Here is a 222,894-nt window from a genome sequence, read left to right on the forward strand (position 1 = left end):
GGTTCATCACGCGCGGGGTGAGGACGTACGCCTCGACCTGCATGTACACCAGGTAGATCGCCGCGAAGATGAGGGCCGCGATCGGGTCTGTGAACAGCGCGAGCCCGGTGCCGATGATCCAGAACAGCACGGAGCCGACGAGGGGGATCAAGGTCACGCAGAACGCGATGGTCGCCATGAGGGGAGGGAACGGCAGCCGGAGGACCGTGTACAGGATGAGCGCGAGGGTCGCATTGCAGAACGCCAGGATCACCATCCCCATCACGTAGCCGCCCACCGAGTCGGTGATCTGCTCGGAGATGTCGGCGGCGCGAGCCCGGTCGCGCGCAGGAGCCAGGCGGAGCAGGCCCTGCTTCATGGCGGGGAGGGTCGCCAGGAAGTACAGGGTGAGCACGAGGACGACGATCGCGCCGGAGATGCCGGTGGCGATCGAGGCGCCGACGGCGAGGGCGCCGCCGCCGATCGTGGCGAGGTTGCCGAAGTCCGAGAGGAACTTCTGCACCTCGCCGACGAGGTCCTGGAACTGGTCGCCGAACTGATCGTCCAGAGCCGCGTAGAGGTCGGTTCGCGTGAAGTCCTGGATCATGCCGGGAACCGACTTCACGAAGCTGGTGATCTGGTCGATGACGATGGGGATGACCATCCACAGCACGAGCGCGAACACCACGATCAGAGCGAGGATCGTGATGACGACGGCGATCGCGCGGGAGAGGCCGCGGCGCTCCAGAAACCGCACGGCGGGGTCGAGCCCCAGCGCACCGAACAGGGCGAGGGCGATGTAGATCAGGACCGTCGACAGGCTCGAGATCGCGAGGCCGATGACGATGGCAGCGAGACCTCCGAGCGTCAGGAGGAAGCCGACCACGAAGGGACGGTCGATGCGGGTCCAGAAGGAGCGGCTCGGTGTCGCGGGCTCGGTCTCGACCTGGTGCGTGGCGGCGGCGGCCACGGTCGAGGGAGTGGACGACGTCGTCCCGGTCGTCTCCGTGGTGCCTGACTCCGCAGCGTCGTCGTCGAGGGGCGCGGGGGCCGACGTCTCTTCGTTGCTCATGTGCTCACGATAGCGGTGCACCGGGTCTGATTCCGGGCGTTCTGCGGCTCTAGAGTAGGGGCATGACCGCCGCCGAGGACCCGAAGGCCGAACTGCTCCGACTTCGCGCCACCATCGACAACATCGACGCCGCACTGATCTTCATGCTGGCGGAGCGCTTCCGCGCGACTCAACAGGTCGGGCATCTGAAGGCGGAGCACGAGATGCCGGCGTCCGACCCGAACCGCGAGGAGCAGCAGGTGGCTCGGCTGAGGGCGCTCGCTGAGGAGGCGCATCTGGACCCCGAGTTCGCGGAGAAGTGGTTCAACTTCGTGGTGGCTGAGGTCATCCGCCACCACACCGAAGCGGCCGAGAGCCGTTGAGAGGTGCCGGACGGGCGACGGTGTGTGCAGCACTCGCCCGTCCGGAGCTGGAGCTTCATCGAACAACTAAGTTCAATGAATAAACTTAGGGAGAGACTACGGATCGCGCCGCGATCTGTCAACAGCTCGCGATCGGCGAGCCTCGGAACGGGAACGCATGCTTAACACGGATGACGGCCTCGATACGCAGGCGTCGGTTCGGCGTGCGAACCTGCGTCGGGCGTTGCAGCTCGTGTTCCGGAACCCGGGGACGCAGACGCGCGCCGGCATCGCGCGCGCCACAGGTCTGACCGCCGCCACCGCGTCGTCACTCGTGGCCGAGCTCATCGAGAACCGTCTGGTCGTCGAGGGGGAGCAGGCGGCGAGCACGGGGGCAAACGCGCCACCACCCTGAGCGTCGACGCGAGTCACCACCTGATCCTGGTGCTCGTGATCCAGCCCCTGCACGCGCAGATCGCCCTCGTGGCGCTCGACGGGACGGAGGTCGACGCGCGACGACTGAGCTACACCGCCGAGACCCGCGACCACATGCTCGACGAAGCGGTGTCCGCCGTGGCCTCGGAGTTCGGCACGCGGCTGCTCGCCGCAGGCATCCAGCTTCCCGGCACGACGGATGGCCGGTCCGTGCTGGAGAGCGTGCAGCTCAAGTGGGAAGGCGTGCCGCTCGCGGACCGCTTCGAGAGGATGCTCGACGCCCCGGTGCTGCTCGTCAACGACGTCGACGCCGAGGCCATCGCCGAAGCGGGCATGGAGGAGTCCCCGTCCGGATACCGGCTCTTCATCCATCTCGGCGGAGGGGTGGGTGCCGCTGTCACGCTCGACGGCGAGCTCGCCCCGGGACCCCGTGACCGCGCGGGGGAGATCGGGCACGTGCAGGTCGTCTTCGGCGAGCAGGCGCGTGCCTGCCGGTGCGGTCGGCGCGGATGCCTGGAGTCGGCAGCGGCGCTGGGCGCGATGCTCGGCGACGAGTTCTCCGACGCCATGGACGCCCCCGAGATCCGGGCGCTCGCTGCCACCGCCGATGAGGAGCACCTCGATGAGGGCGCCCGCGCCCTCGCCAGAGCCGTCAAGCTCATCAGTGCTCTCCTCGACCCCACCGAGGTCGTGATCGGCGGTCCGGCCACCGAGCTCGGGCCGCGCTTCCTCGACCGGGTCCGCCGCGAGACCGAGTATCCGTCTCGGGGCACGGTGCAGGTCCCCCGTGCGATACGCCGACCCGCGGGTGTCGCTCGCCGCCGGTGCCGCGCAGGCCGCCCTCACCTCGGCGCTCGGCGTGCGGTGGAACCCGGAACAGCTCCGCGCAGCATCCCGCTAGACCGCGGCCGCATCGCAGTTCGCAGGGGATCCGCGCTTCGGAGGGCCGGATCCCCGAACCCGTCCTCCGAAACGCGGATCTCCTCCCGAGCGCGCGGAGGTTACTTCACGCTGCCCGCAGTCAGACCTCCGACGAGCCGCTTCTCGATGAGCATGAACAGGATGACCACCGGGAGGATCGCCACGATTGAGACGCCGAACACGTACTGCCAGCTGGTCTCGTACTGCCCGACGAACTTGGTCAGCGCGACCGACAGCGGCTGATTCTTGTCGGTCGACAGGATCACGAGCGAGGCCGCGAACTCGTTCCAGCAGGCCACGAACGTGAACACGATCGCCGTGACGATGCCGGGCCACACGAGCGGCAGGTTGATCTTGAATAGGACCGTGAAGCGTCCTGCCCCGTCGATCTGCGCGGCCTCGTCGACCTCTTTCGGGATGCCGGCGAAGAAGGAGTGCATGATCCACACCGCGAACGACAGGTTGAAGGCGGCGTTGATGAAGATCATCGCGATCCAGGTGTCGCCGAGCCCGAGCACCGTGAACTGCCGGAACAGGCCCGAGGTCAGCACGGCGGGCTGCAGCATCTGGGTGATGATCACGAGGAACAGGAACACCATGCGCCCGGGGAACTTGAACCTGGCCGTGTAATACGCGGCAGGCAGGGACACCAGCAGCACGAGCAGCGTCGCGAACACCGCGATCACGATGGTCGAGATCAGGTTGTACGGCAGCGGCGTCTCGGGAGTCGACCACATCGTGATGTAGTTCTCCCAGTGCCACTCCGTCGGCAGGTACGTCGGGTCGACAGAGCGGATCTGCGGCTTCGTCTTCACGGAGCCGAAGAACATGATCAGGTACGGGAGGACGAAGATCGCCAGCACCAGGAAACCGGCGACGGTGCGCAGGATCACGCGGGGCAGCGTCACCTGGTCTTCGGTGTACCGTCGCTTGCGGCCGGGGATCGGCGGGGTACGGCGTCCACCGCGACCGGCCGTGGTCACGAGGGCGGTCTCGGTCACGGTCATGATCAGACCTCCTTCATGGGCTTGACGATCTTCACGTAGGCCGCGACGATCACGATGACGATGAGGAACGCGACGACCGAGAGGGCGCTCGCGACATCCACCTTCTTCTGCAGCTCGATGTACTTGAAGATCAGGGTCATGATCGTGTCGGCGCCGTAACCGGGGATCGATCCGGTCATCACCTTGAGGATCGGCAGCGAGTTGAACACGTTGATGATGTTGATCAGGACGGCGACGGCCAGGGCGCTGCGCAGCTGCGGCAGGATGATCGACCAGTACGTGCGGGTGGGACCGGCACCGTCCATCTTCGCGGCCTCGATCGCATCGGCCGGCACCGACTGGAGTCCGGCCAGGATCGTGTAGGTCGTGAACGGGAGCGACACGAAGATCGCGATGACGATCGACCAGATGAACGCGGTCGTGGGGTTCTTGGTCCAGCCGTAGCCGACCGCATCGTCGGAGAGACCGATGTCGTAGAGGAACTTGTTGAAGACCCCGAAGTACGGCTCGAGGCTGTAGTAGAACACCATCGTGGTCATCACGACCGAGGCTGCCCACGGCACGATGACGGCCATGCGCACGAGTTGGCGTCCGGGGAAGGCCTTGTTGAGGATCTGCGCGAGCCCGAGCGAGATGACGACCGTGAAGAGCACGACCGAAACGACCCAGACGATCGTGCGGAAGAAGATCGGCCAGAACTCGCTGAACGTGAAGACGGTGGCGAAGTTGTCGAAGCCGACCGACCCCTTGTCGAGGCCCGACAGCGAGATGTCACGCGTCGAGTTGAAGAACATCACCCCGGCGGGGAAGAAGACCACCCCGATGATGAGCAGCACGGCCGGCGCGATCCAGGGCAGCGCCTGGAGGAGGTCCTTTCCGCCCGGCCTGCCGCGATGGGCATCCGGGGTCTTCCGGGTGCGGGGGCGGCTCTTCGCCGCCCCCGCGAGGTTCGAGGACTCTGTCTTCTGGCTCATTCGGGTACCCGAACCTCTCCGATCAGCGGGCTCAGCCCGCGTCGACCTGCGCCTGGATCTCGGTCAGCACGTCCTGTGCCGGCTTCGACTGGAGCTGGCCGAACAGCGACTTGAACGCACCGTCGGCGGCCGACCACTTCGGGTTCGTCGACGGGTAGAACTGCGCATCGGGCAGCACGTCGAGGAACGGCTTGAGGGCCTCCTCGCCGGAGAGCTGCTCGGCGCCGGACTTGGTGACGGGCAGGAAGCCCTCCGCCTGCACCCACGGCACGTACACATCGGCCGAGTAGAAGTAGTCGAAGAACTTGGTGATGGCTTCCTGCTTGTCGCCGTCGTTCTCGAACGCCATCAGCTGGTCCATGACGCCGAGCGTGAACGGCGAGCCGTCCTTCGTGGGGATCGGGACGATCGAGTAGTCCAGGTCGGGGTTGCCCTCGGCGATCTGCCCGACCGTCGGCGGGAGTCCGACCTGCATGCCGATCTTGCCCTGGACGAAGATGTCCATCAGCGGGGAGCGCTGCGTCGAGCCCGGGTCTGCCTGGGTCGCGCCGGCATCGATCATCTTCTTGATCTGCTCGGCTCCCACCAGGTTCTCCGGGGTGTCGATCGTGATCTCGGATGCGTCACCGAACGATCCGCCGCCGCCCCACAGCCACACGGCCGCCTCGGCCTGCGCCTCTTCGGAGCCGAGCGGCATGCCGTAGCCGGCGACGCCGCCGCCGAGGGCCGACACCTTGGTCGCGGCATCCAGCAGCGAGTCCCAGTCGGTCGGCGCCTCGACGCCGGCCTGCTCGAGCAGCGCGTTGTTGACGAACAGGGCGCGCGCCGACGCGATCATCGGCAGGGCGTAGGCGGTGCCGTCGATCTCGGCGTTCTTGAGGAACGACTCCTGGAAGTCGGCATAGGTCTCCTCCGACACGACGTCTTCGGTCGGGTAGAGCAGTTCGTCGCCGACGAAGCCGGCGAAGGGACCGCCGTTGTAGATGTCGGGGGCCTCTCCGGCCTGGATCTTGGTGGAGACGACTTTCTCGAGGTTGTCCCAGGACTGCACTTCGAGCTTGACGTCGATGTCGGGGTTGTCCTTCTTGAACCCCTCGATCACCGTCTCCCAGTTCGCCTTGGTGCCGTCCGAGTAGCTGGGGACGAGCAGGTCGAGCGTGGTGGATCCGTCTCCGCCTTCGCTGTCTCCGGACGATCCGCCGAACCCGCACGAAGCGAGCGAGAGCGTGGCGACGGCCGCAAGGGCGGCGGCGCCGTACCGCAGTGACTTCTTCATGTGTATTGCATTCCTCACTGTGAGTGTCCGCTCCGGGCGGCAGGACCGCTTCGGACGGGGTGTGGTGCACAGTCGCAAGCACATCACGCGACAGTGCGTGGTGATCGCCTCGCCAGGTGGCATCCGCGATCGTTCAAGCCGGGGCTCGGGGTTGCTCGACGACGAGGGAGGTCGACATCGAGGGGTGGAACTTTTCCGATTATTTGTCAAGGCAACAAACAAATCAAGCAGAACGCCTGGTTGTTATCTAATGACGACATACTATGATCGAATAAGCACGCAAACAATCACAAGTACGCAACAAATCGCTGGAAAGGCCCCCTTCATGACGGAATCGCTGCCCGGCGCGCACATGCGCGAAGAGCTCTTCTCCCAGCCCCAGACGTGGGCGACCGCCGCCGACCTCACCGCCGAGCAGGCCCAGCTCCCGGCCGCCGGGACCCGCATCGCGGTCGTCGGCTGCGGCACGTCGTGGTTCATGGCGCAGTCGTACGCCGCCCTCCGCGAGTCCTCGGGCCAGGGTGAGACCGACGCGTTCGCGGCGTCCGAGGCGTTCATCGATCGCGGCTACGACGCGGTCGTCGCGCTGACCCGCTCCGGCACGACGACCGAGGTGCTCGAACTCGTCGAGCGCATCAAGGGGCGGATCCCGACCGTCGGCGTGATCGGCGACCCGATCTCACCCCTCGTGTCCCTCGTGGACGAGGCGATCCTGCTCCCGTTCGCCGACGAGAAGTCGGTGGTGCAGACGCGCTTCGCGACCACGGCCCTCGCGCTGTTCCGCGCGTCGCTCGGCGAAGACCTCACCGCGGCCATCGCCGACGCCGAGGCCGTCCTCACCGAGCCGGGAGACGACGAGCTGCGCGATGCCGAGCAGTACACGTTCCTCGGACGCGGATGGACCATCGGCCTCGCACACGAGGCGGCGCTCAAGCTGCGCGAATCCTCGCAGTCGTGGACCGAGGCCTACCCGTCGATGGACTACCGCCACGGTCCGATCGCGATCGCGGCTCCCGGACGCGTCACGTGGCAGTTCGGAGAAGCGCCGGAGGGGCTTCCCGCCCAGGTCGAGGCCACCGGCGCCCGGTTCGAGCAGCGCGAGATCGACCCTCTCGCCGACCTCGTGCGCCTGCACCGGACGGCGTTGGACCGTGCGGTCGCACGAGGACTCGACCCCGACCAGCCCCGCAACCTCACGCGATCCGTCATCCTGGATGCATGACGCAACCTCGCCAGGAGCCGATCATGATCGACGGTGACGCGGCGGCCTCCGTTCCCGACGTCGAACGCGATGCCGCGGGTGAGAAGCTCGCCCGCGTGCGCACGCTCGGGGCCGGCGCCCCCGTGCTGGCGTTCGACGTCGGCGGCACCGACATCAAATCGGCGCTGTTCGATGCCGAGGGGACGGCGCTCGGCCTGCGACGCACGCCCACCCCGATCGTCGAGGGCGACCGCACGCAGGCACTCCTCGAGCGTCTGGCCGTGCTCGCCGCCGAACTGCGCGCCGCGCATCCCGACACCGTGCCGCAGGCCGTCGGCCTCGTGGTGCCGGGGATCGTCGACGCGGATGCCGGGCTCGGCGTGTTCGCCAGCAACCTCGGCTGGCACGACTCCCCGTTGCGCGACCTCGCATCCGCGCGCCTGGGTCTGCCGGTGGCGTTCGACCACGACGTCCGCGCGGCGAGCTGGGCGGAGCGCCAGCTCGGCGGGGCCCGCGACTACGCCGATGCGGTCGTGCTCGTGATCGGCACGGGGATCGCGGGGGCCCTGCTCGTCGGCGGCGTCCCGTACACCGCGGGCGGGTACGCGGGCGAGATCGGACACTCCCCGATCGCCGACGGACCGATCTGCGCCTGCGGCGCGCGCGGCTGTCTCGAAGCGGTCGCATCAGCCGGAGCGATCGCCCGCCGCTACCGCGACGCGACCGGCGTCGCACCCGACGGGGCGAAAGACGTCATCGCCAGGGCAGCCGCAGGCGACCGGGCGGCCGCGGAGATCTGGAACTCCGCGCTCGACGCACTCACCATGTCGTTGGCACAGCTCACGGCAGTCGTCGCGCCGGAGGCCGTGGTCATCGGCGGCGGCCTCTCCCGTGCCGGCGGTGCGCTGTTCGACGAGCTGCGCGAGCGACTCGCCGCACGGCTGAGCTTCCACCGCATCCCCGCGCTGGTCCCGGCCGAGCTGTCGGGCAACGCCGGGCTCCTCGGCGCCGCCCTGCGTGCACGGGAGCTCACGTGATCCTCACCGTCACCCCCAACCCGGCGCTCGACCTGACCTGGCACGTCGACCGGCTCGTGGAGGGCGGCTCGCATCGTGCGGACGCCGGTGCCGCGCGGGCTGGGGGCAAGGGCCTCAACGTCGCGCGTGGCGCACGCCGAGGGGGCGAAGACGCTCGCGGTCACCACCTCGGGCGGACGCGTCGGCGAGGAGTTCGCGGCCGAGCTCCGAGCCAGCGGCGTTCCGCACGCCCTCGTCCCTGTCGCCGCGGAGACCCGTCGCAGCATCGCCATCGTCGACGATGCCCTCGGAGACACCACGATCATCAACGAGCGCGGACGGAACCCGGCCGATCCGGAGTGGGCGGCCCTGCTCGCCGAGGTGGTCGAGCGGCTGCCCGGTGCCAAGGTCCTCGTCATCTCGGGCAGTGTGCCGCCCGGCGCACCCGACTCCCTGCTCCCGATGCTCGTCGCGGTAGGGAAGGATGCAGGTGTGCCCGTCATCGTCGACACCTCGGGGCCCGCGCTCCTCCGTGCTTCGGATGCCGGCGCCACCGTGCTGAAACCCAACGCGGCCGAACTCGTCGAAGCCACGGGGATCACCGACCCGGTCGAGGGCGCACGGTCGCTGCTCGCCCGCGGCGTCGAGCTCGTACTGCTGTCACTCGGCGCCGACGGCATGCTCGCGATCACGGCATCCGACGTCGTGCACGCCCGACTCGACGCACCCCTCGCCGGCAATCCCACCGGTGCCGGCGATGCCGCGGTGGCCGCATGTGCCGTGCTGTACGCCGAGGGGGTACGCGATCCCGAGCGGGTCCTCCGCCGTGCCACGGCCTGGTCGGCCGCCGCCGTGCTCACCCCGCTCGCGGGCGACATCTCCCGCGCTGGACCACGCTCGAGCAGCAGCTCCACGTCTCACCCCACCCCCACCCCGCTCCGCTCCGGAAGGACCCCTCGTGACCCTCGTCTCCGCTCGCGACCTCGTCTCCGCCGCCTCCCGTGCCGGCACCGGCATCGGTGCGTTCAACGTGATCCACCTCGAAACGGCCGAAGGGCTCGTGCGGGCCTCCGCGCTCGCGCAGCTTCCCGTCATCCTGCAGATCTCGCAGAACTGCGCCGACTACCACGGCGGCCTCGAGCCCATCGCGCTGGCCACGATGGCGGTCGCTCGCCGCGCGCAGACTCCCGTGGCGGTGCACCTCGACCATGCGGAGCGCCCGGAACTGGTCGACGAGGCCATCGCGCTGGGCTTCGGATCGGTCATGTTCGACGGAGGAGCCCTGCCCTACGACGACAACGTCGCGCTGACGGCCTCGGTCGCGGAGCGCGCCCACGCGGCGGGGGTGTACATCGAGGGAGAACTCGGCGAGGTGGGCGGCAAAGACGGGGCGCATGCCCCCGAGTGCGCACCGACCCCGACGAGGCGCGCGCGTTCGTCGAGGCGACAGGGGTCGATGCCCTCGCCGTCGCGGTGGGCTCCTCGCACGCGATGACAGACCGAACCGCATCTCTCGACCTCGACCTCATCGCCCGACTGCATGAGGCGCTGTCGGTTCCCCTCGTGCTGCACGGGTCGTCGGGGGTCGCGGATGCCGTGATCGCCGACGCCGTGCGTGCAGGCATGACCAAGGTCAACGTGTCGACCCACCTGAACGGGTTCTTCACGCGGGCGGTGCGCGAGAAGCTCGAGGCCGACCCTCGTCTGGTCGATTCGCGCAAGTACCTCGCCCCTGCGCGTGACGCACTGGCGGACGAGGCTGCTCGCATGCTCCGGCTCTTCGCACTCGCATCATGATCGCGCCGCAGCTCTGTACTCCGGTCGTAGGCTTCCCGGCGACGGCTGCGACCTCGCGCGCAGAGGGCGTCGGGGGCGGCGGAGAAGGAGCACGATGAAACGGGCGGCGCGGCTCAACGCGATCCTCGACCTCCTGGCCGCCAGCGGCGAGGTCACGGTGGACGACCTCGTCGAGCGGTTCGGGGCATCGTCGGCCACCACCCGGCGCGACCTCGACTCCCTGGCCGAGCAGCGCCTGCTCACGCGCACCCACGGCGGAGCGGTCGCGCAGACCGTCGCCTACGAACTGCCGATCCGCTACAAGAGCCACCTGCGCACGCATGAGAAGGCCAGCATCGCGCAGACGGCCGCCGGGCTGGTCGCACCCGGCATGGTCGTCGGGCTGTCGGGAGGGACGACCACGACGGCGATCGCGGCTGCCCTCGCTGCGCGCGACGACCTCGCGGGCAACGGCGGCATCACGGTCGTCACGAACGCCGTCAACATCGCCGCCCAGCTCGCCACCCGGCCCGACATCAAGGTCGTGGTCACCGGAGGTGTCATCCACTCACGCAGCTACGAGCTCGTCGGCCCGTTCGTCGAGCAGCTGCTGCGTGGCGTACGGCTCGACATCGCCTTCATCGGCGTCAACGGGATGGATGCCGCCGCCGGCGCCACGACGCAGGACGAGCGCGAGGCCGCCGTGAACCGCATGATGGCAGAGCGCGCCCGCCGGGCCGTCGTGGTTACGGACGGCAGCAAGCTCGGCGTCGAGGCCTTCTCGACCGTGGGGGGACTCGACCTGTTCCCCACCGTGATCACCGATGCCGGTGCCGACCCCGCGGGGCTCGCCGCCCTCCGTGCCGCGGGATACGCGGTGCTGGTCGCCTGACGCCGGACACCCCGAAGGCCTCGACGTCCCCAGAACGTCGAGGCCCCCTGAGGGCATCGCGGCAGTCGCCGCAGCATCCCCGAGCAGATGGTGTCCTGTCGTACTCACGCTCCCCAGCGCGCGCGATTCCCCAGATCCGACTGCGCCTCCCTCGCGCCTCTCCCTTCGAGGCCCTTCGCATGGCACCTTCCGAAGAACAGGAGCGTCCGGCATCCGTTCTGATACACCGATTGGAGAAAAAGGTCAGAATCCGTCGCCGTGGCATTGGAACGGGGCGCTGAGCCCGGTGTCGATGGTGGCCCTGGCGAGCGCGACAGCCGGTGCCACCCCCTCGGAGAGGCCGGTGTGCACGGCGCTCAGCAGCTCTCCGGCCACGTCATCCGGTACGGCGACCGGAGCGGCGATCACGCACGACGAGCCCGCGTGCAGCCACACCTGCGTCATGCCCAACGCCTCTTCGCCCCAGCGCACCGACGAGCGTCCGAGCTCGCACGCGGAGAGGATCACGGTGTCGGGGACGCGCGGGATCAGGTCGACGTCGTAGCCGAAGAGGATGCCGTCGGCCAGCTCGAAGCCCGAGAACAACGGGTTGTCCACCGCATGCCTGCCATGCGCCGCGATGTGCAGCACATCGGATCCGGCCGCGAGTTCCGTGACCGCTGCGACTGTCGCGGCCGAGCCCGTCACGACCGTCGTACCCGAGCCGTTCCAGGCCGACGCGGCACGGTCGACCTCCTCCTCGGCGCGGGCGACACGAGGGCCGGCCGCGAATCCGATGGTCGACGGGCGCGTCCGGGTGTGCGCCCGCCCGCTGAGCAACCGCGACACCGAGGTCGCGAGAGTGAACGGGACGCCTGCCATCCTGGCAGCATCGCCCACGGCACCCCGCCGAGGGCTCCGGGAACGGTGATAGCCACGTGGTCGGCGGACGACGCGGCGGGGAGCAGCGGTGCGAGCAACGCGGCGTCGAGGAGTCCGAGCCGCGCGGTGAGGGCCCGCTCCGTCACCGCGCCCATCAGTCCGCCACGGGTCATGGCGGCCATGTCGAGGTCGGCGCGGAGGCCGTCGAGCGCCGTGCGGACCTTCACCCAAGACAGGTCGACGATCGTCGCTCCCGACGCGGTCACCACCATCCCCTGCAGAGTGGAGCCGGTGAAGACGTAGGAGAGCACCGCGGTGCGGGGCGGGAGCAGGGCGATCGTCTCAGCGAGGCCGAGCCGTTCGAGCGTGCGGCCGGACCCGGTCATCGCCCACTGCCGCTCGCGCACGCGGTCGCGGACGGCGCGCACCCTGGCGTCCGTCGTCCAGTCGGCACCGGCCAGCTCGGCCCGCAGCATCCGCAGCTCGGCCAGATCCTCGGCGAGGGATTCGTCATGCGGAGGACGCACCGGGGCGACCTGCTGACTGAGATGCCGCGCCCGCTCCGACCACTCGAACAGCGTCGCGGGGTCTCGCAGTCGTGCTGCGGCGGAGAGCCCGGTGAACATCAGGTCGCTGCCGTGCATGGCCGCCGACGCCTGGAGGTCGAGGGCGCCGAACGACTGCTGCCACGCGGTGAGCAGGTCGAGCCCGGCGGCGGCCGCGCGCAGGGCCGCACGGTCGTTCCCTGAGGCCGCGGCACGTGCGGCCCGAACCTCGTGAGCGCGCAGTCGCAGCGGCGTCGGGGCGGTGTCGTCGATGCGCGGCAGTCGCCCCGTGCCGTCGCGTCGGGCGTCGAGGCGGAGCGTGGTCGCCTCGGTGTGGAATCCCGCTCTGTCGAGAGCCTTCGCGGTGCGGGTGAACTCGTCGAGGTCCCGTGGGCGCTGAGGTTTCGATCGGTGCAGAGCCTCGAGGCGCACGGCATGCGCGCGGGCCGCCCATCCGTGGCTCTCGAGGGCGAGGAACCGCCGCGCGGCGGTCCGCGCCGTTCGTTCCGCCCCCGTCGGGTCGTGACGCACGAGCGACCGTGCCAGGTGGAACTCCGCCTCGGCTCTGGCCTGCCGCATCCGCTGGGCGCCGAACTGCCTGGCCACGTGCGCGAGCAGGTTCTCGGCCTCGGTGGTGAGGCCGGCGTCGCGGAGCACCTCGGCGCGGTCGAGGTCGCTGATCGCCGCGGCGAGGTCGCTCGTCGCGGCGAGCGTCGGGCGTGAGCGCGTCATGAGGGTGAGTGCGGTCACGAGATCCCCGCCGAGCAGCGCCGCGTATCCGAGGTTGTGTCGTGCCTCCGCGAGCGGCTGCTCGTCGTGGTTCGCCTCGTACACGGCGACCGCGCGCTCCAGGTCGTCGACGCAGAGGCCGAGCTCGCGCTGCTGCATCCGCACCACCGACCTGTTCATGAGGCAGTTGGCCAGCTCCGTGGTCTCCTCGCCCTGGGCGGTGAGCGTGTCGATCGCGCGCGTGAGCATGCTCCCGGCTTCGACGAGCGTGCCGCCGTGCATGAGCAGCGTGCCGAGCTGACCGCTCAGCAGGGCCACCGTCTCCGCGCGGAGCCCCGCCCGGCCGAGCGCGGCACGGCAGAGCTGCTCGGCGGCGGCCGGTCGCCCCGTCTGGGCCAGGACGTACGCGGTGGTTCCGTCGATGCGGGCGCGCAGGTCGGGATCGTCGGTGCGGGCGGATGCGGCGTCGAGCACGCGCCGCGCCTGTGCGAACCGACGCGCGTTCGCCGCTTCGACTCCGCGCCGGTGCAGCTCGATCGCGGACAGGGGCATCGCTCCAGGATGCCCCTGCCCGGGGTCTGCGCGGAAGAGCGCGCCGGGCGGACCCTCGGCCGGCGGGACACCTGTCGGAAGTGAGCACGTTCGTCGGGCGACAGGCCGTGTTCCCGTCCGACAACCGTGCAACCATCCGACAGGTGTCCCGGCAGGTGGGGACCGGCACCAGGACGAGCCGCCCGCATCGGTACGGACGGCTCGTCCCGGGGTGCGTCAGTCGGGATCGACCGGGGTCGGGAGCGACTTCACGACGGCGGCGACCGCCTTCGCCGCCGCAGCAGGGTCGATGCCCGAGACGGGCACCATGCCGAGCTGCGCGGCGATGCGTCCGGCGACGTACGGAGCCGCGAACGAGGTGCCGCTCCAGATCGCGAAGCCGCCGCGGTAGTCGTCGGGGTCGATCGTCTCGCGGCGGAGGCCGTCGACATCCGCCCGCGTCGCCGCCTGCGTTCCGCCGACGAACGCGGGCGAACAGCTCACGACTGCGGCGCCGGGCGCGTATGCCTGCACCCAGGGTCCGACGTTCGAGAAGAGCGCGACCGACCGCGCCGACGGGTTCAGTGCGCCGACCGAGACGAGCGGTGCGTCGTGGTCCGGCTGGATGCCGTTGTCGGCGCCCGGCCACGGCCACAGCGACGCCGGGAACGAGGGGCGGTCGATCGCGTCGTTCCCGGCGGAGCACACGACCACGCAGCCGAGTTCCCGCGCCTTGGCGAGCAGTCGATGCAGGGTGAGGCTGAAGAGTCCGTCGGTCGGCGTCTCGTGGTAGTAGCTCAGCGAGAGGTTGAGGACGTCGATCGGGAAGCCGGTCGACGGGTCGTCGCGGTGGCGGGTCAGCAGGGTGACGACCTGGGCGACGGTCTCGAGCAAGGTGCTCTCGTCGACCACCCCGAGTGCCCCGGCGACGCGGATCGAGAGGATGTCGGCATCCGGGGCGGCCTGCCGGATCAGTCCAGCGATGAAGGTGCCGTGCCCGGCCACGGCATCGATCTCGCCGTCCAGCTGTCCGTACAGATCAGGGTAGCGCTCGGGGTCGGCATCGTCGGTGAGCCCCACCGGCACCCCGTCGAGGTCGATGCTGCGGGTCACGATGTCGGCGGGCAGCCACGCGTGCTCGCCGCATCCCGTGTCGAGCACGGCGACGACCGGGCGTCGGCCGCGTTTCGGAGCGGGGCCTCGCGCCGGCGCGGGACCCAGCCAGGTCACCGGTTGCCTGGCGCCACGGCCCGGTTCGAGGTAGTCGTCGCTTCCGCCCGCACCCGCACCGCGCACCGGGTTCGTGCGCGTGAACGGATTGGTGCGTGTGAACGGGTTCGTGCGCGTGAAGGGGTTGAGCCCGACCGGGTCGATCGACAGCACATGGTCGAGGCTGGTGCGGGGCATGGTCGACCGCGACATGCGTCGCGCGCGCTGGAGCACGCGCCACGCATCCGGCGCGACGGGGACTCTCCGCGCACCGGCTCGTCGGGGTCCGCAGCCGCGCGCGGAGGAAGCCGGGGACTCCGGGCACCAGTTCGCCGTCCGGGGCCGCCACCGCGCTGTCCTCGACCTCGAGCTGCCACCCGAACGTGTCCGCCGCATCGCGCAGGGTCCGGACTCACGGTCGAACGCCTCCTGGTCGCCGAGATTGCGCGTGATCAGCAGGCGCTCCGGCAGGTACGCGGTGGGGAAGGCGCGGATGCCGTCGACCGGTTCCGTGCTCGGATCGAGGGCCGTGCCTCGACGGATCGATCCTTCCGCGCGGTCCTGCCAGGTCCATCCCTTGGGCTGCTCCATCGGTCATCCTCTCGGTGCGGTCGCCTCACGGCGTCATCGACGGGCGGGGCCCGTTGTCACAGCTCGAACTGCGGGGTCGCGAGCGTACGCGGCTCGTCCCCGATCTTGGTCGTGAGTCGCACGCGGGTGAGGCCCGGCGGCACCTCGTCGAAGACGAAGCGCCCGGTCTCCTCCGGTGAGGTGCTCCTGGTCGTCTCGCCCTGCGTCAGGACGATCTCGGCGGCAGCGGTGTCGACCCAGCCGTCGACGCGACGGCGTCCCGATGAGGTCCGCGTCACGTGCAGGAGGATGCTGGTCGAGCCGTCGCTGAACTGGAGGGTGAGCGCATCGGCGTCGCCGCGCACGGACCCCAGCTGCCCCTCGACGAGCGTCAGGAGCGCATACTCCCGATTCAGGCCGTCGGCGGCGACGGCGGCGACCATGCGGTCGATGAGTGCAGCCGGCACGGGATCGACCTCGCTCCAGACCGTCCGGAGGCGTGCGAACATCTCGGCGTCGTCCTGGGTGCTCATGCCCATCCTCCTGCCGGCGCCGAAGGGGGTGCGTCGAGGAGTGCGCGAAGCTTGGACAGGCACCGGTTGCGGGTCGGTCCGATGCTCCCGACCGGCATCGCGAGATCGGCGGCCAGCCGGGCGTAGTCGGGGCGGTCCTCGAACGCGATGACGCGCAGGAGCCGCTGGCAGCGCTCGTTCAAGCGGCGGACCGCCGCCCACAGGCGTCTGTTGTCGTCCCCGAGGGTCGCGTGCTCCTCGGCGGATGCCTGCTCGGGGAGCAGCATGTCGAGGTCGTCCGACTCGGCGGTGTCGACCCGTCCGTGCGCCTTGGCGATCTTCCAGGCCTCGCGGCGGGCGGTCGTGGTGAGCCAGGCCGACACGGCCCGCCGATCGCTGATCGACCCGTGTCCGCGCACGAGCTGAAGCCACGTCGTCTGCACGACGTCTTCTGCGAGCGTGCGTTCGAGCCCGTACGCGCGCACCACGTGCCACAGCACGGGCGTCATCAGTCGTACGAGCTCGTCCATCGCGCGGCTGTCGCCCTCGTGCCATGCGCCGAACAGATCGGCGGCGCGCTCCCAGCGTGCGCGCCCGTCGTCCGAGGCAGGACCGAGAGCGGCGCCGGGTGCGCCGTCGATCATGAAGCCCATTGTGATCACACCTACCAGGAGCACGGCAAGAGCATCCTGATACATGTCCGGATCCAAGAATTCCGCGGGTGCTCGCGGTCGGTCGGATCCGACGTGAGGGAGTCAGTCGTTCTCGAACTGCTTCGCGTGCTCCGCCCAGCGCGATTCGACCGGAAGAGCGCGCAGCGCGCGGTTGCAGATGGCGAGCACGGCGGCGAGGATGCAGAGGGCCGCGCAGAGCAGAAGGGTCCCTTCGCGTCCGATCCAGGTGAGTCCGAACCCCGCGATGAGCGGAGCCAGGGGCATCGCCCCCATACCCAGGACGCCCATGGCGCTGTTGGCGCGACCGAGCAGGTGCGACGGCGTCGCGACCATGAAGTAGCCCATCATGCCGGCGTTGAGTGCCGGAAGCAGCAGCACCGACCCTCCGAGCACCACCCCGATCGCCCAGGGCTCTGAGACCACCGACAGCACCACCGCTCCGATCGAGACCACCGACAGGCCGAGGATCGCCAGGATGCCGGCCCTGATCCGCGGCACCAGGAGCGGTGCGAACAGGGCGCCGACGAGCATCACCGCGCCGAGCACCGCGCTGAGCGTGCCGATCAGGAGCTCGGAGTGTCCGTCCTGCTGCAGGGCGTAGATGACCGTGGTGATCGCGGCGTTGAAGCCGAGGTTGATGATGGTGATGATGAGCATCACGCCGCCGAGATCGCGGCGACCGAGCAGCCAACGGAACCCCTCCCGGAGCTCACGCCACGCGTCGGGCGCGACGGCCGCCGGGATGTCGGCCACGTGTTCGTCCTCGTCCTCGACCGCACCGGTGTCGACGACTCCCGCGCGTCGCGCCTGGCGCCCCAGCATCCATGCCGTCACGGCGGCGATCAGATGGCAGGCCGTCATCGCGACGCCCACGAGCCACCCGCCGACGCCCAGCAGGAGTCCGCCGAGCGGACCGCCGGCGAGCTGGAGTGCGGCGTCGCGTCCCTGGTTCGCCGCCTGCGCGCGTCCCATCGCATCGTCGGGGACGAGCTCTTTGATCGCGCTCTCGCCGGCGACGTCGAAGAGTCCGCTCCGCGCGGCGAGGAGGACGTCGATCACCAGCAGCGAGGCGAAGGTCATGGCATCGCCGAGGGCGAGCAGGGTGAAGCCCCGGCGAGCACGATGCCGATGAGCGAGCCGAGGAGCATCAGGGCGATGCGTCGATGCCGGTCGGCGAGGATGCCCCCCGCCAACGTGGTGAGCAGGCGTACGACCATGCCCGCGCCGCCGATGATGCCGGCCTGAGCCGGATCGTTCGTGACGATGAGGGCGAGGAGCGGGATCGCGAAACCGAAGAGCGCCGACGCGAGCCCCTTGCTGGTGTCGCTCACGAGCCAGGTGAGGTATCGGGTGTTGCGCCACAGGCGATGGGGCTCCGTCACGGTGGTCATGCGACGAGACTAGATGCGCAAGAACAATTGCGCAAGTGGAGTTGCGCAATTCTTCCTGCGGGTAGGATCGGCACATGACGGAGGACGGCCGGAAGGGCACGAGCGACGACCCGGTATGGATGACCTCGGCCATGCTCAAGGCCTACTCGCATCCGCTCCGGCGCCAGATGCTCCGACTGTTCTCCCGACGGGAGTTCCTCCGCGCCGCCGACATCGCCACGGAGCTCGGAGTGCCGGCCAACAGCGCCAGCTTCCACCTGCGCGCCCTCGCGGACGCGGGGCTCATCGAAGAGGCGGCCGACAAGGCGCGTGACCGTCGTGACCGCGTGTGGACCGGTCGCAAGGGGCGCTCAACGTCGGCGGACCGGAGAGCCCGGTCGCCGATGAAGCGCTCGGAGTCGCGGTGGTCGCAGCGCTGGTCGAAGACCATCAGGAACTGCTCCGCCGCGTGCTGGCGTGGACGCCGGAGTACGTGGCCGGGCGCACGGCCGAGGTGCACGCCGCCTTCACGCAGCGCACGATCCGACTGACCGAGGCCGAATTCGACGAGGTGATGGTGCGGATCAACGACGTGCTGAGCGCCGCCGACGACGCCCACGACGACGCGGATCCCACCGGCCGCTATTGGCAGATGGACCTCGTCGCCGGCGACGACACCATCTGACCCGACTACTCGTCTTCGCCTGCCGGGGTCGACGGCGGTGAGCTGAGGATGAGGATGCGGCGCAGGTGCATCGCGATCAGCACGCCAGGACCCAGGGATCGCCGTGCATCGATCGTACGGTCGTCGACACGTTCGACGAGCAGCCGGATGGCACGTGCCGCCTCGCCTCGTCGCCGGTGCCCCGCCGGCGAGGAGGGGTCGTCGTCGGCGATCACCTCGGCGACCGCGTGGCAGGCTGCGGACAGCGGTTCCGGCAGGGCAGGGTCGAGGGCCAGCGCGCCCGGTCGGTCCCAGATGGTGTCGGCCGTGGCGTCCGAGATGTCTCTGATGAGGTGGGCGATCCGGTCGAGGCTCGCAAGCTCGTCGTGGATGTGGCCGGTCTCGGCACGGCGCCCCCGCACGCGGATTGCCGCGCCTGCTCGTCCGCGTCGGTGAGAGCCGTCCGCAGCGACATGGTCGTCTCGGCCAATGAGGCCGCATCGTCCACCCACTGCTCGTGCTCGGGCGGCCATGACTCCGACACCGCGTCGCCGATGTCGTGCAGGTGCGCGCTCAGTCGCGCCCGGAACGCCTCGATCCTCGCGGCCGCGACGGCGGTCAGCGGGGCGGGGGCGATCAGCAGGTTCACCACGAGTCCGACGACGACCCCGACCGCCATCTGCGTGAGGTAGCCCAGCGAATAGTCGTCGGCGTTCTGGCCGCCGATGATCAGCACGAACAGCGCAGCCATCGGCACGTATTCTCGTCCGACGCCGAACCAGCCCGTTCCCGAGACGAGAACGCCCAGCCCCACGACCAGGGGGATCGACCACCACGTCGGACCGACGGTGAGCACGATCAGCGTGGCGAGACCGATCCCGGCTGCGAGGCCGAGCAGCGTCTGCAGGCTCGACTTCGCCGAGCCCATCAGCGTGGGATACATGCTCACGAGGGCGCCGAGCGGAGCGTAATAGGGGTAGTCGTCGGTGACGCCCGGCATGTGCGGGGCGATCGCCCAGGCCAGCCCGACGGCGAGCATCGTCTTCGCCACCAGCAGCAGCCGCGCCGGGAGGACGGCCTCGTGCAGGGCGCGGGCGACACCTGAACGGCGAGCCTCGAGGCGGGGAGAGACCTTCACGCGCACCGAGCGTAGTCGCGGTCGCATTCGGCGGAAACCGGGTTGCCTGCGCCGAACCCGACCGCTAGAGAGCACGGGCGCGGCCGGCTCGGAACGACGGATGCCGCGGCCGCACGGGGGTGCGGCCGCGGCATCGGCGGGTGATGCGGTGGGGGTCAGGGGATCGTCCGACGGAACGCGAGGAACGAGACGCCCGTGAAGATCGCCGTGAGCAGAAGGCCCCAGAGGGCGAGCCCGAGAGCACCCAGGTCCATGATCGCCGCGCCGACGTGATTCCACAGGTCGAGGCGCGTCGCCAGGAACACGAGTCCGATCAGCACCAGCGAGAGTCCGATGCTCACGATCATGAGCACGAGCTGGCCCCAGCTCTTGTAGATCGTCGCGCCGGTGAAGCCGAGCACGAAGAAGAACAGGGCGAGGGTGAAGTACACCACGAAGGCACCGAAGGGTCCGGCATCCCACAGCCACGGCAGGTAGAACACGTAGCCGTTCACGCCGTAGCCGTTCGTGGCGACCTCGATGCCGCCGCCGATCAGGAACAGGATGCCCATGAGCGCGCTGCCGAGGATCGCCGTCAGCAGCGTCCCGAAGAAGAACTCCCTGCGGGTGATGCTCATGGCCTGCGAGAACGGGAAGGTGAGCGTCATCGCCGACATGCCGACCGCGAAGAAGTACCACAGCGGAGCCTGACCGCCTCCGCCGTATTTGGGGGTGTCGACCGGGATCATCGCGTAGATGATGACCGAGATGACGACGGCTGCGGCGAGGATGATCAACGGATACCAGACGAACGTGCCCTTGTTGATCAGCTGCAGGCGGATGACGTTGAATGTGCGTCGCATCAGCGGGCCTCCTCTTTCGTCGCGGCGTCTCTGGTGGCGTGCGCGTCGGTCTTCTGCGTGAGTCGGACGACGAGCTGTTGGAGCGACACGGGCGCCAGATCGAGACCGGATGCCGTGATCTCCGCGCGCTCTTCCGCCGACACCGTGCCGAGGACCGTGACCGATGCCACCCGTCCGAGCGCCTCGCGGTGCAGCACCTCGCGGCCCTCGACCCAGGCGTCGACCTTGGCGGCGTCTCCGACGACCGTGACGGCACGGTCGCGGACGGCATCCGTGTCTTCGTTCAGGAGGATTTGGCCGTTGTCGATCACGATGACCTTCTCGATGAGGTTCGACACCTCGTCGATCAGGTGCGACGAGAGGATGACCGTGCGCGGGTGCTCGGCGTAGTCCTCGACGAGGCGGTCGTAGAAGATCTGGCGGGCGACCGCGTCGAGGCCGAGGTAGGGCTCGTCGAAGAAGGTGATCTCGGCGCGTGAGGCGAGCCCGATGATCACTCCGACGGCGGAGAGCTGACCGCGCGAGAGCTTCTTGATCGTCTGCTTCATCGGCAGCTGGAACTCGTCGATGAGGTCGTCGGCGAGTGCCTGGTCCCAGTTCGGGAAGAACAGGCTCGCGGCCTTGAACGCGTGCTTGGGGTACGCGTCGTCCGGGTACTTCTGGCTCTCTCGGACGAAGCAGATCCGGCTGAGGACGTGCGCGTTCTCGTATGGGTGCTCCCCGAACACCTTGATGGTGCCGGAGGACTCGAAGTTCTGGGCCGTGAGGATCGACATGAGTGTCGTCTTGCCGGCGCCGTTGCGGCCGAGGAGGCCGTAGATCGCGCCTCCTTCGATGGCGAGGGACACGTTGTCGAGCGCTCGCTTCTCCTTGTAGCGCTTGCTGAGGTTCTGCACCTCGATGACAGCGGTCATGCGGGGGTCTTCCCTTCTGTGTCGATGGTCTGTGCGGCGCGCTGCCTGAGCAGCGCCGCGAGGTCGTCGGCGCCGAGCCCGAGTGTGCGGGCCTCGGCGAGGAGCGGATCGATGTACCGGTCGGCGAACAGTGCGCGGCGCTCGCCGAGGAGCACCTCCCTCGCACCCTCGGCGACGAACATGCCGATGCCCCGGCGCTTGTACAGCACTCCCTTGTCGGTGAGCATGGCGACTCCCTTCGCTGCGGTGGCGGGATTGATCCGGTAGAACGCGGCCAGTTCGTTTGTGGAAGGAGCCTGGGTCTCCTCCGCGAGCGAGCGGTCGAGGATCGAGTCCTCGATCTGCTCGGCGATCTGGAGGAAGAGCGGCTTGCCTTCTTCGATCACGAGTCCTCCGGTTGGTTAGTGGGTTACTTACTCGACTAAGTAACCATGGAACCCGGACGCGTGTCAACCCCTGATCTCCCCCGGTCGTCAGCGGGCCGGGTGTCGGGAGGGCGAACGGACGGCGAGAGGAAACGAGCCGAACGGCCCGACATCCGTGCGATCGCCCGACAGGTGACCCGCGAGAGCACGAACCGGGGGCGGGACGGGGCCGAGGGGGAGGGGTCAGGCGTCGCGGCGGAGGTCGCGCCAGTCCTCGACGATCTGCAGCATCCGCACCGAGAGGAAGCGGAAGAACTCCGCGAGCTCCTCTGCGCGTTCGCGGGCGCCGTCGTCTTCGGACTGCTCGGCGGCGATGGCGTCGATGTACTCGGACAACCGCGAGTACACCGGCATGTTCCCCACGATGGACGCGTAGAACGGATCGTGCACGAACTCGTAGCGGTCACGACGGTCGCCAGGACGGGAGCGCCGCTGGATGAAGTGCAGCTGCTGCAGGTACCGCACCGCACCGGAGACGGCCGCGGCAGAGACGCCGAGCCGTTCGCCGAGCTGAGCGGCCGTGTACCCGCCCTCTGGCGCGGCGACCAGGGCCATCATCACCCGCGCCGGCATCCGCGCCATCCCCGCGGCGGTCATCATGGCGGCGGCCTGTTCGGCGGGCTCCACCCCGCGGTGGTCGGACGACGAGTCGAGGTCGTCTGCGGCGTCGATCACGTCGCGGTCGCTGCTGTCGTCTCGCATCTTCTCGTCCTCAGGCGCCGGACGCCAGCTCACGCCGTCGCATCAAGGTGAGGGCGGCGGCACCTCCCGAGGCGAGCGCCAGCACCAGCCACCACAGCCCGCGCACGTCGACACCACTCCCATCCACTACCGGAGTGACCGCGAACGGAGAGAGATTCGCGCTCCATTCCGGCAGGCCGAACAGCGGCCCGAACATCCCGAACATGGCGGCGAGCAGTACGAGACTCCAGGCGACCGCCGTCGTCGCACGGGGGATCAGTACGAACACCAGAGCCGTCAGCACCGCGAACACGGCCGCCGCGACCGCCTGCCCGAGTCCCGCGACCGCGACGATGCGGTACAGCGACTCGTCGCCGTCGTTCGACCACACGCCGATCCACCCCGCCAGCACCGCCGCGCCGACGACGATCAGCACTGCGACGACACCCACGACCACGAAGTCTGCGAGCCAGCGCACGCGTCCGACCGGGGCCGCGAGCACGGCCTCGGCGGTTCCGTGCGCCTCTTCCTGCCGTGCCCGGACGACGGTCTGCACGGCACAGCATGCGGCGAGGATGCCGAGCAGCGTGAAGAAGACCGTCACCACGACCTCGTCGAGGCCACCCGTCGCACCGCCGATCTTGGTCAGGATCTCGGCCACGGCCGGGTTCTCTCCCGAGATCTGGTCGACCAGACCGCCCAGGGTCGTGGCGAGGATGCCGGTGATCGCACCGCCGACCGCCCAGCCGATGATCGAGCCCGACGTGAGACGCCACACCAGGGCGTGCGGCGAAGCCAGAGCGGGTCGTGCCGACACCCGCCCGCGGCGCTCCGCCACGAAACTCGCGTCGATGTCACGCAGCGACTGCAGGGCGATGGACGCCGCGGCGAGCACGAGCCCGAACGCCAGCCCGAGCAGCATCGGCCAGGCGAGGTCGGCGTCGTAGGGGCGCGTCTGCTCGGCCCATCCGAATGGCGAGAGCCACGCCGGCCACGCGCTCACCATGCTCGTGAGGTCGTCGCTCGGGGTCCCTGCCGCATTGCCGATACCGCGGATCAGGAACGTCGCGACGAGCACCCATACCGTGAGGGAGTTCGCCCCGCGCGAGGTGCGCATGAGCTGTGCCGCGAGCAGCCCGATCCCCAGGAAGGCGATACCGCACGCACCCGCTGCGGCGCCGGAGAGGAGCGACCCTGCCGCCGGAAGGCCGGTTGCGAGCAGGGCGAGAGCGGTGAGCGCGGCGAGGACGACGTTCGCGACGAGGCCGTGCACGAGGGTCGCGACGGTCGGCAGTCGGCGACCGGCGGGGGTGGCCCACACGAGTTCGGCACGACCCGCCTCCTCGTCTCCGCGGGTGTGGCGCACGGCGAGGAAGGTGCTCATGAGTGCGGCGAGCAGCGCCAGCCACGGCAGCACCTCGAACGCCAGGAACGCGCCCTCCGAGGTGCCGGATGGCAGTCCGCGGAACATCAGGATCACGGGGTTCGCCAGGGCCGCGGCGAGGATGTTCTGCCGGTCGGCGAGCGTGGAGTACGACTGGGTGACCCCGGCGTACCCGGCGAAGGCCATCAGTGCGGTGCCGACGACCCACAGCATCAGCTGCAGTCGGTCTCGCCGCAGTCTCTGCCGCAGGAGGATGCCGAATGCGGTCATCACGCGCGACCCTTCAGGGCGCGACGCTCGCGGCGGGTGGCGGGTTCCGCGTCATCCGTCCCGCCGTCTTCCGCGGCTTCGAGTGTCGCGAGGTCGTCGCCGTAGTGGCGCAGGAAGAGTTCTTCGAGCGAGGGTGGGGCGACGCGCAGGTCGGTGATGCCGAGGGCGGCGAGCGCGGGGAGCACTGTGGCAGTGCGGTCGCTGTCGACGGCGAGGCGGATGCGGTCGCCCTGCTGCTCGGGGTCGTGCACGTCGGCGATGCGGGCGACCTGCTCGAGGGTGGCTCCGGCGGGGGTGAACGACACGTCGCTGCGCGTGAGGTGTCGCAGCTCCGTGAGCGTGCCGGATTCGACGATGCGGCCGGCGCGGATGATCGACACCCGGTCGCACAACTGCTCGACCTCGCTCATGATGTGGCTCGACAGCAGCACGGTCGCGCCGTTCGCGTGTGCACGGGCCACTTCGCGCTGGAAGATGACCGCCATCAGGGGATCGAGGCCGCTGGTGGGCTCGTCGAGGATGTAGAGGTCGGCGGGAACGGCGAACGCCGCGATCAGGGCGACCTTCTGCCGGTTGCCCTTCGAGTACGCGCGGCCCTTCTTGCGCGGATCGAACTGGAACGCGTCCATCAGTCGCTTCTTCTCGTGCTGGTAGGTGGCGTCTTTCGTGCGAGCGCCGCGCAGCCGGGCGAGCAGGTCGACGGCCTCACCTCCGGACAGGTTCGGCCAGACGCTGACGTCGCCGGGGACGTAGGCGATGCGTCGGTGCAGGTCGACGGCATGGCTCCAGGGGTCTTCGCCGAAGACGGTCGCCTCGCCCGAGGTGCGGCGTGCGAGACCGAGGAGGATGCGGATCGTGGTCGACTTGCCCGCGCCGTTCGGGCCGAGGAAACCGTGGACCTGACCGGGCTCGACGATGAGGTCGAGCCCGTCGAGGGCGTGGACATGCCCGTAGTGCTTGGTGAGATCCTGGGTGGAGATGACGGTGGTCATGCGCGGGAGCGTACGCCCGATTCACAAAGTTGTGAATCGGGAAAAAACAACGCATGCGAAATCCTTACGGCGCCCGCGTACAGTGGGCTGGTGCCGGAGTTCCCCTACAGCCGCCTGCGCCGCTGGCCCGACGTCGAGGCGGAGAATCTCCAGGCGTATGACGCCACCGATCTGCTGCTCGTCGAACGGGCGCTCGCGTTCGACGTCGCAGGCGCCGAGACCGTGGTGATCGGCGACGAGTACGGCGCGATCACTCTGGCGCTCACGGCCGCGGAGCGAAGCGGTATCCGTGTGCATCAGGACCTCGCGACAGGGCGTCGTGCTCTCGCGCGCAACGCCGACGAGCTCGGACTGTCCGGCTTTCACTCCCATGAGCTCGACGCGGACCTGCTCTCCGCGGCGCGCCTCGTGCTGCTGCAGTTGCCGAAGTCGCTCGCGGAACTCGAGGAGATCGCCGATGCCGTGAGCCGCTGGGCAGCTCCCGACGTGGTGCTCGTCGCGGGAGGGCGGGTGAAGCACATGACCCTCGCACAGAATGACGTGCTCGGGCGCAGCTTCGCGAATGTCCAGGCACAGCGCGCTGAGCGGAAGTCGCGGTTGATCGTCGCCTCCGACCCGCGCCCGGCGCCCGCCGAGCCGCCGTTTCCGGTGACCGCACGGCACGATGGGCTGACTCTGGTCGCGCACGGGGGCGCCTTCGCCGGCGTCCGTCTCGACATCGGCACGCGGGTGCTGCTCGAGGTGCTCGGTCTCGGTGGTTCACAACTCCTCGAGAACGGGCCGGAGAACGGCGGTTCTTCCGGAGTTGTGAACGGCGACCAGGCGAGCCGCGTGCTCGACCTCGGCTGCGGCACCGGTGCGCTCGCCGTCTCATACGCGCTCGCGCACCCCGAGGCGCAGGTCACCGCGACCGATCGCTCGGCGGCTGCGGTGGCCTCCACCCGGGCGACGGCGGAAGCCAACGGGGTCGCCGACCGCGTCTCGGTCACACACGACGATGCGGCATCCGAGATCCCGGACGCGAGCGTGGACGTCGTGCTCCTGAATCCGCCGTTCCACCTCGGCACGAGTGTGCACACGGGAGCCGCGACGCGCCTGTTCGAGGCTGCCGCGCGTGTTCTCCGCCCCGGTGGAGAGCTCTTCACGGTCTACAACTCGTCGCTCGCTTACCGCCCGGAACTGACCCGCCTGATCGGTCCGACCGAACAGCTGCACCGCACCCCGAAGTTCACGGTGTCGCGGAGCACCCGGCACTGACGCTCCCTCTCGGGGGGTCAGGAAACGCCGCATGTGCGCGCTCGCGCGCGGCGTGTCTTGACCCCTTGCCTGGTGGGTGCGTGAGGGGGCGAGAGCGAGGCGAGGGGAAGGAGACCAATTCCCCGGTCAGCCGCGGAAACTCGAGTATGTTCGACGGCCAGGATTTGCCCCTGATCGGCCATTTCGTTACGTTGGAACGTGGGCCTGACGGCCCGAAGACCAGTCCGCGACCACGTCCTTCTTTCGATGAGCTGTGCTGCGAAGAGGCGTGGACGTACGGTCGATGCTCTATCGCGGTGGATCCGAAATCCGCCGTCCGTGCCGCCACAGCAGACATGTCGAACGGCCTCGAGAGCGTCACCCGGACGTGACCGAAGCAGGCTCAGCCACCCGAAGGCGAGCCGCAGGGGAAACGTGTCCGAAATCGCTCTCGAAGCGCGCAATCTGTACAAGGTGTTCGGCAAGAACCCGAGCACCGCCGTCCGCCGATTGAAGGCCGGTGAGAGCCGAGCCGCCGTCGCGGATGCCGGTACCGCCGCGGTCATCGACGCCAGCTTCACCGTGAACCGCGGGGAGATCTTCGTCATCATGGGGTTGTCCGGATCGGGCAAGTCCACCATCATCCGCATGCTCAACGGGCTGCACGAGGTCACCTCGGGCACCGTCACCGTGAACGGCGACCCCATCACCGGCATCCCGTCGTCGCGGCTCCGCGAGATCCGTCGCGACCGCATCTCGATGGTGTTCCAGCACTTCGCGCTGCTGCCGCACCGCTCTGTCGCCGCGAACGTCGCCTATCCGCTCGAGCTCAAGGGCACGCCCAAGGCGGAGCGTCTGGCGAAGGCGGAGGAGATCCTCGCACTGGTCGGCCTCGAGGGGCAGGGCGACAAGCTCCCCTCCGAGCTCTCCGGCGGCATGCAGCAGCGCGTCGGCATCGCCCGTGCGCTCGCGGCCGACAGCGACATCCTGCTGATGGACGAGGCGTTCAGCGCACTCGACCCCCTGATCCGTCGGGAGATGCAGGAGCAGCTGCTCGAACTGCAGCAGAAGCTCCAGAAGACGATCGTGTTCATCACGCACGACCTCAACGAAGCCATGTTCCTCGGTGACCGCATCGCCGTGATGCGCGACGGCCGTATCGTGCAGATCGGCACGCCGGAGGACATCCTGATGGATCCGGCCAACGACTACGTCGAGCAGTTCGTGCAGGACGTCGACCGCGCCCGCGTGCTCACCGCGGCGAACGTGATGGAGCGCCCGCGCCCCGTCGTGCCGCACACCGCAGGTCCCCGCACGGCCCTCCGCCAGATGCGCGACGCGTACATGTCGGCCACCTACGTGGTCGGGCGCGACCGCCAGCTCGTGGGCGTGGTGACCGACCGCGACGCGGTCAAGCTCGTGCGCAACGGCGCGACCACCCTCGACTCGATCCTCAAGCCCGTGCTGCAGAGCGTGCGTGAGGACGAGGTGCTGATGAACCTGTTCGTCCCCGCCGTCGAGTCGCCGCTTCCGCTCGCTGTCACGGATGCCGACGGTCGCCTGGTGGGCGTGATCCCGCGCGTGACGCTGCTGGCCGCCCTGGGCCCCGGTCCCGGTGCGACCGAGGAGATCACGCTGCCGCTCATGCCGATGCCGCAGGCCGAGATCGATGCGGTGCTGGATGACGGGTGGACGGCCGACCCGGCCGACGCCTCGACCACGGAGGAGGTGCGCTGATGGACGGCTTCCGCATCCCCGTCGGAACCTGGATCGAGTCTGTCGTCGACTGGGTCAAGGACAACCTCGACGGTCTGCTCGACGTGATCTCGTTCGTGATGAGCTTCCTCGTCGACGGACTCACATCCCTCCTGCTGGCGCCGAGCTTCGCGGTCATCATCGTGATCGCCGCGCTCATCGCCTGGCTCGTGCGCTCGTGGCAGCTCGCGATCGGAACGGTCGTGTCGTTCGGGCTGATCGTCGGGATGGACCTGTGGGTCCCCGCGATGCAGACCCTGGCGCTCGTGCTCGTCGCCGCCATCATCGCGGTGCTGATCGCCGTGCCGCTGGGCATCTGGTCGGCGCGCAACGCGACCGTGCGCGCGGTGCTGAAGCCGGTGCTCGACTTCATGCAGACGATGCCGGCCTTCGTGTACCTGATCCCCGCGATCGTGTTCTTCGGCATCGGCGTGGTGCCCGGACTCGTCGCCACCGTGATCTTCGCGCTGCCTCCGGGGTGCGACTGACCGAGCTCGGCATCCGTGGCGTCGACTCCGAGACGGTCGAGGCCGGACAGGCGTTCGGCGCCAAGCCGGGACAGATCCTGCGCGGCATCCAGCTGCCGCTCGCGATGCCGACCATCATGGCCGGTGTCAACCAGGTCATCATGCTCGCGCTGTCCATGGCGGTCATCGCCGATGGCGGGTGCAGACGGCCTCGGGAAGATGGTGGTCGAGGCGATCTCGACGATCAACATCCCCAAGGGCGTCGAGGCCGGCCTCGGCGTCGTGCTGATCGCCGTCTTCCTCGACCGCGTCACCGCGGCACTGGGAGCGCCGGGCGAGAACCGCTCGTCGCTGCTCGGCATGATCGAGCGTCGCCGCACGCCGCGCGGCGGTGGTGGTGGAGCAGCATCCGCCCCCACCCCGAGGTCATCGAGCAGCAGGATGCCGCGAGCGAAGCGGAGCGGGTCAAGGCCTCGCCGCGTCGCGCACCCATCGGCGGCGGCGTGCACTGAGAGCTTCACCCCTACGGAACAACACCCATACGGAACCGAGAGAGAGAAATCACATGAAGAAGAAGATCCTGGCACTCACCGCACTCGGCGCCGCAGCAGCGCTCACCCTCGCCGGTTGCAGCAGCGACGGCGCCGGTGGCACGGGCGGCGGCGACAGCAGCGCCGAAGACAAGGGCACGATCACCCTGGGCTTCCTGCCCTCGTGGACCGACGGCCTGAGCACGGCGTACCTGCTGCAGGACCAGCTCGAGAAGATCGGCTACACGGTCGAGATGAAGACGCTCACCGAGGCGGGCCCGCTGTACACCGGTCTCGCGCAGGGTGATGTCGACATGTACCCCTCGGCCTGGCCCGAGCTCACCCACGCCGAGTACATGAAGACGTACGGCGACGACATCGAAGACCTCGGCGCATACTACGAGAACGCCAAGCTGACGCTCGCGGTGCCGGAGTACTCCGACCTGACCTCGATCGAGGATCTCGTGGGCAAGGGCGCCGACTTCGACGGCAAGATCTACGGCATCGAGCCGGGCGCGGGTCTCACGGCTCAGACGCAGAAGATGATGCCGGAGTACGGGCTCGACAGCGAGTACGAACTCGTCACCTCGTCGACCGCGGCTATGCTCACCGAGCTGAAGACCGCGACCGACAAGCAGGAGGACATCGTCGTCACGCTGTGGCGTCCGTTCTGGGCCAACGACGCCTTCCCCGTGAAGGACCTCGAAGACCCGAAGGGCGCGATGGGCGAGGCCGAGGGCCTGCACTTCCTCGGTCACAAGGGTTTCGCGGAGGAGTTCCCCGAGGCGGCCGAGCTGATCGAGCAGATCAAGCTCGACGACGAGCAGTACGGCGCGCTCGAGGACCTCGTGGTCAACGAATTCGGCGAGGGCAAGGAAGCGGATGCCGTCGACGAGTGGCTGAAGCAGTACGGTGACCAGTTCGACTGGACCGTCACCAGCTGACGGGCGGACGTCTCCCCGATGGGCGGAGTGTTCCTTACGGAGCCTCCGCCCATCGGCGTGTTCCCGCCCTAGGACGAGTTACTGTGGGGGATCGCCCCGCCGCTTGTTCTTGTCGGGGTACCACGTGCGGGTGATGAACGTCACGACGATGACCGCGACAGCTCCCCCGATGTTCCACCACGTGATGGGGTTCCCAGAGAACAGGGGGACCACAAGGATGAACAACGCGATCAGCGAGTTGATCACGAGCCTGCTCGCAAAGGATTCCATCATCGCCTGCAATTCACGGTCGTCGCGTTGATCGATGTCCACCCGATGGGCGGGTTGGACAACGCAAGCCAAGGGTAGTTGATCACCACACACTTTCCCGCGGTGTTCGCCCGGTTGATCGGGTCGATGAGTGCGAAATAAGCCAGGGCGATCGCCGCACCACATCCCAGCGCAGCGGGCCCGGGAAGCGCTCCACAGGCCACGCCGGCGAGTACTCCTGCCCCCTGATTGTTCGCGATCACGGAGGCTGCCTTCTTTGTCTCGGCACGCGTGAGTTGTACGTAGTATCCCCACCACTCTGTACCGAGATCAGGGTCAGCAGTTACGGGAAAAACAGTGTCCGCATCGATGGCGACCGTTTGGATAAGGGTTGTGCCTTCTATGCGGAACGATGTCGGGATGGAATCACCGTTTGCGTCGACAGCCCACGGTGCCCGAAACCCGCCGGTGGCGACTCCAGCGCCATCGGAGATGACCACGGATCCGTCGTCAAAGAGAGCGGCTTGTCCGCCCACGGGCAGATTGAGGGGGAAGCGATACTCACTCGGGGCGGATGCGTCCGGAATCTGGATGAGGGTCTGCACCCCGTCGTCTGTTGCGTAGCTGCTGATGAGTGTTGAATCGTGATTTGTGCTCAGCAGGGCGGGGCCGGTCGCAGAGAGCAAGACCTCCGGGACTTGGGATACGTCCACAACCGATTCTGTAATTTCGCCAGGCATTTGGATGCTGACGTCAATGTCCTCCACCGCTAACGTCTGAGATTCCGGATCGACGATGACGTCGTCGTCACGCTGTGGCGTCCGTTCTGGGCCAACGACGCCTTCCCCGTGAAGGACCTCGAAGACCCGAAGGGCGCGATGGGCGAGGCCGAGGGCCCGCACTTCCTCGGTCACAAGGGTTTCGCGGAGGAGTTCCCCGAGGCGGCCGAGCTGATCGAGCAGATCAAGCTCGACGACGAGCAGTACGGCGCGCTCGAGGACCTCGTGGTCAACGAATTCGGCGAGGGCAAGGAAGCGGATGCCGTCGACGAGTGGCTGAAGCAGTACGGTGACCAGTTCGACTGGACCGTCACCAGCTGACACCGCTCCACCTTCACGAAGGAGGGTCTCCCGCACCGGGGGCCCTCCTTCGTCGTTCATCCGTCCGTCGTCGCCTTGCGGTTTCTTTTCTGCAGTTCAGGAACGACCAGCGTGGGCACGGCTCGCTTCATGAACTTGTCAAAGTCCGGGACGGTGAATGCAGCGTATCCATGCTCTGGTGTGTAGAGGAGACCCATGTCGATCAATTCGGCCCTCGTTGGCCCGAGTTGGGTGGATTCTCGGCCCATAACCCTCGCCACTTCGGAAGCCTTCTGAGGCTCGGGTCCGAGTTCCGCCATGGCCCGCATGTAGGCGGTCTGCAGGGGAGTCGCGCGGTCGAGCCTGACTCGGAAAAAGGAGCTGTCGAGCTTTGCTTCGTAGCCTTCCTGAGCAGTCTCTACGTCCAACCGCGTGATCGGTGACTGTTCCGCGATCTCCCACACCTGGAACCCGAGCTCCTGGATGAAGTACGGGTACCCCTGGGAAATCTCGAGCGCGAGCGCCACGGCGTCGCTCTCAAAGTCCACCCCTTCGGCTCGAGCTGGTTCGATGAGCGCCTGGCGCGCGTCCTCGTCCTCCAGAGAGTCGATCTTGGGGAACTGGAACAGCCGCTCGGCGTACGATTTCGCGTCGCCCGCGAGCTCTGCGATCTGGGGTAGGCCCGCGCCCACGAAGGTGATGGGCAATTTTCGTTGCACTGTCTTGTGGACGGCCTGAATGAGAGCTTCGAGCTGCTTCGGGCTGAGGAACTGGACCTCGTCGATCAGTATGGCGATGCCCCGTTCGCGCTCCTGAGCAATCTCGCCGATGGCGACCAGCACATCGGTTAGGTCCATGGCCAGGTCACCGTGGTCGGCCAGGCCCTCTTCGGGTTCGATGTCCCATGACAGCGACCACGCGCCCTGCTGATCGACGGACAGCGCGAACGACGAAACGACGGCTGCAGCACGTCGCGCTCGATCAGTCCACTTCACGCGGGGCGAGAGACGCAGAAGCGCGGCCTTGAGCAACGAGGCCATCGATTGGCGGAAACGAGTGTCATCATGCTTGCTCGCCTCGATCTCGAGAACCTCCCAATGCTCGCCTCGGGCGATGTCTCCGAATTCGTTGAGGAGAACGGTCTTCCCGACTCCTCGAAGGCCGGTGATGATCATGGACTGGTGCGTCCTCCCCCGCGCGAGCCGCCGCAGAAGGGTGGTGAATGCTTGCGTCTGCTCATCTCGACCGACGACGATGTCGGGCGATGCGCCGGCGTTCGGTGTGTAAGGGTTGAGCACGCTGTCCATGTGTGGTCCTTAGGTTTCTTACCATGCTTTATGAAGACTGAATAAAGCTAGATAATCAGCCTAACAGGAGGGGTCTCCCGCACCGGGGCCCTCCTTCGTCGTTCCCACCCCCTTCTGCTCCGAAGGGGAACATGGAAGCATGGCCCCCACTCGCGGACCTGACCGGGCCCCGGAACGGGAGAGAACCATGTGCACAGGACTGAGCTTCACCACCGCCGACCATTATTTCGGGAGGAATCTCGATCTGGAGTTCTCGTATCACGAGACGGTCACCGTCACCCCGAGGAACTTCGTGTTCCCGTTCCGGCGCCTCCCGTCGCTGACGACGCATCACGCGATCATCGGCATCGCGACGATCGCGGACGGCTATCCGCTGTATTACGACGCGGCGAACGAGCGAGGCCTCGGCATGGCCGGACTCAACTTCCCGGAGAACGCGTACTACCCGCCGGAGGGTTCGGGGGGAACCGAGATCACTCCGTTCGAGTTCATCCCGTGGGTGCTCGGGCAGTTCGAGACCGTCGCGCAGGTGAAAGACGCGCTGCGTTCGGTGAGCCTGGTCGACATCGACTTCAGCGCCGAGTTCCCCCTGTCTCCGCTGCACTGGATCATCGCCGACAAGACCGCGTCGATCACGGTGGAGAGCGTGCGCGGAGGACTCAAGGTGTACGACAACCCGTGGGGCGTGCTCACGAACAACCCCACGTTCGACATCCAGAGCTTCCGGCTGAACGACTTCTCGCACCTGTCGAACCGGCAGCCGGAGAACACGTTCGCGCCCGAGGTTCCCCTCGACCTCTACAGTCGCGGCATGGGCGGGATCGGGCTGCCAGGGGACCTCTCGTCGTCGTCGCGCTTCGTGAAGGCCGTGTTCACGCGCATGAACTCCGTGTGCGGCACCTCGGAGTCGGAGTCGATCAGCCAGTTCTTCCAGATCCTCGGCTCCGTCGCCCAGCAGCGCGGGTGCGTGCAGGTCGGCGACGAGGAGAAGTACGAGATCACGATCTACTCCTCGTGCTGCAACACCGACAAGGGCATCTACTACTACACGACGTACGAGAACAGTCAGATCACCGGGGTGGACATGCACCGGGAAGACCTCGATGCCGCCGACCTCGTCGCGTACCCCCTCGTCACCGGGCAGCAGATCGCGATGCAGAACTGACCCCGAGCTCCGCAGAACCACCTTCAGGCGCGCCTGCGCGTGGGCAGGCTACACTCTGTCATGAAGGTAGGTATTATTTTGGATGTAACACTGCAAGAACAGGACGCTGCCGTCCGCACACGAGCGGATCGATGGGTGGCGTCGCTGCCCAGGGTCGCGCTCGGCGTCTTGGCATTGGCCGTCATCATCGCCGTCGTGTTCTGGGTCACAGCGACAGGGAGCGTCGGGCAGGATCTCTCGATCGCGACCCTGTGCGTCGGCTTCACGATCGTGATCGCCGCGATGTCGCTGCGTGAGCTCCTCAAGGGCGGTGCGGAGTAGCCATGTTGCTTCAGGGAATCACGTTCAACACCACCATGGCGCTGGTCGCCGGCGCGATCATTCTCCTCATACCCCTGTTCATGCGCGCTGTGCAGCGCGCCGATCACGCATCGATGGTGGGATGGGGATACACGTTCATCGCTGCGGGCTTCTTCCTCGGTGTCACTGGCTTCTTCATGATGCTCACGTGGCCGCTCGCCCAGGTCGACGGTGCGTTCTGCTGCAAGGTCGACAACTTCACTTTCGGTGAACCTGCCGCGCTCTACGGCCTCCTCACGTTCATCGCCGGCCTGATCGTTCTCCGCACGAAGGCGCATGCCGACAAGAACGGCGTCGACGTGGGCCCTGATGCCATGTTCGCGGCGCTCCGACCGCTGCTCTTCGTGGGCGCGATCGGGGGTTTCGGTCTCGTGCTCATCGGCATCGGCGGGATGCACTTCGGCATGTGGCGGCCACCCGACATCGAGCCGCTCGCACGCCTCATGGCCGGCAGCCTGCTCGAGCCGCTTCTGATGATGGTGCTCTACATCGGTACCGGCGTGACCGCGGTACTCGCACCGTTCCTTCTCGAGAGCAGGTGGGTCGCGCGGATCTTCGCCGTGTTCGCGTGGTGCCTCGGTCTGTTGTGGATCCTGTTGTCGTTCAGCGTGTTCTACAGCCACATCGGCTTCTTCCCTCAGCCCGACGGCTCGTACCTCTGACCCGCGCCTCACGGGTTCGCTCCCGTCGCACTCCTCGTCGCTTCCGACCGAGAGTGCGGCGGGAGCTTCTGTGTCCGCGAAGCGTAGCTCTAGACAGGGCTATTGACGCAGCCTTCCCACGGAAACGCGATGGCGCAGTTCGTCCTGGTTACCTAATATCACATCGAATCTGTCCTCGAGTAGATCCGACACGATGCTCCGAGGTATCGGTGCTTCCCAACTGTCGACCACTTCGAAATAGTCCGAGAAACCTGCGGCATCGACCGCTTCACGGATCTCGGTCCCCAAGACTTCGGAGAACGTGAAGTAGAGAAGGTTGGTCCGCGCTTCGAATCCGCGGATCAACGCTTCAGTCAGGTTGAACTCATCCGTCATCGTCACTCGTCCGGCAGGCACTGCGATTGCCCCGCTCGGGAAGTACGGAGGATTGCTGACGATGACGTCGAAGCGCTCTTCGAGGGCTGAGGGCGAGAACTCTGCGTGCCTCAGCTCGACCGCCGTCTCATCGCCGATCTGTGCAGTGTTAGCTTCGGCGTTTGCGAGCACTTCCATATTCACATCGAGCAGTTGCAACCGTCGTGGTGCGGCGAGGTGAGCGAGCCCGACACCGATAACCCCGCAGCCGCAGCCAGCGTCGAGCGCTGACGTCACGCTGAGGTTCTCCTGCTCGAGGCACGCAAGGAATCTGAAGGCGTCCAACGTCAGTTGGTATGCACCCGGCAGCCAGAGATACGTGGCCCCTCTGAAACGTACCTCGAGTTGCATCACTCGTTCCGCGATCATGAAGCGAATGCTGTCTGCAAGCAAGGATCTCGGACTCGAGCGCTCGTACACCTTCACGGCGTGACCTTCGTGGAGGACCCGAGTTGTTGCGGATTCGAAGTGGTCTCCGAGGTCGATCTCGATCGAGAACATGGCGCGCGTGCGGTCGGTGAGGCTGGTCATCGGAGGTCCCTAATGGAAGACGTCGGTCATGAGAAGCGAGAACACCAGAAGATCAACCCTGCCATGGTGAGTGATACCGGCCGATCGAAGCTGACCCTCGAGAGTGAATCCGGTCCGTTCGGCAACGGAGATGGAGCGCTCGTTCAAGGGGGCGATCCGAAGCTCTACCCGCTCGAATCCGTTCGCGAAAGCGCCGAGTGACAGCGCCCGTACTGCGCGCGATGCAACTCCTGTTCCGCGAGCCTGCGGTGCTACCCAGTAGCCAAGTTCCAGAATCCCTTCTCGCCAACGGACGTTCCTCACAGAGATGGAACCCGCGAATACTCCGGAGTCGAGTATCGCGTAGTGGATGCCTTGTCCGCCCCGTCGGTACATCTCTGCGCCGCTCTGGCACCACTCCTCCGCCAACTCTCGCGTGTACGGGCGCGGAAGAGGAAGCCACCTATGAATCTCTTCGTCCTGACAGGCTTCGAACATCCCTGCGCGTGAATAGGACCGATCGGTTCGAGAACGATCCCGCCGTCCCCGGAGATCGTGCTGGAGTCAAACATTCTGCTCATCTTTGACGAGCTCCAATCTGCGAATGGGCGAGAGGAGGGCGAACCCGGCCATCACGAAGGCGGCGCTGACGCCGCCGATGAGCAGGACCGAGTCCGCGCCGACGAGATCAGCTGCGACTCCCACGATCAGGTACGACAGGGGAAGAACTGCGGTCGATGGAAGCATCATCAGGGCGCTCACCCTGCCGATCATCTCTGGGGATACGTGCTGTTGGAACAGGGTGTCGTAAAGCACGTTGCCCACTTGGAGAGCTGCACCTCCGGCAAAGACGAGGATGAGACAGATCGCGAACGAATCCTGGACGAGACCGAGAGGCGCGAGGCTGAAGAGCGCGATCGATACTGCGCCCGCCACGGCAGCATGGCGGCGGATGCGTACGGCCACCAGCCCCCCGATGAGTCCGCCGGCCGCGTACACGGCGAGGACCACACCGTATGCACTGTCGCCCCAGCCAGTCTGCACCGAGGCCACCGGCAACAGCACGCTCCAGGCTCCGACGACAAGGAACATCTGTAGTCCGCCGGCGAGGGTGAACATCCACACCCAGGGCGTGGACCTAACCGCATGAGCGCCGTCCTTGAGGCTGCTCCAGTAGCCTCGTGGTGTCAACGGCAGGCGACCGCCGTCGCGCGTCAGATCTGGGACTCCGACGAGTGCAAGTGCGCTCAATGCGAAGCACACGCAGTTGATAAGCACTCCGAGAATCGGATCCACGAGGAGCAGCATGCCCCCGGCTACTGCCGGGCCCGCGACAGCCATCGCGTTACGGGTGACGGCGCTCATGCCATTGGCGGTCAACAGGTCCGCCTTTCCGACGACGAGCGGAAGAAGCGCACGTGATGCCGGTGTGAACACCGACTCGCACAGGCCCGTCAGAATGACCGCCAGAGCCGAGATCCAGAACGCGCCGGTGACGATCCCGAAAGCCACGGTGGCCGTGCTGACGACTCGCACGACATCGGTGAGGATCATCAGTCGCTTCGACGAGAAGAATGCTGTCAGCCCGCCGAGAGTCAAATAGCCGATGAACAGCCCGATCGACCTGCCCGCGAGAATTGTTGCGATGACCGCAGCGGATCCGCCGTACGCGAGGACTGCGATTCCAGCCGACACCGTCATGATCGATGCGCCGAGCATTCCGGACAGCTGACTGAACCAGACGTGCCGGAAGCTCCGATTGCTCGCGAAGAGATCCTTCATCGCGCCACTCATAGCGCTCCTTCGAATCGGCTCTGCGACGCATCGAGCAGAGCATCACTGCCGCAGTCGAAGTATCGCTTCGGGAGCGTGAGCTCGGCGATGCTCTCACGACCCGACAGCAGAGCTTGAAGGATGCTGGGGTATCGAGGAAGGGCGTCGAGTAGGGCGTCGTCCACCTGGACAGCGAACCGTCCGATGTAGCGAGGCTTGCTCGTGAACCCATCATCGAGCCGGCCGTCTTCTGCGACCTCCACCGACGCGGTCGACCGTACTGTCAGTCTGGTCTCGCGGTCGACCTTCCCTGCCGTCACTCCGACCACGGGAGCACCAGCACGCCCGACAGCGTGCGCGTAGACCACGGCCGGACTGCCAACGCAGATCTCGTCAGCGTGCACGAGGACGACCAGATCGCCATGCTCGATGAGGGGAACTATCGCGCCGGTGGGAGTTGTTGCCGAGGTCTCGACGACGTGAGCCCCTTGCACTGCGCCGGACGCAACGAACTCGGCTCGAAGCCCAACGGGGACGACGACGTAGGACTCCATATCGGCGCTCTCCCCAACTTCATCGAGCACGTGCGAGATCAGAGGCCGCCCTGCGAGTTGCGCGAGAGCCTTGTGCCCAGGTAGCGCCGTCGTCAACCTCCGCCCCTGCCCTCCCGCGAGGACGATGACCTTCACGACGTGCCATCCGCGAGGGTTGACGCAAGGGCAGAGAGAAGCCCATGCTTCTTCGCGCCAAGGAGGCGTTCGCCACGCGAGTACACACGGCCTGTGCTTGCGAACAGTGTTTCGACGACCACCATGTCGTTGTCCCTGAGCGAACGGCCCGTCATGACGGCATCGATCGCGAGATCTGCGAGGCCACTGCGAACGTACATCTCAGCTGCGCCGTCAATGGCGACGAACGTCGCGTTATCGATCAGTCCCTGCTGCGATCTTTCATCCAGCCACCTCCGCGCGATAGCGGGGTACTGGCTGACCACGGTCAATCGATCCCGCGCGAGCGGTGCAGGTTCCGAGCTGCGCGCCACGACGCAGATGTTGGTTGCCTGGAAATCGAGGTCCAGCACCTCCTCGAGGCGCTCCTCAACGCCCGCCTCGACGACATAGTCGCGGCCGGTGATACAACCGTCGAGCACGCCGGCGGCAACAAGGCGCGGCAAATCAGTCGAGCGCGCAAGAACCGCTTCCACGTCCCCTGCCGCGAAGTTCAGGCACCGGGTGTCCTGAGTCCATTCGGAGAACGCCAGAGCGGCCCGAACCTGGTTCAACAACCGCCCTTGGTTCGGGACACCGAACCTCAGCCGCGAGTTCGTTCGCGAGTCTCGTCGCAATCCCGAAATCGATTCCTCAGTGATCACTCGATCCCCCTCTTTCGACGATGAAAACGCGCCGCAAATATGTGACGCGAGATCCCTGGAACACCACGGCACGGATGGAGCCGATATCGGGACCTGCGTCGATCGGCAAAGCGAACGAACGCGAATACTCGAGATCGTTCACGACGTCGCGTGTCTCGATGACAGGCGCATTCCGTGACTTGTCTCGCAGCTGCAAGTGCAACAGGGTGTTCTCGCTCAGACCGCTCGCAAGTGCGGTGACGCTCTCCCCTGCCCGGACAGTGCGCGGAAAGTTGAGTGTTGGCTCGATCTCTCGCCCTGCTGTGGACACTCGCCGTACCCCGCAGCCGGTGCACCATTCGGTCTCGATCCCGTGCCCACTCACCAAAGCAGCGCGATTGAGCCGTACTCGCCCCCCGCACGCCGAACATGTTTGACGGGTTGATTCAGACGACTGCGGGTTGGGGGCGTTGCCCTGCAGCAGTGCGCCTTGAAGCAGGTCCCCGAATGACGACCCCACACCACCGAGGAGTCCCGCCGACACCGCATCATCCCAACCGCCATTGAGGGCGATGCGGATGCGTGTGGCGACATCCTGGAATGCCCCTGTGCCCGACATATGTTGGCGAACGAGGATCCCACGCATCGCGTCGATGAGCTTCAGCTGGCGCGTCAGGACCTCTTCGAGGGGTTTTGCGTGGATCGCGGCGACCCGTTTCGCTGCAAGGATCGTGCTGAACGTGTACTCCACCTCTGCGTACTCGCTGTGGGGAAGTGCTGAAGGAATAGGCGGCGTCTCGTGACCGCGCTCGGGGGCAGGTAATTCTGTCGGTTCGGTGATTGCTGTTGGATCCTCATCGAGCGCGAGGATGACGTATCCGTTCTCGACGCCCTCCAAGGAATTGAGCGCAGCGACAACATCCGCGAGAGGGGTGTCTTCGTTCCATAGATGCTGGACGAGCCGTACGTGCGACTCTTCGAATGCAACTTGACGCGCTGAGCCGATGACGTGATTGAACCCCGCGTTAATCAAGGCTCGCGCGATGCTGACGTCCGGTGAGCCGAGCTGACCGGCCACGTTCAGGCTGTTGCACGAGAGTAGGAACGCGACATCCCCGCGCAGCTCTGCGGCGTAGACCACATCCTGCACCGCTCGCGCCTTTCGGCACCGCTGTCCCTGGGCACAACCGCCCGGCTGGTTCTTTGCATCCGCCGCCGCGCCGCACAGTGCCTTTTCACCCAGCAACATGTGCATGCCATCGCCGTGACCTGAGAGGACCAGGACGCCCGGCGCAATCTCAAACTCGTGCTGCCACGCAGCCGGTGGGTCAGTGTTCTGAGTCTGCGTCGAACACGACAGCCGGATCCGTGTCTGCGGCCTCCCGCGCGAGTGATCAGCGACGTCTTGAATCGCGTCGAATGTGAGGTCATCCAGAATGATGTCTTCAGCCATGGCGCACGCCCTCCACTCTCAGGACAGGTGACCCGATGGGCCGAAGGACGGCCCATTCGTCTACGCCGAAACGGCTCGCGAATCGCTCAGTCACATGATCACCTGGACGGATTCGGCTCCGAAGTTGCTCTCGCTGTCTTTCGGGCGGGAAGACGGGTCTGACGCTGGTCTCGAAGAGTTCGTCAACGTATCCGGCAGACGTCAGCGCGGCGTTCACATCGCGGATCGATCCCGCTCCTGATGGGACCAGTGCGGCCGGCCCCGTCGCGTGCACTTCACGCGCAGAGACCGAGATGACCTCGGCTGATCTCGCGGTCATCATCAGGGGGCTGCCGGTGCTGTCGCACCATACGCGGCCGCGGAGACCCAACAGGGCATGCAACCACAGCCGTGACGTCTCTGAGTCGATACCGGCGAAAGCATGAAGCAGATCCTCTGCGTCTCCGCGCCCGTTGCATTCCCAATCGGCTCCTGGGGTCAATGCGGACGTCTCGAATCGATCTCAGTGACCGTGAGCTCGTTGTCGAGGCCCGGTCCGACGACAACGACCTCGCTGACCGGAAGCGCACCCATGTCCGAGAGAATGCTCAGCGTCGTGGCTTCGAGGAGTGGGCTCCGAAGCCCATCGTGGTCTCGTTGGCCGAGTACATCGCCGCCCGCATCAACAACCGCTATCCGACCGTCATCGTCTGAAGCGAGCAACCTCGAGAGGCTCGTCTGTGCCCCTTCGAGGTTGTCCGCGTCCAGCACGTACGTTTCCCCCGACAGCAGCTGCGCGATGTCACTGAGCTGAGTTCGACTGCCTGCAATCTGCGTCTGTGGAGTCGCACGCATTCCGAGCCGGTCGCGGTCGAGCCCGTAGACGGATGTGATGCGGATGGGGCCGGCTGCTCTCGCGGATCGTTCCCAGAGGAACGTCGCGAATGTCGACTCCGTTATCCGCTGTCGGGCAAGAATGCCCGCGGCGACCAGGTCTCCAGGACCGCCGGCAGCTATGAACAGCACTCTCTACCTCTTAGCCGATTCCTGACATGGGGAGCGCCTACCCCTCGTGGATGAGGGGTAGGCGCCACTACTCACCAGCTGGCAGGCTTCCAGTCCGCGGACGGAGCGCTGATGTCGATCGACTCGATCTCAGCGATCAGGTCGTTGATTTCTGCATTTGCAACGGTCATGAATAGTCACCCCCGTTTCTGACATTTCGGTAGTTTGATCCCGCGGCTTCATCCGATTCCCCTGGATCGTAGTTATGTAACATGTTACCTATCACGATGACGCGGCGAAATCAAACGCTTCCGTTCGTATGCATGTGGCGGCCGCCCGACATCGAGCCGCTCGCACGCCTCATGGCCGGCAGTCTGCTGGAGCCGCTTCTGATGATGGTGCTCTACATCTGTACCGGCGTGACCGCCGTCCTCGCTCCGTTCGTCCGAGAAAGCGTGTGGGTCGCGCGCATCTTCGCCGTGTTCGCGTGGTGCCTCGGACTGCTGTGGATCCTGCTGTCGCTCACCGTGTTCTACAGCCACATCGGCTTCTTCCCGCAACCCGACGGCTCGTACATCTGACCAGCGCTTCACGGGTTCGCTCCCGTCGCACTCCTCGTCGCTTCCGACAGAGAATGCGACGGGAGCTTTCGCGTCGGGGCGTAGCCTGAGCGCGTGGACGGTTTCGCCGCAGTCGACTTCGGATTCGCGCGCGAGGTGCTGCAGCGGGGCATCGCGGCGCTGTACCTCGTCGCGTTCGTCTCGACCTTGAACCAGTTCCGGCCGCTCCTCGGAGAGCGAGGCCTTCTGCCCGCGCCCGCCCTCCTCGAATGGGTCGGGCAGAAGCCGGAGCGGCGGCGGATGCTGCACCCGACCCTCTTCTCGCGCATCCGCTACACCGACCAGCGCCTCGTCGTCCTGTGCGCGGGGGGCATCGCGGTCTCGGCGGTCCTCCTCATCGGCATCCCGCAGTGGGGTCCTCCCTGGGTGCCGATGCTGTGCTTCCTCGCGCTGTGGCTCGGGTACATGTCGATCGTCAGCATCGGACAGACCTTCTACTCCTTCGGCTGGGAGATGCTGCTTCTGGAGGCCGGGTTCCTCGCGGCGTTCCTCGGTTCGAACGACCAGCCGCCGCCGACGGTCGTGATCGTGCTGTTCTGGTGGCTGGTGTTCCGGTTGGAGTTCGGCGCGGGCATGATCAAGGTCCGTGGCGGACGTGAATGGCGCGACCTGACGGCGCTGATGTACCACCACGAGACGCAGCCGATGCCTGTGTACAGCCCAAGTTTGATGGACGTAATTCCCAAGGTGCCGGCTGCACTGCCTCCGTAATTCGCCTTACAGCTGGAGAGCGTTACCGAAGTGGAGGTGCCGTCGAGATTCTTATCGGGCCACTGTCGGCTTGTGAAGCCCGGCTGCGCTTGAGCGATATAGCTCTCCCATGTCCCCTCGGCGTATGCGGCTGTGGGCAGTAGGAGACCAATGCCGTGCTCACACCCAGCGCCGTGGCGACCTTCGAGAAGCGGTTTTGGTGGGACTTCATCCGATCCCCCTCGATCAATATTGTGTAACATGTTACTTATCATAGTTACGAGGCGGAATCAAATGGCTCCGTTTCTAGGTGCTGATGCGCGGGAGAATCGTCGCTGGCGTCGGAATCGTCGGTGTCGGCGTGGCGCTGTGGGCCGTCCCTTACACTCCGATGCGCGAGTTGCCGATTCTGTCGTCACTGGTCGCAGTTGACGCGGAGATGGCGACCCTCGGGATCGTTGTGGCGATCGTCGTAGCACTTTTCAGCGTGCGTCACGGGCGCCGCGGCTGGTTGATCCTCGCCGTCGCCTCAGGCCTGGTTGGCGTGCTGTTCGGCGCCCGCTGCCTCACACAGGGCCTATCAGACGGGTCGGCGCCGGTACCGGGTGACGGGATCGCATTCGTGTCATGGAATGCCGGCGATGCCGACGCCGGCACCATCGCCGAGCAGCTCATCCCCAGGATCGAGCGCGCAGACGCAGCCGTGGTGGTTCTGCCGGAGACAGGGTGGCTCGCGGGGGCGAGCGTCGCTGAAGAACTCGCACGAAGAGGGTTCGCGAATGTGGCGTTCGCGCCGGAGTCATCGACCACGACGGTCATCCTGAGTGCGAGTCTGGCCGAGTCGGGTGGATACTCGCTCGATGACTCGGCGCCGCCGTGGGCCGGCACCGTCGTCCGCCCCGACAACGCCGCAGCGGCGAACCCTGTGATCGTCGGCGTCCACGTTCAGCAGCCGGCTGTTGCGAGCGTCGACACGTGGAAGATGCATCTGAGGTGGATACGTGCGATGTGCGCCGAGGAGAGGTATATCGGCGTGATCGGGGACTTCAATTCGACAGTGAACAGCCTCGGGTCCGCGGGGGTCGGAACCTGCGCCGACGTCGCGTCAGCGCATGGTGCGGGCGCGGCCGCGACGTGGCCGACCCTGTTGCCTCCGCTGTTCGGCATCGCGATCGACCGCTTCATGCTCGGCGACGGGTATCGCGCCGCTGATGCGACCTATCTCGTGGATCGATCGGTCAGGGGGTCGGATCACTGGGCGATCGTCGGGACCATCCCGTGCGGGGGTCGTGGTTCTTGACCTTCGCTGCGACCTCGTGCCCTGGTCAGCTCTCGGCTGTGACCAGAGGATCGGGCGACTGGTGGGACACGACGCCGTGCGACTCGGTGTCGAAGCCGTTGCGCACCCAGTACTCGTATCCTCCGAGCAGTTCCCTGACGTCGAGGCCGGCGGCGAGCAGCGTCCGTGCGGTCGAGGTGCCGCCGTTGCATCCGGGACCCCAGCCGTAGACGACGATCGTGCGGTCGCGGGGCAGCGACTCGATCCCGGATGCGATCTCGGTCTTGGGCAGGTGCAGGGCTCCGGCGATGTGGCCGTGGCGCCACGACTCGAGGCGTCGCGTGTCGACCAGCACCGCCTCCCCTGCCTCGACCGCCTCGCGCGCTGCGACCACGTCGATCTCATACGCGAGGCGCGCATCGACGTGGGCGAGCCGCGCACCGAGATCGGTCATGCGCGGGCCGCGGTGCCGAGGAGTGCAGCGAGCTGCGGCAGCTGAGCGGGGTCTTCGAGCGCCGACCCGACGGCGACGACACTGGCGCCCGCGCGGAGGTACTCGTCGGCGTTGCCGGCGTGCATGCCGCCCGTCGTCACGAAGCGCGCCTGCGGGAAAGGACCGCGCATCGCGGTGAGCCACTGCGGGCCCAGCACCGACGCGGGGAAGGCCTTCACCCAGGTGAGTCCCGCTCCGAGGGCCGACTGCACCTCGCTCGCCGTGGCGACACCCGGCATGCTGATGAGCCCCGCGTCGTGGGAGGCGCGGACGACCTCGAGGTCGAGTCCGGGGCTGACGGTGAACACCGCTCCGGCGGATGCGGCCTGGGCGACGTGCTCGACCGACACCACGGTGCCCGCACCGACGGCCTTGCCGCGCTCGCGTCCGGCTGCAGCGACGACACGCAGCGCCTCCAGGTCTTCCGCGGTCTGGATGGGCAGTTCGACGACGTCGATCCCGAGGTCCCACGCGGTGGTCGACACGGCGAGACTGCGTTCGACGCCCATGCCGCGGAGGATCGCCATCAGCGGTGCGCCGTCGAAGAGCTCCTCGAAGCCGGAGTTGTCCATGGTCATGCCTTTCCTCGTCATCGCGTCCTGGCCTCTTCCAGGTAGGAGTAGGCGGTCACGCGCGAGATGCCGAGCCGCTTCGCGATCGCCTCGACGGACTTGCGCATCTGCGTCGCACCGCGCTGGTCGAGTCGCTCCAGCACCGTGATCTTGTCGTCGCGCGACATGCTCTCGACCGGGCGGCCGATCTCGCGGATGGCCTCGGTGATCATCGAATCCATGACCGACACGAGGTCGGCTCCGAAGTGCTCCTTCGGGGCATCGGCCGGCACGGGAGAGGGCAGCAGTGCATCGAGCGTCGTGCGGGCGAGCAGCAGCGGGCTGAGGTCGACGTTGACGCACAGCGAAGCGATGATGTCACCGGCGCGGTTGTGGAAGTACACCGAGGAGCACCGGAGCTCCCGTCCGTCGCTCGTGTAACCCGTGTAACCGAACGCGTCGTGGTTCCCGCGCCGGTCCTTGAGCACATCCAGGCCGAGCGAGGTGGACGGGCCGCCGACGGCGCGACCCGTGACGTGTCCGTTCTCGATGGCCATGATCGTGTGGCCGAGGTCGACGTCGGTGCCGTCGAGGTTGTGGAGCACGACCTCGACCGTGGGGCCAGCGGCGGTGGCGAGCGCTCGCAGCACCGGCCGATAGAGGCGGAGCACCTCCTCGGCGCTCTCGTAGGTCTCCCGCGCGAGGTCGTCGGCGAGGGCTGCGACCGCGTTCTCCGTTGTCGTCGATGTCGGCATGGTGACTCCAATCGAGAGCAACGATACAGGCGTACAAAAAATTCGGGAGATAGACAGAATGTCTATTTCGCTGTTAGTTTAGCCACGCCCGAGACGATCCGTCGAGGCCGACCGCAACGGATGCGGGCGCGCATCAACCGAGCAAGGAGCCCCGGATGGCCACTGTCGCTTCATCTGGCTTGACCCCGAAGCAGCGCAAGACGATCGCCGGAGGCGCGATCGGCACGCTGATCGAGTACTACGACTACTACCTCTACGGCCTCGCAGCCGCTGTCGTCTTTCCCGCGGTGTTCTTCTCCTCGAACGATCCGCTCATCGCCGAGCTCAACTCGTTCGCGACGTTCGCCGTCGGGTTCTTCCTCCGTCCGGTCGGAGGGATCATCTGGGGGATCGTCGGTGACCGCAAGGGCCGCAAGGTCGTGCTGATGAGCACCGTCATCGGCATGGGGCTCGCGACGACGGGCATCGGCCTCATCCCGTCCGACCAGGTGATCGGCATCGCCGCACCGTTGCTGCTCGTGCTGTGCCGACTCTTCCAAGGGTTCTTCGTCGGCGGCGAGATGGGCGGAGCGGCCACGATGGTCGTCGAAGCAGCGCCGACCGGCAAGCGCGGACTCTACGGTGCGTTCCTCATCAGTGGAGCGGGCATCGCCAACGTGGTGTCGGGTGGTCTGATGGCCGGTCTCGGCCTCGCTCCCGAATCCTGGTTCCTCCAGTGGGGCTGGCGCATCCCGTTCGTCTTCTCGATCGTGCTCGCGATCGCCGCGATCATCCTTCGTCGTCAGCTCGAGGAGTCCGACGCCTTCACCGAGACCCAGACGCTGCTCCTCGCCACCACCGGCAAGAAGCCCAACCCGCTCGTCGAGGCGTTCCGGCACCCGAAGAACGCGATCATGGGCATCCTCATCGGCCTGCCGCAGTCGATCGCCGGATACGTCGTGCTCACCTACGGTCTCGCGTACATGCTGACCGACAAGGACATCCCGGTGTGGTTCGGCTTTGCCGGCACCATGCTCGTGGGACTGCTGCAGATCGTCGTCGCCCCGCTGTGGGGTGCGATCTCCGACCGCATCGGCCGCCGCACCGTCTACATCATCGGCTGCCTCGGCTTTGCGGCCATGGTCTACCCGGCCTTCATGCTGTTCGACACGGGGAACATGTGGCTGATCTGGCTCGGCCAGATCCTCGGCTTCGTCGTGTTCGGCGTGGCGATGCAGGCGACGCTCTCGACGATGCTGGTCGAGATGTTCGACCCGGAGGCGCGCACCACCGGCGTCAACATCGGGTACCAGTTCTCCAACACCTTCGGTGGCGGCCTCGCTCCGCTCATCTGCACCGCGCTGGTCGCGGCCGCGGGGGGTGCCTTCTGGCCGGTCGTCGTCTACGCGGCGGTGATCGCGGTGGTCGGTGTGATCGCCACGCTGGTCGCATCGATCCAGCCCGATGTCGAAGGTGCCGGGCGACTGCACGAGGTTCCGACCGCCTCGGTCAAGACGGGTGCCTCGCAATGACGCACGGTGATGCCGACGTCCTCACCGCACGCGACAAGGGTCTTCCCCAGCGGGCGGCGGGTCTCACGGCTGCGGAGTTCCTCGCCACCGAGCCTCGCCTCGACGAGTTCTGGACGCCGCTGATCGTGCTCGACGACGCGGCGATGCGGGCGAACGTGGCGACGATGGCGCAGTGGTGCGCAGACCGAGGGCTCGACCTCATGCCGCATGGCAAGACCACGATGGCGCCGGCGCTGTGGAACCGTCAGACGGATGCCGGGGCGCTCGGGATCACGTTCGCGACCATGGGTCAGGTGCGTACCGCCCGCGATCTGGGCGTGGAGTCGGTGATGCTCGCGAATGCTGCCGTCGATCGACCTGCGCTGGCGTGGCTGGCGCAGGAGCTGGCGGATCCGGGGTTCCGGTTCGTGAGCTGGGTCGACTCGATCGCGACGGTCGAGGCGATGGAGGAGGCTCTGTTCTCCACCGGGACGCCGCGTCCGGTCGATGTCTGCGTCGAGCTCGGTGGCGCGGGCGGTCGCACCGGCGCGCGGTCCATCGAAGAGGCGTTTCGTGTCGCCGAGCGCATCGCCGCCTCCGCGGTGCTGCGCCTCGCCGGGGTGGCCGGCTACGAGGGGAGCCTCGCGCACGATCGCACACCCGCGTCCCTCGCGGCCGTGCGCGCGTACCTGGAATCGCAGCTCGAACTGCACGCCGCGATCACGCCGCTCTATGACGACGGCGAGTTGTTCGTGACCGCCGGGGGTAGCGCGTACTTCGATGTCGTCGCCGATGTCTGGGCGACGGCGGCGCGCGATGATCGTACGCACTTCACCCTCCGCTCCGGCGCCTACATCGTGCACGACGATGGCTTCTATCGCGGCATCTCGCCCTTCGACGAGGGAGCAGAGCACACGGAGGCCTCCCCGCGTTTCGTGAACGCGATGCACGGAATCGCGCGGGTCGTGTCGGCGCCGGAGCCCGGCTTGGCCCTCGTCGACGCCGGCAAGCGGGATCTGCCCTACGACGAGGGGCTGCCGATCCCGCGCGCCTCGGCTCCCGGCGTGACCGGCCCCTGGCAACCGCTGCAGGCAGAGGTCTCGGCGATGAACGATCAGCATTCCTACGTGCGCACGGAGCAGGCGCTGGCGATCGGCTCCGTCGTGCGTCTCGGCCTGTCGCACCCCTGCACCGCCTTCGACAAGTGGCGGGTGCTGCCGGTCGTCGAATCCGCCGACTCCGACGTGGTCACGGGCCTCGTCCGCACGTACTTCTGAGGGTGCAGTGATGAGCCGGGTGATCCTGCGCGGTGGTTCCGTCGTCGACGCGACGGGCCTCGTGCGTGCCGACGTCGCGATCGAGGGAGAGCGCGTCACGGACGTCGGTCACATCGAGGCGCGCCCCGGTGACGAGGTGGTCGACGTCTCGGATCGTCTCATCCTCCCGGGATTCATCGACGCGCACTCCCACGCCGATGGCCTGCTGAGCGACGCCGATGTGACGCTGTCCCTCCTGCGCCAGGGTGTGACCTGCGTGATCGCCGGGCAGGACGGCGTGTCGTACGCCCCGGGCGCTGGTGAGTACGCCTCCGAGTACTTCGCCGCGATCAACGGGCCGCACCCCACCTACCGGGGAGGCGGTGTGGATGCGTACCTGGCATCCGTCGACGGAACCTCGGCGGTGAACGCGGGATACCTCGTGCCGGCGGGCACCGTGCGCTTCGAGGTGTGCGGACGGGAGGATCGGCCGGCGACCGAGGATCAGCGCCGACACATGCAGGCCCTGGTCGCTCAGGGCATGAGCGACGGCGCCCTCGGCCTGTCGACCGGGCTGGACTACACGCCGGGCATCTTCCAGGACGCCGCCGAGATCGCCGCTCTGTGCGCGCCAGTGGCCGAAGCCGGAGGCGTGTACGTGACGCACATGCGCGGAGGATATGAGGCGAACACCGCGGCCGGCACGTCGGAGATCGCCCAGATCTCGCGCTTCGCCGCGGCCGAAGCGGGCGCCGAGCTTCCCGTGCACATCTCACACTTCCACGCCGATGCCGACATCGTGCTCGATCAGCTCGACGCGCTGGAGGCCGCGGGGGTCGATGCGACCTTCGACGCATACCCGTACACCCGGGGTGCACCCTGCTGGGCATGCCGCTGCTGCCCCGGAGGTCGCGGCGCTGCCGGTGGCCGAGGCGGTCGCGGTGATCGCGGATCTGTCGCAACGCGTCGCCCTGCGTGAGAAGTGCACCCTCCGAGCAGCGACGAGCGCGAGTCTCGGCCCCGAGTGGCCCGACATGATCACGCTCGCCCACCTCGCCGCGCCGGAGCTGTCGTGGGCGCACGGCCTCACGCTTCGCGAGGCCGCCACGCGCATCGGCGTCTCCCCGATCGACTTCGCGCTCGATGCGCTCGCCGCGTCTCGCCTCGAGTGCAGCGCCGTCATGGCCGTCCGCAGCCCGCGCTCCGGCGCCGAGCTGGCCCGCATATTCGCGCACCCCGCTCACATGGGCGGCTCCGACGGCATCTTCATCGGCGCGCATCCGCACCCCCGTGCCGCCGGCTCGTTCTCGTTGTTCCTGCGCGAACACGTGCGGGAGCGGTCGACCTGGACGTGGGCCGACGCCGTGCACCATCTCTCGACGCTGCCGGCTCGACGCTTCGGCCTCGGACGTCGCGGAGTGGTGGAGGCCGGCGCCGTGGCCGACCTCATCGTGGTCGATCCGGCGACCGTCGCCGACACCGCCACGTACGAGAATCCGCGCGGACGCGGGGTCGGCATCGACGATGTGTTCGTCGCCGGCAGCCGCGTCCTCGCCGACGGTGAGCTCACCGGCGCGCTTCCCGGCCGGGGACTGCGCCGCTCACTGCAGACCTGAATCGTCAACGAAAGGAAAGAGAAATGCCGAAGACCGGATTCTACGCAGACGGGGCGCCCACGCCCGCAGGTCCCTACAGCCACGGAGTGGTCGCGAACGGATTCCTGTACACCGCGGGGTTCGGCCCGCAGGACGCGGCGAACGACCACGCCGTGCCCGCCAGCGTCGGCGACCAGACCCGACAGGTGCTCCGGAACATCCAGAAGGTGCTCGCCGTGCACGGCCTGACCATGGACGACGTCGTGAAGTCGACCGTGCACCTGCAGGACCTCTCCGACTTCGCGGAGTTCAACGAGGCGTACGAGGAGTTCTTCTCCGCGCCGTTCCCCGTGCGCACGACCGTGGGCTCGCAGCTCGCGAACATCCTCGTCGAGATCGACGTGGTCGCCGCTCTGCCCCAGGCCTGACCGCCTTCACTGCGCCGAGCGCGGCGAAACGCCCCGGCCGGGGGAGAGTCTCCGGTCGGAGCGTTCCGTCTCGCTTGACGTCGATCAGCTGACCTTCTTCCGGTACGAGATGATCGCGAACACGTAGGCGACCACGAGGATGCCGACGCACCAGGCGAGGGCGATCCAGATGTCGTCGCCGACCGGCTGCTCGGCGAACAGGTGTTTCGTTCTGGAATGCTGATGTACGCGGACCGTCTTTCATTGCTGCCGATGCCCCCTTTACGGGACGGTGGGTGGATTATTCAATCCCATTGAAGAAAGACGGAGTGATTGTGACTATCGACAGCATGATGCGCAGGGTCGCGCGAAAGTTGAAGTCTGGTGTGGTCGTCGGAGCCTTGGTGATTGCAACTGTGCTCAGTGGCGGGTCGAGCGCAAATGCCACCAACACCACGAATCAATGTGCATGGGCCGTGATGATCGGAGTCCGTGGGACCTCGGCGCCTGGCGGCGCGGGAAGTACTCAAGCGGGTCATGGCTGGACGAGCGGCGGAATGGGCGATGTCGTCGGCCAGTTCACGGCCACCTATCTACTTCCCAGCGATCCGTGGAACGAGTACGGCCTCTATGTTGAAAGCCTCAACTATCCGGCTTCCGACGCTGGCGGCTACGCGCAGAGCATCACCGCGGGGGTGCAAGCGTTGCAGTCGGAGCTCGAATGGATGGCCTCTCACTGCGCCAGCCCGCCCGCTGTGGTGCTGGCCGGGCATTCTCAGGGGGCACAGGTCATCCTCACCGCGCTCGCCCCGGGGTCAGAAATCAAGTTCGGCGGTGGCTTCTACCCGACCTTGTCTGCTAAAGCGCGTTCGATGGTCCGCGCAGTAGTGGTCTGGGGAGACCCGACCTGGAAAGCTGGTCAGGTCTGGAACTCGCCTGACTCTGTGAAGACCGGACAGGGGATCCTGGCCCGAGGGCAGGCCAGCTTGGACTATCTCTCATCTGAGTACCGGTCCTGGGGGTGGCCGCAAGGAAGTACGAGTACCAATCCGCAGTGGGTGCCGAAGATCCGTTCCTACTGTTACGCGAAAGACTGGGCTTGCCAGGCAGGGTCTCCGATTGACAATCAAATCCATAGCTCCTATAAGAGCTACATGTCCGATCCGCGATCGTTTGTCCGATACATGATGACTGACTTCTCATGACACGGACGAGCAGTTGGGGACCGATCCAGCGCATACCGCGACGACCCTACGTCGCTGCGGGCCTCTGGGCGTTCGCGCAGATCGCGGTTGCCTGTGGAGGCGTACTTCTCGTCTATCTCGCTGCAATGCGGATGGATGGATGCGCATCTTCGTGCAGGGACGATCTCGCTAACGTGGCGATCGACGGTCTGAGAGTGGCGCTCATCGTAATCGTCGTCGCTCACTTTGCCCTGCTCGTCATGGCACTCATCAAGAGAACATCACCGCACGTGATTGGCGGCGTGGCGATCGGTCTGAGTCTCGGTGCGATCACCGTCGCCTATCTGCTCATGGTCTCCGCGTACCCGGTCCCCTCCTGATGCCCACGCTGAGGGGCCACTGCGCCGAGCGCGGCGAAACGCCCCGGCCGGGGAGAGTCCCCGGTCGGAGCGTTCCGTCTCGCTTGACGTCGATCAGCTGACCTTCTTCCGGTACGAGATGATCGCGAACACGTAGGCGACCACGAGGATGCCGACGCACCAGGCGAGGGCGATCCAGATGTCGTCGCCAACCGGCTGCTCGGCGAACAGCGCCTGGATGGTGTTGACGATCGAGGTGACCGGCTGGTTGTCGGCGAACCACTGCACCGGAGCCGGCATCGTGTCGGTCGGCACGAAGGCCGAGCTGATGAACGGCAGGAAGATCAGCGGGTACGAGAACGCGCTCGCGCCGTCGACCGTCTTGGCGTTCAGCCCCGCGATGATGGCCAGCCAGGTGAGTGCCAGGGTGAACAGCATCAGGATGCCGATCACCGCCAGCCAGGCCCCGACGCTCGCCCCGGTGCGGAAGCCCATCAGGAATCCGACCCCGAAGATGATCGCCAGCGTGATGGCGTTCGCCGTCAGGGATGTGAGCACGTGGGCCCACAGCACGCTCGATCGGGCGATCGGCATGGAGTGGAACCGCTCGAAGATGCCGCTCTGCATGTCGGTGAACAGCCGGAACGCCGTGTAGGCGATGCCCGACGCGATCGCGATGAGCAGGATGCCGGGCAGCAGGTAGTTCACGTAGTTCTCGGCGCCGGTGCTCTGCTGAAGAGCTCCGCCGAAGACGTACACGAACAGGAGCATCAGCGCGATCGGGGTGACCGCCGTGGTGATGATCGTGTCGGGACTGCGGAAGATGTGCCGCATGGAGCGGCCGGTGAGGGTCGCCGTGTCGGCGGCGAAGTGCGTGCTCATGCTGCGTCCTCCTTCGTGGTCGTGGCCTGGGGGCCGATGAGGGTGAGGAAGATCTCCTCCAGGGTGGGCTGCTTCTCGACGTACTCGACCTTGGCGGCCGGAAGCAGGCGCTTCAGGCCGGCGAGGGTGTCGTTGGCGATGATGCGGCCCTCGTGCAGGATCGCGATGCGATCGGCCAGCTGCTCCGCCTCGTCGAGGTACTGCGTCGTGAGGAGCACCGTGGTCCCGCTGTTCGCGAGCTCCTTGACCACGCCCCACACCTCGAGGCGGGCTTCGGGATCGAGGCCGGTGGTCGGCTCGTCGAGGTAGATGACCTCGGGGTCGCCGACCAGGCTCATCGCGATGTCGAGCCGGCGACGCATGCCGCCGGAGTAGGTGCCGACCTTGCGGGAGCCGGCATCCGTCAGGCGGAAGGTCGTCAGCAGGTCGTCGGCCACCTTCCCGGCGTCGGGGAGGTGGCGCAGCTTCGCGACCAGCACCAGGTTCTCACGTCCGGTGAGGACCTCGTCGACGGCGGCGAACTGTCCGGTGAGACTGATTCGCTCGCGGACGCCGACCGGGTTCGTCGCGACGTCGATGCCCTGCACGGTTGCTGTGCCCGAGTCGGACTTCAGCAGGGTGGAGAGGATGCGCACCATCGTGGTCTTTCCGGCGCCGTTCGAGCCGAGGAGGGCGAAGATGCTGCCCTTCTCGACCTCGAAGTCGACGCCGCGCAGCACGTGCAGATCCTTGTACGACTTCTCGATGCCGCGCACCGAGATGGCTGCATTCTTCATGACTCCTCCTTCTTCTTCGCGTCGTCGAACGCCTTGATGAGGCGCGCGCGCTCCTTGTCGATCCACTGGCGTCCGCCGTACGCGGCGGCGTAGTTCTCGGCGAACTCGACCGGGTCGTCTCCGACGATCGCGCTGACCGGGGTGCCGTCGAGTGCGGCGCGCTCCCACAGGTCGGCGATGTCGAGGAACATCTTCACGATGGTGTCTCCGTCGGTGACCCCGCCGTAGTACATGTTGTAGCGCTGCTGAGCCTTCGCCATCTCGCGGTACGGCTCGGGGAGCGCGTTGATGCGGGCCTGCGCCTGCTTGTAGAGCTTCTTCTCTTCGAGTGATCCGGTGATCGCTTCGATCCACTTCGCGGCCATGGTCAGTTCTCCTTGTTCGTGCTGTTGTCGTTGTCGGGGTTCAGCTGTGCGATGTGCTGCGCGAGGAAGTCCCATGTCTTCCAGAACTCCTCGAGCTCCTGCCGGCCCTGCGCGTTCAGGGTGTACACCTTGCGGGGCGGACCCTTCTCGCTCGGGACCTTCTCGACGTCGACGAGGTTCTTCTGCTCGATGCGCACGAGGAGTGCGTAGATCGTGCCTTCGGCGATGTCGGTGAATCCGTGGTCTCGGATGCGTGTGGTGATCTCGTACCCGTATGCCGGCTGCTCGGCGAGGAGGGCCAGGACGATGCCCTCCAGAGTGCCCTTGAGCATCTCGGTCATCTGCTTGCCCATCAGGTACTCCTTTCGATTCGGTGGTACTCAGTGTTGCTGGGTACCGGTACAAAGTAACACTGAGTACCGGTACTTAGCAACACCGAATACCGAGAAATCTCGGAGGAGATCATCGGCGGGTCTGCGGGCGCGCGGAAAGGACCGCCGACCGATCGGCGGTGAGAGGGTCGCTGCTACGGGAACATGCGGCGCAGCAGCGACAGGTCGTCGTCGCTCAGCGCCTGGGTGATCAGGGCGGCGGTCTCCGGAGGCATGTCCTTCTCCAGACGCTGCCACAGCCACCGCGCGGCACCCAGATCGGCGGTGGCGACGGCGGTCGAGAACGCCGCCACGCCGTCGTAGTACGGGATGGTCGAAGATCCGGGTTCGGCGTTGTACGGCGAGTAGATGTCGACGAACGGGAGCGTCGGATCCGGCCGCAGGTAGAGGACGTCCCCTGGTGCGATCGGCTCGAAGCCACGCACATGGTTGTAGCCGCCGACGGTGACGTAGTCGACGCAGAAGCGCTCGCCGATCGCGATCAGACTGTCGCCCGGCTGCACCTCGTACGAGAAGATCTCCCCGTCGGCATCCAGGGTGACAGGACCGCTCGCCAGTTCCGACCCGCCCATGTCGACGAGCTCGCCCAGGAGCTTCGCGTACATGGGGGAGCCGTCGTCGCTCTGGATGTTGATACGCGCGCTGGTGGTGCAGTCGCCCGGCCCGCCGGCGGGAACGCTGATGCCGTCACCCAGGTCGACGAGTTCGTTCCCGACCACGTTCTCGGTATCGGCGACGATCGACGTGGGGGCCGTGGAGGGTTCTGCGGCGAAACGCTCCGATGCCCAGGAGGCGACATCGAACACCGCGGGCGCGGCGCCGACCACGGCAGGAGCGGCAGCGGCGACAAGGCCGGCGACGGCGACGGCGACGACGGCGGTGGTGATCTTGGCAGAGCGTTTCATCCCGGCCAGCATGGCATCGAAGCGGGTCGGAGCGCCAGCGCGGATGCCGGTCAGGTGCGCAGATATGCGAGCACGGCGAGAACGCGGCGGTGGCCGCTGTCGCTCGAGGCGAGGCCGAGCTTGCCGAAGATGTTGCCGATGTGCTTGCTCACCGCCGTCTCGGTCACGAACAGCCGTCCGGCGATGGTGCCGTTGTCGAGGCCCTCCGCCATCAAACCGAGGACCTCCCGCTCGCGCGGAGTCAGCGTCTGCACCGGGTCGTCCGCGCGGCGACGGCTCATCAGCTGCGAGATCACCTCGGGGTCCATCACCGTGCCCCCGGCGGCCACGCGGTTCAGGGCGTCGATGAACGCAGCGACCTTGCCGACCCGCTCCTTGAGCAGGTAGCCGAGGCCGTCGGCTCCCGCAGCCAGCAGCTCGCCCGCGTAGCGGTCCTCGACGTATGCCGACAGCACGAGCACCGGGAACCCCGGACGACGAGCGCGCGCCTCGGCAGCCGCCTTCAACCCCTCGCTCGTGAAGGTGGGCGGCATCCGCACGTCGACCACCGCGGCATCCGCCTCGTCGAGCCGGGCGAGGAAGTCGTCTGCGTTGTCGACAGCGGCCACCACGTCGAACCCCTCGCTGCGCAGCAACAGCGCCAATCCCTCTCGCAGCAGGGTGTCGTCTTCGGCGATCACGACCCGCATGGCAGCTCCGCTCTCAGGGTGGTGGGGCCGCCGACAGGACTCGTCAGCGACAGCGTGCCCTCGAACGCCTCGATGCGACGACGGATGCCGGCGAGCCCGCCCCCGGCCGCTCGACAGCGCCCCCACCCCATCGTCCTGCACCTCGATGAGCAGCACCTCGCCGTCGCGGGACACGCGGACCGTCGCCCGTGTCCCCTCGCTGTACTTGTTGACGTTCGTGAGGGCTTCGGCGACGACGAAGTAGCTCGCGGACTCCACGGCGGCCGGCACACGCCCGACGCGCGTCGTCTCGACCGTGCACGGAACCACGCTCCGCCCCGCCAACGAGGCCAGCGCCCCTCCAGCCCGAGCTCGTCGAGGATGGGCGGGTAGATGTCGTGCACGGTGCGGCGGAGTCCGGCCAGGGCGTCCGTGGCCGCATCGTGCGCTCGCCGCAGCGGCTCGAGCACGTCACCCCGGTCTCCTGCGCGCGCTCCGCGATGCCGAGCATCATCACCACGTTCACCAGGCGGTTCTGCGCGCCGTCGTGCAGGTCGCGTTCGATGCGTCGCAGCTCCGCGGCATGGGCGTCGAGCGCGGCCGCGCGGCTGAGAGTGAGGGCGTCGACCCTCGCCTCGAGGCGGGACTTCTCCGGTGTCGCGAGCAGCGTCGCCGACACGAAGGACACCAGGCGAGCGACGAGGGGGATGAGGAAGATCGACAGGATCGCGTAGGCCACCGCGACCAGAGGCATCGTCGCGGCGAGCTCCCACGACGTCACGGGATAGGGCGAACCGACGGGGTCGTCGGCCGGGGCGAACTGCCAGTAGTAGGTGACCGCGAGGCTGTTGACCGCCGCCACGGGGAGCGAGATCGTCACCAACGACACGAACAGCACCGGAAGCGCCTGGACCGCCAGCCACAGGCAGTCGCGACCCGTCGCACGCGAGAACGCGAAGCGCAGCCGTTCGTCGAGGGTCGACCCTGGCGGGAGCACGCGACCGATCGGCGGAAGCTCCTCACCCCGGTAGGCGCCGACACGTCGGCGGCTCGCATCCGTCCACCCGTGCAGGCCGCGCACGGCCTCAGGCATCAGCAGCACCCCGCCGCTGATGATCATGAGGGGGAGGAGGACGAGTCCGAGGCAGAGGAACACCACGGAGGCGATCGAGACGCCGGCTTCGACGGCCAGATATCCCCACGCGCGCAGCCAGCGTCGCATCCGTCCGTCCTTCACTCTCACAGTCTGCCCGAGCGGTCGCAGCGGCACGGTATAGCCAGCACCACCATCGATGGAGCAGCGGGCGGGATGGGGCGGCGCGACAGGCGTCCCTAGCGTCGAGTCATGACCTCCACACCACTCGTCCCCGGTGCCGATGCTGGGCCCTCCGAAGCCCTGCGGCTGCACTCCGTCGTCAAGACCTACGGGTCGGGCGCCAACCGCGTCTCCGCCCTCCGCGGCGTCAACCTCACCATCGCGAAGGGCTCGTTCACCGCGATCATGGGCCCCTCGGGGTCGGGCAAGAGCACTCTGCTGCACAGCGCCGCCGGACTCGACCGACCGAGCAGCGGCACCGTGCACCTCGGCGGCACCGAGATCTCGGGCCTGAAGTCGAAGAAGCTCACGGCATTCCGCCGCGACCACGTCGGCTTCGTGTTCCAGGCCTACAACCTGCTGCCCGCTCTGAACGTCGAGGACAACATCACCCTGCCCCTGCGTCTGGGCGGTCGCGCGCTCGACGGCTCATGGCTCGACTTCCTGCTCGACGCCGTGGGCCTCGCCGAGTTCCGTCACCGTCGTCCCTCTGAACTCTCCGGAGGTCAGCAGCAGCGGGTCGCCATCGCGCGGGCGCTCATCACCCGGCCGCATGTCGTGTTCGGCGATGAGCCCACCGGCGCTCTCGACTCCCGTGCCGGCACGCAGGTTCTCGATCTGCTCGCCCACACGGCGAGGGAGCTGGATCAGACGGTTGTGGTCGTGACCCACGACCCGGTGGTGGCATCGCACGCCGACCGGGTGATCTTCCTGGCCGACGGCGCGTTCGCGGGACACCTGGACGGCGCAGACCCTGCTCGGATCAACGAGCGCATGAGCGCATTGGGGGAATGGTGATGGCGACGGCACTCGGGCTCGGGCGGATCGTCCGTGCGGATCTGCGTCAGCATCGCGGCAGTTTCGTCGGTGTGGCCATCGCGGTCTTCGTCGCGAGCGCACTGGTGACGGGCCTCGGCGTGCTCGTCGAATCCGGGATGCGCGGCGGGCTCGCGCCGGAGCGCTACGTCGCGGCCGACGTGGTGGTCGGCGCCCCGCAGCAGGTGGACGTGCCGGAGGATCTCCCGGTGGCCCTGCGGGAGCGAGCGCCGCTGCCGGTCGACGCGGCGCAGGGCATCGTCGGGCTTCCCGGGGTCGAGCGCGTCGTGGCCGACGTCACGGTTCCGCTCGTGCAGCAGGGCGCGGGTGCGGGTGCCGGTGCCGTCGTCGAGGCGCATCCGTGGGAGGCCACGGCGCTGACCGGCTTCGAGCTGCGCGAGGGGCGAGAGCCATCGGCCGCCGATGAGGTCGTCGTCTCCGTCGGCAGCGATCGGGCCGTGGGCGACACGGTCGCGCTGGCCCACGGCGGCGTGCCGTCGGAGTACCGCGTGGTCGGTGAGGTGTCAGCCCCGATCGCACCGGAGCGCGGAACGCATGTGTTCCTCAGCGAGCAGCGCATCGGCCAGCTCGACCCCCATGGCGGTGCCACCCAGACGCTCGGCGTCTTCGTCTCGGGGACTGATCCCGAGCAGACGGCCGCCTCGATCCGGGAGGCCTTCCCCGACCTGGTCGCCCGCACGGGAGATGCCCGCGGCGACGTCGAGTTCCTCGACTCGGGGGCGGCACGTTCGATCCTCGTCGCGATCGGCAGCGCCTTCGTCGGCACATGCATCCTCGTGGCGATGTTCATCGTGGCGGGCACGCTGTCGCTGTCGGTGCAGTCGCGCCGCCGGGACTACGCACTCCTGCGCGCGGTGGGCGCGAGTCCGTCTCAGGTGCATTCACTCGTGGCCCGCGAGGTGCTGTGGGTGGCTGCGGTCGCCGCGGTACTGGGCATCGCGCCCGGGTACCTCCTTTCGACCGTTCTGCAGACGGCGTTCGTCACCGGTGGCGTGATCCCGGGCGACTTCGCCCTCGCCGTCAGCCCGCTTCCCGCGGTCGGCGCGGTGCTGCTCGTGCTCGCCTCCGCCTGGGGTGCGGCACGCATCGCGGCTTCGCGGGTCGCGAAGCTCGACCCGGTCGAAGCGCTCCGAGAGTCGGCCACGGGCGCTCCGGCGATCGGGCTGCCGCGCATCATCACGGGCATCGTGCTCGCCGCCGCCGGCATCTCGGTGTCGACGGTGCCGCTCGTGGTGCGCGGTCAGATCGCGGCCGGCGCCGCGGCCGGGGCCGCCATGCTGCTCATCATCGCGCTCGCCGTGCTCGGTCCGTGGCTCGTGTCGCTGAGCGTCCGCCTGATCGGAAGCGTGCTGCGCCGGATGTCGTCGGCGGGTTTCCTCGCGTCGGCGAACGCCACGGCGAACAGCCGACGGCTCGCCTCGGCGATCCTGCCGATCGCGCTCGGCATCGGGCTGGGACTCGTGCAGATCGGAGCCCCGTCGATCATCGCCGCCGAGGCCGCGACGCAGGCCAGCGCCGGTGTCATCGCCGACCTGCGGGTGACGGCGCCGACCGGGGTCTCCCCGCGGCGGTCGAGGCGATCCGCGAGACCCCTGGCGTGACCGAGGCGTCGGGCATCGCACTCAGCGCGGCGGTGGTCGACTCCCACGACTTCGAGGGGAAGCTCCAGCGCGAAGAGCACGTGCTGCAGGGCATCGATCCCGAGCGGACCGCGAAGAGCCTCGACCTGCGTGTGCGGGAGGGGTCGCTCGCCGACCTCGACGGCGTCACAGCGGTGGCCGTGAGCACGGATGCCGCCCAGAGCCTCGGGGTCGACATCGGCGGCACGGTCACCGGCCACCTCGGCGACGGCTCGCCGTGGGGGCGACCGTGGTCGCGGTGTATGAGCGCGGTCTCGGATTCGGTGACCTGACCATGGCCGCCGACGCGGTCAGGGCGCACACCACGGCGGGTCTCGATGCGTTCGCGCTCGCTTCGGTCGAAGCGGACGCCCTCGACGAGGTCCGTGCGGCCCTGGCCGAACGCGGCTTCGTCGTGAGTGACGGATCGGGCCAGGAGGCGGCGGGTGCGGGTGCGCAGTCGCAGCAGGGATGGGTGAACCTCATCGCGCTGCTGGTGATCCTCGGCTACATCGCGATCGCCGTGATCAACACCCTCGTGATGGCGACAGGGGAGCGCTCGAGGGAGTTCGCGCTGATGCGGCTGATCGGCTCGTCCCGCGGGCAGGTGCGCTCGATGATGCGGATCGAAGCGGTGCTGGTGGCCGTGATCGGCATGGTGTTCGGCGTGGTCGTGGCGATCCCTCCGCTCATCGGTGTGAGCATGGGCATCTCGGGGCAACCGCTGCCCGCGTTGCCGGTGCTCGGCTCCCTGGCGATCATCGGAGCGATGGGCGCGCTGGCCCTCGTGGCGCTGTGGATCGGAACGAACGCGACGATGCGGACGCGTCCGATCGACGAGATCGGATCGCGCTAGTAGAGCCCGCGGGTCAGGAGCCCCGCGTCCGTCGACGCCACGGCCCGGTGAGTCGTGCCCACAGCCCCGGCCGCTCCTCGGCGTCCGGGGTCTCGGGCGCGGCGACGGCGAACTGCACGAACTCCTCGGCGCCGTGATGCACGACGCGGTAGAGAGCGGTGCCGATGAGGACTCCGAGGGCGATCGACATGACCGAGATGAGTGCGGCGGCGAAGTCGGCGAGACCGTTGTCGGTCGCGACCGCTTCGGTGAGGCCCACGAGTCCTGCGGCGCCGGGCACGAGCAGCCAGAACGCGGGGAGGAAGGTGAGTTGCGAGGGGGCGCCGTGTCGGAGTCCCGCGATCCAGAACACGACGGGCGTCACGGCGACCGCGCCGACGAAGCCGCCGACCGTCGGGTCGATGAACTCGGTGCCCGCCCACTGTCCGACGTAGGCGACGACCAGGGCGAGCAGCACCCAGCCGAAGGTCGAGGCCGGCGCTGAGAAGTGGAGGTAGTTGCCGAGGGCGAACACGAGGATGCCGAGGGGTGCGACCCACCACGGGAGGAAGGCGGAGGCGTCGAGGGCCTCGTACGAGCGCGACTCCACACCGACGACGGCTCCGGCGGCCAGGATCCCGAACGCGAGGAGCGCGAGTTGGACGAAGCCGTACACCAGCCGCGCGGCCCCCGAGATCATCTGCCCTGCGGCGAGCTCGACAGTCGCCGTGGTCAGCACACCGCCGGGCAGGAAGGTGACCAGCGGTGCGATCAGGAGGCGGATCGGGTCGCCGATCTCGATGCTCTCCGCGAGCAGGAACACCGCGGTCGCGCACACGAACGCCGCGGCTATGGGCAGGATGAGCTGCAGCGTGGGGGAACGGACGAGTTTGAGCAGACCGATCCCGAAGCCGAGCACGAACGCGACGATCACGCCCTGCCAGGTCGGGGCGAGCAGGAGGGCGAGGCCGGTCGTGAGGATCGCATGCCCGAACGTCCGGGTGACCCAGCCGAGTCTCGGCCGCATGGCGCCGATCTCGTTCAGGCGGCGGATGCCGTCCAGCGGCGGTACCGACCCGGTCTTGGCCTGGCTGATCAGCTCGTACAGCGCCGCGATCTGGTCGAACCGGAACGAGGCGTTGGTCGCTGACCGTATCGCGACCCGCGACTCGTCGCTCTCTCCCGTCTCGACGAGGATGATCGTCGGCAGCACGACGAAGTCCGTGTCGTCGCCGCCGTTCGCGACCGCGACCTCGGAGAGCGTGTCGCGGATCCGGTCCACCGACTCGGCGGAGGCGTTCATCCCCTGGGCGAGCCCGAGGAGGAACTGTCGGAGCGCGGAGCGATCGATGCCGTCTGTCATGGGGGACAGCGGTCAGGTCAGGTGAACAGGAACGAGAGCGGGACTCCGACGAGGATCGCGACGGCCACGTAGATCAGGTTCGGCAGCTGGAACGAGTGGTCGAACACGAACTTGCCCATCTTGGTCGTGCCCGTCTGGTCGAACGCGACCGTGGCGACCTGGCTGCCGTTGGCGGGCAGCGTGTAGATGCCCATCGCCGCCGGCCAGAGTCCGACCAGCAGCGAGGCGGGCAGGCCGATCGTGATGCCGATGGGGACGATGGCGTTCGTGGCGCTGGACTGGCTCGTCGTGAGCATCGCGACGGCGAACAGGGCCAGGGCGAAGAGCAGCGCGCCGAGGAAGGCCGACGAGCCGGAGACGACCGAGCCGAGGCCGTCGACGATCAGGGTCTGGTTCGCCGCGACGAACGTGTTGGCGAGCCAGGCGATTCCGAAGAGGGCGATGGCTCCGACGATGCCGGCGGGGAATGTGGGCTGCTTGGGGACGTCTGCGGCCTTCACCTTGCAGAACACGAAGATCAGGGCGGCGATGATGCCCATCGTGACCTCGATGATGACCGTGACGCTGAGGCGTACCGGGTCGCCGCCGTCATCAGTGCCGATGATCGGACGCAGGTTCTCGAACAGGCCGAACAGCACGATGACCCCGACGCCGGCGAGGAACAACGAGGCCGAGAGGACTGCGGTCGGAGACAGCTTGTTCTCGTGCGCGTCGGTGACCGGCGGCTTGATCTGCCCCTCGGCCAGTCGACGCTGGAACTCCGGGTCGTCGTCGAGGTCCTTCCCGTGCCGCATCATGACGAGAGCGGCCACGAAGAGTCCGGCGATCGACGCCGGCCACATGATGAGCAGCAGGCCGCCGAGGTCGACACCCTGCGGGGCGAGCAGCACCACCATCGACGCGGTCGCCGCAGAGACGGGGGAGCAGAGGATGCCGACCTGAGAGGCGACGGCCGAGACCGACAGGGCGCGTTCCGGACGGATCTTCTGCTGATACGACACGTCGTAGATGACGGGCAGCAGCGGGTAGAAGATGTTTCCCGTTCCGGCGCCGACCGTGAACAGGAACGACATGGCCGGCGCGAGGAAGACCACGGACTTGGGCCTGCGCCTGATGACCTTCGCGGCGACGGACACCATCCAGTCGATGCCGCCTGCCGCCTGCATGGTGGACGCGGCGGTGATCACGGTGATGACGATGAAGACCGCGTCGACGGGGGCGTTGCCCGGTGCCTCGCCGAACAGGAACACCAGGACGGCGACGCCGACCAGACCCCAGACGCCGAGGCCGATCCCGCTCGTGCGGGTGCCCATGTAGATCGCCCCGATGACGACGATCAGCTGGGCGACGAGGATCCACACGTTGTCGTTCATGACGACGGCCCCTTCACGATCGGAGCGGAACCGGTGAGCACGGTGGTCGACAGTGCGGTCTCGACGATCTTCCCGTCGATGGCCTCGACCTTGAGCGCGAGGGCATCCTCGACCGGACTCACCGCGGTGACGAACTCGGAGTTCTCGAAGTGCAGCGACTGCAGGTTGCCGACGGCGTAGCCGGTCGAGAGTTCCCCGCTGAGAAGCGAGGCGTGGAACAGCGGACGACGCTGGTCTTCGGCGTCGTAGTGCGGACAGAAGCTGCCGTGCAGGAAGCCGAGCCCTTCGGGCAGCACCTGCAGGGTCGGGCCGTAGCTGTCGGTGGTGCCGCCCTCGAACCAGCAGATGCCGCCGGCGCTGCCCCCGGTGAACACGACGTTCGAGTTCGGGTCCTCCCACATCTCGCGCATGATCTCGTCGAGTCCCTGTCGCTTCCACACGTCGAGCATGTTCGCCGTGTTGCCGCCGCCGACGTGGATCACATCGAAGCCCTTCACGAATCCGGCGAGGTCGTCCACAGCACGGTGGAACAGCGGGAGGTGGTGGGGCGCGCACCTGTCCGAGTCATAGGTCGAGTAGAAGCTCACGATGTACGCGGCATCGTCGCCGGTCGCCGTTCCGACGAAGAGGACCCGCGGTCGTTCTCTGCCGGTGAGCCCGAGGATGTACTCGTGCGTCGGATCGTTCCGACGCTCCATCATGGCCTTTCCGGCCCCTGTTGCGACGACGTGCGACATCGACTACCCCCCTCGACCACGGCAGATGCGCTCAACATACTGGCTCGTCATGCCCGGCGTCCACCGGTTCTGCGGGGGAGGGAGACCGCTCTCACAGCAATCTCACATCTCATGATGTAACATGTTAGTTGTCTGTTGGTTCGTCCGGTTCGCTGGGCGTGGACACTCCGCTCGTCGGTATCGATTCGCTCGATGGTGACGTGGGGCGGCGCAGGCGGCCGTGGTCTCTCCCCCTCCGCCTCGGTCGCCTGCGCTGAGAAGAACACCCTTCTGGGGAGGGTGTGCCTCTGGGGAGGGCGTGCAGTGGGCCTGAGGGGAAGGCCCCGCTTTCGGCATGGGGACGCGTTGCCGCGCGCCCCCATGCCGACGCACATGAAGACCGTCGTACAGAGGTGCAGTCGTACAGAGGTGCAGTCGTTCGGCGGTGCAGTCGTTCGGCAGCTCAGCCGTTCAGGCGCCCGCCGACGATGAGTCCTTCGAGCAGTGGCAGCGTGCGCGAGCGCGGTGCCTGCGGCTGCACGCCGAGGGCGGTGGCGAGTTCGAGCGCGAGGGCGGCGTGGCCGGTGGCGTTCGGGTGGAACGGGTCGTTCATGAGTCCCCACGGGACCCCACCGGCGCCGAGCTCGGCGAAGCGCGCGTACTGGTCGACGAGGATCACGTCCTCGCTCGCAGCGACCTGTCGCACCGCATCGGCGAACTCGCCGATCCGCGCACGCTCGGGAGCGTTTCGGACATCGATCGCGGGCGGCGTCTGCAGCACCGGGACCGCGCCGAGCGCGCGCACACGGGCGACGAACTCGCGCAGCGAAGCGGCATAGTCCGCCGCGGAGATGACTTCGCGCGGCCCGCCGTCCGAGGCGTCGTTCGTGCCGATCATGAGGGTGACCACATCGGGTTGCCATGAGGCGACGCGGCGGTCCCAGTCGTCGAGGAGGTCGACGATCCGGTTGCCGCTGATCGCCGTGTTGAGCACGACGTCGCGCACGCGCTCCAGCTCGCCGCGGATGAGCTCGTGCAGGTGCTCCGGGTAGCTGCGACCGCCCTGCGTGTGCACGAGTCCGTGCGTGATGGAGTCGCCGGTGATGACCCAGTTCAGCGGCTCGGGAGCGGTGAGCGCGGCCGCGATCCGGCGGCGGTCGGAGGCGGCGGATGCGGAGGCGGAGGAGTCGGCGTTCGGCACGGCTCCGAGCCTATCGGTCGCACGCCGTGGGATACGGTTGACGCGTGAGCCCTGAGTCGGACAGACCGTAGATCGCGGGTCGAGCGCGCGTCGCGTGCTCCCCGCATCCTCGTCGACCCTTCCGCTCGCTCGCCGTCCGCACGCTCAGGCGTCGTCGACGGCGTCTCTTCGTCTGGATGCCTCATGCCTCTGCTCATCCCCGTCCTCGCTCTGGCGATCTTCGCCCAGGGCACCAGCGAGTTCATGCTCGCCGGTCTTCTCCTCCCCCTCGCGGTCGACCTCGGCGTCGAGCCGTCCGTCGCCGCACTGCTGACCTCGGCGTTCGCCGTCGGAATGGTGGTCGGCGCACCGGTCATGGCGCTGTTCGCCAGCCGGTGGCGCCCGCGCCGGGCGCTGGTCTTGCTGCTCCTCGTCTTCATCGCCGCCCATGTGGTGGGGGCGCTCGCATCGTCGTTCTGGCTGCTCCTGCTCAGCCGTGTGCTCGCGGCGCTCGCGAACGCCGGCTTTCTCGCGATCGCACTGGCGACCGTGCGTGGCATCGTGGCTCCGGAACGTGTCACGCGCGCGGTCGCGGTGCTCCTCGCAGGGACGACGCTCGCCACGATCGTCGGCGTCCCCGCCGGCGCCGCGCTGGCGAACGCCTTCGGGTGGCGGTCGACGTTCTGGGCGGTCGCGCTGCTGTGCCTCCCTGCGGTGATCGCGCTGCTCCTGGATCGGACGCTCGGGGCGACGCCTCATCCGCCGAAGATCCGGCTGCGGACGGAGGTCGCCGAACTGCGTCGTCCCCCGGTGCTCCTGGCCGTGGTGCTCGCCGTCCTCGTGAACGCCGCGACCTTCGGCGCGTTCACCTTCCTGGCGGTGATCGGAACGGATGCCGGGATGGCGGACGCGTGGATCCCTCTGCTCCTCGCCGTGTTCGGGATCGGAGCCTTCCTCGGCGTCGCCGCGACAGGGCGGTGGGCCGCGCGCGTCGACCGCGCCTGGGTGTCCGTCGGCGCCGCGGCCGCGACCGTCGTGGGTGCTGTGCGCCCTGGGGGCTGGTTCTGTTCCGGCTGTCTTCGTCGGCGCGTTCGTCGGCGGGATGGTGTCGTTCGCCGTCGGCTCCGCATTGATCGCGCGCATCGTCGGCCAGGCCACGGGTGCGCCCGTGCTCAGTGGGGCCTATGCCACGGCGGCGTTGAACCTGGGTGCCGTCGCCGGACCCGCGGTCGCTGGAGTCGCGTATTCGAGTGTCGGCGCGCTCGGTGTGCTGTTGGTCTCGGCGATCCTCACGGCGGTGGCCGCGCTGCTCACGCCGCTGCTGCGGCTGGGGTGATCGCCCGTGTCGTCGCCGGATGCGAAAGACTGGACGTATGACTTCGCCTGTGCTCGACAGCCTCCTCGCCCGCATCGCCGAGAGCGGGTTGCTCGAAGACCCGATCGCCGAGAACGGCCTCGTGTACGGCCGCGCCAGCATCGACGCGGCCGGCACCGTGGTGAACGTGAACGTCGATCCGGAACTCGACGACGACGACGAGGCGGGTGAGGATGTCGATCACGATGCGCTGATCGCGGCGCTGTCGCGCGTCCTATCGGTCGGCGAATCCCGCTGGCGCGCGGTGATCGATGAGGTCGCGACCGAGATCGACGACGCCGTGGATGATGAGCCCGTGATCGAACAGGTCGACCTGCGTGACGATCTGGAGGCGACGTCGGTGGTGGTGTTCGCGGATGCGGTGCTGCTGGCTTTCCTCGCCCCGAAGCAGTTCCCCGAGTCGCGGATCCTCGTGCAGCTCGACGAGGAGCTCGAGGTCGACGGCGTCGAGGTGCGCGAACTCGACGGGGTCGAGACCGTCGAGTTCGACACCCTGGACGACCTGCTCGACGACATCAGCCGCGACGAGGACTGAGCGCGCCGAGCGCCCGACCGACTGCACGGCATGCCTTCTCGATCCCTCGCCGGTCGGTTCGGATTCTCGCTGTCGTCGATCACGCAGGACGACTCGTCGAGCCCGTCTCCGTTCGCTGGTCGCCCTGCCCGCCGTCGTCAGGACAGCCCTCGCGTCTGAGCGATCAGGGGCGGAGGTGTTCGGCGGTGTCGAGGTCTTCGGGACGGAGCAGCGTCGAGGCGCGGAGGAGTTCGATCCCGATGAGGTGCCCTGCTTCGTCGAAGTCGAGGATGATCTCGCCCTCGCCGTGGGGACTCCGAATCTCGGGCACCTGCGCGGTCGCCTCCCCTGCGCGGACCGCTCGTCCGATGGGGATGTAGGCGGCGTCGACCTCAGGGTCGTATCGGATCGTCATCAGCGTCCTCCACTCGCTCCACCACCGCCGGCCCGTGTGACGGTGATGATGTTCCCAGTCTTATCATTCACGATCACCCGGATATTGTTCGCGGTGAATACCGACGTTCCCTTTTCGTTTCCACGTGTTCGCTTGCCTTCCTGCAGCGCAATTCGCACAAGGTTCTGGGAGATGCCTCGAGCCGCGATCTGCTTTGCTGCGTGTGCAGACAGACGCGCCATAACGAACAAAGCGGGAATCCACCACGGATCCGCGATGACGGGGTACACCGCGCCGTGGTGGTGGACGATTTGCGTAAGCGTATTCCCTTTGACGACGAAGTCTGTCGGAACCGTGGCCCCCGTGGCATCCTTTGCCCACGGGACATCGACAATGGCGATGAGTTCACCCTCCCCGTCGAGAACGGAGACACTTCCATCTTCGTGTCGCGACAATTCGGCTGCCTCGGGGAGTGTGATCGGGTAGGCGTACTCCGTAGGCGCGGTGGCGTCGTCGATCACTGTTGTGACTTGAACGCTGCCCGATTGGCGGACGGTCGCCACTGTTGTCGTTCCGTCGACATTGTCGTAAATCACTGCTCCGCCAGGATGAAGCTCAGCTTCCGGCGCGACGCGCGCTCCCGGAAGGCCAATCTCGATGATGCCGTCCATCGTCGTCATAGAGATTCCCTTCGGAGCTGAGCTATCTAGGGCGAAACGTACATCAGCCTGCTCTGTGACAAGGTGGCCGTCTGTCATTTCATGGCTCTGCTTCACCAGATTGTCAAGGACACTTGGTTCGATGCGTTCGATCACGGCCACGGGGTCCGCTTGCTCATTCGCGTCGGCCGCTGTAACTCCTGTCGACGCAACCAGCGCTGCCACTACGGCCCACCCAACGATGTTCCTCGATTTCAATGCGACGCTCCAGACATCGATCCGATTAGCTACCCGCTCGCAAGCCTAATCCAATTCATGGACTCAGTCCAATAATTGCCTATCCCATCATCGCGCGAACTCTGGGCCGCTTCGATCGAGTCCATTGGGCGTCCCACCCACGCGAGCGAAGGGCGCGGTCAGCATGACTCGCTCGTCAGACTCCGGTCACGCGACGCGAAAGCGATGCGCCGTTGCCGCAGTTGGCTTACTTCTCGTCGATGTCGAGAAGGCGGCGCTCGTAGTCCGCGCTCTCGTCTGTGAACTGCGCGAGGACGCGCGGCGTGAAACGCCTCACCTGCAGGCTGAGGATCGCGTCCGCTGCGATCTCGCTGACACCGAACGCCAGGCCGACAGCCGCTCTCAACTCGTCGGAGTCCCCCGAGCCGCGCGCGCAGACGCGAAGGAGCTCCTGGGGTTCTCGAGCGCCGCGATGTACCCGTCGATGATCTTTTTGCGCATCAGCAGATTCTCTCGGTCCTCGTCCACGCGGCGATCCTATCCCGCGCCTCCCACCCCTTCATCCGTGTGAACACCCCGCGCAGTCGGGTCAACGGAAACTGATCCTCGAGGCGGATCAGGCTGTCGCGCCGCGCGAAGACTGCGTGCTCTCGACGGCCGGTGTGCCTAACCGCGATTCAGCGCGCCGTTCATCACGAGATTCGTGATGAAAAGTGCGATCAGTGTGATGGTGATACCGGCTGCCGGGAGGATCCACGCCGAACGGAGTCGAGATCTTGTGAAGAGGTACGCGACCGTGGTCAGGGCGAAGACGATCAGGTCAGTCATCCAGAATCCGCGGGTTACGGTCTCGAGTGTCGGGTACTCGCATTGACCGGAGCAGCCCGCGATCTCGAGGGTCCGCGCCAGAACGAACAGAGCAGAGACGACCGCCACGAAGAGACTCACCCACGCCAGGTTGCCGCCGATCCGTGGTGGTGCGCTGCGCTGGTCGTTCATCATGCTCCTGGGCCTAGTCCTGCGAGGTCAGCGTGTACTGGATCCAGCCGGCGACCGAGTTCGCATTCTGCGCGTACGCGTTGTGGATAGCGTAAGTGCTGTCTGCTGCTACCAGCGAGCCATCCCCAGTCGCCGCGTACGCTGTGCGCATGGCCGGCGACGAGCGCGAAGAGATCCAGGATCTGCGACGTCGACTCGACGAGGTGCGACGACGGCATCACGAGGCCTGGTTGAGCGGACTGAGTGTCGGAGGCGGTCTCGCCTTCCACGATCAACAGACCCGGCTGGAAGACGAGGCGCGTGCTCTCGAGTCCCGTCTGGTCGAACTCGGCGAGGATCCGGTCAGTCGCGGCTGACCCTGGTCTTCCCCGGCGCACCGCGACGCGTCACAGCCACTTCTTGTACCTGAACACCCCGTAGAGGCCGACCGCGGACTGAATTGAAAACTACATCGTGAAATGTTACATATGACAGGGTGAGTTCTCCGAATGCCATTCGTGTCGCTGTCATCGGTGTCGGTGCCGCGGGCTTGGCGACAGCACTGACGCTGACAGATCGAAGTCCAGACACCCTAGACCTCACCCTGTTCGATCCCTCCTTCAGGGACCCAGAGCTTTCAGCGCGAGGGCTGGCATACACAGAGGATCACATCGAACCACTCCTCAATGCGCCCGCGACGATGATGTCTATCCGAGTGGAGGACGCAAGCGACTTCTCGCGATGGGTTCGACACAGCAGCATTCATCCGGGTCCGTACGTTCCTCGCTCCGTGTTCGGAGACTACCTGGCTGAGTGTTTCGAAATGCTCAAGCGTCGGTGGGTGGGTCGTGCAGGGACGTTGCATTGCGTTCCTTCACGCGTGATCTCTGTGACTCGAAATGAGCGCGACCTCTATTCGTTGAGCACCGAGACCGCACGATTCGACCAGTTCGATGTCGTCTTCCTCTGCGTCGGATGGGGCTGCCAAGACGAGACCGTCGGTGACGGGGTTCCTGCATATCCCCTGGCGGATACGATCCTTCACGCGATGGCTGCGTCTCATGTCGGCGTCATAGGCACCGGCCTGACGGCGATCGACGTTGCTCGAGGTCTTCTCTCCCACGGCTATCGCGGACGAATCACAATTGCGTCGCGCCGAGGAGTGCTTCCCGGCCCGCGAGTCACGGAGCCGATCGCCCCGGTGGTCCTGACCCGTGCGCTGCTCGCGCAGATGAAGTCCCTTGATCTGCGCCAACTCCTCCAGCTGGTTGAGCGTGAGGCGCAGGAACACGGCATCAGCCTTGAGGTTCCGATACGACTGTTGCGGCACGAGACGAGCCCAGAGGGCTCGCTCAGAACGGGGGGCGGGGCGGAAGATCGCTGGCGTGCACTGCTCGTTTCGCTGTGCGACGAGGCCATGGCGGACGCGTGGCACCTTCTCGACAACCTCAGTCGAAGAGTTTTCCGCAGGTGGCTGCATCCGTACTTCCAGGCGTGGTGCAACCCGATGCCTCCAACGACCGCCGCGATGATCGAACACGCATGGGAGTCGGGTCAAATCCAGGTTCGGTCGAGATTCCGACGCGTGGACGACGGCGCACTCGTGTTCGACAACGCTGAACGAGAAGAAGTCGACTTTCTCATTTCCGCACGGCTCGGAGCAGACGAATCGGTTGCGGACATGAACAGCCCGTTGATGCGGAGCTTGATCGAAGGTGGGCTCGCAATGTGCGACGACTTCGGCGGCCTGCGTGTGAATTACGGAAGCTGGCAAGTAGTCGGTGCGAGCGGAGCGCGCGTGTCGTTGTACGCCATCGGCAGCCTGGCGCAAGGCGCTCGATACTACGTGAACGCGCTCGACAGCATCCTCCGGACCATTCCCGAGGCGGTCGACGACGCGCTGCGACGTCATGACGCGGCGGTGCAGTCGATGTCGCCACCCGCACGCTCGTCGGATGGTCGGTGACGCGTGCGGGGCCGGAGGAAGAACCGCTGGGCCATGTTCGGTGTCGGCTTGTTCTCGCAGATGGTGTTCAGCGCGACGTTCCTCGGCTTGCCTGCTTCGTCGATCCTCCTTCGAAGTTCCCTCGATCTCTCCGCGGTGGAGCTCGCTGCGGTGCTGGGTGGGGGCAGTATCGCGGTGGTGCTCACCGAGTTCCCGTGGGGGCTGGCTACCGATCGCGTGGGCGAACGTCGAGTTCTCCTCATCGGCGTCGTCGGCGCGGCCCTCGCTCTCGCCGCTCTCGCCGCCGTCTCCTCGAGCGCGCGACCAGCGGTATGGATGCTCGCGAGCCTGCTGTTCATCGGCGCCGGTATGGGCGGTGCCGTTACGGGCCCCAGCGGTAGTGCCGTTCTCGGATGGTTCGGGACTCGACGTCACGGCACACTTCTGTCGTTGCGGGTCGCCGCAGTCCCCGTCGGCGGCGCGCTCGGCACGCTCGCCTATTCCTGGTTGCTCACTGGGTGGGGACCTGCGGCGACGTTCGGTGTTTTCGCGGTCGCGTGCGTATCGTGTGCCCTTCTCATCTGGGTCATCGTGTTCGACCCGCCGAAACGTGCGGAACCGACCGCCGTCGTCGCGCGGAATCCTGCGCGGTCTGCGCTTCGCAGGAGCGGGGTCTGGCGGGTCGCCGCGAGCGGGCTGCTCCTCGACGTATCCCAGTTCTTCGTCCTGACGTTCGCGGCGGCGCTCCTCGCCGAGGAGCACGGGTATCCGCCGCTCGCGGGTGTGACAGCCGCCGCCATGATGCAGCTCGTCGGTGGCGCGCTCCGTGTTGCTGCGGGAGTCGGCACCGACGTCATTCGTTGGATGAGCCGCGCTGCGGTTGTCCGGGCGTCGGCCATCGTGCAAGCCGTCTGCCTCGTCATCGTCGCCCTAGGAAGCCGATTGCCCGCTTCGGTGTCGTTCACCGCTCTCGTGATCGCCGGCATCGCCAGCTGCGCGTGGCAGGGCGCTCATTTCGCCCACATCGCCACCCTCGCGGGCCCCGGCCAAGCGGGTACGGCACTCGGACTCAACAACGCAGCCACGTCGCTCGGTGCGTTCGTTCCCCAGGCGGCGGCCGGTGCGCTGGCGCTGCAGCTCGGCTGGGGAAGCACGACCCTGGTACTCGGGTTCATTCCGGCCGTGCTCGCCACACTGGTCTTCCCCGGCGCACCGCGACGCGTCACAGCCACTTCTTGTACCTGAACACCCCGTAGAGGCCGACCGCGAAGGCGGCCATCGCGCCGATGGCCATCGGGTATCCGAAGGCCCAGTGCAGCTCGGGCATCACGTCGAAGTTCATGCCGTACACCGTGCCGACCAGCGTCGGGGCGAAGATGATCGCCGCCCAGGAGGAGATCTTCTTGATCTCGTCGTTCTGCGCCAGCCCGGCCTCGGTCTGACGGCGGGCGACGAGTGCGGAGTGCACGGTCAGCGCGTTCTCGAGGATCGCCCGGAAGGAGTCGATCTTCTCGTTGACGCGGATCGTGTGGTCGAGCACGTCGCGCAGCGACCGCTGGAGTTCCTCGTCGATGCGGTACTTCGCTGATCCCCGACGCAGCCACTCGAGCATCCCGGTCAGAGGGTGCACGGCGCGCTGGAAGTTGATGACCTCGCGCGAGAGCTCATAGATGCGGCGGGAGAGAGCGCTGTCGTCGGCGCCGTCCCCGAAGAGCTGGTCCTCGATCTCGTCGATGTCGTTCAACAGCCCGGCGACGATCGGCTCGTAGCCGTCGACGACCTCATCGAGGATCGCGTACAGCACCGCCTCCGGTCCCATCGCGAGCAGCTCGGGGTGGGCCTCCATGCGGGCGCGCACGGCGGCGAGGTTCGGTGACTCGGCGTGCCGGATGGTCACCACGAAGTCGGGGCCGACGAAGAGGTGCAGCTCACCGAACTCGATCGACTCCTCCTTGTCGCGGTACCGCGCAGGGCGCAGGACGGCGAACAGCGTGTCGCCGTAGCGCTCCACCTTCGAGCGCTGGTGCCCGGACAGTGCATCCTCGACCGCGAGCGGGTGCAGGTCGAATTCGCGAGCGACGGACGCCACCTCTTCGGGGCTGGGCCGATACAGGCCGATCCAGGCGATGCCGCCGGCGGCATCCAGCATCCGGTAGGTCTCGTCCAGGTTCTTGGGGGTCTCCACGCGACGTCCGTGGACGTACACGCCGTTGTCGATGAGCGCCATGATGCGGCTCCGTTCTCGCAGGTGCACGGCAGCAGAGAGCTCCGTGCGCGGATTCGTCAGGGGGCGGATGACGCCGCCGACGGCTGCGGAGAAGGACGTGCGGATCGCGGACCGGGGGTCAACGCGAGAGCGCAGGGAGTCGCGACGCAGCGGTGGCGGCGTCGTTACTATCGTCGGACATCGCCATCACCGCCTTCCGGGACTCATTCGGGTCGAGCGACCCAACGCGCAAGTGTACCCCCGTCGCCTGGGAGGAGGCGCCCGCGGCGAGTTCGGGGCGGAGCACCTGTCGGAGGGATGCACGCGTGCAGGCCCGACGAGCGGCGTGTGGCCCGACAGCTGTCCGCTCTCCCGACATCCGCACAGCCGTGACGGAGCGGGGGAAGGAGCGGAAGGAGGTGCGCACCGGGTGGGTGTGCGCCGCCGTCTCAGGGACGATCGAGTCGATGTACCCGCCGTCGACGCGGACAGCGGCCCCGGTCGTCGCGGAGGCGAGGGGCGACGCCAGGTAGGCGACCATGTTCGCGATCTCCTCCGGCTCGATCAACCGCTGCAGCAGCGACTGCGGGCGGTGCACGCGCATGAACTCGCGCTGCGCCTCGTCCCACGGGAGGTCCTGATCGACCAGGGAGTACACGAAGTCCTCGACGCCACCGGTGTGCGTCGGACCGGCGAGCACCGAGTTCACGGTCACGCCCGTGCCGGCCGCCTCCTTCGCGAAGCCGCGCGACACCGCGAGGAGGGCGGTCTTCGACATGCCGTAGTGGATCATCTCGGCGGGGATCACGACCGCCGAATCGCTCGCGATGTCGAGCACCCGGCCCCAGCCGCGCTGTGTCATGCCGGGCAGCGTCGCGCGGATGAGCCGGACCGCCGCGAGCACGTTCACGTCGAAGTAGCGGCGCCATTCGTCGTCGGTGATGTCCATGGCGGGGGTTGCGCCGAAGATGCCGAGGTTGTTGACGAGGATGTCGACGTCGCCTGTCGCTGCCAGCACCGTATCCGTCCCCGCCGGCGTCGTGACGTCTCCGGCGGCGGCGATCAGGTCGCGATCCGGGTTCTCGGCCCGCAGCTCGGCGATCACGGTCTCGACGGCGTCGCCGCGTCGACCGTTCACCGCGACGCGCGCACCGGCATCGGCCAGTGTCGTCGCGATCGCCCGTCCGATGCCCTGCGTCGAGCCGGTGACGAGTGCGGTCCTGCCGGACAGATCGATGCGCATGGTGTTCCCTCCGTGACGGATGCTGCCTGCTGATGCAACGGTAGCGGGGGAGTTTTCATGCCCGAGGGTCGGATGGACCTCAGGGGAGCAGTGCGGCGGCGTTGCCGGATGCGATCGCGCGCAGCGTCTCGGCCGGGAGGGCGGAGGATGCGAGCTGAAGGGCCGTCGCCTCGGGGGTCTGCACGGGGAATCCGCTGCCGAACACCCACCGCTGCGGGTCGTCGGTCAGACGGTCGGCGACGTGGGTCGGGCCGTTCACATGCCACAGGTCGAGCCGCACCCTCTCCGGCGCGGCATCGCCGAGGTGCCGGTTCAGCTCGATCCAGTCCGCACGGTTCAGCCCGCTGAGCAGCATCGGCAGCGTGGCGGCCTCGCGCACGAGGTCGGCGATCCGGTGCACCTCGATGTCGACCGCGGGCGAGAGCGGATGCCGCACCCTGGCATCGTCGAGCCGGGCGATCAGCTGCAGCGGGATGCCGTGTTCCCCGCAGACTTCGAGCACCGGTCGCACGCCGGCGACGTCGTAGCGGTGGAATCCCGGGGCGACGCGCACTCCGCGCGCCCCGGAGCCGATCGCCTCGTCGAGCTGTGCGGTCCAGTCCGCATCCCGCGGATCGATCGTCACGAACACGCGGAAGAGCGGGTCGTCGGCACACGCGGCGAGCACGGCCTCGTTCCCCGTGCGCGTATCGAAGCCGAACAGCGAGGCGAGGTGCGAGACCCAGACGGTGCGCAGCCCGAATCGCTCGGCGTGCGCGCGCAGGTCATCCGCATCCGCGGCGGCCCCCAGCCGGTACGGCCACTGCCCCACGAAGCAGGTGGTGTCGATCGCACCGAGGTCGGCGAACGCACCGAGCATCCGCCGCGCCTGCCCGGTCATGCGGCGACCTCGCCGAGCCAGCCGGCCACGGTGCCCCCGAAGACGCGCTCCTCGGTGTCGGCGTCGAGCCCGGCGCCGAGGACCTTGCCCACGTTGGCCGCGAGGTCGATGTGGTGCAGGTCGGAGCCGAAGACCACCCGGTCGGAGCCGAGGCGCTGCACGGCGAGAGCGACCTCGCCCGCGCCGATGATCGTGCCCGAGGTGTCGACCGCGACGTTCGGGCAGGACCTCACCGTGTTCACCGCCGACTCCGGTTGCCCGCCCAGGTGCGCCATGAGGAAGCGCGCATCGGGGTGGCGGCGGGCGGCGGCCGCGATGTGGTCGGCCGTGGATTCGTAGGGGAAGCGGCCGACGGTCTTGCGCCACGCATGCGCGAGCACGATGAGGCGGTGCTCGGCCGCATACTCGAGGATCGGGTCGGTGACCGGGTCGTCGGCGAGCGTCGCGATCCAGAGCTTGATGCCGACCATCCCGCGGTCCTCGACGTTGCGCCGCAGATCGTCGAGGCTGTCGCGTCCGAAACGGGGGTTGACGTAGCAGTAGCCGCGCAGCCGATCAGGGTGCTTCCGCAGCTCGCCGGCCAGCACCGTGTTCATGTCCCGCACGTCGTCGAGGCTCGGGTGCGGTCGGAAGTCGCCGAGATTGCTGCACAGGAACAGGTCGATGCCGAGCCGGTCGCCGGCCACGAACACCTCGGGATCGAACCGGCCGTCGTCGAGGTGGGTGTGGGCGTCGATGCCGATCACGCCGCGGTCTCCTGCACGACGCGCTCGACCCGGCGCAGCGTCTCGTCGATGTCGGCAGCGGCGTGCGCGGCGTTGACGTAGACCACGCGGTAGAACGAGAGCCCCTGCCGGAAGGATGCCCGCAGGAATGTCCGTATCTCGGCATCGGATCCGACGAACTGCGGACACGCCGGGTGGCCGACCAGTCGGAGCCCCGAGCCGCCGCGCGCGAAGAGCTCGTTCATCCCGATCTGCAGTCGCGTGCCCGTGGTGTGCAGCCGGGCGATCACATCGCGGTCGCGGATCGCCGTCATGGTGGCGGTGGCCGCGGCGAGCGACAGGGTCTCTCCGCCGTAGGTCGAGGTGACGACGACGTCTCCCCTGTCGAGGACGCCCAGCACCTCGCGGCGACCGGAGTAGACGGAGAGAGGCATCCCGTTCGCGATCCCCTTGCCGAACACCGCGAGGTCGGGAAGCACTCCCGTGGCCTCGGCCATTCCACCGATCGCCACGCGGAACCCGGTGACCATCTCGTCGTAGGCCAGCAGGGTGCCGTGCCGGTCGGCGAGGTCGCGCAGGTACCGGTAGAAGTCCGCCGCCTCGGGGATCGACGGGTAGTCGGCGGCGACCAGGATGACCGCGATCTCGGATCCGCGCGTGAGGAACAGGCGGTCGAGAGCGCTCCGATCCTCCCAGTCGACCGCGTGATGCAGCGCCGCGAGAGCCGCCGGCACGCCCGGCACGGCATCCGAGGTCGCGCCGGGGAGCACGCGTGCGCCGGCTGCGAGCGAGTTGAGCCAACCGTTGTAGCCGATCTGCACGACCCGGTCCCTGCCCGTGTGCGCGCGGGCGATGCGGATCACGGCGGCCAGCGCCTCGCCGCCCGTCTTGAGGAATCGCGCCGCCTCGGCACCTGGTACGAGCGCGCAGAAGAGCTCGGCCGTCGTGGTCTCGAGTGGGTGCGGATGGCCGAAGAGGATCCCGTCGTCGAGCTGGGTGCGGATCGCCGCATCGACGGTCGGATCCGCGTATCCGAGTGTCACGGGGCCGAGCGCGCACCGGTAGTCGATGAGCTCGCGCCCGCGGTCGTCCCAGACGCGGCAACCCTCCCGCGGACGATGACCTCCGGCTCCTCCGGAAGCAGGGTCGGCGCCTTGGAGTTCGTGCTCGACCCCACCGGCATCACGGCCAGGGCGCGCTCGCGCCATCCGGTGCTCGCCGGGGAGTGTGCATGCGGGCCTCTCTGCCGTTGGCGTCTTCGGGGGCGATCTAGGAGAGCGCGACGACCTCGCCGCCACGAGCGGCCGACGCCAGTGCGGCCGTGGCGATCTCGACCGTGCGGATGCCGACGCCGGCGTCGGGCTGCGGCTGCCGCCCCTCGCGCACGGCGCGGACGAACTCGGCGAGCAGCAGTCCGTCGAGATCGGCTCCCACCGGACTCCAGGTCTCGCCGTGCGCATCGTGCCCGGCGACGCCCTTGGCGAAGGGGCTGACCGTGACGGTGCCGCGCTCGGCGACGATCTGCAGCGTGAGACCGCCCCAGGTCGGCGAACTCGTCGGCCAGCTCCACGAGCAGTCGATCGTCGCGACGACGCCGCTGGGGTACTGGATCGTCACCAGGCCGCCGGTCTCGACCTCGAGGTCGCGCTGCCCATACAGGATGCTGTTCGACACCGCACGCACGGACCCGGCGCGCTCGCCGAGGAGTTCGTCGAGGATGTCGGCGCAGTGCACGACGTGGTCGACCAGTGCGCCGCCCCCGGCCAGCTCCGGGTCGGTGAACCACGCGCGGTCCTGGGGGAGCGTGCCGTTGTTGATCCCGGTGACGCCGAGGATCCGCCCCAGCCGACCGCTGCGCACCTCCGCCACCGCGTCGCGCACGCCCGGTGCGAAGCGCACGGGGTAGGCGACCATCAGGATCACACCGGCGCGCTCGCACGCCTCGCGCATCGCGATCGCGTCGTCGACCGTCGTGGCCAGGGGCTTCTCGCAGAGCACGTGCACCCGGCGGCGGCCGCACGCTCGACGAGGCCGCGATGGCGGGAGTTCTCGGCGGCGATGACGACGGCATCCGGCTTCCAGGCGAACGCCTCGTCGTAGGTCTCGACGCACGCGACACCCAGCTCGGCGGCCAGCGCCGCACCGCGTGGGGCGTCGTCCGGCGCCGTCGCGCCGTCGGGGTCGGCGGCGATCAGCTCGATCCCCGGCATCCCCTTCAACGCGTGCACGTAGCTGAGGGCGTGCGTGTGCGCGAACGACAGCACGGCGATGCGCAGCGGGGCAGGAGCGGTCATCGGGAGGCCTCCTCGGCATCGGCGTCGGCATCGGCGGAGGCATCGGCATCGGCGGCGGACCTGTCGGCTGCGGAGAGTGCGACCGGGGCGCCGGAGGCGATCGACGTGTACGCGGCCTCGGCGACGGCGACGGCCTCGATCCCGTCGTCAGGGCCGACCTTCGCCTCGCGCCCCTCGCGGAGGGCGGCGACGAAGTCGGAGATCTCCGCGAAGTACGGACTCTCTTCGGGCGACATGGGCGGGAGGTAGTCGGTGGCGCCCGCGTCGAGCACGGCATCCGTGCGGAGAGAGTGGTCCTCGGCGCTGTCGTAGCGCAGCCGGCCCTCGGTGCCCGACACCTCGACACTGGTGCGGAAGGGCATGCCGGGAGCGACCCAGCTGGCGTGCAGATGGCTGATCACCCCGTTGCGGTGGGTCAGCACGACGTGCGCGGTGACGGGTGCGGGCACACGGTCGTCGACGGTCGGCGGGTTCTGCACGGCGTAGACCGTGGCCACGGGCCCGGCGAACCAGACCGCCTGGTCGATGTCGTGGATCATCAGATCGCGGATGACACCGCCGCCCGTGCTCTCCCGGAAGAACCAGGGCGTCTGGGGTGCGGAGCCGGCGCGGCTGAACCGCTGCACCGCGAGCGTGCCGATGCGACCGGCGTCGATGCCGGCCTTGATCTGCGCGTATTCGCCCATGTAGCGCACCACGTGGGCGGGGAACAGGCGGACACCGGCATCCTGCGCGGCGCGGGCGACGGCGGTCGCGGCCTCGGCGGTGGCGGCGAGGGGCTTCTCGCAGATCACGTCGCGCCCCTTGGCGATGGCGCGCAGGGCGAAGTCGGCGTGCGTGCTGCTGGGGGTCACGATGTCGACGAGGTCGACCAGCTCGATGAGCGCGTCGACGTCGGAGACGAGGTGGAAGCCGTATTCCTCGGCGATCTCCTCTGCGCCTGCGAGGGACGTGACGTACCCTTCGGCGCCCAGCGCGCGCCAGGCATCGGCGTGCACGCGGGAGATGCCTCCGGCGCCGATGAGTCCGACCTTCAACGTGCTCACTGCTTCTCCTCGGTGTCTTCGTCGTCGGCTCCGGCCGACTCCAGTGGCAGGGGGTGATGGGCGGGGCCGGCATGTCCGCGATCCCGTAGATCTCGCCGGAGTGGCGCTGGAACGCGTGGACCACGGCTCCGTGCGCCGCGGCCTCGGCCCCCAGGCGGGCCTCGGCGATCGGCACCTGGAACGGCAGTCCGAGGTGACCGGGCAGGGCGGCGCGGAGCGGATCGAGCAGCTGTTCGTGCGCGGCGGAGAGCCCGCCCCCGATCACGATCATGGCCGGGTCGACCGTCATCGTCAGGGTCGCGATGCCGTGGGCGAGCTCATCGATGAAGGCGTCGAGCCCTGCTGGGCGGCCGGGTCGCCACCGCGTGCCTTCGCGAAGACCTCGGCGGCGGTCGGGGCGGTCTGCCACGAGATCTGACCGGTCTCGGTGTTCAACCCGCGGAATGCGAGGCGGCCGATGTCCCCGGCGGCGTTGTGGATGCCGCGACGAGGACGACCGCCGAGGATCAGGCCCATCGCGATGCGGTTGCCGACCGAGAGGTAGATGACGTCGTCGACGAGTTGAGCGACGCCGAGGTGGTGCTCGGCGACGGCCGCGAGCCGAACACCGTTGTCGACCGCGACCGGGCAGCCGAACGCCTGGCGGAGCTGCGACCCGATGTCGATCCCCGACCACTCGGGGATCACGACCGAGGTGGTCACGCGCCCCGCGTCGTCGACGATGCCAGGGAGCGAGACGCCGACGGCCCGGACCTTCGAGGGAGGTATCGAGACCGCGGCGAGGGTGCGGCGCACGTCATCGATGACGGCGGCGAGCTTCGAGGCGCCGTCGGGCTGCGCGGCGACGCCCGAGTAGCTGCGCTGTGCGATGACGAGTCCCGCCAGGTCGGCGAGGACGACGCGCACGCTCGCGACGCCGATGTCGACGCCGACCACGGTGCCCGCGGCGGCATGGAAGGAGTATCGGCGGGCGGGACGCCCTGCGCCGCCGCCGTTCTGCGCCGGTGCGTCGACGATCAATCCGGAGTCGCCGAGCGCGGTCACCGCGTTCTCGACCGAGGTGCGCGAGATCTCGAGGGATCGTGAGAGGTCGTTGACCGTCGCGGGACCCGCGTCGCGCAGGTGGAGTGCGGAGCGCGCGACGATCGAGAGCGGACTTGTCACGGCCATGTGCGGTCCCTTCCTCATCTCCGTCGTCGGGTGCGATCAAATTAGCACACCGAATTCTCAGATCAAGCTTTGATGTTGATCCGCAGGAAACACGCTGGAAACAACCGCCTGAGAACTTGTACTTGACGAATTATCCCATCGCAGTGTCATAATGAACCGTACTCAGCACGGTATAAGCAAAGGAGCACCATGCGCGTCAGCAAGATCACCGGCGTCGTCGCGGGAGTCGCGGCCGCCACCCTGTTGGCCGGATGTTCGGCCGGCGGAGGCAACACCGCAGAGGGTGAGCAGGACATCACGGTCTGGCTCTACCCGGTCATCGCCGACGAGGCGGTGCACAAGGACTTCTGGGACTTGACGATCGCCGACTTCGAGAAGAAGAACGAGAACATCAACGTCGACTACGAGATCTTCCCGTGGGCGAACCGCGACGAGGCCCTCCAGACCGCGATCGCGGCAGGCAAGGGACCCGACGTCGTCTACCTGATCCCCGACCAGCTCGCGGCGTACCAGAAGTCGATCGCACCGCTCAACGACCTGCTGAGCGAGGAGCGCCAGGGCGAGCTGCTGCCGAACGTCAAGGAGTCGGTCACGCTCGACGGCGACATCCTCGGCGCGCCGATCCTCACCAGCGCCCAGCCGCTCCTCTGCAACGCCGCGGCGTTCGAGGCGGCCGGTGTCACCGAGTACCCGGAGACCTGGGACGACATCGCCGAGATGGCACCGAAGTTCACCGAGAAGGGCATGTACGCCCTGAACTACCCGGCGTCGGCTGAGAACACCCTCAACCTCACGTACTACCCGCTGCTGTGGCAGGCGGGCGGCGAGGTCTACACGAAGGACGGCGACGTCGGCTTCGACAGCAAGGAAGGCGAGAAGGCGCTCACCTTCCTCACCGACCTGGCCGAGGCAGGAGCGCTCGACCCCGAGGCCCTCACCACCAACGTCCCGCTCGAGCAGACCGCGGTCGCCCAGGGCAAGGTCGCCTGCACGTGGAACAACGCCGTCCCCGAGGTCCTGCCCTTCTGGGGCGAGGAGAACGTCAAGGTCCTCGCGCCGCTGACCGAGAAGGAGTCGGTAGCGTACGGCACGGTCGGCTCGCTGTCGGTGCTCAAGGGCTCCAAGGCGCAGGACGCCGCGGCGAAGTTCGCCGAGTACGCGACCGGCGCCGACGTGGTCGAGCCGTACCTGAAGGCAGCCGGCTTCTTCTCGGCGCTCAGCACCACCGAGCCGCTGTACGCGGACGACCCGCTGCTCGGCGAGGTCGAGAAGTACGTCCCCGACACCACGGTGGGCGAGCTCGACGCCTCGTCCCGTGCGCTGATGGGCGTGCTCGCGCCGGAGATCCAGGCCGCCCTCCTCGGGCAGAAGTCGCCGGAGGACGCGCTCAAGGATGCTGCGGCCGCCGCGGCACCGCTGATCAAGAAGTAGCAGGATCGGGGGCGTGCGCACGTCCGCGCACGCCCCCGGCACCCCCTTCACTCCCCCACGTGAGGTACCACTGATGACGACGGCAACCACGGCGAAGAGGCCCGCAGGGCGGGTCACGCGGATCCTGGCACGGCGTGAGGCGCGCATCGCGTTCCTGTTCGTGCTCCCCGCGTTCCTCCTCTTCATCGCCTTCCGCTTCGGCCCGAGCATCGTCGGTGTCGCGCTGAGCTTCTTCGACTACGACATCACCGGCGAGATCGCCTGGCGTGGACTCGACCACTTCCAGCGCATGATCGCCGATCCGCTGTTCTGGCGCGCGATGGGCACCACGCTCATCTACACGGTGTTCGCGGTGCCGATCGCGCTCGTGCTCTCCACCGTGATGGCCCTCGGCGTGCGTCGGGCCTTCCGCGGCGCACGCTTCTTCCGCTCGATCTTCTTCCTCCCGGTGATCACCTCGCTCGTGCTCGCCGGCTCGATCTTCGTCTGGATCTTCTCGGCGAACGGCCCATGGTCGGCGCTGATGACCCCGCTCGGTCTCGGCGGATCCTGGCTCGGCAGCACGGTGCTCGTCATCCCGGCGATCGTGGTCGTTGGCGTCTGGTCCCGGTTCGGCTACGGGATGATGATCCTCATCGCCGCGCTGCAGGACGTGCCGCGCGAACTCGAGGAGGCCGCCCTGATGGACGGCGCCAACTCCTGGCAGCGCTTCCGCTACGTCATCCTCCCCGTGCTGCGCCCGACCTTCTTCTTCCTCGCGGTGATCGAGACGACCGCCGCGTTCCAGGTCTTCGACGTCATCTACGTGATGACCCAGGGTGGGCCGGCCAACGCCAGCTACTCGCTCGTCTACATGCTCTACGACCAGGGCTTCCGCTACTTCGACTACGGCTATGCGGCCGCGATCGGCGTGGCCCTGTTCATCATGACCCTCGTCGTCGCGCTCATCCAGCGCCTGGTGATCGGAAAGCAGAAATGACCGCTCTGATGCAGCCGCCGACGTCGACCGAGACGCCGAAGCCGCCGAAGACGTCGTCGAAGCAGCGCCGCGCCTACCGTGCCCTTCAGCCGACCGGATGGGGCATCGTCGGGCGGTGGATCTGGCTGAGCCTCGCCGGCATCCTCAGCTTCTTCCCCTTCTACGCCATGGTCGTGTTGAGCCTGAAGCCGGGGATGGTCGTCGAACTGCCCGGTTCGCTGCTGCCCTGGACCGACATCTCCTTCGACGCCTACGAGCAGGTGCTCGCGGGACAGAACATCCTCGGGTGGCTCGGCAACACGCTCATCTACTCGCTCGTCTCGGTCGTCGCCGTGCTGTTCTTCTCGGCGCTCGCGGGTTACGCCTTCGCCAAGAAGCGCTTCCGTGGCAAGGAGGTGATGTTCTGGTCGTTCCTCGCGATGGTGATGGTGCCGTTCCACGTCACCCTGATCCCGACCTTCATCCTGATGGCGAACCTCGGTGGCGTCGACACCTACTGGGGCCTGATCCTGCCCTCGCTCGCGAACGCGCAGGCCGTGTTCCTGATGCGGCAGTTCATCTCGGGGCTGCCGGACGAGCTGTTCGAGGCCGCGCGCATCGACGGCGCCGGGGAGTTCCGCATCTTCCTGCGCATCGTGCTGCCGCTGTGCAAGCCGATCCTGGCGACGCTCGGCATCTTCGTCTTCCTGTGGCACTGGAACGACTTCCTGTGGCCGCTCATCATCGCGAAATCCAACTCGATGTTCACACTCACCGTCGGCATCTCGTCGCTGCAGCAGCAGAACGTCCCGCTGAGCACCATGCTCGCCGGGTCCGTCGTCGCGCTGCTGCCCATCTTCCTCGCGTACCTCATCGCTCAGCGGTACGTGCAGGAGGGCGTGGCCGGTACGGGCATCAAGGGCTGAGAAGAAGGGAAAGCACCACGTGACTCAGCACCAGTTCACGACGCAGCGCCGATTCACATCCGAGGCGGAGCTCGAGGAGGCGCTCGCGACACCGAGCGCCGGCCTGATCGCCGACCTCTCCCGCGGGGCGGGCGACCTCGTGATCCTCGGAGCGGGCGGCAAGATGGGCCCGACCCTGGCCATGCTCGCGCGCCGCGGGATGGACGCCGCCGGCCGCACCGATGACGCGGTCTACGCGGTCTCGCGCTTCGGCGACGCCGCGATCCGCGAGCGCCTGGAAGCCGCAGGCGTGAAGGTCGTCTCGTTCGACCTGATCGAGAACGACGACTTCGCATCCCTGCCGGACGCGCCCAACGTGGTGTTCATGGTCGGCGCGAAGTTCGGCGCCGCGACGAACGCCTCCTGGGCATGGGAGGTCAACGCTGCACTGCCCGATCGTGTCGCCCGCCGCTACCGGGACAGTGCGATCTCGGTGCTCTCGACCGGCAACGTGTATCCGTTCCTGCCGGCCTCGTCCGGCGGGGCATCCGAAGAGGTCCAGCCCGCACCGATCGGCGAGTACGCCCAGTCGTGCCTCGGCCGCGAGCGGGTGTTCGAGTTCGGCGCGCAGGAGCGCGGCACGAAGGTCGCGATCATCCGTCTGAACTACGCCGTCGATCTGCGCTACGGCGTGCTGGCCGACATCGGCAGCGCCGTGCACGCCGGGCAGCCCGTCTCGGTCGCCACGGCCAACGTGAACGTGATCTGGCAGGGCTACGCGAACGAGGTCGTGCTGCGCAGCCTCGTGCACGCCTCGACGGCGCCCTTCACGATCAACCTGACCGGTCCTGAGCTGCTGAGCGTCGAGTCGATCGCCCGTCGCTTCGGAGCACTGTTCGACCGCGAGGTCACGATCGTCGACGAGCCGCAGCCGACCGCTCTGCTCAGCGATGCCCGCCGGTGCATGGCCCTGTTCGGCTACCCCGCGGTCTCGGCCGAGACCCTGATCGGCATGCAGGCCGAGTGGATCGCCGCCGCGCTTCCGATGATCGCGAAGCCGACCAAGTGGGCCGTGCGGGACGGGAAGTTCTGATGGCGGGCTCCACAGCGCGCACCGCGACCGTGCCCTCGCTGCGCCCCGAGGCCGCCGCGACCCTGGCCCGTGGCGCCGTGATCCCCGCGCATCCGCTCGCCCTCACCGCCGAGCGCGCACTCGATGAGCGTCGCCAGCGCGCCCTCTCGCGCTACTACCTCGACGCGGGAGCCGGCGGCCTCGCGGTCGGCGTCCACACGACCCAGTTCGAGATCCGCGACCCCGAGCACGCCCTCTTCGAGCCGGTGCTCGCGCTGGCCGCAGAGGAGATGGATGCCCGCGGCGACGCGAGTCTCGTGCGCATCGCGGGCGTCGCCGGAGACACCGCACAGGCCGTGGCCGAGGCCGAGCTCGCCCGCTCGCTCGGCTACGACGCGGTGCTCGTGAGTCCTCGCGTCGCGGGCGCCGACGAGCGTGCCCTGCTCGAACGCGCCCGCGCCGTGGGCGAGGTGCTGCCGCTGGTCGGCTTCTACCTCCAGACGGCGATCGGCGGGCCGGTGCTCGACCGCGACTTCTGGCGGGAGTTCGCCGCGATACCGTCGGTCGTCGCCGTCAAGGCCGCACCCTTCGACCGCTACCGCACCCTCGAACTCGTGCGCGGCGTCGCCGCGTCCGGTCGGGCGGACGAGATCGCGCTCTACACCGGCAACGACGACGCGATCGTCGCAGATCTGCTCTCCGCGTTCCATGTGGACGCGCCGGACGGTCCCCCCGCACCCTGCGCTTCGTGGGTGGGCTGCTGGGCCAGTGGGCTGTCGGCACCCGAGCTGCGGTCGCGCTGCTGGACCGCGTCCGTCAGGCGATGGGCGGCGACGCCGAGGCCTACCGTGAACTCGGACTCCTCGCCTCCGACATGGTCGACGTCAACCAGGCGGTGTTCGATCCGGGCAACGACTTCCACGGGGTGATCGCCGGGGTGCACGAGATGCTGCGGCAACAGGGGCTGCTCGACGGCATCTGGTGCCTCGACCCGGCGGAGGGACTCTCGGCAGGACAGGCCGAGGAGATCGAGCGGGTGCGCCACGCCTACCCCGCCCTCAACGACGACGCCTTCATCGCCGAGAACCTCGAGGACTGGCTGCGATGACCGCGGCGGCGAGCGCACCGGCCGTGGTCGCGGTCGTCTCGGAAGGGCTCTTCGCGGAGTTCTTCTCTGCCGCGGACGCCGAGCGGCTCCGTGCTGCGGCCGAGCGCCTCGGCGGCGGGTTCGTGCGGGTCGACCGGCTCTCCGACGCCGAGCTCGGCGCGGCGCGCATCGTCCTCACGAGCTGGGGTGTCGGACCCTTCGACGCGGCCGTGCTCGCATCACTGCCCGAGCTCGCGCTGATCGCGCACACCGGCGCGACCATCAAGCCCTTCGCGACCGACGAGCTGTTCGACCGCGGCGTCCTGGTCACTCAGGCCGGAGCGGGGATGGCTCGGTCGGTGGCAGAGGTGTCGCTGACCTTCACGCTCGCGCTGCTGCACCGTGTTCCCGAGATGCACGATGCGCTGCGTGCGGGCGACGGCTGGCACGACGCCGCTGCGGTGGGGTGCAGCACGAGATCCTCGGTGCACCGATCGCCGTGATCGGGGCCTCGCGCACCGGACGGGCCTACCTGGAGCTGATCCGTGCCCTCGGGGCCGAGCCGCTGCTGGTCGACCCCACGATCGACGCCGCCGCTGCCGCCGCGCTCGGAGCCGAACTCCTCCCCCTCGACGACGCCCTCCGCCGTGCGCAGATCGTCGCCGTGCACGCCCCCACACTGCCGGAGACCCACCACCTGATCGGTCGGCGCGAACTCGCACTGATGCGCGACGGTGCGGGGCTCGTCAACACGGCGCGCTCCTGGCTCGTCGACGAGACCGCCCTGATCGAGGAACTGCAGCGCGGTCGGCTCGGTGCCGCGATCGACGTGTTCGACGAAGAGCCGCTCGCCGCGGACAGCCCCTTCCGTGCACTCCCCGGTGTGCTGGTCACCCCGCACCGTGCGGCCGGCACCCGTGAGGGACGACTGCGGCAGGGGAGGATCGTCGCGGATGAGGTCGAGGCCTTCGTCGAGGGACGCCCGCTCGTCCACGCGGTCGACCGCGCCCAGCTGTCGTCGATGGCATGAGCCTCGAGCCGATGAGCGGGGCCACGATCCGTCCGGCCCGTGTCGAGGATCAGCCGGGGCTCACGGCGCTGTGGGCGACCGCGTTCACACCCGCGCTGGCGCCGGATCAGTGGCTCGTCGACGAACAGCGCCTCGCGCACACGTTCGTGGCGGAGGACGACGACGGCGTGTGCGGGTCGATCTACGGCCTGCCCAAGCGGCTGCGCGAATCCGACGGAGGGGTCGCTGAGGTGCATGCGATCGGGAGCGTCGCGGTCGCCGAGCGCGCCCGGGGAAGGGCCTTGCCCGCCGGCTCGTCGCCGCGACGTTGGAGACAGCGCGCGAGGCCGACTGGGCCCTGCTGTTCACGGGTACGCCGGACGTGTACCGCTCCAGCGGGTTCGCGTCGTTCTCGATGCCGCGGACCCTGCGTGGTCCCTGGACGGCTCCCGCGTTCGCGGCGGTCGCGGGCCGTGTCGAGCGCGAGACCGTCGGCCTGGGGAGTCTCGGTGCTCTGGGCGAGGTCTACGAGCGCTCGCGCGCGGATCGCGTCGTGCTCGCGCCGGTGCGCGACGACCGGGACTGGACGATGGCCGAGGTGCGGATGCGCGGGGCCCGTCTGTACCGCTGGGTCGAGGGCTCTGCGGTGCGGGGCTACGCGATCGCCGACACCGATGGCGGTCTCGGCAGGCTCCTCGAGTGTGCCGTGCTCCCCGAGTCCGACGGATCTGCAGCCGTGTACCGCGAGCTGTACAGTGCCGTCGCCGCGGACTGGGCAGCGGCCGCGGTGGGCGCGTGCGAACTCGCCGTTCCCGCGCTGCCCGAGGAGGAACGGGTGATCCACGACGTCGCGCCGCACGCCGTGCGACAGGAAGACCGCACCGGGATGGTGCGCCCGCTGCGACGCGAGGCCCGACTGCACGGCATCCGCCACTTCACGGCGGGCGACTACTTCTGAGCAGCAGCTCGGAGAGCTGGGGATGGGGAACGGATCGGAGAACGCGGTCCGGCCACCGGGCCGGACGCCTGACCGCGGCGAGGACGCCGCAAGGAGGAAGAGCATGACCCAGCTGGACAACATCGAGACCGACACCGCGGCGCTGCGCAGCCGCCGCATGCTGCTCGCCGGCTTCGGCGCGGCGGCGCTCGGCGGCGTGGTCGCGGTCGGTTCGCAGACCCCGCGCAGGCGGCAGGCCCTGTGGCGCCGCTGAGCTCGTCGGGCTCGGCGAACGTCGCGAACGGCGGCACCGCGACCGAGCTCGCCACGCGCAAGGGCAAGGACGGCGACCTGGTGCGTACGACCGGGTACGCCGCGGCGGGCGACAGCGGCGACGGGCTCTATCGCTTCGTGAAGAAGGATGCCCCCGCGGCCAACGGCGGCACCGTGCTCGCGGCACCCAAGGGTGGCACATGGGTACTGGTGCACGACGGCGTGGTCGACTTCCGGATGTTCGGGGTCATGGATGCGACCGTGAACGCCGACGATGCACTCGACGCGATGGTGAAGGATGCGCGCATCCACCGGGTCGAGGCGCACAGCGACCTGAACTTCGTGCGCCGCCACACCTTCACGCGGTCGAACATCGCCTTCGACTTCGGCGGGCACCTGATGACCACCGTCGGGATCGAGAACGCGGGCAAGGACGACCCGTTCGCCGCGGTCATGTTCTTCCGCGGCGAGGTCACCGATGCCGTGCACGAGGCGCGGCTGAACGAGGTCGTCCCCGATCTCGGCGACATCTTCCCCGTGGCCGACTCGTCGTTCTTCGCCGTCGGCTCCTGGTACGCGGCCGAGGTGAACGCGCTGTCGGGCCGGTGGGAGCGGGAGCTGCAGCGCCTCGTCCAGGTGACGCAGATCGTCGACGGCACGCACATCCGCATCAACTACAAGAACGGCTGGCCGCTCGGCAAGGACCGCACGATGACATGGCGTCACGTGAAGCCGGTGCAGGACGTCACGGTGTCGAACCTCAAGTTCCTCGGCACCGGCACCGACGAGTACACGGGCTCGCACCCGCTGGCGTTCGAGTATGCGGTGCGCTGCGACGTCGACCACATCGACGGGACCGGCACGTTCTGGCCGCTCATCCAGCGACGGTGGAACACGTACTACTCGACCGTGAGCTGCACGCTGAAGAACCCGACCTCGGTCACCTGGGGCGGGGCGGGATACCTCACGCAGCAGATCTACTGCCTGTACGGATATGTGGCCAACTGCCATACCGCGAACTCCCGGCACCTCAACGACTTCACCGCGAGCGCCTACTGCCTGGTGGAGAACTGCCACGGCGACGGCGACGACCAGGGTCCGTTCGTCACCCACGGACAGTACGAGCACGACCTCACCTACACCGGTAACTCGGGGCTGATGACCTTCGCCAACTCGGGCGCGGCGTGGGGCTCTGCGGCCAAGCGCATCACCGTCCGCAAGCACGTGTGCTCGTGGTTCGTCGCGCGTGTGCGCATCACCGACCTCACGCTCGAAGACGTGCAGGTGATCGGCAAGCCCTCTCTCGCGGGCTCGGGGATGCTGTGGATCAACGCCGACGGCGCGCAGCTGCGGGGGTGCACGGCGTCGGACACGCTCATCATCACGCAGGCGTCGGACAACTCGGCGCGGCCGACCGTGATCGCCGACTCGCACTTCACGTTCGTCGCCCCTGGCGAGCTCACGAACGCCACCGTGAAGACCCCGGTCACGTTCGTCGACACCGTGCTCGATCGGGTGGGCGGCATGAAGATCGCGGGCTCGGGTGCGGTGACCTTCCGTGGGTCGACGTTGTCCGCTGCGGACGACGCGGCGCCCATCGCGACGTCGTCGGAGCGGTTGCGCATCGAGGGCTCGACGCTCCGGAACGCCCGTCTCGCCGCGGCACGGAGCGAGCGTCAGGCGATCGAGATCGCCGGCTCGGATGTGGCTCTGAAGGGCGGCACCGGCGTGGCGCGGACGGGCGACGGCGAGCTGCACCTCACGCTGAGCGACAGCACCTTCCGTGCGGAGGGTTCGGCCACGCACGTCTCTGTCACGAAGGGCGCGACCCACTACCGTGCGACCGGGAACCGCTTCGAGGGCGGCGCGCTCGAGCTGACGGATGCCGCGTTCGGCACCTCGTCCACACTGCTGCACACCGGAAACGTGGAGTCCGGCGTCACCCGCACGGCATTCCCCGCCGAGGGCGACCGCGTGGTCGACACCGCCAACCTCGTGGTCTGACCACCGCCCCGCGCCTCCGCCCCGCCCCCGCCCCCGTGGCCGAGTGCACGGGTTGTTCGTGAGTGCACGGCTTCTCGACGCGAGGAAGCCGTGCACTCGGCACGAAGCCGTGCACTCGGCGAGGGGGACGGGCGCGGGAGTGAGGGTCAGCGCGGGTGCCGGGGGCTGTCGGGATTCATGAGCGAGTGGTGACGGCCGTACTCGAAGTACACGATCAGCCCGATGATGAGCCACACGCCGAAGCGCACCCAGGTCTCCCAGTGCAGCTGCGAGATGAGGAAGAGCGAGAACGCGACGCCGACGACCGGCACGAGCGGCATGAACGGCAGTCGGAACGTGCGCGGGGCGTCGGGCTTCGTGTAGCGGAACACGATCACAGCCACGCAGACGACGACGAAGGCCGCCAGGATGCCGATGTTCGTCAGGTCGGCGACGACCCTGATCGGGAAGACCCCCGCGAAGAACGCCGAGCCGAGACCCGCGATCCAGGTGACCCGCTGGGGCACGCCGCGCCGGTCGACCGCGGCGAACCACCCCGGCAGCAGGCCGTCGCGGCTCATGCTGAACCACACCCGCGTCGCGCCGAGCAGGAAGGTGAGCATGACGGTGAGGATCGACAGCACCGCGAACACCGAGATGATCGACGCGATCACGGGGAGTCCCACACTGGAGAACGCCGAGGCGAACCCCGCCTTCGGGTCGATGTCCTGATAGTTCTGCATGCCGGTGAGCACCAGGGTCGCCGCGACGTAGAGCAGCATCGCGATGACGAGCGAGAGGATGATCGCCTTCGGCATGTGCTTCCGGCCGTCCTTCGCCTCTTCGGCGGCTGTGCTCATGGCGTCGTAGCCGAACACCGCGAAGAACACCGTCGCCGCACCCGTGAACACCGGGCCGAAGCCGCTCGGCAGGAACGGGTCGTAGTTGGCGGCGTCGATGTGGAACACGCCGAGTCCGACGATCGCCAGGATCAGCACGATCTTGACGGCGACCGCGACCAGCTCGAAGCGCCCGAACGTCTTCGTGCCGCGGCTGAGCAGGAACGTCACGAACAGGCAGACCACGATGGCCGGGACGTTGACCACCCCGCCTGCTTGATCGAAGGTCTCGGTGAGCGCGGTCGGAAGATGGATGCCGAACCCGGACAGGAACGCGTCGAGGTACCCCGAGATCCCGATCCCCACGACCGCGACGATCGCGACGTATTCGAGGAGCAGATCCCAGCCGATGAACCATCCGGCGAGCTCGCCGAGGGCGACGTAGCCGTAGCTGTAGGCGGAGCCCGCGCGAGGGATCATCCCGGCGAACTCGGCATACGAGAGCGCGGCCGCAGCGGACGCGAGCCCTGCGATGAGGAAGGACAGCAGCACAGCCGGCCCGACCCCGGGGTTGTCGGCGTCGCCGTGCGCGACGAGGCCCGCGAGCGAGAAGATCCCGACGCCGACGATGCCTCCGACCCCGATGGCCGTCAACTGCCACAGCCCGAGCGACTTGAAGAGGCCGCTGTGCGCGGCATCCTCCGTCATCTCGTCGAGTGGCTTGCGTCTCCACACGGAACGGTTCTGCTTCGCTGCATTCATTCGTGGTCTCATCGCCCTTCCTCGTGACAGTGACATGTTACACGTCACGACGTCCGAGGGCTCTTCCATCTGGCGAGTGCACGGTGTGCTCGCGAGAGCACGGGTTCTCCGCGTCACGAAGCCGTGCGCTCGCCACGAGGCCGTGCGCTCGCGGGCCAGACGCGGGAGTAGGGCGGCGGGGAGGGGAGTGGACGCGGCGGCTACGGGTGGACGCCGACGAGGGCGGCGCTGCGCTGCCAGAGCGCCTCGGCGAGCGCGGCGTCGTCCACCTGCGGGTTCACCTTCGTGGTGAGCACGCGCTCGTCGTAGTACGCGCCGGAGAACCAGGTCTCGTCCGGTGTGCCCTCGATGAACCACCGCAGCGTGGCCCCGCCCTTGTCGGCGCCGATGAGCATGAGGTGCTTGAGCGGCGTGCGGTACAGCAGCCGCATGATGCTCGAGGAGTCGGAGGCGAAGTTGGTCTGCACGGTCCCGGGGTGGAATGCCACCGCGCTGAGTCCGTCGGCGTGGAACTTCGTGTGCAGACTCTTGGCGAACAGCACGTTGGCGAGCTTGGCGTCGCCATAGGCCTTGTTCGGGCTGAAGCGTCGAGCGTTGTCGAGGTCGTCGACGTCGAGGTGTCCGAAGAGGCGATGGGCGATGCTGGAGGTGTTGACGACCGCCCCGCGAGAGCGCAGCAGTGCGGGCAGCAGCAGGCGGGTGAGCAGGAACGGTGCCAGGTGATTGACCTGCATGGTCTTCTCGAACCCGTCGACGGTCGGTGTCGGATCCCCGAAGATGCCGCCGGCGTTGTTCGCGAGCACATCGATACCGCCGTCGCCCACGGCATCCGTGATCTGCGCGGCGAGGGCTCGCACGTCGTCGAGGCGGGCGAAATCGGCCGTGAACCAGGTGGCGCCGGTCTCCTCGGCGACGGCGCTGGTCTTCTCGGCCGATCTGCCCACGAGGATGAGGCGGTTCGACGGTGAGGAGAGCTGACGGGCGGCCGCCGCGCCGATGCCGTCGGATGCTCCGGTGAGGACGATGGTCTTCATGGTCGTGCGCTCACTCGGCGGGGACGGAGGGAGTGATGCGTCGGACGGCGCGCGTGACATGTTCGGCGATCACGGCGCGCGCCTGTTCCGGGTCGCCGCTGGCGATGGCGTCGACGATCTGCTGGTGACTGCGCACGTGCTCTTCCTGCTCGGTCGGGTCGAGCGCGGAGTTGGCGGCCTGGATGAAACCGGTGATGCGCCCGCGCAGCTGACCGCTGAGCTCGTCGAGGAAGCGGTGTTCGGCGAGGTCGGCGAGCGTCTCGTGGAAGAGGCGGTCCTGACGAAGGACCTCGGCGATGTCACCGGGCGCGGCGTCCGACATGGCCTGGATGATGGCGCCGAGCCGGGCGGCCGACTCCTCGTTCCATCGTTCCTGCACCCGGATGGCCATGAACTGCTCGAGCACGATCCGCAGACTCGAGATCTCCTCGAGGTCCTGTGCGCTGAGCTGTGCGACGCGCGCGCCACGACGGGGCTCGCGCGTGATCAGGCGCTCCTCGGCGAGACGGGTCAGCGCCTCGCGCACCGGGATGTGGCTCACGCCGAGCCGGTCGGCGAGCTTGCGCTCGACGAGGCGCTCGCCGGGGGCGAGCTCTCCGGAGTGGATGGCCGCGCGCAGCTCGTCCGTGACCTGTTCGGCGATGTTCTGATCCGAGACGCTGCGCACCGTGGCTCTCCTGTCCGTGCCGGAACCCGCGAGCGGCTCTCGGGCGAGTTCCTGCATCGACCGATGCTATGGCAAATCCGTCGGAGTGGCGGGATGACCGCCCGAGGGGCGTAACGAGAACGTAACCGCAATCCCCTCATCCGCACTAGACGCGGCTGCACATTTGCTACATGCTATAGCGAAACACCTTGTCACCCGAACGCATCACCCGACCCTTGGAGGCACCCATGTCGCGTCGTCGTGTATTGCTCGGCGGAGCAGCGCTGCTCACCGCCGTGCTCATCACCGCTGGTTGCAGCAGCACCCCCACGAACACCGATGGCCCCGCGCAGGAAGGCGGCACCCTGACCGTCGCCGCAGCTCAAGGCATCCCGCAGCTCAACCCGGCCATCCGCACGTTCGCCTGGGAGGAGGTGCTGTTCCCCCTGCTGTGGAACGGCCTCACCAAGACCGACGAGTCCGGTGAGATCGTCGGCGACCTCGCCGAGAAGTGGGAGGCCTCAGAGGATCAGAAGACCTGGACCTTCACCCTGCGCGACGGCGTGACGTTCTCGAACGGCGACCCCTTCACGGCCGAGGATGCCGTGGCGTCGTTCGAGTACTACCTCGACCCTGAGACGGCGACCCAGGAGAAGAACAAGATCGACATGGTCACGGATGTCACGGCATCCGACGAGAAGACCGTCGTCATCACCCTGTCCGAGCCGATCGCCACCTTCGCCGCCGGCATCGTGTGGGTCAAGATGCTCGACGTCGACGCGCTCGACACCATCGACAAGGAGCCGATCGGCACCGGGCCGTACATCGTCGACACCTTCACTCCGGACGACAGCCTGACCCTCGTGCCGAACCCCGAGTACTTCGGCGAGGCCCCGGCGCTCGACGAGATCACGCTCGTCAAGGCCGCAGAGTCGACGGCAGCCGTCACCGGCTTGCGCTCCGGCGACATCGACGTGCTGTGGTCGGTTCCCCAAGGCGACGTCGCCGGGCTCGAGGGCGGCGGGGACATCGCGCTCGTCAAGCCCGAGAACCCGAGCCAGTGGCCCTCGTGGGAGGTCGACACGCAGTCGGCGCCGTTCGACGACGTGCGTGCCCGCCAGGCTCTCGCCTACGCGACCGACCGCGAGGCCATCCTCGACGCCGCGTACTACGGGCAGGGCACCGTCTCGCCGACGAACAACGCGCTCGGCGAGGTCAACCCGTGGTTCGGCGGCGACCTGACCGACTACTCGTACGACCTCGACAAGGCCAAGGAGCTGTTCGCCGAAGCCGGTGTCACCGAGGGCAGCACGCTCACGTGGTGGGGCGTCGCGGGGCAGTACCCCGAATGGAACACGAGCGGTGAGATCCTGCAGGCGAGCCTGAAGGAGATCGGGATCACGCTCAAGATCGACAACAACGACATCGGCACCTGGGTCGACTCGTTCTACCCGGCGGGCAAGAGCTTCCCCGGCTACATCGTGCCGAACTTCCAGTCCACGCCTCCGGAGCCCGCGTACTCGCTGAACTTCTACCTCGAGGGCCGCTGCGAGTGCAACTGGGTCGACCCCGACTTCCAGACCGCGTTCGCCGACGCCGTCGCCGAGCCCGACGAGGCCGCACGCGCCGAGAAGTGGGGCACGGTGCAGACGATCATCAACCAGCAGGTGCCGCTGATCGTGCCGCTGCAGTCCACGGTCGTCACCGCGACCAGCACGAAGGTCGACGGCGTGTGGGTCGAGGGCGGCGGACAGCTGCACCTCGAGGGCGCACAGCTCAAGGGCTGACGTGGCGCTGTCCATCCTTCGGCGGGTGGCGATCAGCATCGCGATGCTGATCGCCACCTCGCTCGTGTTCGTCGTGCTCCGGCTGCTGCCGGGCGACCCCGTCATCACGCGCCTCGGCTCGACGCCGGGCGTGGATGCCGAGATGCTGCAGCGCCTCCGAGAGGAGGCCGGCCTCGATGCGCCGATCATCGAGCAGTACCTGCGGTGGATCGGCGGCGTCTTCACCGGCGACTTCGGGCAGTCGTACTTCAACCAGTACTCGGTGTCCGAGCTCATCGCACAGCGGCTCCCCGCCACGCTCGAGCTCACCCTGATCGGCATCCTCCTCGCCGTGCTCATCGCGACACCGGCCGCCGTGATCGCCTCGCTGCGTCCGCTCGGTGTGGTCGATCGCATCCTCACGGCGATCTCGACCGCGGGCATGGCACTGCCGCAGTTCCTTATCGGCATCGTGCTGATCGTGGTGTTCGCGGTGCAGCTCAAGGTGCTGCCCGCCCGCGGCTACACGCCGTTCAGCGAGGATCCCGGTGACAACCTCGTGCGCATGATCCTGCCGGCACTCACGCTCGCGTTCGCCGCCGCACCCTGCTCATGCGGTTCCTCCGCGCCTCGATGGTCGAGGTGCTCGACGCCCCGTACATCCGCACGGCCCGCGGCAGGGGCAGTCGGCGAGCGGCGTCGTGATCGGGCACGCGCTGCGCAACGCACTGATCCCCGGACTCACGATGCTCGGCCTCATCGTCGGCTACACGCTCGGCGGCGTCGTGATCGTGGAGTACGTGTTCGGCGTGCCGGGCCTCGGCTCGCTCGCGATCGACGCGGTGTTCAAGCGCGACTACGCGGTGCTGCAGTCGGTCGTGCTGCTGATCTCCGCGATGTTCATCCTCACCACGCTCATCGTCGACCTCCTCTACGGCGTGCTCGACCCGCGTCTTCGTGCAAGGAGCACCCGTGGCTGACACCCTCACCCTCGCCCTGCGCTCCGCCCGTCCGCGGCGGAGGCTCGCGCTCGCCTCGTGGATCCCGCTCGCGCTCCTCGCGGTGATCGTGCTGGCGTGCGTGCTCGCGCCCGTCATCGCGCCGTTCGACCCCTCCGCACAGTCGCCCGACCGGTTCGCCGGACCGTCGGCCGTGCACCTGTTCGGCACCGACGAACTCGGCCGCGACCTGTTCAGCCGTGTGCTCTACGGCGGGCAGTTGACGATCTTCATCGCGGGCGGTGCCACCCTGGTCGCCATGGTCCTGGGGATCGCCTGGGGGATGGCGGCGGCCTTCGCCCGCGGCATCCTCGACGAGATCCTGATGCGCCTGGCCGACACGGTCATGGCGATCCCGCAGATCCTCTTCGCGCTGGTGTTTATCTCGGCGTTCGGCGCCGACCCCGTCAAGCTGGCCGTGATCATCGGCATCCTGCTCACCCCGACGACCGCGCGGCTCGTGCGCTCCTCGGTGCTCAGCGAGCTGCAGGAGGACTACTTCACAGCCGCCGTCGCCTTCGGCTCGAAGCGCAGCAGGCTGCTGTTCGCCGAGATGCTGCCGAACGCCCGAGGTCCGATCGTGGTGCAGGCGGCCATCAACGCGGCCAACGCGATCCTGCTCGAGGCGTCGATGAGCTTCGTCGGCCTCGGCATCGCCCCGCCCGAAGCGACCTGGGGCACCCTCGTGCAGCAGGGCTACCAGAAGATGTACCAGTCGATCGGGTACGTGCTGTTCCCCGCGCTGTTCATCTTCGTCACCATCTGGCTGCTCAACGTGCTCGCCGATCAGTTCGGCGGCGATCGGAAGGGGAAGGGCCGATGACGGACACCGCTCCCGTCCTGCAGGTGCAGGACCTCACCGTCTCCTACGGCGACGCGATGCCGGTCAAGGGCATCTCGTTCTCGGTGCGCCCCGGCGAGCGGATCGGCCTGGTCGGCGAATCCGGCTCCGGCAAGTCGCTCACGGCGCTGTCGATCATGCGTCTCAACGACGGAGCGACGCTCGGCGGCAGCATCCGTCTGCGCGATCGCGAGCTGCTCACCCTGAGCACGCGCGAGATGACGAAGGTGCGCGGCGGCGAGATCGCGATGGTCTACCAGGACCCGATGTCGTCGCTGAATCCCGTGCGCACGATCGGGCATCAGCTCGTGGAGGCGATCCGCCTGCACGACAGGGTGTCGAAGGCTGCGGCACGCACCAGAGCCGTCGAGCTGCTGACCGAGGTCGGTGTGCCGCTGCCCGAGGAGCGCCTCGCGCAGTACCCGCATGAGTTCTCGGGCGGCATGCGGCAGCGCGTCATGATCGCGATGGCCATGTCGTCGCGGCCAGCCGTGCTCATCGCCGACGAGCCCACCACGGCGCTCGACGTCACCACCCAGTCGCGCATCATCGACCTGCTCGACCGGCTGGCCGACGAGCACGGCACCGCGGTCGTGCTCATCACGCACGACCTCGGCGTCGCGGCCGGCTTCTGCGAACGCATCCACGTGATGCGGCACGGGGCGATCATCGAGGAACAGCCGGTCGACGCGCTGTACTCCTCCCGGAACACCCGTACACGAAGGCGCTGCTCGGAGCCGTGGTCGACCTCACGATCGACGTGCATCAGCCGATCCGCACCTCCGCCGAAGTGCTCGAACGCGGGACCGAGCCGCTCGTCGAGGCCGGCTCCATCAGCGCGGTCGACCGCGCCAGGGAATCGGGCGACGTGCTGGTCGACGTGCAGGGCGTGTCGAAGGTGTTCACGCTCGGCTCCGGACGACGGGTGACCGCGGTCGACGACGTGTCGTTCCAGATCCGCCGTGGGGAGACCGTGGGGCTCGTGGGCGAGTCGGGATCGGGCAAGTCGACCGTGTCGAAGGCGGTGCTCGCTCTCGGCGGCATCGATGCCGGAGCCGTCGTCTTCGACGGACATCGACCGCACGAGATGCGCGGCGAGGAGCTGCGTCATCTGCGACGGCGGATGCAGATGGTGTTCCAAGACCCGTTCTCGGCGCTCAACCGGCGCCAGACCGTGTCGCAGATCATCGAGGCGCCCCTGCTCGCCCACGGCATCGGCACCAGGGCGACCCGTGCAGAGAAGGTGCGCGAGGCCATGCACCGCGTGCGGTTGGACGAGGAGTTCGCGCACCGGCTGCCCCGGTCGATGTCGGGTGGTCAGTGCCAGCGCGTGTCCATCGCACGGTCGCTCGTGCTCGAGCCCGAGTTCCTGGTGCTCGACGAGTCGGTGTCGGCGCTGGACGTGTCGATCCAGGCGCAGGTGCTCAACCTGCTGCGCGAGCTGCAGGCAGAGCTCGGACTCACGTACCTCTTCATCAGCCACGACCTCGCCGTGATCCGATACATGTCGTCGACGGTGGCCGTGATGCAGCAAGGACGGATCGTCGAGATCGGCGCGCGCGACGCGTTGTTCGCGAATCCGCAGCACGAGTACACGCGCGGGCTCATGGCAGCGATCCCGGTGGCCGACCCGGTGCTGGAGCGACGGCGTCGTGCCGAGGCTGCGGTGCTCTGGCAGGCGCAGGGAGCAGTCACGGGCGCCGTTCCGGCCGGAACCACCCGATGACGAAGGAGTTGTCATGACCGACAGATCGAACGCGGTGGCGGATCCGCACGCAGAGACGGTGTCACCGGAGGGCGGTGCGCGCTCCACGAGTCGGCGCGCCCTCATGGCCGGGCTCGGTGCGGTCGCGCTCGGCACGGCCGGCTCCCTCGCGGGTGCGGCATCCGCGCAGGCGGCTCCGGTCGTCATGGGTGCGAAGGACATCACGCGGGCGGAGTCCGTCGCCGAGCTGGCGAAGATCCGTGCGCGCGACGGTGAAGTCGCGATCGTCGCCGGGTACCGGAAGCCCGGCGACGCGGGGCTGCTCGTGTACGTCGGATCCGAAGACGCGAAGGTCGAGGCCAACGGCGGCACGGTGATCGCCGGACAGCGCGACACCCGCTGGCTGCTGCAGCACGACGGCACGGTCGACTTCCGGGTCTTCGGCATCACCGGGCCGGAGACGCCCGCCGACGACGCGCTCGCCGCCATGGTGAACGATCCCCGCATCCGACGGATCGAAGGGAGCACGGATCTGCTGTTCCGGCGACGGCATCGCTTCACGCGCTCCCACCTCGAGATCGACTTCGGCGGCCACCTCCTCACCACTGACGGGATCGAGGCGAACACCCACGACAACCCGTTCGGCGCCGTGATGTTCTTCACCGGGGTGTCGAAGGACGTCGTCGTCGAACATGCGCTGGCGGAGGCCTGGCCCGAACTGACCGACGCGGTCGCCGTGCCCGACGCGTCGAAGTTCCCCGTCGACTCCTGGTGGGCGGTGCAGTGCGATCCGGTCGCCGGGGGCGGGGCGGATGAGCGCGAGCTCCAGCGGTTCGTGCAGGTGACGCAGCAGATCGACGGACGGCACATCCGGATCGACTACCTCAACGGCTGGCCGCTGGAGAAGGGCCGGAAGCTCACCTGGCGGCAGATGGAGCCCGTCTCCGGGGTCCGCATCTCGAACATGCGCTTCCTCGGCGCCGGTCCGTTCGACGGACCGACCGACGGCTCCTTCCCCGACCCCAGAGAACTCACCGGATCCCACCCCATCGCGTTCGAGTACGCGATCCACTGCGATGTCGCGGATGTGCACGCCAGCCGCACCTGGTGGCCCGTGATCATGCGGCGCTGGAACACGCACTTCACGACCGAACGCTGCTCGGTCGAGAACCCGCCGACGGTGATGTACGGCGGCGCGGGCTATCTCACGCAGCAGATCTACAGCCTGTACGGACGGGTGAGCGACTGCACATCCTCGAACGCGCGGCACCTCAACGATCTGACCGCCAGTGCGTACTGCATCGTCGAGAACTGTCACGGCGACGGCGACGACCAGGGTGGCAACCCGTTCACCACGCACGGTCAGTACGAGCACGACCTCACCTTCATCGGCAACTCGGGGCTGATGGACATCGCCAACTCCGGAGCGCAGTGGGGCACCTCCGCCAAGCGCATCACGGTGCGCGACCACGTCTGCTCGTGGTTCGTCGCCGGCACGAAGATCAGCGACCTGACGCTGGAGAACGTGCGAGTGATCGCGCGCTCCACCTTCGATCCGCAGGCGACGATGACCATCAACGCCGACGGCGCCCAGCTGCGGGGATGCACCGCCGGGCTGTTGGCCATCGGGCAGCGATCGACTCGATCGTCGCGACCGACCGTCATCGAGGACTGCACCTTCGCCCTCCCCAAGGATCAGGTGCTCGTCCAGACACCGGTGACCGCTCCGGTGAGCTTCGTGCGGTGCACGATCACGGGGATCGACGGGGTGAAGGCCCGAGGGTCCGGACCCGTCGAGTTCGTCGACTGCCGCCTGAGCGGTCCGGCGACGGGCGCCCCGGCGGAGCTCGGCGCGTCCCGGGTGACGATCCGCGGCGGCTCGGTGCGCGATGTCGTGCTGAGTGCGACCGCCGTGCGCGACCAGTTCGTGACGCTGGATGGCGTCGAGCTCGGCACGGAGCGCACGGAGGGCGCCCTTGCTGACCAGGGCAGCCGGTTCCGGGGTGGTCTCGTGGCGGGTGAGCGGGGTGACCTCCACGGTGGCGAAGGGTGCGGCCCATATCGACATCGGTGTGGGCGTGAACCATGCGCGGGTCACCGGGAGCCAGTTCGTCGGAGGACGGCTGCGGATGACCGAGGGGTTCGCGGAGCCGTCCACCCTGCTCTACAGCGACTGCGTCGAGCGCGGGGTCGAGGGGGATCTCCCCGAGCCCGGAGAACGCGTGCTGGTCGCCGACGTGCTCACGAGCGCCTGAGCGGCGGCATCATGGAGAACATGGAGGACCCGGTTTGAACGACACGGCATCGGCGACGCGCATCGGAGACCGCATCCGCGTCCCGCGCACTCGCGCGCGCATCGGCGTGGCCCGACGCGACATCACCCCGCCGACCGGCATCCGTGCGAAGAACTGGGGACCGGCGGACTGGGAGCGGTCGGAGGGCGCGCACCGTCCGTTCGAGCTCACCGCCCTCGCCGTGATCGCGTCCGACGACCGGCCGCGCGTGCTCCTCGCGGTCGACGGCACGTGGTGGCGTCGTGTCGCCGATGAGCAGGGTGTGCGCGGAGCGATCCTGTCAGGGCTCGGGCTCGAACCCGACCAGCTGATGCTCTCGCTCACACACGCACGCGGGTGCCGTGCTCTGCGCGGCCGACGCGCACCTGCCGGGCGGGGAGCTCATCCCCGGATACCTCGAGGCCCTGGCCGCCGCAGGTGTCGCCGCGGGCCGCGAGGCGCTCGACGGTGCGGTGCCCGGACTCATCGAATGGACGACGGGCACCTGCACGCTCGCCGCCGACCGTGAGCTCGACGTCGACGGACGGGCGCTGGTGGGGTACAACCCCGCAGCGACGGCGGACGACACCGTCACGATCGGCCGTCTCAGCGTCGACGGCGCTGTGCGGGGAACGCTCGTCAACTACGCGTGCCACCCGACCACGCTCGCTTGGCAGAGTCGCGAGGTGTCGCCGGACTACGTCGGGGCGATGCGCGAGATCGTCGAAGCCGCCACCGGGTCGCCGTGCCTGTTCGTGCAGGGGGCCTCGGGCGAACTGGCCCCGCGCGAGCAGTACACCGGCGACGTCGAGGTGGCCGATCGCCACGGACGCTCGCTCGGTCACGCGGTGCTCGCCGCGCTCGACGCCCTGCCCGTACCCGGTGCGGAGCTGACGTTGGAGGGTGTCGTGGAATCGGGCGCTCCGCTCGCGATCTGGGCCGGACATGCCGCCTCGGGTGGGGAGGGCGCCGGAGGATCGGTGTCATCCGTGGACCTGCCGCTGCGCGACCTGCCGACGCTCGATGAACTCGCCGAGGAGTGGAAGGACATCGACCCCCGCTCCCGGGAAGAGCGCCTCGGCCGCGCCCGCAACCTCCGCGACGGATACATCGACGGTCCGACCGTGCAGCACCCCGTGTGGGCCTGGCGGCTCGGCGACGCGGTGATCGTCGGTCACCCCGGCGAGGCATACTCCCGCCTGCAGACCACGCTCCGAGCGCGGTTCCCCGAGACGCCGATCGTGGTGATGAACCTGACGAACGGCCCCGGGTTCGTCTACCTGCCCACGCGCGACGCCTTCGACCGCGGCGCGTATCAGGCGTGGCAGACCCCGCTCGCGCCCGGTGCGCTGGAGCTGCTCGAGGAGCATGCGGTGTCGCTGGTGTCCGCCCTGCTCGCCGGCTGAACTCGACCGGTACACTTGCTATAGCAAATCACCGCAAATGAGGAGAGACATGACCGTGCAGCGCCCCGTCGCCATCGTCACCGGAGGATCGGCCGGCATCGGCTGGGAGATCGGTCAGCGTCTCGCCGCCGACGGCTACCTCGTCGTCGCCGCCGACCGCGTGCCGGGACTCACCGTGGGTGACAACTCCGCCGGCATCCTGTGGCGCGAGCTCGACGTGACCGACCATGCCGGCGTCGACCGGGTGTTCGGCGAGATCGAGGCGGAGCTCGGCCCGATCGAGGTGCTCGTCAACAACGCCGGCATCCAGCGCCACCGCGGCATCGAAGACCTCACGTGGGACGAGTGGTCGGCCGTCGTCGATGTGAACCTGCACGGGGTGTTCGCAGCGCTGCAGGCGGCGGGCAAGCGGATGCTGGAGCGCGGCGAGGGCCGCATCGTGAACATCTCCTCCATCTCCTCCCGCGGCTCCGCGGGGCGGGCACCGTATGCCACGACCAAGGCCGCCGTGATCGGACTGACCTCGACGGCAGGTGCGGAGTGGGCGTCCCGCGGCGTGCGCGTCAATGCGGTCGCACCCGGCTACGTCGATACGGGCGTCTTCCGCCAGGGTGTCGAGGCCGGAACCCTCAGCCTCGACACGATCCTCTCCCGCATCCCCGCGAAGCGCCTGGCCGAGGCGAGTGAGATCGCCGCCGCCGTGAGCTTCCTCGTCTCCGACCAGTCGCGCTACATGAACGGCCAGACGCTCTACGTCGACGGCGGGTTCATGGTCGACTACGGCGTGCCCCTCGCGAAGAAGCCCGACTGAGACCTGCCGCGGCTCTCGGGAGCCCTCGGGAGGAGGTCCTCGGGAGGAGGTCTCACTCGGGAGGAGGTCTCGCTCGGGAGGAGGTTTCGCTCGGGAGGAGATCCTCGGTGCGGAGGATGCCTGGCCCGAATACGTCCTCCCGAACGCGGTTCTCCTCCCGAACACGGCTCACCGCGGGGGCGTTACCCGGGAGGAAGTGCTCGCTCGGGAGGAGATCCTCGTTGCGGAGGATGCCTGGCCCGAATACGTCCTCCCGAACGAGGTTCCCCTCCCGAACGCGGCTCACTCCGGAGCAGGTCTCACCGCAGATACGCGTCGACGAGGAGGGCGCCGCGGATGGTGCGCAGCTCCTCGATGATGCGCGTGATGCTCGCTGCGCCGGTCGAGGAGAGCACCAGGTCGTGAGGACCGAGAGGTTCGAGCTTCCCTGTGCGGACGCGGATGACCTCCCACCCGGCGGCGCGGAGCGCGCGGTCCTTTCGCAGATCCGCGTCCTGCCGCTTGCCGACGTGCTCCAGGCCATGGCGGCCGACCGTGTCGTACTCGAGAGCCACCCTGAGCTCCGGAAACACGATGTCGGGCCACACCTCGGTGTGGCGGAAGAACGGTCGAGACACCTTCACCGCGTTCACGGCCGGGTCGAACTCGATCCGCGTCGCGAGGGCGGCCCGGAGTCGGCCTTCCGCCGCTGAGGCGGGGCGCGGCGCGCACGCGCTCACGAACGCGGTCCCGGTGGGCAGGGCGGGGGTCTTGGTGCACAGCTCCGGCGCAGGGCGACGGGGCTTGCGCGGGAGCGCGCGTGCTTCGCCGAGCACGACCGGTTGGGGGCGGGCGAGCGCGGAGCAGTCCGGACACCACGCCGAGCGGCGGCGCACCTGACCAGGGCGTTCGCGCTGCTCCGTGGGGGTGGCGGCGAATCGGTGCCCGAGCGGGCACTCCCAGCACAGCAGGACGTCGGCCGCGAGCGGGACCTGCGACAGAGCGATCCCGTGGTTCAGCTCCGGGTGGTATTGGCGGATCAGCTCCGGGTACGCCGCCCAGCCCGCACGATACGTGCCCACGTCATACGGAACGGCGCGACCGTGGGAGAACTGCCGTCGCGCCCACCACTGCATCACCGGTTCCGGCACGCGCCGACCATACCTGCGGTCACGGACACCGCGTCGCCCCGTAGCTCGGCGGATGTCGATGTCCCCGGTCCGTGCGACGATCCGCACGTCGACGGGAGAACGGATGCGTGGGGAGGCCACGGTGCTGCACGCCGACCTCGATGCGTTCTACGCGTCGGTCGAGCAGCGTGACGCTCCCGAGCTGCGCGGTCGACCGGTCATCGTGGGCGGTGGCGTCGTGCTCGCCGCGAGCTACGAGGCGAAGGCGCGCGGAGTCCGCACGGCGATGGGCGGTCGACAGGCGCGGGAGCTGTGCCCCGATGCGATCGTCGTCCCGCCGCGGATGGAGGCCTACTCGGCCGCAAGCAAAGACGTGTTCGCGATCTTCCGCGACACGACGCCACTCGTCGAAGGGCTCTCGATCGACGAGGCCTTCCTCGAGGTCGGAGGTCTGCGGCGGATCGCCGGAACCCCGGAAGAGATCGCGGTGCGACTGCGCGAGCGCGTGCGGGCGGAGGCCGGGCTGGCCATCTCGGTCGGGGTCGCTCGCACCAAGTTCCTCGCCAAGGTCGCCAGCGCGGTGAGCAAACCCGACGGACTCCTGGTCGTCGAGCCCGACCGTGAGGAGCAGTTCCTCCTTCCCCTCCCCGTCGAACGGCTCTGGGGCGTGGGCGCGGTGACGGCCGAGAAGCTGCATCGCTACGGCATCCGCACAGTGGGGAACTCGCCGAGCTCGAGGCCGCGACCGCCGAGCGGATGCTGGGCAAGGCGACGGGCGCCCACGTGCACGCCCTTGCCCGGCTGCGGGATCCGCGGCCGGTCGACACCACCCGGCGACGCGGATCCATCGGCTCGCAGCGCGCGCTCGGCAGCCGTATCCGCTCGGCAGAGGAACTCGACCTCATCCTCACGCAGATCGTCGACCGGCTCGCTCGACGTCTCCGCGACGGTGGTCGCGTCTGCCGCACGGTCGTGCTGCGTCTGCGTTTCGGCGACTTCACGAAGGCCACCCGCTCGCGCACGCTTCGAGCGCCGACCGACCGCACCGCCGTCGTGCTCACCGTGGCGCGTGGCCTGCTCGACGCCGCGCAGCCCGAAATCGCCGCGCGCGGCATCACTCTGATCGGCTTCTCACTGACGCAGCTCGACCGCGTCGGGAACGTGCAGCCCGAATTGCCGATCGACTGGGGTGATGAGGCGCGCCTCGACACCGTCCTCGACACCCTGCGCGACCGCTACGGCGCGACCTCCGTGTCGCGTGCGGCTCAGCTCGGGCGCGACCCCGGGTGGTCGTCGCCTCTCCTTCCCGAGCACGAGTGAGCTTCAGGGGCTGCCGCGTTGCGGAGGAGATCTGCCGTAGGGAGGGTGTTTTCCCGCCAGGGGATCCTCCGAAGCGCGGATCTCCTCCGAAGTGCGGGGGTGTGCCACTCGGGGTCTGGGCGTGGTGTGGGTGCGGCGGTGAGGTGTGGGTGCTTCGCGGGGCGGCCGCCGCGTGTTTGCGGAGGAGATTCGCCGTAGGGAGGTTGTATCGCGCCGGAGCCGCCTCCGAAGCGCGGATCTCCTCCGAAGTGCGGGGCTCCGAAGTGGGGGGCTTCCCGATCTCGGCTCAGGCCTTGAGCATGGAGGCGCGCGCGATCAGGCCGTCCACGACGTCGAATGTCGCGATGGTCTCGGTGGCGACACCCGCGTTGATGACCTGCTCCTGCGCGACGACCCACCGTGCGCCGAAGAGCACACTCGTCTCGATGACGCACGACAACTCGGGGTTCTGCAGCCGCGGCTCGTAGAACGCGCGGATCGCGGCCGACCCGACCACGGGCTCGGGTGCGACGCCGGTGATCACGGCATCGTCCGCGTAGGTCGCGACGAAGGCGTCGAGGTCGTGCTCGTTGAAGGCGTCGAGCTGCGCCTGCACGGTCTCGAGAGCGGTGCGGTGGAGGACGGTGCGGTCAGTCAATGCGAACTCCTCCGTTGACGTCGTACGTCGCTCCGGTGATGAAGCGCGCGCGCTCCGAGGCGAGCGATGCGATGATCCAGGCGACGTCCGCCGGTTGGCCGAACGCCCCGAGCGGGATCCCGGCCTCGAGCTTCGCGCGACCCTCGCCCTGCAGCTGGTCGGTGATGGCACTCGCGACCGGACCGGGGGTGACGGCGTTGACGCGGATGCCCTCCGCGGCGAGGTGGCGTGCGAAGCTGCGCGTGATCGCGAGGATCGCCCCCTTGCTCGCGGCGTAGTGGATGCCGGTCTGCAGCGCGCCGACCTGACCGGCGATCGAGGCGATGTTGATCACGGAGCGATCGCCGTCGGCGGCCCGAAGCAGGGGGAGTGCGCCCCGGGTGAGGAAGAAGGTGCCACGGGCGTTGGTCTCGAGGACCATGTCCCACTCGTCGAAATCGATGTCGTCGTACGGGGTGTACGGGCACACGCCGCCGTTGTTGACCAGCACGTGCAGCGAACCCCAGGTGGCCGTGATCTCGCCGATCAGGGCGTCGATCGACGCGCGCTCGCGCAGATCGAGGCGGGAGACGTGCACCTCGGGCGACCTGGCTTCGCGGCACTCCTCGGCGACGCGGGCGGCTTCGGCCTCGCGCCCCGTGTACGTGATCCAGAGGGAGACGCCCTCGCGGGCGAGGTCGAGGGCGGCGGCGGTTCCTATACCGGAACTGGCACCCGTGATCAGTGCGCGGCGAGTCATGTGCTCGATGCTATAGCAAGATTCCCGTGCTGTACACGCATTTGCTAGATGCTATAGCATCGCTCTCATGACCGAGCCCTTCATCCTCGTCAGCGACTGCGACCTGCCAGGAACCGTCATCGAAGACACCCTCCGACAGGCGGGACTCCGCGCCGAGCGCGCGGCATCCGGCAGCGTGGACGACATCGCCGCCCGCGGAGCCGACGCCCAGGGGCTCGTCGTCCAGTGGGCGCAGATCACCGGCGAGGTGATGGATCGGATGCCGAATCTCCGCATCATCAGCCGCGTCGGCATCGGCTACGACATGGTCGACGTCGAGGCGGCGACCGCTCGCGGCATCGCCGTCGCGAACACCCCGAGCTACTGCATCGAAGAGGTCGCCGCCCACACGATCGCCATGATCATGACCCAGGCCCGCGGCCTCCCCGCCTACGACCGTGCGGTGCGCGGAGGCACGTGGAAGGCCGTCGATGCGCGCCCGATGGCGGTGCGCCCCTCGACGACCACCGTCTCGGTGCTCGGGTTCGGCCGCATCGGCTCGATCGTGGCCCGTGGCTGTCGCGCCCTGGGCTTCCGCGTCGTCGTCGCCGACCCGTACGCCTCCCCGACGCCGTGCGTGCGGCAGGATGCGAGCCCGTCGAGATCGCGGATGCCGTGGCGCGCGCCGACATCCTGACGCTCCACGTTCCGCTCACCGACGCCACCAGGCACCTCATCGACGCCGAGGCGCTCGCGACCATGAAGCAGGGCGCCGTCGTCGTGAACACCTGCCGTGGGCCGCTGATCGACGAGGACGCTCTCGCCGCGTCGCTGCATGCCGGACACGTGGGTGCTGCCGCCCTCGACGTGTTCGCGGGGAGCCGCTCGCCGCCGATTCCCCGCTGCGCGACCTCGACCAGGTGCTCCTCACGCCCCATGCCGCCTGGTACTCGCCCGAAGCGCTGGCGGATCTGCCGGTGCACGCGGCCGACAACATCATCCGCTACCTCGCCGGCGAGTCGGTGCCGATCGTCAACCCCGCGTTCGCCGCGGCGCGCTGACCGCTTCCACCCGGCGGCCTGTGTCCGGGGCACGGTTCCTTGTGCTGAGTGCACCGTGTCCCGGGCAGAGGCCGTCGGGGCTCGTGGCGCGCCGGCTCAGGCATTCCTGCGAGATCAGGCAACATCGCTGCGAAACGGCCTGTTCTGGCGCGATCGCCTGTTCCGGCCGTGAGTCGTGCGGCGCGAAGACCCGGTAGCGTCAGCCGGCGAACGGGGTGACCGGGAGGCCGCGTGCTCCTGGCCGCACGGCGAACACCGATCCGGCCTCCGTGCCGTGGTCGGCGGGCAGACCCTGTGCCGAGGTGGTGATGTAGAGCGTGCCGAGGTCGTCGTCGCCGAACGTGCACGCCGACACCTGGGGTACCGGGAGCTCGATGGCCGCGATCTGCCGACCCGATGCGTCGTATCCGTGCACGGCGCCGCCACCCCACAGTGCGACCCAGACGCTGCCGTCGGCGGCGACGGTGAGGCCGTCCGGGAGTCCCTGCTCTTCCGGGATCACGGCGAACGACCGGCGGCCGCGGAGGTCGCCCTCCACGACGTCGAACACGTCGACGCGGTGGGTCATGGTGTCGACGTAATAGGCGCGTCGGCCGTCGGGAGCGAAGCCGATCCCGTTCGACACGGTCGCCCGCGGCAGCACGGTCGAGACCTCCAGTTCGGGACCCATCCGCAGCACGCTCCCCGCATCCGGAGTCGCGTCGTAGGCCATCGATCCCGCGAGGAGGCGGCCGCGAGGGTCGCAGCATCCGTCGTTCATGCGCACCAGGGGGTCCTCGAACAGCGTCGCGACGGCATGGGTCTCGCCGTCGACGTCGTCGGCCAGATACACGGTGCGCGCGCCGACAGCCACGAGGCCGCCGCCGGTGCGGGGCCGGGCGAAAGCCAGGTACTCGTCGTCGATGTGCTGCCTGGTCACGCCGTCGGGGCGCAGCGCGAGCAGGTCTCCGGCCTCGCCGTCGACCCAGCGGAGTCCACCCCACCCCGGCCACCACACGGGTCCTTCGGCGTGATGCGCGACCGGACCGGTGACGTTGTCCGGCGTCATGCTTCTTCGCGGGGCTGCATGCGCGGCGGTGCGGGGCGCAGCGGGTGGACGATCGGCATCGGCTCGGGCTCGGGGGCGGGAGCGGTCTCCGCGGCAGGAGCGGGCTCGGCGTCGGCTGCGGGAGTCGCGGTGCCCTGCGCCGGCAGCTCCCGCGCGACCTGCTTCTCGAGCACGGTGACGGCGGCATCGGAGAGCAGGATGAGCCCGTCGAGTTCTTCGCGCACCCTCTTGTAGGCGACGTTGCGCTCCGCCTGTGTCGCCGACTCGTCGACCGCGACCTTGAGCAGCTGCTGCGCCCGTTCGAGTCGTTTGCGCTCGGGGCCCGTGAAGGTCGAGTCGCGCAGGCGCCTGGCGTCCTTCTCCGCGATCTCGAACGCGACCGCGTAGTCGCCCACGGCCTGCAGGTACTCGGTGATCTGCTGCTCCGACACCTTCGCGTCCGCGGATGCCGGGCGCAGGGCGTCTGCGGTCTTCTTGGCGCGCAGGAACGCGGCGGTCAACGGCTGGCGTCCGTCGCTCATGGCGGGGAAGGCGATCAGTTTCGCGACGTCGAGCTCGTAGTCGAGCCAGCGGGCGGTGATCTCGTCGTGCTCGGCGAAGAGTCGTGCGACGAGGTCGTTCGGGACGACGGATGCCGTGGTGTCGACGACCGAGGGGCCGCGCCGCTTGGACTGCTGGGTGAGTGCGCGCGCCTCGATCTCGGCGGTCTTCAGTTGCGCTTTCATGCGAAGGGTCTCCAGGCGGCGCTCGTGACGGCGCTTGGAACTGCGCTCCCATGCCTTCGCCGCACCGCCGGCCATCCCCATGACGGGGAAGATGAGCCACCAGTAGTTCTGCGCGAAGGTGCCGAGGCCCCGGATGAACTCGTCCATGATGGGTTCAGCCTACTGCGCGGGCACCGCGCTCCCGAGGGGAGTCCAACCCTCCGTCGATCCCGCTCTCACCAGTCGTGGACGGTGCCGTCGAGGAGGCGGTTGTACGGGAGGTACGCCTGCTCGTACGGGTACTTCCCTGCCTCGTCGACGTCGAGCTCCACTCCGAGACCGGGCCTGTCACCGGGGTGCAGGTAGCCGTCGGTCCAGGTGAACGACTGCTGGAAGACCTGGTCGGTGCGTGACCCGTGCTTCATGTACTCCTGGATGCCGAAGTTGTGGATCGACAGACCCAGGTGCATCGCGGCGGCCATGCCGACCGGGGAGATGTCGGTCGGCCCGTGCATGCCCGACTTGATCTGGTACAGCGCCGCGTAGTCGAGTGTCTTCTTCAACGCGCTGATGCCGCCCATGTGGGTGACGGCGCCGCGCACGTAGTCGATGAGCTGGTCGCGGATGATGTCCTTGAAGTCCCACACCGTGTTGAAGATCTCCCCGATGGCGAGCGGGGTGGTGGTGTGCTGGCGTACGAGCCGCAGGGCTTCCTGGTTCTCGGCCGGGGTGCAGTCCTCGAGCCAGAACAGGTCGTACGGCTCGAGGTCCTTGCCCAGCCGCGCGGCCTGGATCGGCGTCATCCGGTGGTGGCCGTCGTGCAGGAGCGGGATGTCGGGGCCGAACTCGTTGCGCACCGCCTCGAACACCCCGGGCAGGTGCGTGAGATAGGCACGGGTGTCCCAATCCTCTTCGACCGGCTTCGCGCCGCGGCGGGCGGGTTCGTGGTCGTAGCGCACGTTCGCGTCGCCGACATCCGCGCCCTGGGCGGCGATGCCGTAGATGGCCTTGAGCGTCGGCACACCGGTCTGCACCCGGATCGCCTTGTACCCCTGTTCCTGGTGCGCGCGGATCGAGTCGAACAGCTCGGGCAGCTCCTTGCCCGAGGCGTGCCCGTAGGCCATCAGTCCGTTCCGGCTCGCGCCGCCGAGCAGCTGGTACACCGGCATCCCCGCGACCTTGCCCTTGATGTCCCACAGCGCCATGTCGACCGCGGCGATCGCCGCCATCGTCACGGGCCCGCGACGCCAGTACGCGCCGCGATACAGGAACTGCCACGTGTCCTCGATGCGGGACTCGTCGGCGCCGATCAGCAGCGGCACCACGTGCTCCGTCAGATACGCCACCACGGCGAGCTCACGTCCGTTGAGAGTGGCATCACCCAACCCCGTCACGCCGTCGGCGGTCGTGATCTTCAGGGTGACGAAGTTCCGGTCGGGGCTGGTGACGATCACCTCGGCCTTGTCGATGGTCATCGGCGGCCTCCTGCGGCGGCGGTCGTGTCGGCGGCGGTCAGGTCGGTCGCGGTGTCTCCGGCGATGAGGACCTCGCGCGGAGTGATCGCGGGGTCGCCGGGGGCCCAGTCGAACACCAGCACGTCGGCGCGCGCTCCCGGGGTCCAGTGCGGGCCGTCGTCGAGGACGGCGGCGGGGGGCCGTGCTCGCGAGCCGCACCGCGGTCGCGAGAGATCCGGTGAGACGCGCGACGGTGGCGACACCGACATCGAGCGTCTGGACGGAGCCGGCGAGGAATCCGGTGGACACGTGACGCAGTGCGCCGTCGTCGGCGAGGTGCACGCCTCCGCCGACCGTCGACAGCCCGCCCTCGGTCAGGGCCGCAGGAGTGGCGACGGCGTCGCTGACGAGGAAGATGCCGTGGTCGCGCTTCGCGGCGATCATGGTCGCGAGCGTGCTGTCGGGCAGATGATGGCCGTCGGCGATGACCCCGGCCGCGAGCCGGGGCTCCGCGAGCTGCGCCCAGAGATAGTTCGGGTGCCGGGGAGCACGGCGTGCGCGCCGTTGCCGAGGTGCGTGGAGAGCGTGGCGCCGGCGTCGACCACCGCGGCGATCTCGGCATCCGTCGCGTGCGTGTCCGACCGCGACCCGTACGCCGTGCGCGACGAGGAAGCGTGTGGCCTCGGCGGAGCCGGGGTGGTGGGGAGAGGGTCACCACGCGCAGGAGCCCCGGTGCGGCGTCGAGCCAGGACTGCAGCTCGGCGATCTCCGGTGGGCGGATGTGCGCGAGCGGGTGCACGCCGCGAGGCCCGTCCTGGTCCGACAGGCTCGGCCCTTCGACGTGGATGCCGGCGACGGCTCGTGAGGTCGCGGTCGACGCCCGCACGGCCTCGTCGATCGCCCGGATTCGCGCGATCATGTCGGCGGGAGATGCGGTGATCACGGTCGGGAGGAACCGGGTGACGCCGTGCTCTGCGAGCGAGCGCGCCATCGCGGCGACGTGCTCGGGCGAAGGATCCGCGGCGTTGGCGTCGCCGTCGAGGTGTCCGTTGACCTGCAGATCCACGAGTCCAGGGCCGATCCACGGCGACCCGTCACCGGGATCGGGGATCGCCGTGAGCGCGCTGATCCGGCCGTGCTCGACGACGACCTCCAGCCCTCCGGCGCCGAGCGCGTTCCGCCCCTGCAGCGTCTGGGCCGTCATCGCGCCGCCTGCGCGGTCGCGCGGGAGCGGATGCAGCAGCGATGCCGCGTCGCGGTCGACGTGCACCTCGCAACGCGGGTGACGCCGCAGCACGGTGCACGGCCAGTGCGAACTGATCGGCTCTTCGACCAGCGCCCGTACCGCCTCGGCCTTTCGGGCATCCGGAACGGCGCACACGAGGTGGGCTCCGCTCATGAGTGCCGGGATCGTCAGCGTCAGCGCGTGGGTGGGCACGGCGTCGAGCGTATCGAAGCACTCGTCGTCGACCTGCTGCACACGGCTGGCGAGGTCGAGCTGCACCGTGCGCACCGGGCACGGGTCGCTCAGGTCGGCATCGGGCGGGTCGTTGAATGCGATGTGGCCGTTGACGCCGATACCGAGGCTCACGAGGTCGATGGGTCCTTCTTCGAGCAGGGCGGTGTACTCGTCGGTCGCGGCCCGCGTGCCGAGCTCGGTGCGGATGGGGTGGAAGGCGGCGGGGTGCACGATGTCGACCAGGTGCGTGCGGAGCCAGGTGCCGAAGCGCTGCGGCGCCGCGGGGTCCAGATCGAGGTACTCGTCCATGTGCAGGATCGTGACGCGGTCCCAGGGCACATCCGGTTCCGCGGCGAGGGCGCGGTACACGTCGAGCTGGCTCGGGGCGGCTGCCGCGATCATCCGTGCGGAGCCGCGGGCGGCCACGGCTTCGCGCAGCGTTCGCGCCGCCGATCGCGCGGCGGCGGCGCCCATCGCGGTGCGGTCGGGATGGGCGTGCAGGGCGAACGTCGTCGTGCTCATGATTCGCAAGAGTAATGCAACCGCTTGCAAAGTCAAGCCTCCGATCCGGATTCACCCGCCGGGTGCCGGCGGGGCGTCGGGTGTGCGCACGCGCCCCGGTCGCGCGCAGCCACGGTGCGCGGGCTTAGTGTGTGTGACGTGACAGGCAACAACAGGAAGACGACGTCGACGTCGGTGACGATCGGCGACATCGCGCGCGTGGCCGGGGTCTCGCGATCGACGGTGTCTCGCGCGTTCAGCCGACCGGAACTGCTCAATCCCGAGACCGTGCGACGGGTCAAGGTCGCAGCCGACGAACTCGGGTATGTCGTGAACCATGCGGCCAGGGCGCTGTCGACCGGGCGCTTCGGCAACGTCGCCGTCGTCGTGCCCGACATCGCCAACCCGTTCTTCCCTCCGCTCGTGCGACGGGTGCAGACGCTGGCGGACGCGGCGGGGTACGCCGTGTTCCTCGGCGACTCCGACGAGATCGCCGACCGCGAGGCCAACCTCACCTCGCGCCTCAGCGCTCAGGTCGAGGGCTTCGTGCTGGCCTCTCCTCGACTCGACGAGGAGCGCATCCGCGAGCTCGATGCGGCTCGGCCGGTCGTGCTCGTGAACCGCGACATCGACGGCCTCGCCCGGGTGCTGATAGATCCGAGCGGCGGGCTCGACGAGGCGGTCGCGCATCTGCACCGCCTCGGCCACACGCGCGTGGTGTACCTCTCGGGACCGCGGGAGTCGTGGTCGGATCAGCAGCGCAGGGCGGCGCTGGCCAGGGCTGCCGAGCGGGCGGGGCTCGACGTCATCGTGCAGGAGCTCGGCCGCCCCAGCTCGGCCGGCGGGCGCGACGCCGTCGGTGGCATCCTCGCCTCAGGGGCCACCGCCGTGATCGCCTTCGACGACGTGGTCGCCCAGGGCGTGATGGCAGGGCTGGCGCTGCGGGGGATCGACGTCCCGCACGACATCAGCGTGATCGGATGCGACGACACGCTCGCCTCCGGCACGCATCCGGCGCTCACGACGATCTCCGCGGCATCCGCGGCGGCGGGCGATGCGGCGGCGGAACTCCTGCTCGGCATCCTCTCCAGCGGCGAGCGCTCAGACGCCCGTGTGACGATCGCCACGCACCTGGTGATCCGGGCCACGACAGAGGCCGCCCGCACGTCGGGAGCCTGACCGGCGGTTGACAGTGCAACCGGTCGCATGATTCACTGTCGCCCATGCTTCGGATCGCGATCATCGGCGCCGCCCATCCGCACGTGGACTATGTGCCAGACGAGCTGACGCGCTCCGACCGCGACGGGTTCGTGCTCGTCGGGGTGCACGACCCCGACCCTGCGGTCGCCGAGCAACACGCCGCGCGCTTCGGTGTGCCGGCGTTCGGCCGCGCCGACGACCTCCTGGCCGAGGACATCGACATCGCGGTGATCGCCGGGGTCTACGGAGCGCGAGGCTCCGACGTCGTCGCCGCGCTGCATGCGGGAGCCCACGTGCTCGCCGACAAGCCGCTGTGCACCTCCCAGGCCGAGCTCGACGAGATCGAGGCCGCCGCGGCGGAGGCCGACCGCACGGTGAGCCTGCTGCTCGAGAAGCGCGGCTACCCCGAGACCCTCGCCGCGCTCGCCGTGGTCGAGGCGGGGGAGCTCGGCGACATCGTCGGCATCACCTCGTCAGGGCCGCACAAGCTCAACCGCGCTCAGCGCCCCGCATGGTTCTTCGACCCCGCGCAGTACGGCGGCATCCTGACAGACTTGGCGGTGCATGACCTCGATGCCGCGCTGCTGTTCGCGCCGGCCGACGAGGGGTCATCCGCGGCGCCGTGTCCGCACCGCTCGATGCGACGCCGGGGTTCGCGCGCTACGGCGTCGCCACGCTCACCACGCCGACCGCGGTGGTCTCGAGCGAGGTGAGCTGGCTCACCCCCAGGCATCCGATGTGCACGGCGACTACCGTCTGCGCCTGGTCGGCACGTGCGGTACCGCCGAGATCTTCTGGGCGCGCGGACGCGTCGAGGTGACGACAAGCGACCGGCCGATGCGTGTCCTCGATCTGCCGGAAGGCCGGCGCCCTGCCGAAGAAGCGCTCGACGCCTTCGCCGCCGGACGCACTCCCGAGGTCGGCACCCGCGAGTCGGTCGCGGTGACCAGGCTGGCCCTGCTCGCCCAGGCATCGGCCGACCGTGGCGGCGAGGCCCTCGCCTGGTCGCGCGACGCCGACTAGCCGACACTTCCGGCACTCACCCCCCACGACAGGAGACACCATGACCGAACCGCTGCGCATCGCGATCGTCGGAGCGGGTGTGATCGGCGCTGTGCATGCACGACTGGTCGCGACCCTCGGCGAAGACGGCGTGCTCGCCGCGGTCGTCGACGTGGAGGAGTCCCGCGGTCGTGCGCTCGCCGAACAGTACGGCGTGCCGTTCCATGTCTCCGCGGCGGAGGCGTACCGCACCGAGAAGATCGACATCGCGGCGATCTGCCTTCCCAGTGCGTTCCACGCGGCGGCGGTGATCGAGGCCCTCGAAGCGGGCGTGCACGTGATCGTCGAGAAGCCGATCGACGTGACGCTCGATGCCGCCGACCGTGTGCAGGCCGCCGAGCGGGCCACCGGCCGTACGGTGTCGGTCATCAGCCAGCGCCGCTTCCAGCCCGTGGCCTCGTTCATCCGTCGCTCGATCGACGAGGGTGCGCTCGGGCGTGTGACGTCCGGCGTCGTCGAGTCCGCGTTCTTCCGCGCTCAGGAGTACTACGAGTCGGGCGACTGGCGCGGGACGGCTGCCATCGACGGCGGCGGCGCCCTCATGAATCAGGGCATCCACGCCCTGGATCTGCTGCTGTGGATGCTCGGCAGGCCGGTGTCGGTCAGCGCCAAGACGGGTCGTCTCGCCCACGAGGGCATCGAGGTGGAAGACGTCGCCGGGGCCACGATCGAGTTCGAGAGCGGCGCGATCGGCCTGCTGCTCGCGAGCACCGCCGCATACCCCGGGCTCCCGGTGCGCCTGGCGGTGCACGGCTCGCACGGGACGGCCGTCATGGAGAACGAGGGGGGCTGGCCTTCTTCGCCTCGGCCTCCGCGCCGCAGCCCGAGCCCGATTCGCTGCTCGAGCGCGATGTGCCGGAAGGCTGGCTCGACGTCGACGTGGCGCATCGTCGGCAGTACGTCGACGTGGTGGGGGCGATCCGCTCGGGCGGCCGGCCCGCGATCACCACCGACGACGGACGCCGGGCACTGCAGGTCGTGCTCGCCGTGTACGAGTCGGCCCGCATCGGTCGTCCGGTCGACCTCCACGAGTGAAAGAGGATGAGAGACATGGAAACGAAGAACGTCGCGATCGTCGGCATCGAGAACAGCCACGCCGAGGAGATCATCCGCTACCTCAATGTCGAGCGTCCGGCCGGGGTGCCGGTGCGTGTCGTGGCGCTCGTCGCCGGAGAACCGGACCGCACGCGTGAGCTCGCGGAGCTCGGCGGCATCGAGCGGATCGTCGCGGAGTCGAGTGACCTGCTCGGCAGCGTCGACGCGCTGATCGTCACCTCGCGCGACGGCGCCCTCCACCGCGCGCACGCCGTGCCGTTCCTCGAGGCGGGTACGCCCGTCTGGGTCGACAAGCCGCTCGCCGCGAGTGTCGCGGATGCGCAGGCGATCGTCGCCGCGGCCGAGCGGGGCGGCACGGTGCTCACCTCGTCGTCGGCTCTGCGCTGGGTGGCCGACACCGACGCGATCGCCGAGGGGCTGACGTCGATCGGCGAGCTGCAGGCCGTCACCGTGACAGGTCCGGCGGATGCGGCGAGTCCGTACAGCGGCATCTTCTTCTACGGCATCCACGTCGCCGACGTCGCGCAGCGGCTGGTGCCCGGCGACCCCGAAGCCATCGACCTGCAGCGTCTCCCCAGCGGAGTCGTGGCCCGCTACCGGGTGGGCGGCGTGCTCGTGACGCTCGAGTTCATCCGCCCGGACGGCGACGGCCAGGTTCCCTTCCGTGCGACCGCGGTCGGCGGTCACGGGGTCGTCAGCCGTGACATCGTGCTCGGCGCCGACTACGTGCAACCCGGGGTCGATGCGTTCGCGCGGATGCTCGCGACCGGCGCCGCACCGATCCCGACCGCCCAGCTGCTCGCTCCGATCGCGGTCCTCGAGACGGTGGCGCGCGAGGGCGCAGCAGTCGCCGTCTGAGCCGTGCAACGCGGTGCAGCGAACGCGCTCTTGTGGCAGCGGATCCCGGCACCAGGCGTCTCACACTCCCCGATTTAGCCCTGGTAATCAAACAGAAACACAACCGTTACACCCTCTTCAATGAAGAAGCTATTGTAATGCAACCGTTTGCACGTTAGCGTGAGAATCGGTTGAAACACCCGTTCATCGGGCGCCTTTCGGGGCCCGTCGAGGAAGACCATGGAGGAACGAGAATGGCAAGACGCACCTTGATCGCGGCGGCCGCTTCACTGGCCGCGGTGCTGGCCGTCACCGGCTGCAGCTCCGGCGCCGGGAACGACGGAGAAGGCGACGCCGAGAGCGGAGACCTCCGCGTGTGGCTCATGCAGGATTCCGTGTCCGACGATGCGGTCGCGTGGCTCGAAGACGAGTTCGCCGCCCAGAACCCCGGCTCCACGCTGACCGTCGAGATGCAGCCATGGGACGACATCGTCTCCCGGCTCCAGACCTCGCTCGCCAGCAAGTCCGAGACGCCGGACATCGTCGAGATCGGCAACACGAAGACCGCGACCTTCGCGAACGTCGGGGCGCTCGCCGACATCTCCGACCTGTACGACGAGGTCGGCGGCGACGACCTGATCCCGAGCTTCGTCGACCAGGCGACACTCGACGGCAAGACCTACGCCTACCCGCTGTATGCCGGAACCAGCGTCGTGTTCTACCGCACCGACCTCCTCGAGAAGGCGGGCATCGCCGCACCCGAGACGCTCGACGATCTCGTCGCGGCAGCCGCGACGGTGCAGCAGGCGAACCCCGACGGCGTCGAGGGCTTCAAGGGCATCTACTTCCCGGTCGTCGATGTGCACGGTCTGGAGGGCTGGCTGTTCTCGCACGGTGCGAACTACGCCGAGGAGAAGGACGGCGCCTGGGTCAGCGGCCTCGACACCCCGGAGGCCAAGTCCGCGCTCGAGCAGATGCAGACGCTCTGGCAGAACTCGGCGCTCGGTGCGCTCGACGCCAAGGAGACCGCTGGCAACCCCTGGGTGCCGTACAACAACGGCGAGGTCGCGATGTTCTCGTACCGCGTGTTCGCGCAGGACAGCATCTCGGAAGATCTCGCTGGGGTCACCGGCGTGATGGCGCTGCCTCCCGTCGAAGCGGGCGGGGAGAGCCACCAGTTCCTCGGCGGGTCCAACGTGGGCATCGCGGCGAACTCCTCGAAGCAGGAACTCGCGAAGAAGGCCATGAAGCTCATCCTCAGCGAAGACTTCATGAGTCAGCTCGCCGAGGACTCCGGATGGGTACCGGGCAACACGCAGTACGCGTCCGCCATCCCCGACGGCATCGTCGACGCCGAGCTGCAGCAGCAGATCGCCGACACGAGCGCCCTCACCCCTGCCGCCCCGAACTGGGCGATCGTCGAAGGCAACAACATCCCGGTCGATCTCTACTCGGCGATCGCCAAGGGCGAGGACATCGACGACGTGGTCACGCGCATCGGCGCGAAGATCGAAGAGACCCTCAACGCCGACTGATGATGTCCACTCCCGTGATCGATGTCGAGGCCGCCCCCGAGGCGACCCCGCAGCAGCCCGCTCCCCGCACGCGCCCGCGTCGCGTGCGGGGGGCACTGCTCCCGTACCTGCTGATCACCCCGCTCCTCGTGGCGGTGCTGATCGCTCTCGGCTGGCCGCTGCTGCAGCAGTTCCTGATGTCGCTGCAGAAGTTCGGGCTCGCGCAGCAGTTCGGTGCGGAGCCGGAATGGGTCGGACTCGCCAACTACGGCAAGATCCTGACCGACCCGAACATGTGGGTCGTGTTCTTCCGCTCCGTGCTCTTCTGCGCCGTGTGCGCCTCGCTGTCGATGGTGATCGGGATGCTGATCGCGCTGCTGCTGACCAAGGTGAGCAGCTGGGCGCGCATCGCCCTGCAGGTGACGCTGCTGCTCGTGTGGGCCACACCCGCGCTCGTGACCATGGTCATCTGGCAGTGGCTGTTCGACGCCCGCTACGGGCTGGTGAACTGGATCCTCGCGCGCATCGGCTTCCCCGACATGGCCGGGTTCCCGTGGACCTCGACACCGATGGGTGTGTTCACGATCGCCGCGATCACCGTGATCTGGGGCAGCCTGCCGTTGATCGTCTTCATGATCTACTCCGCGTTGACCCAGGTGCCCACCGAGGTGCTGGAGGCCGCCGAACTCGACGGCGCGGGGCCGTGGACGCGCTTCCGGCACGTCACGATGCCGCTCATCACACCGGCGGTCATGATCGTCGGACTCCTGCAGATCGTGTGGGACCTGCGCGTGTTCACGCAGATCTACGTGCTGCAGCAGGCGGGCGTCTCGATCGAGGAGACCAACCTCCTCGGCACCTACATCTACCGGATCGGCATCGGCCAGGGCGAGTACGGCGATGCGTCGGCACTGGCGACGATCGTGCTGATCCTGACCCTGCTGCTCACCTGGAAGTACATCGCGAAGATGTTCGCCCAGCAGAAGGAGGCCGCGGAATGAGCGTCCCGATCATGACCCGTACGACCGACATCCCCGCGGTCGTGCCCCCGCGCTCACGCCGCACCATCGGCAGCCGCAACGACGTGCGGCGGCGCACCTGGAACGGCGTCGCGGTCGCCGCCGCGTTCCTCCTGGTGTTCCCCATCTACTGGATGGTGAACACCGCCCTCTCCGACAACGAGGAGCTCTTCTCGCGCACGCCGCGGTTCTTCCCGTTCCCGCTCAGCTTCGACAGCTTCGCGGGGATCCTCGCTGACAGCGGCTTCTGGTCGGCGCTCGGCATGAGCGCCGCGGTCACCGTGGTCGTGGTCATCGTCGCGGTGCTGTTCGGATTCTTCGCGGCCATCGCCGTGAGCCGGTTCCGCTTCAAGGGCGGCGGACTCATCATCCTGCTCGTGCTGATCGTGCAGATGATCCCCACCGAGGCACTGTTCATCTCGCAGTTCCGCATGCTCGACGGGTGGCACCTGCTCAACACGGTGGGCGGCCTGTCGCTGCTCTACATCGGCACGGTCGTCCCGTTCACGGTGTGGCTGCTGCGCGGGTTCATCCACGGCATCCCCGCCGAGCTCGAAGAGGCCGCGATGGTCGACGGGTGCAGTCGGTTCGGGGCGTTCATGCGGGTGACCCTGCCCCTTCTCGGACCCGGAATCGTGACGGCATCCGTCTTCGCGTTCCTCCAGGCGTGGAACGAATACACGCTCGCCCTCGTCGTGATGACGAAGCCGGGCAATGCCACTCTGCCGCTCTGGCTGCAGACCTTCAGCAGCGAGCTGTCGGCCACGGACTGGGCGGGCATCATGGCGGGCGCCACGCTGATCTCGGTACCGGTCGTCATCCTGTTCCTGTTCGTGCAGGGTCGCCTCGGCGCAGGCATGATGGCCGGTGCTGTGAAAGGCTGACGCCGGAGGGGGAAGAGCGCCGGTCCTGCGGGGCCGGCGCTCTCGCGTGCGGCGCGATCAGTCGACGTGGTCGTCGAGCATCCGGCGCACCTCGGGGTCGGCGGCGAGGTCGGGGGCCAGCAGGTCGAGCAGCGCGTGGTGCGGGTCGTCGCAGGATGCCCGCGTCGCCAGGTCGGTCGCGGCCGCGTCGTCGAGCGGGCGTCCGGCGACGACCTCGGCGACGACGAACTGCGTCCAGGCGGCGATCGCGACGATGCCCGCCTCTCCCGTCTCGCCCTCGGCGCGCGCGCGGCGGACCGGTTCGACGATGCGGGCTCGCAGCTTCAGACTGCCGTCTGCGGCGATCTGGCGCAGGTGGTGTGCGATGCGCGGGTTCGCGAAGCGGGTGAGCAGGGCCTCGCGGTAGTCGGGGGAGGGCGAGGTCGACGCCGGTCCGGTGCGCGGACGGCTCGAGGCGCCGCTGGGCGAGATCCCACAGGTCGTTCACGAGAGCGGCGCATTCGGGGTCGGCGATGGCCTCGGCCACGGTCTCGTGTCCGCGCAGGGCACCGTCGTAGGCGAGGAGCGAGTGCGCGCCGTTGAGCATCCAGAGCTTGCGCTGTTCGAAGGGCTCGATGTCCGACACGAACGAGGCCCCGGCATCCTCCCAGCGCGGGCGTTCGGCGCGGATGCGTCCGCTCAGGATCCAGCTGTGGAAGGGCTCGGTGACCACCAGCGCCTCGTCGTGGACGCCGGTGCGCGTCGCGATGGCGTCGACGTCGGCGGGGGCGGTGCGGGGCGTGATGCGGTCGACCGAGGTGGTCACGACGTCGACGTGCGCGTCGATCCAGGCGCCGAGCAGCGGTGACGTCAGCGAGGCGAGGTCGGCGAGGGCCGTCCGCAGCGCGGTGCCGTTGTCGTCGAGGTTGTCGCACGGGATCAGGGTGATCGTGCTGTCGGGGAGAGCGCGCCGTCGGGCGTCGAGCGCCCAGAGCAGCCGAGCGGGCATGGACCGCAGGACGCCGTTCTCGACGGCTCCCGGCACGTCGTCGTGGTGATCGGCGAGGGCTCCCGCCAGTGCGCAGATGTCGGCCGTGACGTCGGGGTCGGCGATGTCGAGGCGGCCGTCCGTCCGGCGGCGATAGCCCTTCTCGGTGACCGTGAGCGTCACGACCGCGACCTCCGGGCGCGTGAGGTAGTCGCGCAGCGCGTCTGTGTCGCCGCCGTCGTGCGCGGCGACGATGCTCTCGACGGTCTCGAGCCGATCGCCGTCCGGGCCGCGGGTGAGCAGCGTGTAGACGTCGTCCTGCCGCTCGAGGGTCTGGGCCGCTTCGGGTGAGCGCCCGGTGAACGCGGCGATGCCCCACTCCCGCCGGGCGTCCGCGTGTGCGGTGTACCAGGCCTGGTGGGCGCGGTGGAAGGCGCCGAGTCCGAGGTGCACGATGCGGACGGGCGCGCGAGGGGCGGTGCGGTGGGGACTGTCGTGCACGGGGCTCCTCGGCTGGATCGTCGACCCGGCGGAGGGCCTGCATTCAACCTATGATGCGGACAACCATCATGCAAGCGGTTGCACTGCTGGGGTCGGCGAATCAGCCGTCGCGAGCAGGGCGGCGCCCTTTCTTACTCGAGGAGGTTGGCGACCTCAGGGCCTCCGGGCGCTCCGACCAGGGCAAGACTCAGCTGAGCGCGCTCGGCGAGCTGGAGCGCGCTCTCTGAATGCGCGATGCGCGCGTGCGTGATCCGGTCAAGCCCTGCGCCGACGAGGGGCGCGCAGGTTCTCAGCGTCGCATCGCGGGCGAGCGTGTCAGTCGAACCGCCGTGCATCACGATGTTGCGTTGCCGGTAGAGCCGTCGCATAGCACCACGCACGTGTGCCTCCACATCGTGAAGGGTGTGGCGCTTGGCTGTCATCAGACGAGTCATGCGAGATTCCGCTGCCCGATCGGAGGATGCTCGGAGCCTTAGCGACTGCCCGCTCGCCAGGGCGGAGGCGACGATCGCGCTTCGCTCCTGATTGGACGACGCTGCGGCCAGGCGGATGCTGATGGCATCCGGCACAGCGGGGGAGTGCTGATACGACAGTGCGGTGAGATCGGCGCGGGGCCAGGAGCACGCAACGAGTGACGCCATCCGGTCGGCTGCGACCGCTCCGCGTCCGAGTTTCGAATCCTCCGGGTCTTGCGACGACACGAGGAGCGCCTCGACCGCAGCCCATCCAGACGCGATCGCAGGGCCGGGAGAACCCAGGTTGAGCACAGAGGCGAGCTCAAGAGCGTCATCGAGGTCGGTCCGGTCACTCACGTCATAGAGCCGAGATTCGGCGACGAGAGAAAGGACGAACGCTCCACGGCTCGTCCGCTCGAGCTTGAATGGGCGTGTCGATCCCGACACCCAGATGGACCCTTGCGGCTCGGGAGCTTCTCCCCGCCCACGGGCGAGCGTCGCGCGCGATATCAGGCGGTCAACACGCTCGGTGGCGAGAAGCGCGGCGCCCAGCGGATCGCGTGCACGCACGTGGTATTCGAATCCGCCCACCTGGCGAACCCCGGAGGTGCTGCTGCCGTTGCCCAGGAGCCATTGCCGCACGAGCGCCCCGGAACGCCAGGTCGGTTCCATGCTGGTCTGCGACGTCGTCGCCCTCGGAACGGAACGGAACGGAACGATGACGCTGTAGTCCGCCTCGGGCTTGGTGGCGAGGATTCCCGCGGAAACAAGCAACTCTTCAAGAGTCGACTGAGCCCGGATGTGTTCCTGCGCCCATCGCCGCAGGTACGGCAGGCTGTATCCCAAGTCGAGAAGGTGCGATCCGACGGCGCGAGCGAAGCGCTCAATCGAGGGCCTTCTTCCGCCGCGCAACAGCTCGAGCCAGCGATCGATATAACCATCGGCTGCCATCTCTGAGAGCTCGCGGAGGCGACGCACATGACGGCTACCATCCTGGAGAGGACTGCGAAGCGTCTCGGTGAGGTGCTTGCGCAGCGCGGCCTCGCCGAGAGCGGGATCCCGCCCAGCGATACGTTCCGCGTCTTTCGCGAGCCAGGCCACTGCGCCGTCGCTGAGGACCTTTCGGCTACGCCATTGCGCAGCTTCGATCACCTCGTCCAACACGAGGCATGTCCCGACATCCCACAGGCGGCGTTGCCATGGCGATGTCGCCTGGAAGAAGTCGAGGAGACGAGCGCCGACGAGGTCTGCGTATGTCGATGAACCGAAGGACTCCTGGGCCGGAGTTGTGCTTGTGCCCGGGGCGGCTGCGGCGTTGCTCATGCTCCGATGATGTCGTAAACTACAGGCAGGCGTTCAACGCCGAAAGACTAAAAGTGGAGAACCGCCTGAGGGCCGTTCTCCACTTTCTTTCGTTAACTCATCCTCGCGCGCAGCAGACGCGTTGTCGTCGACGCCCGCTCCCGCACGACGGGCTGCAGCAGCATCCGTACCGGCGCGCGGTCGCCCCCGCGCCCCAGCATCCGCAGCAGCGTGGTCGCCGCGAGGCGTCCGATCTCGCGCTTCGGCGGTGACACGGCCGTGAGCGGGAGCGGGGCATTCGCGGCCTCCTCATCGTCGAAGGCGACGAGGGCGAGGTCGTCGGGAAGGGAGAACCCCGCCCCTGCCAGGTGAGGCAGGAGTGCCGTCGCCTCACGGTCGCCGAGGCAGACGACGCCGTCGAGCCCCGCAGAGTGCGCCCGGTGCGCGTAGTCCGCGAGCGCCACGTCGTCCCACGAGTCCCGACGCGCCACCGCGCCAGGGAGGTCGACGAGGGTCAGGTCGTCGATCGCGCGACGGTAACCACGCAGTGCGGCGTCGGCCGTCGCGGTGTCACGGCGCCCGAGGAATCCGAGGCGCCGACGGCCCCGTCGTGCCAGGTGCCGCACGGCCGCGTACCCGCCGGCGACGACATCGGTGCATACCGCCGAGAGCCCGTCATCCGGCGGCGAATCCGTCGGCATCCGTTCCATCAGCACCACCGGCGTCGGCAGGGCGCGCAGCAGGTCGAGGCGCGCCGTGGGGTCGGCCAGGTGCAGGGTGGGCGTGATCAGGAGGCCGGCGCACCCGGCGGCGAGGAGCTCCCGGATGCGGCGGATCTCGAGGGCGTCGTCGTACTCGCTCGAGGCGATGCGCAGCGTCGCGCCCGCCGCCCCGGCCACCTCCGCGATCCCCTCGACGACAGTGGGGAAGTAGTAGGTGCGTGAGGGGACGATCACGCCGATCAGGGGCTCGCGCGCCGGGACGCCCGCACCGACACATACGTTCCTGAGCCCTGACGGCGCACCACGACCCCCTCGTCGACGGGCGCCCGACCGCCCGCCGCACGGTGTTGATCCCGACCGCATACGCCGACGCCAGGGCGGCCTCGGTGGGCAGGCGCTCGCCGGCTGCCCACTCGCCGGAATCGATCCGCTCGCGGAGCTGCTGCGCGAGGCTCACAAAGAGCGGCTGCGTGTTCGGGAACGCTCCCATCACGCCCTCCTCGGCTCGATGATCGTTCGTGCAACCGTATTCATTCCGTGCCGTGGGAACAAGAGGGGGCGATAGGCGAGACCCGGTGTCCGGGACTCGTGAGCGCCCGATTCCTTCCTCCACTCATTCCCCTTCTCCGCCCTTCCGTTGACCGTCGGAGTCGGCACCCGCCACCGTGGCAGACACGACGACTCCGCGCCCGGCGGAGCGGAAGGAGACACCGATGAGACGCACACGCTGGCTGTCGGCGCTGGTCGCCGCCACCCTTGTCGCGGGAGGGATGGTCGCCGCCGGCGGTGCCGCATCCGCGCAGACCGTCACGACCGACCTCACGATCACCTCGCCGAGTGACGGCGACACCGTGAGCGGTTCGACGCTCACGGTCGAGGGGACGTTCGCGAACGCCTCCGAACTCGTTCTCGTCGTCGGAGCGCAGGAATTCGTGCCCATCCCCGTGACCGGAACCGCGGGGACGTGGAGCGTCGACCTCGATGTCTCGGACATCGACGGCCGCCTCGACCTCGCCGTCCGGGGACGCGACCTCACCACGCTCTACACGACCTGGTCGGAGTTCCTCGCCGTGAACGTGCACCGCCCCGCTGCGGCGCGCCCGGTGGTCACGATCGTCTCCCCGCGGAAGGCGCCTATGCAGGATCGTCGCTGGACGTGGTGGTCGATGTGGACGCTCACCGAGCCCTGTCGGCCGTGGAGGTCCGTGTGAACGGAGGCGCCTGGCAGGCTGCCGTCGCCCAGGGCGGGGGCGCGTACGCGGCATCTTTCCCCGTCTCCGGGGCCGAGTTCGCGAGCATCGAGGCACGCGCGACCGACGTCAAGGGCCTGAGCGCCGACGCACCGACCACCTACGTCGCGCTCGGCGGGGCCACCGCCGAGACGCCCGTCGTCTACGACCAGGATCGCGCGATGTGGATCTGGGAGCGCGCCTCTTATGAAGCCGTGTTCGACGGGGATGCGCGAGACCGGCTCGGCGACGTGATGGACGACACCACGACCTTCGGATCCGACCCGATCCGAACGATCTACCTCGGCGTCGACAGGTACGGCACGACCGACATGCTGCGCGACTCGCGCGCCGAGGTCGCGGCATTCGTGGAGTGGGCGCGGGCCCGCGGCTACCACGTGCAGGCGACGGTTGCCGGCGGTACACGTCCGCCGTACCTGGGGGCGCTCGAGCAGTTCGAGCATTTCGCGATCGACGAGTTCGAGAAGGTCCTCGACTACAACCTGAGCGTGCCCGCGTCTGCGCGCTTCGACGGCATCAACGTCGACATCGAACCGTACATCCTCAGCGAATGGAAGGAACCGGGCAACGGCGGGCTGCCGAACCGCTGGCTGGAGATACTCGACACCCTCATCGACCGCCGCGACGCGTCCGGACTCCCGACACTCGTCGGGCCGGCGATCCCGCGGTGGCTGGACTCCTCGACATGCTGCACCGCGATCACGTGGAACGGGCAGACCAAGCCGCTCAGCGACCACATCCAGGACATGACCGACTACATCGCGATCATGGACTACCGCGACACGGCAGACGGCAGCGCCGGCATCATCGCGCAGGCACAGCACGAGATCGACTACGCGAACCAGATCGGCAAGCCGAACTCGGTCGTGGTCGGCATCGAGACCAAAGATCTCTCCGGAACGGGCGACCCTGAGACGGTGACCTTCTGGGAGGAGGGGCGCACCTACCTGGAGGGCGAACTCGACAAGACCTACACCGCGTTCCAGGACGACGCCTCGTTCGGCGGCATCGCCATGCACCACTACGACGACCTGTTGATGCTGCCCTCGGCGTGGGACGACACCCCGCCCGTGTACTACCCGGTCCCGGGTGCAGGACCCGGGGGGCCGGCGCTGCCCTAGGTCGCTCTCGTGGCGGGGCAGTCCTCTTCGGGGCTGCCCCGCTTTCGGCGTCCAGGGCGCTGGAGAAGGAGCCGCGTCCGAACGGAGTCCGGAAGCTGACCGGGTTCGACAACGCCTGGCGCGTCCGTATCGGCGATCATCGCGTGTTGTACGAGGTCGTCGACGACGTCGTGCTGGTGACCGTCTTCCGGGTCGCGCACCGCCGGGACGTGTACGGCGATCTCTGACGCGTCCTGCCCGGCTCAGTTCTTCGTGAGGTCCTGGGCGAACATCACGAGGATGCCGCTCGGGCCGCGCAGGTAGGTGAGCTTGTACACGTCCTGGTAGTTCGCGACGCCGCGCAACGGGTGGTAGCCGTGACGGGCGGCGATCGCGAGGGACTCATCGATGTCGTCGACCGAGAAGGCGATGCGGTGCATCCCGATCTCGTTCGGCAGTGTCGGCTCCGTCTCGATCGCGTCCGGATGGATGTATTCGAACAGCTCGATCTGGCCGCGTCCGTCGGGCGTCTGCAGCACCGCGATCTTCGCGTGGTTGCCGTCGAGTCCGACCGCCGTCGACGCCCAGTCCCCACTCACCTCGTCGCGGCCGAGCACGGTGAGGCCCAGGTCGGTGAAGAAGGCGATGGTGGCTTCCAGGTCGCGGACGGCGATTCCGACGTTCTCGAGTGCGATGGGCATGGGGGGATGCTACTCGCGATCGCCGCTCGCGTCAGGGGTCACCGTCCGAGCTTCTCCGCGCAGTCGACGCAGTACTCCGCGAACGGTCGCACCTCCAAGCGGCCGACGGGGATCGGGCGGCCGCAGTTCGCGCAGAACCCGTAGGTGCCGGCATCCATCCGCGCCAGCGCCTCGTCGACCTGCCGGAGTTCGGCGGCCGCGGCGTCGGCGAGCCCGGTCAGGCGCGACCACTCCGACGAGAGGGTGACGCCTTCGGGGTCGTGCTCGTCGTCGTCGTTCGAGCCCTCGCGGTCGTGCATGAGCTGTCCGAGGGTCGCGGCCGTCGTGCGCACACGTTCCTCGGCCTGCGCGCGCCGCTGCTCCAGCAGTGCGCGCAGGTCGGAACTCATGCGCCCCACTCTATGCACGACCGAGGACACGGGCTCTACCGCGATCCTGGTTCCGCTTCTCTGGTAAGCCTCGAAACCGCTCGAGTTGAGGGCGTGGACCTCAGTTCACGGTCGCAGTTGCAGAATTCCGGAACACGATCGCCCAGGCGCGGTGCCGGCACGTCGACTCGCCTTTCGCGAATTCTCCCGCAAACCCGGAGGAATCCACGTCTGACAGGGTCTGAGAGGTGGCTTCATGTCCTCCAAAATGGGGACAGACAGGCGGTGCTTTGACGCCTAGCCTCCTCCCGAAGGCAGCATTCGCTGGCTCCATGGGGGCGGGGGGAAATGAGTACCTTCTATGTACACTCACAAGTCACAGGGCCTGGGCGCTGTGGGCGCAGTCGTTGCGCTCATGGTCACGTTCGGAACCGCGCCGTCTAATGCGGTGGCCGATGACCCACCTATCACCGTGGAATCTTTTCACGATCGACTCGAAGCCGAAGCAGCATCATCGTCTGAGGCGGCAACCGATCTGAGGAAGTTCGAAGAGTTATCCCCCTCCGACCAGCAGAAGTTGATGGACTATCTCATGGATCCTGAGGTGAGCGCTGCTTTCGAGCACACCGCGCAGACCGGCGAGAGCGTGAGCGTCGAGAACGGAGATGTGAAGACGAGCTTCGACGTGAACACCGTGAGCACACCGACTAATACGGGGGCCTCCGCGGGTAGTGGGCTGAGTGCGCAATCTACGGCCAGCATCGAATACAACGTGACCGCGAGCTACGTCGTGGAACAGCGCATCCTGGGCGTGCTCATTACGAAGCTGTCCCAGACTTTCAAGTACGTGACGGGGAGCGGTGTCGTTCTCAGAACGTCAAGTTGCACTGCTGCAGCGTTGAATTACAACTTCACCGTCGTGCTGAGTAGCTCAGTGAGCCATTACATGCTCGCCGGCGGAATGGCCGAGTGCGACATCGTCTGGAGGGGCTACATCGCCTACAAAGGCTCCGGAATCCAGATTGACAAGATTCAGAGTCTGGTCGTCAATGGACCGGGCGTGGTCTCACGGAGCCTCCAGAATATCTAGCCCTGAATAGAGCATTCACATATGAGAAAGGAGGCGGGACATGGAGAAGACCGTAGAAACAAGCACCACCAGTTGGATTCCCGGGACGGTATGGGTGTTACTCGGTGCGGGCGTCGTGTTCATCTGGATCCCGGTGGTGAGTTTCGTATGTATCGTGCTCGGGCTCCTGACCGCGTATGTCGGCGTGCCAAAGACGAACTCGAGACGCCGAGCAATGCTCATTGTCGGGTGGGGGCTCCTCGCAGCACTGGCTCTTGTGCTCGTGGTTGGTGCTACCGTCTGGAACAGCTTCCAGCTTCTCTGAACTGAGACAACTGCCCCCCCGTCCCCACCACGGAGCGGATTCCCTCACGCGGTGAGGTCGCAGATTCGCGCCGGGTCGCAGGAACACTGCGACCCGGCTGCGGATCTGCGCCGCCGCGGCCGCCTCAGCCGCGGGAGGTCGGGACCGAGTCGGTCGTGGTCGGAACGGCCACGGCCTTCATCCCGGGGTGGTCGCGCTCGAGGGCGGCGCCCTCCATGTCGACGTTCGGCAGGATGCGGTCGAGCCAGCGCGGCAGCCACCAGGCCGAACGCCCGAGGAGGTGCATGAGCGCGGGCATCAGCAGCATCCGCACCACGAAGGCGTCGAGCAGCACACCGAACGCGAGGCCGAAGCCGATCGACCGGATGATCGTCGACTCCGAGAAGATGAACCCGCCGAACACCGACACCATGATCAGCGCCGCGGCGATGACGACCGAGCGCCCGGCGCGGAAGCCCTGCGCCACGGCATCCCGCGCCGAAGCGCCGTGCACGTAGGCCTCGCGCATGCCGGAGGCGAGGAACAGCTGGTAGTCCATCGCGAGCCCGAACAGGATGCCGACGAGGATCACGGGCAGGAAGCTCAGGATCGGCCCCGTGCTGTGCAGCCCGATGATCTCGGCACCCCAGCCGAACTGGAACACGGCCACGATCAGGCCGTACGTCGCGAACAGCGAGAGCACGAACCCGCCGGTCGCGATGATCGGCACGAGCAGGGAGCGGAACACGACGATCATGATCAGCAGCGAGAGTCCGACCACGACCACGAGGTACAGCGGCAGCACCCCGGCCAGCGCCTCGGAGATGTCGATGTTGATGGCCGCCTGGCCCGCGACCCCGAGCGTGATCCCGTCGGCGATGTCGGGCATCGAGCGCAGGTCCTGCACGAGCTTCTCGGTGGAGGCGCTGTTGGGCCCCTCCTTCGGGACCACCTGGAATGCGAGGAGGGTGTTGTCGTCGGATGCCGCGATCGGCGCGACCGCCACGACGTCGTCCTGGTCGGCGATGGCCTGCGCGATCGTGACCTGCGTCGACAGCAGGTCGTCGTCGCTCACCGCGTCGTCGAGGGTCGCCGTGACGAGCAGCAGACCGTTCGCGCCCTCGCCGAACTGCTCGTCGACGGTCTGGAACGCGCGGTAGCTGGTGGAGTCGCTCGGCTCGCTCGAGCCGTCGGGCAGTCCGAGGCGCATCGACATCGCCGGGATCGCGATGATCAGCAGCGCGACGACGCTCACGACCGCGGTGACGACCGCACGCAGGGTCGACATCCGCTTCACGGGCTTTCCGGCGGCATGCTCCTGACCGATCGTCGCGCGCGCGGCGGCTGAGCAGGCGGGGACCGACGAGCCCGAGGATGGCCGGGGCGAGGGTGATCGCGACGAGCACGGCCACCGCGACGCACACCGCGCCGACCGTGCCCATGAGTCCGAGGAACGGCACACCGGTCACGTTGAGGGCGAGCAGCGCCACGATCACGGTCGTGCCGGCGAACACCACGGCCGTGCCGGAGGTGCCGGTGGCGAGGCCGATCGATTCGCGCACAGGGACCCCGGCGAGCAGTTGCTTGCGATGCCGGTTCACGATGAACAGCGAGTAGTCGATACCCACCGCGAGGCCGAGCATGACGCCCAGCACCGGGGTCACCGAGGCCATGTCGACGACGCCCGAGAAGGCGAGGGACGCCGTGACGCCGACGCCGACCCCGACGATCGCGGTCACGATCGGGAGAGCGGCGGCGATGAGGGAGCCGAGCATCACGATGAGGACGATCGCGGCGAAAGCGAGTCCCACCGCTTCGCCGACGCCGAAGATCTCGGGAACGCCCTGAGCGATGTCGGTGCCGAAGTCGACCTCGACGCCGTCGATCGGAGCGGATTCGAAGTGCTCGATCGCGCCCTGCTTGACCTCTTCCGAGAGCTCGAGGCGCGGGTCGGTGAACGAGATGTTGACGATCGCGGTGGATCCGTCTTCCGAGACCACGCCGATGCCGTCGGCGAGCTCGAGCAGCGTCGAGCCCAGCGCCACCTGGTCGGCGTTGTCGTCGAGGGTGATGCGGGACTGGTCGAGCTTCGCGTTCTGCGCCTCGAGGTCGGCCGACTGGGCGTTCAACGCCGCCAGCTGCGCGTCGAGCTCGGCGAGCTGCTCGGGGCCCGCGCCGGCCTGCTCGGCCTGGGTGCGGGCGGCCGTGAGCTGGGTGAGCCCTGACTCGAGCTGTGCCCTGCCGGCATCGATCTGCGCCTGTGCGGCATCCACCTGGGTACGGCCCTCGGCGATCTGGGTCTGACCGTCGGCGAGCTGCTGCGCCTGATCCGCCTGCTGCTGCTGCGCATCGAACGGATCGATCACACCGGCGACGCCGTCGAGATCCTCCGCGCTCGCCGCGAGGGCGGAGATCTCCTCCTTCTGCGCATCCGTGAAGGGTTCGCCGTCTTCCGTGCGGTACACGACCGTGCCCGTGCCGCCGGCCGTGTCCGGCAGCTTGTCGGCAAGTGCGTCGGTCACTTCGCCCGAGGCGGTGCCGGGGATGTCGAAGCTGTTGCTCAGCGTGCCGCCGAGGGTGAGGAAGGCGCCGACACCGAGGCCGAGGATGAGCACCCACGACACGATCACCGTCCACGCCTTGCGCGCGGCGAATGAACCCAGACGGTACAGCAGTGATGCCACAGTGGTCTCCTTCAGACTCAAAGAGCATACGGTACGTCTCGTCTAGGGATCTGTGGCTATCCTGAACGCATGGTGAACGAGCATCGGAGCGGGCCTGTGCGCAGCACGGCGGCCCGCGAGGCGATCCTCGATGCGACATCCCGTCTCTTCCACGCGCAGGGGTACGACCGGCTCACGATCGAGGGCATCGCGAAGGAAGCCGGCGTCGGCAAGCAGACGATCTACCGATGGTGGTCGTCGCGCGGAGCCCTCATCGCCGACTGTCTGGTGGACGGACGCCTCATCCCGGTCGACTTCGTCGTGCCGGATACGGGAGACCTGTTCGCCGACGTCGAGACGTGGGTGCAGTCGGTGTTCGCGATCCTCGCGACGGCGCAGGGGCAGGCACTGCTGCAGTCGCTCGTCGCGGCCGCGGCCGAAGACGCCGCGGTCGGTGCACACCTCGGGGCGAGTCTCGGCGTGGAGCAGCATCTCTCGGAGCGGTTGCGCGGAGGGATCCGCGACGGTCAGCTGCCCGACGACGCACCGGTCGCACAGATCGGCCGGGCCATCCTCGGGGCGATCATCGTGGAGTCCCTGGGGCGTGAGACGAGCGGTCCTGAGGGGATCATCACGCTGATGCGGTATCTCTTCGCGCGCTGACCCCGCTCGCCCTCGCACTCGTTCCTCGCGCGAGGGGTCAGGACACGCCGCGTGCGGAGGTACGGATGCGGCGAATCGCGACCCCTCGCGGCTCGCGCTCCCGCGTGCGGGGGCTCAGCCGAGGAGCAGGGTCAGCACGGTCGCGCCGCCGCCGCCGAGGATGAGCGCGACGATGACGGTCCACGCGATGATGCGGATGCGCCGGTTGCGCTTCTCGCCGAGATCGCCGTAGTCCTCGCTGAGGCCGTCGCCGCTCATCAGGCCACCGGCTCGGTGACGGTCGGGCCGAAGTACGAGGGGAGGGTGGCCTGCGAGCGCTCACGCAGTTCGGCGATCGACACGGTGAAGACGCCCTGAACCTCGAGCTTCGCGCCCTCGGTGTCGGTCACGCCGATGCGCATCACCGGGTAGCCGCGTCCCTCGCAGAGGCCGCGGAACTTGACGTCGTCCTCGCGCGGCACGGTCACGAGCACGCGGCCGGTCGACTCGGAGAACAGGGCAGATGCGGCATCCACACCGTCGCGCTCGATGATCTCGTTCAACCAGACGCGGGCGCCGACGCCGAAGCGCATGACGCCCTCGGCGAGCGTCTGGGCCAGGCCGCCCTCCGACAGGTCGTGCGCCGAGGAGATGAGCCATTCGTCGCGGGCCGCCGCGAGCAGGCCGGCGAGGCGCTTCTCCCCGGCGAGGTCGACCTTCGGCGGGCGTCCGCCGAGGTGCTGGTGCACCACGTCGGCCCACGCGGAACCCGACAGCTCGGTCGCGGTGGTGCCGAGCAGGTAGATGTTCTGGCCCTCGTCCTGCCATCGAGGGGATGCGCCGCGAGACGTCGTCGATGATGCCGAGCACGCCGACGAGCGGGGTCGGGTGGATCGGCACGTCGCCGGTCTGGTTGTAGAACGAGACGTTGCCACCCGTCACCGGGGTGCCCAGTTCGTAGCATCCGTCAGCCAGGCCGTCGACCGTCCGGCCGAACTGCCACATGACCTCGGGGTTCTCGGGAGAGCCGAAGTTGAGGCAGTCGGTGATCGCCGTCGGGGTCGCACCCGTGACGGCGACGTTGCGGTACGCCTCGGCGAGGGCCAGCTGTGCTCCTGCGTACGGGTCGAGCTGGCAGTAGCGGCCGTTGGCGTCGGTGGCGATGGAGAAGCCGAGGCCGGACTCCTCGTCGACGCGGATCATGCCGGCGTCGTCGGGGAAGCTCAGGGCGGTGTTGCCGAGCACGTAATAGTCGTACTGGTTGGTGATCCAGCTCGTGTCGGCCAGGTTCGGTGAGGCGACGAGAGACAGGAACTGCTCGCGCAGCACCTCAGGGTCGGAGGAGCGGGGGAGGTTCTCGGCGGCATCCGCCTGCAGTGCATCGATCCACGTCGGGTACGCGACGGGGCGGTCGTAGACGGGTCCGTCGACCGCGACCGTCGAGGGGTCGACATCGACGATCCGCTGCCCCTGCCAATCGATGATGAGTCGGCCGTCGCCGGTGACCTCGCCGAGCACCGAGGTCTCGACCTCCCACTTGTCGACGACGGCCATGAACGCGTCGAGCTTCTCGGGGGCGACGATCGCCATCATGCGCTCCTGCGACTCCGACATGAGGATCTCCTCGGCCGTGAGCGACGGGTCGCGCAGCAGCACGTTGTCGAGCGAGACCTTCATGCCGCTGTTGCCGTTGGCCGCGAGCTCACTCGTCGCGCACGAGATGCCGGCGGCGCCCAGATCCTGGATCGCCTCGACGAGCTCGTCGCGGTACAGCTCGAGGCAGCACTCGATGAGCACCTTCTCGGCGAACGGGTCGCCTACCTGCACGGCCGGGCGCTTGGTCGGGCCCGTGGAATCGAACGAGTCCGAGGCGAGGATGCTGGCGCCGCCGATGCCGTCGCCACCGGTGCGGGCGCCGAAGAGCACGACCTTGTTGCCGACGCCGGTCGCGTTCGCGAGCTTGATGTCTTCGTGACGGAGCACGCCGGCGGCGAGCGCGTTCACGAGGGGATTGGCCTGGTACACCGCGTCGAAGACGGTCTCGCCGCCGATGTTCGGCAGGCCGAGGCAGTTGCCGTAGAAGCTGATGCCGCTGGTCACGCCGTGCACGACGCGGGCGGTGTCGGGGTGGTCGACCGCGCCGAAGCGGAGGGCGTCCATGACCGCGACGGGACGAGCGCCCATCGAGATGATGTCGCGGACGATCCCTCCGACACCGGTGGCCGCGCCCTGGAAGGGCTCGATGAACGAGGGGTGGTTGTGCGATTCGGCCTTGAAGGTGACGGCCCAGCCCTCGCCGATGTCGACGACGCCCGCGTTCTGCCCCATGCCCACCATGAGGCGTTCCTTCATCTCGTCGGAGACCTTCTGGCCGAAGCGGCGCAGGTAGTTCTTCGACGACTTGTAGGAGCAGTGCTCCGACCACATGACGGAGTACATGGCCAGCTCGCCCGAGGTGGGGCGGCGACCCAGGATCTCCTTGATGCGCTCGTACTCGTCGGGCTTGAGTCCGAGGGCGCCGTAGGGCTGCTCCTTCTCGGGCGTCGCGATCGCGTTCTCGACGGAGTCGGGGACGTGCTGGGGGGAAGGTGCAGGGGCGGTGGTCACGCGCACTCCAAAGGAAGGGGCCGGCGGGGCAGCTTCAGTCTACCGGCGCGGTCGGTGCGCCTCTCCCGCGAGCGCTGGGTCTGGCCGCAAGGGCTGCAGCGATGTCTCTCCTCGTGTGGAGCACGCGGTGGACTCGCACGGTGTCCGGATCATCGGTGTAGATGACGAGGTATGGATGGCCTCGAAGAGGGAAGGCGCGGATGTCGGGAATCTCCGTCACCAGCTCGAAGCGGGCCGATCCCAACGCCGGATACGCAGCGAGCTGGCTCATCGCGTGCTGGAGGTCGTCGATGAACGCGATCGCGACCGGTGGCCCTGCTTCATCGAGGTAGCGGGCGACCGCTTCGTCGATGTCCTCATCGGCCCGCCTGGTGGTGACGACCCGCCCTGCGGTCACGCGTCGGCGGCGTCTGCGTGGACGCGGTCTCGGAGTCGATCGAAGTACGCCTCGTCTACGTCGGAACCTGGTCCAGATGTCATCCCGTCGATGACCAACGACCGCAGCTGCTCGCGAGCCTGCTCGTGGCGGATCAGCTCGCGCATGAACTCGCTGCTGTTGCTGTAGCCGCGTTCGGCCACCTGCGTTTCGACGAAGTCCTTCAGTGCGTCAGGAAGCGAGATGTTCATCGTGGCCATGCCTCCACGCTAATGCCGATGGCAAAGTTTGTCATCGCACCAGTGAACCTCAAAGCCGGCCATACGTTTGCCCCGTGGCGGCGCAGTCACAGAGAAGGGGGAAAGGTCGCAAGGAATCCTGGATCAGGAGGAAGAGTCCGCCGCGCCCGCGGCCGCAAACCGCGTCGCCAACACTCCGGCGGCCTCGCGCAGCTCCTCCGGCCCCGTGACCGTGAACGGCGCATCGAACCGGGCGATCGCCGCGAGCACACCGATCCACGACCAGGAGCCGACCGTCACGCGGCACGAGCCGTCGGGGAGTTCTTCGAGCGTCCCGTCCTCGACCCACGGTGCGACCTCGCGGGCGGGAAGGGCGAGCAAGACTGTGCCGACGCAGGGCCAGCGATCCTCGGTGGTCGAGCCCTTCGCCCGCGCCGCCAGATACGTCGCGGCATCCGCCGCCGGCAGCGGACGCGGGGGAACGAGGGCCCGGTCGGGATGCGCGGATGCATCCGATCGAGCCGGAACGTGCGCCACTCGTCCGACTCGAGATCCCACGCGAGGAGGTACCAGCGCCCCTCGCGGGCGACGACCGCGTGCGGCTCGGTGCGCCGCGTGGGACGATCGTGATCGTCCCCGTAGTCGAAGCGCAGCACCTGCCGGTCGCGGACGGCGGCGCTCGCCGCCTCGAGGGTCGAGGGATCGACGCGGATATCCGCGGACGCGCCGGTGAAGCGGATGCCGTCGACGCGATGCCGCAGCCGCGAGGGCATCACCTGGCGCACGGTGGCGAGTGCCCGCGCCGCGCCCTCCTCGATGTCGACTCCGCTCGATGAGACGGTCTGCAACGCGACGGCGATCGCGACGGCCTGGTCGTCGTCGAACAGCAGCGGAGGCAGCTCCGACCCGGCGGCGAGGCGGTATCCGCCGTCCGGCCCCTTGGTCGCGCCGATCCGATACCCCAGCTCGCGCAGCCGATCGATGTCGCGGCGCACGGTGCGCGGGGTGACCTCGAGCCGCTCGGCCAGGACGCGTCCCGGCCAGTCCCGCGGCGTCTGCAACAGCGACAGCAGCACGAGCATCCGTGACGAGCTTCCGGTCATGTTCCTCAGTGTGCCCGAGGGAGAGGACAGAAACCGACCTCTACTGTCGAGATCGTTGTCTCACGACGGCCCGAACGGCGGACCGCAGCACAAGGAGACGATCATGACCCTCACCACGACCACGCACCTCAACTTCCGCGGCACGGCTCGCGACGCCCTCGACTTCTACCGGTCGGTGTTCGGCGGCACGGTCACCGCCGCCACCTACGGGCAGTTCGGCCTGCCGGAGGGTACGCCCGGCTTCGACAAGTTGGTGTTCGGGCAGCTGGAGGCTCCGGGCGGCATGCGCCTGATGGCCTATGACATCCCGGGGCAGGACGACCCCGACCCCGCGGCGACCTCGGGGACGACCGTGCGTCAGAACGGCGCGACGGTCACCGACCGCACGTTCTTCCAGTCGCTGCGGTCGGACTCCCTCGATGAACTCCGAGGCTACTGGGACGGCCTCGCCGAGGGGGCGACGGTGATCGAGCCCCTGGCGGCTTCGGCGTGGTCTGCCGGCTTCGGGATGCTCACCGACCGCTTCGGCGTGACCTGGGTCCTCGACGTGCAGCCCTGACCCCGGGATCCGCACCTCGACGGACTCAGGCGGGCGGCCACTGCGGATGCCGGGCCAGGGCCACGCGGGCCGCAAGGTCCGTGAGCACGGGGAGCCGGGGGTGTCGAAGCCGAGCATCTCGGCGAGCCCGAGCGCGAGCAGGGCATGCCCCGCGGCGCTCGGGTGGAACGCGTCGTCGAGCAGCCCCCACGGAGTGCCCTCGTTGCCGGGACCGGTCCCCGCGGAGAACTCAGCGAACGCGGCGTGCTGGTCCACGAGCAGCACCCCTCGTGCGCGGCCACGTCCCGAATCGTCTGTGCGAACTCGCCGATCCGTGCACGATCAGGGGCATGCAGCAGATCGACGGTCGGCGGGGTCTGCAGCACGGGAATGGCGCCGACCGCCCGCACCCGCCGGACGAGTTCCGCGATCGACTCCGCGAACGCCGACACCTCGATCACGGGGTCGAGCCACTCGGTGGTGCAGTCGTTCGTGCCGATCATGAGCGTCACCACGTCGGGCCGCCAGTGCGCGACGCGGCGGTCGAAGTCGCCCAGGATCAGGTCGGCACGCCAGCCCGTGATCGCGGTGTTGATCACGGCATCCTGTACGCGTCCGGCATCGCCCCGGATCAGCTCGTGGAGGTGGTCGACGTAGTTGCGCGCGCCGCGGGTGTGGATGAGGCCGTGCGTGATCGAGTCGCCCGTGAACACCCAGGTGAGCGGCGCACCGGAGGCGAGGAGCCCCCGGAGCGCCGCACGGTCGTCCGTCATCCGGTGACCTTCAGCTGCACGTCGATGAACCGCGGACGGTAGATCGAGGCGTCGTCGTACACGTCGCCCACGTTGTCGAAGGTGTTGACGTTGTATGACACGATGAGGCGGTTGCCCTGACGCAGGTTCGGGTGCTCGTGCGCGTTGTACGTGAACACATCGGGGTCTCCGTAGCTGCCCAGTGCCCCGGTCTCGGGTGTGCGGTACAACTCGACCGGGTCGGTGAACGGTCCCGTCGGCGAGCAGGAGGTGCGGGCGACGATCCGGGTGCTGAACAGCTCCGACGTGTCCTGCGTCACCAACAGGTAGCCGTCACGGAAGGGCGCGACGCTGAACTCGTTCGCGACATAAGGCACGACGGGCACGGCGTCGGTCTCGGCGGCCGACCACCCCGTGCCGTTCCAGTACGTCCAGGCGCCCTTGAGGCCGTCTGCGCCCTGCGCCCTGGCGACGTAGGCCGACCGGACGCCACCCGGGTCGGCGATGCCGTAGATGTACGTGATGCCGCGCTCCTCGAGCGTCCAGGATCCCCAGTTGATCCCGGTCGCCGAGGGAGGTCGACGATGCCCTCGAGCTGCAGCGTCTCGCCGTCGAGCGTCGCGAGCCGGTTCGCGGTCCAGGCGAAGTCCCACTGCCCGGTGCCGGTGCGGGCGAACTGCAGCAGCGGGACCTGCACGGTGCCGTGACGCCCGGGTGTGGGGTCGCCGATCCAGTACCACTTGCCGTCCGGCTCCGGGGGGATGATGCCGGCAGGGTTCTCGGGGGTGCCGCCGGTGATGGTGGTCAGGGTGCCGCGACGGTCCTGCACCACGACGGAGTTGTTCACGAACGGGGAGTCGGTCGGACGCGAGCCGTCGGGGTTCACCGTGCCGAGGAAAGTGTCCGAGAAGAACCAGCCCGTCTTCCCCTTGCCGAGCGGCAGGGAGTAGGTGCTGTCGCCGCCGGTCCATTCGCCCCCGGTGTTCCCGTAGGTGGTGAACTGCGCGGTCAGGTCCTGATCCACGGTCGAGGTCGCCGTGAGCGTCTTGTCGACCAGCGAGCACTGGCCGTGACCGTGTCCGCCGCCGTGCCCTCCTCCGGCGGGAACCGCCGCGCTCGCCGGTGCGGCGAACAGTGCGCCTGCGCAGAGGGATGCGGCGGCCAGACCGGCCGCGATCATGCGTCTTCTCATGTCGATCACTCCTTCGTGTTCGTTGGGGTGTTGCGTGGTCGTGCGGTCCTTCGCCGTCTGGGGTGCGTCATCGGCCGGGGGTCGCGGTGATCCCGCCCGACGCGTCGATGTCGTAGGTGCGGGTGCCGACGCGAAGGCCTCGCAGCACGGCGTGCGGATCGAGTGCCGCGACGCAGCCGGCCGCGCGCACCGCGCCGTCGGCGGCGACGGAGACTCCGAAGAGCGCCTCGATCACGAGCTCGACCCAGGCGCCGGACGACGAGCACGACCAGTCGATGATGTAGGGCAGCTGCGGCGGGGCCTTCCGCGCGCCGCCGCCGATCCCCGACACGGCCTCCTCCACGAAGTGCGCCTGCCCCATCGGGCCCTGGTTCGCCGTGCGCGACAGCCCTTCGATCCAGTCGGTCAGCACGCCGGGAGCGCCGAGGGCGGCGAGCGCACGTCCGGCGTCGGCGGGCCACGCGGGGTAGGCGCCGTTCCACTGGTGGTCGGGGCGCACGCTGTAGCTGGCATCCGGATCCCACGGTGAGAGGGCGCGCATCCAGTTCTCGGTCTGCAGCTCGCGCTGGAAGAAGCCGACCATCTCGTCGCGGATGCCCGGCGCCAGATCGTCCGCGATCGTGGTGCCGACCACGCTGAAGTCGTAGCAGTGCCGCACCGGCAGTCGTGTGCCGTCGGGCTGACCGGCGGCGAAGACCCCGGTGCCCGGAAGGTAGCGCTCGATCACGGCCGGGAGCAGCGCGTCGGCTTCGGCGCGCAGCGCGGCGGATGCCGTCTCGTCGCCCTGGAGCTCGACCAGAGCGGCGGCCGTGCGCATGCTCCACACGTTCGCGGCGTTGAGACCGGCGACCTCATGGGTGTACGAGCTCACGCATTCGAGGAGGTTGTCGATCTCGCCGTAGTCGGCGAGGGGCGAGTCTCGGCGTAAGTCCTTCCACGCCATCGCCCACTCCCGCACGGCGGCGGCGACGGTGTGATCGCCGACGATCTCGTCGAGGAAGGCGACGTCTCCGGTGAAGCGCACGTAGTCGTGCACGAGTCGCGTCATGGCGTAGTCGTTCACCGAGTACCAGCGCCCGACGGGTCCGCCGGTGAGCGAGGAGGTGCCGAAGTGCGAGTGGATGTCGAGTGAGATCCAGTGCCGCACCTGATTCCGCATCTCGGCGGGGTCGAGGAGCGCATGGCTGAGGGAGCTGAGGCTGTAGTCCCAGATGAACGTGGTCGTGCCCCAGTAGTTCGGCATCAGAGTGTCGTACGACCGCCCGAGCACGTTGCCGGCGAAGTCGCGGCGGAACCAGATCACGCCCAGCACGGCCCACCAGTAGAGGCGTCGCAGCGGGGCGGATGCCGTCTCGAGCACCGGCAGCGCGCCCGAGAACTCGCCGTCGTCGGGGTCGAACGCGGCGCGCAGCTGGCGGTTCCAGAACTCCTCCGCCGCGCGGACCGCAGCGGGAACCTCCGCCGTGACCTGGTCGTAGGTGCGCGAGGCGTCGCGTCGGGAGATGCCGACCGCCTGCACGTACGCGGTGTGCGCTGTCCCGCCGGCCGGCACGGTGAGGGTGGTCGAGAGCTCTCCGCCGCGACCGTTGCCCCCGATGCCGGTGTCGAACGCGTCGGGCAGTTCGGCGACTCCGCTCAGGGCCGCTTCGCCTCCGACGAGTCCCTGCACACTCCAGGCCGCCTCGTCCGCCGAGGCGAACACGAGGCGCTCGCCGTCGACCGTCACGGTGTCGCGCTCCGACGGCGACTCCGCGTCGAGCCAGGCGTCCGCCGAGCGGGTGACGCGGGCCGCGGCCGACAGGCCGATCCGCACCTCCCTCTCCCGCGCACCGGTGTTCCGCACCGCGATGTCGATCGTCACGGCGGTCTTCCCCGGCACGCACACGGTCGTGGTCTCGATCTCGAGCTCTCCCACGGTCGCCCGTCGCACCACCCGGTCCGGCCGCCACTCGTGGGTGACGGGCGCTGCGTACGACGCGAACAGCCGGCCGTCGATGAAGAGCACCCCGGTCTGGGTGAGTCCTTGCGACACGGGTGGGAACTGCACGGCGCTGAGGGCCGCGAGGTCGTGGTCGACCCGCACGGTGCCGAGCATGTTCGTCAGGCCCGACGGCGCGATCATGTCGTCGTAGTGGTGGGTGACCGCATCGGCGGACAGATCCTCGACGGTGGGGATGAGCGGATGCATGATGCCTTTCGCGGCGGAGTGGCGGCGGTGGATGCGGGTCAGTACTGCCCGAGTGCGAGGCCCTTGGCGAAGAACCGCTGGGTGCACAGGAACAGGATCACGGTGGGCAGCGACACGAGCACGGCCGCCGCGAGCACGACCGACATCTGCGCGCCGCCGTAGGTGCTCTGCATGCCGGACAGGGTGGTGATGATCGGGCGGATGTCGTCGGACTGGCTGAGCGTGAGGCCGAGCAGCAGGTCGTTCCACACGAACGTGGCCTGGAGGATGAAGATCGCGACCAGGGCGCTCGATGCCATCGGCAGGTACAGGCGCACGAAGATGCGCCAGGTGGTGGCGCCGTCGAGCACCGCGGCCTCGAACACGTTGTGCGCGACGCCCGTGAAGAAGTTGCGCATCACGAACGCCGAGAACGGGATCGAGATGACGGTGTAGATGATGACCATGCCCACGCGGGTGTCGAACAGTCCGATGCGCGAGTACGCGTCGAACAGCGGCAGCAGGACCATCTGCAGCGGGAACACCGTGCCGCCGAAGATCACCACGAACCACAGGAAACCGCGCTTGAGCCGCAGCGCCACGATCGCGAATCCGGCGGCAGCCCCCACGAGCACCGCGATGGTGGGCGACACGATCGAGTAGATGAGGGTGCTGAGGATGCTGTCGCCGAGGCCGGAGAGCTCGAACGCGTCGGCGAAGTTCTCGAACAGGTGGAAGTCGGTCGGGATCCAGGACTCCTTCGAGGTGAAGGTCATCGGGTCCTTCATCGCGTTGACGACGAGCAGGTACGCGGGCAGCAGCCACACGATCCCGAGGATGACGAGGACGGCGGTGCGGATGATCTTCGACATCACATCTCCTTCTTCGGGGAGAGCTGCTGACGCAGGTACAGCACCGACGCGACCAGGGTGATGACGGTGAGGAACACCGCGATCGCCGAGCCGAGTCCGTAGTCGCTGTTCACGAACGTCTCCTTGTACATGGTCAGCGCCAGGGTCTCCGACACCGTGCCGGGTCCGCCCTTGGTCATGCCCCAGACGATGTCGAAGGTCTTCAGGCTCGCGACGATCGAGAGTCCGACGACCACGGCGGTGAGCGGGCGGAGCATCGGCCACAGGATGCTGGTGAACAGGCGCACGCCGCCGGCGCCGTCGATACGCGCGGCCTCGAGCGGCTCCTTCGGGATGGCCTGCAGGCCGATCGTGAACAGCAGGGCGTTCACGCCGACGCCCTGCCACGACGAGGCGATGATCATGACGATCGTGTTGAGCGGGGCATCCAGCAGCCACCGCGGCGGGTCGGTGATGCCGAAGGCCGCGAGGGCCTGGTCGAGTGCACCGCCGGAGGAGAGGATGAACGACCACACCACGCCGACGCCGATGCCGGAGAGAGCGTAGGGGATGAGGAAGGGGAGGCGCAGCCAGATGCCACCGCCGAGGTTCCAGGTCAGCAGAGCGATCGCCAGGCCGATGCCGACCGGGATGATCAGGGTGCCGATCACCCAGAGCACGGTGTTCATCGCGGAGCCCACGAAGTCGCCGTCGGTGAACATCTCGACGTAGTTGTCGAGTCCGATCCAGTCGGGGCTGCCGAGGCCGTTGTACTTCGTGAAGCTGAGGAACACCGTCCACAGCAGGGGGAGGTAGAGCAGGACCGCGACCAGGATCACGCCCGGGGCGATGAAGCCCCGGGCGGACCACTGGTACGGCGTCTTCTGGTGCGCCATCCGCCCGCTTACTCCTGCTCTGCCCAGTACTTGTCAGCCGTGGCCTGGATCTTCTCCAGGAACGGCATCGGGTCGCCGGGGTTGGCGTTGAAGGCGCCGAACTGCTCGATCGCTGTGGTCACGATCTCGGTCGGCATGGCCTCGAAGAACCGGTCGTACAGCGAGTAGTCGTCGCCGGCGATCTGCTCGCCGAGTTCGGCCAGCGCGGGGTCGGAGACCTCGGCCTTCGGGTTGAACGCCACGTCGCCATGCGCGTCGTTCCAGGCGGTCTGCGCGTCAGGGGACATCCACCACTCGGCGTAGGCGAGCCCGAGGTCACGCTGCTTCGAGTTCTCGGCCGTGCAGATCGGGCCGGACTCGACGGCCACCGGGGTGGTGTCGAGGCTGTCGTTCACCGCCGGGATCGCGAACATCCCGTAGTCGTCGGAGGTCATGCCCGCACCCTCGAGGTTGCCGGCGAAGAAGGTGCCGAAGTTGATCATGGCGTAGTCGCCCTGCTTGAGGCCGACCGCGGGATCGGTGGTGCTGCCCGCGTCGCTGAACCAGCCGTTCTCCTGCTCCTCGAGCCAGACGTTCATGACGTCGACGATCTCGGGGTCGGTGTACTTGACCTCGCCCGTGGTGAGTCCCTCGTACAGGTCGGGGTCGGTCGAGGCGACCAGGTGCTGGAACCACTGGAACGTGAAGAGCACGCTGGTCTGGTAGTACGGGGTGACCCCGGCATCCTTCAGCGTCTCGGCGGCGGTGTTCAGCTCGTCCCAGGTGGTGGGCACTTCGACGCCGTTGTCGGCGAAGGCGGCCTTGTTGTAGAACATGATCCAGTAGGCGATGTTCATCGGCACGCAGTACTGCTTGCCGTCGAAGGTGTAGCTGTCGCGCAGGTCTTCGCTGACCCAGCCCTCGTCGACGGCCTTGCTCCAGATGTCGGTGGTCTCGGCGACCAGGCCCTCGTCGACCAGCTGCTTGAGCGAGTCGCCGGTGTGCCAGGTGAACAGGCCGGGCGACTTGTCGGTGCGGAACGACTGCTTGATGAAGGCGTCGTACTGGTTCGCGTCCGAGTAGCCGGTGGTCTTGAGCGTGATGTCGACGGCGTCGCCGCTGACCTCGTTGAGCGACTCGAAGTCGGGCTTCCACGCCGCCTTGTCGGTGTAGAAGTCGAGCGTGCCGGTCACCTCTCCGGAGTCTCCTGAGTCGGAGTCGCCGGCGCACCCGGCCAGAGCCAGGGTGCCGAGGAGGAGACCGGCCGCGGCGGCGGCGATCGTGCGTCGCGTAATCATTCAGAACTCCCTTGTTCGTTTGGTATCGTTACCAGAAATCTGGTTTCACGCTACCAAGGTGATGAGTGCGGTGCAAGGGATTCCCGGTCGGGATCCTCGCGATGGTGCGTCATTGCTGTGATTCGGGTCCTGCGTGTGTTCAGTTGTCGCTCGTGCGCGAGCCGCGCACGTACGCCTTGACGGTCGCGAAGCGGGCGCTCTGCGAGTTCTCGGTGCGTTCGATCCGATACGCGCCGACGGCGGCAGGGACGATGAACGTCTCGGCGTAGTGGATCACGAAGGGTGCGAAGGCGCCGGTCGGGCTGACCACTCGCACCTCATCCCCCTCGACCAGGTTGAGCACGTTGACGGTGCCCTCCGTGTCGTGGTCGGCGCCCTGAGCGAACCAGTGCCGGCGCACCTCGATGAACTCGAGTTCGTGCAGGCCCGTGCTCTCCTCGATCACATCGCCGTCCGCGCGGATCGTCTCGACCTGGTCGAGCAGCTGGTCGCCGACCCAGGCGGTGTCGCGGTCCCACTGGATGTTGCGCGTCCCGTGATCGAGGTGCACGGGGCGGGGGATGCCGTCGAGGCCGACGCGGCCCCAGTCCCAGAGCTTGAATGTGAAGATGAACGGCGTCGCCGAGATCTCCAGCACCATCGAGTTCGCGCCGGAGCAGTGCACGGTGCCGGCGGGGATCGCGAAGTGGTCGTGCTTGCGGGCCGGGAAGGAGTTGATGTACTTCTCGGCGGGGAACGGATACTCGCCGTCCTGGGCCGTCGCCAGGTCCTGCAGCATCTCCGCGCGGTCGATGCCCTCCTTGGTGCCGAGGTACACCACGGCGTCGTCGCCGGCGTCGAGCATGTAGTAGCTCTCGTCCTGCGTGTAGTGCATGCCGAAGGTGTTCTGGATGTAGTCGGTCAGGGGGTGCACCTGAAGGCTCAGGTTGCCGCCGTCCATGGTGTCGAGGAAGTCGAAGCGGATGGGGAACTCGGCCCCGAACCGCGAGAAGGTCTTCGCGCCGAGCAGGTCGACAGGACGGCTGAAGACGAGGTCGAGCGCGGGGATCTCGATCACGCCGCCTTCGCCCTCCAGCAGGAGAGAGTTCTCCTCCGGCACGCAGTCGAAGCACCACGCGTAGTTGTCCTTCGAGGGGTCGAGACCGATCAGGTTCTTCATCCACTGTCCGCCCCACACGCCGGGGTCGAAGAACGGCACGACGCGGAAGGGCCGGTGCGCGGCGTCCTGCAGGGCCTGACGGAATGCGGCGCCCGTGATCATGCCGGCATCCGGCGCGTCGGGGTGCTGTTCCGCCGGGGCGATCGCGTTGCCGTCGAGCACGAAGTCGACCGTGTCGAACAGGGAGCGCTTGTGCCGGTCGGCGGTGCGCCACTCGACGAAGAAGCCGCGCTTGTACTTGCGCAGATTGTCTTCGCCGGGGTTGTCGGCGCGCCAGTTCGTGGCTCCCTTCCGCTGACGCAGCTGGATCTCCCAGCGGGCCATGTCTACGAGCACCGTGGCCGCAGGGCCGGGGAGCCGCGGAGAGAGGAGCGCCGCACCCCAGCCGATCACCACGGTCGGGCTTCCGGCGATGCTGTCGGCGACGGCGTCGAGCTTCACGGCATCGTAGAAGTCGGTCAGCGCGAAGTGGCTCATGACGCCGAACACGCGGTCGTCGGTGAGGTTCGGGGCGATCAGCTGCTCGACCTCGGCCACCGGCAGGGCGGCGGTCTCCACGTCGAGGAGCGTCCAGTCCGGCAGGGCCGCGCGCACCTGGGCGGTGAGAGCGGGCACGTCGACGCCGGGATAGGCGTCGACCAGCAGCACGGGCGTGGTGCCGGTCACGCGGGCGCAGGCCTCGGCGAGCTCGGCGGCCGCGGTCCAGCCCTCGGCGCCGCGGAGGATGCGCTCCCCTCCGGCAGGGCCACGGTCGGCTGGGTGTCGTAGCGACCTCGGGTGGTGTGCCCTTCGTGCATGTCGCTGATCGGGGTGGTCACTGTTCCTCCTGCGGTGTGGCGGTGGGGGTGGTCGCGGTGCGGGCGAGGACGCTGAGTCCGCGGGCGACGGAGAGTTCTGGTTCGGGGGCACGACGAAGAGCGGTGGCGTGAGCGAAGGCCACAGGTGGGCGCGGACGTACTCCTCGATGGGTGCACGGACGGCGTCGCCCGCACGCAGGATGCCGCCCGAGAGGATGACGACCGCGGGGTCGTAGGAGTGCACGAGTGAGGTGACGACGGCGCCCCACACGTGCAGGTACCGCTCGTTGATGTCGGGGTGGGCGTCGGTGGTGAAGACCTCGGTCATGGTGACGCCCGGGGGGAGAGCCCACGTGCTCGCGATGGCCTCTCCGCATCCGACATTGCCGCATGGGCACTCGGGTCCATCGAGGTCGACCGTGAGGTGGCCGCCGAGGATCCCTGCGTGGCCGGTGCGCCCGCGCAGGGGTGTGCCGTCGATCAGGGCCGCGGTGCCGATGCCGGTGCCGAGGGTGACGAGCACCGCGTCGCGCTCGCCGGCGGCACTGCCGGATGACACCTCGCCGATCAGGGCGGCACGGGCGTCGTTCTCGACCGTCGCTGCGACGCCGACCGCGGTCAGGGACCAGGCTTTCAGGTCGAGGTCTCGGAGGAAGTCGTACTTCGCGTTGGCGTGGAGCATCCGTCCGGTGCGGGGCTCGACGACCCCGGGCACCGCGATGCCCACGGCGTCGGCGGACCGATCGGCTTCGGTGAGGAGTCGTCGCGCCTCGAGAGCCGCGGCGGTGAGGTCGGCGGGGCTGCCCTGCACGGCGATGTGGCCCGAGGCGATGACGCGGCTGCCGTCGATCAGGGCGAGCTTGATCTCGGTGCCCCCGAAATCGATGCACAGCTCCATCCGGCCTCCTCGTCGACTCATCCGACGTCCTCGTCGATGGTTGGTAACGTTATCAATGAGAGGTGAGGGTGTCAACACCTGCCCGGATGTCAGGCCCGGATGTCAGGCCCGGATGTCAGGAGACTGCCGAGCGCACGGCTTCTCGCCCGCGGTCGGCATGACGATCCGCCGAACAGTGGACGATCCCCCGACGTTCCCCCACGACTTCGTCCGGAAAGTGTCCGTGTCTCGGTGAATCGTCCTCCTGGGTCCCGGAGTCGTTCGGGTCTCCGGGAATCGTCCGACCGGGAGCCCGTGACGATCCGCCGAACAGTGGACGATCCCCCGACGTTCCCCCACGACTTCGTCCGGTAGTGTCCGTGACTCGGAGAATCGTCCGGCCGAGATGTGGATGCCGAGTCAGCGCACCCCGCGGAGAGAGACCGGGAGCTCCACGGCACGCGGTGCGGCGTCGCGCTCGCCGCGGTCGAGGCGGTCGAGGAGGAGTCGTGCGGCGGTGCGGCCGAGTTCCCGCGGGTCGTGGTCGATCACGCTGATCGGCACGGGGAGAGCTCCGCCAGCTCGAAGTCGTCGAAGCTCACGATCTCGGGGAAGGTGCTCGCCGGTCGCGAGCCGGAGCCGAGCTGGGCGCTGATCTCCTTGAGGGCGCCGATCGCGTTGCGGTTGTTCGCGCAGAAGATCGCCGTGGGCGGATGCGCGGCGTCGAGGAGAGCGCGCGTGGCCGTACGGGCCTGGTCGACGGTCTGCTGGTTCGTGGCGACGAGACCGGCGTCCGGGGCGAGGCCTCGGTCGTGCAGGGCGCGCACGAACCCGGCGTAACGGCGCTCTCCCGTGAAGATCGACAGCGCGTTGCCGAGATAGCCGATGCGGGTGTGGCCGTGGTCGAGGAGGGCGGTCGTGCCGCGGTAGGCGCCGTCGTCGTCGGCGAGCACGACGCTGTCGGCGGCGAGTCCGTCGATGCGGCGCGAGGCGAGGACCACGGGCACGCCTTGCGCCTGCGAGTGCGCGAGATGTGCGGAGCTCGTGCCGGCGGGGACGACGATGAGGCCGTCGACGCGGCGGCCGAGGAAGTCCCCGACGAGGTCGGCCTCGCGCGCGGCATCCTCCGACGTGTTGCCGAGCAGGATGCGGCGGCCGGTGAGGGCGGCCTCCTCCTCGACGCCGAGCGCGAAGGTGCTGTAGTACGGGTTGGCGATGTTCGTGATCGCGACGCCGATCAGTCCGCTCGACTGACCGGGGCGGATGCTGCGGGCGTTCTCGTTGCGGTGATAGCCGAGCTCGGCGACCGCTTCCATGACGCGCTGCTGCACGTCGGGCTTGACGTTCACGCCACCCGAGAGCGTGCGCGAGACCGTCATGGGGCTCACACCGGCTCGGCTCGCGACCTCCTTGACGGTCGGGCGGCGCGCTCGTTCACTCATCACTGCCCTCCGAGATGTGGTGCCGACGGTCAAGGGAACGTTACCAGCGGGTGCCTTCGAAAAGGAGCCGGGGCCATGCCCTGACGCCGACGAGTCAGGAGCGCCCCGATCGGCGGGCGTGCACCAGTCGGGACCGGCGGGCCCCTTCGGAGGGCGCGGTCGCGGTCCCCGGAGGGTACCCGAGGTTCTGATACACGGTCTCGAGCTCGCGCGGGGCGAAGAGGATCGGCGCGAGCGCGCGCTCCCATTCCGCCGACGCGAAGAGGCGGGGGACCCGCAGGTTCTCGGGAGGGACGCCTGCTTCCTCGGCGGTGATCCGCGCCGCGTGCTCGAGGTGCTCGGCGTGCATGGCGACCCAGTCCGCACTCATCTCGTGGTTCGGCGATGCGCGCAGGAGTCGCGCCACGGCCTCCAGGATCAGAACCGCGTCCGACGCGCCGCGCTCTTCCTCAGTCATCTCATCTCCTCCAGTTCAGGCCCCCAGCGCCACGACCGTGCAGAGAGCCGCGGACGCCCATCGAGGATGACACGTAACATTATACGGATCCTGAACGCGTGACCGACGTCGCGCGGGAGCGCCTGACCGTCATGGATGGAAACGTGGAATGCGAGGGCGAGGAGGCATCCGTAGATTGGTCGGACCCGCTGCGAATGGAGTTCCCCGTGTCCGAGATCCGCGCCCCGCGCCCGACCTGTACCGGCGCCGTCGGCTGAGCTGACGGGACCCCGATCATGACCGTGGACCACTCCACGCATCCCTTCGATGCCCGCACGCGCCTCTTCCTCGACCGCCCGCAGAGCCGCAAGTGGAGTCTGCATCCTGGGCGCATCGGGGCGTGGGTTGCGGAGATGGACTTCGGCGTCGCTCCGGAGATCGCGGACGCGCTGCACCGCGCGATCGACGACGAGAACCTCGGGTACCTCTCTCCTCCGCAGGCGGCGGATCTGGGTGTGGCGACGGCGGAGTGGATGCGCGATGAGTACGGCTGGGCCGTCGACCCCGAGCGCGTGCATCCGGTGTCGGATGTCATGGCGGCTCTCGGGGTGGCGGTGCAGGAGTATGCGCCGGCCGGCTCACCCGTGATCGTGCCGACTCCGGCATATATGCCGTTTCTGACATATCTGCCGACGGTCGGGCATCCGGTGATCGAGGTCCCTGGTTTCGAAGTCGACGGACGATGGCAGCACGACCTGCAGCGGATCGACGAGGCCTTCGCCGCCGGCGCCCGGACGCTCGTGCTCTGCAACCCGCACAACCCCACAGGGACGATCGCCGGGCGCGCGGAACTGGAGGCGATCGCCGAGGTCGTGGAGCGGCATGGCGGGCGGGTGTTCGCGGACGAGATCCATGCCCCGCTGCGTTACGGCGGAGCGCCGTTCGTCCCCTACGCCTCGGTGTCGGAGGCCACGGCGGCGCACACCGTGACCGGGACGAGTGCCTCGAAGGCGTGGAACATCCCCGGCCTCAAGACCGCGCAGTTGATCACCTCGAACGAGGCGGATCAGAAGCTGTACAAGCGGTTCGGGTTCGCGGTGCAGCACGGCGCGGCCACCCTCGGCGTCGTCGCATCGACCGCGGCGTATCGCCACGCTAGGCCGTGGTTGTCGGACGTGATCGAGTATCTCGACGGGTCTCGACACGATCTCGCGACTCTGGTCGACGAGCACCTGCCCGGTGCCGTGTACCGCGTGCCGGAGGCGACGTACATCGGGTGGATCGACACCGCCGCCCTGGGAATCCCCGACCCGCCCGCCGCGTTCTTCCGGGACCATGCCGGGGTCGTGCTCACGGAGGGGCGGCTGCTGGGGAGGGGTGCCGAGAAGTTCGTGCGGGTGGTGTTCGCGACGCCTCGCCCGATCCTGGAAGAGGCCTTCGCTGCGATGGGAGCCGCCGTGCGAGAGCACTCCCGCCACCGCTGAGCTGCATCTCGGACGTCGGCGGCGAGGGTGTCAAGGGGCTCCCCTCGCGTCGGTGGTCCGGCGTAGAAAGGATCCCGACAGAGAGGATTCCCATGGCCACCGGCGACATCGAGACGTTCCACCGCAACGGCATCTGGTTCAACCGCATCGAGGGTGAATCGCAGACGTTGGGCAGCAGCTTCGAAGACGAGGCCGAGGCTGTGAAAGTCGGTCGCAGTGCGGCGGTCGCGCGTCAGGTCGCCCATACCGTGCGCGCCGAAGAGGGGCCGTCCAAGATGGCGAGCGTCTACGGCCTCCACCCGCGCGAACTGATCGGATGATGCTGCTGCAGGCATGTATCAACGGTGCACGCGATGTCGCGGAGCATCCGTGGCTGAGCGCCGACGAGACCGTGGTCGCGGGGATGCGGCGCGCGCCGTCGCGGCCGGAGCGGGAGAGGTGCATGTGCACCCGAAGGACGCCGCCGGTCGCGACAGCCTCGACGCGGAAGATGTCGCCCGTTGGGTGCGGGCGGTGCGGGCCGCGACGCCCGGTGTTCCCGTCGGCGTGACGACCGGTGCATGGGCGGAACCCGATGTCGGGCGGCGGCTCGCGTCGATCGAGGCCTGGACGGAGCTGCCAGACCACGCGTCCGTCAACTGGCACGAGGCGGGCGCCGAAGAGGTGGCCGCGCTGCTCGTGGGTCGCGGGGTCGCGGTCGAGGCCGGGTTGTGGGACGCGGCGGGGCTCGAGGTGTGGAAGCGCTCACCGCTGCGCAGCGGGTGTCTGCGTGTGCTGATCGAGCTCCCCGATGAACCCGCGGAGGTGGTGCGCGACCATGCCGAGGCGATGATCGCGCACGTCGCGCTCGAGGAGCCCGACCTTCCGATCCTGCTGCACGGTGAGGAAGGATCCGCGTGGCCGGCGTTCGACCTCGCGGTGGAGCTCGGGCGGGACTCGCGCATCGGACTCGAAGACACGCTCCTGTTGCCGGACGGCTCGACAGCCCCCGGCAACGCGGCGCTGGTGCGTGCAGCGGTCGGGCGGATGCGGGCCCTCTGGCCGCGTCTGCATCCGGCCGGGAGCGGAGAGAATCCGGGCGCGCTGCGATCTCCCCGATAGGGTGCAGGCATGGACGCGACTCAGGATGCTGCGGACGCGGCGACGCACGATGAGACTCAGCGCACGACCATCCGGCGTCTGTCGTGGATGCTCGCCTGGGGGCTTCCGTTCATCGCGCTGATCGCGGGGATCGCCCTCACGAATACGGGGACGATCCACCAATCGATGCCGGCAGGCGATGACATGTACGACGTCGTCCTGCTGGCCGTCTGGCCCGCGGGCCTGGTGCTGCTCGGAGTCGGTGCGCTGGGTCTGACGGCGGCAGCCCTCACAACGGTCGTCCTCACGACGAAGCGCTGACGCCCCCGAAGCGCGTGACGCTGCGCGTGCCGGGATCCCGGCACGGAACAGGGTGGAAACGCGAAACGCCCCACCGTTCGGGTCGGCGGGGGCGTCGGTCTCGCGGGATGAGGCGCTTACTGCACCGACCATCCGCCGTCCGAGGCGAGGATGGCGCCGTTGATGTTCACGGCGTCGTCCGACAGCAGGAACGTGATCGACGCGGCCAGGTGCTCGGCTGTGGCGACGGTCGGGATCGCCTGCTGGAACGGGGCGAGGCGGCCGGAGCCGTACTCCGACATGTTCGGGGGCATCGGGATGCCGGTGGCCACGCCGCCCGGGGCGACGGAGTTCACGCGGATGCCCTTCGGTCCGTACATGAAGGCGGCCGACTTCGTGACGCCGATGATGCCGTGCTTGCTGGCCGTGTAGGCGTTGCCCGAGGCGTTGCCGCGGAGGCCCGCTTCGCTCGACACGTTGAGGATCGCACCCCGACCGGCCTTCTCCATGACAGGGATGACCGCGCGCATGAGCTTGAACGGAGCGGTCAGGTTGATCGCGATGACGCGGTCCCAGACGGCGTCCGGGGTCTCGCCAGCGGGGAGAAGTCGTCGTTGATGCCGGCGACGTTCGCGAGGCCGTCGATGCGGTCGCCCGCAGCGGCGAGGACCGCGTCGATCGCGTCCTGCTTGGTGAGGTCGCCCGCGACCGTGACGATGTCGGCATCCGGCAGCTCCGCCTTGAGGGCATCGAGCTTCTCGGCGGCGATGTCGCTCGCGATCACACGTCCGCCTTCGCGGGCGATGCGCGAGGCGGTGGCCTTGCCGATGCCGGAAGCGGCGCCCGTGACGATCACGGTCTTGCCGGCGAAGCGGCCGGAGGTGGGCTTCTCGGCCCAACCCTCGGAGGCGTCGTCCTCGGGGATCTCGCCGTTGTTCGCGGCGCGCACGAGGTCGTCGACGACCGACTGGGGCAGCTGGCCCTGGCTCATGGCGACGAGCTGCTGCAGGGGCAGGCCGAGTACGGGGGTGAGAAGCTCGGGGTCGGCGCCCGTCTGCTCGAAGAGTCCACGGATGAGCGGGCCGCCGGTCGGGTCGTTCATCCAGTCGCCGATGGTGGAGTGTGCGGTGAGGGCCATGCTCTTTCTCCTTGCTCGGGTTTCGCAACGGTGCGTCTACTTATGTTCCAGTGTACGCCTCTGTACGGTGGAATGGTGCCTCGTCCTCGCAGTGAGAAAGCCCGCCAGTCCGTGCTGGAGGCGATGCGGCGTGCGCTCGCCGCAGACGGGTACGAGTCCGTGACGATCGAGGGTCTCGCCGAGGCGGCCGAGGTGTCGAAGCAGACCATCTACCGGTGGTGGCCGTCGAAGGCCGCGATCCTCGGCGAGGCGCTGCTCGAGGGCTCGGTGCCGGGCGCCGACGCGAGGGTGCCGATGACGTCGGATCTCGGGGCGGACCTGCGGGCGTGGTTCACGGCCGTGTCCGCGGGGCTGGCTCGACCCGAGGGGGTGTCGCTGGCGCGCGCGCTGATCGAGGTGACGGCGGCTGATCCGGAGTTGGGGTTGGTGTTGAACGAGAGGCTGGCGGCGCCGATCCGGGAGTGGGTCGCGGAGCGCGTGTCACGCGGACGGGATGCGGGCGATGTGCGGGCCGACGTGGATGCTGCCGCCGTCGCGGACGAGTTCATCGCGATCGCGTCGTACTCCGCGCTGATCGGGCAGCCGCTGAGTGCCGACCGCGTGGAAGACACCGTGGTGCGGTTGCTCCGGGGCATCGCGGGGTAAGCCTCGGGCGGGCCTGGTCCGCACGGGACCCTCTCCTCTGGGCACCCCTCCTCGTGGGAACCCTCGCGCGGCAGCCCTGCCCATTTCGGAGGAGTTCCGCCGTTCGGAGGTCTCTCTTCCCGAATCCCTCCTCCGTATCGCGGATCTCCTCCCGACTGCGGTGCTCCCCGCGCGACGCGCTCCTCGTTTCGGAGGAGTTCCGCCGTTCGGAGGTCACTTCTCCCGATTCTCTCCTCCGTATCGCGGACTCCTCCCGACCGCGGACCACCCCGACGCAGCAAGTCGAGGATTCGCGGCTAGTGTCCGCTGGAGCGTCGCTCGCGCCAGGTGACGCGCACGACCAGTGCGAGCGCGCCGAGCATGAGCGCGAGGGCCGCGAGCCAGAACACCCACACAGCGTCTTGGAACAGGGGCAGCTTCGCGACGACCGGAAGCATGCCTCCGAGGAGGACCATCGCCGCAATGCATGCGCGCTCACGTGCGGTGCCACGGGGCTTCCCGGTAGTCACGTGCTCGTCGTCGCTATGCATCCCTGCTCCTTGATCAGTGTGTCGGAAGTAAAATGTTACTCTGTCGGAGTCAGTGTGTCTGCCCCTCGCGGCCGAAGCGCTCAGCCTCCTCACCGCTGTCGTATGCGGCGGAAGTCGGCGTCGTCGATGTCTTGGTAGCCGATGGCGATGGGAGCGAGGCGAGTGCTCTTCTCCGTGCCCTCGGTGTCGGTGTAGTCGAGCGTCGGACTGATGACGTAGAAGTCCGCGTCGTCGGTGCAGGACAGGGCAATGTCGATCGCCCCGCGGTCTGGCGCGAGAGCCACATCCTCCGCGGACACAGCGGAGGATCCCGTTCTGAACTTGCCGACCGAGGCCAGTGGGTGCGGGACCGGGAGCTCGGCGCGGGTGCACTCCGACATGGCGGTGACTTCAGCCCTGGCGTCTGCCGTGGCGAACTCTTCGGGTCGTGCCTCGGTGAGGGTCCATGACCCGACGTCCACGTACTCCGGCTCCGTCGAGTGCGCGTAGACCAGCCCGATCGACTCGAAAGCGATGCCATCCGCGGGGATGGTGATCTCGAAGGTGATGTTCCCCAGCTGGTATCCGTCCACCACCGCACCTCGGATGACATCGAACTCGCCGGGGCCGACCGACGCATCGCCCGGTAGTTCGACACCGGTCAAGTCGGTCCAGATGGCATCGCTCTCCGGCGCGACGAAGATGAAGTTGACGGGGTAGGGGTGACCGGCGGCGAAGACGACCTCGGCGGACGTGAGAGCGAAGTCCGGGGATGTGCTCTTGTCGAAGTCGGGCGTGCAGGACGTGGCAGTGGCCGCGATCGCGCTGAGTACGATCGCGGCCACTGCCGCCCGCCCTGCTGCATTCATGTCACGTCCCGATGGCGAAGCCCTGGGCAGCCCGCCTCTGGTCTGTGCTCTCGTCTGCTGCTCCGCGATCGACCTCATCGTCGACCATCACCATGGAAACACACGTATGAGGACGTTATCAATATATTTGACGACGCAAACGAGTCTTCCTCGATCGTCGGTGATCCGGGCGTCGCGACTGCTCAGGTCGTCGTCGCCTCGTCCCTCGCCTCCGTCCGCCCCGCCGCGAACCGCGCCTGCGCCCGGTCCTGACGTTTCCCGACCTCGACGAGCTCCGTGGCCTTCGGCAGGCCCATCGGCTTCGTCGAGACGTACACGCTCTCGGCGGTGTCGACGCGGAACGTCTCGTGCCACACCCCCACAGCGCCCGGAGCTTTGCGGGCCGCGCGGTTGAAGGCGGTCCACGCGGGGCGGTGCTGCTGGTCCGGGCTGGACGCGTATGCGTAGAGCTTGTCGACGGATGACCAGTACTGCACCACGTAGGGTCCGCCCGATCCGAAGAGCAGGTGGTAGCCGAGCATGCCCGAGTCGGGATCGGTGCTGAGTTCGCGCAGCATCCCGGGCATGGCGAAGAAGGCCGGCATCCACAGGTCGGGGCGCCACCAGCGGTTGATCTGCATCCCGATGTGGAACACGACGAGCTCGCCCTCGTGGCGGTGGGTCATGCGGCCCGTGATGACTTTCGACATGAGGACTCCTTGGTTAGATAGTTTCACTATCCATAATGGATAGCGCTACTATCGAAGTCAAGAGGTGGCCATGAGAATTTCCGAACTGTCAGCCCAGACCGGCGTGACCGTGACGACGATCAAGTACTACCTGCGCGAGGGGCTGCTTCCCGAGGGCGAGCGGTCGTCTGCGACTCAGGCCGCGTACGGCGAGAAGCACGTGGAGCGGCTGCGGGTGATCCGGGCGCTGCTCGATGCGGGAGTGAGCATCGCCGAGACGCGGCGCGTGCTGGGCGCTTTGGATGATCCGCCGGAGAATGCGCATGAGTTGCTGGGTGAGGCGCATGCGGCGATCACTCCGCCGGTGGACGACTCGTTGGACTTGACCGACGCCGAGGCTCTTGTGGCCGGACTCGGGTGGAAGCCGGGGATGTGCGACGAGGCCGTGCTGCACGCGGTGGCTCGCGCGCTGGAGGGGCTGGAGCGTGTCGGCTTCACCGTGCCGGATGCGGCGATGGCGGAGTACCTCGCGAGCGCGCGGCGGATCGCGGATGCGGAGATCGCGGGGGTGCCGGGGAGTCTGCGGAAGCGGCGGTGCGGTACGTGGTGCTGGGGTCGGTGCTGGTGGAGCCGCTGCTGTTGGCGCTGCGACGGGTGGCGCAGCAGGTGAGCTCGGGGGAGAGGTTTGGTGGGGGCGGAGCTAGCGCATGAGCGCCGCGGCCAGACGCTCTCTCAGGGCCGGATCACACACGTAGACGTACGTTCCACGCATCCCGCGTGTTAGCAGCACCCCATAGATGTTTCGGATGAACGTCAATAGGTCATCGTCTCCGAACGCATCCTTCAGGTGCCCGGTGTTCTCCTTGCCCTTCTTGTCCCGATAGCTCTCGCGATCAGCGACGATCCGACCGGATGTCGGGTCGAGGTGGAGGTCGGGCCCGATGATGACGCCTGCGTAGTTCAGGTCATACCCCTGAACGGTGTGGATCGAGCCGACCTCTTCGAGCGACCCTTTCGAGTTGATCCAGTCTTTATCTGTGCCGTTCCACCGCATGCGCTCACCGTCAATCTCGATGTCGAATGCGTCTGGGTTTTTCTTCGACGCCCATTCCCACGCGTACCCTGCGACGAGGCGGGAAAGGCCGACCTCAGCATCCTTCTGCCGGATGGCATCGCGCATCTCTCGGAGGTCGTCGAAGAGGCGAAGTTCATATTCACCGAGGCTGGGGAGGGATGGCTCTTCATCCCGCAGAAGGGCGCGGACGAATTCGACGTAGTCTGCGCCCGCCTGTACGCGCATCTGGGTCGTCAGCCGGAAAAATCGATGCGCATCCTTCGCCTCACTGACCTCTGCATGGAGCGCCGCCGGAGAAAGGTCATGCGGCCGTACGCTCTGCTCCCCATCGACGAGCAGGAGCTGATGTTTGCTGCGAGCCTTGATCCAGTCGAGCTGGGTGTAACGAGGGTCGTCGCTTCCGAACAGAGCCTCGTTGATCTCGCGGAACTTCTTGTTCTGCACCCCCGACGCCTGATTGGCTCTCTGCCCGAGGCGGTGGGTCTCGTCGACGAGAACGAGGTCGTAAGCCTCGTCGGATTCGCCGAGCTGGAATGGCGACATCACCATCGCAGCATCGAGCTTGGGCGTCTTCTTGAAGACCTTCCTCACCGACATCCGCAGAGACTGCTGCGGGATGACTAGCGCCATACGAAGGGTCTTGAGCAGCTTGCGATTCTCGGGGACAAAGAACTCCGAGAACATCGAGTCAGGCTCGACGCCGTCGTAGTCGCGGATGTCGGCCAGCAACTTCATCAGGAAGATCGCGATGATCGTCTTCCCTGTTCCCGGGTTGCCCTGGACCACGAGCGTTGATCGAGCGCCAGGGTCCTGAAGATCTTCGAGCAACCCCTCCAGGATGTCCATGATCGCGACGCCCTGGTCGTCGGTCAGAGCTTTGAAGGGCGAGAGCTTGAACAGGTCAGAATTCTCGATTTGCGGGATGCTCCGCGAGAAGAGTCCCTCTGCTCGCATCGCCTCGAACACGTTACGGAACGACTCACGATAGAGGTCGCGGTCGTAGTACTGCGCATCTGTCAGGCCGTCGTTGCCATTGAGGATGCGGTATCGACCGTCGCCCGAGAACCAGCGAATGAGATGCGATTCAAGGTCGAGACAGACTGACTTGTTGAACGTGTGATCCACGACGACGCGGATCGATTCAAGGGACTCGTTCTTCTTCGAACCGGCGAGGTGCTGACGCATACGGGTGGCCGCGCTCACGGTTTCACCGACGTAGAGCCCGGGCGAACTGCGTTGGGCGTCTCCTTCGAGCACATAGACGACTGGCCAGTTGGTGTGCCGGCTGTCGTCATGCGCCCAGGTATCAACAGCGTCACGGCGGAAAGGAAGGCGCTGGATGCTGAAGTCGGTCACTCCGGCGCCTCGGAGAGCTTCGTGTACTTCGTCATACGGCCCTTGGCCAGTTCGACGGGATACTTCGCCTTCGTCGACTCCAACTTCTTCATGACGATCTCGTCGAGGTCGACGCCGATCTTGTTCGCGAGATGGATGCAGTACGTGACGACATCCGCGAGCTCCGCTTCGACCTGTTCTTGGTCGAACTTCGGGGACCACTGGAAGCACTCGAGAAGCTCGCCGGCCTCGATTGAGATGCTCTTCGCGAGGTTCTCCGGCGAGTGGAACTGGTCCCAGTCCCGTTCGGCTACGAAGGCGCGAAGGGCGGCGAGAGTCTGCGGCGACGGCATGATGCGAAGGTACCAGCGAGGCGAACGACACTGATGGCACGAAACAACCATGTGGTCACCAGCCCGGGGTGTGTCCGTCATTGCACCTCTACTCGAACCCACCCGTCAACCGCCCGCGGATCCGGGAACTGCTCTCATTCATCCCGACGATCTCCACCGTCTTCCCCAACGTCGCATACTTCGTCTCAATCGCATCCAACGCCGCAACGGTCGACGCATCCCACACATGCGACCCCGACAGATCCACAACGACCCGAGACGGATCCCCCGTATAAGAGAACAACGTCGTCAGATCGTTGCTCGACGCGAAGAACAACTCCCCCTCCACGACGTACGTCACAACGTCGCCCGCCTCAGCCACAACCCGACGAACCGTCACGAAGTGCGCCACCCGTCGCACGAACAGCACCGACGCGACCAGCACCCCACCCACGACCCCGACCGCCAGGTTGTGCGTCACCAGCACCAACGCCACCGTCGCCACCATCACGAACGTCTCGCTCTTCGGCATCCGCTTCAACGTCGACGGACGGATGCTGTGCCAGTCGAACGCTCCGATCGCGACCATGATCATCACGGCCACCAGCGCGGCCATCGGGATCGTCCCGACGAAGTCGCCGAACACGACCACCAGCAGGAACAGGAAGATCCCGGCGCAGAAGGTCGAGATGCGGGTCCGCGCACCCGAGGCCTTCACGTTGATCATGGTCTGACCGATCACGGCGCAGCCGCCCATGCCGCCGAACATGCCCGACAGCACGTTCGCGACGCCCTGCCCCCACGACTCGCGGCTCTTGTTCGAGTGAGTGTCGGTGATCTCGTCGACGAGCTTCGCGGTGAGCAGCGACTCCATCAGCCCGACGAGCGCGACCCCGAGCGCGAACGGCGCGATGATCGTGAACGTCTCCCACGTGAGCGGAACGTTCGGGATGAACAGCTCCGGCAGACTCCGCGGCAGCTCGCCCTGATCGCCGACGGTCGGCACGGTGATCCCGAAGGCGAGCACGACCCCGGTCACGATGATCACCGACACGAGAGGCGCCGGCACGATCTTGGTGATCTTCGGCATCACGAGCATCACGACGATGCCGAGCGCCACCAGCGGATACACCAACCACGGCACGTCGATCAGCTGCGGGAACTGCGAGCTGAACACGAAGATCGCCAGCGCGTTCACGAACCCGACCATGACGCTGCGGGGGATGAACCGCATGAGCTTCGCGACTCCGATCACCCCGAGGATCACCTGGAAGATGCCGGCGAGGATGATGGTCGCGATCAGATAGTCCAGCCCATACGTCGGCGCGACCGGTGCGATCACGAGCGCCACGGCTCCGGTCGCCGCGGTCACCATCGCCGGACGTCCACCGAGGAACGCGATCGACACCGCCATGATGAACGACGAGAACAACCCCACCTTCGGGTCGACGCCCGCGATCACCGAGAACGCGATCGCCTCCGGGATCAGCGCCAGCCCCACGACGAGGCCGGCCAGGACCTCGCGGGTCAGCATCCGCGGGTTCTTCAGCGCAGTGAGCACCGAGGGGTTGGCCCGGTAGCGGGAACGATCGTCGACCGTCGTTGCAGACATGGATGCTCCAGGGGAAGGCGCCTCGGAGGAAGAGGCAGACGTTCCAGGGTACGGCCGATATACAGCGCCGCCGGCACGTCTGCATCCTTCCTCTCGGACGCACCGTGCGACAGGATGAAAGCGACCGACCTCGAAGGAGACCGCCATGTCGCTCGCGCAGACCCCGTCGGAGACCTCGGCCGCCCCCGGGTTGGCCGGCGTCGTGGTGATCAGGGGAATCCGCCGCGTTCTGATCTGGTCCCTGATCATCGCGTTCCTCTACCCCGCCTTCATGAACGGCAGCAAAGGAATCTGCCCAGGCGGTGTCGATGCCGACGGCGGGTTCATCGACGCATCGGGCCGTTCGGTGGACGAGGCTCCGATGTGCGTTCAGCTCACCCTCGGCCCCAGCCCGCTGGTCTACATCGGCATCGCTCTGATCGTCCTGCTCGCGATCGGTCGCGTGATGAAGGCGACCGACGAACGTGCGGCGCTGCGCACCCTGGAATGGGCTCTGCGAGCGGTCGGCCTGTTCGCGCTCGTCGCGATCGTCGTCTCGCACGCGTGGATGATGATGATCCCGCTCGAGCAGTTCAACTCCGAGTCCTGGTCGGTCTTCAGCCCGTTCCCGTTCGGGGTGATCGACGTCGATGTCACCCCCATGACCGTGTCCTGACCCACGGGTGCAGCCCTACTGACTACGACCCTCACCGCGGACGAGCACACCGGAATGCCGCACGGCGACTCGCGCCTGTCGCCGATCCGCCACCGGCCGCGGTTCGTACCGTGATCGCATGGAACCCGGATCCCTCGCAGACCCCGCGATCACGGCGCCTCGGCGACGAGGCGGACGTTCCCGCGTAGAGCGGATGCCGGGTGGCGACGCCCCGCCATCACGATTCCGATACGTTCACACCCCGGATGCGCGCCTCGGGTTAGCGTTCCGTCATGAAACGTTGGCGCGGCGTCGCGATCCTGGTCTTGGCGCCGATGCTGGCGATGACGGCGTGCACGCCTGCCGTGACCGGAACCCTGGGCTTGCTCAGACAGCGGGACGGTTCACTCGAGGTTCTCGTGCGCCTCTGCCACGGGTCGGTGGATAGCCTCGAGCTTCGCGCCATCAACTCCTTCCCTCCGAATCAGGACGGCGATTCCGAAGGGTGGCGGAACGTCAAGGCGAAGGAGTTCGCCCTGTCGGAGCCAATCATCGGGGCGGGCGACGTGGCGATGCCGTTCCGCGAACAGACACTCGGGAAGGACGTGCTCTTCAGCGTGACGGCGTTCGGCGAGAACGGCGAGAACGCCGTATCCGGCCACTTCGCAGCCAGCGAACTGGCAGCGGTGAGACCCGGCGAGGTGCTCACGCCGATCGGGATGTTCGCGTCCGATATCTACGATTCATCGGATGACCCCGTTGTGAGTCCCGAGGAGTTCCAGCGGTTCGCGGACGACTTCTGCTCGTGAGGCCCCGGCCCCCGGCCGCCTATCGCCCGGCGCGCATCCGCAGGCCGAAAGCGACACCCGCGAGCGCGATCACCACGACCCCATACCCGACGCACACGGCCTCGAGTCCGACCACCCCGACCAGTGCTCCGGCGACGACGGCGGGTACCCCGAACGCCAGGTACGAGACGAGGTAGATCGCGGCGAAGGTGTCGGCGCGCTCGGTCGGGGGATCCTCGGCGCGAGGGACGCCACGACTCCCGAGAAGGCCGTCCCGAAGCCCATGCCGGTGACGGCCGCCGCGACGAGGTAGAACGGCAGGGATCCGACCCCCAACGCGATCAGCGACAGCAGGGTGCCGACCGCGAGTGCCGACGTCCCGAACAGCACCATCGACCGCGCGGCGATGTTCCGCAGCGTGAACGCGGTCACGGCTCCGACGCCGGCGAGCAGCACGACGCCGAGCCCCTGCCAGAAGTGAGCCTCGCCGCCGAGTTCGCCCCGCACGATCGTGGCCCCAAGAGACAGGAACAGCCCACCGGTGGCCCACCCCGCGATCACGGCCGGAGCCCCGCGCCAGAAGTCGGACCGGATCGCGGAGGGGATCGTCAGCCGGAAGCTCAGCGACGCCCACACCCCGGGCCTCCGCGGTGCCGTCTCCGGCACGAGGAAGAACAGCACCGCGATCAGGAGGTACACCGCGCTCAGAGGCGCGAACACGTCGAGCAGGGCTTCGCCGCTGAGGTCGAGCATCACGCCCGAGACGAGGGCACCGAGGGCGAGGCCGATTCCCGGGCTGAGGGCGTTCCACAGGGCCGCGACTCCCGCGCGGCCGCCCGGCGCGAAGTCGAGTGCCGTCGCCGAGAGCGCGGAGAGGAGCAGGCCGCTCGCGACGCCCTGCAGGATACGTGCGAGGAACAGTACCGCCACGGCATCCGCATGCCAGAACAGGAGCATGCTCCCCGCGAGCAATACGAACCCGGCGACCACGACCGGACGACGCCCGATGTGATCGGACAGCGACCCGGTGGTGAGGAGCGTCAGCAGCAGCGACCCGGCGTAGACCGCGAACACCGCGCTGATGACGATCGCGTCGAAGCCGATCTCGTGCGCGAGCACCGGATAGAACGGCGACGGCGCGCTCGCCCCGACCGCCATCAGGATCTGCGCCGCGACCGCGAGTCCGAAGCCCAGGCGTGGTCGAGTTTCGATGCGCTGCCCACCCTCAGCCGCCGGCGTGGGGCGAAGGGCCGGACGGACGATCGGCTCGGTGGTGGTCATGGCGCCTCCTCATAAGGTTCGAGAATCATCGAACTATCGGAGCGTACTCGCCATCCGGCCATTGTTCAACTATTATCGAACCATGCCTGGCGATCTTCCGCACCCGGAGCGCTCCGAGATCCAGCTCACGGACGTGCTCTTCGCGCTGAGCGACCCCGAGCGCCTCGCGATCACGCGCCAGCTCGCCGACGGTCCGCTCGACATGGCCTCCTGTCACGCCACCGACCCCAACCTGCCGAAGTCGACCAAGTCGCACTTCATGAAGGTGCTGCGCGAAGCCGGCGTCATCCGCAACGAGCCCAATGGACGGCGTCGGATGCTGACGCTGCGGCGCGACGACCTCGATGAGCTCTTCCCTGGACTGCTCGACTCGGTGCTGCGCGGCTGAACGCCCGCGATGGCCGCGTGCTCTTGTCGATCGCGAAGAGTGAGTGTACAGTCACTCATATGTCCTCGACCCGCAGCTCCATCCTCTCCACGGCAGACGCCCGCAGGCCGCTCGTCGCCTCGGCGGCCGTGGCCGCGTTCGCACGCGGCGGGTATCACGGCACGACCGTCGCCGACGTCGCCCGCGAAGCCAAGATCTCCCCGGCCTACGTCTTCAAGCTGTACGCGGGCAAGGAGGCGCTGTTCGTCGTCGCGCTCGAGGCCTGCTTCGACGCGATCCTCGCTGCCCTCGAAGAAGGCGCGGATGCCGCGGGCGACACCTCGCCCGAAGGCACCCTCGACGCGATGGGCGACGCGTACGCGCAGCTCATCTCCGACCGGAAGCTGCTCATGCTGCAGGTGCACGCGCAGTCGGTCGCCGAGATCCCGGCTGTCGGCGAGGCGCTGCGGACGGGGCTCGAACGTGTCACGACGTTCGCGAAGACCCGTTCGCGCGCGAGCGACGACGACGTGCAGCGCTTCATCGCCTACGGGCAGCTGTGCCACCTGATCGTCACGACGCAGCTCGACGGGCGCCCGGGGGACTGGGTCGCTCTGCTGACCAAGGGCATCACGCACCCCGACTGATCTCGCGGCGGGATCATCGCCCTTCCTTCTGTCCTGAAGAGTGAGTGAGTAATCACTCATCCACCACCACAACGAACACCACGAATGGAGCAGCTCATGACCACCCTCACCTCTCTCCCGGTCACCGCACCGCGCAGCACGCACCGCTGGCTCGCCCTGAGCGTCCTGGCACTCGCACAGTTCCTGGTCGTGCTGGATGCCTCGATCGTGAACATCGCCCTCCCCGTCCTCGGCCGGCAGCTCGGCATGGACACCGCCGCCCTGGCCTGGGTCATCACCGCGTACGTGCTCGCGTTCGGCGGGCTGCTCCTGCTCGGTGGACGCCTGGCCGACCGTTACGGTCACCGCCGGGTGTTCCTCATCGGGACGGCCGGGTTCGTCGCGGCCTCCGCCCTCGCCGGGCTGTCGGTCTCGAGCGAGATGCTGCTCGGAGCCCGCGCTCTGCAGGGTGTGTCGGCGGCGCTCCTCGCCCCCGCCGCCCTCGCGCTGCTGACCCATCTGTTCCCTGACGACTCCGAACGGACCAAGGCCCTCGGCGTCTGGGGTGCGGTCGCCGGCATCGGATCCGCCGCCGGGGTGCTGCTCGGCGGGGTCCTCACCGCCACCCTCGGCTGGCAGGCGGTGTTCTTCGTGAACGTGCCCGTCGGCGCCCTCGTGCTCATCGCGATCCCTCTGCTCGTCACGCGTGACGGCATCCGCACGCCCGGTCGTCTGGATGCCGCGGGAGCCGTGACCGTCACCGGCGCGCTCGTCGCTCTCGTCGGCGCTCTCAGCGCGGTCGAGCAGGTCGGCTTCGTGCACCCGCTGCCCCTCGTGCTGCTCGCCGCCGCCCTGCTGCTCGGCGTCGCGTTCATCGCGATCGAACGTCGCAGCGCCGAGCCCCTCGTGCCGCTGTCGGTGTTCCGCAACCGCAACCTCGCCCTGGGAAACACCGTGATGCTGCTCGGCGGCGCCGCCATGGTCGCGCTCTTCTTCGCCCTGTCGGTGTACATGCAGGCGGTGCTCGGATACGACGCGCTCACGGCGGGCCTCACGCAGCTGCCCCTCGCCGGCGTGCTCGTGCTCGTCGCCGGCGGAGCCCCTGCGCTCATCGCCCGACTCGGCACCCGGCCCGTGCTGATCGGTGCGCTGCTGGTGCTGACGGGAGGACTCCTCTGGCTCGCCGCCGCGCCCTCCGACGCCGTGTTCGCCGTGCACCTCCTCGGCCCCACGTTGCTGATCGGCATCGGACTCGGAGGTGCCGTGGTGGCGACCACCCAGCTCGCGGTCGACGGCGTCGAAGGCGCAGAGGCCGGCCTCGCTGGCGGCCTCATCAACACGAGTCAGCAGATCGGCGGAGCGGTCGGTCTCGCCGTGCTCGGCACCGTCGCAGGACTGCGCACGGCGGCCCTCACCGCAGGCGGCGCCCCGGCCGCTGAAGCGCTGACCGGCGGCTTCTCATGGCTCTTCATCGGAGCCGCCGGCCTCGCGCTGCTCGGAGCGGCGATCGTGGCCGTGTGGCGTCGCGACTGAGAGACGGGGATCGGTGGGTGTGCGTCGTGAGGCGCGCACCCATCGATCAGCTCGTTCGAGGTCGGCGCACGGAGTTGCCGGGCCACGGCCGCCGGAATCGCTGGGGATCGAAATGCGCGCCCCGTGTGCGCTGAACATACCTTTATGCCAAGCTACCTAGATCTCTGCCTTGCCTGATTGCTCCCAGATTTGGAGCGGAAGCGGCACGGGGCGGATACTTCTGGCATCCGCACCGCCCCCATCGCTCGCCCATGATCGGCCCGGAATCGACATGCAGACATCCTCTTCGCTCGCGCCAGAGACGACCATCGCTCTCGTGGGCGCGGGGCGACTCGGACGCGTGCTCGCCAGGGCCCTGCGTGCCGCGGGGTTCGCTGTTCTCGGCCCGGTTCGACGCGAGCAGCCGATGCCGACGGCCGACATCGCGCTCCTCTGCGTCCCCGACGCGGCGATCCCGGCCGTGGCCTTCGTCGCCCGACCGCACGCGCGCCTCGTCGGACACGTCTCCGGTGCGACCCCGCTGACCGACGTCGACTTCAGCCTCCACCCGCTGCAGACCTTCACCGGTTCGGAGACGCCTGACGTGTTCCAGGGCATCGGAGCCGCGATCGCCGGCCGCACCGACGAGGCGTTCGACGTCGCCGACGCCCTCGCCCGGGCGCTCGGGGCACGTCCGTTCGCGGTCGACGACGAGCACCGCGCGCGCTATCACGCGGCCGCGTCGTTCGCGTCGAACTTCGTCCTCACGGTGCTCGATGCGGCCGAGCAGCTCGCTTCGGCCGCCGGCATCCCCGAGGGCGAGGCTCGCGATATTCTCGCCCCGCTCGTCGGTCGCACCGTCGAGAACTGGACGAGCCTCGGCGCTCAGCAGGCTCTGACCGGGCCGATCGCCCGCGGCGACGCGCAGACGGTCGCCCGCCAGAGGTCGGCCGCCGCAGAACTCGGGCTGCAGGACCCGTTCGACGCCCTCGCCGCCACCACACGGACGATCGCCTCCCGCACGCCGAAGACCGGGCACGGACGTCGGGAGGACGCGCGGATGCCGGGAGAAACCCCTCCGTTCGAACCGACATCCGTCCCTTCTCCCGACACGACGACCGCGGAGTCGAAGGAGTCCCCGGCATGAGAATCCTCCGCACGATCCCCGAGATGCGAGCGGCCGTCGGTCACGCCCGGCGTGAGGGCGCGGCCGTCGGCCTCGTCCCCACGATGGGCGCGTTCCACGACGGGCACCTCTCCCTGATGCGCGAGGCGCGCGCCGCATCCGACCTCGTGGTCGTCTCGCTCTTCGTCAACCCGACCCAGTTCGGTGCGAACGAGGACCTCGGCTCCTACCCGCGTGATGAAGACCGCGACGCCAGGCTCGCCGCGGCCGCGGGTGTCGACATCCTCTTCGCGCCCACGGCATCCGAGATGTACCCCGACGGGTTCGCCACCACCATCCACGTCGCGGGGCTGACCGACGTGCTCGACGGTGCGAGCCGCGGCGCGCACCACTTCGACGGGGTCGCCACGGTCGTCACGAAGCTGTTGGGGATCGTCCGTCCGGATGCGGCGTACTTCGGGCAGAAGGATGCGCAGCAGGTGCTCGTGGTCCGCCGCGCCGTGCGCGACCTCGACCTCGACGTGCGGATCGTCGCCTGCCCGATCGTGCGCGAGACCGACGGGCTCGCCATGAGTTCGCGGAACGTCTACCTCGACCAGGACGCGCGCGCAGGCCACGGCTCTCAACCGCGCCCTCGACGCCGCCACCGACGTGTTCGCGGCAGGCGCGCGGGATGCCGGCAGCATCCTCTCGGCCGCCCGCCGGGTGCTGGGGGAGGCGGGGATCGACCCCGAGTACCTCGAGCTGCGGGATGCCGAGACGCTGCGGCCGCTCGCCCGTGTCGACAGTGATGCACTGCTCGCCGTCGCGGCGCACGTCGGAGCTGCGCGCCTGATCGACAACCACCTCCTCTCCCCTGTCGACACAGCGTCCACCTCCGAGCCGAGTGACATCGCAAGCCCGAGAGCCACCGACCCGAGCGCCACCGACCCGAGAGCCACCGACCCGAGAGCCACCGACCCGAGAGCCACCGACCCGGAGGGCGATGCCTGATGCGACGCACCATGCTCAAGTCGAAGATCCACCGCGCGACCATCACCGACAGCGACCTGAACTACGTCGGCTCGATCACGATCGACCCCATCCTGCTCGAGGCCGCCGACATCCTCCCGCACGAGCAGGTGCACGTCGTCGACGTCGACAACGGCGCCCGCTTCGAGACGTACACGCTCGTCGGCGAGCGGGGCTCCGGTGTCGTCCAGGTCAACGGCGCCGCCGCACGCCTCGTCCACACCGGAGACACGATCATCGTCATCTCGTACGCCGACTACTCGCGCGACGACCTCGCGAGCTACGAGCCTGTCGTCGTGCACGTGGACCGCGGCAACGCGATCATCCAGGTCGACGACGCCGTCGATCGCCTGTTGACGGAGGCCCGCGCATGAGCGCCCATGCCACCACGGCGAAGCGCGTGACACTCGCCGCGCTCGCCGCGAAGAAAGACGCCGGCGAGCCCATCGTCATGGTCACCGCGTACGATCACCCCGGCGCGCAGATCGTCGAGGCGGCTGGCGTCGACGTCGTGCTGGTGGGCGACTCGGCCGCCATGACCGTGCTGGGGTATGAGAGCACCGTGCCGGTAACGATCGACGAGATGCTCATGCTCACCAGGGCGGTGCGGCGTGGGCTGACGAGGCCGCTGCTCGTCGGCGACCTGCCGTTCGGATCGTACGAGGCGTCGGACGAGCTGGCCATCGCGACGGCGCAGCGCTTCGTCAAGGAGGCGGGCTGCGATCTCGTGAAGATCGAGCGCGGCGGCACGACCGTCGACCGGGCGCGGGCCCTGGTGCAGGCCGGCATCCCCGTGGTCGGACACGTGGGCCTCACCCCGCAGACGGCCACGGCGCTCGGCGGCTACCGGGCGCAGGGCCGCACCGCTGACGCCGCGCTCGCCGTGATCGACGACGCCGTCGCCCTGCAGGAGGCCGGGTGCTCGATGCTCGTCGTCGAGGCGATCCCCTCCGAAGTGACGGAGGTCCTGGTGTCGCGCCTCGACATCCCGGTGATCGGCATCGGCGCCGGAGCGGATGCCGACGGGCAGGTGCTCGTGTTCCACGACCTGCTCGGGCTCTACGACGGGGAGCGGCCAAGTTCGTGAAGCGCTACGCCGAACTGCGCGCGGCAGCGGTCGCGGGCGTCGAGGCATATGCGACCGAGGTCCGTGAGGGTGTGTACCCGGCTCCTGAGCACGGCTATGCGATGGCGGCAGGGGAGTCCGACCGGCTGCGGGAGCTGTTGGCTGTCGGCGACTCCCAGAGTCGTTGATAACTTCGAATCTGTGTGAAATTGTGCAGGGAGCTTTCCGAGCACGCCAGGCCTATTCGTGCGGAATCTCGGTATTTGATTCGAAGAAAGTTTCTATACTGAGGTGCCGCCGCGATACCATGAAGCATGTCCACACTGACCGGGTTGCACGAGGCGATGGCTCACCTCGACGCGGCCTGGGCCGGCGCCGATGAGGCGACCGATCTCTCTCGTGAGCAGCTGATCGCCGTCAACGATGCGATCGGCGCGCTGCAGCGTCGGCTCGATGCGGTGCACGTCGACGTGGCTGCGGGCATCACCCATGAATCGCGCCCCGAGCTCGGCCCGGAGAGCCTGGCCAAGCAGCAGGGGTTCCGCACCCCTGCCAAGCTCATCGCCGCGACGACCGGAGTGTCGACCGGCGACGCTCTCCGGTTGGTGAAGGTGGGCGAGGCCACGGCGCCGCGCACCGACCTGATCGGATCACGCCTCCCTGCGCGCTACCCCGTCGTTCGAGAGGCGCTCGGCGCGGGTGTGCTCAGTGCACAGGCGGCGGCCCTCATCATCGCTCTGCTCGAGAGGTGTCGCATCGCGGCCGGAGCCGAGCGCATCGCCGCGGGGGAGCGGATGCTCACCGAGGCCGCGGAAGGATTGGCGCTCGACGACGTCCGCAAACTCATCGTCCGCGCCGAGGCGTGGCTCGACCCCGACGGTGTCGAGCCGAGATCGGAAGAGCAGCGCGCACGCCGTTCCCTCACGCTCTTCGAACGCGACGGGATGGTGCACCTGAACGCACAGCTCGACGCGGAGACCGCGGCTCCGATCGTGACCGCGATTCGCGGATACGTCACGGCAGCCTTCGCCGCGCGCCAGGACGCCCCCGACGGTGCATCACCCGATGCCGACCGGCGCTCCGTGCCCATGATCCAGGCGGATGCTCTGGCCGTCTTCTGCGGACACGTGCTCGGCTGCGAGCAGCGCGTTCCTCTGGCGGGCGCCACGGTGGTCGTGCGGATCCGGATGGAGGAACTGGAGTCAGGCCACGGGTCGGCCACGGTCGACGGCCTCGACCAGCCGGTGAGCGTGGGAGCGGCACGACGGATGGCAGCCGGGGGCGGAGTGATCCCGTGCGTACTCGGAGGGGCGAGCGAGATCCTCGACTGGGGTCGGGAGAAGCGGCTCTTCACGCGAGCTCAACGCCTCGCTCTGGTCGAGAGAGACGGTGGCTGCGCCATGTGCGGTCTACCGCCCGAGATGACGAAAGCGCATCACGTCCGCTGGTGGAGACGAGATCACGGGCCGACCGATCTCTCGAACGGAGTGCTTCTCTGCGAGACCTGTCATCACCGGATCCACGACAACGGGTGGGACATCCGGATCGAAGGGCCGCGGGTGTGGTTCGTGCCGCCCCGATACGTCGACCCCGCGCAGAAGCCACGGCTCGGTGGTCGCGCACGCTTCGACATCGCGGCCTGACGACCGCTGTCGGGGGTCGGTGGGTGATGCTCGGCGCTCCGTGCGGCCGAGCCTCAGGCGTCGGGCTCCCACCGCAACAGATCACCCGGTTGACACTCCAGCACGGCGCACAGCGCGTCGAGAGTCGTGAACCGCACCGCCTTCGCTCGGCCGTTCTTCAAGACGGCGAGATTGGTCGGCGTGATGCCGATCCGGTCGGCCAGCTCGCCGACGCTCATCTTCCTCCGCGCCATCATCACGTCGATGTCGACCACGACCGGCATCAGATCACCTCATCGTCGAGCTCGGAGCGAAGCGACCGCGCCTCGGCATCGCGGTCGATCGCCTGACGCAGCAGGGCCTTCATCACGACGACGAGCAGCGCCACCCCGGCGAGCACGACCCCCGCGCCGCCGATCAATGCGACGAGACCCGGCGCGGCCGAACCCGGAGCGAGCAGTGCCGCGAGGATCCAGGTGAGTGCCGCCGCCACGAGGATCGCCCCGATGATCACATCGACGTACCGGAACGACGACTCGGAGAAGATCGATCCCCGCCGCACCTTCGTCAGCAGCAGCCACACACAGACCCCGAACACCTGCAGCGTGCCGACCCCGAGCACGACGATCGACACCAGCGCGATCCGGCCCCACAGCTCCTCCTGAGCGAGATCCAGCCACAGCAGCGGCACGATGAGCGCCTGCACCACCAGCGACCCCAGCAGCGCGACCGCGATCACGATCCGCAGCACCACGATCGTCACTCTGCTCATGACCCCGCCTTTCGTCGAAGAACAGCAGGAATCTATCGTTAATCGTTCGATCAGGCAAGCGGAGGACACGCGATCTCGACGCCGCCGAAATGCCGCCGAAATGCCGCTGGAGTGCCGCTGGAGTGCCGCCGAAGTGCCGGGGAGGCGCCGCTGGAGTGCCGAGGAGGCGCCGCGGTCAGCGTCGGCGGACGGCCTTGCGCAGTCGACGGATGGCACGGCCGGCAGCATCCTTCATCCGACCACTCGGCCACTCCCGGCGCAGTTCCACGACGCCATCGTCCGCCGCCACGAGCGCGCACGGGCGCCCGGCCAGCATCGGAGAGCGACCGAGACGTGCGAGAGTCGCGGGTTCGGCGTGGAGCGGAACCTCGAACGTCCAGCCCGCACGACGCACTTTCACGATGAGGCGACCGCCGCGGGAGTCGTCCTGCGCGTCGAACACCTTCAGCGGGTCGATCGATACGGCCACCGCGGCGAGGTCGCGGGGTCGACGACCGGCGAGGTGGCGATCATCGCCGGTCTCCTCCCGGAGGAACACGTCCACCCGATCGTTGCGAAGCTCGCGATCGACGACCAGGAGGTCTGCGGGCAGACCGTCGACCGACGACAGCGGCAGCGACGTGAGGCGGGTCGACTTCTTCTGCCCGCTCGCGCTCGAAGCGGTACCCGACGCGTCGGTGACGACCGTCTCGAGCACCAGGGCCTCCCGACCGTCGTGCGTGATGTCGACCCGCAGTGTCAGATACAGGCCTCCGCCCCGCGACCAGCGCGCCGCCGTCACCACGGCCCGACAGGTCAGCCCCGCCTCGAACCCCGCCAGGGCCACGAGATCCGCTCGACGATCCGCGCGGAGCAGCGCGGCACGGATCCGGTTCGGGAAACCGAGACCGCTGTCGACCCCGGGCCCGAAGCGCCTCTGCACCAGCGGTGTGACCACGTCGAGCAGCCGTTCGCGATAGTCGTCGGGATACTTCACCATCCGCCGACCCGCGACCCGCTTCAAGATCTTCCCGCGGAACCAGTGTCGGAGCAGTCGGTCGCGCAGCCGGCCAGGCTCCGTGTGCGCCTCGACGACATCGAGCACCGTCTCGAGGTGCGGGAAGTACGTCTCGGGGTCGATGCGCGCAGAGCTCGCGCTGCCCGGCTCCTTGACCCACGCGTAGCAGGGCACGCTCGCGAGAACCGAGATCGTCGACGCCGCGAAATACGCCTGCATGACGAACAGGTGATCCTCCAGCCGCACTCGTCCCTCAGGGAAGCGGATGCCGTTCTCGCGGAGGAAGGCTGTGCGGAACAGCTTGTGCGGCGTGAGCATCTCGAGCAGCGGATCGGTGCCGAGCTTCGCGTCGGGGATGTCGTGGCGGAAGATGCGGCTCGGAAGGGGGCGACCGATCCCGACCTCCTTGCCGACGACGACGTCGGACGCGTTCGCATCCGCGTAGTCGCACAGCGCCTCGAGCGCGGTGTCGAACAGATAGTCGTCCTGGTCGACGAACTGCACGTACGTCCCCCGGGCGGCGTCGACCCCGTGGTTGCGGGGCATCCCTGGCCACCCGGAATGCGGAAGCGACAGCACCCGCACGTTCGGGCGCGTGCGGGCGACCTCTGCCAGACGCGCGCCCGTCGGCTCGCCCGACCCGTCATCGCACAGCAGCACCTCGAACGCGGCGGGTGCAAGGCTCTGACGATCGAGCGACGCGATCAACGCATCGAAAGACGGACCGGGCCGGAAGACCGGGACGACCACGCTCACTCGCAAGCCGTCTGCCGGCAGCGCATTGTTCTCCCCCGAAGCTGACATCGCTCGAGCTAAACACTGTTTCCTGTGGGTGCCATCGGGCTTGCGCTGCGCCCGGGCGTGTGAAACTCCCACCCCACCCTCAGGGTTAACGATATATCGTTGAGTATCGTTCGCGACTGGGAGGTCATCATGAACAACGCATTCCCCTCCAACCCGTTCGGCGGCAACAGCGGCTCCGGGAGCAACGGCGGCCCCGGCGGCCTCTTCGGCGGATCCGGGTTCGGCACAGGCCCCGGCGGTCCGGCATCCGCGATCTTCGAGGCCATGGACCAGCTGCGCAAGTCGTTCGAATCGCGCCCCTCCGGCGGCTCCCGCATGGCCCGCGGCGATGTCCGCACGGCCGTGCTGTCGCTGCTCGCCGAGAAGCCGATGCACGGCTACCAGATCATCAACGAGATCGCCGAGCGCAGCGGCGGCACCTGGAAGCCGAGCGCCGGCTCCGTGTACCCGACGCTGCAGCTGCTCGCCGACGAAGGGCTCATCGAGGCCGAGGAGCAGAACGGCCGCAAGACCTACTCGCTCACCGAGGCCGGCCGCGCGGTCGCCGACGAGACCACCGAGGCGCCGGCGCCCTGGGAGTCGTCCGGCAAGGACGGCAACCGTGACAACGCCCGCTTCAGCGCCCTCCCCAAGGCCGGCGTCGACCTCGCAGCGGCAGCGGCCCAGGTCGGTCGGAGCGGTTCGCCCGAGCAGGTGCAGCAGACCATCGAGATCCTCGACGAGGCCCGCCGTAGGCTGTACTCGATCCTCGCGCAGGACTGACCGCGCAGTGCGGCATCGGATGGGGGTCTGCGAGAGGACCACGCGATGACGGATGCTGCGGCACAGGGCGTGCACCGCGCCAGGTACCGCCGCATCCTGTCGTTCGCGGGGCGTGAGTTCGTCAAGATCTGGTGGTTCGAACTCGTCCTCCCGCGCTTCGGGATGAGCGGGATCTCCGAGCGCACCCGCGGGCCGCGGATGCAGAGGTTCGCGCGTCGCTTCCACCTCCTCGCCGTCGAGCTCGGCGGTCTCATGATCAAGGTCGGACAGTTCATGTCGTCGCGCCTCGACGTGCTGCCGCCCGAGATCACGAAGGAACTCGAGGGGGGCTTCAGGACGAGGTCCCCGCCGTGCCGACCCCGGCGATCCGCGCGCTCGCCGAAGCCGAACTCGGCATCCCGCTCGAACGCGCCTACGCCTGGTTCGACGACACTCCGGTCGCGGCCGCCTCCCTCGGGCAGGTGCACCGGGCCAGGCTCTCCGCGCTCGACGCCGCAGACACCGGCTTGGACGAGGTCGTGGTGAAGGTGCAGCGTCCGGGGATCGACGAGATCGTGGCGGTCGACCTCGCTGCGCTGCGCCGTGTCGCCCGGTGGCTGACCCGCGTGCGGATCGTGGCCGACCGCGTGGATGCTCCTGCGCTCGTCGAGGAGTTCGCCGCGACCAGCCTCGAGGAGATCGACTACCTGCACGAGGCCGCGAGCGCGGAGCGGTTCCGCGAGAACTTCGCCGACGACCCTCGCGTGGACACCCCGGAGATCGTGTGGGAGCGCTCGACCCGCCGGGTGCTCACCCTGTCGGACGTCACGGCCATCAAGATCAACGACACCGAGGCGTTGCGGGCGGCGGGCATCGATCCGTCCGAGGTCGCCGCGGTGTTCGCCGAGGTCATGTTCGACCAGGTGTTCACGCACAGCTTCGTGCACGCCGACCCGCATCCCGGGAACATCTTCGTGACCCCGGCGCCCTCGCCCGCGGACAGGGGAGGACGGAACTTCCGCCTCACGTTCATCGACTTCGGCATGATGGCCGAGATCCCCGACAGCCTGCGCGGCGGCCTGCGCACACTCCTGATCGCGGTGGCCGGCCGCGACAGCCGAGGCCTCGTCGCGGCCGCGCAGGAGATCGGTGTGCTGCTGCCCTCCGCCGACACTGCCGAGCTCGAACGCGCCCTGACGACGCTCTTCGCCCGGTTCGGCGGCATGGGCTTCGCCGAGCTCAGCAAGGTCGACCCCCGCGAGTTCCGCGACTTCGCGGAGGAGTTCGGCGACATGGTGCGCTCGCTCCCGCTGCAGCTGCCCGAGAACATGCTGCTGCTCATCCGGGCGGTGTCGTTGACGTCGGGGATGTGCAGCGGACTCGACCCCACGTTCAACGTGTGGGATGCCGCGGAGCCGTACGCCGGCCGTCTGCTGCGCGACGAGGGCGGCACCATCGTGCAGGCGTTCACCCGTCAGGCGATGGGCACCATGAACACGACCTGGCGCCTGCCCGGCCGCATCGACGACATCATCACGCGCATCGACGACGGGAACGTCTCGTTCGACACCTCGCGTCTGGAGCGCCGCCTCGACCGGCTCGAGGGCATCGCCCGCCGCATCGCCTCGGGGGTGCTGTTCGCCGCGATGCTCATCGGCGGGGCGCTGCTCGTCCCCTCCCTGCCGCCGCTGGGCATCACCCTGATCTGCGTGTCGGTGCTCCCCCTGCTGCACTCGCTGTTCGCGGGGGTCGGCCGCCGCCCGCGCTAGTCACGGCACGCTGCGGCATATCGCGTGACAGGATGGTCTCCCATGGAGACCCCTGACGAGAAGCCCGACGCACGCTCCGCAGGAAAGAACCCTCCGCGCCCCCGCACGGATGCCGTGGGGACCGACGCGCGAACAGGCGTGAACCGCCTTCCGGCCAAAGCCACCGAGGCCGCGAAGAAGATCGTCCGCGACATCGCGGCCGTCCCCCCGCGCAGCGTGCATCCGGCGCTCGTGCCCGGCGTCTCGGTCGAAGAGACCGGCCGCACGTACCGCACCGACCCGCTCGTGTTCGGGATCGCGCTCACACTCGTCGTGGCCTTCATCGCGTGGGGAGTCCTCGCCGGCGACAACCTCTCGGGCACCACGTCTGCCGTCCTCGGCTGGGTGGTCGAGTACTTCGGGTTCTTCTTCACGACGATCGCCACGATCGTCCTGGTGTTCATGCTGTTCGTCGGCTTCAGCCGGTATGGGCGCATCCCCCTCGGTCGCGACGACGAAGAGCCGCAGTTCTCGATGTTCTCGTGGATCTCGATGCTCTTCGCCGCCGGGATGGGTATCGGCCTCGTGTTCTGGGGCGCCGCCGAGCCGCTGACGTTCTTCGAGACCCCGCCGCCCGGCACGGTCGAGGCGAACACCCTCGAGGCCATGCACACCGCTCAGGCGCAGGTGCTCTACCACTGGGGTCCGCAGGCGTGGTCGTTCTACGCGCTGGTCGGCGGTGCCATCGCCTACGGCGCCTTCCGCCGAGGGCGCACCCCGTTGATCTCCTCGATCTTCGCTCCCCTGCTCGGCGAGGGTCGCACCGCAGGGCCGCTCGGCCGCACGATCGACGTCTTCGCGATCATCGTCACCCTCTTCGGCACGGCCGCCTCGCTGGGGCTGGGTGCCCTGCAGATCGGGCACGGCGTCGAGCTCGTCAGCGGTATCGGCGAACTCGGCAACGGGGTCTTGATCGCGGTGATCGCCGTCCTCACCGCGTGCTTCATCGCCTCCGCGGTGTCCGGCGTCTCGAAGGGCATCCGCGCGCTGTCGAACATCAACGCCGTCATGGCCCTGGTGCTCGCGTTCTTCGTGTTTTTCGTCGGGCCGACGATGCTCATCCTCAACGTGATCCCGTCCGTTGCGGTGCAGTTCGTGGGTGATCTGCCGCAGATGGTCGCGCGCTCCGCCTCGCAGGGCGACGAGGCCCAGGCCTTCCTGTCCGGCTGGACGATCTTCTACTGGGCGTGGTGGATCTCGTGGTCGCCGTTCGTGGGGATGTTCATCGCGAAGATCTCGCGGGGCCGCACGCTCCGTCAGTTCGTGTCGGTCGTGATCCTCGTCCCCTCGGCCATCTCCCTCGTCTGGTTCGCGATCTTCGGCTCGACGGCGATCCAGCAGCAGATGGACGGCGCCGGCCTCATCGTCGATCCGCCGGAGGAGGTTCTGTTCGGGGTGCTCGAGAACCTGCCGTTCCCGCTCATCACCAGCATCCTGCTCATCCTGCTGATCTCGATCTTCTTCATCACGGGCGCCGACTCGTCGTCGCTCGTCATGGGCACCCTGTCGCAGCAGGGGCGCCCGGAGCCGACGCGCTGGGTGACGATCGTCTGGGGTTCGCTCGTCGGTGTGATCGCAGCCGTGCTCCTCGTTTCCGGCGAAGAGGGGAGCGGGCTGAAGTCGCTGCAGAACGTGACGATCATCGCCGCGCTGCCGTTCGCCGTGATCATGGCGTTCATGATGATCGCGTTCATGAAGGACCTGCGGCGCGACCCGATGATCCTGCGCGACCGCTACGCGCGAGCCGCCGTCCGGCACAGCGTCATGTCGGGGCTCGAGGAGTACGGCGACGACTTCGCGCTCGTGCCGGTCGAGTACGACCATTCGGAGGACGACCTCGCCTGGATCGACGAGTCGACCGTCGATGACAGCCTCGCCGAGGTGTACGAGGCTGCGACCGAGGCGATCGACATCATCCCTCCGGCCGACGTGGATGCGGTGGTCGACGCGGCGCTCGACGACGGCCCGGCGGAGCGACCCCGCGCGGACTGACGCGGCGTCATAGCGGGCTCGCGGATACTGGGGAGGCGGCGTCGTCCAGGGAGGCTGCGTCGTCGTGGTGCTCGGCAGCCGCGGTGATGCGGGCAGCCATGCCGGCGAAGATCGCGCCGTGGAAGGGCAGCACGGCGAGCCAGTACAGGCGGCCGGTCAGTCCGCGAGGGAAGAAGATCGCCCGCTGCTCGTAGCGGGCGCCCCTGTCGTCGGGCACGGCGCGCAGCTCGAGCCAGGCCTCGCCGGGCACCTTCATCTCGGCGCGCAGGCGCAGCAGCCCCCGCTCGCCGCCGACGACCCCGTCGCAGCACCCGGCTCCTCGACCGTCTCGACGCGCCAGAAGTCGATCGCGTCGCCCACCCGGGCGACCGTCCGGCTGCGGCGGCCGCGGCGCAGGCCCACCCCGCCCATCACGCGATCCATCAGTCCCCGCACCGCCCACAGGAACCGGGAGGAGTACCAGCCGTTCGTCCCGCCGATGCCCAGGATCACCGGCCACAGCCGATCGACGGATGCCGACGTGGCGAGGGTGCGCGCGTCGGTGAAGACGGTGCGGCCCGCCCAGTCGGGGTCGCTCGGCAGCGGATCGCTGGGCGCCCCGGAGACCTCGGAGTCCTGCCAGCTCGTCTCGACGGCATCCGCGTCGACCCGGCCGAGGGCGAGGTCCACGGCGCGGCGGTACGGGGTCAGGCCGCTTTCCGGTCGGGGGATGAGCTCGTCGACCGCATGATCCTTCATGATGCACTCGTTCTGCAGCGACGCCACGAGCGGGCGGGCGATCGACCGCGGCACGGGCGTCACGAGGTTGACCCAGTGCGAGGCGAGTCCCGGCGTGAGCACGGGCAGGGCGGCGATCGCGCGCTGCGGCAGCCCCGCCTCGACCGCGTAGCCGTTCATCATCTGGCCGTAGCGGAGGACGTCGGGGCCGCCGATGTCGACCGCGCGGTTCACGTCGGCGTCGACCCGGGCGGCGCCGAGCAGATAGTGCAGCACGTCGCGCACGGCGATCGGCTGGATGCGGTTGCGCACCCACTTCGGCGCGGGCATGTAGGGCAGCACATCCGTGAGATGCCGGATCATCTCGAACGACGCCGACCCCGACCCGATCACCACCCCGGCCTGCAGCACCAGCGCAGGCACCCCCGAGTGCAGGAAGATCTCGCCCACGCGTACCCGTGAGCGCAGGTGCGGTGACAGCGCGACATCGTCGGGATGCAGGCCGCCGAGGTAGACGATGCGCCGCACGCCCGCCGCGGACGCGGCCTCCGCCACAGTGGTCGCCGCACGCTCGTCGCTCTCCTCGAACCCTTTCCCAGCGGACATGGAGTGGATCAGGTAGTAGACCACGTCGACGTCGTCCATGGCCGCGGCCACGGCAGCCGCATCGTCGGCCGAGCCCTCGACGATCTCGCAGTCGTCTCCCCACGGGAACGACGCCGCGCGCGCCGCATCCCGCGCCAGCACGCGCACCCGGTAACCGGCGTTCAGCAGTCGCGGGGTCAGGCGCCCCCGATGTAGCCGGTCGCCCCGAGCACGAGCGCGCGGGGCTCGGAGCCGTCGTCGCGGGGGCGGGCACGCAGGGCCTGTTCGCGGCCGGTGGGCTGGGTGAGTTCGGGCATGCCCTGAGCGTAAGCCGGGCGGATGAGGCGAGGAACGGGGTTGCAGAGATCCGCCTCGTTGAGTAGCGCCCGGCACGGTCGACGCACCCGCTCGCCGCCCGGTACGATCGAACGCATGCCCTCCATCGAATCGATTCGATCCCTTCCGGATCAGGCTTCGCGACGCGCCCGCATCGCTGTCTCCGCTCTCTTCCTGACCAACGGCGCCCTGTTCGCGAACATCCTGCCGCGGTACCCGGAGATCAAGGCGGGGCTCGGACTCGACAATCTCGGCTACGGCATCGCGATCGCCGCCTTCCCCTGCCGGCGCCATCGCCGCGGGACTCCTCGCCGCGGTGCTGATCCGCCGGTTCGGGTCGGCGCGCATCGCGGTGATCGGCACCGTGCTCACGAGCATCGGACTGCTGTCGGCCGCGCTCGCGCCGACGGGCGTGCTCTTCGCCGTCGCGCTGTTCCTCGGCGGCGCCTCGGACGCCATCACCGACGTCGCGCAGAACGCGCACGGGCTTCGCGTGCAGCGCCGGTTCGGTCGCTCGATCATCAACGGATTCCACGCGATCTGGTCGATCGGCGCCGTGCTCGGCGGCGCGATGGCCGCTGTCGCGATCGCGCTGCAGCTGCCCCTGGGCGTGCACCTGGGCATCTCGACGGCCGTCTTCGCGACGGTCGCCCTCGTCGCCCTCCGGTTCTGCCTCCCCGGCCGCGACGACGAGACCGAGGCGGATGCCGCGGCCGAACCGGCCGATCTCGCCGACACCGTGCGCCGCGGAGTGACGCCTCGGACCGTGATCGCGATCATCGCCCTGACGCTCATCGCGATGGCGGGCGCCGTCGCCGAAGACGCCGGGAACTCCTGGGCGACCCTGTACCTCGCCGACTCGCTCGGGGCCGCGGCCGCCGTCGCGCCGCTCGGCTTCATCGCCCTGGTCGGGGCGCAGTTCGTCGGCCGCATGATCGGCGATCCCCTCACCGATCGCTTCGGGCAGCGGTGGGTGGCGCGGGTCGGCGGCATCATCGCGGCCGTCGGCATGACGCTCGCCCTGGCGTTCCCCAGCGTGCCAGGGACGATCCTCGGGTTCGCCGCGGTCGGTTTCGGCATCGCGACGCTGATCCCCGCGGCCATGCACGCCGCCGACGAGCTGCCGGGTCTGCGGGCAGGAGTCGGGCTCACGATCGTGTCGTGGCTGCTGCGCCTCGGCTTCCTCCTCTCGCCGCCGTTCGTCGGCTACATCGCCGAGAACGAGAGCTTGCGAGCCGGGCTCTTCGTCGCTCCCGCCGCCGCCCTCGTCGCGGTGCTCCTCGCCGGGTTCCTCGAGAAACGCCGCACGCGCGACTAGCCGGCATCCGTCCGACACGTGAGCCGCTGCCGGGACCTTCGCCGCAGGCTCTGCAACTTGGGGGTTGCATTACGAGGGGGCAAGTGCAACCCTGAAGTTGCAGTTGATCGACCGATCGACGAGAAGTGCAGGAAACCCCGAAAGGACCCATCATGGTGAACATGACCCGCAACCAGGCATCCGTCGTCGACGAGGAGACCTTCTCGGTGCGACGCAGCATCCAGATCGCGGCGCCCGTCGACAAGGTCTGGCGCGCCGTGGCCGAGCCCGAGCACATCTCGCGCTGGTTCGGGCGCACCGTGCTCGACGGCGCGGGCGTCGGCGCCACCGGGACGATGACCTTCCCCGACTACGACGTGATCCCGCTCCGCGTCGAGGAGTACGACGAGCCCCGCCGCATCACGTATCGGTGGAACAACGACGACGCCCTCGGGAAGCTCCCCGACAGCATCGACGAGTCGACCTCGACCGTCTTCACCTTCACGCTCGAAGAGGTCGACGGCGGCACGCGCCTCACGGTCGTGGAGAGCGGATTCGAGCGCACGTCCGAGCCCCGAGCCAACCTCGAGTCGCACCGCACCGGCTGGGACCTGGAGCTCGACAAGATGGTCGCACTGGTGGAAGGCGAAGCATGACCGCAGGAACCCTGACGCCCATGTTCGCGGCACTCGCTGACGAGACGCGCTGGAGCATCCTGGCGGCTCTCGGCGAGGGGGATGCCTCGGCGTCCGCCCTCGCCGGGCGCCTTCCGGTGAGCAGGCAGGCGATCGCGAAGCACCTCGCCGTGCTGCAGGAGGTCGGACTCGTCGAGCCCGTGCGGGCCGGCCGCGAGCTGCGCTTCCGTGTCGTGGGGGCGGAGCTTTCGGCCACCGCGCAGAAGCTCGATGCGATCGGCCGCGAGTGGGACCGTCGTCTCGCTGCGATCAAGGAGATCGCCGAAGGACTCTGAGGTCCGGGGGTCACTCCGACGTCTCGGGGCCTTCGTGGTCGCGGATCACGTCGCGCAGCTCCTGGTCGAGGTCGGAGGCCTCTTCGATCGCCGCCGTCATCCCCGCGAGGAAGCGCGTCACGACGGCGCGCTCCTGGTCGGACAGCTCGTCGACGAGGGTGAGCATCCTGCGGTGCATCGCCCCCAGGGTGGCGCGCACCTCCTCGTCGCTGCTGACGCTCGGCACGATCACGCCGGCGCGTCGGTCCGTCGGGTGTGCTTCGCGGCGTACATGGCCGCCCTTCTCGAGGCGGTCGATGAGCGTCGTCGTCGATGCCGTGGAGATGTCGAGCATCCGGGCGATGTCGATGGGGCGGACGATCCGTCCCGCCCGCTGCTCGCGGAGCAGGAAGCGCAGGGCCATGAGGTCGGTCTCGTTCATCCCCATGGAGGCGCGGGTGCGCGCCCGCATGGCCGTCTCGGCGGATCGATAGCGCCGCAGCATGTTGAGCACGTCGACCGTGCTGATGCTCTCGCCATCGGGGTACCAATAGCCCGAGCGTGCGTAGTCCTGGGACTCGGACATCATGCCACCTCGCCGTCTTCGCTCGCGGCCATCGGCTCCCGCTCCAGCATCTCCACCGCTCCGGTGGCGACCTCCGCCGGGACGATGCGGAGGAACCCGCCCGTGATCGCGTCGTTCTCCGCGACGATGATGCTCTCGATCCGATGCCGGGGAACCGCGGGGAACTGTTCGTGGAGATGGTCGAGCAGCTCGGAGTAGTCGATGTACCTCGCGTCTTCGAGGTTGACTCGCTCGAACATGGCTTCCTTTCGCCGCGGATTCCCATCCTCTCATCCCGCAGACGGCCTGATCTCTCGGTATTTTGCTAGACAGCCCAGTAACCAGTTGAGCGAGGTACCATGGGCGCGGCGGGTATGGGGAGAGGTGACATGGGGAGGACCCTGGAGACCGCGACGTCGGAGCTCGTGCGGAGTGTGGATGAACTGCGTCGCATCGACGCGCAGCTGACGCGACGTCTCGTGGCGCAGCGGCAGCCGAATGAGACCGATCGCGCCGCCATGCGCTGCATCGCGGCCGCACCCACGGATCAACCGGTCACTCCCGGCGATCTCGCGACCCACCTGGGTGTGAGCACGGCGGCTGTCACCTCTGTCATCCGCCGCCTGGCCGACCGCGGGATGATCGTCGTCGCCCCGCATCCCGGCGATGCGCGATCCAAGGTCGTGCGACCGTCGCTGCGTGACCTGCACTCTCCGGCGGATGACATCTCCCGGCGCATCGAACGACTCGAGAGCGAGTTCTCGCCGGAGCAGGTGCGGGTCATCTCCCGGTTCCTTCGGCGCCTGACCGAAGAGCTCGCCGACGCCGGATGAGCCGACTTCCATTTAGCTAGCTAAACTAGTAATCTATCTTCCATAACATCTCTTTCACGAGGAGGGGTCATGGGAAAGCTCAGCTACGCAGGTGAGGCGCAGCGGTTCGAACTCGACGACGAGGTGCTCGCGCATCTCCGATTGGTCACCGTCACGAAGCTGCGCCGGGGGGAGTCGTTCCCGCTCACCGTTCCGACGGACGGCGCGACATCCGAGACGCTGTGGATCCACGCCTCGATCCCGATCCGCTTCGAGGTCCGCGACGACATCGAGCTCAAGCGTCCGCTGCTGGTCAAGATGATGGCCGCGGCGAGTTCGTCGAACGGCCTCGATCTCACCGACATGGAGCTCGCTCCGTCGATCATGGCGCCGCGGATGCCCGCGGTCGCCTGAAGACCCGCCCCTCCGTCGGTCGTGCTCTCGGGCAAAGCAGTGCGACCGTGCGGCGAGGCGAGAGGTGACGCAGCCGGGGGGTGATCGCGTCACCGCACACGACATCCGGCCACCGGGATTCGGGTTCCCGCTGGCCGGATGTCTGTGAAAACCGGATGCCTGTGAGCTCCGGATGCTCCTGGATCAGAGCGCCGTGTAGCCGCCGTCGACCAGGTGGTAGCTGCCGGTGATGAAGCTGGCCGCATCGCTGGCGAGGAACGCGACGAGGTTCGCGACCTCGTCGGCCTGACCCAGGCGTCCGATCGGGTGCTTCGACACGAGGAAGTCCTTGGCCGCGGCGTCCATGCTCGCCAGCAGCGGGGTGTCGATGAAGCCGGGGCCGACCGAGTTGACCCGGACGCCCTGCGCCGAGTACTCGAGAGCGGCCGACTTCGTCATGCCGACGACGCCGTGCTTGGCGGTGACATACGCGGGGGAGCCGGCGAAGCCGACGCTGCCCAGGATCGATGCGATGTTGACCACCGAGCCGCCCCCGTTCGCGAGGATCGACGGGATCTGCGCCTTCATGTTGCGGAACACCGCGTTGAGGTTGATCGCGATGACCTTGTCCCATGCGTCGTCCTCGTACTCCGCCGTCGGCGCGGTGGCGCCGCCGATGCCGGCGTTGTTGACGCCGATGCGCAGCGGCGCGAGCGTGTTGGCGAGCTCGACCGACGACGCGATCCATGCGGCGTCCGTCGCATCGCCGACCGACGCTTCGGCGGTGCCGCCGGCGGCGCGGATCTCCTCGACGACCGCATTCGCATGCTCGGCGTTCAGGTCGTTGACCACGACCGATGCACCGTTCTTCGCCAGCAGGAGGGCGGTCGATCGTCCGATCCCGCTGCCCGCTCCCGTCACGATCGCCGAGCGGTTCGAGACGTCGTACTGAGCCACGAGAGACTCCACTTCCGGGCGGGCGCGGTGCCGGGAGATCTTCTCGGACGGTCCGTCCTTCCTTCCACCCTACGCCCGATTCGAGGCGATGGATTCATGTGAATGGATATCGTGCGTCGACGCGTCGGTCGCCGCGTTACGGCTGCGTAAAACGTTCGGCTCCTCCGGAGGGCGCTCTTGCGCGAAAGAGGATTCACAGGGCAGAATCTCTACCATTGCGAGAATCACCGTTCAGAATGTAATAATTCTGCGGTCGGTGATCCGCTGTCACGGCGCCGACGCGCGACCGACAGGAAGAGAGATCGACATGACCGAACGCCCACGCCACGCCGAGGTTTCGGGCGGCGGCTTCGCGGGTCTCACCGCAGCCACCGCCCTCGCACAGATGGGGTGGAGTGTGCGACTGCACGAGCGTCGCCCTGAGCTGAGCTCGGAGGGCGCGGGGATCGTGCTGTGGAACAACAGTCTTCAGGTGCTCGACAAGATCAAAGCCGGGCCCGACCTGATGTCGAACTCCATGACGCCGCCGGCGTACGAGACGCGCATGAACAACGTCATCCAGTCGCAGGAAGAACTCCCCGGCATCCGTTGGCGCACGCTCACCCGTCCGCACCTTCACCAGACGCTCCTGTTCGCCGCCCGTGAGGCCGGAGTAGAGATACTGGCCGGATCCGAGGTGACCGGGGCCACCGCGGACGGCACGATCTCTTTCGCGAACGGCGAGACGGCCGAGGCCGACCTCATCGTCGGAGCCGATGGTGTGGGCTCGGCCGTTCGCGACTCGCTCGGCATCCCTCTCAAACGCGAACGGTCGCGCGACGGGATCACGCGGTTCCTCGTCCCGCGCCGCAAAGAAGAACTGCAGGCGCTCGAGCCCGATACGGAGTGGGACAACGTCATCGACTTCTGGAATCTCGAACCCCGGGTGCTGCGGGTCCTCTACACGCCCGCGAACGACCGGGAGCTCTACATCGCCCTCATGGCCCCCGCCGCAGACTCGCAGGGCTCGCGTGTGCCGATCGATCTCGATCTGTGGACGTCGGTGTTTCCGCAGCTGGCACCCGTGCTCGCGGACGCGGCGAAGATCCCCGGGCGCTACTACGGGTACCAGACCACACGCCTGGATCATTGGACCGAGGGCAAGGTCGCACTGATCGGCGACGCCGCACACGCCATGTGCCCCGCGCTCGCGCAGGGCGCCGGATGCGCGATGCAGAACGCCTGGACACTGGCCGTCGCAGCGACCGACGGAGCATCGATTCCCGAGGCGCTGCAGGAGTGGGAGCGGCTCGAACGTCCACTGACGGACCTCGCCCAGGACCGCTCCCAGTGGTACGCCGACACCCGTGAGATGGCCAAGGGCAATCAGTTCCAGGGCGACTCCGTGACCACCGCCCTGTACAACCCCACCGATCCGCACCGACACGAGGTCCCCGCATGAGCATCGATCCGCACTACCAGGTCCGCGCCTTCCACTCCTTCGTGCAGGAGACGCTGCACGATGTCGGACCGGCACCCGCGCAGCCGCTCGTCAAGGCCGCGGTCGCCGTCGTCATCAAGAACCCGTATGCCGGACGGTGGGTCGAAGATCTCACCCCGCTCATCGATCACAGTGCGAGCCTCGGCACCGAACTGGGGGCACGTGCGCTCGCCCTCCTCGGCGGCCGACCCGCCGAGAGCTACGGCAAGGGCGGGATCGCGGGACTCGACGGCGAGCAGGAGCACGTCGTGGCGTGCGTCACCACCGTGTTCGGGAACGCGTTCCGAGATGCGATTGGAGGGGGAGAGGCCTGGATCTCCTCCGCCACCAAGTCGGCTGCGGCAGGAAGCTCGATCGACATCCCCCTCGCGTACAAGGATGAGGTCTATGTGCGGTCGCACTACGACGCGATCACGCTGACGCTCCCCGATGCGCCCCGTCCCGATGAGCTCGTCATCATCGCGGCGGTCGCAACCGGAGGGCGCCCGAACGCCCGCGTCGGAGGTATCACCGCCGCCGAAGTCCTTGCCCGACACTGAGAACAGCGCCCGCACGGGCACCCCTACCCCCGAGGAGACAGCGTGACGTACACGCATTCGCAGTACTACGAGGACCAGTCCATCGCCAGCGTGCTCGCGGATGTCGCGCGCGCCCACCGCATCCTCGAGCTGGAGGGCCACGGCGACATGTCGATGGGACACCTCTCGTTTCGAGACCCGTTCGGGCGAGGACTGTGGCTCAAGCGCGGCAATCTCGCGTTGAGCGAGGTCGAGGGAGACGACTTCATCCTGATCGACTTCGACGGTGCGGTGCTCGAGGGGACCGGCCTGCGGCACCTGGAATGGCCGTTGCATGCGGAGATCATGAAGGCGCGACCCGACGTCAACTTCGTGGGGCACTCTCATGCCCACTTCTCCACCCTGCTCGGCGCCTCGCAGGAGCAGCTCAAGCCCTACAACAACCACGGCGTGTGGTTCGCGTACGAAGGCGTACCGCGCTTCGCCGAGACGAGCCACATCATCACCACGGTCCCGCTCGGCGTGGCAGCCGCCGCAGCGCTCGGTGACGCCCAGGCGCTGCTCCTCGCCAACCACGGCATCGCGTTCGTCGGATCGACGGTCGCCGAGGTCACGCTCACGGGGATCTTCCTCGAGAAGGCGGCGCGCTTCCAGGTCGACCTCGGCGCAGCCGGCTTCACCCCGATCGAGCCCACTCCGGAAGAGACGAAGGAGAAGTTCGACCGGATCTACCCCGCGAAGGCCCAGCACAACTTCTGGACCTATTTCAATCGCCGCCTCGAGCGGGTCGAAGCCGCCTACGGCATCGGAATCTCCCCCATCGCCCTCCCGCCCGCCATCTGACCCGCACCAACCGAAAGAGAGCAACGATCATGAGCAGCCTTCCCCGCATCGCCACCGTCGTGGGTTCCGGAACCATGGGTCCCGGCATCGCCGCCACTCTCGCCCGTGCGGGCGTGACCGTGCGCCTGTATGACATCTCCACCGAGGCCATCGAGCGGGCCGAAGCGGCCTACGGCGTCGTGCAGGGCGTTCTCGCGGCCGTCGACTCCCCATCCGCGCCCGGCGGATCCGTCGCGTTCGGTACCGACCTCGACGTGGCGCTCGAAGGGACGGAGCTGATCATCGAGGCCGTACCCGAGCGCCTCGATCTCAAGCAGAAGGTCCTCGCCGACCTCGAGGCGCGCATCGGCGACGACGTCATCATCGCCACCAACACCTCCGGCATCCCGATCACCACGATGGGCAAGACCATGACCCGTCCTGGGCGACTGATCGGAATGCACTGGTCGAACCCGCCGCACCTGATCCCGATGATCGAGGTCATTCCCGGCGAGGACACCGATCCCGCACTCGTCGACGAACTCATCGGGATCGTCAAGGCGTTCGACTACGTGCCCGTCCTCGAGAAGGAGATCCCCGGATTCGTCGAGAACCGCGTCCTGTACGCGATCCTCCGCGAATGCATGGCGCTGTTGGACGAAGGCGTCGTGACTCCCGAGGGGCTGGACGCGTGCGTCAAGTGGGGCATCGGCTACAAGCTGTCGGTCGTCGGCCCCACCCGCCTGCTCGACATGGCAGGACTCGACATCTACCAGGCGGTCTCCGGCTACCTCAACAAGGAGCTCGATGCGAGCACCGAGACGCCGAAGCTGATCCTCGACAAGATCGCCGAAGGGAAGCTCGGCTTCAAGTCCGGCAGCGGGATGTACGAGTACGGCCCCGGCGACGTCGACGCCAAGCGCAAGGAGATCATCACGGGCCTCATCGCGGCGCGCAAGACGCTGTCGTCCATCCCTGAGGTGTGATGACAGCCACGGCAGCCGTCGAGCGCATCGAGGACGGACTCTTCCGCACACGGGGCGCCGATGTCGATATCGCGTTCCGCGTGCGGGGGGAGGGGCCCGCCGTCGTGCTCCTGCACGGCACATCGGCGAACCACGCCGTGTGGGAACCGGTCGGCGACGCCCTCGCCGACCGGGCTACGGTGATCGCCCTCGATCAGCGCGGGCACGGACGCAGCGACAAGCCGGTCGCCGGCTACGCCGCCCTCGACTTCGCGGACGACGTGATCACGGTGCTGGATGCCCTGGGCGTCGCGGATGCCGTGATCGCCGGACACTCCCTCGGCGGGCGCAACGCGTGGGTCACCGCTGCCCGGCATCCGGATCGGGTGTCGGGAGCCGTCGTGGTCGACTACACGCCCTACGTCGAGGCCGCGGTCCTCGACGAGCTCGACATCCGCGTCGCGGCCGGCTTCCGCTCGTTCGACGGCGTCCTCGAGATCGAGGACTACCTCCGTGGGCGATACCCCGCGATACTGCCGGGCGCGATCGAACGTCGCGCGCGGTGGGGATACCTGCGAGCGGCCGATGGCCGCTGGATCCCCCGCGCGGACGAGCGGGCCATGAGGCAGCTCATCGAGGGGTTCCGCACCCCGTGGGACGCCGAATTCCGTGCGGTGCCGACGACCATGACGCACCTGCGCGGTGTCGACAGCAGCATCGTGAGCGAGGCCGCGTGGCGTCGCGCGATCGCCGACCGTCCGGATGACCGCTGGGTCGTCGTCGACGATGCAGACCACTACATCCCCGAGGAGCATCCGCTCCTCGTCGCCGCCGAGATCGCCCGCGTTCTCGGTTTCTGACCGAAAGGAAGCCATGCCTCTCTTCATCGACAAGCTCGCCATCTCCAGTCCGGACTTCGACAGCCTCGCTCGGATCCCCGACCGGCTCACCGCCGACGCAGGCAACGAACTGCCGACGCTGACGCTCTCCGGAGCGCCCGAGGGGACCGTCGAACTGGCTGTGATCGTGCACGACCCCGATGCACCGCTCGCACAGGGATTCACTCACTGGGTGGTCTACGGCATCCCCGCCGACGCCGCGACGCTCGACCTCGCTGCCGACGGTGTACGTGAAGCGCCCAACAGCACGACGCAGAGCGCGTGGTCGGGGCCGCAGCCGCCCGTCGGCCACGGCGTGCATCACTACTACTTCTGGGTCTATGCGCTGAGCACGAGGGTCGAGGGCACGCCGACGCGCGAGGAGTTCCTCGACTCGTACGCCGACTCGATCATCGAGCAGGCCCGTTACGTCGGCACATTCTCCCGCGACTGAGGATCCGGTCATGCCGATCACCGACGCCCACATGCACGTCGGGGACTTCCCGACGTTCGGCGTGAAGCTCGACGAGGACCACCTCGCCGAGTATCTGGCGAAGAACGACATCGACACGGGGCTGGTGTTCCACCAGGACAACGCGATGGTGCGCCGGGTCATCCAGGACATCCCCGGCGCGTACGGCCTCTACTGGGCCAACCCCAAGCTGGGGGACCCGATCCCCGAGCTCAAGGACTACCTCGACGATCCGAAGTTCCGCGGCGTGAAGCTGCACCCCTTGATGGACGGCTTCCATCCGGACGACCCCATGGTCTGGCCGATCATCGAACTGCTGATCGAGCGCGACCTGCCGGCGCTGATCCACTGCGGCCACCCGATCTTCTCGTTGCCCTGGAGCATCGAGGAACTCATCGCCCGTTACGAGGACGCGAAGATCATCCTCGGTCACATGGGTCACGGCAACATCATCTACATCGACGCGTCGATCGGCGTCGCCCAGAGGCATCCGAACGTCTGGCTCGAGACCAGTGGGATGCCGATGAGCGTCAAGATCCTCGAAGCCGTGCAGAAGGTCGGGTCCGACAGGGTCATGTACGGTTCCGACGGTCCGTGGCATGAGCCGAAGGTCGAGCAGCTGAAGGTGCAGCTCGCGGGTCTCGACGCCGACGACCTCGAAGACGTCATGCACCGGACGGCACAACGCCTGTTCCTCGGTGTCGACGTCTGAACGGCATCCGAGAGGAGAGAGCCCGGAAGCGACCATCTGGTCGCGTCCGGGCTCTCTCGTCGCGTCCGGCTATGCCGGGTAGGTGTCGGCGAACGACTCTGCGATCGCCAGCACGGCCGCGTGCACAGGCCCGGCGGTGATCGAGGGGATCACGGAGGCGTCGACGACGTGCACGCCCTCCAGTCCGCGCAGACGCAGGTCGGGAGTGACGGGAGCGTGGTCTTCCGAACCCATGCGGAGGGTGCCGACGGGGTGATGGTGGGTGATCGCTGCCCGTGCGATGAAGGCATCTGCCTCCGTGTCGCTCATCGCGTCGCCCCCCGGAAGCAATTCCTCGTCACGCCATCCGTCAAGCTCGGCGGACGCGCCGACGAGCCGGGCGTGCGCGAGCGCTGCACGGAAAGCGGCTCTGTCATGCGCGGTGTCGAGGTACCGGGGGTCGATCACGGGTGCGTCGTCGATGTCCGGGCCGGAGATGCGCAGAGAACCGCGACTGCTGGGGTTCGTCACCCCGAACAGGAGCGTGTAGGCCTCGCCGGGCACGGCACGCGCGCGTTCCGATGGGGGGAACGCGTCCGAGATGCTCGGTCCGACCACGCACCCAACGACGATGTCAGCGGCACCCTCGGTCTGAGACAGCCCCGCCAGCGACAAGTAGGTCATCGATTCCGAGAGCTGCAGGCGCGTCGGCGGCACGGCACGTCGCGACCGATAGACGTTGCCCGCCCCGAGCAGGTGGTCGTGCAGGTTCGACCCCACTCCGCGGGACTCGATCGCGGTGTCGACTCCGGCCGCCGCGAGCACGTCGGGGTCGCCGACGCCGGAGCGCATGAGCAGCAGCGGGTCGCCGATGGAACCTCCGGCGAGTATGACCTCGTCGGCCTCGATCACCTCGTCGTGCCCGTCGCGGGTCACCTGTGCACCGGTGACCCGACCGTGATCGATCACGAGTCGGTGCACGGTCGTTCCCACGAGGACGTGCAGGTTCGGGCGCTCGCGGACCGGGTCGAGGTAGACATCCGAGACCGTGACGCGTTCGCCGTCGCGGACGGTGAGGAGTTCGGGGTGGCGCCGAGCATCTCGCCGCGGTTGTGGTCGGCGATGCGCGGAACGCCGAGTGCCTCCCATGCCGAGAGGTAGTCCGTCACGAGAGGGCTGGAGAGCTCGGGGCCGGGGAGGAGGACGGGCAGGGGGCCGGTGTCGCCGTGCATATCGTCCGCGCCACCGGAGAAGGTCTCCATCCGGCGGAAGAAGGGAAGGAGCGAGTCCCACGACCACCGATCGTCGCCGGTCGCCTCGACCCACCGGTCGTAGTCCGCACGGCACCCTCGCATGTGGGCCATCGCGTGCACGAGGCTCGATCCGCCGAGGCCCTTGCCCCGCGCCCAGTCGAGGCGGCGGCCGCCGAGACCCGGCTGGGGCGTCGTCCGGTAGCCCCAGTCGTACGCGCGTCCGTGGATGAACGGCCACAGCTCGGGTCGGCGCATGTCGGGATCGTCGACCCGCCCGCCGGCCTCCAGAACGACGACCTGGCGCGACGGGTCGGCGCTCAGGCGGTTCGCCAGAACACTGCCCGCCGAGCCGGCTCCGATGATGAGGATGTCGGCGTGCATGGGATCAGTTGCGCGTGTGTCCGGCATCGACCACGAGCGTCTGGCCCGTGATCCAGCCCGCTTTCTCGGACGCCAGGAACGCGACGGCCGGTGCGACGTCCTGGGGAAGCCCTCGACGGTCGAACGCCTGCATCGGAACGACGAAGTCGAATCCGTTCACATGCGGTCCGGCGAGCACGCCCTCGCTCGCGATGATGCCGGGAGCCACCGCGTTGATGGTGATCCCGTTCTTGCCGAGTTCGCCGGCCAACCCGCGCACCAGGCCGATCGAGGCGCCCTTCGTGGCGACGTAGTGCGCGCAGTTCGGGGTGCCGGCGACGAAGGTGTTCGAGGCGATGTTGACGATGCGGCCGTAGCCTGCGCGTCCCATGACCTCGGTGACGGCATGGGTGATGAGGTACACGCCGTCGAGGTTCACCGACATGACGCGGCGCCATTCCTCGAACGTGATGTCCTCCCACGCGGTGAGCGGCACGAGTGCGGCGTTGTTGACGAGGATGTCGATGCGACCGAGTTCGTCGGCGACTTCCGCGACCACGGCGGCCACAGCCTCGGGGTCGCTCACATCGAGGGCTTTCGCCAGCCCTCCGATCCGGTCGGCGACCGCTTCAGCGCCTGCCGCATTGATGTCGGTGACGACGACCTTCACGCCGTCCGCGGCGAGTTCTTCGGCGATCGCCGCGCCGATGCCCTGTGCGGCTCCGGTGACGATCGCGACGCGCTGCTCTTTCTCGGCCATGTCGTTTTGCTCCTTCTGTTCCTGCTGTCGGGTGAGTCGGGGCGGCCGGTCGGCCGCGGGTTCGAGGTCAGTTGCCGCCGTAGTACTCGGGCGCGAGCTTCCAGGTCGAAAATGGTTCGAGCTCATGCGACGGGTACACATCGGCGTTCTTCGTGCGTGCGAGATAGTTCAGGCGGCGGATCGCTTCGACGGACTTGGTGGGATCGAGGTGGAAGCCGGCGATCCACTCCTTCTCGAGCGTCGTGCGTGTGTAGGCCGCGTCGCCGCAGAACAGCATGCTCTTCTCGTTCTGGAGCTCCACGAGCAGGGAGTAGTGCCCGATCGTGTGACCGGGCGTCTCGAACAGCCAGACTCCCGGCACCACTTCGTAGTCACCAGAGATGGGCTTGTATGTCACGGTCTCGTGGTCGAATGAGAGGTCGGAGTAGCCGAGGCGCTCGAACGGTTCGGGGACTTTGGCGTGGCGGAGCTCCTCCTTGTGCACGAGTGTCGTCGCCTCCGTCAGGAATCGGTTCCCGCCGACGTGGTCGAAGTGGAAGTGGGAGTTGACGACGATGTCCACGTCTTCCGGCGCGTATCCGATCTTCGCGAGCTGCGCCGGGATGGTCTGCTCCGCGGTCTGCTCCGGCAGTTCGAAGGGGAGGACGCGGTTGACATGGTCGAGATCGAAGCCGGTGTCATAGAGGATGAGGGCGTCGGAGTGCTCGATGAGCACGCTGTAGACCGGAAAGCGCACGGGGTTGCCCGCATTGATGTGCCAGTGCACGTCCGACTCGTCGATGACGAGGGTTCCCCCGTCGAGGAGATAGACCTTCGGGTCCGTCATCGCTGACCTCACCTTCCATAGATTCTCATATTGCGGTAATTGACGTTCAAGTTATGAGAACAATGGAAGGGTGTCAAGAGGTTCCGAGCGAGATTCACACGGTCGAAACACCGGTGCGCTCTCGTCGTTCAGCCGGTGCTCACCCCCGGGTGGTCTTCGAAGACCTCGGCGAAGTCGTAGTGGGTCCAGCGATAGCAATGGTCGAGCATGGGGTCGCTCGCGAAGTCCCCGATGCAGGTGGTGTCCTGGTAGCGATCGCCCGTCGGTGACGTGTAATGCACACGGCAGAGCACCCGCCAGGCGGTGTCGGAGTCGACGCCCTCCTCCAGGGCGTGCGCGGAAGGAAGCCAGCACTCGGTGCCGGTGGTCACCTCGGCGGCTACGCCCGAAGTGGGTCCTGCGATCGCATCCAGTTGCGCGAGGGCGGCGGCGTCGCGCTCGGAGAGCGCGGGCTGTGCTGCACAGCCGGACAACGCGAGAATGAAAGCCAGCGCGATGCACGCGCTCGGGGTCTTCCTGGTCATGGGGGTAACCTCCACCCTCATCATCGAGGGTTCGTGTTTCTGCGGTGTAAATCCTGGATCTCACCGTTGACGCGCCGCTGCGTTTCTCATACTGTATCGCTATCCCGACACATTGTGAGAAAGATTGCCCTGGCACGGTGACGAGGATCGGGACTTTCCGACTGAGAGGATCTTCGGCAATGCCTTATACCCTGAGCGGCCCACAGCGCCGTAGTGCACGTACAGCCACCGCCGCGACGATCGCGATCATCGCGCTCGGTCTCGCCGCCTGCTCGGGCGGCCGAGGAGGAGACGCATCCACGAGCGAACCGAGCGGCGAAGCGGGAGCGACCGTCGAGCAGTTCGCGCTCGTCGCCCCCGAGAACGAGTCGGACTTCGGATGGAACCAAGCGGGTCTCGACGGCGCGACCGCCGCCTCGGAGTCGCTCGGCATCGAGGTCACGCTCGTCCCCGACGCCGGCTGGGACAACACCGAGACCGTTCTCGGGCAGGTGGCCGACAGCGGAGCGCAGTTCATCATCGCCCATGCTTCCGGTTACGGAGTCGCCGCCACCAGCGTCGCCCAGGCCAAGGACGTGCCGATCCTGATCCAGGACGCCGGTGAGAACATCCCGGGCAAGATCGCCGTCACCAAGACCGAGGCCCAGGAAGGCGGCTACCTCGCGGGCATCGCCGCCGCCATGTCGACGACCAGCAAGACCGTCGGCATCGTCGTCTCGGCCGACGACCTCAACTGGTTCAAGATGTCATCCGGATTCGCCCAGGGCGTGTACAGCGTCGACCCGACGATCTCCGTGCTGTACACCTCCGTCGGCCCGGCGGCATACGCGGATGCCGCCGGAGGGAAGACCGCCGCCGAGCAGCTGATCGCCTCTGGTGCGGACGTCATCTTCGGAATGGGAGACGGGGCGACGCACGGCTACCTTCAGGCCGTCGAGGCGGCGGACGGCGTCAAGTACATCGCCGACATCGGCGACGTGACCGCCGGCCTGAGCAACACCGACGTTCTGCTCACCTCGGTGCTGTGGAACTACGCATCCACGTACGAGCAGGCCATCGAAGACGTCGAGGCCGGAACCTTCGGAGAGCAGGGATACGCCCTCACCGTCGACAACGGCGGACTCTCGCTGCAGGAGACCGACAACCTGACGGCGGAGATCCAGGCGGCCATCGAGACCGCGAAGGCGGGCATCGCCGACGGATCGATCGTTCCCACTGCGGCGGAGAACGCCGCTCAGGTGAACGAGGTCATCGCCGCCAAGGGCGACTGACCTCGCGTTGCAACCATCGGTGCCGGGGCGCGGGTTCCGGCACCGATGCCCCGGCGTACACACCCACCGCAAGGAGACGCACGTGACATCACCCACAGAGCCGAGCGTGATCTCGCTCCACGAGATCACCAAGGCCTTCCCCGGGGTCGTGGCGAACGACCGGATCTCGCTCGACATCGTGAGTGGTCAGGTCCATTGCCTTCTCGGCGAGAACGGCGCAGGCAAGTCCACGCTCATCAGCATCCTGGCGGGAATGCAGCAGCCGGACTCCGGAACGATCTCGATCGACGGCGCGCTCACGCCGATCAACTCGCCGCGGGCGGCGGTCGAACACGGGATCGGGGTCGTGCACCAGCACTCGACGTTGGTGCCGGCGTTCACGGTGCTGGAGAACCTGATGCTGGGCGAGAACGGCTTCCTCCTCGACCGGGCGTCCGCGCTCCAGCGCCTGGAGGAGCTGTCCGAACTGCTCGGCGCGCGCATCGAGCCGCACGCGCTCGCCGCCGATCTCGGACTCGGGCAGCAGCAGCAGGTCGAGATCGCGAAGGCGATGTGGAAGGGCAGCCGCCTGCTCATCCTCGACGAACCGACGTCGATGCTCACGCCGCAGGCGATCGAGCACCTCGGGGAGAGCATCGAGCGGGTCAAGGCGCAGGGGCTGGCGGTCGTCTTCATCACTCACAAGCTGCGAGAGGCGTACGCGATGGGAGACTGCGTCACTGTTCTGCGCGGGGGACGCAACGTCGGACACATCTCGGTCGACGAACTCGCCGTCTTCTCCGAGACCCAGGCGCAGGACGCGATCCTGCATGCGATGTTCGGCGACGACCTCGCGAAGGTGGACGACGCGGCCGAGCTCGCCGGGGCGACCGAGACCACCAGGGAGACCGCTCGGATCGATCGGCGCGAGAGCCCGGTGCGCCTGTCGCTCGTCGGCGTGTCCAGCCACGGCATCGGCCGCGACGTCGAAGTCGAGGATGCCGCGCTTCAGGTGCATGAGGGCGAGATCCTCGGCATCGCGGGAATCGACGGGCACGGGCAGGGAGCGCTCGCCGAGGTCGTCGCCGGGCAGCGTCCCGCCTCGCAGGGCACCGTGGTCTTCGACGGCCAGGACGTCACACGACTCGGCGTGCGCGGGCGCCAGCAGCTGGGCCTTCGCTACGTGACGGACGATCGACTGCACGAGGGGACGGTCGGTTCGATGGCGGTCTCGCTCAACCTCGTGATCAAGCGCATCGGACAGCGTCCGTTCTGGAAGTGGGGGCAGATCCAGGACAAGGTCGTGGAAGCCGAGGCGGAGCGCCTGATCGAGGAGTACGGCATCCGCACCCCCTCGCCGTCCACGCGCGCCGGCACGCTCTCGGGCGGCAACATCCAGAAGATCCTGCTCGCCCGCGAACTCACGCACGGCGCGCGGCTCGTGATCGTGAACAAGCCCACGTACGGACTCGATCTCAAGACCGTGCGACTCGTGCGCGAGCTCCTGATCGACTTCGCCGCGAACGGGGGATCGGTGCTGCTCCTCTCCACGGATCTCGACGAACTCGTCGAACTCTCCCACCGCATCGAAGTGATCTCGCGCGGCCGTCTCGTCGGCAGCGTCGCCAACGACGGACCAGGCACAGCCGAGAAAGTGGGTCAGTACATGACCGGTGCGATCGAGGGAGTGAGCGCATGACGACCACTGCTCCCGGACCGACGACCACAGCCACGATGGCGGTCGTGCCTCCGAGCCGTGCGCGACGCATCGGAGGAGACCTCGCCCGCTCCGTGCTGCCGGTGGTGCTCGCCCTCCTCACGTCGGGGTTGATCATGCTCGCCATGGGCACCAGCCCCGTCGACTTCTTCGTCGGGGTGTGGACCTATGGCATCACGGGCGACAACTGGCAACGCAGCCTCGTGCTGATGGCGCCGCTGCTCATCGTCGCGCTCGGTCTGATCGTCGCCTTCCGCGGGCAGCTGTGGAACCTCGGCTACAACGGGCAGTACCTCCTCGGAGCCCTGGTCGCCTCGGGCAGCGGCCCCGTGCTGTTCGCCGTCATGCCCGCATGGCTCGCGACGCTCATCATCTTCGTCGCCGCCGTCGCGCTGGGAGCGGTGTGGTCGCTGATCCCCGCGATCCTGAAGGCGCGTTATGGGACGAACGAGATCATCACCTCGCTCGTGATGTCGTTCATCGCGATCGGCGTCGTCAACCTGGCGATCAAGGGCCCGCTCAAGGATCCGAATACCCCGATGCCGCAGACCCGGGTGATCCCGGATGATCAACTGCTTCCGTACATCCCGGGAACCGAGATACATGTCGGGTTCATCATCGCTCTGCTGCTGGCCGTGCTGGCTCAGTTCGTCCTGAGCCGCACGTCGTTCGGGCTGCGCCTCGATGTCTTCGGCGCCAGCCCCAAGGCGGCCCGCCACGTGGGCATCAACTCCACGTGGATGGTCATCCTCATCTTCGCGCTCTCGAGCGGCATCATCGCCTTCGCCGGGGCCATCGACATCCTGGGGCAGTACAGCTATCAGCGCGCGAACTGGAACCCGGCCTACGGCGCCGCGATCCTCCCGTTCGTGTTCCTCGCTCGTCTGAGTCCGGTGGGGTCGATTCCGCTGGTGGCGTTCTATGCGGTCCTCGCGACGGGTGGCACGCTGGCGACCCAGCAGGCCGGACTCAACGTCGACTTCCTGCTCGTGATCGTCGGACTCATCCTGATCTTCATGACCATCACCGAGTACATCGGCGACCGACGCCGTCTCGGTCAGAGCTACCTGCCGGCCGGGTTGCGCCGCACCCTCACGCGCCCCTTCGCCCGCGACGGAAGGACGACCTCATGACCGACCTGGTCTCTGCGACGTTCGTGACGGTGTTCCTCGTCACCGTCCTCGCTCAGGCGATGCCTCTGATCCTCGCCGCCACCGGTGAGACCATCGGCGAGCAGGCGGGCGTGCTCAACCTCGGTATCGAGGGAGTGATGCTGATCGGGGCATACGCCGGATTCGTGGCGACCCTCGTCACAGGCAACTTCTGGCTCGGTATGCTCGCCGGCGCAGTGGGCGGAGTCGTCGCGAACCTGGCGATGCTGATCCTGAACGTCTGGCTCGGGCTCAATCAGATCGTGATCGGCCTCGCGGTGACGCTGGTGGGCGAGGGCCTCACGAGCGTGCTCTATCTCCAGAACTACGCCAAGACCACGACGGGTCTGGGCAAGCCCCCGGCTCTCGCGATCCCGGGACTGTCGGAGATCCCGGTGATCGGTCCTGCGGTGTTCCGGCAGTCGGAGGTCTTCTGGATCATGCTGCTCCTGGTGATCGCGATGGGCTTCCTGCTCACGCGCACGAACTGGGGTCTGTCGACGCGGGCGGCGGGCCAGAAACCCTCCTCTCTCGACGCCGCGGGCGGCAGCGTCATGAAGACCCGGTCGCAGGCGGTGATCCTCAACGGGGTGTTCGTCGGCCTAGGCGGCGCCTATCTCGCGATCCTCACCACCTCGACCTTCACCCCCATGATCACGAACGGCCTGGGCTTCATCGCGATCGTGATCACGATGCTCTCGCGGGGCCGGATGTCGCTCGTGATCATCACCTCGTTGATCTACGGTCTCGCCGTCGCGATCGGTCCCGCGCTGCAGGTCATCGGGTTCAACGTCCCCGCGGACTTCATCAAGATGCTCCCGTTCGTGGTCGTCATGATCACACTGATCGTCTTCGCCCGCAGCTCGGTCGTCCCCCCTGCGCTGGGCGCCGCCTACACACGCGGCGCGCGCTGACGCGCGTCGTCCACTCCGAGAGGAACCCTTCCATGGCACTTCCCGATTTCACGCTCTCCGCAGGGCCGGTCACGGTCACCCCGCGGACCCAGGCGGCGCTCGGCCGCCCGATCCTGTACCACTACGACCCCGAGTTCCAGGCGGGCTTCCGCCGGACGGAGCAGAAGGTCGGCGAGATCTTCCGCACCCGCAACGACATCATCCTGATGCAGGGCGAGGCGATCGTCGCCCTCGAAGGGGCCCTGCGTTCGCTCATCACGCCCGGGATGCACGTGCTGAATCTGGTGCAGGGAGTGTTCGGCAAGGGGACCGGCTATTGGATCACCGGCTTCGGCGCCGTTCTCCACGAGATCCAGGTGGGTTATGACGACGCCGTCGACCCTGCCCGCGTCGAGGAGTACCTGGATGCGCATCCCGAGATCCAGATGGTCTGCCTCGTCGCCTCCGAGACGCCGTCGGGGACCGTCACCGACGTCGCGGCGATCGGACCGATGTGCCGGGACCGCGGCATCCTCACCTACATCGACACGGTCTCCGGTGTGCTGGGGATGCCGTGGGAGACGGACGCATGGGGGTTGGACATCTGTGTGGCCGGCGGGCAGAAGTGCCTGGGCGGACCCGCAGGAGTCGCCCTCGTCTCGGTGAGCGCGCGGGCGTGGGAGAGCATCTACGCCAACCCCGCGGCTCCGCGCGATTCCTACCTGTCGCTGATCGACTGGAAGGAGAAGTGGCTTGGAGACGGCCGATTCCCCTATACGCCATCGGTGAGTGACATGTACGGACTCGAGTCCGCGCTCGACCAGGCGCTGGAGGAGGGGATCGACGCGGTGGTCGGCCGCCACGAAGCTGCAGCCCAGGTCACGCGGGCGGGTGCGCGGGCGATGGGCCTCGAGTTCTGGGCCGTCCGCGAGGAGATCATGTCGGCGTGCGTCACCTCGATCCGACTGCCCGATTCGATCGACAACGCGGTCGTCCGCGACCACGCGCGGGACGTGTATGGTGTGATGTTGTCGCACGGCCAGGGGGCGGGCAACCTCGTGCGTCTCTCCCACATGGGACCCACGGCGGGAGGTCTCCACTCCCTCATCGGACTGGCCGCGCTGGGCCGGACGCTCGCGGATCTCGGGGTTCCGGTGGACATCGGAGACGGCATGGATGCCGCACTCGCCGTGTTGAGCGCACGCCGGGTCTGACATGCGGCGATGATGATCATCAGCCGTGACGAGAGCGACGGAAAGGCTTCCGATGGTGAATGAGGCACAGGGACCTGCGGAGCGAGCGGGCGGCGAGAAGCCCGCTGACGCGCACCCGCAGCGCACGAAGGGCGTCGACAGCGCCCGCCGTGCACTGCAGATCCTGCTGCAGTTCACGGAGTCCGCGCCTGAGCTGACGCTCGAGAACCTGCTCGAGGATCACGACATCTCCGTGCCGAGCGCCTATCGCTACATCTCGCTCCTGCGCGAGATGGACTTGATCGAGGAACGCGAGAAAGGGCGGTTCGTGCTTTCGCCGCAGGTCCTGCGACTCGCGCGCGCGGCTGAGGCGACCTTCGACTATCGGGCTCAGGCGCAGCCGATCCTGAACCGGCTGGCCGCGACCACCGGGGAGACGGCGTTGTACCTGCGGCGCGTCAACGACTCCGCGGTGTGCCTCGCGATCGCCGAGTCCGACCACCCGATCTCGATCTCATTCCAGCCCGGGCACCTCATGCCCCTGCACAGCGGTGCCGCTGCAAAGCTGCTGCTCAGTTCGCTCCCGCCCGCGAAGCTCAATCAGTATCTGCAGCGTGTCGGTTCCACGCTGACCAAGCCGGTGCGGCAGCGCTTGGAGCACGAGCTCGACGAGATCCGCGCGTCGGGGTACGCCGAGAGTGCCGGCGAGGTCGATCAGGGCGTGTGGGCCAGTGCCGCCGGCATCCACTCCGAGGGCTCGGTGATCGGAGCGATCACGGTGGTCGCACCCGCGTATCGACTGTCGGAGGAGCATCGGGCGGAGATCACCGAAGCGGTCCGTTCCGCGGCGACCGAGTTGGAGAGCTCGCTCGCCGCGCGATTCGGGTGAATCCTCCCGTCAAGACCCGGGAGGTGAGCGGCGGTACGTCCACCACCAACTAGCGGGAGCCGTTCACGATACCGATGCGGTGGATGTCGAGATCGGTTCGTCCGGGAAGGATGTCGGCACGTAGGGCCCGTGTGCCCCGGTACTCGCCGTCGCGCAGAGCGCGGTACGGCTGAGACGGCGCCTCCTCGTGAATGCCCGCGAGCCTCGTGGTGAGCCGGTCGCGCTCCGAAGCGACGGCTGCGGCATCGAGGGCGTCGGCATCGTGGATGACGTGGAGGTCGAGGGATTCGATCCCGGTGTACCAGAGCGTGCCGTGCGTGATCGGGAACAGCAGTGAATCGAGGTCTCCGCTGACGCCCCGTGCGCCGATGCTCCGCGCATCCTCGCCCGCCGTCACGACCAGGAGCGCGCGCTTGCCCTTCAGGCCGCCGTCGCCGTAGCGGAGCGGCAGTCCTGTTTCCGTGTCGACCCCGCCGTAGGCGAAGCCGTTGGTGAACACCCGGTCGAACCAGCCCTTGAGGATGGCGGGTGCGCCGTACCACCAGAGGGGGAACTGGAACACGAGCAGTTCGGCGGCCTCCAGCTTTCGCTGTTCGCTGCGCACGTCGTGCGGAGCGAGCCCCTTCTCGTGGACCTCGCCCATCAGGTCGACGATGCTCCCCTCGCGTCCGCCGACGTCGTGCTGCGCCAGCACCGGGTCGAAGCCCTGGGCATACAGATCCGAGGTCTGCACGTCGTAGCGCGGCGTGAGCGCCTCGATCCCGGCGTCGAAGAGGTGTCGGTTCAGGGATCCCGACTGCGGATGCGCGTAGATCCAGTGCGCGGTGGGCCGGAGGTCGGCGGTCATGTCTCTCCTCGGATCGTGGATGCAGCGGTAGTGCTCGGGATAGTATTGGAACCTACCAACCGTAACTTACTGATGGTAGCTTTGGGTCGCAAGGGGTGAGATGACGAAGGCGAGAGAGGGCGCGCGACCGCGACTGTCGAAGGCCGACCGTCGCGCGCAGCTGCTGAGCGTCGCGCGCGAGATGATCCGCGCGGAGGGGGCAGACGCACTGACCCTCGGCGCGCTCGCCGACCGGGCCGGGATCACGAAACCCGTCGCCTACGAGCACTTCGGTGACCGACCGGGGCTCTTCGCCGCGTTGTACCGTCAGTTCGACGAGCGCCAGGATGCGTCCCTCGAGACCGCACTGGCGAGTGCCCGGCCCGACGCCGAGGGGGTCGTCGACGTCATCGCGGCGAGCTATATCGCCTGCGCCCGCGCGGAAGGCGTGGAGATGGCGGGCGTTGTCGCCGCTCTCCAGGGCACGCCGGTGCTCGCGCGGATGCGTCACGAGTCGGTGGCGTCGTATGTGGAGCGCTGTCGCGCCGCGCTCGCCCGCGTCGTCGGCGCCGAGAACATCGATCCGATCGCCCTGGAGGCGGCGTTCGCCTCGGCAGACGTGCTCGCGGGCGCAGTGCTCGCCTCGCGCATCGACGAGGCCGACGCGCACGACACGCTCGTGCGGATCCTTCTCGCCTCGATCGGGAAGTAGCCGAGACGCGGCGGACTGGCTCATCGCCCGCGGATCGCCTCAGCGTTGCCGGGTCCCCGGCAGAAGATAGTCGTGTCAGAATCGCGATGAAATCGGACTAAGTCCGGTGTAAAGCGGGTTCGCGACTTCTCTGCATTCGAGAACTTCCGCTGAAGAGATCATACGGATAGGGTCCGACAGTCGCCGGGGACGGCGCCCCCTCGAGACCGACGGTTGGCGCCTACTTCTCGACGCGGTAGCCGAGTTTCTTCACGGCTTTCGCTAGGTAAACGTTCGCACTGGATGAGTCCAGGCGGGTGTGCACCGACGGCAGCTGCGGGAACGAGTCCTCGGCGGGCGAGAACAGTGTCACCATCGGGCCGAAGTCGATCGACGACACATGGTAGAGCCCGTCGATGCTCGACCCAAGCTGGTCATGAATCGCATTCGCCCAGTTCCGGGTGTATCGCTTGGGCCCCATCTGAATCGAAGAGGTCGTGCCGTTGATCACAGGCCAGTTGCTGGTGAGGTCCAGCAACTGAAGCTCCCGCGTCGGACGCCAGGCCGCGAGGGTGTTTCCGCGAGCGCGCCGATTGATTAGCCGGCCCTTCTGAAACACCTCGCCGAGAGCTGTTGCAGATCCAGCAGCTGCGTACATCACGCCACAGTCGGGATGATGCTGCTGCGGCTCGGGATGCGGGTCAAAGCGCATGGTTCTGATCGGCCCGAAGTGCCGCAACTCATTCCACGCCTGTGGGTGAGCACCCCTTGTAGCGAAGACCCGCCAGAGCAGCCCATCGTAGGGTCTCAGGTGCTCGCCGGCGTCGAATGTGAGCGACGCCGGGGGCGTTGCGGGGACCTTCGCGTTCGACGGGCTCACGTGATGTCGGCGTCTTCGAGGATGTCCACTACGAGTGCAGGGTCCTTCGCGGCAGCCAGCCACTCGATCGGCGTCATCCATTCCTTGGGGTCGACAGACTCATCGGTCGACCGCAAGTCGTCTTGAGGTGTCGTCATGAAGCCTTCGACGTCGGCCGGATCCCAGTCGGATGGGATCGCTCGGACGAGCAGGGGGAGGTGGGGGATCGTCGAGACTTTGGCGCCGGGAATGAACTGCCATCGAGGGTAGAGGCGGATCCTTCCGGCCCGGAAGCTGTACAGGGTGTTCTTGCTCTGGCGGTGACGCACACTGGAGGCATCGATGCCGAGTAGCGCTGCGACTTCGGATGCAGTGTACGTGTTGGTTAGGGCTCGCACGTGGGTCTCGCGCTCGAGCTTGGCGAGCCCACCGCTGGTGACGAATGCGGCTGCCTCGGCGAGCTCCTCCGGAGTGAAATCGCCGGACTCGATCAGGAAGTTGGCTTCCTGCTCTGTGAGGCCCAGTTCGGTCGATTGACGGTCGGTCATCGCATCGGCGAGCTCGTCGATGAGTGCGTTGAACACGGACACGTCGACGTTTGACGTCTTCGCCACCTGCGCAAGGCGCTCGACACCGGCTTGTACGTCGGTCTTTGCTGGGGCCTTGGTCGCCCCGACGAGCTTTGGTTTCCCGTCGAGGAATCGACCTGTCACAGTGCCGCGGCTCACAGCGATCTCGTGACCGGCGACGCGAGCCGAGGCGGCACGGGTGCGACTTTTCTTCACGGCCATCTGGCCTCCTCGCGTCGTCATCTGGTTAGCGCGTACACGCATTATCTTACGCGCGCTTTTGCGTGTATGCATCCGAGGAAGGTGTCAAGGTGCGGACGGTCAAGCGCTCCCTGGCGCGGGAGCGGTGGCGCTGAAGGAGGCATATCGTCCGCGCATTCAAGGCGGCACCCCACCCGTTGGCCACCTTCCTCCCCTGCGGGCAACGTCTTCAACGCGCAGCAATCAGCGAGGATGTCGTTGGCCTACGCTTGAATGCTTGCGTGGGGAAGAGCAAAAATTCTCGTAGAAACAAGCGGCCTCGATCTCAACCGCGCGCGGTGAGCGCCACGCAACGGGAGCCAGACGCACTCGAACAGGCCTTTTCAGCGTACGAGCCGGACGAGCTCTGGACGTTGATATTCGCCGCCGCCACTTCCCCGGGCAACAGGCATCGATCGGTGACTTTGGGAAGCAGCTTCGCGGCAGCACTACGAGCCTCCGCCGCTCCGGCATCAGACGATTACCACCCGTTGCCGTCGATCCAAGCACTGTCCGATCTAGCGGCTACCACCTATGGGATCGGCCCGGCGCGTGAGGACTTCATCCCGACCGACCCGACCCGAACAGCCTTCCTCGCAGTCGGCTCGGAGTCGCTGCGTGCAGTTCCTGGCCTCACCGAACGGCCGGTAGCCGACCTCACGCGTGCGCTCAGAATGGCGGAAGCGGTAGACGGTCGGCTCCGCAGGCGATTTCGATTCGGTATTGCGAACGTGGTGAACGTGGCGATGAGGTACGGCGACTACTGCGTCCGCCACCTTGCGGACGCGTGGGTGCCAGCCCCGGATCTCGAGCTCAACGATGAGGTTTCATTGCCGGACGTTGAGTTCGAAGCGACGCGGGCCTTCCTCAATCTGGGCCCTCTCGACCACATCGAACTCGGTGAGGCTGACAAGCGAGCGTTGGAATGGATGACGATCTCCGCAAGTGAGGCCGCATTCGATGCTGAGAGTCCGTCCAGTCCGTTCGGGAGGTTCCTTCGCTTTGCTGACTCAGCGGGCGGATTCCGATGGGTGCCGCCACTCTTCATCCCAGAGATCATGGCTCATGCCGTACAAGAACTGGCATCCGCGCTCGATCGAGACGGGCATGCGCGACGAGCCCTCAGGGTTTCTTGTCTGAACCAGATCCGCCGGGCCCTATGGCGCTTTTCCAACAGCTTGATCGAATCCCCTCCCAGCAGCGAAAGTGTCGATTCCCCGCTTCGAGGGATCGACGTTCAGTGGCTGGTGCCGGTGAACCCATCCACATGCATAGCTGTCTCGGTCATTTATGTTCCCGACCTGGGGTCCACCCCACCGCCGCGCATCGGCTCAGTGGAGCTGGCGAAACAGATGAGGTCGCACGCCGGTCCACTGTCGGTGCGCATGGCGGGCGGACGACAAGGAACCATCAGGCCGGGCGCGGAGGTCATTCCGCTGACGGTTTTCGCCGCGGCCGGTCACATCGCTGTGCCGCAAGCTTTCGGCGAAGCAAACCTCGCGCTCGAAGACCTGACTTGGATCTCAGAAACGGCCACGTCCCGCGATGATCTCTACGCATTCGCGCGGGATCTGAGCGCTCCCGATTTCCCCGAGAGTTTCGGGTGGGAGGCGATCAACTACTGGGAGCCATGGAAGGCCAATGGCAAGTCGTTCTTCAAGGGTGGCATGGTACCCACCGCCATCTACTTTGAAGCCCACGCGGGCGAGGCCGAGTGGGATCGCGCGGTAGAGCTATCGGATCTCGAAGCGTCGCTCCTCAGAGTCGGGCTCCCTCCGCTTCGTGACCTGCGAGCAGCGGAGGTTGCTCCGGGGCCGGTCGCCAATGTCGCGGCGCTCGAAGGTGACGCCACCTACGACGTCGACCGCGGCGTCAATACCGCGCCGGATGTCGTCGGTTGGTCCCTCGCGCTTACCGAACCCCCCGTCGCTGTGGCACGGGCGAGCTCGGAGGACCTGTCCGCCGACTACCGACGGTTCGTCTTTGACTTGTGCGGCGGGCTGATCTACGGCTTTGCTGCGCTTGGTGATCGATGGCGTTCCGCGCACCAGGCGATCGATGTGCCCGGATACGTCCTCTATCTCCACACATCGGAAGCGGTCTCGGGTGAATCATCCGGCGTGGTCACGCCGTATCTCGACCCGCACGCGCGTGCCGTCGATGAACCAGTCAACTTTTTGTGGCGCATCGATGTCGAGGGATTCGCAGATTCGGCGAATGGAGATCCGTACGCGGCGAATCTCCTAACAGGGGACGCAGTGTTCGATCTGCTCCGCGCGGGAGGCGTGGATGTCGAAGCGGCGGCGGCGCTCCGCGACCAGTGGCGCACAGCGAAGCCCTTTCTCATCTTGGAGATGAAGCAGGCGCGGACCACTCTCAATCACCTGCCTGATCCGTGGCGTCTACGACCCTCTGACGAGAGCCGCATGGTTGCGGCTTTGGGGCGACGACTCCACGGTGCCGGCGTCGAACCGGGAGAGTACCGAGCGGACGACGCGAATCGACTTATCCGCGAGCATCTTGCGCCGGTTGCTCTCGAAACTCTGATGGAAGGAATCAAGAGACACGACGTGAGCGAGGTGGTGTTGACGGGGATGGAGCAGCTGGCGAGAGTGATGGACAGCGCTATTCATCAGCAAGACGATCTGTCCCGAGTCGCCGCGAACTTCTCTACCGAATGGGACCCGCTCACCCGCACCGCCGAGCTCTCGGCGGAGACACTTCAGCTTCGTCAATGTAACGAGATCGTGGTGGAAGCTGCCTTACGCATCCTGGACAAGCCGACGGAAGCGAAGCCGATCACTCCTCAGGCGTGGAGCGGTCTTCTTGCCGCCGCAGATGCGTACCTCACCGCGACCACACTGAGCGAGCGGATGTATCACCAAGTCGCGCCCGCAGTCATCAGCCTCAGCCCAATGTACGAGCTCGCCGTCGACGAAGATCCGCATCCCGACGCATCGGCGTGGGGCCTGCGAAACGACGAACTGAGCCGCGCGGCTGCAAGCGTTCGGCTGCATGGCACTCAAGATGACGACTCGCTGCAACAGGCGAACGAAGGAGACGACGTCGAGGGCGCGTTCCAGCAGGCATGGGGAGCGACGTCGCAGGACATGCTCTCCACCCTCGCCGCACTCGCAAAGTGGGAGACCTTCGAGCCGGGCAGGACGACCGCGCACGTCACCGTGGCCGAGGCAACAGCATGGGTCTGTGATGCGCTGGGCCAGGGCGCGGATGAGTCGCAGAGAACGCGTGTCGAAGCCGCTATCCGGATGCTCACCAGCACGCCCGTCCAGATACAAGCCGTGGAGTGGAAGCCCTGGCAAACGCGCACACGGCGTCACCGGCTCCTCGTGCAACCGCTGGTGCAAGACTCGGACGGACGACTTATTGTCAGCCCCCAGTATCTACTGACGTCCTTTCAGGTCTACTACCGCCACCTCCTCCAAGGAGTTCTTCCCTGGGCGGGGGACGTTCCTCAGCCTGTCAGCAACGCGCTTGCGGGCCGCCGTGCGCGCCGCAACATTCGGTTCGAAAGGTTCCTTCAAGATCGGCTAGAGGAACTCGGATACACCACGGTCGCCCGCGTGAAACCCAACGACCAAGCGCGACTCGGGGTGCCGACTCTCACAACCGAAGTTGACCTCGTGTGCGGACGCCCTGGCGATAGCACCGTGTGGCTGATTGAGGCGAAAGACCCCGCATCGGTTCACGGATTCGCCGAGACGGCGCGCCAACTGCGCGCCTTCTTCCGGGACCAGGTAGGAGACCGCGGGACCAAGCCCTGCTACGCCACGCAGCTAGCCCGCAAGGAGAGCGAACTAGCGCTCCACGTCGCGAGCATTGCGACGCGCCTCGGACTCGGGGACCCGCCTGAAGGCGAGCAGTTTCGCCTGAGCACGCTCTTCGTAACCCGAAATCTCACTCCGGCAAACTACGTCGACGAGCGGTATCGGGTTGAGACGGCGACGGAGTTTCTCGCAGCTCGAGGCCAAACGCCGTAGGCGACATGCGAGAGCGGCGGCGCGCATGAATTCGCGTCCCCAGCAGGAGCTCTATCGCCACTTCTGGGCCTCGATGATCCGAGCCAGGGTCTCCGCGTCGCCGCCGCGCCTGAACCATTCCACAGGGCTCTGCTGCCCGTCGGTGACCATGATCGACTGGGGCGTCGCCATGAGAGCCGATACCGACACCCATCCTTTGTCTTTCACAATGTCGATGATCTCGGTCAGGTGCGGCAGGATTTTTCCTGGCGACGAGAGACTGAACTGCCACGACGGAAACCGTCTGGAGTGGGCAACATCGACGGCGTACAACTCGCCACGATCGGCGGCGGCGAAGAGCGAGTCCTCGTCCATACTCAAGAAGGCAGCGGCTGCGGACGCGGACATGGTTTGAAGCACGCCCGTCAGAAGGGTGCTCGCTTCGCTCGCCAGAAGACCGCCGCGAGCAACCCGAGTCGATGTCTTCTCGAACGACTCGGGCGTGAAGGCCTTGGACCGGGTGAGATAGCTGATCTCCTGCGGCGTCAGCTCTTCTTGGTCCGCGATCGGTCGCTCTGCGAGCAGCTGGTCAGTCAGCGCTCGAACGATGAAGTCCCCGTCGGCGTTCAATCGAGCGACGGCGTCAGTGAACGCCGCGATCACATCGGTGGATGGCTGTGCTTGCCAAGGGCGGGGCCGTGGCTGGCCATCGGTTTCATCCATGTGCGACAGCGTAGATGAGCCTTCACCGGAAGGGGAGGTTTCCCTGGGCATTGACGTCGAGGATCCGATCGGTTCAATGGCAGGCGGGCGGAGCTCAGGCCTCGCCCTACTCGGCTCAAATGTGCGCGCTGGTGATCGGATTGGGATCGTTTCTCGTCGCCGGGAGAACCCCGTACGGTCGAACGCGTTCGCTCGCCGGTTCAGCCGGATAGGCAGCAGCACTGGTACAGAATGTCTCTAATGCGCCTCATAGGCGTCGACGTTGACCCGGAGGGACTCTATGGGCCACTACAACCTCAACCGAATGGGCTGGCAGCAGTTCGAGCACATGCTCCAGGCGCTCGCGAAGGCTGAGCTGGGGAATGGCGTCAGACCGTTTGGATCAGGTCGCGACGCACAGCGCGACGCAACCTTCGACGGCCGAGTCGACTTCCCGATTGGCGCGGGCGCGAAGTGGGACGGTTACGGCGTCATTCAAATGAAGTACAACGAAAAGCCGGTCTCGACGACAGCTGACTGGCGGTGGTTTCTTGATGAGGTTCGCTCAGAGTTGCGTGGCTGGCTCGTAAAAAGGAGAGTCGGTGAGAAGACCCCGGAGTACCTGTTGTTCGCCACGAACGTCGTGCTGACCGGGACCAAAGGCGTTGGCGGTCGTGATCAGTTTGATGAGCTCCTCGCGGCCAACGCAGAAGACTTGGGTCTGCGTGGCTGGTACGTCTGGGACTACGACGAGATTCGCGTACTGCTCGACACCCATACCTCTATTCGGCAGCGGTACTTGGAGCAGATCGTTACCGGAGACTTTCTTGCGCAAGTCGCCGAGCTGCTCCCCGAGAAGACGGCGCTGGAGGTAGATCGCCTTGCTGGGCACGCAGTTGCCGAGCTGATCAACAGGCAATGGGTTCGAACGGGCGATGCGGGGTACAACGATGCGTCGAAGGTGCGGCTCGCGGACATCGCTATTGATCTGCCGTTCACTGCCGGGGCGACCGCGGGCGGGGAGGGCCAGCGGCGGATGATGACTGCGGCAGAGACGGTGCAGATCGGTGACCTCCCCTTGTCGACCGTCGCCGGGCGGGGACCCCGTGGAGTGGTCATCGTCGGGGGCCCAGGCCAGGGCAAGAGCACGATCGCCCAGGTGATCGCCCACACGTATCGTGTCGCCTTCCTCGCCGACACGAATATCGGGGCTTACGGCGAGAGAGCACAATCCGCCTTCGATGGCCTCAACTCACGGCTCAGAAAGGCTGGTATCCCGAACCCGCAGAAACGTCGATGGCCGTTTGTGATCGAGCTGGCGAAGGCGGGGGCCGCGATCGCATCCTCCCCGTCGACGTTTTCGTTGCTGACCTACATCGCAGACTCCATCCTGATTCGGGGGAAAAAGTCAGACCCAGGTGCGCTGCTGGATTGGTTTCGCACCTGGCCGTCATGCCTCGTGCTCGACGGCCTTGATGAGGTGCCTGACGCGAAGATCCGCAGCCGGCTAATCGAGGCGGTCACAGCGCTGGTGAGCGAGCTCAGCTCTGAAAAGGCGGACGTGCTCTTCGTCGCCACAACACGTCCACAGGGATATCGACGGGAGTTCGACGATGCGTTTCCCTGCACGCAGATCGCCCTGTCGGAACTCACCGAAACGGAAGCGATCAGCTACTCGGAAGCACTCACCGCGTTGCGGGCAGTCGACGATCCGGACCTCGCCGAGCAGGTTGCACAAAGGCTCATCACGGCGGTCCACGAACGAGTCACGCAACGACTGATGACAACTCCCTTGCAGGTGACGATCATGACTGCTCTCGCCGAAGAAGCAGTCGATCTGCCGACCGATCGATTCGAGTTGTTCGATCGGTACTATCGCGTCGTCTACGACCGGGAACTGGCGAAAAGTGAAGCGTTCACGGAGCTCAAGTCGCTGCGTCCGCACATCGATCATCTTCACGAGCAGGCTGGGCTCAAGTTGCAGGCGCGTACTGAGAGACCAGGGAACTCGGATGCCATCCTCACGAAGTCCGAGATCTCCCGCATCCTTCGCCGTCGGCTCAGCTCGGCTGGATTTGAGGAGAGCGAATCGGAGTCGATCGCGACGACCCTTCTGAAGCTTTCGACGGAGCGACTGGTCATGCTCGTCTCTCCGAAGGCATCGAAGTACGAGTTCGAAGTTCGATCGTTGCAGGAGTACATGGCGGCACGCGCGATCACCGATGGCGACGAACAGGTTGTCTTGCAGAACCTACGCGAACTCGTGCCATCGAGTCACTGGCGCAACACGTGGCTGCTCGCGGCGGGCCGTCTGCTGAAGCGTCGCGAGCACCTCATCGATGACCTCATCGACATCGTCGTTCAGTACGACACCCAATGTGCCGAGTCACCGATTACCGCCCTCGGCGCGAGCCTCGCCGGCGACCTCTACCTCGACAACTTCGGGATCGAGTTCCCGGCGACACGACGCAAACTCCTCAGCGCTGCTGTGAGCCAGTTCGCAGATCTCGCCGATGGCATGCCGGCCAACGTTGCCAGTCTTCTGGCCACTGGTTTGGAGCAAGGCGGTCGCGAGCAAGCCCTCGTTCTTGAGGCACTGCACGAGCTCAGCCGCGAGAATCAATCGAATCTCGCCACCCGCGCATTGAGCGACAATAGCGCGGGTATGTCTCATCTTGCTAAGCAGGCACGAACGACGTTGACCGAGGGACGGAAATACATAAGGCCCGAACCCGGACCGATTCACGCCGACGCGGCGATCCTCGCACATGCACTAGCCCGGGCCTCCAGCCCGGCGGCGGAGGTCCTACTCCTTGTGGAGCAACTGCAGACACCTGGTGCTGTCTGGCGAGGACGTTCCCTCGGAGTCTCGGTCGACATGCTGATCGCTCTCGACCGAAACGCCGCTCGTCCCGCCCTCGCAGTTGCCGCGAAGAGCTTGTCTCAAAGCAGCCCGGCAAGCGCGGCTCTCAGCATAGAGCTCCTCCGTTTGCACGCCGCATCGAAGCTTCGCGGCGACATGTTTGCGAAGTAGTCACGCCCCAGTCCCGCACGTTTCGAGCACCGGCACGTCTGAGGGGCTCGCAAGGTTCGGCAACTAGAATCCTCGCATGACCGCTCAGCCCGCACCGAAGCCTCGGGTCGGAGCTGCGCTCAATCGTGGTGCTGCTGAGGAGCTGGCGCGGACGTTGAGGGCGGTCGCTGATCCGACTCGGTTGCAGATCTTGAGCATCATTCTGGGTTCGGCTGACGAGCGAGCGACAGTTGGCCAACTAGCGGAGGCGTTGGGGTTGCGTCAGCCGACAGTGACCCATCACGTCCGCATTCTGTTGGACGACGGATTCCTGGCACGCGAGCAGGACGGCAAGCTCGGCTGGCTCTCCGTGCACCCGACGCGCCGTAGCGCCGTCGAGGACTTCCTCCGATGAACGAGGAGCCGCCGCACCGAGTGGGGAGCCCCCTCGGGGAGCAGGCTGCCCGGGAACGGGCCGGTCAAGTGTCAGTTCTCGGCAACCCCGATACGCTCCGGGTTCTCAGTGCGCTTGCCTCCGGAATCAAGGCCACGGAGATAGCTGTTGTTCTGAACGCCGATCTATCGGTCGTCGAGCAGGCAATTCACTCGCTGGAGCTCGTTGATCTCATCCGTAGCGATGGCGATGTCTGGGTGCCGACAGCCGACGCCTGGGTCCGGTTCGGGAGATTGCTGTCGAGTGAGTCGATTGAGCCGACAACCCCCGAGGCTTCCGTCACGGCTCTGCCGCGCGCTGTGTCCACCATCGTTGACGACCTCTCGTACCGATTCAGCTCGACGTTCAGCCGCGAGACAGTGGCGGGTTATGTCGCTCAGAGTTACCTCCTTCTGAGCCAGCGGACGCGAGTGCGCGAGCACCTGTTGACTATGACCGCCCGGTACGCGGCCGACCGCCTGGATGCGCTGGCAACGAGTCAGGGTTTGGTTTTGCGTGATACTCCTGAGGTCCTGTTTGTGTGCGTGCAGAATGCGGGGAGGTCGCAGATGGCTGGAGCCTTACTCCGCCATCTGTCTGGCGGCCGGGTGCACGTGCGCACGGCTGGATCCTCACCGGCGGAGGGCGCACACCCTCGTGTTGCCGCGGCACTGGAGGAAGTGGGCGTGGAGCTCTGGGGCGAGTTCCCGAAACCGCTGACCGACGAAGTGGTGCGTGCCGCCGACTACGTCATCACGATGGGGTGTGGGGATGCGTGCCCCGTCTTCCCTGGGCGCCGTTACATGGAGTGGGATCTGCCGGATCCGTTGGAACTCGATGAAGACGGTCTTCGTGGCGTTAGAGACGACATTCGCGCCCGGGTGCTTCAGCTCCTGGTCGAGCTCAAAGTGGAGCCTCAGGACGCGAGTCGGTAGCCGGCCACTCGCACCGTCTCGATGAGGGCTTGTGCGGGGGCAAAAGTCGCCAGCCGGGCCCGCAGTTTTGTCATGGCGACGCGAACAGAAGCGTGCGGATCCTCGAGATCGGAGCCGAACGCGAGGGCGAGTGTGTCAATGCTCACGCTCTCCGGGTACGCGCGCATGATCTGATGCAGAAGTTCGAATTCGCGCGGGGGAAGCAACAGCGCATGCTTCTGCCAGCGGAGGCTGCGGTGCGTGATGTCGAGGGTCAGTTCCCCGAATCGGAGGGTGCGGTCAAGCGGGCCTGTCCGTGGGTGGAGGCGCGCCAATTCACGCAATCGGTCGGGGGTGATGGGGAGGCGGATGGTGCCACGCATTCCTGCTCGCATCGCAGCTTCGATCATCGACGTCTCCGTGTCTTCGCTCACCCCGAAGAAGATCGGTCCTCCGCACACCGGCTCGGCGATCTGCACGATGGCCGCGAGCCGGTCGACCGACTCCCCGCCGGCGAGGACGAGCGAGGCCTCGTAGTCGTGGGCCAAGTCTGCCAGCGCATCGACGATCTCAGCGTGCACCGTTATCGGGACGCCTGCATGTCTGAACTCGGCGAAGCTCCCACGAAGGATCTCCGAACTGCGCCCGTGCAGAACGAACCGCGGATCACCACCAGACAGGGAGGTCATCCGAATCGTCCGCTGATGTAGTCCTCCGTGCGCTGGTCCTGCGGCTGCTCGAAGATGTTCTTGGTGAGGTCGTATTCCACCAGGACTCCTGTGCGGTCTCCGGTGGTCTCGTCGGCCAGGGCGGTGAAGAATGCCGTGCGGTCGGCGACTCGTGCAGCCTGCTGCATGTTGTGGGTGACGATGATGATTGTGTAGTCCTGGCGCAGCTCGTGCATGAGGTCTTCGATCCGCGAGGTGGCGATGGGATCGAGGGCCGAGCACGGCTCATCCATCAGGATCACGTCGGGCTGCACCGCGATGGTGCGCGCGATGCATAGGCGCTGCTGCTGGCCGCCGGAGAGTCCGAACGCGGACTGCTTGAGCTTGTCTTTCACCTCGCCCCAGAGTGCTGAGCGTGTGAGTGCCTCCTCGACGAGGTCGTCCATGTTGTCGACCTTCATCCCTGTGACGCGAGGGCCGTAGGCGATGTTGTCGTAGATCGACTTCGGGAACGGGTTCGGCTTTTGGAAGACCATCCCGATGCGTCGTCGGACCTCGATGGGGTCGACGCCCTTCGCGTAGATGTCTTCCTCTTGAAAGATGACGTTTCCTTCGACGCGGGCACCGTCGACGAGGTCGTTCATGCGGTTCAGGGAGCGCAGGAGCGTGGATTTGCCGCAACCGGAGGGGCCGATGAGCGCGGTGATCTCGTTGCGTCCGAACTCGAGGTTGACGCCTGTGACGGCCCGGAAGTCCCCGTAGTACACATTGACGTCTTCGCAACGGATGAGTCCGCTGGGGGTTTCGGCAACCCGCCGTGAGTCTGCGGCCTGGAAGTGGGTGTGTGCCGCCGTCGGCGCCGCTGCGCTCGTCGAGGTGCTCGTGGAGGTGCTCATGGGTTTACCACCGTTTCTGGAACTTGTTGCGGATGAAGATGGCGAGGGCGTTCATCAGGATGAGAACGGCGAGCAGGAGGAGGCTTGTGGCGCCGGCGAGCTCGTGGAATCCCTCCTGCGGGCGCCCGGTCCAGTTGAAAATCTGGATGGGGAGCGTGGTGTAGCCGCTGAGCAGACCGTTCGGATCGAACGTGATGTAGACGAGTGCACCGAGGACGAGCAGTGGGGCTGCTTCGCCGAGAGCTCGGGACAGCGCGAGGATCGAGCCTGTCGCGATACCGGGGACCGACGCGGGAAGCACCTGCCTCCACGTCGTCTGCCATTGGGTGGCCCCCAGCGCGAGCGAGCCGTCGCGGATCTCCCGGGGTACGGCGCGCAGCGCCTCCCTGGTGGCGATGATGATGACCGGGAGGATGAGGAGCGTCAGCGCGAATGCTCCACCGATGACGATGTTCTTGTTGGTGACTCCGAGCATCGACAGGAAGGCGAGAGCGAGGAGACCGTAGACGATTGAGGGGACAGCGGCAAGGTTCTGGACGTTGAGCTCGACGAACCGGTTGAACCAGCGCTTCCGGTCGGCGAACTCCTCGAGGTGCACGGCAGCGGCGATTCCGAGGGGGAGGGTCATCACGGCGGTGGCACCAATTGCCCAGACCGATCCGAGGATGGCTGGACGAGCTCCGGCTTCCTCCGGGTCTGCGGAGGGGAAGTTCGTCACCAGGTTCCAGGTGAGCTTGTTCTGCCCGGTGATGAAGATCGTGATCAGCAGAGTGACGAGCACAGCGAACGCGACGAAGAGCGACAGCCACAGAAGTACGAGGAAGATCAGCGCAGTGGGACGCAGTTCGCCGTTTCGGCCGGTATTCAGCGGCCGGGTCGCGTTAAGCACACGGGACTCGGGAATGGCGGGCGCGGACATCAGTAGGCCTCCCGGAATCGGCGAACGAAGCGGATGCTGATGAAGTTGATGAGCAGCGTGATGAGGAACAACAGCAATCCGACAGCGAAGAGAGTGTTGTACTCGAGGCTTCCGACGCGGGAGTCCCCGAGAGCGGCGTTCGCGATGAAGCCGGTCATCGTCTGCCCCTGCTGCAGCGGATTGCTCACGAGCTGCGCCTGACTACCCGCAGCGATTGCGACAATCATCGTTTCTCCGACTGCTCGGGAGATTCCGAGAACGACGGCGGCGACGATGCCAGACAGCGCGGCCGGAAAGACCACGCGGAGAGTGGTCTGCATCCGGTTTGCGCCAAGAGCGGCACTTCCCTGACGGAGCGCGCTGGGGACAGCAGACATCGCGTCCTCGGCGATGGATGCGATGGTCGGGATGATCATGACTCCCATGACGAGGCCGGCGGCGAGAACGCTGAACGCCCCGGTGGGGAGCTGCAGCCAATCGCGGAGGACGGTGCCCTGAACGAACTGGAGCGCGAAGAACCCGTAGACCACAGTCGGGATACCCGCGAGGATCTCCAGCAGGGGCTTAAGTACCTTCCGCACTCGCGGTTTCGCATACTCCGCGAGGAGGATCGCCGCACCGAGGCCGAAAGGAACGGCAACGAGGAGCGCGATGACCGTGGTCCACAGGGTGGCGGTGACCAGGGGGAGGACGCCGAAGGAGGCGTCCGCGAATCGTGGGGCCCAGCGTGTCCCGAAGAGGAACTCGAACGGTGAGACCTCTGCGAAGAAGCTCAGGGACGGGACCAGGAGCGCGATGACGATGCCCACGGTCGTGATGACCGTGATGGCTGCGGCAAGGCGCAGGCAGAGTTTGATGAGGAACTCACCGGGCCGGCGGCGGCCTGCGAAAGAGGAGGAGGGGGCGGGGGCCCGGCCGGTAGCCGGGCCCCCGGGCCGCTCAGTGACGGTGGTCATGGGTGGCGTCCTGAGCGACGGGTTCAGCCGAGGGACGCGAGCTCGTCCGAGGCAGTGGTGACCTGCTCCTCGGTGAGCGGCACGAACAGGGCGCGCTCGGCGATGTCGAGCGAGTTGGCAACGTAGAAGTCGACGAACGCCTTCACCGGCTCCTTGTCGACGTACGAGGCGTTGTTCACGTAGATGAACAGGGGGCGCCCGAGCGGAGTGTAGGTGCCGTCCTGGACGGTCTCGGTGCTCGGCATGACGCCGTCGACCGCGACAGCCTTGATGACGCCCTCGTTCTCTTCGACGTAGCTGAGCCCGAGGAACCCGATGGCACCGACGTCACCTGCGACCCCCTGGATGGTGATGTTGTCGTCTTCCGAAGGGCTGTAGTCGGTGCGAATCGCGCCCTCCTCACCGTTGATGGCGTCGGTGAAGTAGTCGAACGTTCCCGAGTCGGTGCCTGCACCGAACAGCGTGATCGCCTGGTCGGGGAAGCTCGAGTCCACCTGGTTCCAGTTCGTGATCTCGCCCTCGGCCTCGGGACCCCAGATCTTGTTCAGCTGCTCGACCGTGAGGTCTTCAGCCCAGTCGTTCTCGGGATTGACGACGACGGACAGGCCGTCGTTGGCCGCGATGATCTCGGTGTACTCGATGCCGGCGGCCTCGCACTCGGCGGCTTCTTCGTCCTTGATGGCGCGGGAGGCGTTGGAGATGTCCGTCTCGCCCGCGCAGAAGGTCTTGAAGCCGCCACCGGTGCCCGAGGTGGCGACGGAGACGTTCACTCCGGACTCCTCATCGCGGAACAAGTCGGCTGCGGCTTCCGTGAGAGGGGCGACTGTCGACGACCCATCGGTGTTCACCGAACCGGTCAGTCCGCCCGATCCTTCACCGGAGCCGGCGGATTCGCCTGCGCTCGGCTGCCCACCACAGGCGCTCAGCGCAAGAACGCCGATGACCAATGCTGTGGAGGCGAAGATCTTTGCTGTGGTCTTTCGCACGATTGCTTCCTTCATCTCAGACTCGTGACAGGCGGCCGATAGACCGCCTCGAATAGATGGTGATCTATTCGACGTATTGATAGAAGGTCATCTATGTGAACGTGAGGTTAACGGACTCGGAAGAACTCCCGCGGGTCGCAGGCAATCGCTCGGTTGACCGCCTAGGAGAACCGAGCGAAGGCGAGCGAGATCGCCGCGAGCCCGACGGCGATGAGGGCCATGGCGGAGTACGAACCGGTGGCTACTGCGAGAAGCGGACCGAGTGCCGGGCCGAACGCCCCGACGAGCGTGATCGGAGCAGCGAAGATCCCGTTGATGGCGCCGTAGTTCTGGGTGCCCCAGCGATCCGCGACGGCGGAACCCTGGACAAGTGTCTGAGCGCCTCGCACGGCACCCGCAGCGATACCTATGGAGATCAGGAGCCACGGAGGCCCGGGAATCAGGGACAGCAAGGTGAGAGAGATGACGCTGAGGCCGGCGGTCACCGTGAGGGGAACCCATGGTGGGGCAGTGTGCGGGACGGCGACGTAGAGGAGTCGCCCGATCACCTGACCGGCGCCGAGGAGTCCGAGGGCCCACGCGGCGAGTTCATAGCTCATGCCCTTCTCGGTGAAGAGCGGGATGAGCGCGAGGGTCACGCTGAAGAGCGCAGCGGCGAGGGCGAACATGGAAAGCTCGAGCATCCAGAATCGTCGGGTGCGCACGACCGTGCTCACCGTGTGAACCTCTGCGGCGTCGTCGTGGCGAACGGGTGACCAGGTGCGCTCCAGGCTGAACCAGTGCAGCGGCGCGGTGGTGAGAAGCAGGAAGCCGGCGAGTATCAGGAACATGGTCCGCCAGTCGGTTATCCCCAGGAGTCCGGCGACAATCGGGGCGAAGATCGTCGATGCGAGCCCGCCGGCCAAGGTCAAGATCGTCATCGCCCCGCGGCGTCGAGCGCCGTACCGGCGAGCGATGACAGTGAACGCCGCTTGGTAGAGCACTGCCGATTGTGCGAGTCCCGCGATGACCCACCCCACGGTGAAGACTGCAAGGTTCGGTGCGAGAGCGACGAGCACGACGCCGAGCGGGCCGACGACGCTGCCAACAGTCATGATGAGGCGCGGCCCCCGCTCGTCGAGCCACTTTCCGACGAATACGCCGGCGACGGCGGAGGCGACCAGGCCCGACGAGAACGACAGCGTGACCAGGGCCACCGGCCACCCGGTGTCATCCGCGACCGCGGGAGAGGCGACGATCAGTGCATAGAACAGGATTCCCCAACTGATGACCTGCCCCGCCGACAGCGCGGCTAGCCGGCCGCCCAGGTGTGGCGGAGGGGCACTCGCTGAGGTCACACCGCGCGGAGAGAGTCGGCAGCGGCATCCATCGCGTCGCTGTTGAGAGCGAAGTACGCCCACTTGCCGCGCTGTTCACGCGTGACGAGGCCGGCGTCGGCGAGGAGCTTCATGTGGTGCGACACCGTGCCCTGCGAAAGCCCCACGGGCTCGGTCAGATCGCAAATGCACGCCTCACCGCCAGCCCCGGCGGCGATGAGAGACAGCAGCCTCACCCGCGTTGGATCGCCAAGCGCCTTGAACACGCGTGCAACCCGCTCGGCATCCGCGACGGTCATGGAGGGGGTGATTGGCGGGACGCAGCAGCTGGTCGATTCGATTGTCGTTGGCAAGCTCACCGGACTAGTCTGGCACGTATTGACAATCTTCGATAGATAGACGACAGTCTTCATATTGAAGTTTTTCGATTTGAGGAGATGTGATGTCTGAGCTTCCTGTCGTCGTCATCGGAGCAGGGCCGCAGGGCCTCGCCGCAGCGGCGCATTTGGTCGAGCGCGACGAGAATGTCCTCGTCGTCGAGCGCGGGCACGGCCCTGCAGCTGCAGTCTCCGAGTGGGGACACGTGCGCTTGTTCTCGGCGTGGCCAGAACTTACGGACGCCGCGGCGCGCCGCCTGCTCGAGCCCACGGGGTGGAGCGCACCCGCCTCGGGGTATCCGACCGGCGCGCAGTGGGTCAGCGACTACCTGACGCCACTCGCGGATGTCCTGGGCGACCGGATCCGCTACGCGACGACCGTCACCGGAGTCGCCCGCCAGGGCCGCGACAAAGTCGTCGACGCAGGCCGCCGGAGCCAGCCGTTCGTCGTCCACACCGTCGATGCCGCGGGCAACGAATCCCGCCTCCTCGCCCGCGCGGTCATCGATGCCAGCGGCACCTGGGGCCTCCCGAATCCCGCTGGGGCGGATGGGTTCCCGGCCCTCGGCGAAGCCGCCGCGTCCGATCTGATTTCGTACCGCATCCCTTCCGATGTGTCGGACCTCGCCGGTTCGCACGTCGTAGTGGTCGGTGCGGGGCACTCAGCCACGCATGCCGTGCTGCGTCTGAGTGAGTTGGCCCGCCGGTCGCCGGGAACGCGCGTGACGTGGCTGCTACGCCGAGGAGCGCCGCCAACGTCTTCGGCGGCGGAATCGGGGACGAGCTGCCGGAGCGTGCCGCGCTTGGTTCCCGCGCCCGCAAGGTGATCGACGAGGGGGTCGTCGACCTCGTGACAGGCTTCCGCGTCGCCGAGTTCCAGCACGGAGGCGATGGTCTGACACTCGTCGCCGAAGATGGGCGCGAGGTGACGAATGTCGGGCGCGTATTCGCACTCACGGGCTTCCGCCCTGACACCGGGATGCTGCGAGAGCTCAGGATCGACCTCGATCCCACTCTCGAGGCGGTCGCAGGCATTGCCTCCGAGATTGACCCGAACATCCACTCCTGCGGGTCGGTGTCGGCGACGGGAGCGAGAGAACTGGCGCAGCCGGAGCAAGGGTTCTTCATCGTCGGAGTGAAGTCCTACGGGCGAGCCCCAACGTTCCTCGCGTTGACTGGCTTCGAGCAGGTCCGTAGTGTCGCAGCTCACCTCGCTGGCGACCACGAGGCGGCCGCACGCAACGAACTCTCTCTCCCTGACACTGGTGTGTGCGGTGGATCCGGTGCCTTCGATGACAATGTAGGTAGCTGCTGCGCAGCTCCCCAGACCCTGCAGATCGGCGCGCGGCCTGTCACTGTCGGCTGATTGCAACTCATGAGGGGTGGGGCTCCCGAACCGAGCCCCACCTCTCAGCACTTAGCTGACGAGCCGAGCCGCCAAACCACGCACCTTCGCGTCGATGGCGTCGCGGAGTTCGCGGACGCCGTCGGCCTCCCAGTTCGAGGGATCCGGAAATGACCACTCGACCAGCTCTCCGCGCACCGCGCCCGGCAGCGGGAGGCCCGGTTTCATCAAGACCACGACATCGGACGCGTTGAGATCATCCACTGTCACGGCCCGAGGCCTCGCCGCTGACGTGTCGATTCCGAGCTCGTGCAGCGATGCGGCGACGGCCGGGTTGATCGTCTCGGCTGGAGTGATTCCCGCACTCGTCGCGACAAGTCGCCCATCGCCGATGTGTCCGAGAAGATGAGCGCCCAGTTGGGAGCGCCCCGCATTGTGCTTGCATATGAACAGAACCGTCTTGGGGTGGGTCATCTGTGGTCCTCTGATCTCTTGACTGTCTCGAATGCTCCACCTGCATGATCTGTTCGCCAGGTGAAGAGCAAGTGAACTCCGGCAATAACAGTTGCATTCGGTATCGACAGATGTCAATATAGACACATGTCGATTCAAGAGGTTGAGCTGGTCATCATCGGGTCCGGGCCTGCGGGCTACACCGCCGCGGTCTACGCCGCGCGTGCAGGCCTTGCTCCTGTGGTCCTCGCCGGTTCTGTGACGGCGGGCGGCGCGCTGATGACCACGACCGAGGTCGAGAACTTCCCCGGTTTCGTCGACGGCGTGCAGGGGCCCGACCTGATGGAGTCGATGCGCGCTCAGGCTGAGCGCTTCGGTGCCCGAATCCTCCTTGACGACGCCGTCCGCGTCGACCTCGACGGGACCATCAAAACGGTCGAGACCGGAGCAGGGGAGACCTTCCTCGCCCGTGCCGTCATCCTCACAATGGGCTCTGCCTATCGCAAACTCGGCTTGCCGGACGAGGATCGACTCACCGGTCACGGCGTCTCCTGGTGCGCCACCTGTGACGGCTTCTTCTTCCGTGAGCAGGAGATCGTCGTCGTCGGCGGCGGAGACTCCGCGATGGAAGAAGCACTGTTCCTCACCCGCTTCGCGTCGAAGGTCACCGTCGTGCACCGCCGCGACGAGTTCCGGGCCTCGAAGATCATGGCGCAGCGCGTGCTCGACCATCCCAAGATCGAGGTCGCCTGGAACAGCGAGGTCGCCGGCCTCGTGGGCGCCGAGAAGGTCGAAGCCGTAACGCTCCGCGATACCGTCACAGGTGCCGAGCGGACGATCTCGGCCACGGGAGTCTTCGTCGCCATCGGCCATGACCCGCGCTCCGAGATCGTCACCGGCCTCGTAGACACGGATGCTGACGGCTATGTGCTCGTCGAGCACCCCTCCACCCGCACGAACCTCGCGGGAGTCTTCGCCGCGGGCGACCTGGTCGACCACACCTACCGTCAGGCGATCACCGCCGCAGGCACCGGATGCGCCGCAGCACAAGACGCCCAGCACTACCTCGCGGCGCTGGACGAGACCGCATCGGTACCGACCGAGACCGAGGAGGTCTTCGCATGAGCGCGCCCATCACCGTCACCGATGCCACCTTCCAGGCCGAGGTCATCGACTCCGAGATCCCCGTCGTCGTCGACATCTGGGCCACCTGGTGCGGGC

220 protein-coding genes and 25 pseudogenes (2 of these 245 only partly in view) are annotated in these 222,894 nt (G+C 67.9%); 122 read left to right on the top strand and 123 right to left on the bottom strand.

Features of this window, described 5'->3' with window-relative positions:
* A protein-coding gene (locus G4G29_RS00565) for an AI-2E family transporter (RefSeq protein WP_183151464.1) crosses the window boundary here: on the bottom strand, nt 1-1,051 show its 5' portion. The gene continues 158 nt to the left of window position 1, outside the view; the window shows 1,051 of its 1,209 coding nt (coding positions 1-1,051); the start codon lies at nt 1,049-1,051; the stop codon falls past the left edge of the window.
* 62 nt (nt 1,052-1,113) lie between these two features.
* Here G4G29_RS00565 and G4G29_RS00570 point away from each other — a divergent pair, with 62 nt between their 5' ends.
* The 3 genes and pseudogenes from G4G29_RS00570 to G4G29_RS20920 all read left to right on the top strand — a co-directional run.
* Complete coding sequence (locus tag G4G29_RS00570) at nt 1,114-1,413, top strand: chorismate mutase (RefSeq protein WP_021200128.1); 300 nt, start codon at nt 1,114-1,116, stop codon at nt 1,411-1,413.
* A gap of 157 nt (nt 1,414-1,570) precedes the next feature.
* Nucleotides 1,571-1,807: a MarR family transcriptional regulator gene (locus tag G4G29_RS20915; RefSeq protein WP_244632284.1), complete on the top strand. Its 237-nt coding sequence runs from the start codon at nt 1,571-1,573 to the stop codon at nt 1,805-1,807.
* A gap of 68 nt (nt 1,808-1,875) precedes the next feature.
* Nucleotides 1,876-2,559, top strand: a pseudogene (locus G4G29_RS20920) (ROK family protein); the annotation flags it as partial.
* 269 nt (nt 2,560-2,828) lie between these two features.
* On the opposite strand, the gene G4G29_RS00580 reads toward G4G29_RS20920, so the two are convergent.
* Genes G4G29_RS00580 through G4G29_RS00590 form a run of 3 tightly spaced genes read right to left on the bottom strand, consistent with a single transcriptional unit; the run spans nt 2,829 to nt 6,005 of the window.
* Nucleotides 2,829-3,755, bottom strand: coding sequence for a carbohydrate ABC transporter permease (locus G4G29_RS00580; RefSeq protein WP_183151465.1), 927 nt, complete (start codon nt 3,753-3,755; stop codon nt 2,829-2,831).
* A gap of 2 nt (nt 3,756-3,757) precedes the next feature.
* Entirely contained in the window at nt 3,758-4,729 is a 972-nt protein-coding gene (locus G4G29_RS00585) for a sugar ABC transporter permease (protein ID WP_183151466.1), read from the bottom strand.
* 31 nt (nt 4,730-4,760) lie between these two features.
* Complete coding sequence (locus G4G29_RS00590) at nt 4,761-6,005, bottom strand: extracellular solute-binding protein (protein WP_183151467.1); 1,245 nt, start codon at nt 6,003-6,005, stop codon at nt 4,761-4,763.
* A gap of 325 nt (nt 6,006-6,330) precedes the next feature.
* On the opposite strand from G4G29_RS00590, the gene G4G29_RS00595 reads away from it, so the two are divergent.
* The 5 genes and pseudogenes from G4G29_RS00595 (at nt 6,331) to G4G29_RS00615 (ending at nt 10,890) form a co-directional block, all read left to right on the top strand.
* Nucleotides 6,331-7,227 (top strand): sugar isomerase, encoded by an 897-nt coding sequence (locus G4G29_RS00595; protein WP_183151468.1) that lies wholly within the window; start codon nt 6,331-6,333, stop codon nt 7,225-7,227.
* A 23-nt stretch (nt 7,228-7,250) separates the two neighbouring features.
* Complete coding sequence (locus G4G29_RS00600; protein WP_244632285.1) at nt 7,251-8,243, top strand: ROK family protein; 993 nt, start codon at nt 7,251-7,253, stop codon at nt 8,241-8,243.
* Between the two features lie 126 nt (nt 8,244-8,369).
* Nucleotides 8,370-9,035: pseudogene (locus G4G29_RS00605) on the top strand (PfkB family carbohydrate kinase); the annotation flags it as partial.
* 145 nt (nt 9,036-9,180) lie between these two features.
* Nucleotides 9,181-10,019, top strand: a pseudogene (locus G4G29_RS00610) (class II fructose-bisphosphate aldolase).
* Between the two features lie 94 nt (nt 10,020-10,113).
* Nucleotides 10,114-10,890, top strand: a complete 777-nt coding sequence (locus G4G29_RS00615; protein ID WP_183151469.1) for a DeoR/GlpR family DNA-binding transcription regulator — start codon at nt 10,114-10,116, stop codon at nt 10,888-10,890.
* A 243-nt stretch (nt 10,891-11,133) separates the two neighbouring features.
* On the opposite strand, the gene G4G29_RS20925 is transcribed toward G4G29_RS00615, so the two are convergent.
* The 7 genes from G4G29_RS20925 to G4G29_RS20930 all read right to left on the bottom strand — a co-directional run bounded on the left by G4G29_RS20925 (nt 11,134) and on the right by G4G29_RS20930 (nt 17,912).
* The gene (locus tag G4G29_RS20925) at nt 11,134-11,667 is read right to left on the bottom strand and encodes a CHAT domain-containing protein (RefSeq protein WP_244632635.1); all 534 of its coding nucleotides are present in this window, start codon (nt 11,665-11,667) and stop codon (nt 11,134-11,136) included.
* Nucleotides 11,574-13,577, bottom strand: coding sequence for a hypothetical protein (locus G4G29_RS00620; RefSeq protein WP_244632286.1), 2,004 nt, complete (start codon nt 13,575-13,577; stop codon nt 11,574-11,576). Before G4G29_RS00620 ends, G4G29_RS20925 begins: the two co-directional genes overlap by 94 nt.
* A 216-nt stretch (nt 13,578-13,793) precedes the next feature.
* Nucleotides 13,794-15,356, bottom strand: coding sequence for a S8/S53 family peptidase (locus G4G29_RS00625; protein ID WP_244632287.1), 1,563 nt, complete (start codon nt 15,354-15,356; stop codon nt 13,794-13,796).
* A 56-nt stretch (nt 15,357-15,412) separates the two neighbouring features.
* Nucleotides 15,413-15,868, bottom strand: coding sequence for a hypothetical protein (locus G4G29_RS00630; RefSeq protein ID WP_183151470.1), 456 nt, complete (start codon nt 15,866-15,868; stop codon nt 15,413-15,415).
* Nucleotides 15,865-16,545 (bottom strand): sigma-70 family RNA polymerase sigma factor, encoded by a 681-nt coding sequence (locus G4G29_RS00635; protein ID WP_244632288.1) that lies wholly within the window; start codon nt 16,543-16,545, stop codon nt 15,865-15,867. The genes G4G29_RS00630 and G4G29_RS00635 overlap by 4 nt, the downstream gene beginning before the upstream one ends.
* A gap of 57 nt (nt 16,546-16,602) precedes the next feature.
* The gene (locus tag G4G29_RS00640) at nt 16,603-17,601 is read right to left on the bottom strand and encodes an MFS transporter (protein WP_244632289.1); all 999 of its coding nucleotides are present in this window, start codon (nt 17,599-17,601) and stop codon (nt 16,603-16,605) included.
* Complete coding sequence (locus G4G29_RS20930; RefSeq protein WP_244632290.1) at nt 17,598-17,912, bottom strand: hypothetical protein; 315 nt, start codon at nt 17,910-17,912, stop codon at nt 17,598-17,600. The genes G4G29_RS00640 and G4G29_RS20930 overlap by 4 nt, the downstream gene beginning before the upstream one ends.
* A gap of 167 nt (nt 17,913-18,079) precedes the next feature.
* Here G4G29_RS20930 and G4G29_RS20935 point away from each other — a divergent pair.
* Nucleotides 18,080-18,145, top strand: a pseudogene (locus G4G29_RS20935) (ArsR family transcriptional regulator); the annotation flags it as partial.
* Between the two features lie 95 nt (nt 18,146-18,240).
* Nucleotides 18,241-18,576, top strand: a complete 336-nt coding sequence (locus G4G29_RS20940) for a hypothetical protein (protein ID WP_244632669.1) — start codon at nt 18,241-18,243, stop codon at nt 18,574-18,576.
* 5 nt (nt 18,577-18,581) lie between these two features.
* Here the strand turns inward: G4G29_RS20940 and G4G29_RS20945 are convergent, their stop codons facing one another.
* The 8 genes from G4G29_RS20945 to G4G29_RS00680 form a co-directional block, all read right to left on the bottom strand.
* Nucleotides 18,582-18,791 (bottom strand): hypothetical protein, encoded by a 210-nt coding sequence (locus G4G29_RS20945; protein WP_244632291.1) that lies wholly within the window; start codon nt 18,789-18,791, stop codon nt 18,582-18,584.
* The gene (locus G4G29_RS00650; RefSeq protein WP_244632292.1) at nt 18,788-19,693 is read right to left on the bottom strand and encodes an aromatic acid exporter family protein; all 906 of its coding nucleotides are present in this window, start codon (nt 19,691-19,693) and stop codon (nt 18,788-18,790) included. The genes G4G29_RS20945 and G4G29_RS00650 overlap by 4 nt, the downstream gene beginning before the upstream one ends.
* Before the next feature lie 155 nt (nt 19,694-19,848).
* Nucleotides 19,849-20,535 carry a hypothetical protein gene (locus G4G29_RS00655; RefSeq protein WP_183151471.1) on the bottom strand — a complete coding sequence of 229 codons (687 nt, stop codon included), beginning with the start codon at nt 20,533-20,535 and terminating at the stop codon, nt 19,849-19,851.
* The gene (locus G4G29_RS00660; RefSeq protein ID WP_183151472.1) at nt 20,535-21,449 is read right to left on the bottom strand and encodes an ABC transporter ATP-binding protein; all 915 of its coding nucleotides are present in this window, start codon (nt 21,447-21,449) and stop codon (nt 20,535-20,537) included. Before G4G29_RS00660 ends, G4G29_RS00655 begins: the two co-directional genes overlap by 1 nt.
* Nucleotides 21,446-21,835 carry a GntR family transcriptional regulator gene (locus tag G4G29_RS00665; protein ID WP_183151473.1) on the bottom strand — a complete coding sequence of 130 codons (390 nt, stop codon included), beginning with the start codon at nt 21,833-21,835 and terminating at the stop codon, nt 21,446-21,448. The genes G4G29_RS00660 and G4G29_RS00665 overlap by 4 nt, the downstream gene beginning before the upstream one ends.
* A 222-nt stretch (nt 21,836-22,057) precedes the next feature.
* Nucleotides 22,058-22,576, bottom strand: coding sequence for a MarR family transcriptional regulator (locus G4G29_RS00670; RefSeq protein WP_183151474.1), 519 nt, complete (start codon nt 22,574-22,576; stop codon nt 22,058-22,060).
* Between the two features lie 10 nt (nt 22,577-22,586).
* A complete protein-coding gene (locus G4G29_RS00675; RefSeq protein WP_183152718.1) occupies nt 22,587-24,209 on the bottom strand; it encodes a polyketide antibiotic transporter in 1,623 nt (540 codons plus the stop codon).
* Nucleotides 24,209-25,201, bottom strand: coding sequence for an ABC transporter ATP-binding protein (locus G4G29_RS00680; protein WP_183151475.1), 993 nt, complete (start codon nt 25,199-25,201; stop codon nt 24,209-24,211). Before G4G29_RS00680 ends, G4G29_RS00675 begins: the two co-directional genes overlap by 1 nt.
* Before the next feature lie 90 nt (nt 25,202-25,291).
* On the opposite strand from G4G29_RS00680, the gene G4G29_RS00685 reads away from it, so the two are divergent.
* From G4G29_RS00685 to G4G29_RS00700, 4 genes and pseudogenes are all read left to right on the top strand, one after another.
* On the top strand, nt 25,292-26,458 hold the full coding sequence (locus G4G29_RS00685) for a methyltransferase (RefSeq protein WP_244632636.1): 1,167 nt from the start codon (nt 25,292-25,294) through the stop codon (nt 26,456-26,458).
* 414 nt (nt 26,459-26,872) lie between these two features.
* Nucleotides 26,873-28,174, top strand: a complete 1,302-nt coding sequence (locus G4G29_RS00690) for a glycine betaine/L-proline ABC transporter ATP-binding protein (RefSeq protein ID WP_183151477.1) — start codon at nt 26,873-26,875, stop codon at nt 28,172-28,174.
* A pseudogene (locus G4G29_RS00695) lies at nt 28,174-29,040 on the top strand (proline/glycine betaine ABC transporter permease); the annotation flags it as partial. The gene G4G29_RS00690 and the pseudogene G4G29_RS00695, both read left to right, overlap by 1 nt.
* 184 nt (nt 29,041-29,224) lie before the next feature.
* The gene (locus G4G29_RS00700) at nt 29,225-30,133 is read left to right on the top strand and encodes a glycine betaine ABC transporter substrate-binding protein (protein WP_183151478.1); all 909 of its coding nucleotides are present in this window, start codon (nt 29,225-29,227) and stop codon (nt 30,131-30,133) included.
* Nucleotides 30,134-30,211: 78 nt separating this feature from the next.
* Here G4G29_RS00700 and G4G29_RS00705 read toward each other — a convergent pair whose 3' ends face one another.
* Both G4G29_RS00705 and G4G29_RS00710 read right to left on the bottom strand, forming a co-directional pair.
* Complete coding sequence (locus G4G29_RS00705; protein ID WP_202045455.1) at nt 30,212-30,406, bottom strand: hypothetical protein; 195 nt, start codon at nt 30,404-30,406, stop codon at nt 30,212-30,214.
* Entirely contained in the window at nt 30,403-31,149 is a 747-nt protein-coding gene (locus G4G29_RS00710) for a hypothetical protein (protein ID WP_183151479.1), read from the bottom strand. Before G4G29_RS00710 ends, G4G29_RS00705 begins: the two co-directional genes overlap by 4 nt.
* Before the next feature lie 27 nt (nt 31,150-31,176).
* Here G4G29_RS00710 and G4G29_RS00715 point away from each other — a divergent pair.
* Nucleotides 31,177-31,482, top strand: a pseudogene (locus G4G29_RS00715) (glycine betaine ABC transporter substrate-binding protein); the annotation flags it as partial.
* A gap of 56 nt (nt 31,483-31,538) precedes the next feature.
* On the opposite strand, the gene G4G29_RS00720 reads toward G4G29_RS00715, so the two are convergent.
* Nucleotides 31,539-32,768 carry an ATP-binding protein gene (locus G4G29_RS00720; RefSeq protein ID WP_183151480.1) on the bottom strand — a complete coding sequence of 410 codons (1,230 nt, stop codon included), beginning with the start codon at nt 32,766-32,768 and terminating at the stop codon, nt 31,539-31,541.
* 187 nt (nt 32,769-32,955) lie between these two features.
* On the opposite strand from G4G29_RS00720, the gene bsh reads away from it, so the two are divergent.
* The 3 genes from bsh (at nt 32,956) to G4G29_RS00735 (ending at nt 34,955) form a co-directional block, all read left to right on the top strand.
* Nucleotides 32,956-33,933 carry a choloylglycine hydrolase gene (bsh, locus tag G4G29_RS00725; RefSeq protein ID WP_183151481.1) on the top strand — a complete coding sequence of 326 codons (978 nt, stop codon included), beginning with the start codon at nt 32,956-32,958 and terminating at the stop codon, nt 33,931-33,933.
* Between the two features lie 135 nt (nt 33,934-34,068).
* Nucleotides 34,069-34,254, top strand: a complete 186-nt coding sequence (locus tag G4G29_RS00730; protein ID WP_183151482.1) for a hypothetical protein — start codon at nt 34,069-34,071, stop codon at nt 34,252-34,254.
* A gap of 2 nt (nt 34,255-34,256) precedes the next feature.
* Nucleotides 34,257-34,955 carry a DUF981 family protein gene (locus tag G4G29_RS00735; RefSeq protein WP_183151483.1) on the top strand — a complete coding sequence of 233 codons (699 nt, stop codon included), beginning with the start codon at nt 34,257-34,259 and terminating at the stop codon, nt 34,953-34,955.
* Between the two features lie 99 nt (nt 34,956-35,054).
* On the opposite strand, the gene G4G29_RS00740 is transcribed toward G4G29_RS00735, so the two are convergent.
* The gene (locus G4G29_RS00740; RefSeq protein WP_183151484.1) at nt 35,055-35,900 is read right to left on the bottom strand and encodes a methyltransferase; all 846 of its coding nucleotides are present in this window, start codon (nt 35,898-35,900) and stop codon (nt 35,055-35,057) included.
* Nucleotides 35,901-35,912: 12 nt separating this feature from the next.
* Here G4G29_RS00740 and G4G29_RS20950 point away from each other — a divergent pair, with 12 nt between their 5' ends.
* Complete coding sequence (locus G4G29_RS20950) at nt 35,913-36,101, top strand: hypothetical protein (protein ID WP_244632293.1); 189 nt, start codon at nt 35,913-35,915, stop codon at nt 36,099-36,101.
* 342 nt (nt 36,102-36,443) lie between these two features.
* On the opposite strand, the gene G4G29_RS00750 is transcribed toward G4G29_RS20950, so the two are convergent.
* From G4G29_RS00750 to G4G29_RS00770, 5 genes are all read right to left on the bottom strand, one after another.
* Complete coding sequence (locus G4G29_RS00750) at nt 36,444-37,673, bottom strand: MFS transporter (protein WP_345941136.1); 1,230 nt, start codon at nt 37,671-37,673, stop codon at nt 36,444-36,446.
* A complete protein-coding gene (locus G4G29_RS00755; RefSeq protein ID WP_183151487.1) occupies nt 37,670-38,341 on the bottom strand; it encodes an NTP transferase domain-containing protein in 672 nt (223 codons plus the stop codon). The genes G4G29_RS00750 and G4G29_RS00755 overlap by 4 nt, the downstream gene beginning before the upstream one ends.
* Complete coding sequence (gene hisG, locus G4G29_RS00760; protein ID WP_183151488.1) at nt 38,338-39,024, bottom strand: ATP phosphoribosyltransferase; 687 nt, start codon at nt 39,022-39,024, stop codon at nt 38,338-38,340. The genes G4G29_RS00755 and hisG overlap by 4 nt, the downstream gene beginning before the upstream one ends.
* Nucleotides 39,014-40,456 (bottom strand): hypothetical protein, encoded by a 1,443-nt coding sequence (locus G4G29_RS00765; RefSeq protein ID WP_183151489.1) that lies wholly within the window; start codon nt 40,454-40,456, stop codon nt 39,014-39,016. The genes hisG and G4G29_RS00765 overlap by 11 nt, the downstream gene beginning before the upstream one ends.
* Before the next feature lie 477 nt (nt 40,457-40,933).
* The gene (locus G4G29_RS00770) at nt 40,934-41,461 is read right to left on the bottom strand and encodes a DUF1152 domain-containing protein (protein WP_183151490.1); all 528 of its coding nucleotides are present in this window, start codon (nt 41,459-41,461) and stop codon (nt 40,934-40,936) included.
* A gap of 302 nt (nt 41,462-41,763) precedes the next feature.
* Between G4G29_RS00770 and G4G29_RS00775 the strand changes: the two genes are divergently transcribed.
* The 3 genes and pseudogenes from G4G29_RS00775 (at nt 41,764) to G4G29_RS00785 (ending at nt 44,050) form a co-directional block, all read left to right on the top strand.
* Nucleotides 41,764-42,021, top strand: a complete 258-nt coding sequence (locus G4G29_RS00775; protein WP_183151491.1) for a hypothetical protein — start codon at nt 41,764-41,766, stop codon at nt 42,019-42,021.
* 93 nt (nt 42,022-42,114) lie between these two features.
* Nucleotides 42,115-42,711 (top strand): annotated as a pseudogene (locus G4G29_RS00780) (lipase maturation factor family protein); the annotation flags it as partial.
* Nucleotides 42,712-43,066: 355 nt separating this feature from the next.
* Nucleotides 43,067-44,050, top strand: coding sequence for an endonuclease/exonuclease/phosphatase family protein (locus G4G29_RS00785; RefSeq protein WP_183151492.1), 984 nt, complete (start codon nt 43,067-43,069; stop codon nt 44,048-44,050).
* Nucleotides 44,051-44,075: 25 nt separating this feature from the next.
* Here G4G29_RS00785 and G4G29_RS00790 read toward each other — a convergent pair whose 3' ends face one another.
* From G4G29_RS00790 to G4G29_RS00800, 3 genes are read right to left on the bottom strand one after another with little or no spacing between them, the layout of a single operon-like run.
* Nucleotides 44,076-44,483 carry a rhodanese-like domain-containing protein gene (locus G4G29_RS00790; RefSeq protein ID WP_183151493.1) on the bottom strand — a complete coding sequence of 136 codons (408 nt, stop codon included), beginning with the start codon at nt 44,481-44,483 and terminating at the stop codon, nt 44,076-44,078.
* The gene (locus G4G29_RS00795; protein WP_202045457.1) at nt 44,480-45,100 is read right to left on the bottom strand and encodes a bifunctional 4-hydroxy-2-oxoglutarate aldolase/2-dehydro-3-deoxy-phosphogluconate aldolase; all 621 of its coding nucleotides are present in this window, start codon (nt 45,098-45,100) and stop codon (nt 44,480-44,482) included. Before G4G29_RS00795 ends, G4G29_RS00790 begins: the two co-directional genes overlap by 4 nt.
* An 11-nt stretch (nt 45,101-45,111) precedes the next feature.
* Nucleotides 45,112-45,828: a PAS domain-containing protein gene (locus tag G4G29_RS00800; RefSeq protein WP_183151494.1), complete on the bottom strand. Its 717-nt coding sequence runs from the start codon at nt 45,826-45,828 to the stop codon at nt 45,112-45,114.
* A gap of 155 nt (nt 45,829-45,983) precedes the next feature.
* Between G4G29_RS00800 and G4G29_RS00805 the strand changes: the two genes are divergently transcribed.
* From G4G29_RS00805 to G4G29_RS00825, 5 genes are read left to right on the top strand one after another with little or no spacing between them, the layout of a single operon-like run.
* Nucleotides 45,984-47,339 carry an MFS transporter gene (locus G4G29_RS00805; protein WP_183151495.1) on the top strand — a complete coding sequence of 452 codons (1,356 nt, stop codon included), beginning with the start codon at nt 45,984-45,986 and terminating at the stop codon, nt 47,337-47,339.
* Entirely contained in the window at nt 47,336-48,595 is a 1,260-nt protein-coding gene (locus G4G29_RS00810; RefSeq protein ID WP_183151496.1) for an alanine racemase, read from the top strand. Before G4G29_RS00805 ends, G4G29_RS00810 begins: the two co-directional genes overlap by 4 nt.
* Nucleotides 48,596-48,605: 10 nt before the next feature.
* On the top strand, nt 48,606-49,553 hold the full coding sequence (locus G4G29_RS00815; RefSeq protein WP_183151497.1) for an amidohydrolase family protein: 948 nt from the start codon (nt 48,606-48,608) through the stop codon (nt 49,551-49,553).
* Nucleotides 49,516-50,190, top strand: coding sequence for an amidohydrolase family protein (locus tag G4G29_RS00820; RefSeq protein WP_183151498.1), 675 nt, complete (start codon nt 49,516-49,518; stop codon nt 50,188-50,190). Before G4G29_RS00815 ends, G4G29_RS00820 begins: the two co-directional genes overlap by 38 nt.
* A gap of 23 nt (nt 50,191-50,213) precedes the next feature.
* Complete coding sequence (locus G4G29_RS00825; RefSeq protein WP_183151499.1) at nt 50,214-50,597, top strand: RidA family protein; 384 nt, start codon at nt 50,214-50,216, stop codon at nt 50,595-50,597.
* 84 nt (nt 50,598-50,681) lie between these two features.
* Here the strand turns inward: G4G29_RS00825 and G4G29_RS20430 are convergent.
* A pseudogene (locus tag G4G29_RS20430) lies at nt 50,682-50,798 on the bottom strand (ABC transporter permease); the annotation flags it as partial.
* Nucleotides 50,799-50,872: 74 nt separating this feature from the next.
* On the opposite strand from G4G29_RS20430, the gene G4G29_RS00830 reads away from it, so the two are divergent.
* Both G4G29_RS00830 and G4G29_RS00835 read left to right on the top strand, forming a co-directional pair.
* A complete protein-coding gene (locus G4G29_RS00830) occupies nt 50,873-51,781 on the top strand; it encodes a cutinase family protein (protein WP_183151500.1) in 909 nt (302 codons plus the stop codon).
* A 194-nt stretch (nt 51,782-51,975) separates the two neighbouring features.
* Complete coding sequence (locus G4G29_RS00835; protein WP_183151501.1) at nt 51,976-52,140, top strand: hypothetical protein; 165 nt, start codon at nt 51,976-51,978, stop codon at nt 52,138-52,140.
* A gap of 93 nt (nt 52,141-52,233) precedes the next feature.
* Here G4G29_RS00835 and G4G29_RS00840 read toward each other — a convergent pair whose 3' ends face one another.
* From G4G29_RS00840 to G4G29_RS00870, 7 genes are all read right to left on the bottom strand, one after another.
* A complete protein-coding gene (locus tag G4G29_RS00840) occupies nt 52,234-53,001 on the bottom strand; it encodes an ABC transporter permease (protein WP_183151502.1) in 768 nt (255 codons plus the stop codon).
* Nucleotides 52,998-53,777, bottom strand: a complete 780-nt coding sequence (locus G4G29_RS00845; protein WP_183151503.1) for an ATP-binding cassette domain-containing protein — start codon at nt 53,775-53,777, stop codon at nt 52,998-53,000. Before G4G29_RS00845 ends, G4G29_RS00840 begins: the two co-directional genes overlap by 4 nt.
* Entirely contained in the window at nt 53,774-54,142 is a 369-nt protein-coding gene (locus G4G29_RS00850) for a DUF1048 domain-containing protein (RefSeq protein WP_183151504.1), read from the bottom strand. Before G4G29_RS00850 ends, G4G29_RS00845 begins: the two co-directional genes overlap by 4 nt.
* Nucleotides 54,143-54,144: 2 nt before the next feature.
* The gene (locus G4G29_RS00855) at nt 54,145-54,495 is read right to left on the bottom strand and encodes a PadR family transcriptional regulator (RefSeq protein ID WP_183151505.1); all 351 of its coding nucleotides are present in this window, start codon (nt 54,493-54,495) and stop codon (nt 54,145-54,147) included.
* A gap of 173 nt (nt 54,496-54,668) precedes the next feature.
* A complete protein-coding gene (locus G4G29_RS00860) occupies nt 54,669-55,439 on the bottom strand; it encodes a LysM domain-containing protein (protein WP_183151506.1) in 771 nt (256 codons plus the stop codon).
* Between the two features lie 50 nt (nt 55,440-55,489).
* The gene (locus tag G4G29_RS00865) at nt 55,490-56,128 is read right to left on the bottom strand and encodes a response regulator transcription factor (protein WP_183151507.1); all 639 of its coding nucleotides are present in this window, start codon (nt 56,126-56,128) and stop codon (nt 55,490-55,492) included.
* A 43-nt stretch (nt 56,129-56,171) separates the two neighbouring features.
* Entirely contained in the window at nt 56,172-57,344 is a 1,173-nt protein-coding gene (locus tag G4G29_RS00870; RefSeq protein ID WP_210274218.1) for a sensor domain-containing protein, read from the bottom strand.
* Between the two features lie 108 nt (nt 57,345-57,452).
* On the opposite strand from G4G29_RS00870, the gene G4G29_RS00875 reads away from it, so the two are divergent.
* Genes G4G29_RS00875 through G4G29_RS00890 form a run of 4 tightly spaced genes read left to right on the top strand, consistent with a single transcriptional unit; the run spans nt 57,453 to nt 60,734 of the window.
* Nucleotides 57,453-58,220 (top strand): ABC transporter ATP-binding protein, encoded by a 768-nt coding sequence (locus G4G29_RS00875; RefSeq protein WP_183151508.1) that lies wholly within the window; start codon nt 57,453-57,455, stop codon nt 58,218-58,220.
* Nucleotides 58,220-59,860 carry an ABC transporter permease gene (locus G4G29_RS00880; RefSeq protein WP_183151509.1) on the top strand — a complete coding sequence of 547 codons (1,641 nt, stop codon included), beginning with the start codon at nt 58,220-58,222 and terminating at the stop codon, nt 59,858-59,860. Before G4G29_RS00875 ends, G4G29_RS00880 begins: the two co-directional genes overlap by 1 nt.
* A complete protein-coding gene (locus tag G4G29_RS00885) occupies nt 59,857-60,171 on the top strand; it encodes a hypothetical protein (protein WP_183151510.1) in 315 nt (104 codons plus the stop codon). Before G4G29_RS00880 ends, G4G29_RS00885 begins: the two co-directional genes overlap by 4 nt.
* Nucleotides 60,129-60,734 (top strand): FtsX-like permease family protein, encoded by a 606-nt coding sequence (locus G4G29_RS00890; RefSeq protein ID WP_183151511.1) that lies wholly within the window; start codon nt 60,129-60,131, stop codon nt 60,732-60,734. The genes G4G29_RS00885 and G4G29_RS00890 overlap by 43 nt, the downstream gene beginning before the upstream one ends.
* Before the next feature lie 13 nt (nt 60,735-60,747).
* Here the strand turns inward: G4G29_RS00890 and G4G29_RS00895 are convergent, their stop codons facing one another.
* From G4G29_RS00895 to G4G29_RS00910, 4 genes are all read right to left on the bottom strand, one after another.
* Nucleotides 60,748-62,076 (bottom strand): threonine/serine exporter family protein, encoded by a 1,329-nt coding sequence (locus tag G4G29_RS00895; protein WP_183151512.1) that lies wholly within the window; start codon nt 62,074-62,076, stop codon nt 60,748-60,750.
* Between the two features lie 17 nt (nt 62,077-62,093).
* Nucleotides 62,094-63,449, bottom strand: a complete 1,356-nt coding sequence (locus tag G4G29_RS00900; protein ID WP_183151513.1) for an anaerobic C4-dicarboxylate transporter family protein — start codon at nt 63,447-63,449, stop codon at nt 62,094-62,096.
* Nucleotides 63,446-64,186 carry a peptidase E gene (locus tag G4G29_RS00905; protein ID WP_183151514.1) on the bottom strand — a complete coding sequence of 247 codons (741 nt, stop codon included), beginning with the start codon at nt 64,184-64,186 and terminating at the stop codon, nt 63,446-63,448. Before G4G29_RS00905 ends, G4G29_RS00900 begins: the two co-directional genes overlap by 4 nt.
* A 442-nt stretch (nt 64,187-64,628) precedes the next feature.
* Complete coding sequence (locus G4G29_RS00910; RefSeq protein WP_183151515.1) at nt 64,629-65,366, bottom strand: SGNH/GDSL hydrolase family protein; 738 nt, start codon at nt 65,364-65,366, stop codon at nt 64,629-64,631.
* A 183-nt stretch (nt 65,367-65,549) separates the two neighbouring features.
* Here G4G29_RS00910 and G4G29_RS00915 point away from each other — a divergent pair, with 183 nt between their 5' ends.
* The gene (locus G4G29_RS00915) at nt 65,550-66,722 is read left to right on the top strand and encodes an MFS transporter (RefSeq protein ID WP_244632295.1); all 1,173 of its coding nucleotides are present in this window, start codon (nt 65,550-65,552) and stop codon (nt 66,720-66,722) included.
* The gene (locus G4G29_RS00920; protein ID WP_183151516.1) at nt 66,719-67,255 is read left to right on the top strand and encodes a cytochrome C5; all 537 of its coding nucleotides are present in this window, start codon (nt 66,719-66,721) and stop codon (nt 67,253-67,255) included. Before G4G29_RS00915 ends, G4G29_RS00920 begins: the two co-directional genes overlap by 4 nt.
* A 163-nt stretch (nt 67,256-67,418) precedes the next feature.
* Here G4G29_RS00920 and G4G29_RS00925 read toward each other — a convergent pair whose 3' ends face one another.
* The 5 genes from G4G29_RS00925 to G4G29_RS00940 form a co-directional block, all read right to left on the bottom strand.
* Nucleotides 67,419-67,649 carry a DUF2283 domain-containing protein gene (locus G4G29_RS00925; protein ID WP_183151517.1) on the bottom strand — a complete coding sequence of 77 codons (231 nt, stop codon included), beginning with the start codon at nt 67,647-67,649 and terminating at the stop codon, nt 67,419-67,421.
* Nucleotides 67,649-68,449, bottom strand: a complete 801-nt coding sequence (locus tag G4G29_RS00930) for a DUF4258 domain-containing protein (protein WP_183151518.1) — start codon at nt 68,447-68,449, stop codon at nt 67,649-67,651. Before G4G29_RS00930 ends, G4G29_RS00925 begins: the two co-directional genes overlap by 1 nt.
* Before the next feature lie 322 nt (nt 68,450-68,771).
* Nucleotides 68,772-68,930: a hypothetical protein gene (locus G4G29_RS00935; RefSeq protein ID WP_183151519.1), complete on the bottom strand. Its 159-nt coding sequence runs from the start codon at nt 68,928-68,930 to the stop codon at nt 68,772-68,774.
* Nucleotides 68,927-69,052 (bottom strand): hypothetical protein, encoded by a 126-nt coding sequence (locus G4G29_RS23250; RefSeq protein WP_258566994.1) that lies wholly within the window; start codon nt 69,050-69,052, stop codon nt 68,927-68,929. Before G4G29_RS23250 ends, G4G29_RS00935 begins: the two co-directional genes overlap by 4 nt.
* A 138-nt stretch (nt 69,053-69,190) precedes the next feature.
* On the bottom strand, nt 69,191-69,526 hold the full coding sequence (locus tag G4G29_RS00940) for a hypothetical protein (RefSeq protein ID WP_210274219.1): 336 nt from the start codon (nt 69,524-69,526) through the stop codon (nt 69,191-69,193).
* Nucleotides 69,527-69,672: 146 nt separating this feature from the next.
* Here G4G29_RS00940 and G4G29_RS00945 point away from each other — a divergent pair, with 146 nt between their 5' ends.
* The 3 genes from G4G29_RS00945 (at nt 69,673) to G4G29_RS00955 (ending at nt 72,692) form a co-directional block, all read left to right on the top strand.
* Nucleotides 69,673-69,879 carry a hypothetical protein gene (locus G4G29_RS00945; RefSeq protein ID WP_183151521.1) on the top strand — a complete coding sequence of 69 codons (207 nt, stop codon included), beginning with the start codon at nt 69,673-69,675 and terminating at the stop codon, nt 69,877-69,879.
* Between the two features lie 119 nt (nt 69,880-69,998).
* Nucleotides 69,999-71,468 (top strand): FAD/NAD(P)-binding protein, encoded by a 1,470-nt coding sequence (locus G4G29_RS00950; RefSeq protein WP_183151522.1) that lies wholly within the window; start codon nt 69,999-70,001, stop codon nt 71,466-71,468.
* Between the two features lie 33 nt (nt 71,469-71,501).
* Nucleotides 71,502-72,692, top strand: a complete 1,191-nt coding sequence (locus G4G29_RS00955; protein ID WP_183151523.1) for an MFS transporter — start codon at nt 71,502-71,504, stop codon at nt 72,690-72,692.
* Here the strand turns inward: G4G29_RS00955 and G4G29_RS00960 are convergent.
* From G4G29_RS00960 to G4G29_RS00995, 10 genes and pseudogenes are all read right to left on the bottom strand, one after another.
* Nucleotides 72,670-73,674, bottom strand: a complete 1,005-nt coding sequence (locus G4G29_RS00960; RefSeq protein WP_183151524.1) for a magnesium and cobalt transport protein CorA — start codon at nt 73,672-73,674, stop codon at nt 72,670-72,672. The genes G4G29_RS00955 and G4G29_RS00960 overlap by 23 nt on opposite strands.
* A 430-nt stretch (nt 73,675-74,104) precedes the next feature.
* A pseudogene (locus tag G4G29_RS00965) lies at nt 74,105-74,896 on the bottom strand (SDR family oxidoreductase); the annotation flags it as partial.
* Nucleotides 74,897-74,975: 79 nt separating this feature from the next.
* Nucleotides 74,976-75,776: an amidohydrolase family protein gene (locus G4G29_RS00970; RefSeq protein ID WP_183151525.1), complete on the bottom strand. Its 801-nt coding sequence runs from the start codon at nt 75,774-75,776 to the stop codon at nt 74,976-74,978.
* Complete coding sequence (locus tag G4G29_RS00975) at nt 75,773-76,522, bottom strand: amidohydrolase family protein (protein ID WP_183151526.1); 750 nt, start codon at nt 76,520-76,522, stop codon at nt 75,773-75,775. Before G4G29_RS00975 ends, G4G29_RS00970 begins: the two co-directional genes overlap by 4 nt.
* On the bottom strand, nt 76,519-77,709 hold the full coding sequence (locus tag G4G29_RS00980; protein WP_183151527.1) for an aminotransferase class III-fold pyridoxal phosphate-dependent enzyme: 1,191 nt from the start codon (nt 77,707-77,709) through the stop codon (nt 76,519-76,521). Before G4G29_RS00980 ends, G4G29_RS00975 begins: the two co-directional genes overlap by 4 nt.
* A 61-nt stretch (nt 77,710-77,770) precedes the next feature.
* The gene (locus G4G29_RS00985; RefSeq protein WP_345941137.1) at nt 77,771-78,451 is read right to left on the bottom strand and encodes a Gfo/Idh/MocA family oxidoreductase; all 681 of its coding nucleotides are present in this window, start codon (nt 78,449-78,451) and stop codon (nt 77,771-77,773) included.
* Nucleotides 78,421-78,795, bottom strand: coding sequence for a hypothetical protein (locus G4G29_RS23760; protein WP_345941138.1), 375 nt, complete (start codon nt 78,793-78,795; stop codon nt 78,421-78,423). Before G4G29_RS23760 ends, G4G29_RS00985 begins: the two co-directional genes overlap by 31 nt.
* Nucleotides 78,792-79,841: a Gfo/Idh/MocA family oxidoreductase gene (locus G4G29_RS00990; RefSeq protein ID WP_183151528.1), complete on the bottom strand. Its 1,050-nt coding sequence runs from the start codon at nt 79,839-79,841 to the stop codon at nt 78,792-78,794. The genes G4G29_RS23760 and G4G29_RS00990 overlap by 4 nt, the downstream gene beginning before the upstream one ends.
* Nucleotides 79,842-80,019: 178 nt before the next feature.
* Nucleotides 80,020-80,130: pseudogene (locus G4G29_RS20955) on the bottom strand (hypothetical protein); the annotation flags it as partial.
* Between the two features lie 2 nt (nt 80,131-80,132).
* Entirely contained in the window at nt 80,133-81,011 is an 879-nt protein-coding gene (locus tag G4G29_RS00995) for an ROK family protein (RefSeq protein ID WP_244632296.1), read from the bottom strand.
* Between the two features lie 189 nt (nt 81,012-81,200).
* On the opposite strand from G4G29_RS00995, the gene G4G29_RS01000 reads away from it, so the two are divergent.
* The 12 genes and pseudogenes from G4G29_RS01000 (at nt 81,201) to G4G29_RS01035 (ending at nt 90,687) form a co-directional block, all read left to right on the top strand.
* Entirely contained in the window at nt 81,201-82,442 is a 1,242-nt protein-coding gene (locus G4G29_RS01000; protein ID WP_183151529.1) for a sugar ABC transporter substrate-binding protein, read from the top strand.
* Nucleotides 82,443-82,515: 73 nt separating this feature from the next.
* Nucleotides 82,516-83,421 (top strand): sugar ABC transporter permease, encoded by a 906-nt coding sequence (locus G4G29_RS01005; protein ID WP_183151530.1) that lies wholly within the window; start codon nt 82,516-82,518, stop codon nt 83,419-83,421.
* Entirely contained in the window at nt 83,418-84,326 is a 909-nt protein-coding gene (locus G4G29_RS01010) for a carbohydrate ABC transporter permease (RefSeq protein WP_183151531.1), read from the top strand. Before G4G29_RS01005 ends, G4G29_RS01010 begins: the two co-directional genes overlap by 4 nt.
* A gap of 19 nt (nt 84,327-84,345) precedes the next feature.
* Nucleotides 84,346-85,398, top strand: a complete 1,053-nt coding sequence (locus G4G29_RS01015) for an epimerase (protein WP_183151532.1) — start codon at nt 84,346-84,348, stop codon at nt 85,396-85,398.
* The gene (locus G4G29_RS01020) at nt 85,398-86,306 is read left to right on the top strand and encodes a dihydrodipicolinate synthase family protein (RefSeq protein ID WP_244632297.1); all 909 of its coding nucleotides are present in this window, start codon (nt 85,398-85,400) and stop codon (nt 86,304-86,306) included. Before G4G29_RS01015 ends, G4G29_RS01020 begins: the two co-directional genes overlap by 1 nt.
* Complete coding sequence (locus G4G29_RS20960) at nt 86,252-86,485, top strand: hypothetical protein (protein WP_244632298.1); 234 nt, start codon at nt 86,252-86,254, stop codon at nt 86,483-86,485. Before G4G29_RS01020 ends, G4G29_RS20960 begins: the two co-directional genes overlap by 55 nt.
* Nucleotides 86,482-86,967 carry a hypothetical protein gene (locus G4G29_RS20965; RefSeq protein ID WP_244632299.1) on the top strand — a complete coding sequence of 162 codons (486 nt, stop codon included), beginning with the start codon at nt 86,482-86,484 and terminating at the stop codon, nt 86,965-86,967. The genes G4G29_RS20960 and G4G29_RS20965 overlap by 4 nt, the downstream gene beginning before the upstream one ends.
* On the top strand, nt 86,931-87,494 hold the full coding sequence (locus tag G4G29_RS20970) for an NAD(P)-dependent oxidoreductase (RefSeq protein ID WP_244632300.1): 564 nt from the start codon (nt 86,931-86,933) through the stop codon (nt 87,492-87,494). The genes G4G29_RS20965 and G4G29_RS20970 overlap by 37 nt, the downstream gene beginning before the upstream one ends.
* A gap of 11 nt (nt 87,495-87,505) precedes the next feature.
* Nucleotides 87,506-87,715, top strand: a pseudogene (locus G4G29_RS20975) (GNAT family N-acetyltransferase); the annotation flags it as partial.
* 86 nt (nt 87,716-87,801) lie between these two features.
* Complete coding sequence (locus G4G29_RS01030; protein WP_244632670.1) at nt 87,802-88,431, top strand: hypothetical protein; 630 nt, start codon at nt 87,802-87,804, stop codon at nt 88,429-88,431.
* A 103-nt stretch (nt 88,432-88,534) separates the two neighbouring features.
* Nucleotides 88,535-88,684, top strand: coding sequence for a hypothetical protein (locus G4G29_RS20980; protein ID WP_244632301.1), 150 nt, complete (start codon nt 88,535-88,537; stop codon nt 88,682-88,684).
* Nucleotides 88,672-90,687, top strand: a complete 2,016-nt coding sequence (locus G4G29_RS01035; RefSeq protein WP_244632302.1) for a peptidase C14 — start codon at nt 88,672-88,674, stop codon at nt 90,685-90,687. Before G4G29_RS20980 ends, G4G29_RS01035 begins: the two co-directional genes overlap by 13 nt.
* A 146-nt stretch (nt 90,688-90,833) precedes the next feature.
* On the opposite strand, the gene G4G29_RS01040 is transcribed toward G4G29_RS01035, so the two are convergent.
* From G4G29_RS01040 to G4G29_RS01050, 3 genes are all read right to left on the bottom strand, one after another.
* Nucleotides 90,834-92,267 (bottom strand): amino acid permease, encoded by a 1,434-nt coding sequence (locus tag G4G29_RS01040; protein ID WP_183151533.1) that lies wholly within the window; start codon nt 92,265-92,267, stop codon nt 90,834-90,836.
* A 200-nt stretch (nt 92,268-92,467) separates the two neighbouring features.
* A complete protein-coding gene (locus G4G29_RS01045) occupies nt 92,468-93,301 on the bottom strand; it encodes an SDR family NAD(P)-dependent oxidoreductase (RefSeq protein WP_183151534.1) in 834 nt (277 codons plus the stop codon).
* A 10-nt stretch (nt 93,302-93,311) separates the two neighbouring features.
* Entirely contained in the window at nt 93,312-94,025 is a 714-nt protein-coding gene (locus G4G29_RS01050; protein WP_244632303.1) for a GntR family transcriptional regulator, read from the bottom strand.
* A 170-nt stretch (nt 94,026-94,195) separates the two neighbouring features.
* Here G4G29_RS01050 and G4G29_RS01055 point away from each other — a divergent pair, with 170 nt between their 5' ends.
* The 8 genes and pseudogenes from G4G29_RS01055 to G4G29_RS01085 all read left to right on the top strand — a co-directional run bounded on the left by G4G29_RS01055 (nt 94,196) and on the right by G4G29_RS01085 (nt 103,747).
* Entirely contained in the window at nt 94,196-95,734 is a 1,539-nt protein-coding gene (locus tag G4G29_RS01055) for an ABC transporter substrate-binding protein (protein ID WP_183151535.1), read from the top strand.
* Between the two features lie 677 nt (nt 95,735-96,411).
* Nucleotides 96,412-96,693: pseudogene (locus G4G29_RS20435) on the top strand (ABC transporter permease); the annotation flags it as partial.
* The gene (locus G4G29_RS01065) at nt 96,686-97,534 is read left to right on the top strand and encodes an ABC transporter permease (RefSeq protein WP_202045471.1); all 849 of its coding nucleotides are present in this window, start codon (nt 96,686-96,688) and stop codon (nt 97,532-97,534) included. The pseudogene G4G29_RS20435 and the gene G4G29_RS01065, both read left to right, overlap by 8 nt.
* Nucleotides 97,531-98,481, top strand: coding sequence for an ABC transporter ATP-binding protein (locus tag G4G29_RS20985; protein WP_244632304.1), 951 nt, complete (start codon nt 97,531-97,533; stop codon nt 98,479-98,481). Before G4G29_RS01065 ends, G4G29_RS20985 begins: the two co-directional genes overlap by 4 nt.
* Nucleotides 98,482-98,495: 14 nt before the next feature.
* Entirely contained in the window at nt 98,496-99,278 is a 783-nt protein-coding gene (locus tag G4G29_RS20440; RefSeq protein ID WP_274601254.1) for an ATP-binding cassette domain-containing protein, read from the top strand.
* A 13-nt stretch (nt 99,279-99,291) separates the two neighbouring features.
* The gene (locus G4G29_RS01075; protein ID WP_244632305.1) at nt 99,292-101,550 is read left to right on the top strand and encodes a peptidase C14; all 2,259 of its coding nucleotides are present in this window, start codon (nt 99,292-99,294) and stop codon (nt 101,548-101,550) included.
* A gap of 342 nt (nt 101,551-101,892) precedes the next feature.
* The gene (locus G4G29_RS01080; protein WP_183151537.1) at nt 101,893-102,936 is read left to right on the top strand and encodes a hypothetical protein; all 1,044 of its coding nucleotides are present in this window, start codon (nt 101,893-101,895) and stop codon (nt 102,934-102,936) included.
* Between the two features lie 49 nt (nt 102,937-102,985).
* Nucleotides 102,986-103,747 carry an SDR family oxidoreductase gene (locus G4G29_RS01085; protein ID WP_183151538.1) on the top strand — a complete coding sequence of 254 codons (762 nt, stop codon included), beginning with the start codon at nt 102,986-102,988 and terminating at the stop codon, nt 103,745-103,747.
* A gap of 299 nt (nt 103,748-104,046) precedes the next feature.
* Here the strand turns inward: G4G29_RS01085 and G4G29_RS01090 are convergent, their stop codons facing one another.
* Nucleotides 104,047-104,862, bottom strand: a complete 816-nt coding sequence (locus G4G29_RS01090; RefSeq protein WP_183152722.1) for a zinc-ribbon domain-containing protein — start codon at nt 104,860-104,862, stop codon at nt 104,047-104,049.
* 118 nt (nt 104,863-104,980) lie between these two features.
* Here G4G29_RS01090 and dinB point away from each other — a divergent pair.
* Nucleotides 104,981-106,176 (top strand): annotated as a pseudogene (dinB, locus tag G4G29_RS01095) (DNA polymerase IV).
* A gap of 286 nt (nt 106,177-106,462) precedes the next feature.
* On the opposite strand, the gene G4G29_RS01100 reads toward dinB, so the two are convergent.
* Nucleotides 106,463-106,813, bottom strand: coding sequence for a nuclear transport factor 2 family protein (locus G4G29_RS01100; protein ID WP_183151539.1), 351 nt, complete (start codon nt 106,811-106,813; stop codon nt 106,463-106,465).
* Complete coding sequence (locus G4G29_RS01105; protein WP_183151540.1) at nt 106,806-107,552, bottom strand: SDR family oxidoreductase; 747 nt, start codon at nt 107,550-107,552, stop codon at nt 106,806-106,808. Before G4G29_RS01105 ends, G4G29_RS01100 begins: the two co-directional genes overlap by 8 nt.
* A gap of 67 nt (nt 107,553-107,619) precedes the next feature.
* Here G4G29_RS01105 and G4G29_RS01110 point away from each other — a divergent pair.
* Both G4G29_RS01110 and G4G29_RS20990 read left to right on the top strand, forming a co-directional pair.
* Nucleotides 107,620-108,359: pseudogene (locus G4G29_RS01110) on the top strand (NAD(P)-dependent oxidoreductase); the annotation flags it as partial.
* A 92-nt stretch (nt 108,360-108,451) separates the two neighbouring features.
* Nucleotides 108,452-108,592, top strand: coding sequence for a hypothetical protein (locus G4G29_RS20990; protein WP_244632671.1), 141 nt, complete (start codon nt 108,452-108,454; stop codon nt 108,590-108,592).
* A 199-nt stretch (nt 108,593-108,791) separates the two neighbouring features.
* Here G4G29_RS20990 and G4G29_RS01115 read toward each other — a convergent pair whose 3' ends face one another.
* The 4 genes from G4G29_RS01115 to G4G29_RS01130 all read right to left on the bottom strand — a co-directional run bounded on the left by G4G29_RS01115 (nt 108,792) and on the right by G4G29_RS01130 (nt 113,779).
* On the bottom strand, nt 108,792-109,640 hold the full coding sequence (locus tag G4G29_RS01115; protein ID WP_183151541.1) for an SMP-30/gluconolactonase/LRE family protein: 849 nt from the start codon (nt 109,638-109,640) through the stop codon (nt 108,792-108,794).
* Entirely contained in the window at nt 109,637-110,512 is an 876-nt protein-coding gene (locus tag G4G29_RS01120; RefSeq protein WP_183151542.1) for a hypothetical protein, read from the bottom strand. The genes G4G29_RS01115 and G4G29_RS01120 overlap by 4 nt, the downstream gene beginning before the upstream one ends.
* 68 nt (nt 110,513-110,580) lie before the next feature.
* A complete protein-coding gene (gene manD / locus G4G29_RS01125; protein WP_183151543.1) occupies nt 110,581-111,819 on the bottom strand; it encodes a D-mannonate dehydratase ManD in 1,239 nt (412 codons plus the stop codon).
* A gap of 37 nt (nt 111,820-111,856) precedes the next feature.
* The gene (locus G4G29_RS01130) at nt 111,857-113,779 is read right to left on the bottom strand and encodes a 6-phosphogluconolactonase (RefSeq protein WP_183151544.1); all 1,923 of its coding nucleotides are present in this window, start codon (nt 113,777-113,779) and stop codon (nt 111,857-111,859) included.
* Nucleotides 113,780-113,917: 138 nt separating this feature from the next.
* Between G4G29_RS01130 and G4G29_RS01135 the strand changes: the two genes are divergently transcribed.
* From G4G29_RS01135 to G4G29_RS01170, 8 genes are all read left to right on the top strand, one after another.
* Entirely contained in the window at nt 113,918-114,937 is a 1,020-nt protein-coding gene (locus tag G4G29_RS01135; protein WP_202045477.1) for a LacI family DNA-binding transcriptional regulator, read from the top strand.
* 44 nt (nt 114,938-114,981) lie between these two features.
* Nucleotides 114,982-115,671: a Gfo/Idh/MocA family oxidoreductase gene (locus G4G29_RS01140; RefSeq protein ID WP_183151545.1), complete on the top strand. Its 690-nt coding sequence runs from the start codon at nt 114,982-114,984 to the stop codon at nt 115,669-115,671.
* 25 nt (nt 115,672-115,696) lie between these two features.
* A complete protein-coding gene (locus G4G29_RS01145) occupies nt 115,697-115,981 on the top strand; it encodes a hypothetical protein (RefSeq protein ID WP_183151546.1) in 285 nt (94 codons plus the stop codon).
* Nucleotides 115,982-116,021: 40 nt separating this feature from the next.
* Nucleotides 116,022-117,065 (top strand): Gfo/Idh/MocA family oxidoreductase, encoded by a 1,044-nt coding sequence (locus G4G29_RS01150; RefSeq protein ID WP_183151547.1) that lies wholly within the window; start codon nt 116,022-116,024, stop codon nt 117,063-117,065.
* A gap of 5 nt (nt 117,066-117,070) precedes the next feature.
* Nucleotides 117,071-117,934: a Gfo/Idh/MocA family oxidoreductase gene (locus G4G29_RS01155; protein ID WP_183151548.1), complete on the top strand. Its 864-nt coding sequence runs from the start codon at nt 117,071-117,073 to the stop codon at nt 117,932-117,934.
* A gap of 233 nt (nt 117,935-118,167) precedes the next feature.
* Nucleotides 118,168-119,448 (top strand): extracellular solute-binding protein, encoded by a 1,281-nt coding sequence (locus G4G29_RS01160; RefSeq protein WP_183151549.1) that lies wholly within the window; start codon nt 118,168-118,170, stop codon nt 119,446-119,448.
* Nucleotides 119,448-120,428, top strand: coding sequence for a sugar ABC transporter permease (locus G4G29_RS01165; RefSeq protein WP_244632306.1), 981 nt, complete (start codon nt 119,448-119,450; stop codon nt 120,426-120,428). The genes G4G29_RS01160 and G4G29_RS01165 overlap by 1 nt, the downstream gene beginning before the upstream one ends.
* Entirely contained in the window at nt 120,425-121,330 is a 906-nt protein-coding gene (locus tag G4G29_RS01170; protein ID WP_244632307.1) for a carbohydrate ABC transporter permease, read from the top strand. Before G4G29_RS01165 ends, G4G29_RS01170 begins: the two co-directional genes overlap by 4 nt.
* Here the strand turns inward: G4G29_RS01170 and G4G29_RS01175 are convergent.
* The 3 genes from G4G29_RS01175 to G4G29_RS01185 form a co-directional block, all read right to left on the bottom strand.
* Nucleotides 121,263-122,798, bottom strand: a complete 1,536-nt coding sequence (locus G4G29_RS01175) for a mannitol dehydrogenase family protein (RefSeq protein ID WP_202045479.1) — start codon at nt 122,796-122,798, stop codon at nt 121,263-121,265. The genes G4G29_RS01170 and G4G29_RS01175 overlap by 68 nt on opposite strands.
* A 131-nt stretch (nt 122,799-122,929) precedes the next feature.
* Nucleotides 122,930-124,576, bottom strand: coding sequence for an integrase (locus tag G4G29_RS01180; RefSeq protein WP_183151550.1), 1,647 nt, complete (start codon nt 124,574-124,576; stop codon nt 122,930-122,932).
* A 92-nt stretch (nt 124,577-124,668) separates the two neighbouring features.
* The gene (locus tag G4G29_RS01185; protein WP_183151551.1) at nt 124,669-125,511 is read right to left on the bottom strand and encodes a substrate-binding domain-containing protein; all 843 of its coding nucleotides are present in this window, start codon (nt 125,509-125,511) and stop codon (nt 124,669-124,671) included.
* A 479-nt stretch (nt 125,512-125,990) separates the two neighbouring features.
* Between G4G29_RS01185 and G4G29_RS01195 the strand changes: the two genes are divergently transcribed.
* From G4G29_RS01195 to G4G29_RS20995, 3 genes are read left to right on the top strand one after another with little or no spacing between them, the layout of a single operon-like run.
* On the top strand, nt 125,991-126,488 hold the full coding sequence (locus G4G29_RS01195) for a hypothetical protein (RefSeq protein ID WP_183151552.1): 498 nt from the start codon (nt 125,991-125,993) through the stop codon (nt 126,486-126,488).
* Complete coding sequence (locus tag G4G29_RS01200) at nt 126,485-127,648, top strand: hypothetical protein (protein WP_183151553.1); 1,164 nt, start codon at nt 126,485-126,487, stop codon at nt 127,646-127,648. The genes G4G29_RS01195 and G4G29_RS01200 overlap by 4 nt, the downstream gene beginning before the upstream one ends.
* Complete coding sequence (locus G4G29_RS20995) at nt 127,579-127,875, top strand: type II toxin-antitoxin system RelE/ParE family toxin (RefSeq protein WP_244632308.1); 297 nt, start codon at nt 127,579-127,581, stop codon at nt 127,873-127,875. Before G4G29_RS01200 ends, G4G29_RS20995 begins: the two co-directional genes overlap by 70 nt.
* Before the next feature lie 15 nt (nt 127,876-127,890).
* Here the strand turns inward: G4G29_RS20995 and G4G29_RS01210 are convergent, their stop codons facing one another.
* Both G4G29_RS01210 and G4G29_RS01215 read right to left on the bottom strand, forming a co-directional pair.
* Nucleotides 127,891-128,328, bottom strand: coding sequence for a VOC family protein (locus tag G4G29_RS01210; protein ID WP_183151554.1), 438 nt, complete (start codon nt 128,326-128,328; stop codon nt 127,891-127,893).
* Nucleotides 128,329-128,366: 38 nt separating this feature from the next.
* Entirely contained in the window at nt 128,367-128,717 is a 351-nt protein-coding gene (locus G4G29_RS01215) for a TraR/DksA C4-type zinc finger protein (RefSeq protein ID WP_183151555.1), read from the bottom strand.
* A gap of 340 nt (nt 128,718-129,057) precedes the next feature.
* Here G4G29_RS01215 and G4G29_RS01220 point away from each other — a divergent pair, with 340 nt between their 5' ends.
* Together G4G29_RS01220 and G4G29_RS01225 are read left to right on the top strand one after the other, a co-directional pair.
* Nucleotides 129,058-129,786, top strand: a complete 729-nt coding sequence (locus tag G4G29_RS01220; protein WP_183151556.1) for a hypothetical protein — start codon at nt 129,058-129,060, stop codon at nt 129,784-129,786.
* A gap of 40 nt (nt 129,787-129,826) precedes the next feature.
* Nucleotides 129,827-130,090, top strand: coding sequence for a hypothetical protein (locus G4G29_RS01225; protein WP_183151557.1), 264 nt, complete (start codon nt 129,827-129,829; stop codon nt 130,088-130,090).
* Nucleotides 130,091-130,214: 124 nt separating this feature from the next.
* On the opposite strand, the gene G4G29_RS21000 is transcribed toward G4G29_RS01225, so the two are convergent.
* Nucleotides 130,215-131,357 (bottom strand): MMPL family transporter, encoded by a 1,143-nt coding sequence (locus G4G29_RS21000; protein ID WP_244632309.1) that lies wholly within the window; start codon nt 131,355-131,357, stop codon nt 130,215-130,217.
* Nucleotides 131,358-131,442: 85 nt separating this feature from the next.
* Nucleotides 131,443-132,753: pseudogene (locus tag G4G29_RS23765) on the bottom strand (MMPL family transporter); the annotation flags it as partial.
* 96 nt (nt 132,754-132,849) lie between these two features.
* Between G4G29_RS23765 and G4G29_RS01235 the strand changes: the two are divergent.
* Nucleotides 132,850-133,395: a TetR/AcrR family transcriptional regulator gene (locus G4G29_RS01235; protein ID WP_244632310.1), complete on the top strand. Its 546-nt coding sequence runs from the start codon at nt 132,850-132,852 to the stop codon at nt 133,393-133,395.
* A 114-nt stretch (nt 133,396-133,509) separates the two neighbouring features.
* On the opposite strand, the gene G4G29_RS01240 is transcribed toward G4G29_RS01235, so the two are convergent.
* The 5 genes and pseudogenes from G4G29_RS01240 to G4G29_RS01260 form a co-directional block, all read right to left on the bottom strand.
* Entirely contained in the window at nt 133,510-133,653 is a 144-nt protein-coding gene (locus G4G29_RS01240; protein ID WP_017202962.1) for a hypothetical protein, read from the bottom strand.
* Nucleotides 133,653-135,981, bottom strand: a pseudogene (gene purL, locus G4G29_RS01245) (phosphoribosylformylglycinamidine synthase subunit PurL). The gene G4G29_RS01240 and the pseudogene purL overlap by 1 nt, the downstream one beginning before the upstream one ends.
* Nucleotides 135,982-136,015: 34 nt before the next feature.
* Nucleotides 136,016-136,378: a type II toxin-antitoxin system RelE/ParE family toxin gene (locus tag G4G29_RS01250; RefSeq protein WP_183151559.1), complete on the bottom strand. Its 363-nt coding sequence runs from the start codon at nt 136,376-136,378 to the stop codon at nt 136,016-136,018.
* Nucleotides 136,375-136,617 carry a ribbon-helix-helix protein, CopG family gene (locus tag G4G29_RS01255; protein ID WP_183151560.1) on the bottom strand — a complete coding sequence of 81 codons (243 nt, stop codon included), beginning with the start codon at nt 136,615-136,617 and terminating at the stop codon, nt 136,375-136,377. The genes G4G29_RS01250 and G4G29_RS01255 overlap by 4 nt, the downstream gene beginning before the upstream one ends.
* 123 nt (nt 136,618-136,740) lie before the next feature.
* A pseudogene (locus G4G29_RS01260) lies at nt 136,741-137,699 on the bottom strand (YafY family protein).
* A 103-nt stretch (nt 137,700-137,802) separates the two neighbouring features.
* Here G4G29_RS01260 and G4G29_RS01265 point away from each other — a divergent pair.
* Nucleotides 137,803-138,258: a VOC family protein gene (locus G4G29_RS01265; RefSeq protein WP_183151561.1), complete on the top strand. Its 456-nt coding sequence runs from the start codon at nt 137,803-137,805 to the stop codon at nt 138,256-138,258.
* Between the two features lie 320 nt (nt 138,259-138,578).
* Here G4G29_RS01265 and G4G29_RS01270 read toward each other — a convergent pair.
* The 10 genes and pseudogenes from G4G29_RS01270 to G4G29_RS01315 form a co-directional block, all read right to left on the bottom strand.
* Nucleotides 138,579-139,010: pseudogene (locus G4G29_RS01270) on the bottom strand (SGNH/GDSL hydrolase family protein); the annotation flags it as partial.
* Entirely contained in the window at nt 139,007-139,960 is a 954-nt protein-coding gene (locus G4G29_RS21010; protein ID WP_244632311.1) for a DUF4185 domain-containing protein, read from the bottom strand. The gene G4G29_RS21010 and the pseudogene G4G29_RS01270, both read right to left, overlap by 4 nt.
* A gap of 288 nt (nt 139,961-140,248) precedes the next feature.
* Entirely contained in the window at nt 140,249-142,369 is a 2,121-nt protein-coding gene (locus G4G29_RS01280; RefSeq protein WP_202045484.1) for a hypothetical protein, read from the bottom strand.
* Nucleotides 142,370-142,407: 38 nt separating this feature from the next.
* Entirely contained in the window at nt 142,408-143,220 is an 813-nt protein-coding gene (locus G4G29_RS01285) for a carbohydrate ABC transporter permease (protein ID WP_183151562.1), read from the bottom strand.
* Entirely contained in the window at nt 143,220-144,095 is an 876-nt protein-coding gene (locus tag G4G29_RS01290; RefSeq protein WP_183151563.1) for a sugar ABC transporter permease, read from the bottom strand. Before G4G29_RS01290 ends, G4G29_RS01285 begins: the two co-directional genes overlap by 1 nt.
* Nucleotides 144,096-144,103: 8 nt before the next feature.
* Nucleotides 144,104-145,372, bottom strand: coding sequence for an extracellular solute-binding protein (locus G4G29_RS01295; protein ID WP_183151564.1), 1,269 nt, complete (start codon nt 145,370-145,372; stop codon nt 144,104-144,106).
* A gap of 139 nt (nt 145,373-145,511) precedes the next feature.
* Complete coding sequence (locus G4G29_RS01300) at nt 145,512-148,226, bottom strand: ROK family protein (RefSeq protein WP_202045493.1); 2,715 nt, start codon at nt 148,224-148,226, stop codon at nt 145,512-145,514.
* Nucleotides 148,227-148,625: 399 nt separating this feature from the next.
* Nucleotides 148,626-148,769, bottom strand: a complete 144-nt coding sequence (locus G4G29_RS20450; RefSeq protein ID WP_202045495.1) for a substrate-binding domain-containing protein — start codon at nt 148,767-148,769, stop codon at nt 148,626-148,628.
* Nucleotides 148,754-149,647, bottom strand: a complete 894-nt coding sequence (locus tag G4G29_RS01310; RefSeq protein ID WP_202045496.1) for a LacI family DNA-binding transcriptional regulator — start codon at nt 149,645-149,647, stop codon at nt 148,754-148,756. The genes G4G29_RS20450 and G4G29_RS01310 overlap by 16 nt, the downstream gene beginning before the upstream one ends.
* 94 nt (nt 149,648-149,741) lie before the next feature.
* Nucleotides 149,742-150,104, bottom strand: a complete 363-nt coding sequence (locus G4G29_RS01315) for a hypothetical protein (protein WP_183151565.1) — start codon at nt 150,102-150,104, stop codon at nt 149,742-149,744.
* A 98-nt stretch (nt 150,105-150,202) separates the two neighbouring features.
* On the opposite strand from G4G29_RS01315, the gene G4G29_RS01320 reads away from it, so the two are divergent.
* The 5 genes from G4G29_RS01320 (at nt 150,203) to G4G29_RS01340 (ending at nt 152,968) form a co-directional block, all read left to right on the top strand.
* Nucleotides 150,203-150,361, top strand: a complete 159-nt coding sequence (locus tag G4G29_RS01320) for a hypothetical protein (protein ID WP_183151566.1) — start codon at nt 150,203-150,205, stop codon at nt 150,359-150,361.
* 18 nt (nt 150,362-150,379) lie between these two features.
* Complete coding sequence (locus G4G29_RS01325; RefSeq protein ID WP_183151567.1) at nt 150,380-151,567, top strand: aminotransferase class I/II-fold pyridoxal phosphate-dependent enzyme; 1,188 nt, start codon at nt 150,380-150,382, stop codon at nt 151,565-151,567.
* Nucleotides 151,568-151,659: 92 nt separating this feature from the next.
* Nucleotides 151,660-151,887 (top strand): hypothetical protein, encoded by a 228-nt coding sequence (locus tag G4G29_RS01330; RefSeq protein ID WP_183151568.1) that lies wholly within the window; start codon nt 151,660-151,662, stop codon nt 151,885-151,887.
* 49 nt (nt 151,888-151,936) lie between these two features.
* Nucleotides 151,937-152,668, top strand: coding sequence for a 3-keto-5-aminohexanoate cleavage protein (locus tag G4G29_RS01335; protein ID WP_244632312.1), 732 nt, complete (start codon nt 151,937-151,939; stop codon nt 152,666-152,668).
* Between the two features lie 9 nt (nt 152,669-152,677).
* The gene (locus G4G29_RS01340; protein ID WP_183151569.1) at nt 152,678-152,968 is read left to right on the top strand and encodes a hypothetical protein; all 291 of its coding nucleotides are present in this window, start codon (nt 152,678-152,680) and stop codon (nt 152,966-152,968) included.
* 116 nt (nt 152,969-153,084) lie between these two features.
* On the opposite strand, the pseudogene G4G29_RS01345 reads toward G4G29_RS01340, so the two are convergent.
* Nucleotides 153,085-154,085: pseudogene (locus tag G4G29_RS01345) on the bottom strand (SDR family NAD(P)-dependent oxidoreductase).
* A gap of 75 nt (nt 154,086-154,160) precedes the next feature.
* Between G4G29_RS01345 and G4G29_RS01350 the strand changes: the two are divergent.
* A complete protein-coding gene (locus G4G29_RS01350) occupies nt 154,161-154,730 on the top strand; it encodes a TetR/AcrR family transcriptional regulator (protein ID WP_244632313.1) in 570 nt (189 codons plus the stop codon).
* Nucleotides 154,731-155,026: 296 nt separating this feature from the next.
* Here G4G29_RS01350 and G4G29_RS01355 read toward each other — a convergent pair whose 3' ends face one another.
* From G4G29_RS01355 to G4G29_RS01365, 3 genes are all read right to left on the bottom strand, one after another.
* Nucleotides 155,027-155,185: a hypothetical protein gene (locus G4G29_RS01355; RefSeq protein WP_183151570.1), complete on the bottom strand. Its 159-nt coding sequence runs from the start codon at nt 155,183-155,185 to the stop codon at nt 155,027-155,029.
* A gap of 164 nt (nt 155,186-155,349) precedes the next feature.
* Nucleotides 155,350-156,084, bottom strand: a complete 735-nt coding sequence (locus G4G29_RS01360; RefSeq protein ID WP_210274222.1) for a hypothetical protein — start codon at nt 156,082-156,084, stop codon at nt 155,350-155,352.
* Between the two features lie 206 nt (nt 156,085-156,290).
* Entirely contained in the window at nt 156,291-156,797 is a 507-nt protein-coding gene (locus G4G29_RS01365; RefSeq protein WP_183151572.1) for a DUF4188 domain-containing protein, read from the bottom strand.
* Nucleotides 156,798-156,867: 70 nt separating this feature from the next.
* On the opposite strand from G4G29_RS01365, the gene G4G29_RS01370 reads away from it, so the two are divergent.
* Nucleotides 156,868-157,446 (top strand): MerR family transcriptional regulator, encoded by a 579-nt coding sequence (locus tag G4G29_RS01370; protein ID WP_244632314.1) that lies wholly within the window; start codon nt 156,868-156,870, stop codon nt 157,444-157,446.
* Between the two features lie 30 nt (nt 157,447-157,476).
* Here G4G29_RS01370 and G4G29_RS01375 read toward each other — a convergent pair whose 3' ends face one another.
* From G4G29_RS01375 to G4G29_RS01385, 3 genes are all read right to left on the bottom strand, one after another.
* Nucleotides 157,477-159,207, bottom strand: a complete 1,731-nt coding sequence (locus tag G4G29_RS01375; protein ID WP_183151573.1) for a DUF2075 domain-containing protein — start codon at nt 159,205-159,207, stop codon at nt 157,477-157,479.
* Nucleotides 159,204-159,539 (bottom strand): nucleotide pyrophosphohydrolase, encoded by a 336-nt coding sequence (locus tag G4G29_RS01380; protein ID WP_183151574.1) that lies wholly within the window; start codon nt 159,537-159,539, stop codon nt 159,204-159,206. The genes G4G29_RS01375 and G4G29_RS01380 overlap by 4 nt, the downstream gene beginning before the upstream one ends.
* Nucleotides 159,540-159,627: 88 nt before the next feature.
* The gene (locus tag G4G29_RS01385; RefSeq protein ID WP_183151575.1) at nt 159,628-161,130 is read right to left on the bottom strand and encodes a SulP family inorganic anion transporter; all 1,503 of its coding nucleotides are present in this window, start codon (nt 161,128-161,130) and stop codon (nt 159,628-159,630) included.
* 145 nt (nt 161,131-161,275) lie between these two features.
* Here G4G29_RS01385 and G4G29_RS01390 point away from each other — a divergent pair, with 145 nt between their 5' ends.
* A complete protein-coding gene (locus G4G29_RS01390) occupies nt 161,276-161,785 on the top strand; it encodes a hypothetical protein (RefSeq protein ID WP_183151576.1) in 510 nt (169 codons plus the stop codon).
* Nucleotides 161,786-162,129: 344 nt separating this feature from the next.
* Complete coding sequence (locus G4G29_RS01395; protein ID WP_210274223.1) at nt 162,130-162,573, top strand: hypothetical protein; 444 nt, start codon at nt 162,130-162,132, stop codon at nt 162,571-162,573.
* 69 nt (nt 162,574-162,642) lie between these two features.
* On the opposite strand, the gene G4G29_RS01400 is transcribed toward G4G29_RS01395, so the two are convergent.
* Nucleotides 162,643-163,833: an MFS transporter gene (locus tag G4G29_RS01400; RefSeq protein ID WP_244632315.1), complete on the bottom strand. Its 1,191-nt coding sequence runs from the start codon at nt 163,831-163,833 to the stop codon at nt 162,643-162,645.
* Between the two features lie 82 nt (nt 163,834-163,915).
* Between G4G29_RS01400 and G4G29_RS01405 the strand changes: the two genes are divergently transcribed.
* The 8 genes and pseudogenes from G4G29_RS01405 (at nt 163,916) to G4G29_RS01440 (ending at nt 171,184) form a co-directional block, all read left to right on the top strand.
* Nucleotides 163,916-164,221: a helix-turn-helix transcriptional regulator gene (locus tag G4G29_RS01405; RefSeq protein ID WP_183151578.1), complete on the top strand. Its 306-nt coding sequence runs from the start codon at nt 163,916-163,918 to the stop codon at nt 164,219-164,221.
* A gap of 59 nt (nt 164,222-164,280) precedes the next feature.
* Nucleotides 164,281-164,847, top strand: a complete 567-nt coding sequence (locus G4G29_RS01410) for a TetR/AcrR family transcriptional regulator (protein ID WP_183151579.1) — start codon at nt 164,281-164,283, stop codon at nt 164,845-164,847.
* Between the two features lie 96 nt (nt 164,848-164,943).
* A complete protein-coding gene (locus G4G29_RS01415) occupies nt 164,944-166,359 on the top strand; it encodes an MFS transporter (protein WP_183151580.1) in 1,416 nt (471 codons plus the stop codon).
* Between the two features lie 271 nt (nt 166,360-166,630).
* Complete coding sequence (locus G4G29_RS01420; protein ID WP_183151581.1) at nt 166,631-167,485, top strand: Rossmann-like and DUF2520 domain-containing protein; 855 nt, start codon at nt 166,631-166,633, stop codon at nt 167,483-167,485.
* A gap of 23 nt (nt 167,486-167,508) precedes the next feature.
* Nucleotides 167,509-168,457: pseudogene (gene panC, locus G4G29_RS01425) on the top strand (pantoate--beta-alanine ligase).
* Nucleotides 168,457-168,849 (top strand): aspartate 1-decarboxylase, encoded by a 393-nt coding sequence (gene panD, locus G4G29_RS01430; RefSeq protein WP_183151582.1) that lies wholly within the window; start codon nt 168,457-168,459, stop codon nt 168,847-168,849. The pseudogene panC and the gene panD overlap by 1 nt, the downstream one beginning before the upstream one ends.
* Nucleotides 168,846-169,729: pseudogene (gene panB / locus G4G29_RS01435) on the top strand (3-methyl-2-oxobutanoate hydroxymethyltransferase). The gene panD and the pseudogene panB overlap by 4 nt, the downstream one beginning before the upstream one ends.
* 126 nt (nt 169,730-169,855) lie before the next feature.
* Nucleotides 169,856-171,184, top strand: coding sequence for an HNH endonuclease signature motif containing protein (locus tag G4G29_RS01440; RefSeq protein WP_244632316.1), 1,329 nt, complete (start codon nt 169,856-169,858; stop codon nt 171,182-171,184).
* A gap of 53 nt (nt 171,185-171,237) precedes the next feature.
* Here G4G29_RS01440 and G4G29_RS01445 read toward each other — a convergent pair whose 3' ends face one another.
* From G4G29_RS01445 to G4G29_RS01455, 3 genes are all read right to left on the bottom strand, one after another.
* Complete coding sequence (locus G4G29_RS01445) at nt 171,238-171,447, bottom strand: helix-turn-helix transcriptional regulator (protein ID WP_183151583.1); 210 nt, start codon at nt 171,445-171,447, stop codon at nt 171,238-171,240.
* The gene (locus tag G4G29_RS01450) at nt 171,447-171,935 is read right to left on the bottom strand and encodes a DUF2975 domain-containing protein (RefSeq protein WP_183151584.1); all 489 of its coding nucleotides are present in this window, start codon (nt 171,933-171,935) and stop codon (nt 171,447-171,449) included. The genes G4G29_RS01445 and G4G29_RS01450 overlap by 1 nt, the downstream gene beginning before the upstream one ends.
* A gap of 175 nt (nt 171,936-172,110) precedes the next feature.
* Complete coding sequence (locus G4G29_RS01455; protein WP_183151585.1) at nt 172,111-173,808, bottom strand: glycosyltransferase; 1,698 nt, start codon at nt 173,806-173,808, stop codon at nt 172,111-172,113.
* A gap of 57 nt (nt 173,809-173,865) precedes the next feature.
* On the opposite strand from G4G29_RS01455, the gene G4G29_RS01460 reads away from it, so the two are divergent.
* The 3 genes and pseudogenes from G4G29_RS01460 (at nt 173,866) to G4G29_RS01470 (ending at nt 178,277) form a co-directional block, all read left to right on the top strand.
* A complete protein-coding gene (locus tag G4G29_RS01460) occupies nt 173,866-174,498 on the top strand; it encodes a PadR family transcriptional regulator (protein ID WP_183151586.1) in 633 nt (210 codons plus the stop codon).
* A 45-nt stretch (nt 174,499-174,543) separates the two neighbouring features.
* Nucleotides 174,544-176,246 (top strand): annotated as a pseudogene (locus G4G29_RS01465) (AarF/UbiB family protein).
* 42 nt (nt 176,247-176,288) lie between these two features.
* The gene (locus G4G29_RS01470; protein ID WP_183151587.1) at nt 176,289-178,277 is read left to right on the top strand and encodes a BCCT family transporter; all 1,989 of its coding nucleotides are present in this window, start codon (nt 176,289-176,291) and stop codon (nt 178,275-178,277) included.
* Nucleotides 178,278-178,284: 7 nt separating this feature from the next.
* Here the strand turns inward: G4G29_RS01470 and G4G29_RS01475 are convergent.
* A pseudogene (locus G4G29_RS01475) lies at nt 178,285-179,896 on the bottom strand (SDR family oxidoreductase).
* A gap of 335 nt (nt 179,897-180,231) precedes the next feature.
* On the opposite strand from G4G29_RS01475, the gene G4G29_RS01480 reads away from it, so the two are divergent.
* From G4G29_RS01480 to G4G29_RS01490, 3 genes are all read left to right on the top strand, one after another.
* The gene (locus tag G4G29_RS01480; protein WP_345941139.1) at nt 180,232-181,233 is read left to right on the top strand and encodes an MFS transporter; all 1,002 of its coding nucleotides are present in this window, start codon (nt 180,232-180,234) and stop codon (nt 181,231-181,233) included.
* A 152-nt stretch (nt 181,234-181,385) separates the two neighbouring features.
* Nucleotides 181,386-181,868: an SRPBCC family protein gene (locus G4G29_RS01485; protein ID WP_183151588.1), complete on the top strand. Its 483-nt coding sequence runs from the start codon at nt 181,386-181,388 to the stop codon at nt 181,866-181,868.
* Nucleotides 181,865-182,182 (top strand): metalloregulator ArsR/SmtB family transcription factor, encoded by a 318-nt coding sequence (locus G4G29_RS01490; protein WP_183151589.1) that lies wholly within the window; start codon nt 181,865-181,867, stop codon nt 182,180-182,182. Before G4G29_RS01485 ends, G4G29_RS01490 begins: the two co-directional genes overlap by 4 nt.
* Before the next feature lie 10 nt (nt 182,183-182,192).
* Here G4G29_RS01490 and G4G29_RS01495 read toward each other — a convergent pair whose 3' ends face one another.
* The gene (locus tag G4G29_RS01495; protein ID WP_183151590.1) at nt 182,193-182,747 is read right to left on the bottom strand and encodes a MarR family transcriptional regulator; all 555 of its coding nucleotides are present in this window, start codon (nt 182,745-182,747) and stop codon (nt 182,193-182,195) included.
* Complete coding sequence (locus tag G4G29_RS01500; RefSeq protein ID WP_183151591.1) at nt 182,747-182,986, bottom strand: hypothetical protein; 240 nt, start codon at nt 182,984-182,986, stop codon at nt 182,747-182,749. The genes G4G29_RS01495 and G4G29_RS01500 overlap by 1 nt, the downstream gene beginning before the upstream one ends.
* Nucleotides 182,987-183,115: 129 nt before the next feature.
* On the opposite strand from G4G29_RS01500, the gene G4G29_RS01505 reads away from it, so the two are divergent.
* Both G4G29_RS01505 and G4G29_RS01510 read left to right on the top strand, forming a co-directional pair.
* A complete protein-coding gene (locus G4G29_RS01505; RefSeq protein ID WP_183151592.1) occupies nt 183,116-183,559 on the top strand; it encodes a MarR family transcriptional regulator in 444 nt (147 codons plus the stop codon).
* A 69-nt stretch (nt 183,560-183,628) separates the two neighbouring features.
* A complete protein-coding gene (locus tag G4G29_RS01510; protein ID WP_183151593.1) occupies nt 183,629-183,952 on the top strand; it encodes a hypothetical protein in 324 nt (107 codons plus the stop codon).
* Nucleotides 183,953-184,135: 183 nt separating this feature from the next.
* On the opposite strand, the gene G4G29_RS01515 is transcribed toward G4G29_RS01510, so the two are convergent.
* On the bottom strand, nt 184,136-184,888 hold the full coding sequence (locus G4G29_RS01515; protein ID WP_183151594.1) for an SDR family NAD(P)-dependent oxidoreductase: 753 nt from the start codon (nt 184,886-184,888) through the stop codon (nt 184,136-184,138).
* A 307-nt stretch (nt 184,889-185,195) separates the two neighbouring features.
* Between G4G29_RS01515 and G4G29_RS01520 the strand changes: the two genes are divergently transcribed.
* Genes G4G29_RS01520 through G4G29_RS01550 form a run of 7 tightly spaced genes read left to right on the top strand, consistent with a single transcriptional unit; the run spans nt 185,196 to nt 190,735 of the window.
* Nucleotides 185,196-186,329, top strand: a complete 1,134-nt coding sequence (locus G4G29_RS01520) for an NAD(P)/FAD-dependent oxidoreductase (protein ID WP_183151595.1) — start codon at nt 185,196-185,198, stop codon at nt 186,327-186,329.
* Nucleotides 186,326-186,907 (top strand): amino acid synthesis family protein, encoded by a 582-nt coding sequence (locus G4G29_RS01525; RefSeq protein WP_183151596.1) that lies wholly within the window; start codon nt 186,326-186,328, stop codon nt 186,905-186,907. The genes G4G29_RS01520 and G4G29_RS01525 overlap by 4 nt, the downstream gene beginning before the upstream one ends.
* Nucleotides 186,908-186,949: 42 nt before the next feature.
* Nucleotides 186,950-187,729, top strand: coding sequence for a class II aldolase/adducin family protein (locus tag G4G29_RS01530; protein WP_183151597.1), 780 nt, complete (start codon nt 186,950-186,952; stop codon nt 187,727-187,729).
* 29 nt (nt 187,730-187,758) lie between these two features.
* Complete coding sequence (locus G4G29_RS01535; protein WP_183151598.1) at nt 187,759-188,694, top strand: 3-hydroxyacyl-CoA dehydrogenase NAD-binding domain-containing protein; 936 nt, start codon at nt 187,759-187,761, stop codon at nt 188,692-188,694.
* Nucleotides 188,694-189,533, top strand: coding sequence for an alpha/beta hydrolase (locus tag G4G29_RS01540; RefSeq protein WP_183151599.1), 840 nt, complete (start codon nt 188,694-188,696; stop codon nt 189,531-189,533). Before G4G29_RS01535 ends, G4G29_RS01540 begins: the two co-directional genes overlap by 1 nt.
* A gap of 13 nt (nt 189,534-189,546) precedes the next feature.
* Complete coding sequence (locus tag G4G29_RS01545) at nt 189,547-190,005, top strand: YbhB/YbcL family Raf kinase inhibitor-like protein (protein WP_183151600.1); 459 nt, start codon at nt 189,547-189,549, stop codon at nt 190,003-190,005.
* A gap of 10 nt (nt 190,006-190,015) precedes the next feature.
* The gene (locus G4G29_RS01550) at nt 190,016-190,735 is read left to right on the top strand and encodes an amidohydrolase family protein (RefSeq protein WP_183151601.1); all 720 of its coding nucleotides are present in this window, start codon (nt 190,016-190,018) and stop codon (nt 190,733-190,735) included.
* 69 nt (nt 190,736-190,804) lie between these two features.
* Here the strand turns inward: G4G29_RS01550 and G4G29_RS21015 are convergent, their stop codons facing one another.
* The 6 genes and pseudogenes from G4G29_RS21015 to G4G29_RS01570 all read right to left on the bottom strand — a co-directional run bounded on the left by G4G29_RS21015 (nt 190,805) and on the right by G4G29_RS01570 (nt 194,437).
* Nucleotides 190,805-191,398 carry a GMC oxidoreductase gene (locus G4G29_RS21015; protein WP_244632638.1) on the bottom strand — a complete coding sequence of 198 codons (594 nt, stop codon included), beginning with the start codon at nt 191,396-191,398 and terminating at the stop codon, nt 190,805-190,807.
* Between the two features lie 129 nt (nt 191,399-191,527).
* Nucleotides 191,528-191,728 (bottom strand): annotated as a pseudogene (locus G4G29_RS23255) (GMC family oxidoreductase N-terminal domain-containing protein); the annotation flags it as partial.
* Nucleotides 191,680-192,375, bottom strand: a complete 696-nt coding sequence (locus G4G29_RS21020) for a GMC family oxidoreductase N-terminal domain-containing protein (RefSeq protein WP_345941140.1) — start codon at nt 192,373-192,375, stop codon at nt 191,680-191,682. The pseudogene G4G29_RS23255 and the gene G4G29_RS21020, both read right to left, overlap by 49 nt.
* Nucleotides 192,353-193,087, bottom strand: a complete 735-nt coding sequence (locus tag G4G29_RS01560) for an SDR family oxidoreductase (RefSeq protein WP_183151602.1) — start codon at nt 193,085-193,087, stop codon at nt 192,353-192,355. Before G4G29_RS01560 ends, G4G29_RS21020 begins: the two co-directional genes overlap by 23 nt.
* A 67-nt stretch (nt 193,088-193,154) precedes the next feature.
* On the bottom strand, nt 193,155-193,913 hold the full coding sequence (locus tag G4G29_RS01565; RefSeq protein ID WP_183151603.1) for an N-acyl homoserine lactonase family protein: 759 nt from the start codon (nt 193,911-193,913) through the stop codon (nt 193,155-193,157).
* A gap of 128 nt (nt 193,914-194,041) precedes the next feature.
* Nucleotides 194,042-194,437, bottom strand: coding sequence for a hypothetical protein (locus G4G29_RS01570; RefSeq protein WP_183151604.1), 396 nt, complete (start codon nt 194,435-194,437; stop codon nt 194,042-194,044).
* A 179-nt stretch (nt 194,438-194,616) separates the two neighbouring features.
* On the opposite strand from G4G29_RS01570, the gene G4G29_RS01575 reads away from it, so the two are divergent.
* From G4G29_RS01575 to G4G29_RS01600, 6 genes are all read left to right on the top strand, one after another.
* Complete coding sequence (locus G4G29_RS01575; RefSeq protein WP_183151605.1) at nt 194,617-195,708, top strand: BMP family ABC transporter substrate-binding protein; 1,092 nt, start codon at nt 194,617-194,619, stop codon at nt 195,706-195,708.
* Between the two features lie 82 nt (nt 195,709-195,790).
* Nucleotides 195,791-197,386, top strand: a complete 1,596-nt coding sequence (locus G4G29_RS01580) for an ABC transporter ATP-binding protein (RefSeq protein WP_183151606.1) — start codon at nt 195,791-195,793, stop codon at nt 197,384-197,386.
* Nucleotides 197,383-198,537, top strand: a complete 1,155-nt coding sequence (locus G4G29_RS01585) for an ABC transporter permease (RefSeq protein WP_183151607.1) — start codon at nt 197,383-197,385, stop codon at nt 198,535-198,537. Before G4G29_RS01580 ends, G4G29_RS01585 begins: the two co-directional genes overlap by 4 nt.
* The gene (locus tag G4G29_RS01590) at nt 198,534-199,469 is read left to right on the top strand and encodes an ABC transporter permease (protein WP_183151608.1); all 936 of its coding nucleotides are present in this window, start codon (nt 198,534-198,536) and stop codon (nt 199,467-199,469) included. The genes G4G29_RS01585 and G4G29_RS01590 overlap by 4 nt, the downstream gene beginning before the upstream one ends.
* 32 nt (nt 199,470-199,501) lie before the next feature.
* Nucleotides 199,502-200,662, top strand: coding sequence for an alanine--glyoxylate aminotransferase family protein (locus tag G4G29_RS01595; RefSeq protein WP_183151609.1), 1,161 nt, complete (start codon nt 199,502-199,504; stop codon nt 200,660-200,662).
* A 52-nt stretch (nt 200,663-200,714) separates the two neighbouring features.
* The gene (locus tag G4G29_RS01600; protein ID WP_183151610.1) at nt 200,715-201,530 is read left to right on the top strand and encodes an IclR family transcriptional regulator; all 816 of its coding nucleotides are present in this window, start codon (nt 200,715-200,717) and stop codon (nt 201,528-201,530) included.
* Between the two features lie 49 nt (nt 201,531-201,579).
* On the opposite strand, the gene G4G29_RS01605 is transcribed toward G4G29_RS01600, so the two are convergent.
* Nucleotides 201,580-202,377 carry an NAD(P)H-dependent oxidoreductase gene (locus G4G29_RS01605; protein WP_183151611.1) on the bottom strand — a complete coding sequence of 266 codons (798 nt, stop codon included), beginning with the start codon at nt 202,375-202,377 and terminating at the stop codon, nt 201,580-201,582.
* A gap of 100 nt (nt 202,378-202,477) precedes the next feature.
* Between G4G29_RS01605 and G4G29_RS01610 the strand changes: the two genes are divergently transcribed.
* A complete protein-coding gene (locus G4G29_RS01610; RefSeq protein WP_183151612.1) occupies nt 202,478-203,068 on the top strand; it encodes a TetR/AcrR family transcriptional regulator in 591 nt (196 codons plus the stop codon).
* A 220-nt stretch (nt 203,069-203,288) separates the two neighbouring features.
* Here G4G29_RS01610 and G4G29_RS01615 read toward each other — a convergent pair whose 3' ends face one another.
* Both G4G29_RS01615 and G4G29_RS01620 read right to left on the bottom strand, forming a co-directional pair.
* Nucleotides 203,289-204,008, bottom strand: a complete 720-nt coding sequence (locus tag G4G29_RS01615; RefSeq protein ID WP_244632317.1) for an RES domain-containing protein — start codon at nt 204,006-204,008, stop codon at nt 203,289-203,291.
* Entirely contained in the window at nt 203,924-204,697 is a 774-nt protein-coding gene (locus tag G4G29_RS01620; protein WP_183151614.1) for a hypothetical protein, read from the bottom strand. Before G4G29_RS01620 ends, G4G29_RS01615 begins: the two co-directional genes overlap by 85 nt.
* 317 nt (nt 204,698-205,014) lie before the next feature.
* Here G4G29_RS01620 and G4G29_RS01625 point away from each other — a divergent pair, with 317 nt between their 5' ends.
* The gene (locus G4G29_RS01625; RefSeq protein ID WP_183151615.1) at nt 205,015-208,716 is read left to right on the top strand and encodes a hypothetical protein; all 3,702 of its coding nucleotides are present in this window, start codon (nt 205,015-205,017) and stop codon (nt 208,714-208,716) included.
* Nucleotides 208,717-208,767: 51 nt separating this feature from the next.
* Here G4G29_RS01625 and G4G29_RS01630 read toward each other — a convergent pair whose 3' ends face one another.
* Nucleotides 208,768-209,418: a hypothetical protein gene (locus G4G29_RS01630; RefSeq protein WP_183151616.1), complete on the bottom strand. Its 651-nt coding sequence runs from the start codon at nt 209,416-209,418 to the stop codon at nt 208,768-208,770.
* Nucleotides 209,419-209,698: 280 nt separating this feature from the next.
* On the opposite strand from G4G29_RS01630, the gene G4G29_RS01635 reads away from it, so the two are divergent.
* From G4G29_RS01635 to G4G29_RS01645, 3 genes are all read left to right on the top strand, one after another.
* Complete coding sequence (locus G4G29_RS01635; protein WP_183151617.1) at nt 209,699-212,431, top strand: hypothetical protein; 2,733 nt, start codon at nt 209,699-209,701, stop codon at nt 212,429-212,431.
* 76 nt (nt 212,432-212,507) lie between these two features.
* Complete coding sequence (locus G4G29_RS01640) at nt 212,508-212,825, top strand: metalloregulator ArsR/SmtB family transcription factor (RefSeq protein ID WP_183151618.1); 318 nt, start codon at nt 212,508-212,510, stop codon at nt 212,823-212,825.
* Nucleotides 212,822-213,778, top strand: a complete 957-nt coding sequence (locus tag G4G29_RS01645) for an arsenate reductase ArsC (protein WP_183151619.1) — start codon at nt 212,822-212,824, stop codon at nt 213,776-213,778. The genes G4G29_RS01640 and G4G29_RS01645 overlap by 4 nt, the downstream gene beginning before the upstream one ends.
* Here G4G29_RS01645 and G4G29_RS01650 read toward each other — a convergent pair.
* From G4G29_RS01650 to G4G29_RS01680, 7 genes are all read right to left on the bottom strand, one after another.
* Entirely contained in the window at nt 213,760-214,236 is a 477-nt protein-coding gene (locus G4G29_RS01650) for a winged helix-turn-helix domain-containing protein (RefSeq protein ID WP_183151620.1), read from the bottom strand. The two genes, G4G29_RS01645 and G4G29_RS01650, sit on opposite strands and share 19 nt — an antisense overlap.
* A 206-nt stretch (nt 214,237-214,442) precedes the next feature.
* Nucleotides 214,443-215,321 carry a phosphate ABC transporter ATP-binding protein PstB gene (gene pstB / locus G4G29_RS01655; protein WP_345941141.1) on the bottom strand — a complete coding sequence of 293 codons (879 nt, stop codon included), beginning with the start codon at nt 215,319-215,321 and terminating at the stop codon, nt 214,443-214,445.
* Nucleotides 215,322-215,325: 4 nt separating this feature from the next.
* Nucleotides 215,326-216,240, bottom strand: a complete 915-nt coding sequence (gene pstA, locus G4G29_RS01660) for a phosphate ABC transporter permease PstA (protein WP_183151621.1) — start codon at nt 216,238-216,240, stop codon at nt 215,326-215,328.
* Complete coding sequence (pstC, locus tag G4G29_RS01665; protein WP_183151622.1) at nt 216,240-217,196, bottom strand: phosphate ABC transporter permease subunit PstC; 957 nt, start codon at nt 217,194-217,196, stop codon at nt 216,240-216,242. Before pstC ends, pstA begins: the two co-directional genes overlap by 1 nt.
* A gap of 23 nt (nt 217,197-217,219) precedes the next feature.
* Nucleotides 217,220-218,197: a PstS family phosphate ABC transporter substrate-binding protein gene (locus G4G29_RS01670; protein WP_183151623.1), complete on the bottom strand. Its 978-nt coding sequence runs from the start codon at nt 218,195-218,197 to the stop codon at nt 217,220-217,222.
* Between the two features lie 146 nt (nt 218,198-218,343).
* Complete coding sequence (locus G4G29_RS01675) at nt 218,344-219,519, bottom strand: MFS transporter (protein WP_244632318.1); 1,176 nt, start codon at nt 219,517-219,519, stop codon at nt 218,344-218,346.
* Nucleotides 219,516-219,797, bottom strand: a complete 282-nt coding sequence (locus G4G29_RS01680; protein WP_202045501.1) for a metalloregulator ArsR/SmtB family transcription factor — start codon at nt 219,795-219,797, stop codon at nt 219,516-219,518. The genes G4G29_RS01675 and G4G29_RS01680 overlap by 4 nt, the downstream gene beginning before the upstream one ends.
* Before the next feature lie 143 nt (nt 219,798-219,940).
* Between G4G29_RS01680 and G4G29_RS01685 the strand changes: the two are divergent.
* Nucleotides 219,941-221,241 (top strand): annotated as a pseudogene (locus G4G29_RS01685) (NAD(P)-binding domain-containing protein).
* Nucleotides 221,242-221,292: 51 nt separating this feature from the next.
* Here G4G29_RS01685 and G4G29_RS01690 read toward each other — a convergent pair.
* The gene (locus tag G4G29_RS01690; RefSeq protein ID WP_183151625.1) at nt 221,293-221,694 is read right to left on the bottom strand and encodes a low molecular weight phosphatase family protein; all 402 of its coding nucleotides are present in this window, start codon (nt 221,692-221,694) and stop codon (nt 221,293-221,295) included.
* 126 nt (nt 221,695-221,820) lie between these two features.
* Between G4G29_RS01690 and trxB the strand changes: the two genes are divergently transcribed.
* Both trxB and trxA read left to right on the top strand, forming a co-directional pair.
* Entirely contained in the window at nt 221,821-222,798 is a 978-nt protein-coding gene (trxB, locus tag G4G29_RS01695) for a thioredoxin-disulfide reductase (RefSeq protein ID WP_183151626.1), read from the top strand.
* Nucleotides 222,795-222,894: the 5' portion of a thioredoxin gene (gene trxA / locus G4G29_RS01700; RefSeq protein WP_183151627.1), read on the top strand. It continues 227 nt past the right edge of the window; 100 of the gene's 327 nt are visible here — the first part of the coding sequence; its start codon is at nt 222,795-222,797; its stop codon lies off the right edge, out of view. The genes trxB and trxA overlap by 4 nt, the downstream gene beginning before the upstream one ends.

Source organism: Microbacterium sp. Se63.02b (genome assembly GCF_014171575.1).
In the GTDB taxonomy this organism is placed as follows: domain Bacteria; phylum Actinomycetota; class Actinomycetes; order Actinomycetales; family Microbacteriaceae; genus Microbacterium.

Excerpts from the sequence above, each read along its gene's own strand:
- G4G29_RS00570 (WP_021200128.1), top strand. The coding sequence starts at position 1,114 with ATGACCGCCGCCGAGGACCCGAAGGCCGAACTGCTCCGACTTCGCGCC.
- G4G29_RS20915 (WP_244632284.1), top strand. The coding sequence starts at position 1,571 with ATGCTTAACACGGATGACGGCCTCGATACGCAGGCGTCGGTTCGGCGT.
- G4G29_RS00580 (WP_183151465.1), bottom strand. The coding sequence starts at position 3,755 with ATGACCGTGACCGAGACCGCCCTCGTGACCACGGCCGGTCGCGGTGGA.
- G4G29_RS00585 (WP_183151466.1), bottom strand. The coding sequence starts at position 4,729 with ATGAGCCAGAAGACAGAGTCCTCGAACCTCGCGGGGGCGGCGAAGAGC.
- G4G29_RS00590 (WP_183151467.1), bottom strand. The coding sequence starts at position 6,005 with ATGAAGAAGTCACTGCGGTACGGCGCCGCCGCCCTTGCGGCCGTCGCC.
- G4G29_RS00595 (WP_183151468.1), top strand. The coding sequence starts at position 6,331 with ATGACGGAATCGCTGCCCGGCGCGCACATGCGCGAAGAGCTCTTCTCC.
- G4G29_RS00600 (WP_244632285.1), top strand. The coding sequence starts at position 7,251 with ATGATCGACGGTGACGCGGCGGCCTCCGTTCCCGACGTCGAACGCGAT.
- G4G29_RS00615 (WP_183151469.1), top strand. The coding sequence starts at position 10,114 with ATGAAACGGGCGGCGCGGCTCAACGCGATCCTCGACCTCCTGGCCGCC.
- G4G29_RS00620 (WP_244632286.1), bottom strand. The coding sequence starts at position 13,577 with ATGCCCCTGTCCGCGATCGAGCTGCACCGGCGCGGAGTCGAAGCGGCG.
- G4G29_RS00625 (WP_244632287.1), bottom strand. The coding sequence starts at position 15,356 with ATGGAGCAGCCCAAGGGATGGACCTGGCAGGACCGCGCGGAAGGATCG.
- G4G29_RS00630 (WP_183151470.1), bottom strand. The coding sequence starts at position 15,868 with ATGAGCACCCAGGACGACGCCGAGATGTTCGCACGCCTCCGGACGGTC.
- G4G29_RS00635 (WP_244632288.1), bottom strand. The coding sequence starts at position 16,545 with ATGTATCAGGATGCTCTTGCCGTGCTCCTGGTAGGTGTGATCACAATG.
- G4G29_RS00640 (WP_244632289.1), bottom strand. The coding sequence starts at position 17,601 with ATGACCTTCGCCTCGCTGCTGGTGATCGACGTCCTCCTCGCCGCGCGG.
- G4G29_RS20930 (WP_244632290.1), bottom strand. The coding sequence starts at position 17,912 with ATGACCACCGTGACGGAGCCCCATCGCCTGTGGCGCAACACCCGATAC.
- G4G29_RS00655 (WP_183151471.1), bottom strand. The coding sequence starts at position 20,535 with ATGCGACGCACATTCAACGTCATCCGCCTGCAGCTGATCAACAAGGGC.
- G4G29_RS00660 (WP_183151472.1), bottom strand. The coding sequence starts at position 21,449 with ATGACCGCTGTCATCGAGGTGCAGAACCTCAGCAAGCGCTACAAGGAG.
- G4G29_RS00670 (WP_183151474.1), bottom strand. The coding sequence starts at position 22,576 with ATGCGAGACGACAGCAGCGACCGCGACGTGATCGACGCCGCAGACGAC.
- G4G29_RS00675 (WP_183152718.1), bottom strand. The coding sequence starts at position 24,209 with ATGACCGCATTCGGCATCCTCCTGCGGCAGAGACTGCGGCGAGACCGA.
- G4G29_RS00680 (WP_183151475.1), bottom strand. The coding sequence starts at position 25,201 with ATGACCACCGTCATCTCCACCCAGGATCTCACCAAGCACTACGGGCAT.
- G4G29_RS00700 (WP_183151478.1), top strand. The coding sequence starts at position 29,225 with ATGAAGAAGAAGATCCTGGCACTCACCGCACTCGGCGCCGCAGCAGCG.
- G4G29_RS00705 (WP_202045455.1), bottom strand. The coding sequence starts at position 30,406 with ATGATGGAATCCTTTGCGAGCAGGCTCGTGATCAACTCGCTGATCGCG.
- G4G29_RS00720 (WP_183151480.1), bottom strand. The coding sequence starts at position 32,768 with ATGGACAGCGTGCTCAACCCTTACACACCGAACGCCGGCGCATCGCCC.
- bsh (WP_183151481.1), top strand. The coding sequence starts at position 32,956 with ATGTGCACAGGACTGAGCTTCACCACCGCCGACCATTATTTCGGGAGG.
- G4G29_RS00735 (WP_183151483.1), top strand. The coding sequence starts at position 34,257 with ATGTTGCTTCAGGGAATCACGTTCAACACCACCATGGCGCTGGTCGCC.
- G4G29_RS00740 (WP_183151484.1), bottom strand. The coding sequence starts at position 35,900 with ATGACCAGCCTCACCGACCGCACGCGCGCCATGTTCTCGATCGAGATC.
- G4G29_RS20950 (WP_244632293.1), top strand. The coding sequence starts at position 35,913 with ATGGAAGACGTCGGTCATGAGAAGCGAGAACACCAGAAGATCAACCCT.
- G4G29_RS00750 (WP_345941136.1), bottom strand. The coding sequence starts at position 37,673 with ATGAGTGGCGCGATGAAGGATCTCTTCGCGAGCAATCGGAGCTTCCGG.
- G4G29_RS00765 (WP_183151489.1), bottom strand. The coding sequence starts at position 40,456 with ATGGCTGAAGACATCATTCTGGATGACCTCACATTCGACGCGATTCAA.
- G4G29_RS00775 (WP_183151491.1), top strand. The coding sequence starts at position 41,764 with ATGTGGCGGCCGCCCGACATCGAGCCGCTCGCACGCCTCATGGCCGGC.
- G4G29_RS00785 (WP_183151492.1), top strand. The coding sequence starts at position 43,067 with ATGCGCGGGAGAATCGTCGCTGGCGTCGGAATCGTCGGTGTCGGCGTG.
- G4G29_RS00790 (WP_183151493.1), bottom strand. The coding sequence starts at position 44,483 with ATGACCGATCTCGGTGCGCGGCTCGCCCACGTCGATGCGCGCCTCGCG.
- G4G29_RS00795 (WP_202045457.1), bottom strand. The coding sequence starts at position 45,100 with ATGACCATGGACAACTCCGGCTTCGAGGAGCTCTTCGACGGCGCACCG.
- G4G29_RS00800 (WP_183151494.1), bottom strand. The coding sequence starts at position 45,828 with ATGCCGACATCGACGACAACGGAGAACGCGGTCGCAGCCCTCGCCGAC.
- G4G29_RS00805 (WP_183151495.1), top strand. The coding sequence starts at position 45,984 with ATGGCCACTGTCGCTTCATCTGGCTTGACCCCGAAGCAGCGCAAGACG.
- G4G29_RS00810 (WP_183151496.1), top strand. The coding sequence starts at position 47,336 with ATGACGCACGGTGATGCCGACGTCCTCACCGCACGCGACAAGGGTCTT.
- G4G29_RS00815 (WP_183151497.1), top strand. The coding sequence starts at position 48,606 with ATGAGCCGGGTGATCCTGCGCGGTGGTTCCGTCGTCGACGCGACGGGC.
- G4G29_RS00825 (WP_183151499.1), top strand. The coding sequence starts at position 50,214 with ATGCCGAAGACCGGATTCTACGCAGACGGGGCGCCCACGCCCGCAGGT.
- G4G29_RS00840 (WP_183151502.1), bottom strand. The coding sequence starts at position 53,001 with ATGAGCACGCACTTCGCCGCCGACACGGCGACCCTCACCGGCCGCTCC.
- G4G29_RS00845 (WP_183151503.1), bottom strand. The coding sequence starts at position 53,777 with ATGAAGAATGCAGCCATCTCGGTGCGCGGCATCGAGAAGTCGTACAAG.
- G4G29_RS00850 (WP_183151504.1), bottom strand. The coding sequence starts at position 54,142 with ATGGCCGCGAAGTGGATCGAAGCGATCACCGGATCACTCGAAGAGAAG.
- G4G29_RS00855 (WP_183151505.1), bottom strand. The coding sequence starts at position 54,495 with ATGGGCAAGCAGATGACCGAGATGCTCAAGGGCACTCTGGAGGGCATC.
- G4G29_RS00860 (WP_183151506.1), bottom strand. The coding sequence starts at position 55,439 with ATGAAACGCTCTGCCAAGATCACCACCGCCGTCGTCGCCGTCGCCGTC.
- G4G29_RS00865 (WP_183151507.1), bottom strand. The coding sequence starts at position 56,128 with ATGCGGGTCGTGATCGCCGAAGACGACACCCTGCTGCGAGAGGGATTG.
- G4G29_RS00875 (WP_183151508.1), top strand. The coding sequence starts at position 57,453 with ATGACCTCCACACCACTCGTCCCCGGTGCCGATGCTGGGCCCTCCGAA.
- G4G29_RS00880 (WP_183151509.1), top strand. The coding sequence starts at position 58,220 with ATGGCGACGGCACTCGGGCTCGGGCGGATCGTCCGTGCGGATCTGCGT.
- G4G29_RS00895 (WP_183151512.1), bottom strand. The coding sequence starts at position 62,076 with ATGACAGACGGCATCGATCGCTCCGCGCTCCGACAGTTCCTCCTCGGG.
- G4G29_RS00900 (WP_183151513.1), bottom strand. The coding sequence starts at position 63,449 with ATGAACGACAACGTGTGGATCCTCGTCGCCCAGCTGATCGTCGTCATC.
- G4G29_RS00905 (WP_183151514.1), bottom strand. The coding sequence starts at position 64,186 with ATGTCGCACGTCGTCGCAACAGGGGCCGGAAAGGCCATGATGGAGCGT.
- G4G29_RS00915 (WP_244632295.1), top strand. The coding sequence starts at position 65,550 with ATGCCTCTGCTCATCCCCGTCCTCGCTCTGGCGATCTTCGCCCAGGGC.
- G4G29_RS00920 (WP_183151516.1), top strand. The coding sequence starts at position 66,719 with ATGACTTCGCCTGTGCTCGACAGCCTCCTCGCCCGCATCGCCGAGAGC.
- G4G29_RS00925 (WP_183151517.1), bottom strand. The coding sequence starts at position 67,649 with ATGACGATCCGATACGACCCTGAGGTCGACGCCGCCTACATCCCCATC.
- G4G29_RS00940 (WP_210274219.1), bottom strand. The coding sequence starts at position 69,526 with ATGATGAACGACCAGCGCAGCGCACCACCACGGATCGGCGGCAACCTG.
- G4G29_RS00945 (WP_183151521.1), top strand. The coding sequence starts at position 69,673 with ATGGCCGGCGACGAGCGCGAAGAGATCCAGGATCTGCGACGTCGACTC.
- G4G29_RS00955 (WP_183151523.1), top strand. The coding sequence starts at position 71,502 with ATGTTCGGTGTCGGCTTGTTCTCGCAGATGGTGTTCAGCGCGACGTTC.
- G4G29_RS00960 (WP_183151524.1), bottom strand. The coding sequence starts at position 73,674 with ATGGCGCTCATCGACAACGGCGTGTACGTCCACGGACGTCGCGTGGAG.
- G4G29_RS00970 (WP_183151525.1), bottom strand. The coding sequence starts at position 75,776 with ATGACCGGGCAGGCGCGGCGGATGCTCGGTGCGTTCGCCGACCTCGGT.
- G4G29_RS00980 (WP_183151527.1), bottom strand. The coding sequence starts at position 77,709 with ATGGCGCGAGCGCGCCCTGGCCGTGATGCCGGTGGGGTCGAGCACGAA.
- G4G29_RS00985 (WP_345941137.1), bottom strand. The coding sequence starts at position 78,451 with ATGCGCGAGGCGTGCGAGCGCGCCGGTGTGATCCTGATGGTCGCCTAC.
- G4G29_RS23760 (WP_345941138.1), bottom strand. The coding sequence starts at position 78,795 with ATGACCGCTCCTGCCCCGCTGCGCATCGCCGTGCTGTCGTTCGCGCAC.
- G4G29_RS00995 (WP_244632296.1), bottom strand. The coding sequence starts at position 81,011 with ATGGCCGTGACAAGTCCGCTCTCGATCGTCGCGCGCTCCGCACTCCAC.
- G4G29_RS01000 (WP_183151529.1), top strand. The coding sequence starts at position 81,201 with ATGCGCGTCAGCAAGATCACCGGCGTCGTCGCGGGAGTCGCGGCCGCC.
- G4G29_RS01005 (WP_183151530.1), top strand. The coding sequence starts at position 82,516 with ATGACGACGGCAACCACGGCGAAGAGGCCCGCAGGGCGGGTCACGCGG.
- G4G29_RS01010 (WP_183151531.1), top strand. The coding sequence starts at position 83,418 with ATGACCGCTCTGATGCAGCCGCCGACGTCGACCGAGACGCCGAAGCCG.
- G4G29_RS01020 (WP_244632297.1), top strand. The coding sequence starts at position 85,398 with ATGGCGGGCTCCACAGCGCGCACCGCGACCGTGCCCTCGCTGCGCCCC.
- G4G29_RS20960 (WP_244632298.1), top strand. The coding sequence starts at position 86,252 with ATGGTCGACGTCAACCAGGCGGTGTTCGATCCGGGCAACGACTTCCAC.
- G4G29_RS20965 (WP_244632299.1), top strand. The coding sequence starts at position 86,482 with ATGACCGCGGCGGCGAGCGCACCGGCCGTGGTCGCGGTCGTCTCGGAA.
- G4G29_RS20980 (WP_244632301.1), top strand. The coding sequence starts at position 88,535 with ATGACCCAGCTGGACAACATCGAGACCGACACCGCGGCGCTGCGCAGC.
- G4G29_RS01040 (WP_183151533.1), bottom strand. The coding sequence starts at position 92,267 with ATGAATGCAGCGAAGCAGAACCGTTCCGTGTGGAGACGCAAGCCACTC.
- G4G29_RS01045 (WP_183151534.1), bottom strand. The coding sequence starts at position 93,301 with ATGAAGACCATCGTCCTCACCGGAGCATCCGACGGCATCGGCGCGGCG.
- G4G29_RS01050 (WP_244632303.1), bottom strand. The coding sequence starts at position 94,025 with ATGCAGGAACTCGCCCGAGAGCCGCTCGCGGGTTCCGGCACGGACAGG.
- G4G29_RS01055 (WP_183151535.1), top strand. The coding sequence starts at position 94,196 with ATGTCGCGTCGTCGTGTATTGCTCGGCGGAGCAGCGCTGCTCACCGCC.
- G4G29_RS20985 (WP_244632304.1), top strand. The coding sequence starts at position 97,531 with ATGACGGACACCGCTCCCGTCCTGCAGGTGCAGGACCTCACCGTCTCC.
- G4G29_RS01075 (WP_244632305.1), top strand. The coding sequence starts at position 99,292 with ATGACCGACAGATCGAACGCGGTGGCGGATCCGCACGCAGAGACGGTG.
- G4G29_RS01085 (WP_183151538.1), top strand. The coding sequence starts at position 102,986 with ATGACCGTGCAGCGCCCCGTCGCCATCGTCACCGGAGGATCGGCCGGC.
- G4G29_RS01090 (WP_183152722.1), bottom strand. The coding sequence starts at position 104,862 with ATGCAGTGGTGGGCGCGACGGCAGTTCTCCCACGGTCGCGCCGTTCCG.
- G4G29_RS01105 (WP_183151540.1), bottom strand. The coding sequence starts at position 107,552 with ATGACTCGCCGCGCACTGATCACGGGTGCCAGTTCCGGTATAGGAACC.
- G4G29_RS01115 (WP_183151541.1), bottom strand. The coding sequence starts at position 109,640 with ATGACGCCGGACAACGTCACCGGTCCGGTCGCGCATCACGCCGAAGGA.
- G4G29_RS01120 (WP_183151542.1), bottom strand. The coding sequence starts at position 110,512 with ATGGACGAGTTCATCCGGGGCCTCGGCACCTTCGCGCAGAACTACTGG.
- manD (WP_183151543.1), bottom strand. The coding sequence starts at position 111,819 with ATGACCATCGACAAGGCCGAGGTGATCGTCACCAGCCCCGACCGGAAC.
- G4G29_RS01130 (WP_183151544.1), bottom strand. The coding sequence starts at position 113,779 with ATGAGCACGACGACGTTCGCCCTGCACGCCCATCCCGACCGCACCGCG.
- G4G29_RS01140 (WP_183151545.1), top strand. The coding sequence starts at position 114,982 with ATGCTTCGGATCGCGATCATCGGCGCCGCCCATCCGCACGTGGACTAT.
- G4G29_RS01150 (WP_183151547.1), top strand. The coding sequence starts at position 116,022 with ATGACCGAACCGCTGCGCATCGCGATCGTCGGAGCGGGTGTGATCGGC.
- G4G29_RS01155 (WP_183151548.1), top strand. The coding sequence starts at position 117,071 with ATGGAAACGAAGAACGTCGCGATCGTCGGCATCGAGAACAGCCACGCC.
- G4G29_RS01160 (WP_183151549.1), top strand. The coding sequence starts at position 118,168 with ATGGCAAGACGCACCTTGATCGCGGCGGCCGCTTCACTGGCCGCGGTG.
- G4G29_RS01165 (WP_244632306.1), top strand. The coding sequence starts at position 119,448 with ATGATGTCCACTCCCGTGATCGATGTCGAGGCCGCCCCCGAGGCGACC.
- G4G29_RS01170 (WP_244632307.1), top strand. The coding sequence starts at position 120,425 with ATGAGCGTCCCGATCATGACCCGTACGACCGACATCCCCGCGGTCGTG.
- G4G29_RS01180 (WP_183151550.1), bottom strand. The coding sequence starts at position 124,576 with ATGAGCAACGCCGCAGCCGCCCCGGGCACAAGCACAACTCCGGCCCAG.
- G4G29_RS01195 (WP_183151552.1), top strand. The coding sequence starts at position 125,991 with ATGAGACGCACACGCTGGCTGTCGGCGCTGGTCGCCGCCACCCTTGTC.
- G4G29_RS01210 (WP_183151554.1), bottom strand. The coding sequence starts at position 128,328 with ATGCCCATCGCACTCGAGAACGTCGGAATCGCCGTCCGCGACCTGGAA.
- G4G29_RS01215 (WP_183151555.1), bottom strand. The coding sequence starts at position 128,717 with ATGAGTTCCGACCTGCGCGCACTGCTGGAGCAGCGGCGCGCGCAGGCC.
- G4G29_RS01220 (WP_183151556.1), top strand. The coding sequence starts at position 129,058 with ATGTACACTCACAAGTCACAGGGCCTGGGCGCTGTGGGCGCAGTCGTT.
- G4G29_RS01225 (WP_183151557.1), top strand. The coding sequence starts at position 129,827 with ATGGAGAAGACCGTAGAAACAAGCACCACCAGTTGGATTCCCGGGACG.
- G4G29_RS21000 (WP_244632309.1), bottom strand. The coding sequence starts at position 131,357 with ATGTCGACCCTGCGTGCGGTCGTCACCGCGGTCGTGAGCGTCGTCGCG.
- G4G29_RS01240 (WP_017202962.1), bottom strand. The coding sequence starts at position 133,653 with ATGAGCGGCGACGGCCTCAGCGAGGACTACGGCGATCTCGGCGAGAAG.
- G4G29_RS01255 (WP_183151560.1), bottom strand. The coding sequence starts at position 136,617 with ATGGCCACGATGAACATCTCGCTTCCTGACGCACTGAAGGACTTCGTC.
- G4G29_RS01265 (WP_183151561.1), top strand. The coding sequence starts at position 137,803 with ATGACCCTCACCACGACCACGCACCTCAACTTCCGCGGCACGGCTCGC.
- G4G29_RS21010 (WP_244632311.1), bottom strand. The coding sequence starts at position 139,960 with ATGGACCGGCGGCGACAGCACCTACTCCCTGCCGCTCGGCAAGGGGAA.
- G4G29_RS01280 (WP_202045484.1), bottom strand. The coding sequence starts at position 142,369 with ATGCATCCGCTCATCCCCACCGTCGAGGATCTGTCCGCCGATGCGGTC.
- G4G29_RS01285 (WP_183151562.1), bottom strand. The coding sequence starts at position 143,220 with ATGTCGAAGATCATCCGCACCGCCGTCCTCGTCATCCTCGGGATCGTG.
- G4G29_RS01290 (WP_183151563.1), bottom strand. The coding sequence starts at position 144,095 with ATGGCGCACCAGAAGACGCCGTACCAGTGGTCCGCCCGGGGCTTCATC.
- G4G29_RS01295 (WP_183151564.1), bottom strand. The coding sequence starts at position 145,372 with ATGATTACGCGACGCACGATCGCCGCCGCCGCGGCCGGTCTCCTCCTC.
- G4G29_RS01300 (WP_202045493.1), bottom strand. The coding sequence starts at position 148,226 with ATGGAGCTGTGCATCGATTTCGGGGGCACCGAGATCAAGCTCGCCCTG.
- G4G29_RS01310 (WP_202045496.1), bottom strand. The coding sequence starts at position 149,647 with ATGAGTGAACGAGCGCGCCGCCCGACCGTCAAGGAGGTCGCGAGCCGA.
- G4G29_RS01315 (WP_183151565.1), bottom strand. The coding sequence starts at position 150,104 with ATGACTGAGGAAGAGCGCGGCGCGTCGGACGCGGTTCTGATCCTGGAG.
- G4G29_RS01325 (WP_183151567.1), top strand. The coding sequence starts at position 150,380 with ATGACCGTGGACCACTCCACGCATCCCTTCGATGCCCGCACGCGCCTC.
- G4G29_RS01330 (WP_183151568.1), top strand. The coding sequence starts at position 151,660 with ATGGCCACCGGCGACATCGAGACGTTCCACCGCAACGGCATCTGGTTC.
- G4G29_RS01340 (WP_183151569.1), top strand. The coding sequence starts at position 152,678 with ATGGACGCGACTCAGGATGCTGCGGACGCGGCGACGCACGATGAGACT.
- G4G29_RS01355 (WP_183151570.1), bottom strand. The coding sequence starts at position 155,185 with ATGGTCCTCCTCGGAGGCATGCTTCCGGTCGTCGCGAAGCTGCCCCTG.
- G4G29_RS01365 (WP_183151572.1), bottom strand. The coding sequence starts at position 156,797 with ATGTCGAAAGTCATCACGGGCCGCATGACCCACCGCCACGAGGGCGAG.
- G4G29_RS01370 (WP_244632314.1), top strand. The coding sequence starts at position 156,868 with ATGAGAATTTCCGAACTGTCAGCCCAGACCGGCGTGACCGTGACGACG.
- G4G29_RS01380 (WP_183151574.1), bottom strand. The coding sequence starts at position 159,539 with ATGCCGTCGCCGCAGACTCTCGCCGCCCTTCGCGCCTTCGTAGCCGAA.
- G4G29_RS01385 (WP_183151575.1), bottom strand. The coding sequence starts at position 161,130 with ATGTCTGCAACGACGGTCGACGATCGTTCCCGCTACCGGGCCAACCCC.
- G4G29_RS01390 (WP_183151576.1), top strand. The coding sequence starts at position 161,276 with ATGTCGCTCGCGCAGACCCCGTCGGAGACCTCGGCCGCCCCCGGGTTG.
- G4G29_RS01400 (WP_244632315.1), bottom strand. The coding sequence starts at position 163,833 with ATGACCACCACCGAGCCGATCGTCCGTCCGGCCCTTCGCCCCACGCCG.
- G4G29_RS01405 (WP_183151578.1), top strand. The coding sequence starts at position 163,916 with ATGCCTGGCGATCTTCCGCACCCGGAGCGCTCCGAGATCCAGCTCACG.
- G4G29_RS01410 (WP_183151579.1), top strand. The coding sequence starts at position 164,281 with ATGTCCTCGACCCGCAGCTCCATCCTCTCCACGGCAGACGCCCGCAGG.
- G4G29_RS01415 (WP_183151580.1), top strand. The coding sequence starts at position 164,944 with ATGACCACCCTCACCTCTCTCCCGGTCACCGCACCGCGCAGCACGCAC.
- G4G29_RS01420 (WP_183151581.1), top strand. The coding sequence starts at position 166,631 with ATGCAGACATCCTCTTCGCTCGCGCCAGAGACGACCATCGCTCTCGTG.
- panD (WP_183151582.1), top strand. The coding sequence starts at position 168,457 with ATGCGACGCACCATGCTCAAGTCGAAGATCCACCGCGCGACCATCACC.
- G4G29_RS01440 (WP_244632316.1), top strand. The coding sequence starts at position 169,856 with ATGTCCACACTGACCGGGTTGCACGAGGCGATGGCTCACCTCGACGCG.
- G4G29_RS01445 (WP_183151583.1), bottom strand. The coding sequence starts at position 171,447 with ATGCCGGTCGTGGTCGACATCGACGTGATGATGGCGCGGAGGAAGATG.
- G4G29_RS01450 (WP_183151584.1), bottom strand. The coding sequence starts at position 171,935 with ATGAGCAGAGTGACGATCGTGGTGCTGCGGATCGTGATCGCGGTCGCG.
- G4G29_RS01460 (WP_183151586.1), top strand. The coding sequence starts at position 173,866 with ATGAACAACGCATTCCCCTCCAACCCGTTCGGCGGCAACAGCGGCTCC.
- G4G29_RS01470 (WP_183151587.1), top strand. The coding sequence starts at position 176,289 with ATGGAGACCCCTGACGAGAAGCCCGACGCACGCTCCGCAGGAAAGAAC.
- G4G29_RS01485 (WP_183151588.1), top strand. The coding sequence starts at position 181,386 with ATGGTGAACATGACCCGCAACCAGGCATCCGTCGTCGACGAGGAGACC.
- G4G29_RS01490 (WP_183151589.1), top strand. The coding sequence starts at position 181,865 with ATGACCGCAGGAACCCTGACGCCCATGTTCGCGGCACTCGCTGACGAG.
- G4G29_RS01495 (WP_183151590.1), bottom strand. The coding sequence starts at position 182,747 with ATGTCCGAGTCCCAGGACTACGCACGCTCGGGCTATTGGTACCCCGAT.
- G4G29_RS01500 (WP_183151591.1), bottom strand. The coding sequence starts at position 182,986 with ATGTTCGAGCGAGTCAACCTCGAAGACGCGAGGTACATCGACTACTCC.
- G4G29_RS01505 (WP_183151592.1), top strand. The coding sequence starts at position 183,116 with ATGGGGAGGACCCTGGAGACCGCGACGTCGGAGCTCGTGCGGAGTGTG.
- G4G29_RS01510 (WP_183151593.1), top strand. The coding sequence starts at position 183,629 with ATGGGAAAGCTCAGCTACGCAGGTGAGGCGCAGCGGTTCGAACTCGAC.
- G4G29_RS01520 (WP_183151595.1), top strand. The coding sequence starts at position 185,196 with ATGACCGAACGCCCACGCCACGCCGAGGTTTCGGGCGGCGGCTTCGCG.
- G4G29_RS01525 (WP_183151596.1), top strand. The coding sequence starts at position 186,326 with ATGAGCATCGATCCGCACTACCAGGTCCGCGCCTTCCACTCCTTCGTG.
- G4G29_RS01535 (WP_183151598.1), top strand. The coding sequence starts at position 187,759 with ATGAGCAGCCTTCCCCGCATCGCCACCGTCGTGGGTTCCGGAACCATG.
- G4G29_RS01540 (WP_183151599.1), top strand. The coding sequence starts at position 188,694 with ATGACAGCCACGGCAGCCGTCGAGCGCATCGAGGACGGACTCTTCCGC.
- G4G29_RS01545 (WP_183151600.1), top strand. The coding sequence starts at position 189,547 with ATGCCTCTCTTCATCGACAAGCTCGCCATCTCCAGTCCGGACTTCGAC.
- G4G29_RS01550 (WP_183151601.1), top strand. The coding sequence starts at position 190,016 with ATGCCGATCACCGACGCCCACATGCACGTCGGGGACTTCCCGACGTTC.
- G4G29_RS21015 (WP_244632638.1), bottom strand. The coding sequence starts at position 191,398 with ATGACCTACTTGTCGCTGGCGGGGCTGTCTCAGACCGAGGGTGCCGCT.
- G4G29_RS21020 (WP_345941140.1), bottom strand. The coding sequence starts at position 192,375 with ATGCCGGACACACGCGCAACTGATCCCATGCACGCCGACATCCTCATC.
- G4G29_RS01560 (WP_183151602.1), bottom strand. The coding sequence starts at position 193,087 with ATGGCCGAGAAAGAGCAGCGCGTCGCGATCGTCACCGGAGCCGCACAG.
- G4G29_RS01565 (WP_183151603.1), bottom strand. The coding sequence starts at position 193,913 with ATGACGGACCCGAAGGTCTATCTCCTCGACGGGGGAACCCTCGTCATC.
- G4G29_RS01570 (WP_183151604.1), bottom strand. The coding sequence starts at position 194,437 with ATGACCAGGAAGACCCCGAGCGCGTGCATCGCGCTGGCTTTCATTCTC.
- G4G29_RS01575 (WP_183151605.1), top strand. The coding sequence starts at position 194,617 with ATGCCTTATACCCTGAGCGGCCCACAGCGCCGTAGTGCACGTACAGCC.
- G4G29_RS01585 (WP_183151607.1), top strand. The coding sequence starts at position 197,383 with ATGACGACCACTGCTCCCGGACCGACGACCACAGCCACGATGGCGGTC.
- G4G29_RS01590 (WP_183151608.1), top strand. The coding sequence starts at position 198,534 with ATGACCGACCTGGTCTCTGCGACGTTCGTGACGGTGTTCCTCGTCACC.
- G4G29_RS01595 (WP_183151609.1), top strand. The coding sequence starts at position 199,502 with ATGGCACTTCCCGATTTCACGCTCTCCGCAGGGCCGGTCACGGTCACC.
- G4G29_RS01600 (WP_183151610.1), top strand. The coding sequence starts at position 200,715 with ATGGTGAATGAGGCACAGGGACCTGCGGAGCGAGCGGGCGGCGAGAAG.
- G4G29_RS01605 (WP_183151611.1), bottom strand. The coding sequence starts at position 202,377 with ATGACCGCCGACCTCCGGCCCACCGCGCACTGGATCTACGCGCATCCG.
- G4G29_RS01610 (WP_183151612.1), top strand. The coding sequence starts at position 202,478 with ATGACGAAGGCGAGAGAGGGCGCGCGACCGCGACTGTCGAAGGCCGAC.
- G4G29_RS01615 (WP_244632317.1), bottom strand. The coding sequence starts at position 204,008 with ATGGATGACGCCGATCGAGTGGCTGGCTGCCGCGAAGGACCCTGCACT.
- G4G29_RS01620 (WP_183151614.1), bottom strand. The coding sequence starts at position 204,697 with ATGGCCGTGAAGAAAAGTCGCACCCGTGCCGCCTCGGCTCGCGTCGCC.
- G4G29_RS01630 (WP_183151616.1), bottom strand. The coding sequence starts at position 209,418 with ATGGATGAAACCGATGGCCAGCCACGGCCCCGCCCTTGGCAAGCACAG.
- G4G29_RS01635 (WP_183151617.1), top strand. The coding sequence starts at position 209,699 with ATGGGCCACTACAACCTCAACCGAATGGGCTGGCAGCAGTTCGAGCAC.
- G4G29_RS01640 (WP_183151618.1), top strand. The coding sequence starts at position 212,508 with ATGACCGCTCAGCCCGCACCGAAGCCTCGGGTCGGAGCTGCGCTCAAT.
- G4G29_RS01645 (WP_183151619.1), top strand. The coding sequence starts at position 212,822 with ATGAACGAGGAGCCGCCGCACCGAGTGGGGAGCCCCCTCGGGGAGCAG.
- pstB (WP_345941141.1), bottom strand. The coding sequence starts at position 215,321 with ATGAGCACCTCCACGAGCACCTCGACGAGCGCAGCGGCGCCGACGGCG.
- pstA (WP_183151621.1), bottom strand. The coding sequence starts at position 216,240 with ATGTCCGCGCCCGCCATTCCCGAGTCCCGTGTGCTTAACGCGACCCGG.
- pstC (WP_183151622.1), bottom strand. The coding sequence starts at position 217,196 with ATGACCACCGTCACTGAGCGGCCCGGGGGCCCGGCTACCGGCCGGGCC.
- G4G29_RS01670 (WP_183151623.1), bottom strand. The coding sequence starts at position 218,197 with ATGAAGGAAGCAATCGTGCGAAAGACCACAGCAAAGATCTTCGCCTCC.
- G4G29_RS01680 (WP_202045501.1), bottom strand. The coding sequence starts at position 219,797 with ATGACCGTCGCGGATGCCGAGCGGGTTGCACGCGTGTTCAAGGCGCTT.
- G4G29_RS01690 (WP_183151625.1), bottom strand. The coding sequence starts at position 221,694 with ATGACCCACCCCAAGACGGTTCTGTTCATATGCAAGCACAATGCGGGG.
- trxB (WP_183151626.1), top strand. The coding sequence starts at position 221,821 with ATGTCGATTCAAGAGGTTGAGCTGGTCATCATCGGGTCCGGGCCTGCG.